The sequence below is a fragment of the Pseudomonas sp. FBCC-B1565 genome, assembly GCF_059133265.1.
The window spans coordinates 2,971,646-3,202,331 of the sequence record NZ_CP101438.1 but is presented as its reverse complement, the minus strand read 5'-3'; the positions used below and the strand labels follow the sequence as shown (position 1 = coordinate 3,202,331).

The 230,686-nt window shown below is 59.5% G+C and carries 186 protein-coding genes and 2 pseudogenes (2 of these 188 cut by a window edge); 103 read left to right on the top strand and 85 right to left on the bottom strand.

Annotated elements, in window-relative coordinates; translation table 11 throughout:
- The 6 genes in view from NL123_RS15090 to NL123_RS15065 are tightly spaced (each overlapping or abutting the next) and all read left to right on the top strand, a layout consistent with a single transcriptional unit that may run on beyond the window.
- Nucleotides 1–218: the 3' portion of a TIGR03750 family conjugal transfer protein gene (locus tag NL123_RS15090; protein ID WP_494358158.1), read on the top strand. 196 nt of this gene lie to the left of the window's left edge; the window shows 218 of its 414 coding nt (coding positions 197–414); its start codon lies off the left edge, out of view; its stop codon occupies nt 216–218.
- A complete protein-coding gene (locus tag NL123_RS15085; protein WP_494358157.1) occupies nt 215–856 on the top strand; it encodes a PFL_4703 family integrating conjugative element protein in 642 nt (213 codons plus the stop codon). Before NL123_RS15090 ends, NL123_RS15085 begins: the two co-directional genes overlap by 4 nt.
- Nucleotides 853–1,665: a TIGR03749 family integrating conjugative element protein gene (locus NL123_RS15080; protein WP_494358156.1), complete on the top strand. Its 813-nt coding sequence runs from the start codon at nt 853–855 to the stop codon at nt 1,663–1,665. The genes NL123_RS15085 and NL123_RS15080 overlap by 4 nt, the downstream gene beginning before the upstream one ends.
- A complete protein-coding gene (locus tag NL123_RS15075) occupies nt 1,655–3,172 on the top strand; it encodes a TIGR03752 family integrating conjugative element protein (protein WP_494358155.1) in 1,518 nt (505 codons plus the stop codon). The genes NL123_RS15080 and NL123_RS15075 overlap by 11 nt, the downstream gene beginning before the upstream one ends.
- Nucleotides 3,135–3,551: a TIGR03751 family conjugal transfer lipoprotein gene (locus NL123_RS15070; protein ID WP_305384745.1), complete on the top strand. Its 417-nt coding sequence runs from the start codon at nt 3,135–3,137 to the stop codon at nt 3,549–3,551. The genes NL123_RS15075 and NL123_RS15070 overlap by 38 nt, the downstream gene beginning before the upstream one ends.
- The gene (locus NL123_RS15065; protein WP_494358154.1) at nt 3,551–6,283 is read left to right on the top strand and encodes a conjugative transfer ATPase; all 2,733 of its coding nucleotides are present in this window, start codon (nt 3,551–3,553) and stop codon (nt 6,281–6,283) included. Before NL123_RS15070 ends, NL123_RS15065 begins: the two co-directional genes overlap by 1 nt.
- A 24-nt stretch (nt 6,284–6,307) precedes the next feature.
- Here the strand turns inward: NL123_RS15065 and NL123_RS15060 are convergent, their stop codons facing one another.
- The 3 genes from NL123_RS15060 to NL123_RS15050 all read right to left on the bottom strand — a co-directional run bounded on the left by NL123_RS15060 (nt 6,308) and on the right by NL123_RS15050 (nt 7,742).
- Nucleotides 6,308–7,054 (bottom strand): ATPase, encoded by a 747-nt coding sequence (locus NL123_RS15060; RefSeq protein WP_159285463.1) that lies wholly within the window; start codon nt 7,052–7,054, stop codon nt 6,308–6,310.
- Nucleotides 7,051–7,299 carry a hypothetical protein gene (locus tag NL123_RS15055; protein ID WP_159285461.1) on the bottom strand — a complete coding sequence of 83 codons (249 nt, stop codon included), beginning with the start codon at nt 7,297–7,299 and terminating at the stop codon, nt 7,051–7,053. Before NL123_RS15055 ends, NL123_RS15060 begins: the two co-directional genes overlap by 4 nt.
- A 185-nt stretch (nt 7,300–7,484) precedes the next feature.
- Nucleotides 7,485–7,742 carry a LasR-specific antiactivator QslA gene (locus NL123_RS15050; RefSeq protein WP_159285459.1) on the bottom strand — a complete coding sequence of 86 codons (258 nt, stop codon included), beginning with the start codon at nt 7,740–7,742 and terminating at the stop codon, nt 7,485–7,487.
- Between the two features lie 160 nt (nt 7,743–7,902).
- On the opposite strand from NL123_RS15050, the gene NL123_RS15045 reads away from it, so the two are divergent.
- From NL123_RS15045 to NL123_RS15025, 5 genes are all read left to right on the top strand, one after another.
- Nucleotides 7,903–8,157: a helix-turn-helix domain-containing protein gene (locus NL123_RS15045; RefSeq protein WP_046062023.1), complete on the top strand. Its 255-nt coding sequence runs from the start codon at nt 7,903–7,905 to the stop codon at nt 8,155–8,157.
- Nucleotides 8,158–8,272: 115 nt separating this feature from the next.
- Nucleotides 8,273–9,229 (top strand): TIGR03756 family integrating conjugative element protein, encoded by a 957-nt coding sequence (locus NL123_RS15040; protein WP_494358153.1) that lies wholly within the window; start codon nt 8,273–8,275, stop codon nt 9,227–9,229.
- The gene (locus NL123_RS15035) at nt 9,226–10,608 is read left to right on the top strand and encodes an integrating conjugative element protein (protein ID WP_494358152.1); all 1,383 of its coding nucleotides are present in this window, start codon (nt 9,226–9,228) and stop codon (nt 10,606–10,608) included. The genes NL123_RS15040 and NL123_RS15035 overlap by 4 nt, the downstream gene beginning before the upstream one ends.
- A gap of 3 nt (nt 10,609–10,611) precedes the next feature.
- Entirely contained in the window at nt 10,612–10,920 is a 309-nt protein-coding gene (locus NL123_RS15030) for a hypothetical protein (protein WP_494358151.1), read from the top strand.
- A gap of 10 nt (nt 10,921–10,930) precedes the next feature.
- Nucleotides 10,931–12,487, top strand: a complete 1,557-nt coding sequence (locus NL123_RS15025) for a conjugal transfer protein TraG N-terminal domain-containing protein (RefSeq protein WP_494358150.1) — start codon at nt 10,931–10,933, stop codon at nt 12,485–12,487.
- An 8-nt stretch (nt 12,488–12,495) separates the two neighbouring features.
- Here the strand turns inward: NL123_RS15025 and NL123_RS15020 are convergent, their stop codons facing one another.
- From NL123_RS15020 to NL123_RS14970, 11 genes are all read right to left on the bottom strand, one after another.
- Nucleotides 12,496–12,861 carry a DUF3742 family protein gene (locus NL123_RS15020; RefSeq protein ID WP_494358149.1) on the bottom strand — a complete coding sequence of 122 codons (366 nt, stop codon included), beginning with the start codon at nt 12,859–12,861 and terminating at the stop codon, nt 12,496–12,498.
- A gap of 1,461 nt (nt 12,862–14,322) precedes the next feature.
- Entirely contained in the window at nt 14,323–15,033 is a 711-nt protein-coding gene (locus NL123_RS15015) for a ribonuclease activity regulator RraA (protein ID WP_494358148.1), read from the bottom strand.
- A gap of 19 nt (nt 15,034–15,052) precedes the next feature.
- Nucleotides 15,053–15,838: an SDR family oxidoreductase gene (locus tag NL123_RS15010; protein WP_494358147.1), complete on the bottom strand. Its 786-nt coding sequence runs from the start codon at nt 15,836–15,838 to the stop codon at nt 15,053–15,055.
- Between the two features lie 34 nt (nt 15,839–15,872).
- Complete coding sequence (locus tag NL123_RS15005) at nt 15,873–17,021, bottom strand: pyridoxal phosphate-dependent aminotransferase (RefSeq protein ID WP_494358309.1); 1,149 nt, start codon at nt 17,019–17,021, stop codon at nt 15,873–15,875.
- A 122-nt stretch (nt 17,022–17,143) separates the two neighbouring features.
- A complete protein-coding gene (locus NL123_RS15000) occupies nt 17,144–18,388 on the bottom strand; it encodes a cysteine desulfurase-like protein (RefSeq protein WP_494358146.1) in 1,245 nt (414 codons plus the stop codon).
- 18 nt (nt 18,389–18,406) lie between these two features.
- The gene (locus NL123_RS14995) at nt 18,407–19,144 is read right to left on the bottom strand and encodes an amino acid ABC transporter ATP-binding protein (protein WP_494358145.1); all 738 of its coding nucleotides are present in this window, start codon (nt 19,142–19,144) and stop codon (nt 18,407–18,409) included.
- The gene (locus NL123_RS14990) at nt 19,141–19,815 is read right to left on the bottom strand and encodes an amino acid ABC transporter permease (protein WP_494358144.1); all 675 of its coding nucleotides are present in this window, start codon (nt 19,813–19,815) and stop codon (nt 19,141–19,143) included. The genes NL123_RS14995 and NL123_RS14990 overlap by 4 nt, the downstream gene beginning before the upstream one ends.
- Nucleotides 19,816–19,847: 32 nt before the next feature.
- Nucleotides 19,848–20,672 (bottom strand): basic amino acid ABC transporter substrate-binding protein, encoded by an 825-nt coding sequence (locus NL123_RS14985; protein WP_494358143.1) that lies wholly within the window; start codon nt 20,670–20,672, stop codon nt 19,848–19,850.
- A gap of 230 nt (nt 20,673–20,902) precedes the next feature.
- Complete coding sequence (locus NL123_RS14980) at nt 20,903–21,832, bottom strand: dihydrodipicolinate synthase family protein (protein ID WP_494358142.1); 930 nt, start codon at nt 21,830–21,832, stop codon at nt 20,903–20,905.
- A gap of 12 nt (nt 21,833–21,844) precedes the next feature.
- Nucleotides 21,845–23,212: a dihydroorotase gene (locus tag NL123_RS14975; protein WP_494358141.1), complete on the bottom strand. Its 1,368-nt coding sequence runs from the start codon at nt 23,210–23,212 to the stop codon at nt 21,845–21,847.
- Nucleotides 23,209–23,871 (bottom strand): aspartate/glutamate racemase family protein, encoded by a 663-nt coding sequence (locus NL123_RS14970; protein WP_494358140.1) that lies wholly within the window; start codon nt 23,869–23,871, stop codon nt 23,209–23,211. Before NL123_RS14970 ends, NL123_RS14975 begins: the two co-directional genes overlap by 4 nt.
- 196 nt (nt 23,872–24,067) lie before the next feature.
- On the opposite strand from NL123_RS14970, the gene NL123_RS14965 reads away from it, so the two are divergent.
- The 3 genes from NL123_RS14965 (at nt 24,068) to NL123_RS14955 (ending at nt 27,060) form a co-directional block, all read left to right on the top strand.
- Nucleotides 24,068–24,763, top strand: coding sequence for a GntR family transcriptional regulator (locus NL123_RS14965; protein ID WP_494358139.1), 696 nt, complete (start codon nt 24,068–24,070; stop codon nt 24,761–24,763).
- Nucleotides 24,764–25,637: 874 nt separating this feature from the next.
- On the top strand, nt 25,638–25,961 hold the full coding sequence (locus NL123_RS14960; RefSeq protein ID WP_494358138.1) for a hypothetical protein: 324 nt from the start codon (nt 25,638–25,640) through the stop codon (nt 25,959–25,961).
- Nucleotides 25,962–26,097: 136 nt separating this feature from the next.
- On the top strand, nt 26,098–27,060 hold the full coding sequence (locus NL123_RS14955; protein WP_494358137.1) for an ArdC family protein: 963 nt from the start codon (nt 26,098–26,100) through the stop codon (nt 27,058–27,060).
- A gap of 134 nt (nt 27,061–27,194) precedes the next feature.
- Here the strand turns inward: NL123_RS14955 and NL123_RS14950 are convergent, their stop codons facing one another.
- Complete coding sequence (locus tag NL123_RS14950) at nt 27,195–27,389, bottom strand: DUF7740 domain-containing protein (protein ID WP_025214500.1); 195 nt, start codon at nt 27,387–27,389, stop codon at nt 27,195–27,197.
- Nucleotides 27,390–27,621: 232 nt separating this feature from the next.
- Here NL123_RS14950 and mobH point away from each other — a divergent pair, with 232 nt between their 5' ends.
- Together mobH and NL123_RS14940 are read left to right on the top strand one after the other, a co-directional pair.
- A complete protein-coding gene (gene mobH, locus NL123_RS14945; protein WP_494358136.1) occupies nt 27,622–29,346 on the top strand; it encodes a MobH family relaxase in 1,725 nt (574 codons plus the stop codon).
- 191 nt (nt 29,347–29,537) lie between these two features.
- Nucleotides 29,538–29,972 (top strand): hypothetical protein, encoded by a 435-nt coding sequence (locus tag NL123_RS14940; RefSeq protein WP_494358135.1) that lies wholly within the window; start codon nt 29,538–29,540, stop codon nt 29,970–29,972.
- Nucleotides 29,973–30,490: 518 nt separating this feature from the next.
- Here the strand turns inward: NL123_RS14940 and NL123_RS14935 are convergent.
- Nucleotides 30,491–31,186, bottom strand: coding sequence for a DUF2971 domain-containing protein (locus NL123_RS14935; RefSeq protein ID WP_494358134.1), 696 nt, complete (start codon nt 31,184–31,186; stop codon nt 30,491–30,493).
- A 276-nt stretch (nt 31,187–31,462) separates the two neighbouring features.
- On the opposite strand from NL123_RS14935, the gene NL123_RS14930 reads away from it, so the two are divergent.
- Nucleotides 31,463–32,161 (top strand): hypothetical protein, encoded by a 699-nt coding sequence (locus NL123_RS14930; protein WP_494358133.1) that lies wholly within the window; start codon nt 31,463–31,465, stop codon nt 32,159–32,161.
- A gap of 80 nt (nt 32,162–32,241) precedes the next feature.
- Here NL123_RS14930 and NL123_RS14925 read toward each other — a convergent pair whose 3' ends face one another.
- From NL123_RS14925 to NL123_RS14900, 6 genes are all read right to left on the bottom strand, one after another.
- A complete protein-coding gene (locus NL123_RS14925; RefSeq protein ID WP_494358132.1) occupies nt 32,242–32,835 on the bottom strand; it encodes a Cap15 family cyclic dinucleotide receptor domain-containing protein in 594 nt (197 codons plus the stop codon).
- The gene (locus tag NL123_RS14920) at nt 32,836–33,282 is read right to left on the bottom strand and encodes a hypothetical protein (protein ID WP_494358131.1); all 447 of its coding nucleotides are present in this window, start codon (nt 33,280–33,282) and stop codon (nt 32,836–32,838) included.
- A gap of 252 nt (nt 33,283–33,534) precedes the next feature.
- Complete coding sequence (locus NL123_RS14915; protein ID WP_494358130.1) at nt 33,535–34,044, bottom strand: Mov34/MPN/PAD-1 family protein; 510 nt, start codon at nt 34,042–34,044, stop codon at nt 33,535–33,537.
- Nucleotides 34,032–35,648: a ThiF family adenylyltransferase gene (locus NL123_RS14910; RefSeq protein WP_494358129.1), complete on the bottom strand. Its 1,617-nt coding sequence runs from the start codon at nt 35,646–35,648 to the stop codon at nt 34,032–34,034. The genes NL123_RS14915 and NL123_RS14910 overlap by 13 nt, the downstream gene beginning before the upstream one ends.
- Nucleotides 35,649–35,652: 4 nt before the next feature.
- Nucleotides 35,653–36,792 carry a CBASS cGAMP synthase gene (locus NL123_RS14905; protein ID WP_494358128.1) on the bottom strand — a complete coding sequence of 380 codons (1,140 nt, stop codon included), beginning with the start codon at nt 36,790–36,792 and terminating at the stop codon, nt 35,653–35,655.
- Nucleotides 36,793–37,080: 288 nt separating this feature from the next.
- Nucleotides 37,081–37,482, bottom strand: a complete 402-nt coding sequence (locus tag NL123_RS14900) for a hypothetical protein (protein WP_494358127.1) — start codon at nt 37,480–37,482, stop codon at nt 37,081–37,083.
- 2,077 nt (nt 37,483–39,559) lie between these two features.
- Between NL123_RS14900 and NL123_RS14895 the strand changes: the two genes are divergently transcribed.
- Complete coding sequence (locus tag NL123_RS14895) at nt 39,560–39,973, top strand: hypothetical protein (protein ID WP_494358126.1); 414 nt, start codon at nt 39,560–39,562, stop codon at nt 39,971–39,973.
- Nucleotides 39,974–40,243: 270 nt separating this feature from the next.
- Here NL123_RS14895 and NL123_RS14890 read toward each other — a convergent pair whose 3' ends face one another.
- From NL123_RS14890 to NL123_RS14865, 6 genes are all read right to left on the bottom strand, one after another.
- Nucleotides 40,244–40,717 carry a hypothetical protein gene (locus NL123_RS14890; RefSeq protein ID WP_248481654.1) on the bottom strand — a complete coding sequence of 158 codons (474 nt, stop codon included), beginning with the start codon at nt 40,715–40,717 and terminating at the stop codon, nt 40,244–40,246.
- The gene (locus tag NL123_RS14885; RefSeq protein ID WP_494358125.1) at nt 40,714–53,031 is read right to left on the bottom strand and encodes a two-partner secretion domain-containing protein; all 12,318 of its coding nucleotides are present in this window, start codon (nt 53,029–53,031) and stop codon (nt 40,714–40,716) included. The genes NL123_RS14890 and NL123_RS14885 overlap by 4 nt, the downstream gene beginning before the upstream one ends.
- A 33-nt stretch (nt 53,032–53,064) precedes the next feature.
- Nucleotides 53,065–54,786: a ShlB/FhaC/HecB family hemolysin secretion/activation protein gene (locus tag NL123_RS14880; RefSeq protein ID WP_282578166.1), complete on the bottom strand. Its 1,722-nt coding sequence runs from the start codon at nt 54,784–54,786 to the stop codon at nt 53,065–53,067.
- A 631-nt stretch (nt 54,787–55,417) separates the two neighbouring features.
- Nucleotides 55,418–56,914 carry a CoA-acylating methylmalonate-semialdehyde dehydrogenase gene (locus NL123_RS14875; protein WP_494358124.1) on the bottom strand — a complete coding sequence of 499 codons (1,497 nt, stop codon included), beginning with the start codon at nt 56,912–56,914 and terminating at the stop codon, nt 55,418–55,420.
- Nucleotides 56,915–56,985: 71 nt separating this feature from the next.
- A complete protein-coding gene (locus NL123_RS14870; protein WP_041983780.1) occupies nt 56,986–58,143 on the bottom strand; it encodes an iron-containing alcohol dehydrogenase in 1,158 nt (385 codons plus the stop codon).
- 132 nt (nt 58,144–58,275) lie between these two features.
- Nucleotides 58,276–60,774, bottom strand: coding sequence for a CoA transferase (locus NL123_RS14865; RefSeq protein WP_248481663.1), 2,499 nt, complete (start codon nt 60,772–60,774; stop codon nt 58,276–58,278).
- 281 nt (nt 60,775–61,055) lie between these two features.
- On the opposite strand from NL123_RS14865, the gene gcvA reads away from it, so the two are divergent.
- The 7 genes from gcvA (at nt 61,056) to acuI (ending at nt 68,443) form a co-directional block, all read left to right on the top strand.
- A complete protein-coding gene (gene gcvA / locus NL123_RS14860; RefSeq protein WP_248481666.1) occupies nt 61,056–61,955 on the top strand; it encodes a transcriptional regulator GcvA in 900 nt (299 codons plus the stop codon).
- Between the two features lie 231 nt (nt 61,956–62,186).
- Entirely contained in the window at nt 62,187–63,242 is a 1,056-nt protein-coding gene (locus NL123_RS14855) for an ABC transporter substrate-binding protein (protein ID WP_248481668.1), read from the top strand.
- A 113-nt stretch (nt 63,243–63,355) separates the two neighbouring features.
- Nucleotides 63,356–64,438, top strand: coding sequence for an ABC transporter ATP-binding protein (locus tag NL123_RS14850; protein WP_248481670.1), 1,083 nt, complete (start codon nt 63,356–63,358; stop codon nt 64,436–64,438).
- A gap of 39 nt (nt 64,439–64,477) precedes the next feature.
- Nucleotides 64,478–65,752: an ABC transporter permease gene (locus NL123_RS14845; protein WP_494358123.1), complete on the top strand. Its 1,275-nt coding sequence runs from the start codon at nt 64,478–64,480 to the stop codon at nt 65,750–65,752.
- Nucleotides 65,753–65,757: 5 nt separating this feature from the next.
- Nucleotides 65,758–66,606, top strand: a complete 849-nt coding sequence (locus NL123_RS14840) for an ABC transporter permease (RefSeq protein ID WP_494358122.1) — start codon at nt 65,758–65,760, stop codon at nt 66,604–66,606.
- A gap of 174 nt (nt 66,607–66,780) precedes the next feature.
- Nucleotides 66,781–67,413, top strand: coding sequence for an acrylate utilization transcriptional regulator AcuR (gene acuR, locus NL123_RS14835; RefSeq protein WP_248481677.1), 633 nt, complete (start codon nt 66,781–66,783; stop codon nt 67,411–67,413).
- A gap of 46 nt (nt 67,414–67,459) precedes the next feature.
- The gene (gene acuI / locus NL123_RS14830; protein ID WP_494358121.1) at nt 67,460–68,443 is read left to right on the top strand and encodes an acrylyl-CoA reductase (NADPH); all 984 of its coding nucleotides are present in this window, start codon (nt 67,460–67,462) and stop codon (nt 68,441–68,443) included.
- Between the two features lie 135 nt (nt 68,444–68,578).
- Here acuI and NL123_RS14825 read toward each other — a convergent pair whose 3' ends face one another.
- Nucleotides 68,579–69,337, bottom strand: coding sequence for an SDR family oxidoreductase (locus NL123_RS14825; RefSeq protein WP_494358120.1), 759 nt, complete (start codon nt 69,335–69,337; stop codon nt 68,579–68,581).
- A gap of 222 nt (nt 69,338–69,559) precedes the next feature.
- On the opposite strand from NL123_RS14825, the gene NL123_RS14820 reads away from it, so the two are divergent.
- The gene (locus NL123_RS14820) at nt 69,560–71,017 is read left to right on the top strand and encodes an MFS transporter (RefSeq protein ID WP_494358119.1); all 1,458 of its coding nucleotides are present in this window, start codon (nt 69,560–69,562) and stop codon (nt 71,015–71,017) included.
- A 1-nt stretch (nt 71,018) separates the two neighbouring features.
- Here the strand turns inward: NL123_RS14820 and NL123_RS14815 are convergent, their stop codons facing one another.
- The gene (locus tag NL123_RS14815) at nt 71,019–71,879 is read right to left on the bottom strand and encodes a LysR family transcriptional regulator (protein WP_494358118.1); all 861 of its coding nucleotides are present in this window, start codon (nt 71,877–71,879) and stop codon (nt 71,019–71,021) included.
- A 183-nt stretch (nt 71,880–72,062) separates the two neighbouring features.
- Nucleotides 72,063–72,548: a hypothetical protein gene (locus NL123_RS14810; RefSeq protein ID WP_248481682.1), complete on the bottom strand. Its 486-nt coding sequence runs from the start codon at nt 72,546–72,548 to the stop codon at nt 72,063–72,065.
- A gap of 132 nt (nt 72,549–72,680) precedes the next feature.
- Here NL123_RS14810 and NL123_RS14805 point away from each other — a divergent pair, with 132 nt between their 5' ends.
- Complete coding sequence (locus NL123_RS14805) at nt 72,681–73,097, top strand: VOC family protein (RefSeq protein WP_494358117.1); 417 nt, start codon at nt 72,681–72,683, stop codon at nt 73,095–73,097.
- A 109-nt stretch (nt 73,098–73,206) separates the two neighbouring features.
- Here NL123_RS14805 and NL123_RS14800 read toward each other — a convergent pair.
- Nucleotides 73,207–73,296: pseudogene (locus tag NL123_RS14800) on the bottom strand (anti-virulence regulator CigR family protein); the annotation flags it as partial.
- Between the two features lie 211 nt (nt 73,297–73,507).
- Here NL123_RS14800 and NL123_RS14795 point away from each other — a divergent pair.
- From NL123_RS14795 to NL123_RS14770, 6 genes are all read left to right on the top strand, one after another.
- Nucleotides 73,508–75,928: a TonB-dependent receptor plug domain-containing protein gene (locus NL123_RS14795; protein WP_494358116.1), complete on the top strand. Its 2,421-nt coding sequence runs from the start codon at nt 73,508–73,510 to the stop codon at nt 75,926–75,928.
- Nucleotides 75,929–75,972: 44 nt separating this feature from the next.
- Nucleotides 75,973–77,583: an ABC transporter substrate-binding protein gene (locus tag NL123_RS14790; RefSeq protein ID WP_494358308.1), complete on the top strand. Its 1,611-nt coding sequence runs from the start codon at nt 75,973–75,975 to the stop codon at nt 77,581–77,583.
- The gene (locus tag NL123_RS14785) at nt 77,580–78,530 is read left to right on the top strand and encodes an ABC transporter permease (RefSeq protein ID WP_248481685.1); all 951 of its coding nucleotides are present in this window, start codon (nt 77,580–77,582) and stop codon (nt 78,528–78,530) included. The genes NL123_RS14790 and NL123_RS14785 overlap by 4 nt, the downstream gene beginning before the upstream one ends.
- A 3-nt stretch (nt 78,531–78,533) precedes the next feature.
- Nucleotides 78,534–79,433: an ABC transporter permease gene (locus NL123_RS14780; RefSeq protein ID WP_494358115.1), complete on the top strand. Its 900-nt coding sequence runs from the start codon at nt 78,534–78,536 to the stop codon at nt 79,431–79,433.
- Nucleotides 79,430–81,043, top strand: a complete 1,614-nt coding sequence (locus NL123_RS14775) for a dipeptide ABC transporter ATP-binding protein (RefSeq protein ID WP_494358114.1) — start codon at nt 79,430–79,432, stop codon at nt 81,041–81,043. Before NL123_RS14780 ends, NL123_RS14775 begins: the two co-directional genes overlap by 4 nt.
- 98 nt (nt 81,044–81,141) lie before the next feature.
- Complete coding sequence (locus NL123_RS14770) at nt 81,142–81,669, top strand: sterol desaturase family protein (RefSeq protein WP_494358113.1); 528 nt, start codon at nt 81,142–81,144, stop codon at nt 81,667–81,669.
- A gap of 50 nt (nt 81,670–81,719) precedes the next feature.
- Here the strand turns inward: NL123_RS14770 and NL123_RS14765 are convergent, their stop codons facing one another.
- The gene (locus tag NL123_RS14765; RefSeq protein WP_248481689.1) at nt 81,720–83,423 is read right to left on the bottom strand and encodes a hypothetical protein; all 1,704 of its coding nucleotides are present in this window, start codon (nt 83,421–83,423) and stop codon (nt 81,720–81,722) included.
- Nucleotides 83,424–83,828: 405 nt separating this feature from the next.
- Between NL123_RS14765 and mexE the strand changes: the two genes are divergently transcribed.
- The 4 genes from mexE (at nt 83,829) to NL123_RS14745 (ending at nt 90,342) form a co-directional block, all read left to right on the top strand.
- On the top strand, nt 83,829–85,070 hold the full coding sequence (gene mexE / locus NL123_RS14760) for a multidrug efflux RND transporter periplasmic adaptor subunit MexE (protein WP_494358112.1): 1,242 nt from the start codon (nt 83,829–83,831) through the stop codon (nt 85,068–85,070).
- A gap of 15 nt (nt 85,071–85,085) precedes the next feature.
- Nucleotides 85,086–88,265 (top strand): efflux RND transporter permease subunit, encoded by a 3,180-nt coding sequence (locus NL123_RS14755; protein WP_071488416.1) that lies wholly within the window; start codon nt 85,086–85,088, stop codon nt 88,263–88,265.
- Nucleotides 88,262–89,677 carry an efflux transporter outer membrane subunit gene (locus NL123_RS14750; RefSeq protein ID WP_494358111.1) on the top strand — a complete coding sequence of 472 codons (1,416 nt, stop codon included), beginning with the start codon at nt 88,262–88,264 and terminating at the stop codon, nt 89,675–89,677. The genes NL123_RS14755 and NL123_RS14750 overlap by 4 nt, the downstream gene beginning before the upstream one ends.
- Nucleotides 89,678–89,814: 137 nt before the next feature.
- Nucleotides 89,815–90,342, top strand: coding sequence for a hypothetical protein (locus NL123_RS14745; RefSeq protein ID WP_494358110.1), 528 nt, complete (start codon nt 89,815–89,817; stop codon nt 90,340–90,342).
- Between the two features lie 66 nt (nt 90,343–90,408).
- Here NL123_RS14745 and NL123_RS14740 read toward each other — a convergent pair whose 3' ends face one another.
- A complete protein-coding gene (locus NL123_RS14740) occupies nt 90,409–90,840 on the bottom strand; it encodes a hypothetical protein (protein WP_494358109.1) in 432 nt (143 codons plus the stop codon).
- Nucleotides 90,841–91,194: 354 nt separating this feature from the next.
- On the opposite strand from NL123_RS14740, the gene NL123_RS14735 reads away from it, so the two are divergent.
- Nucleotides 91,195–91,722, top strand: a complete 528-nt coding sequence (locus NL123_RS14735) for a hypothetical protein (protein WP_058426078.1) — start codon at nt 91,195–91,197, stop codon at nt 91,720–91,722.
- A 67-nt stretch (nt 91,723–91,789) separates the two neighbouring features.
- Here the strand turns inward: NL123_RS14735 and NL123_RS14730 are convergent, their stop codons facing one another.
- Entirely contained in the window at nt 91,790–92,173 is a 384-nt protein-coding gene (locus NL123_RS14730; RefSeq protein ID WP_071495770.1) for a hypothetical protein, read from the bottom strand.
- 466 nt (nt 92,174–92,639) lie between these two features.
- Here NL123_RS14730 and NL123_RS14725 point away from each other — a divergent pair, with 466 nt between their 5' ends.
- A complete protein-coding gene (locus NL123_RS14725; protein WP_494358108.1) occupies nt 92,640–93,167 on the top strand; it encodes a hypothetical protein in 528 nt (175 codons plus the stop codon).
- A 66-nt stretch (nt 93,168–93,233) separates the two neighbouring features.
- On the opposite strand, the gene NL123_RS14720 is transcribed toward NL123_RS14725, so the two are convergent.
- Together NL123_RS14720 and NL123_RS14715 are read right to left on the bottom strand one after the other, a co-directional pair.
- Nucleotides 93,234–93,617, bottom strand: a complete 384-nt coding sequence (locus NL123_RS14720; RefSeq protein WP_071495772.1) for a hypothetical protein — start codon at nt 93,615–93,617, stop codon at nt 93,234–93,236.
- Between the two features lie 281 nt (nt 93,618–93,898).
- Nucleotides 93,899–94,921 (bottom strand): AraC family transcriptional regulator, encoded by a 1,023-nt coding sequence (locus tag NL123_RS14715; protein WP_248481700.1) that lies wholly within the window; start codon nt 94,919–94,921, stop codon nt 93,899–93,901.
- Nucleotides 94,922–95,088: 167 nt separating this feature from the next.
- Here NL123_RS14715 and efeU point away from each other — a divergent pair, with 167 nt between their 5' ends.
- From efeU to efeO (NL123_RS14695), 4 genes are read left to right on the top strand one after another with little or no spacing between them, the layout of a single operon-like run.
- The gene (efeU, locus tag NL123_RS14710; RefSeq protein WP_248481702.1) at nt 95,089–95,934 is read left to right on the top strand and encodes an iron uptake transporter permease EfeU; all 846 of its coding nucleotides are present in this window, start codon (nt 95,089–95,091) and stop codon (nt 95,932–95,934) included.
- 10 nt (nt 95,935–95,944) lie between these two features.
- Nucleotides 95,945–97,147 carry an iron uptake system protein EfeO gene (gene efeO / locus NL123_RS14705; RefSeq protein WP_248481704.1) on the top strand — a complete coding sequence of 401 codons (1,203 nt, stop codon included), beginning with the start codon at nt 95,945–95,947 and terminating at the stop codon, nt 97,145–97,147.
- 14 nt (nt 97,148–97,161) lie between these two features.
- Nucleotides 97,162–98,466, top strand: a complete 1,305-nt coding sequence (gene efeB, locus NL123_RS14700) for an iron uptake transporter deferrochelatase/peroxidase subunit (RefSeq protein ID WP_494358107.1) — start codon at nt 97,162–97,164, stop codon at nt 98,464–98,466.
- 27 nt (nt 98,467–98,493) lie between these two features.
- A complete protein-coding gene (efeO, locus tag NL123_RS14695; RefSeq protein ID WP_248481708.1) occupies nt 98,494–99,312 on the top strand; it encodes an iron uptake system protein EfeO in 819 nt (272 codons plus the stop codon).
- Between the two features lie 59 nt (nt 99,313–99,371).
- On the opposite strand, the gene pssA is transcribed toward efeO (NL123_RS14695), so the two are convergent.
- Nucleotides 99,372–100,715, bottom strand: coding sequence for a CDP-diacylglycerol--serine O-phosphatidyltransferase (gene pssA / locus NL123_RS14690; RefSeq protein WP_248481711.1), 1,344 nt, complete (start codon nt 100,713–100,715; stop codon nt 99,372–99,374).
- 125 nt (nt 100,716–100,840) lie between these two features.
- Between pssA and NL123_RS14685 the strand changes: the two genes are divergently transcribed.
- Together NL123_RS14685 and NL123_RS14680 are read left to right on the top strand one after the other, a co-directional pair.
- On the top strand, nt 100,841–101,404 hold the full coding sequence (locus tag NL123_RS14685; protein WP_494358307.1) for a TetR/AcrR family transcriptional regulator: 564 nt from the start codon (nt 100,841–100,843) through the stop codon (nt 101,402–101,404).
- Nucleotides 101,405–101,456: 52 nt separating this feature from the next.
- Complete coding sequence (locus NL123_RS14680) at nt 101,457–101,936, top strand: nuclear transport factor 2 family protein (protein WP_494358106.1); 480 nt, start codon at nt 101,457–101,459, stop codon at nt 101,934–101,936.
- A 71-nt stretch (nt 101,937–102,007) separates the two neighbouring features.
- Here NL123_RS14680 and NL123_RS14675 read toward each other — a convergent pair whose 3' ends face one another.
- Together NL123_RS14675 and NL123_RS14670 are read right to left on the bottom strand one after the other, a co-directional pair.
- Entirely contained in the window at nt 102,008–103,165 is a 1,158-nt protein-coding gene (locus NL123_RS14675; protein ID WP_494358105.1) for a PQQ-dependent sugar dehydrogenase, read from the bottom strand.
- 12 nt (nt 103,166–103,177) lie between these two features.
- A complete protein-coding gene (locus NL123_RS14670; RefSeq protein WP_071495780.1) occupies nt 103,178–103,492 on the bottom strand; it encodes a hypothetical protein in 315 nt (104 codons plus the stop codon).
- Nucleotides 103,493–103,677: 185 nt separating this feature from the next.
- Here NL123_RS14670 and ku point away from each other — a divergent pair, with 185 nt between their 5' ends.
- Together ku and ligD are read left to right on the top strand one after the other, a co-directional pair.
- Nucleotides 103,678–104,511: a non-homologous end joining protein Ku gene (ku, locus tag NL123_RS14665; protein WP_248481718.1), complete on the top strand. Its 834-nt coding sequence runs from the start codon at nt 103,678–103,680 to the stop codon at nt 104,509–104,511.
- 3 nt (nt 104,512–104,514) lie between these two features.
- Complete coding sequence (gene ligD / locus NL123_RS14660) at nt 104,515–106,980, top strand: DNA ligase D (protein WP_494358104.1); 2,466 nt, start codon at nt 104,515–104,517, stop codon at nt 106,978–106,980.
- Between the two features lie 16 nt (nt 106,981–106,996).
- Here the strand turns inward: ligD and lpxO are convergent, their stop codons facing one another.
- Nucleotides 106,997–107,896 carry a lipid A hydroxylase LpxO gene (gene lpxO, locus NL123_RS14655; protein WP_248481722.1) on the bottom strand — a complete coding sequence of 300 codons (900 nt, stop codon included), beginning with the start codon at nt 107,894–107,896 and terminating at the stop codon, nt 106,997–106,999.
- A 278-nt stretch (nt 107,897–108,174) separates the two neighbouring features.
- Between lpxO and NL123_RS14650 the strand changes: the two genes are divergently transcribed.
- On the top strand, nt 108,175–108,561 hold the full coding sequence (locus NL123_RS14650; RefSeq protein WP_494358103.1) for a TIGR03067 domain-containing protein: 387 nt from the start codon (nt 108,175–108,177) through the stop codon (nt 108,559–108,561).
- Between the two features lie 8 nt (nt 108,562–108,569).
- Here the strand turns inward: NL123_RS14650 and NL123_RS14645 are convergent, their stop codons facing one another.
- Nucleotides 108,570–109,382: a class I SAM-dependent methyltransferase gene (locus tag NL123_RS14645; protein WP_494358102.1), complete on the bottom strand. Its 813-nt coding sequence runs from the start codon at nt 109,380–109,382 to the stop codon at nt 108,570–108,572.
- Nucleotides 109,383–109,536: 154 nt separating this feature from the next.
- Here NL123_RS14645 and NL123_RS14640 point away from each other — a divergent pair, with 154 nt between their 5' ends.
- The 3 genes from NL123_RS14640 to NL123_RS14630 all read left to right on the top strand — a co-directional run bounded on the left by NL123_RS14640 (nt 109,537) and on the right by NL123_RS14630 (nt 113,958).
- Nucleotides 109,537–110,775, top strand: a complete 1,239-nt coding sequence (locus tag NL123_RS14640) for an MFS transporter (RefSeq protein ID WP_071495850.1) — start codon at nt 109,537–109,539, stop codon at nt 110,773–110,775.
- A 142-nt stretch (nt 110,776–110,917) separates the two neighbouring features.
- Complete coding sequence (locus NL123_RS14635) at nt 110,918–112,504, top strand: ABC-F family ATPase (RefSeq protein ID WP_248481728.1); 1,587 nt, start codon at nt 110,918–110,920, stop codon at nt 112,502–112,504.
- A gap of 278 nt (nt 112,505–112,782) precedes the next feature.
- Nucleotides 112,783–113,958 carry an MFS transporter gene (locus NL123_RS14630; protein ID WP_494358101.1) on the top strand — a complete coding sequence of 392 codons (1,176 nt, stop codon included), beginning with the start codon at nt 112,783–112,785 and terminating at the stop codon, nt 113,956–113,958.
- Here NL123_RS14630 and NL123_RS14625 read toward each other — a convergent pair.
- Together NL123_RS14625 and NL123_RS14620 are read right to left on the bottom strand one after the other, a co-directional pair.
- Nucleotides 113,952–114,989, bottom strand: coding sequence for an alpha/beta hydrolase family protein (locus NL123_RS14625; protein ID WP_058426151.1), 1,038 nt, complete (start codon nt 114,987–114,989; stop codon nt 113,952–113,954). The two genes, NL123_RS14630 and NL123_RS14625, sit on opposite strands and share 7 nt — an antisense overlap.
- Before the next feature lie 206 nt (nt 114,990–115,195).
- On the bottom strand, nt 115,196–115,807 hold the full coding sequence (locus NL123_RS14620; protein WP_248481731.1) for an FMN-dependent NADH-azoreductase: 612 nt from the start codon (nt 115,805–115,807) through the stop codon (nt 115,196–115,198).
- A 231-nt stretch (nt 115,808–116,038) separates the two neighbouring features.
- Between NL123_RS14620 and NL123_RS14615 the strand changes: the two genes are divergently transcribed.
- Complete coding sequence (locus tag NL123_RS14615) at nt 116,039–117,229, top strand: MFS transporter (protein ID WP_494358100.1); 1,191 nt, start codon at nt 116,039–116,041, stop codon at nt 117,227–117,229.
- Here NL123_RS14615 and NL123_RS14610 read toward each other — a convergent pair.
- Nucleotides 117,195–118,121 (bottom strand): AraC family transcriptional regulator, encoded by a 927-nt coding sequence (locus NL123_RS14610; protein ID WP_494358099.1) that lies wholly within the window; start codon nt 118,119–118,121, stop codon nt 117,195–117,197. The two genes, NL123_RS14615 and NL123_RS14610, sit on opposite strands and share 35 nt — an antisense overlap.
- 158 nt (nt 118,122–118,279) lie before the next feature.
- Between NL123_RS14610 and NL123_RS14605 the strand changes: the two genes are divergently transcribed.
- Genes NL123_RS14605 through NL123_RS14595 form a run of 3 tightly spaced genes read left to right on the top strand, consistent with a single transcriptional unit; the run spans nt 118,280 to nt 120,980 of the window.
- Nucleotides 118,280–119,659: an NAD-dependent succinate-semialdehyde dehydrogenase gene (locus NL123_RS14605; RefSeq protein ID WP_494358098.1), complete on the top strand. Its 1,380-nt coding sequence runs from the start codon at nt 118,280–118,282 to the stop codon at nt 119,657–119,659.
- Between the two features lie 59 nt (nt 119,660–119,718).
- A complete protein-coding gene (locus NL123_RS14600) occupies nt 119,719–120,627 on the top strand; it encodes a LysR substrate-binding domain-containing protein (protein ID WP_494358097.1) in 909 nt (302 codons plus the stop codon).
- Entirely contained in the window at nt 120,624–120,980 is a 357-nt protein-coding gene (locus NL123_RS14595; RefSeq protein WP_058426148.1) for an MmcQ/YjbR family DNA-binding protein, read from the top strand. Before NL123_RS14600 ends, NL123_RS14595 begins: the two co-directional genes overlap by 4 nt.
- Here NL123_RS14595 and NL123_RS14590 read toward each other — a convergent pair.
- Both NL123_RS14590 and NL123_RS14585 read right to left on the bottom strand, forming a co-directional pair.
- Nucleotides 120,969–121,352, bottom strand: coding sequence for a DUF1294 domain-containing protein (locus tag NL123_RS14590; RefSeq protein ID WP_494358096.1), 384 nt, complete (start codon nt 121,350–121,352; stop codon nt 120,969–120,971). The genes NL123_RS14595 and NL123_RS14590 overlap by 12 nt on opposite strands.
- On the bottom strand, nt 121,349–122,179 hold the full coding sequence (locus NL123_RS14585; protein WP_071495794.1) for an undecaprenyl-diphosphate phosphatase: 831 nt from the start codon (nt 122,177–122,179) through the stop codon (nt 121,349–121,351). The genes NL123_RS14590 and NL123_RS14585 overlap by 4 nt, the downstream gene beginning before the upstream one ends.
- Before the next feature lie 219 nt (nt 122,180–122,398).
- On the opposite strand from NL123_RS14585, the gene NL123_RS14580 reads away from it, so the two are divergent.
- The 3 genes from NL123_RS14580 (at nt 122,399) to NL123_RS14570 (ending at nt 125,351) form a co-directional block, all read left to right on the top strand.
- Nucleotides 122,399–124,033, top strand: a complete 1,635-nt coding sequence (locus NL123_RS14580) for a methyl-accepting chemotaxis protein (RefSeq protein ID WP_058426145.1) — start codon at nt 122,399–122,401, stop codon at nt 124,031–124,033.
- 209 nt (nt 124,034–124,242) lie between these two features.
- Complete coding sequence (pnuC, locus tag NL123_RS14575) at nt 124,243–124,806, top strand: nicotinamide riboside transporter PnuC (RefSeq protein ID WP_494358095.1); 564 nt, start codon at nt 124,243–124,245, stop codon at nt 124,804–124,806.
- Nucleotides 124,803–125,351 carry an AAA family ATPase gene (locus NL123_RS14570; protein ID WP_248488220.1) on the top strand — a complete coding sequence of 183 codons (549 nt, stop codon included), beginning with the start codon at nt 124,803–124,805 and terminating at the stop codon, nt 125,349–125,351. Before pnuC ends, NL123_RS14570 begins: the two co-directional genes overlap by 4 nt.
- Here NL123_RS14570 and NL123_RS14565 read toward each other — a convergent pair.
- On the bottom strand, nt 125,313–125,753 hold the full coding sequence (locus NL123_RS14565) for a MarR family winged helix-turn-helix transcriptional regulator (RefSeq protein WP_494358094.1): 441 nt from the start codon (nt 125,751–125,753) through the stop codon (nt 125,313–125,315). The genes NL123_RS14570 and NL123_RS14565 overlap by 39 nt on opposite strands.
- 74 nt (nt 125,754–125,827) lie before the next feature.
- Here NL123_RS14565 and NL123_RS14560 point away from each other — a divergent pair, with 74 nt between their 5' ends.
- Nucleotides 125,828–126,949 (top strand): FAD-dependent oxidoreductase, encoded by a 1,122-nt coding sequence (locus NL123_RS14560; protein WP_494358093.1) that lies wholly within the window; start codon nt 125,828–125,830, stop codon nt 126,947–126,949.
- On the opposite strand, the gene ggt is transcribed toward NL123_RS14560, so the two are convergent.
- Nucleotides 126,943–128,667 (bottom strand): gamma-glutamyltransferase, encoded by a 1,725-nt coding sequence (gene ggt / locus NL123_RS14555; RefSeq protein ID WP_248481750.1) that lies wholly within the window; start codon nt 128,665–128,667, stop codon nt 126,943–126,945. The two genes, NL123_RS14560 and ggt, sit on opposite strands and share 7 nt — an antisense overlap.
- 163 nt (nt 128,668–128,830) lie before the next feature.
- Here ggt and NL123_RS14550 point away from each other — a divergent pair, with 163 nt between their 5' ends.
- Nucleotides 128,831–129,478 (top strand): TetR/AcrR family transcriptional regulator, encoded by a 648-nt coding sequence (locus NL123_RS14550; protein WP_494358306.1) that lies wholly within the window; start codon nt 128,831–128,833, stop codon nt 129,476–129,478.
- Nucleotides 129,479–129,598: 120 nt separating this feature from the next.
- Here NL123_RS14550 and NL123_RS14545 read toward each other — a convergent pair whose 3' ends face one another.
- The 4 genes from NL123_RS14545 to NL123_RS14530 all read right to left on the bottom strand — a co-directional run bounded on the left by NL123_RS14545 (nt 129,599) and on the right by NL123_RS14530 (nt 135,432).
- Complete coding sequence (locus tag NL123_RS14545; RefSeq protein ID WP_494358092.1) at nt 129,599–133,132, bottom strand: molybdopterin cofactor-binding domain-containing protein; 3,534 nt, start codon at nt 133,130–133,132, stop codon at nt 129,599–129,601.
- On the bottom strand, nt 133,132–133,614 hold the full coding sequence (locus tag NL123_RS14540) for a (2Fe-2S)-binding protein (protein ID WP_494358091.1): 483 nt from the start codon (nt 133,612–133,614) through the stop codon (nt 133,132–133,134). The genes NL123_RS14545 and NL123_RS14540 overlap by 1 nt, the downstream gene beginning before the upstream one ends.
- A gap of 142 nt (nt 133,615–133,756) precedes the next feature.
- Nucleotides 133,757–134,191, bottom strand: coding sequence for a MarR family winged helix-turn-helix transcriptional regulator (locus tag NL123_RS14535; RefSeq protein ID WP_179040838.1), 435 nt, complete (start codon nt 134,189–134,191; stop codon nt 133,757–133,759).
- Nucleotides 134,192–134,379: 188 nt separating this feature from the next.
- Nucleotides 134,380–135,432, bottom strand: a complete 1,053-nt coding sequence (locus tag NL123_RS14530; RefSeq protein ID WP_494358090.1) for a 2,5-dihydroxypyridine 5,6-dioxygenase — start codon at nt 135,430–135,432, stop codon at nt 134,380–134,382.
- A 317-nt stretch (nt 135,433–135,749) separates the two neighbouring features.
- Between NL123_RS14530 and NL123_RS14525 the strand changes: the two genes are divergently transcribed.
- The 6 genes from NL123_RS14525 to NL123_RS14500 all read left to right on the top strand — a co-directional run bounded on the left by NL123_RS14525 (nt 135,750) and on the right by NL123_RS14500 (nt 141,773).
- A complete protein-coding gene (locus tag NL123_RS14525; protein ID WP_248481759.1) occupies nt 135,750–136,883 on the top strand; it encodes an FAD-dependent monooxygenase in 1,134 nt (377 codons plus the stop codon).
- Nucleotides 136,880–137,677 carry an alpha/beta fold hydrolase gene (locus NL123_RS14520; RefSeq protein WP_494358089.1) on the top strand — a complete coding sequence of 266 codons (798 nt, stop codon included), beginning with the start codon at nt 136,880–136,882 and terminating at the stop codon, nt 137,675–137,677. Before NL123_RS14525 ends, NL123_RS14520 begins: the two co-directional genes overlap by 4 nt.
- Before the next feature lie 14 nt (nt 137,678–137,691).
- A complete protein-coding gene (locus NL123_RS14515) occupies nt 137,692–138,444 on the top strand; it encodes a maleate cis-trans isomerase family protein (protein WP_010210656.1) in 753 nt (250 codons plus the stop codon).
- A gap of 183 nt (nt 138,445–138,627) precedes the next feature.
- Nucleotides 138,628–139,260 (top strand): N-carbamoylsarcosine amidohydrolase, encoded by a 633-nt coding sequence (locus tag NL123_RS14510; protein ID WP_494358088.1) that lies wholly within the window; start codon nt 138,628–138,630, stop codon nt 139,258–139,260.
- Nucleotides 139,261–139,358: 98 nt separating this feature from the next.
- Nucleotides 139,359–140,669 carry an MFS transporter gene (locus NL123_RS14505; protein WP_494358087.1) on the top strand — a complete coding sequence of 437 codons (1,311 nt, stop codon included), beginning with the start codon at nt 139,359–139,361 and terminating at the stop codon, nt 140,667–140,669.
- Between the two features lie 27 nt (nt 140,670–140,696).
- Entirely contained in the window at nt 140,697–141,773 is a 1,077-nt protein-coding gene (locus tag NL123_RS14500; RefSeq protein ID WP_494358086.1) for a nucleoside hydrolase, read from the top strand.
- Between the two features lie 238 nt (nt 141,774–142,011).
- Here NL123_RS14500 and pdxR read toward each other — a convergent pair whose 3' ends face one another.
- Nucleotides 142,012–143,385 carry a MocR-like pyridoxine biosynthesis transcription factor PdxR gene (gene pdxR, locus NL123_RS14495; RefSeq protein ID WP_494358085.1) on the bottom strand — a complete coding sequence of 458 codons (1,374 nt, stop codon included), beginning with the start codon at nt 143,383–143,385 and terminating at the stop codon, nt 142,012–142,014.
- A 131-nt stretch (nt 143,386–143,516) separates the two neighbouring features.
- Here pdxR and NL123_RS14490 point away from each other — a divergent pair, with 131 nt between their 5' ends.
- The 4 genes from NL123_RS14490 to NL123_RS14475 are packed head-to-tail and all read left to right on the top strand — an operon-like array spanning nt 143,517 to nt 146,221.
- On the top strand, nt 143,517–143,993 hold the full coding sequence (locus NL123_RS14490; protein WP_494358084.1) for a carboxymuconolactone decarboxylase family protein: 477 nt from the start codon (nt 143,517–143,519) through the stop codon (nt 143,991–143,993).
- Nucleotides 143,986–144,426: a GNAT family N-acetyltransferase gene (locus NL123_RS14485; protein ID WP_494358083.1), complete on the top strand. Its 441-nt coding sequence runs from the start codon at nt 143,986–143,988 to the stop codon at nt 144,424–144,426. The genes NL123_RS14490 and NL123_RS14485 overlap by 8 nt, the downstream gene beginning before the upstream one ends.
- A complete protein-coding gene (locus tag NL123_RS14480) occupies nt 144,423–145,016 on the top strand; it encodes an FMN-dependent NADH-azoreductase (protein WP_494358082.1) in 594 nt (197 codons plus the stop codon). The genes NL123_RS14485 and NL123_RS14480 overlap by 4 nt, the downstream gene beginning before the upstream one ends.
- 59 nt (nt 145,017–145,075) lie before the next feature.
- Nucleotides 145,076–146,221, top strand: coding sequence for a MalY/PatB family protein (locus NL123_RS14475; protein WP_494358081.1), 1,146 nt, complete (start codon nt 145,076–145,078; stop codon nt 146,219–146,221).
- A gap of 59 nt (nt 146,222–146,280) precedes the next feature.
- Here NL123_RS14475 and NL123_RS14470 read toward each other — a convergent pair whose 3' ends face one another.
- Nucleotides 146,281–150,672, bottom strand: a complete 4,392-nt coding sequence (locus NL123_RS14470; protein ID WP_494358080.1) for an Mcf1 protease effector domain-containing protein — start codon at nt 150,670–150,672, stop codon at nt 146,281–146,283.
- A 242-nt stretch (nt 150,673–150,914) separates the two neighbouring features.
- Between NL123_RS14470 and NL123_RS14465 the strand changes: the two genes are divergently transcribed.
- Complete coding sequence (locus tag NL123_RS14465; RefSeq protein ID WP_494358079.1) at nt 150,915–154,265, top strand: hypothetical protein; 3,351 nt, start codon at nt 150,915–150,917, stop codon at nt 154,263–154,265.
- A gap of 37 nt (nt 154,266–154,302) precedes the next feature.
- Here the strand turns inward: NL123_RS14465 and NL123_RS14460 are convergent, their stop codons facing one another.
- The 4 genes from NL123_RS14460 to NL123_RS14445 form a co-directional block, all read right to left on the bottom strand.
- A complete protein-coding gene (locus NL123_RS14460) occupies nt 154,303–154,518 on the bottom strand; it encodes a TOBE domain-containing protein (RefSeq protein WP_003173733.1) in 216 nt (71 codons plus the stop codon).
- A gap of 138 nt (nt 154,519–154,656) precedes the next feature.
- Nucleotides 154,657–155,583: a FecR domain-containing protein gene (locus tag NL123_RS14455; RefSeq protein ID WP_494358078.1), complete on the bottom strand. Its 927-nt coding sequence runs from the start codon at nt 155,581–155,583 to the stop codon at nt 154,657–154,659.
- The gene (locus NL123_RS14450) at nt 155,580–156,098 is read right to left on the bottom strand and encodes a sigma-70 family RNA polymerase sigma factor (RefSeq protein ID WP_248481778.1); all 519 of its coding nucleotides are present in this window, start codon (nt 156,096–156,098) and stop codon (nt 155,580–155,582) included. The genes NL123_RS14455 and NL123_RS14450 overlap by 4 nt, the downstream gene beginning before the upstream one ends.
- Nucleotides 156,099–156,190: 92 nt before the next feature.
- Nucleotides 156,191–156,808 (bottom strand): LbetaH domain-containing protein, encoded by a 618-nt coding sequence (locus NL123_RS14445; protein WP_494358077.1) that lies wholly within the window; start codon nt 156,806–156,808, stop codon nt 156,191–156,193.
- Between the two features lie 113 nt (nt 156,809–156,921).
- On the opposite strand from NL123_RS14445, the gene NL123_RS14440 reads away from it, so the two are divergent.
- Nucleotides 156,922–157,887: a threo-3-hydroxy-L-aspartate ammonia-lyase gene (locus tag NL123_RS14440; RefSeq protein ID WP_494358076.1), complete on the top strand. Its 966-nt coding sequence runs from the start codon at nt 156,922–156,924 to the stop codon at nt 157,885–157,887.
- Entirely contained in the window at nt 157,884–158,264 is a 381-nt protein-coding gene (locus NL123_RS14435) for a RidA family protein (RefSeq protein ID WP_248481784.1), read from the top strand. The genes NL123_RS14440 and NL123_RS14435 overlap by 4 nt, the downstream gene beginning before the upstream one ends.
- Here NL123_RS14435 and NL123_RS14430 read toward each other — a convergent pair.
- Nucleotides 158,252–158,878: a helix-turn-helix transcriptional regulator gene (locus NL123_RS14430; RefSeq protein WP_058426907.1), complete on the bottom strand. Its 627-nt coding sequence runs from the start codon at nt 158,876–158,878 to the stop codon at nt 158,252–158,254. The genes NL123_RS14435 and NL123_RS14430 overlap by 13 nt on opposite strands.
- A gap of 70 nt (nt 158,879–158,948) precedes the next feature.
- On the opposite strand from NL123_RS14430, the gene NL123_RS14425 reads away from it, so the two are divergent.
- Complete coding sequence (locus NL123_RS14425; protein ID WP_494358075.1) at nt 158,949–160,052, top strand: DSD1 family PLP-dependent enzyme; 1,104 nt, start codon at nt 158,949–158,951, stop codon at nt 160,050–160,052.
- Between the two features lie 35 nt (nt 160,053–160,087).
- Here the strand turns inward: NL123_RS14425 and NL123_RS14420 are convergent, their stop codons facing one another.
- From NL123_RS14420 to NL123_RS14410, 3 genes are all read right to left on the bottom strand, one after another.
- Nucleotides 160,088–161,533: a mechanosensitive ion channel domain-containing protein gene (locus NL123_RS14420; protein ID WP_494358074.1), complete on the bottom strand. Its 1,446-nt coding sequence runs from the start codon at nt 161,531–161,533 to the stop codon at nt 160,088–160,090.
- Between the two features lie 68 nt (nt 161,534–161,601).
- Entirely contained in the window at nt 161,602–162,462 is an 861-nt protein-coding gene (locus NL123_RS14415) for a pirin family protein (RefSeq protein WP_494358073.1), read from the bottom strand.
- A 76-nt stretch (nt 162,463–162,538) separates the two neighbouring features.
- On the bottom strand, nt 162,539–163,744 hold the full coding sequence (locus tag NL123_RS14410; protein WP_494358072.1) for a multidrug effflux MFS transporter: 1,206 nt from the start codon (nt 163,742–163,744) through the stop codon (nt 162,539–162,541).
- A gap of 101 nt (nt 163,745–163,845) precedes the next feature.
- On the opposite strand from NL123_RS14410, the gene NL123_RS14405 reads away from it, so the two are divergent.
- From NL123_RS14405 to NL123_RS14390, 4 genes are all read left to right on the top strand, one after another.
- Nucleotides 163,846–164,952 carry an efflux RND transporter periplasmic adaptor subunit gene (locus tag NL123_RS14405; protein ID WP_494358071.1) on the top strand — a complete coding sequence of 369 codons (1,107 nt, stop codon included), beginning with the start codon at nt 163,846–163,848 and terminating at the stop codon, nt 164,950–164,952.
- 2 nt (nt 164,953–164,954) lie between these two features.
- Nucleotides 164,955–168,038: an efflux RND transporter permease subunit gene (locus NL123_RS14400; protein ID WP_494358070.1), complete on the top strand. Its 3,084-nt coding sequence runs from the start codon at nt 164,955–164,957 to the stop codon at nt 168,036–168,038.
- A gap of 134 nt (nt 168,039–168,172) precedes the next feature.
- Nucleotides 168,173–172,816, top strand: coding sequence for an RHS repeat-associated core domain-containing protein (locus NL123_RS14395; RefSeq protein WP_494358305.1), 4,644 nt, complete (start codon nt 168,173–168,175; stop codon nt 172,814–172,816).
- The gene (locus NL123_RS14390) at nt 172,813–173,127 is read left to right on the top strand and encodes a contact-dependent growth inhibition system immunity protein (RefSeq protein ID WP_494358069.1); all 315 of its coding nucleotides are present in this window, start codon (nt 172,813–172,815) and stop codon (nt 173,125–173,127) included. Before NL123_RS14395 ends, NL123_RS14390 begins: the two co-directional genes overlap by 4 nt.
- Before the next feature lie 159 nt (nt 173,128–173,286).
- Here the strand turns inward: NL123_RS14390 and NL123_RS14385 are convergent.
- A pseudogene (locus NL123_RS14385) lies at nt 173,287–173,415 on the bottom strand (glutamate carboxypeptidase); the annotation flags it as partial.
- A 57-nt stretch (nt 173,416–173,472) separates the two neighbouring features.
- Between NL123_RS14385 and NL123_RS14380 the strand changes: the two are divergent.
- The 3 genes from NL123_RS14380 to NL123_RS14370 all read left to right on the top strand — a co-directional run bounded on the left by NL123_RS14380 (nt 173,473) and on the right by NL123_RS14370 (nt 174,661).
- Entirely contained in the window at nt 173,473–173,889 is a 417-nt protein-coding gene (locus tag NL123_RS14380; RefSeq protein WP_494358068.1) for a hypothetical protein, read from the top strand.
- Nucleotides 173,890–174,071: 182 nt separating this feature from the next.
- Nucleotides 174,072–174,341, top strand: coding sequence for an RNase A-like domain-containing protein (locus NL123_RS14375; protein ID WP_494358304.1), 270 nt, complete (start codon nt 174,072–174,074; stop codon nt 174,339–174,341).
- Complete coding sequence (locus NL123_RS14370; RefSeq protein ID WP_494358067.1) at nt 174,338–174,661, top strand: contact-dependent growth inhibition system immunity protein; 324 nt, start codon at nt 174,338–174,340, stop codon at nt 174,659–174,661. Before NL123_RS14375 ends, NL123_RS14370 begins: the two co-directional genes overlap by 4 nt.
- Nucleotides 174,662–174,846: 185 nt before the next feature.
- Here NL123_RS14370 and NL123_RS14365 read toward each other — a convergent pair whose 3' ends face one another.
- The 3 genes from NL123_RS14365 to NL123_RS14355 all read right to left on the bottom strand — a co-directional run bounded on the left by NL123_RS14365 (nt 174,847) and on the right by NL123_RS14355 (nt 177,889).
- Nucleotides 174,847–176,076 (bottom strand): M20/M25/M40 family metallo-hydrolase, encoded by a 1,230-nt coding sequence (locus NL123_RS14365; protein WP_494358066.1) that lies wholly within the window; start codon nt 176,074–176,076, stop codon nt 174,847–174,849.
- Between the two features lie 47 nt (nt 176,077–176,123).
- A complete protein-coding gene (locus NL123_RS14360; protein WP_248481802.1) occupies nt 176,124–177,182 on the bottom strand; it encodes a diguanylate cyclase in 1,059 nt (352 codons plus the stop codon).
- Nucleotides 177,183–177,256: 74 nt separating this feature from the next.
- Nucleotides 177,257–177,889, bottom strand: coding sequence for a LysE family translocator (locus tag NL123_RS14355; RefSeq protein ID WP_071495207.1), 633 nt, complete (start codon nt 177,887–177,889; stop codon nt 177,257–177,259).
- Nucleotides 177,890–178,012: 123 nt separating this feature from the next.
- Between NL123_RS14355 and NL123_RS14350 the strand changes: the two genes are divergently transcribed.
- From NL123_RS14350 to NL123_RS14330, 5 genes are all read left to right on the top strand, one after another.
- The gene (locus tag NL123_RS14350) at nt 178,013–179,425 is read left to right on the top strand and encodes an aminotransferase-like domain-containing protein (RefSeq protein WP_494358065.1); all 1,413 of its coding nucleotides are present in this window, start codon (nt 178,013–178,015) and stop codon (nt 179,423–179,425) included.
- A gap of 133 nt (nt 179,426–179,558) precedes the next feature.
- A complete protein-coding gene (locus tag NL123_RS14345) occupies nt 179,559–180,299 on the top strand; it encodes a response regulator (RefSeq protein WP_248481809.1) in 741 nt (246 codons plus the stop codon).
- The gene (locus NL123_RS14340) at nt 180,296–181,600 is read left to right on the top strand and encodes an ATP-binding protein (RefSeq protein ID WP_494358064.1); all 1,305 of its coding nucleotides are present in this window, start codon (nt 180,296–180,298) and stop codon (nt 181,598–181,600) included. Before NL123_RS14345 ends, NL123_RS14340 begins: the two co-directional genes overlap by 4 nt.
- 186 nt (nt 181,601–181,786) lie before the next feature.
- Entirely contained in the window at nt 181,787–183,037 is a 1,251-nt protein-coding gene (locus NL123_RS14335; RefSeq protein WP_093530333.1) for a ribonucleotide-diphosphate reductase subunit beta, read from the top strand.
- A gap of 136 nt (nt 183,038–183,173) precedes the next feature.
- Nucleotides 183,174–183,662: a DUF1289 domain-containing protein gene (locus tag NL123_RS14330; protein ID WP_248481813.1), complete on the top strand. Its 489-nt coding sequence runs from the start codon at nt 183,174–183,176 to the stop codon at nt 183,660–183,662.
- Between the two features lie 31 nt (nt 183,663–183,693).
- Here the strand turns inward: NL123_RS14330 and mdeB are convergent, their stop codons facing one another.
- Nucleotides 183,694–186,342, bottom strand: a complete 2,649-nt coding sequence (mdeB, locus tag NL123_RS14325; protein ID WP_494358063.1) for an alpha-ketoglutarate dehydrogenase — start codon at nt 186,340–186,342, stop codon at nt 183,694–183,696.
- 191 nt (nt 186,343–186,533) lie between these two features.
- Between mdeB and NL123_RS14320 the strand changes: the two genes are divergently transcribed.
- The 3 genes from NL123_RS14320 (at nt 186,534) to NL123_RS14310 (ending at nt 189,275) form a co-directional block, all read left to right on the top strand.
- Nucleotides 186,534–187,448 (top strand): class I SAM-dependent methyltransferase, encoded by a 915-nt coding sequence (locus NL123_RS14320; RefSeq protein WP_494358062.1) that lies wholly within the window; start codon nt 186,534–186,536, stop codon nt 187,446–187,448.
- Nucleotides 187,449–187,597: 149 nt separating this feature from the next.
- Complete coding sequence (pcsA, locus tag NL123_RS14315) at nt 187,598–188,317, top strand: phosphatidylcholine synthase (protein WP_248481817.1); 720 nt, start codon at nt 187,598–187,600, stop codon at nt 188,315–188,317.
- A gap of 178 nt (nt 188,318–188,495) precedes the next feature.
- Nucleotides 188,496–189,275, top strand: a complete 780-nt coding sequence (locus NL123_RS14310; protein ID WP_494358061.1) for a TSUP family transporter — start codon at nt 188,496–188,498, stop codon at nt 189,273–189,275.
- Here the strand turns inward: NL123_RS14310 and nudC are convergent.
- On the bottom strand, nt 189,243–190,076 hold the full coding sequence (gene nudC, locus NL123_RS14305; protein ID WP_248481818.1) for an NAD(+) diphosphatase: 834 nt from the start codon (nt 190,074–190,076) through the stop codon (nt 189,243–189,245). The genes NL123_RS14310 and nudC overlap by 33 nt on opposite strands.
- A 5-nt stretch (nt 190,077–190,081) precedes the next feature.
- Nucleotides 190,082–190,894 carry a crotonase/enoyl-CoA hydratase family protein gene (locus NL123_RS14300; protein ID WP_248481819.1) on the bottom strand — a complete coding sequence of 271 codons (813 nt, stop codon included), beginning with the start codon at nt 190,892–190,894 and terminating at the stop codon, nt 190,082–190,084.
- Between the two features lie 192 nt (nt 190,895–191,086).
- Here NL123_RS14300 and NL123_RS14295 point away from each other — a divergent pair, with 192 nt between their 5' ends.
- From NL123_RS14295 to NL123_RS14280, 4 genes are all read left to right on the top strand, one after another.
- Nucleotides 191,087–192,364, top strand: coding sequence for a chloride channel protein (locus tag NL123_RS14295; RefSeq protein ID WP_494358060.1), 1,278 nt, complete (start codon nt 191,087–191,089; stop codon nt 192,362–192,364).
- A gap of 276 nt (nt 192,365–192,640) precedes the next feature.
- Nucleotides 192,641–193,195: a UPF0149 family protein gene (locus NL123_RS14290; RefSeq protein WP_494358059.1), complete on the top strand. Its 555-nt coding sequence runs from the start codon at nt 192,641–192,643 to the stop codon at nt 193,193–193,195.
- A 562-nt stretch (nt 193,196–193,757) separates the two neighbouring features.
- Nucleotides 193,758–195,014, top strand: a complete 1,257-nt coding sequence (locus NL123_RS14285) for a 3-phosphoshikimate 1-carboxyvinyltransferase (protein WP_248481823.1) — start codon at nt 193,758–193,760, stop codon at nt 195,012–195,014.
- Between the two features lie 32 nt (nt 195,015–195,046).
- Nucleotides 195,047–195,436 (top strand): hypothetical protein, encoded by a 390-nt coding sequence (locus NL123_RS14280; RefSeq protein ID WP_248481825.1) that lies wholly within the window; start codon nt 195,047–195,049, stop codon nt 195,434–195,436.
- A gap of 1 nt (nt 195,437) precedes the next feature.
- Here NL123_RS14280 and NL123_RS14275 read toward each other — a convergent pair whose 3' ends face one another.
- Nucleotides 195,438–196,037: an NAD(P)H-dependent oxidoreductase gene (locus NL123_RS14275; protein WP_248481827.1), complete on the bottom strand. Its 600-nt coding sequence runs from the start codon at nt 196,035–196,037 to the stop codon at nt 195,438–195,440.
- A 70-nt stretch (nt 196,038–196,107) separates the two neighbouring features.
- Between NL123_RS14275 and NL123_RS14270 the strand changes: the two genes are divergently transcribed.
- Nucleotides 196,108–196,737, top strand: coding sequence for a TetR/AcrR family transcriptional regulator (locus NL123_RS14270; RefSeq protein ID WP_494358058.1), 630 nt, complete (start codon nt 196,108–196,110; stop codon nt 196,735–196,737).
- Between the two features lie 75 nt (nt 196,738–196,812).
- Here the strand turns inward: NL123_RS14270 and NL123_RS14265 are convergent, their stop codons facing one another.
- Together NL123_RS14265 and NL123_RS14260 are read right to left on the bottom strand one after the other, a co-directional pair.
- Nucleotides 196,813–197,478: a GNAT family N-acetyltransferase gene (locus tag NL123_RS14265; RefSeq protein WP_494358057.1), complete on the bottom strand. Its 666-nt coding sequence runs from the start codon at nt 197,476–197,478 to the stop codon at nt 196,813–196,815.
- A 21-nt stretch (nt 197,479–197,499) separates the two neighbouring features.
- Nucleotides 197,500–198,405, bottom strand: coding sequence for a LysR family transcriptional regulator (locus tag NL123_RS14260; protein ID WP_494358056.1), 906 nt, complete (start codon nt 198,403–198,405; stop codon nt 197,500–197,502).
- Nucleotides 198,406–198,518: 113 nt separating this feature from the next.
- Here NL123_RS14260 and NL123_RS14255 point away from each other — a divergent pair, with 113 nt between their 5' ends.
- The 3 genes from NL123_RS14255 (at nt 198,519) to NL123_RS14245 (ending at nt 202,997) form a co-directional block, all read left to right on the top strand.
- The gene (locus tag NL123_RS14255; protein WP_494358055.1) at nt 198,519–199,709 is read left to right on the top strand and encodes an MFS transporter; all 1,191 of its coding nucleotides are present in this window, start codon (nt 198,519–198,521) and stop codon (nt 199,707–199,709) included.
- A 103-nt stretch (nt 199,710–199,812) separates the two neighbouring features.
- Nucleotides 199,813–200,664, top strand: coding sequence for a CAP domain-containing protein (locus tag NL123_RS14250; protein ID WP_248481837.1), 852 nt, complete (start codon nt 199,813–199,815; stop codon nt 200,662–200,664).
- A gap of 152 nt (nt 200,665–200,816) precedes the next feature.
- Nucleotides 200,817–202,997: a GAF domain-containing protein gene (locus tag NL123_RS14245; protein ID WP_494358054.1), complete on the top strand. Its 2,181-nt coding sequence runs from the start codon at nt 200,817–200,819 to the stop codon at nt 202,995–202,997.
- A 48-nt stretch (nt 202,998–203,045) separates the two neighbouring features.
- Here the strand turns inward: NL123_RS14245 and NL123_RS14240 are convergent, their stop codons facing one another.
- The 4 genes from NL123_RS14240 to NL123_RS14225 form a co-directional block, all read right to left on the bottom strand.
- Nucleotides 203,046–204,173, bottom strand: a complete 1,128-nt coding sequence (locus NL123_RS14240; protein ID WP_248481839.1) for a GGDEF domain-containing protein — start codon at nt 204,171–204,173, stop codon at nt 203,046–203,048.
- A gap of 90 nt (nt 204,174–204,263) precedes the next feature.
- A complete protein-coding gene (gene glgB / locus NL123_RS14235) occupies nt 204,264–206,501 on the bottom strand; it encodes a 1,4-alpha-glucan branching protein GlgB (protein ID WP_248481840.1) in 2,238 nt (745 codons plus the stop codon).
- A complete protein-coding gene (gene treS / locus NL123_RS14230; RefSeq protein ID WP_494358053.1) occupies nt 206,498–209,845 on the bottom strand; it encodes a maltose alpha-D-glucosyltransferase in 3,348 nt (1,115 codons plus the stop codon). Before treS ends, glgB begins: the two co-directional genes overlap by 4 nt.
- A 169-nt stretch (nt 209,846–210,014) precedes the next feature.
- Nucleotides 210,015–212,003 carry an alpha-1,4-glucan--maltose-1-phosphate maltosyltransferase gene (locus tag NL123_RS14225; protein WP_494358052.1) on the bottom strand — a complete coding sequence of 663 codons (1,989 nt, stop codon included), beginning with the start codon at nt 212,001–212,003 and terminating at the stop codon, nt 210,015–210,017.
- Nucleotides 212,004–212,208: 205 nt separating this feature from the next.
- On the opposite strand from NL123_RS14225, the gene NL123_RS14220 reads away from it, so the two are divergent.
- Nucleotides 212,209–212,367 carry a hypothetical protein gene (locus NL123_RS14220; protein WP_494358051.1) on the top strand — a complete coding sequence of 53 codons (159 nt, stop codon included), beginning with the start codon at nt 212,209–212,211 and terminating at the stop codon, nt 212,365–212,367.
- Nucleotides 212,368–212,574: 207 nt separating this feature from the next.
- Complete coding sequence (locus tag NL123_RS14215; protein WP_494358050.1) at nt 212,575–213,537, top strand: M10 family metallopeptidase C-terminal domain-containing protein; 963 nt, start codon at nt 212,575–212,577, stop codon at nt 213,535–213,537.
- Nucleotides 213,538–213,547: 10 nt separating this feature from the next.
- Here the strand turns inward: NL123_RS14215 and NL123_RS14210 are convergent, their stop codons facing one another.
- Nucleotides 213,548–214,048 (bottom strand): MgtC/SapB family protein, encoded by a 501-nt coding sequence (locus NL123_RS14210; RefSeq protein ID WP_248481847.1) that lies wholly within the window; start codon nt 214,046–214,048, stop codon nt 213,548–213,550.
- A gap of 121 nt (nt 214,049–214,169) precedes the next feature.
- Between NL123_RS14210 and NL123_RS14205 the strand changes: the two genes are divergently transcribed.
- The 4 genes from NL123_RS14205 to NL123_RS14190 all read left to right on the top strand — a co-directional run bounded on the left by NL123_RS14205 (nt 214,170) and on the right by NL123_RS14190 (nt 217,956).
- Complete coding sequence (locus NL123_RS14205; protein ID WP_248481850.1) at nt 214,170–214,409, top strand: DUF3203 family protein; 240 nt, start codon at nt 214,170–214,172, stop codon at nt 214,407–214,409.
- A 184-nt stretch (nt 214,410–214,593) separates the two neighbouring features.
- Nucleotides 214,594–216,003: a cytochrome c oxidase accessory protein CcoG gene (gene ccoG / locus NL123_RS14200; protein WP_494358049.1), complete on the top strand. Its 1,410-nt coding sequence runs from the start codon at nt 214,594–214,596 to the stop codon at nt 216,001–216,003.
- 31 nt (nt 216,004–216,034) lie between these two features.
- Nucleotides 216,035–217,444 (top strand): aminotransferase-like domain-containing protein, encoded by a 1,410-nt coding sequence (mapR, locus tag NL123_RS14195; RefSeq protein WP_248481852.1) that lies wholly within the window; start codon nt 216,035–216,037, stop codon nt 217,442–217,444.
- Nucleotides 217,445–217,515: 71 nt separating this feature from the next.
- Nucleotides 217,516–217,956 carry a hypothetical protein gene (locus NL123_RS14190; protein WP_248481853.1) on the top strand — a complete coding sequence of 147 codons (441 nt, stop codon included), beginning with the start codon at nt 217,516–217,518 and terminating at the stop codon, nt 217,954–217,956.
- A gap of 11 nt (nt 217,957–217,967) precedes the next feature.
- Here the strand turns inward: NL123_RS14190 and NL123_RS14185 are convergent, their stop codons facing one another.
- From NL123_RS14185 to tpx, 7 genes are all read right to left on the bottom strand, one after another.
- On the bottom strand, nt 217,968–218,714 hold the full coding sequence (locus tag NL123_RS14185) for an SDR family oxidoreductase (RefSeq protein WP_248481854.1): 747 nt from the start codon (nt 218,712–218,714) through the stop codon (nt 217,968–217,970).
- Nucleotides 218,715–218,768: 54 nt separating this feature from the next.
- Nucleotides 218,769–220,865 (bottom strand): putative bifunctional diguanylate cyclase/phosphodiesterase, encoded by a 2,097-nt coding sequence (locus NL123_RS14180; RefSeq protein ID WP_494358048.1) that lies wholly within the window; start codon nt 220,863–220,865, stop codon nt 218,769–218,771.
- 309 nt (nt 220,866–221,174) lie between these two features.
- On the bottom strand, nt 221,175–222,644 hold the full coding sequence (locus NL123_RS14175) for an efflux transporter outer membrane subunit (RefSeq protein WP_494358047.1): 1,470 nt from the start codon (nt 222,642–222,644) through the stop codon (nt 221,175–221,177).
- Complete coding sequence (locus NL123_RS14170) at nt 222,641–225,748, bottom strand: efflux RND transporter permease subunit (protein ID WP_179028584.1); 3,108 nt, start codon at nt 225,746–225,748, stop codon at nt 222,641–222,643. The genes NL123_RS14175 and NL123_RS14170 overlap by 4 nt, the downstream gene beginning before the upstream one ends.
- Nucleotides 225,745–228,846 carry an MdtB/MuxB family multidrug efflux RND transporter permease subunit gene (locus NL123_RS14165; RefSeq protein WP_494358046.1) on the bottom strand — a complete coding sequence of 1,034 codons (3,102 nt, stop codon included), beginning with the start codon at nt 228,844–228,846 and terminating at the stop codon, nt 225,745–225,747. Before NL123_RS14165 ends, NL123_RS14170 begins: the two co-directional genes overlap by 4 nt.
- Complete coding sequence (locus tag NL123_RS14160; protein WP_248481862.1) at nt 228,843–230,144, bottom strand: MdtA/MuxA family multidrug efflux RND transporter periplasmic adaptor subunit; 1,302 nt, start codon at nt 230,142–230,144, stop codon at nt 228,843–228,845. The genes NL123_RS14165 and NL123_RS14160 overlap by 4 nt, the downstream gene beginning before the upstream one ends.
- Before the next feature lie 231 nt (nt 230,145–230,375).
- On the bottom strand, nt 230,376–230,686 hold the 3' portion of the coding sequence (gene tpx / locus NL123_RS14155; protein WP_248481864.1) for a thiol peroxidase. 190 nt of this gene lie beyond the right edge of the window; the window shows 311 of its 501 coding nt (coding positions 191–501); the start codon falls outside the window, past its right edge — the gene reads right to left on this strand; its stop codon occupies nt 230,376–230,378.

The following is a 230,686-nucleotide window of genomic DNA, read 5'->3' as shown; positions in this document are numbered from 1 at the left end:
GCATGATCGCCGGCATGGCAGTGGTGTTATTGGCCGGTGGCACGCTACTGCGCCGGGCCAAACGGGCTCGCCCCGAGACCTGGTTGTACCGCAAACTCGAATGGGTACTGGCTAGCCGTTGGCGCCTGGGGCGCGGCGGTTTGATCCTCCACTCCGGTGTTTGGACAGTTCGCCGCTCACGTCGACTTCGCCCTGCCCTGTCCCGGTGGCAGCCATGAGCCGATTTCGGAACAAAGTGGATGCCCAACAGGCCCATATCTTCAGCCTGCGTCTGGCGGTAGTGATCCTTGCCCTGGTCTGTGCCGGGCTCTGGTACGGCTGGCGCTCGGCACCTACCGATCTGACCGTGCATGTACCGCCAGATTTGCGCTCAGGCAGCACTCGCAAATGGTGGGATATCCCTTCAGAGAATGTGTATGCCTTTGCCCTGTACATCTTTGGCCAACTCAACCGCTGGCCCTCGGATGGCGAGCAGGATTATCGCCGAGCCATCTATGGCTTGCAGCCCTACCTGACCCCAGCCTGCAAGACCTTCCTCGACGGCGACTACGAATACCGCAAGGCCGCCGGCGAACTCCGCCAGCGGGTGCGTGGCGTCTACGAAATTCTGGGCCGAGGCTACAGCGAAGATCCGGAACTCAGGGTCAAGCAACTCGATCGCGACAGCTGGCTGGTCACCCTCGACCTCAACGCCGATGAGTATTACGCCGCCGAACCGGTGAAACGGGTGGTGGTGCGTTATCCATTGCGCGTGGTGCGTTTTGATCTGGACCCCGAACGCAACAAGTGGGGGCTGGCATTGGATTGTTATCAGGGCACGCCGCAAAAAATCGCTCTGCCTGGAGGTGAGCCATGAAGCGGATTTTTACCCCGGGGCTCACCATCGCACTGATGCTATGGGGAGCAGCAGCGCAGGCCGTCGAGTTGATGCGCTGGGAACGCCTCCCTCTCGCGGTCCCGCTGGTGATCAATCAGGAACGAGTGGTCTTTATCGATGAGGATGTTCGAGTCGGCCTGCCCTCAACTCTGACAGGCAAACTGCGCGTGCAATCATCCGGTGGCGCGCTGTATCTGCGCGCGTCGGAAGCCATTGCTCCGACCCGACTACAACTGCAATCGGTCGCGACGGGCGAGATTATCCTCTTGGACATTGCAGCCACGCCTGGCGATCAACCGCTGGAGCCCGTGCGTATTCTCAAGAATGCTCCGGTACAGGCGACTGTGGCTGAATCTAACAGCGTCCATGTTCCAGAACGTACGCCGATCCCGGTCGCCTTGACGCGCTATGCCGCACAGAACTTGTACGCGCCGCTGCGCACCGTAGAACCCCTACCCGGCGTACGCCGCGTCCCGCTCAAGCTGCGCAGCGAACTGCCAACCTTACTGCCGACCGAAAACGTGTCCAGCACACCCATAGCCGCCTGGCGACGCGGTGATTACTGGGTGACGGCAGTGAAGTTGCGCAATCGTGGTTCAGAGTCGGTGCAACTCGATCCGCGCCAGATCCAGGCCAAGCTGTTCTCCGCAGCCTTCCAGCATGCTTTCCTCGGGCCTGTCGGCAGCGCTGAAGACACCACGATCGCCTACCTCGTCACTCGCGGTGCCGGCCTCGAACACGCCGTGCTACTCCCGCCCGTTGCGCGAGGTGCTGACGATGAAAGCTAACGCCTTGCTCAAATGGTTGGTACCGGCTGCGCTACTGGCCGTGGTGTTGATCATCCTGAAAACCTGGGTCGCGGGCGGCAGCGCTCCCTATCCAGCTAGCCCAGTTGATCAGGACAATATTCAGTTATCCGCCGAGCAAGCCAAGTCGCTCGGCATTGCTGGCGATACCCCCCGCGATACGGTCGCCACCCTGGTCGGCCAGGTGAAGGCCATGCGCAGCGACATGCTCGGTTTGAAGAAACACAACGATTCGCTACAGACGGAAAACAACCGCCTGCGCGAGCGGGAAAACAGTGTTGATTCGCGTATCCAGACGGCGCTTGGCAGCGTGACTCAACAGGTCGACGAAAGTCGCCGACAAGCCAACGAGGCTCGACTCAAAGCGGAACAAGACAGTCGCCAGGCCCGTGGTCTGCTGACGCAATTGCAGGAGCAGCTGTCGGGGCTGACCGGCAAAGACAAGGATATGCCTATCGGACTGGGGCTTGAGCCGGGCGAAGGCTCCCAGTTCGAACGGCAGCATTCTGCCAATGATGCACTGCAGTGGATCGAGCCCTCGGATGCTCTGCCCAGCGACGCCCAGGGCAAAACCAAGACCGCGTCCGCCCTGAGTCTGCCTACTGCCTTCAACTCACTGGAGGGTTTGAAGGACAATGCCATCGACCGCAGCCAGAAGCAGTTACGCGAGGTCACCAAGGGTGAACGTGACCAGACACGCTCCGCTGATCGTACCGAAGGCGCGAAGCCGGTCTACACCATTCCCGAAAACGCGACATTGACGGGCTCGGTCGCTATGACCGCGCTGATTGGCCGAGTCCCAGTGGACGGCACCGTGAATGATCCCTACCCCTTCAAGGTGCTGGTTGGTCCGGAGAACCTGACAGCCAACGGCATCGATCTGCCGGACGTTGCGGGCGCCGTAATGAGCGGCACGGCGTCCGGTGACTGGACTCTGTCTTGCGTACGCGGACAGGTCGAGTCAATTACCTTTGTGTTTACCGATGGCACCATCCGCACGGTGCCTCAGCCGAAGGCAGTAGCTAGTCGCAATGCCTCTACCACCCAGAGGTCAAACACCGACAAGATTCGTGGCGGCCTCGGTTATCTGTCCGATCCGTATGGCATTCCTTGCATCGCCGGCGAGCGCCGCTCGAACGCTCAGCAATACCTCGGTAGCCAGAGCCTGATCACCGCCGCCGGCGCCGGCGTCGCCGCCTTGCTCGGGGATGAGCAGAACAACAGCAGCGTGATCAGTTCAGGTGGCAGCACGCTCGGGGTTACCAACAGCATGGGCAACAGCGCGCTGAATTCAATTCTCAGCGGTGGGGTCAGCGACATCCGCGAGTGGGTCAACAAACTATATGGCGAAGCCTTTGCTGCCGTGTATGTGCCACCCGCCGCACAGGTCGCACTGCACCTCGACCATGAGATCACCATCGACTACGAGCCCAAGGGCCGGAGCGTTCGCCATGAAAAAGACCATGCCTCCCAGCCTGATCTGGATTAGCTTGCTTTGCTGGGTCCTGACGGGATGTTCCACCGACAAGGAGACGCTGCTGCCCCATGGCGAGCAAACCATGTCGGACATCTGGAACGGCGCCGGTTCACAAGGCACTCAGCAGCAACTGCTGGATGCTCGGCAGCAGCTACGCCGCCCGCTGGCCCAAGCAGATTCCTCCGTTGCTCTCCAGGAACCGTACACGCGCACAGCGGCGAATGAGATCCACAATCTGTTCCCTCGCTTGCCCAACCCCGATCTGGTGCTGTACGTGTATCCGCATTTGAGTGGTACCGAGCAGGCACCGGTCCCGGGTTACTCGACGGTCTTTCCCTTCTACCAACGTGTGCAGTACGCATTACCTGGTGAACGTCAGGAAGACTTGTAGTGCGTAACCGCACTCCTGCTTGGAAAGCCTGGCGCCACCCATTGCGCCCTCGCGCCACCTTGGCCGATGACGCGGCACTCTATGCGCACAATCCAAGCTTCACCGATCATCTGCCTTGGGTCGAATATCTCGACGCCGAACAGTGTTTTCTGCTCGATGACAATTGCTCGGTGGGCGCGGTGTTCGAATTGCTGCCCATGGGCACCGAAGGGCGCGAACCCGATTGGTTGATGGCCGCTCGCGATGCCCTCGAGGATGCCCTGCAGGATAGCTTTGACGAGCTGGACCAAGCGCCGTGGGTGGCGCAGTTTTTCTGTCAGGACGACAACGATTTCACCCCCTACCTGACCCGGCTCACCGATTATATCCAGGACAGCGCGCGAGGCACGGTCTTCACCGAGGCGTATTTGGAGCTCAGCCGCCGTCATCTGAAGGCCATCGCCAAACCCGGTGGTCTGTTTGAGGATCAGGTGGTGACGCGCCTGCCCTGGCGTGGCAATAACCGTCGGGTACGTTTGGTGGTCTATCGCTGGATTGACTCTGGCACTGAGGAGATGGGGCTTACCTCGGTGCAATCCCTGCAACAGGCTTGCGAACGTGTTGCCGCTTCGTTGCAGGCACGCGGAGTGCAAACAACGCGAGTCGATGGCCGAGGTCTGTATGCCTGGTTAGTGCCCTGGTTCAATCCGGCACCCAGCCTCACCGATGAAGCGCCCGAGGAGTTCTACCGCCGCGTGGCCTATCCGGAGTCGGGCGACGGCGAGTCGCTGGAATTGCCCTTCGATCATGACTTCGCCGAGCGGCTGTTCTTCAACGAACCGCGTTCAGATGTGCAACGCGGACTCTGGTTTTTTGACGATCAGCCCCACCGGGTGCTGGTAGTGGACAAACTGCGTCGAGCGCCCTTGATAGGTCAACTCACCGGAGAAACCCGCAAAGGCGACGCGGTGAATGCGCTGTTCGACCAGTTACCCGAAGGCACGGTGATGAGTCTGACCCTGGTGATCAAGCCGCAGGACGTGCTCGAAGACCAGTTAAACTGCCTGGCCCGCAAAGCCATCGGTGAAAACCTGGCCTCGACCCAGACTCGTCAGGATGTCGAAGAGGCTCGCGCGATCATCGGCCGCCAGCACAAGCTGTACCGAGGAACCCTGGCGTTCTACGTACGCGGTCACGATGAACAGCAATTGCACCAGCGCTCGGTCAGCCTGGCCAACGCGCTGTTGGGCGCGGGCCTGCAACCGGTACGTGAAGGCGACGAGGTCGCCGCCTGCAACAGCTATCTGCGTTGGTTGCCGATGGCTTACAACCCAGCACGCGACACGCGCAACTGGTACACCCGCCTGATGTTCGCCCAGCACCTGGCGAACCTAGTCCCAGTCTGGGGCCGCAACACAGGTACCGGCCACCCAGGTATCACCCTGTTCAATCGTGGTGGCTCGCCGTTGAGCTTTGATCCGTTGTCACGCCTGGACCGGGCCATGAACGGCCATCTGCTACTGTTCGGCCCGACCGGCGCCGGTAAGTCGGCCACCCTGGTTACCTTACTGATGCAGGTCATGGCGGTGTATCGCCCTCGCCTGTTTATCGTCGAGGCCGGTAACTCATTTGGCTTGCAGGGCGACTACTTCGCAACGCAAGGCCTGTCGGTCAATAAGGTCCAATTGAAACCTGGCTCCTCGGTCAGCCTCGCCCCGTTCGCCGATGCCTGGCGCCTGGTCGAGCAGCCGGATCAGGTGGCGAACCTGTCGATTGATGAATGGGACGATGAGGCGGTAGCCAGTCGCGAAGACCAGCGCGATGTTCTCGGCGAACTGGAAATAACTGCCCGCCTGATGATTACTGGCGGCGAGGCCAAGGAAGAGGCGCGCCTGAGTCGAGCCGATCGCAGTTTGATCCGCGAATGCATTCTTGACGCGGCGCAGGCCTGCGTCGCCGCAGGCCGGCAGGCGCTGACCCACGACGTGCGGGACGCCTTGCTGCGCGTCGCCGCCGACCCGCACTTACCGGAGAAGCGTCGTGAGCGGGCCCAGGAAATGGGCGAGTCCATCGATCTGTTTTGCCAGAGCTTCGAGGGTGAACTGTTCGATCGCGAAGGTACGCCCTGGCCCGAGAGTGATGTGACCATTGTCGATCTCGCCACTTACGCTCGCGAAGGCTACGAGGCGCAGATGTCCATCAGCTACATCAGCCTGATGAACACCGTGAATAACCTTGCCGAGCGCGACCAGTACCTGGGCCGACCGATCATCATGGTCACCGACGAGGGTCATATCATCACCAAGAACCCGCTGTTGGCGCCATTCGTGGTCAAGGGGACCAAGATGTGGCGCAAGCTCGGAGCCTGGTTCTGGCTGGCGACGCAAAACCTTGCCGACTTTCCTTCCGCCGCGCAGACCATGCTGAACATGATCGAATGGTGGATTTGTTTGAACATGCCGCCCGCGGAAATCGAAGAAATAGCACGGTTCAAGAAACTCACGCCGGCACAGAAAGCCTTGCTGCTCTCCGCCAGTAAGGAGCCCGGAAAATACACTGAGGGAGTCGTGCTCTCGAAGAAGCTCGAAACGCTGTTTCGGGCCGTGCCGCCCAGCCTTTATCTCGCCCTGGCCATGACGGAGCCCGAGGAAAAAGCCGAACGCTGGACACTGATGCAGAGCACCGGCTGCTCGGAATTGGAGGCGGCTTACCGGGTAGCTGAACGGATCGATAGGATGCGAGGAATTAAGTGAAACAGAGCTGATCCTAGGTTTCGATCAACCCGGCAGCAAATCCTTGAACACCTTCTCCACGTAGGCTTGCATGAACCAGTCAGGGATCTCATCAGCCCTGAATTCAAGGTCAGTCCCGTCTGTTACTTCAGCGAGCAACACCAGATCAGCGCCGGAGTTATCAAAGATGTAAGCCCGGTTCGAGGCTGCGATGGCTGCTGGCAATAGGTTCAGGCAACGACCGTAGCGCTGCACAATTTTTTCCGTGGGGACTGGGTGCCCACCTGCCGCGACACGGTTCTTGACCCTATTGATATTGATGTCAGGATCTTCAGTGGCGACAAAGTAGAGGTAGGTTCGATATCCCGACGCTTTTGCCTTAAGCATAAAAGCGACTTTGTCCTCGCTTGACATCACCGTTTCGAAGGTGAAAGACAATTGGGCTTCGAGCAACTTGTGCCGGATGAAATCAGAGAGCACGGAAGCAAAATAGGAGTTCATCGCGACGGACTGGAAATTCAGGCCGTTATTGCTGAAGTCTATATTGGATGCCTCTTCAACGAGCTGGGTCGACCGAATCAGTCGGTGCGCCTTGATAAAGCCGAGAACCTCGTCGCCTTCGACTTCCAGTTGAAAATCGCTAAATTCCAGGCGTCCGCCCTCTTTGGCAGCCTTTTCGATTTCATCCGGGTTGATGTAGATCCCGATCAGGTGGGAAGGGACGGCACTCTTCATCGTGCTTTTGCCGGAACCGTTAGGACCGGCAAACATCCTCAGCCGAGGAACTGTCATGAGCAGCGACGCACCTTGATAATGCCGCCCAAGGTCACTTTATGCTTGGGCTTGGCCACTCGAATAACCTTGTGCTTACCATCAGCAGTCGTTTCAACGAGCATGCCGTCCATGACTTCCATCACGCTGCGTCCGGCCGCCAGCGCGTTGATATAGGCCGTATTGATCGCACCTTCAGCCATGGCTGGGATTTTACCCTCCAGCCGGCTCACCAGATCATCACTCAACACTTGATCGGCTTTCATATCGCGCTCCACGTTCTCAGAGCGTGCAGAATCTGCACTTATCAGAATTCTAGCTACGTAAATCTGTTTATCACAGACCAACGCCACTTCTGTCAGATCTCCATTCTAGAGGAATGGAGCCTGGAACCATACCTTCCAGTAAATTTTCCCGTGTAGGCCATATCGTCAGGGTTGGAGCCGCACGGCTACGGTGAAACGCCTTGAAGCCGTTGCTGAATTCTCAATAAAAATCCTGCTTCGAAAGCATCCTGAGAGTCTCCTGCCGGAAAAGTCTTACGTGCCTGCGCCAGTTCCCACCACAGCGGTACGTCACCAGGCGTATCGAGCCAGACCTGGGCGCATTGCACGCCGCGTTCGATCATGGGCGCAAATTCGCTGCCCCACGGCGTCAAAAGACTCGGGCAGCCGTCCGCAGCCGGAATTGAAACGTAATTTTCGTCCATAGACACCTTAGCTTTCGATTTAATTATTAATGCTGGGTCTGTTCGAAGCAGCATAGAAACAAAACTGGCACTTCGCTTAAGCACCAAAAAAGAGCCCGAATCAGGCCAATGTAGACTATATCCCGTGGATTGAGAGTCCCTCAAGGCGCAGTTTGCGCGCATGACTCAAGACTACGAACAGCTCCGTCTGCAACTAGCGGAAAACATCCGCTCGATGCGACGCGTGAAGAACCTTACCCAGGAGCAATTGGCGCTCATGGCCGAGGTGGATCGTACCTACGTGAGTCAAATCGAACGAGGGGTAGGCAACCCGTCGTTATTGGTCCTCTGCAAACTCGCCAACATTTTCGAGATCAAAACGGACCAGTTGCTCATCGAGTCTGACGCGCTTGCTCGTACGCTGAGCGCTGAATGACTATCTACTGATCTAGAAGGTCGCTGTAAACCGACTATCCTGCGTTCGGCTTTCTCACTGACACCCCTCTTTCGATCATTGAACCTGTCCAGGCCATACACCCAGAGCCTGGATCATGTCTGCTGCCTGCCCGCATATTTCGCCCCAGAAGTTACATCCTTTGGTGCTGAGCATTCTGCTGGCATCCGGGTCGAGCGTAGCGCTGGATACCGGCAGCATTACCGCCTCCGTACTTTCTCCCGACTGCCTCGAGTACAAAGTCGTCGGCATCTGCTTCTGGTTACTCTGTACCCCCTTCGGCTGCACGGTTAAAACCTCGACCAAGGTTCGTCATTTCATTCCTGAACTGGTGGTCTCGAGCTATGCCACCACCGGTGCCAATCCTTGGACCGAGATGGCCGAACTCTCCTCTCCCATCAGCGGTGCGGAAGGTGGCGGTAACCTGATCACGCCGAACACCCAGCGCGATAACCTGCCTCGTTTCAAAAATGTTGATGGCATCGGCCACCCCGGAGGCTGGGCCGCCACGCAACTGGCCTCGCAATCCGGCTACGCCTGCGCCAGCGGCGCCACGGCGTTCATGCCCTACTACCTGAGCACTTTGGACTCACTGGCCTGGCGTCATGGCATCCCGGAAAGCCTTTACCCCGAGTCGCTCGTGCCGGGGATCCGTGAAATCGGTCGTCAGCTCGCGGGAAACATGTGGGGCAACGTCTATCCCCGGCAAGGATTTCTGGTACAACCCGACGACTTCAAAGCCGCTGCGGTGATGGCGCAGCGGGCGGGTGATGTCATTACCCGCAACTGGCAGCCGCATTTGTATGTCCCGCTCATACACGTACCACGCGATGGTTATTGGCCGCCTGGCCCCATCGCTGAAAACGAAGCTTCGACCCACAAGTGGCAATTGCTCTCCCCCCTGGCTCAACCCACATGTGCCATCTTCCCCAGCGATCCGGTGCAGAGCGCAGATGGCGGCTACGCCTGGTCGCTGTGGCGTCCCTATAGCTGCTGCAAGCGTGAGGGACAGACCTTCCTGTTCAGCATCGACTTCGAAGGTGGTGCTTCATGAGTCGGCTTCTTGCAGGACCATGGTTGGGCCCGATGAGTTTGTTGCTCTGTGGACTGCTTGCCGTGGCCACACATACCCACGCCGCCGAGGACGATTACCGCTTAGGCACCCAAGGCGAAGTGCTCGACGATCGGGTGATGTACACCATCGGTGGCGGCTCGGCAGTGGGTTCACCGAGTTCGCTCTATCGCCCCAACGGGCTCGGTGTCGGCGCTTCATGGCGAGCGAACATGATGTGCGGCAACATGAGCCTCACCAACACCTTGCAAAACCAGTTGAACGGCGTCACCGAAGGGTTCCAGCAGATCATGGGCAGCATTGTACAGAACGCGACCCAAGCGGTGATGTCGCTGCCTGCGTTGATCATCCAGCGCGCCAACCCCGGGCTTTATGAGTTGTTGAGTAACGGGGTGATGCAAGGGCGCATCGACTTCGACCGTTCCAAACTGACCTGCCAGGCCATGGCCGAGAAGATGGCTGACAAGGTCGGCCAAGCCGGCTGGGGCGCATTGGCCAAGAACCAGGAGATGCAGGGCAACCTCGAACAAACCGGCGGTGATGCGGTGGCCGCGGTGAAAAACACCGAAGCCCATAACGGCAACAATGGGGTGTCCTGGGTCGGCGGCTCAAAGGCTGGAGGTAGCGGGCAAGTGCCCATTCGGGTGACTTCCGACGTGGTGCGTGCGGGCTACAACCTGATGCATAACCGATCGGTGGATGAAAGCTCCTCAATCAGTAGCAGTGATTGCCTAGGTGGGGCCATATGTCAGACATGGACTTCGCCCCAAGAAGAATCCGACTGGGCCGTTCGCGTGCTGGGTGAAAGCGAAGTCGCAACCTGCGATAACTGCGAAACCCTGCGTGCTACGGCCGGCAGTGGATTGACGCCGCTGATCCAGGAAGCCTATAGCGAACGCCTCCAGGCCCTGCAAGGGCTGCTGTCGGGTTCACTGCCGCTTACCCCAGACAACTTGACTAAAGCCTCGAGCCCGATGCTGCCGGTGACCCGAGGCGTGATTGAAGCTCTGCGCGACGATCCCGACCAGGATCTATTGGCACGACGCCTGACCAGTGAAACGGCCCTGTCCAGCGTGCTCGACAAAGCCCTCCTGCTACTGCGCACGCTGCTGGCGGGCAGCCACGAACCGAACATCGCTTCGGCCGAACCGGCCCAAACGGCCTTGACGAAAAACATCGACACGTTGGAGCGCGAAATACGCATGCTGCAGACCGAGCTGCAGGTACGGCAAATATTGGCTACCAATACCGCCAGCCTCGTGCTCGATCGGCATGCCGGAGGTGCCGATGCGTCGCGCACCGTCGAGCAAGGCGACCCCGAACCTGGTCGACTCAACGACGCTGACGCAAGGCGTAGGTAAGTCATGAAACGCTCACCGCTATTCACTTTGCTTTCTTGTCTGGGGATTGCTGTGGCGATGATCCTGAGCGCCGCGCTGATCGCATGGATCAGCCGTGCTGCGCTGGGTAGTTTCGAAGTCTGGCAGCAGGCGCTCGAATCCGTACGGCCCTATCTGCGGTGGTGGCGTGCCCTGCTCTACGGCGTCCTCTTTGCACTCTGGTGGGACCTGCTGAGGCGCTACCGACATCGACCACAGGATCGACTGCGCGTGAAGCGCGCCGGGACATTAGGGCTCTTGCTCTTTACCTGCGTCGAGCTCACTCGATTGTGAGGTCACGACCATGCTCATGAGCACCAACAGCTACCTAGAGTTTTACCTCTCCCTACTGGCCTGGATCATCAACAACGGTATCTGGAACGTTCTGTCCGATACTGGACTGTTCGCCGCGCCCTTCGGCGCGATTATCTTGCAAGAGTGGTTGTCGGCCCGTCAGCAAGGCGCGGATGAAGGCAACAAGGGATTGCTCTCGGTGCCTCGAATCGAGAATCGGCTGTGGTTGGCCTACATCATCGTGTTGTTCGGTTGCGCGCCGGTCTTTCCGCTAAACCTCGCTTCAATGGCGTTCGATGATGCAGCGAGCCAACGATGCGGTGTCAGCGTGGCCAAGCCTACGGAAACCGCCTGGGGCGCCACTTTCAACACCATCGGAGAACGCTCTGCCAACGTGCCTGTCTGGTGGTTTCTGGTTCATGCCTTGAGCAAAGGAGTGACCGCGGCGGCCACCGCCTCCATCCCCTGCGCACCGGATATCCGGCAGATGCGCATGGAGATCGACAGTTCGCGCATCGACAGTCAGGTCCTGCTGCAGGAAATCGCCGACTTCACTCGTGACTGCTACAGCTATTCCCGCTCTCGGCTGTTCACCAATCGTCCGCAGTTGGGCAAGGCGCAAAGTCATGATGCGTCCTGGATCGGCTCAAGCTATTTTCTCGACACTCCGGGCTACTACGACACCGATCGCTCACGTACACCGCGAGTCAGTTGGCCGTATGACGACAGCCGCGATGTTTCCTTACCGCGACTGGAGAATGGCGCGGGCTACCCCACCTGCAAGCAGTGGTGGAGTGATAGCGGAGTCGGGCTGCGAGAGCGTTTGATCGAGCAAGTCGATCCTTCGCTGCTGACTCAGTTGAAAAGTTGGTTGACTGGCCGCTCAAGCAACGAGATCGAGGATGCCACCCTGCGCGAACTGGTCAGTCCGCGCCAGCAATCGATGTCCATGTCGCCCGGACAGGTGTACCAGGACTATGGTTCCAGCGCTCGTGGCGGCTCGATCAATCAGGGGCTCAATAACCTCGCTACCAATACCGGATTGGCCCTCGGTTCCTTCAGTAACTTCCCGGCAATGAATGCGCTACGCGCTGCCCTGCCGATGGTGCAGGCGTTCCTGATCATGGGCGTCATCATCAGCTTGCCGCTGATCTTGCTGGTCAGTACCTACCAGTTGAAAACCGTCATGACGGTGACGTTCGCGCTGTTCACGCTGCACATGCTGAGCTTCTGGTGGGAACTGGCGCGTTGGGTCGACTCCAGCATGCTCGATACCTTGTACAACCAGGTTTCGGCTTCCAATCAGGTGCTGTTGTCGCTGCCTACGTCCGGGTTTATGGATGGAACCGTCACGGCACAAGTAATCGAGTATGTGATGGGGGCGATGTTCGTCGTGCTACCAATGCTGTTTCTAGGGGCCATGAGTTGGGCCGGATATAGCGTAGGTTCAGGCGTAGAAGGAATGCTCAGCAGGGGAACCCACGCAGCACAGACAGCGAGCTCTAACGGAACCTCTCGGTTGATGAGCGGTGCAAGAATTGTTTCGGGTAAATCGAGCTCAAAATAACCAAGAGTCTACTCCAGAGAACCCCATTTATCGTACCGCTCAGGCCAAGACGTTCTATGCGTTGGATCATCGAGATCGTCAATACCTGGAGTGTCTGAATCTTGAATTGGGATAGTTGCTAATACGACGATTGTGCACATCAGCACAAACAACCAGAAGCTAACAAAAAGAAATGCTCCGAGCAGAGCCAACTTGGCAGTCAGAAAACTCCCGCGAACAAGTAATTTACCTGCGGGCATACCTGCCGTTTCCGCACGCTCAACCACGCGGGATTCAAACGTTTTCAACTTACGGTAACCACGCTTCACCCACAGACCACAGGCGTAAGCCCAGCGGTGGGCACGTGAACCCTGAACAGGTTGCTGAGTCGGCATGGTCTCGCCTGGATGTTCATAATATAGTTTGACACAGAGCCCAACGTAATTGGCGGCCTCCAGCGGTACGACCTACCGTTGCGTATGAATTATAGCTTGACACAAGCAGACGGTTCGTCGAAAAAAACGGCCCGCTGCGCATAACATAGTTCGACACAGGGAGGAGTTGACTCTAAGCAGACCCACCAACGCTGTAGGTCCTCCGCGCGCACGTCCAATTGCCCGGAGCTGATAAGCAGCGCGCCAGTTTAGATCGTTTGTCACACGCAATTTTGCACCGTCAGTGCTCGGGCGTGTGGTGACAACCCTGAGGCACAGCGCTTCCGCAACCCGCCCAAGAACACGCATTACGGTGAGGTGAGCGTCGGGTGTAAATACAATGCGGTGCTGTAACAACCCTAGCTCATTCACACTCACGAGGCCAAGCTCATAGGTGAGCAGCTCCAGCAGGTCCGCCCCGCTAGTGGCAATGACCAGGTCCAAACTCCTCAAGCCATTGTCCCACTCGTTCTTGAATTGGATGGTCGATGAGTTGATCTTACCGTGCACATCCAGCGCAGCCACATCCAGACTATATTGCTGGACAATGGGTCTTCAGTACTGATCGAGGATGACGGGGGTTTGCTACATGACCGCTTCGTGGTTACTCGCCAGCTTGGCCGTCGTGGTAGGCTCGGCTGATCCAGCGGGTTAGTATTTCACCAAGTCGAGAAAAAATCATATTGGCTGCTTAACCATCTTTGTACCGTGAAAATGAGTAGTTTGTGCGCAGCACCTAGGGCAAAAAACCCTTGTCCCCTCCCGTTTGGGATGGGGGCGCTTCAGTTGCATGACGGGCATCTACAACCCACCGAGGTATGGTTCAGCATCCGAAAATATTTTCCTCATAGGTCCACCCCGATAACAAGCTATGAAGACGAGTTCGGCTGCTACATCAGTCGGCAGAAAATCAACGGCATCGTTCTATCGGCTACGGCCGATGCATTTGATATCACTCATCTGGGCGCACTTGCCCAAGCGAACCAGTGCGAGTACGTGCTGCCTATCTTGATGCCCGAAGGTAAAGCCTGGCAGTTACCAACAGAAGCATTCGTTACCAATGCCTGCTGATCAGTTTAAAAGCTTTTCCGCAGGCTCCTTATTGAAAGCCTGGTCTCCGCGGTTGGCCTTGATCGCTTTGCACACGTCAACAAAGTCGGGATCAGCTTCGTTGGCGCCAGTAGGAAGCCCGCGGCCGCATAGCCATTATAGATCGACCCTATCCGGATAGTGGCGAAAGGAGATTGTCGCATTCAGTGGTCCTGAAAGGTGGCGTGGAATGGATGACCATTCATCGACATGGAGAGTCACGAGGTGCCCCTAGTCAGCGAAAGTAAGTCAACCTTGAGTCACCGCCGGGTAGGGACCGCTCATGCACGTCGACTGCGGCCACCTTTAGATGGCCGCTCTTAAAACGAGAATTTACTTGAGACTCTGCGCGTACTGATTTCGGGTAACTTCATCTGGAGGATATAATCCTGGTAGCGGTTTACCGCAATTGATCTGCTCCATAACCCAACTATCAAAACGCTCTTGCTCGATTGCGAGGGCGACAACCTCTTTGACTAGAGCTGCAGGAATCAGCACGGCGCCATCCTCATCCATCACGATAAAGTCATCGGGAAAAACCCCGACTCCACCGCAGGCTATAGGTACCTGAGAGCCCACAAATGTCAGCCCGGTCGTGGGTGCCGGAGCTGCAACTCCGTTACACCACACGGGTAACCCTGTCTCTCTAACCCCTACAACATCACGGATCCCCCCATCAGTGAGTAAGCCGGCGACTCCTATTTTACGCATGCGGGCACATAAAATATCACCAACAGTACCTACGTCCGACACACCCATAGCATCGACAACAGCAATACACCCATCAGGCATCTTTTCAATAGCTGTGCGGGTGGTTTCGGTCAAAACAGAATGGGATGGATTCGAAAGGTCTTCACGCGCCGGGATGAATCGCAACGTGAAAGCCCTTCCCGCTACTCTTTGCTGTCCGCTAAATAGCGAACGCGCTTGGCGTACCCAGACATTCCTCAATCCCAATTTCAATAATACGGTTGTAAGGGAAGCTGTGGTCACCGTTTGTAGGGCGGCTAGGAGCTTCTTATCACTATCATGAGCCTGGTGCATGAAACCCTCCACTAACGGATCAAATACTGGAAATAAGGCCACCATCTACCCGAATAACGCTGCCAGTAATATAGCTTGCGCGGGCACTGGCCAAAAAGGCCACCGTGTCTCCGTATTCGCTAGGATGGCCGTAACGACCAACCGGGATTGCCGAAACGCTCTCTTCTGATACTGCATGGACGCTACGACCTTCACGCTGTGCTTTCTGTTCATCCAAGAACGTAATGCGAGGGGTAGCAATACGCCCAGGAAGGATGATATTAGCGGTGATTCCATACTGGCCAACCTCGCGAGCGAGTGTTTTCGACCAGCCTACCAATGATGTACGCAATGCATTGGAGAGCCCTAGGTTGGGAATCGGAGCTACAACGCCGGACGAGGTCGAAGTGATGATCCGACCCCAGTTGCTTTTCTGCATTCCAGGCAAAACACGGTCAGTTAGTGCGATGACTGACATTACCATTGACTCAAAACTCTGACGCCAGAGTTCCGGGCTTTGACCAGAAACAGTAGAAGGCTTAGGGCCACCTGTATTATTCACCAGAATATCAACACATCCAAAGTTTTCTTCAATCTTGGAGACATTCACATCAATGAGACTTAGATCGCCTAAATCCCACGCCAATGTCATTGCATCTCCGCCAGCATTGCGAATAGCTTGTGCAGTATTCTCTGCAGCCTCCAGGTTAATATCGCCTAGAGCGACCTTGACCCCCTCAGCTGCAAGTGCCATCGCAATCGCGCCACCCAAGCCGCCACCAGCGCCAAGAACCAGTGCTACTTTTGAATCGATCCCAAAGTTCATAAATTATATCTCCAAGTTAGAAAGTATCAGGCTGTCAGGAAAGCTTAACACATGCGCTTTTGATTCTTGCACAAGCGGATTGAAGCGTTGAATCTGCTACAGCGAAAGAGATGCGGAAATAGTTTGACAGCCCAAATGCACTGCCAGGCACAGTTACTACGCCAGCATCTTCAATTAGCCACATAACAAAATCCACATCACTTTTGATAACTTCTCCATCAGGTCGTTTCAATCCAATCATAGCGGAACAAGAAGGAAATAGGTAAAAAGCACCATTTGGTATTCTGCAACTTATTCCGGGAATGCTATTGAGCTCATCAACGCAGTAATCTCGTCTGCGCTGAAAGATCCGATTTCTCTCGTCAAGGAAATCCATCGACCCATTCAAAGCAGCAACTGCTGCGGCTTGACTGATGGAGGATGGATTAGAGGTGCTTTGCGATTGCAGAATTGACATTGCCTTTATTATGTCTTCAGGCCCTCCAGCATAGCCAATTCGCCAGCCTGTCATAGAGTAGGCCTTTGAAACACCATTGCAAGTAACTACTCGATCTTTTAGTTCTGGTTCAACCGCGGCGATGGTCGAAAACTCCCAGTCGTCATATCGGAGATGCTCATACATGTCATCGGTTAAAACCAGGATCCGCGGATGCTTCAGCAACACCTCAGCAATAGATTTCAACTGATCGGCAGAATAACCGGCCCCGGTGGGGTTGCTTGGTGAATTTAGTAACAGCAATTTTGTCCGAGGAGTGATCGCAGAAAGTAAATTTTGAGCTGTCAGAAGAAAATCATCGGATTCAGGACATGCCACCACTACCGGAACACCGCCGGCAAGGCGCACCATATCTGGATACGACACCCAGTAAGGCGCAGGAATAATCACCTCATCGCCAGTATCAAGCGTAGCAAGGAGTGCATTGTAGATGACCTGCTTACCACCAGTGCCTACACTGATCTGTGATAAAGCATAAGACAGATTATTATCGCGCTTGAATTTTGCGGAAATAGCTTCCTTCAGGTCAGCAGTGCCGTCAACATTGGTGTACCGGGTCTGCCCGGATTTGATCGCAGCCGAAGCTGCCTCGCATATGTGCTGGGGGGTGTCAAAGTCTGGCTCACCCTGCGATAGAGCAATGATATCGCGACCTTCAGCTTTAAGGTCACTGGCAAGACGGCCCATTGCAATCGTCGATGATGGTTTAATGGCCGAAAGCCGGGAGGAAATTCTCGTCAACTCAGAAACCTCTATGCGGTAAGAATCTGTAAAAACTATGAGATTGATACTCTCAATGAGCTTGCTGTCTATCGGTTGTAGAAGGTCTGATGGCAAGCCTCGATCAAAGAGTCAATTTCTGACTGGGTCGTGTAATGCGCCATTGAGACACGCACAACCCCACCTGCATCTGTGAGCTCTACTGCTTCACACAGTCTACGAGCATGGAAATCACCACAACGAATACCAATACGTGATGCATCAATCAATCTACAGAACTCAACACTATTTAGCCCTGCGACTTTGAAACTTATAATAGGCAGGCGGCTTTCTTCATCCCCCACTTCCGACCCAACGATACGGCAATCTCGCCGTGAGACTAAATATTCTAGAAACTTCGTAGCTAGGCCAAGCTCATGTGCGGTAATCGCAGTAAATGCTGCCCTTAGCAAATTTCTTGAAGAGCCAGTAGCACCAACGTGACTACCAAGTCCACAGAGATAATCGACGATAGCCAAGCTTGAACTGGCTATTTCGTAATTTGGGTTGCCAGGCTCAAGCTTACCCGGCAGATCCGAGGCACTATAGAAATAATGATTTAAGGAATCTAGCTTAAGTAAGAGATCTCGCTTGCCGTACATTACGGCGCCATGCGCACCAAATATTTTGTAGAGACTGAATACGTAAAAATCGACATCAAGCGCTTGGACGTCAATCAATCGATGTGGGGCAAATGCGACACCGTCAACACATATCTTAGCTCCGGTTTTTCTCACAATATCCACGATATCTGCCAACGGTAGCACGGAGCCTATGATGTTCGAGGCATGTGTTACACAAACTAGCTTTGTCCTGGAAGTAAGCAAGGTTCTAAGATCTTCCAAGTCAAGGCTTAGTGAACTACGTCGTACTTTCCAAAATCTGACCTTTATACCCTGTGCTTCAAGGGCGAGCCACGGTCCAATATTTGACTCATGATCAAGATTCGTCAAAATAATTTCGTCGCCAGTAATGAATGACGACTTCATGGCTTCCGCCAGATTCCGAAATAATACGGTGGAGGAGCTTCCGAAAATTATTTCTTCTGGATACATCGCTCCTGTAAGTAACCGAATGGCCTCCCTCCCGCTTGCAACCGCAGATGCGGCACGCTTTGAAAGATCGTAGCTCCCACCTAGCTGTACATTGCAAGTCAGTAGATGATACCTCAGCGATTCGACTACACCGCCCAGGATTTGGGTTCCCCCAGCGTTATCTAAATATATCCACTGTGAGTCGAGGCCTGGGAAGTGGGAGCGTACATACGAAACGTCAAGGGATTTGATATTGCCCATGCTAGCAACCCTCGAATATCAGTGATTCAATACAGCTCGCAGGAAACAGCGAGTGCGTTCCTCTCTAGGTGAATCAAAAATCTCGACAGGGGTTCCCATCTCGACAATTTGTCCTCCATCCATGAAAATCACACGGTCTGCAACCTGCTTCGCAAATCCCATTTCATGGGTCACGATAATCATAGTGACGCCAGTCTTCGCTAACGCTCGCATGACCTCCAATACCTCACCGACCATTTCTGGATCGAGCGCAGATGTGGGTTCATCGAATAGCATTACCTTGGGCTCCATTGCCAAAGCACGCGCGATGGCAACCCGCTGCTGTTGGCCACCTGAGAGCTGTTCCGGGTATTTTAGAGCATGTGCTCCCAACCCAACCCGCTCTAGAAGGGTAAGAGCCGCCTTTTCGGCCTTCGCTGCGCTAATACCACGTACTCGCATCGGCGCAATCATAATATTCTTCAAAACACTAAGATGAGGGAACAAGTTGAATCCCTGGAATACCATCCCTACTTCTGCACGGACTTTGGATAAATTTTTGCCTACTTTAACTTTGACACCCTCGACCTCGATGATGCTTTCGGGAGAGAACTCCTCTAACCGATTGATGCATCGGATCAGCGTGGACTTACCTGAGCCTGAAGGGCCGATTACGCAGATAACCTCACCCTCGGCCACATCCAGATCGATGCCATGTAGCACACGAACATTGCCATAGGACTTTTGTAGGTTCTGTATAGAAATAATATTGCTCATCCTCGCGCTCCAATTTTGTAACGCTTCTCAAGCCTCGCTACAATAGTGACCATCGGCAAAAGCAAAGCGATATAAATGATAGCCGCACCTATCAAAGGACTTGGGTTAGCCATAAGCGCCTGAGCTTGAGTCGCTTGCTTAAGTAGATCTGGCATCGCTACAACCGATGCCAACGCTGTGTCTTTCATAACGTTGATGCAGTTGTTAGTCAATGCTGGAATAACAACTTTAATCGCTTGAGGGAGGATGATCTCACCCATCATGTGACGATACGAAAGACCCAGTGCTGCCGAAGCTTCAAACTGCCCGCGAGGTATAGCTTCAATACCTGCCCTGAAGATCTCCGCCGTGTATGCCGTAGAGACTAAAGTGAACGCGGTGATAGCCGACATAAATGGGGATAGCCGTATGCCTACAAATGGCAAGGCGTAGTAAATCACAATCATCAACACAAGAAGCGGAATAGACCGAAATATATCGATATAGCATCGCGCACAAAACTTTGTAATAAGATTACCATAGAGCCGCATCAGTGCTACAACTAGACCACCCGCTAACCCTGCTAATATTCCGACCAAGCCTAGCTGCAGTGTTGTCCATAACCCTGTTAACAATAAAGGAAGAGACTGGTGGAGAACCGAGATATTAAAAAAGTTTGTTATGATGTCCATTTGCGCACCAAAGTCGTTTGTTGTCTTTATTTTTATTGAGCAGCAGATAGCTGTCCTTCTACCGGCACCGCCTCTACCACTGAAGTCGAGCTGTCGTCAGATGGCATTGACCCAAACCAGGTTTGATGCAGCTTAGCGATGAAACCTTCCTTTTTCAGCGAGCTCAAAACCTCATTAACCTCCATCATTAAAGTCGAACTTTTTGCAAACATCATTGAATATTTTTCGCCTGTTGGAATGCGATCTACAACCTTCATATTAGGTTTGTCTTTCACGTAGTATTGCAGCGCTGGAATTTCCGCGATATACGCATCAATCCTACCTGCAGCTAGATCGAGCATTGCGAGCTGGAGACCTTCGTAACGGCGGATTTCGGCAATCTTATACTTGGATTGATTCGCCGTAGTCCAAACGTCGCCGGTAGTGCCTGTATCGACACCAACAGCCTTACCGCCAAGGTCATTCACATTTTTAATATTACTAGTTGAAAGAACGGAAATTGATTGGTCGCTGTCGAAATAGGGTTGAGCAAAGCTTACCGAGGCCAACCGTTTGTCGGTTATCGTGATACCCGATATAGCGATGTCAATTCGCTTTGACTGAACTGCCGAGAAAAGGCCGTTGAAGGGAATATTTACGATTTCAAGTTCACGATTTAGGCGTTTTGCAACCTCGCGCACCAGATCGACTTCGAATCCGACAATTTGACCAGACTTATCCTGAAATTCGAAGGGGAGATATCCTACATTCGCGCCCACTACTAGGTCTGCTGCCTGTGCTGCCGGAGCAAAGCACTGCACCGCCAACGCAACTGATGCGCAGAACAACTTCAATTTTCCAACAGAAATATTATTCATCTGTCACTCCTAGTCGCTATTTTATTTAGGGCTTCACACTTTACGAGGAAAGCAATTTGTTATGAATGGAGTATGATGTATTGCATGCATTACAGATTGATACTTAGAGTATATTTACCTTTGATGGTAAGGTTCTCGTGCCAGTCCAATTAGACCTCACGTACGAACTTAGTTCAGGCATCAATAATGATACCTGCGACATCTACGCCCGAAGGCGTAGACGTATGCTTTTACTGGCCAAGCGACGCAAGCCTGGTATCCAAACGAGCTAAAAGACGATCAATCTCTTTCTTTGCTGTTTCGCTAAGTGCCAAGCCAGGTCGGCGCTGCGCCGCTGACGCGATCGCTCCACGCTTCTCAAGCAGATACTTTCTGACCGCCAAACCCAAACCTGGTTGCTGTTCGTAACGCATCAACGGCAAATATGCGTCAAATACATCATGCGCTTCAGAGTACTTGCGTTCTTGGCTAAGCCGAACAACATCAACCATCATTTCGGGGAATGCGAAACCAGTCATGGCACCATCCGCACCGCGCTGCATTTCCTCTGGAAGAAATATCCCAGCATTCCCACATAGGATCGAAACCCGTGGTCGCCCATTATCTTCAGCTTTTCTCAAATCAGTTACTTTCTGCAACCCCGGCCAGTCTTCATGCTTGAGCATTACAATACTTGGGTGGGCCTCAAAGATACTGTTGAGCGTTTTGGAAGATATCTGAACGCTTGTTGCAAGCGGGAAATCTTGCAACACAATCGGTACATCCTGCCCCAACGTTTCGACAACATTACGATAGTAACTTGTTACTTGTTCATCTGTACGCAGAGATGATGGCGGGGCTACCATAACGCCCGCCGCCCCCATATCCATCACAGTTTTTGACAGTTCGCCCAATGCAGCGAGTCCGGGAGCGGAAACTCCAACAACGACAGGCTTATCACCCGATCTTTTTAACACTCGGCGCGTCACCTCAACTGACTCAGCCTGTGTCAGCTTCGGCGCCTCGCCCATCATCCCCAGGATCGTAAGACCATCAGCGCCTTTCTCGTAATAAAAGTCAACGACTCGATCCAAGCTATCAAAATCGATTGTACCGTTGCTGTCGAATGGCGTCACGCCGATTACAAAAACGCCTTTCGAATTTGCGCTAATCAGAGCCACTTTATTACCTCCTTATTTGAACCAGTGATTTTCACTGCGTTTTACGTACTCCCCGGAACCTGGAGAACTTAGTACTTTTTTACCGTCCCATGCCAACTCACCACGGAGGTATGTCCGCTCTACAGTTAAGGTAAATTCGCGCCCATCGAATGGACTCCAGTTAAGCTCATCATGTGCTCGGCTGGAATCCCATATTTGATTCTTTTTGGAAACGACAGCAAAGTCCGCGTCAGAGCCAACACGGATGACACCCTTCTGTGGCCAAAGTCCGAAGAACTTTGCAGGCCGTTCACATAGATATTCTACTGTCAACCTAGGCGCGTCGTAACCACGCTTTTCAGCGCCGGTGTAAAATGCAGGCAGCAGTGTTTCAAGACCGGGCACTCCTGCTCCAGCATCGAAGATAGAGTCGGTAAATTTATTATTGATTGGCCAACTTGAGTGATCGGAGCTGACAAATGCGACACGACCTTCGGCAACCTCCTTCCAGAGCGGTTCTATCTGAGCTGGACGGATGGGAGGATTCACCTTCATCTTGGCGCCCAACTGCTCACCGTCCGTCAGAGGATCGAACCACAGATAGTGAACGCAAAGCTCGCCTGTCGCCCTATAGCCATCTTTTACATAGTTTTCGACAAGCTTGTAGCCCCGCTCGGTGGTGAGATGGACTATGTGAGCATGCGCATCTAGCGAGGCACCCAGCTCTAGGAACTGAGCCGTTGCTGCTAATTCGGCAGCTGGTGGTCGGCTCTCTGAATGAACGGTCAGACCGTTTCGTCCCTCTGACTTTGCTTTTTCAATAAGCGCGCGAACAATCTCTTGATCTTCATTATGAACGCCTAATGGTATGTCAGTACCAGCTAGCGCCGAAAAAATATTGTATATCTGATCGGTTGTAATTCTCGGGAAGCGTGTCGGACTGCTTTCAAACGTGGATATCTTAAACGCTGCGATACCGTGATCAATCAATGGAACTATATCTTCCATCGTCTGCCCCGGGAGTACAGTGCCATAGAGCGCCATGTCTGAATAAGAGTGTTCTTCAATGGCGGCAACTTTTTCTTTAAGTCTCACCAGATTGTTAAGCGGGTGTGGATTGTCGTAGGGCATATCCACGACCGTGGTAACGCCACCTGAAATTGCTGATCGTGTAGTAGATCTGATCCCAGGTAACCCCCCTGCGCTGCATGCGTGGGTTTGCCCATCTACTACTCCAGGGATAATTATCTCACCCGTCTGAGCTTTATAGGTCTTTTCTGCATCTGGAGCTGGCCCGCGCCCGATTGCAGCAATCTTGCCGTCGCTGACAGCGATCCAACATTCATTTGCAATCCCATCCGCAAGCACAGCCGTGCCTGCCAATACCAGATCATATTTCATGCCCTACTCCCGTGATATTTCATGTCCAAAGTTAGAGCAGCCAGTGCTACCCCTGCTTGCACCGGGTCAATTACCGGAACACCCAGTTTCATCTGCAGGTCCAAACGGTATTTGCCGAGACCGGCACACCCCAGAATTATCACCTCTGCTCCATCGCAGCTGATTAATTTTTCGGCTGTCTGGCTGAGCACTTCTACGACGTCTTCACTTAAGAGTTGAACTACTGTCTTATCAATTGACCTATCGCCGGCAAGACGCCCAGCAATCTCAAGATGTTGTAGATACTTTAAATGGCGGTTGATCGACGATTGCCCTAGGGACACAACACCGAATTTTCTTCCCAGGGACAACGCTGTTAAGTACGACGACTCAGCGATTCCAAAGACAGGCACGTCCACAACCTCACGCACCGATTCGATGCCTGGGTCAGAGAAACAAGCGATGACGATTGCGTGCGCGTTGGATGATTCGGAAGCTCGGATGAGGGTAGGAATGACCAGCTTCACATGATCATCGGTTTCTATCCCTGCAGGAGATTCGGGGAGCTCAATGCAGCAGATCTCGTGAGGCGAGGATTCGCCAAGAGCCTTCAACGACGCTTGCATGCGCTGCGTCACGGCCTTGGAGCTATTGGGATTGATGACGAGAATTTTCGACACGGAGCTTTACCTTCGGCGTGAGATCACGCAGGCTTTTTTATAGGATGTCAGTGGAACACTTCGTGATATACCAGAGCATATATCTGTACAATCTTCGCGTCAACCTCTATATTCCGGCCTGCGATAACGCGCTCGCGGACCAGTTCGCGCTGCTTAGCCTGGCCTTGGGCTAACGCATTTACGTTTAGGAGCTCAAATGCAAAACCTTCCCGGAGAAGCCGTTAAGCGGCGTGCCGGCTCTCTGACCCAGCAAGCCTACGAGTTGCTCAGGGAACGGATCATCACGGGGGATCTGCCGCCCGGACGAGATGTCTCCGAGCCTGAACTTGCTGAGCAACTCGAAATGAGTAAGACCCCCGTCAGGGAAGCGTTGAGCCGCTTATGCATCGAAGGTTTGATGGAAGCCTTTCCCCGCCGTGGTTACCGTGTTACGCCAGTCACGGTAAAAGACGTCAATGACCTGTTCGCGGTACGCGCTGCCCTAGAAGGTATGGCCGCTAGCGCCGCGGCCATCAACATGACGGGACTGGAACTTGACGAGCTAGAGCGTCTTGCCTGCGCCACTTATGTAATCGGCGAAGACATGAGCACTAAAGCATTTGTTGCGAGTAATGAGAAATTTCACACTGCTATTGCTAAGGGGGCGAAAAACCCTAGACTTTTAGCGCTTGTTAAAAGCCACATAGAGGAGTCCGATCGCTTGTTTTATCTAGGTACTCGGAGTAGGGATATCAATCCGGAGACTAATCGAGATCACTCTCACATTGTTGAAGCGCTTCGAAAGCGGGACGTTATATTAGCGCGCCAAACCATGACTGACCATATTGAGCATACCCGTCAGGGACTTCTCAAGGCTTTGTTGTACGCTGATGAATCGCTGGTTTCTATCTGAACGCTTAATCATTCCTCCTTGAAGAATGGCAGGCGTTCTCTATATACCGGAAGACATCTGTGGACTGACCTTTTGTAAAAGTTAACGTGTTTAGTTGGTGTCCAAGTGCTTGGTCATCGCATAATTGCGTCTCGCTGCATTGCGTTGAAGACTGGCTCCGTTTCCAATCACCTTGCAGCAATCGCTTGGTGCGTGAAAACATACAGCTTCACCTAACGACGGAAAAGACAGTAGGAGAAGTGATCGCCGTGGCGACCAGCTAGAGGAACTCCAACCCTACACCCGTCACAAATCGAAGCGATGAATCCAGACCAGTGGAAAAAAAGCCTGGCCCCCCCCGTAAATACGGGGGTTTCAGGAATGTGTCAATCTATGTTGCGTGATGTCAAACTTTATTGTTCTGTGTCAATCTTTGTTGTTCAAAACCATCGCCCTCTGCTGAGCGTTTCCATGGTGAGACAAGAGTAATAGCCTACTACTGAAAACGGCCCGCGCCTGACCGCTTATCAGTTTGCCCAGCCGAAAAATTTTCACCGGAATTCAGAAGACAGCCCCCGTAAATCAGGGTCTTTATAGTGATTGACCCATATAAGTCGTCCGGCTAAATACAAGGTACGGATCGCTGTTATCAACAGCACCTGCCCAGATAGCCAGGACCTTCGAGACTATGTCACCTCGGTGATGGTTCTCCCCAAGTGCGATGAGCGTTCGGTGGCTCGCACGATGACTGTTGCTACGGTGGTGAACGCCTACTGCTCTCCTAAGCGCCTTTCGAGCGCTGCTCGCCAGGCAAACCTTCTGGTTTCTTCAACCCACGGCGGGGAAATTCTTTCCCCTATGGGACAGGTTTCTTCGCTCTCAACGGAGGTACACCATGTCCGACTCACTCACATCCAAAATACTGGATAGCCTGCGCTTGCCCGTTGTGTTTACTCCAGACGCGTGGCAACGCGCAGTACTGCTCGACGGTTCAAATCATTCTCAAAAGCTGCAGCTCGATCAACTGAGCAATGTGGTACGCGCAGCCTTCAAAGCTCACCTGGCCGATCCAAACGCAGCCTACGTGGTGTTCGAGGTAGGCAAAGTTGCCTCAGCACGTGATGAGAATCATGAACCGTTGCTGCAACTGAGCCTCAGCCTGCTTCAGGCACCGAACCAGCCTGACGCCCTGCTGATAGCGCTTACGGAAGAGCAGTAACGCTAAACGCAAACGGCCATACCCGGCCACTGATACAACTCAGGCTATACGCAGTCCTGTACCAATCCAATCAACACCCACCGGGGAACCCTCCCCGACGGGCAAGGCGTTCCTCCGGTTTTTCGAGGGAAATGCCATGCGCAATATCTACCAAGACGTGACTGACAAAATTGTTACCGCGTTAGACCAAGGCGTAGCGCCCTGGATCAAACCCTGGTCCTCAAATGGCTCAACTGACGTCGCTCATCACCAACCCTACCCTATCAACGCCATCACCCAGCGTCCCTATTCGGGCATCAATTTACCGTTGCTCTGGGCCGAGGCCAGGTTGCAGGGGTTCACTCAAGATCGCTGGCTCACCTTCAACCAAGCCAAAAAAGCCGGAGGGCACATCCGTAAGGGTGAGCACAGCACCCTGGCAGTGCTCTACAAACCGATGGAGCGCGAGGAACAGACCGAATCAGGCCAACCCGTACTTGATGAGAACGGTCAGCCCAAGGTCGCTCACTTTGGCATTCTCAGGACGCATTTTCTGTTCAACATCGAGCAAACGGAGGGGCTCGAAACGCTCAACGAAACGGTGCTCGATACGGAATCGAGCGATCCCTTCTTCCTCAACAGTGCTGCCGAAAGCCTGTTGCTAAGTTCGGGCGCGAATATCATTCATCGATTTGCCGACGAAGCCTTTTACCACCCGATCAGGGATCTCATCCAACTGCCGACAAAAGCGCAGTTTCACGACCAAGGTGGATACTACGCCACCGCGCTTCACGAGCTGACACACTGGACCGGACACAACTCTCGGTTGCAGCGTGAGGGTGTGACCTCACCTTGCCCATTCGGCTCGCCAGCCTATGCATTTGAAGAGTTGATCGCCGAAATGGGCGCCGCTTTTTTATGTGCCTACGCAGGTATACGGGGAGAGCTTCGGCACGAGGGCTATATCGACTCCTGGCTCGGCCTGCTCAAGGCTGACAACCGCGCGATTTTCCGCGCCAGTGGCCAGGCCCGATGCGCTTCGGAGTATGTGCTCAACCTGGAGCAGCAACGGAAGCAGACGGTAATGGATGACTCGCGATGCATGAACGATGGAGCTTGATCGTCATCTCACCGCTGCACACGCTTCATAGGGTCCAACACGAGTTGGACCCTTTTTCTATGCCCAGAAAAATCTCCACACTGCGGAGCTCTGACGCAAAGAACATGAGGTAATCCCGTAACCGCAGTACGCCGTTACGTATCCAGATTCTCAGCCAGGTAATCTACCAGCTCGAGTGGACTGCGGCTGTCGATCACCTTGTAGATCAGATCGCGCTTGCTGCGCGGAAGCTTCTTGACCACGCTTTTTGCCGAGGCCCTGACGGCTTCGTCTGTTCCATGGATACGTGCCGCGAGCAGCAGCACGAGCGTGGCGTCAGTGAGGTTCATGACAAGACCTAATAAAATTCGCACCGCAGTGTACCGACACTTTCCTTTTTCGTACCAGCATGCGCATCCAATAAAACGGCACCAGGACAAATCGATATTCCGATTGCCGCACAAAGGGACACACGGCAAAAGGACGGGTAAGGGTTGGAAGGGGAATGGGGGAGTCAAGGGTAAGAGCCCTATCCCAAAAGGCTAAAAGGCCACTGATCCTGCCATTTCCCGGGAGGCCACGATGCTCAATCTGTTTCGCCACAAAAGGCAAAAGCCCCCTCCACCACCCACCGTAAAAGTTGCCGAAGGTTACCTGCCCATCGAGTCGTCCCACAGCTTGTTAGCAGCAGAGCACCGCCGCCAGTTGCTCGATCGCATCTGGCAGTACACCGCCCTCTCCCACTCGCAGTTCAGCCAGCTCTATTTAAATCCGATCCATCACTACGCCGAGCTGGTCCAGCAGCTTCCAGCCAGCGAGACGCACCATCATGCGTATCTTGGCGGCATGCTCGACCATGGACTGGAATTGGTCGCCTGTAGTCTGAAACTGCGTCAGTCGTATCTGCTTCCCACCGGCGCCGCGCCCGAAGACCAAGCCGCCCAGACCGACGCCTGGTCCGCTGGCATCGCCTATGGCGCCCTGCTGCATGACATCGGCAAAATCGCCGTGGACCTGCAGGTCGAACGCCAGGATGGTCGTGTTTGGCATCCTTGGCACGGTCTCCTGGATCAACCCTATCGATTTCGCTATCTCAAAGGTCGCGACTATCACCTGCATGGCGCGGCTGCAGGCTTGCTCTACACCCAGATTCTCGACAAACCTATCATGGACTGGCTCAGCGGATTTCCGTCACTGTGGGGCGCCCTGCTGTATGTCCTCGCGGGTCAGTACGAGCGCGCTGGCGTGCTCGGTGAGTTGGTGATGCAGGCGGACCGCGTCTCCACCGCGCAGAACATCGGAGGCAACCCGAGCAAGGCATTACAAGCGCCCATTCATTCGCTGCAACATCACTTGATCAGCGGACTGCGTCATCTGGTTCAGCACGAGCTGAAACTCAACCAGCCAGGTGCTGCGGGATGGCTGACCCAAGACGCACTCTGGCTCGTCAGCAAGACGGTCACGGACAAGCTGCGAGCCTATCTGCTGTCGCAATCGATTGAGGGGATTCCCTCGTCCAACCTCACGGTGTTCGACGAGTTACAGTCCCATGGATTGGTTGAGTCCACGCCGGAAGGCAAAGCCATCTGGACCGCGCTTGTGGCACAGGGCAACTGGCAGCAGAGCTTCACCTTCCTGCGCCTTCAACCGGCGTTGATTTGGGGGAACGAAGACCGGCCTGAGGCATTTAGCGGAACAGTGAGCATTGCGGCTCATGAACACTCAACTGACGCCCCGGTACCAATACCAGCGCCCGAGACAGTCAGTGCTGGATCAGGTCAAAGCCAACCGCAGCCGGACCCCATGGCGCTAGAGGATGCCGATTACCTCGGCACGCTGCTGGACATGTTCGAGTTGGAAGAGCCTGAGGCGAGTGACACACCGCCAGAAAGTGCTGTCGAAACTTCAACGCTTCCATCGGATAACCCAGGCCAGGTATTCCTGAACTGGGTCAAGGAAGGCATTCTGAGTCACAAGCTGATCATTAACGACAGCAAGGCCAAAATCCACACGGTGAGTGGCAGCATATTTCTGGTCACGCCTGGCCTCTTCCAACGATACGCGCAAGAATTTCCTGGTATATCGCAGGGTGCGGACCAAGAGATGGAAGAATGGCGTTGGGTACAGAAGCAGTTCGAGAAACTGAAGGCTCACAGGAAACGTGACGACGGACTGAACATCTGGGTATGCCACGTGCAAGGGCCCAGGAAGAAATCGACTTTGAAGGGATACCTCATTGCAGAGCCGACATCACTTTTAGAATCGATACCGTCAGATAACCCTTTCCTCACGCTAGGTGATAGCTAACGAGGCGAATCAAACTCTTCGCTTTTGTTGTATCGAATCCGCTCCGCAAGTCGAGGCCGAGTCCAATATGACCTGCCCGGACGGTTACCCCAGCGCCCCCTTGGTGATCTACAAGTCTGGTAACGAATTCTGGGCCCAGCACATGATCCACTGTGAGACGATCCACGTTGAACTCATTGACCGGTGAACCCATGATTGCAGCTCTGCGCCGTACTGATCCGATAGATCGCAAAGATCCACCCAAGCGTTTTTTATACCTGTCGCTGGTAGCGATATCACCTTGCCTGGCACTGGGCGCGCTATGGAACCAGGGTGACCTTACCATGGTGTCTAGCGCCATAACATTGTCCGCCTCTGCAGTCCTCCTGCTCAATTTGGAGAGGATGCAGAACTACCTACGGCCAAAGTGGGCTCGCGAGTACGAAGCCAAGCTGGCTCCCCTGCAAGCACGTCTACTGGAGCAGGATCTGAGTGCCTCGGAGCGCGAGTTTGTCCTGAATCGAATCCAGGATCTCAACGATCGCTACCACTTGGTCACAAGCCCAGCTGTCACCTATCGCTGGATCAAAAGGATGGGCGCTGCCATGGGGAGCATCGCCCAGTTCCTGCGATCAAGCTCGCACTAAGTCCGGATTGCATCCTCCCAAATGCTCGCAGCCACCTAATAGGCACCAAAATGAGGTAGCTGCGAACGATCAATCTGGTGGCTACACGGTCTCCTCCAAATCTTCTTCCTAGTCGTCACAGAACGCATCTACCAGCCCCGCCTTGTGAAATCCGATATCTTACGCACGCTTCTTGATATCGGGATGCGCGTTGCGTATGGCCAGGACGGAACCTGTGATCACCAACCGTCCCAATCGCTCAAGGCGGTTGACAAGGATAACGCATCCAAGATTGTGAGAGCCCGCGGCCACAGAGCCCTCGCCAAAATAGAGAAACCTTCGTTACGATCGAACACGAATGTGACGTCGACGTTGTTTACCGATCGCTCCCCTACGACCGGCTTTGTGCCGAGCATCCGACTTAAGCCATCAATAACGCGAGATTTTTCGGGAGTGATCTCGGCCCTCCGACCAAGGCCGGATATGGTAAACCACCACACATTGCTTGTTGCACAGCCCACCCCACTTATAGCCGCGTTTCAGGATGCACTGGATGCTAAGTAGGGACGAAACCCAAGGCCGAACACGTCCTCAAGCATGAAGGCGTCCTTGAATTTGATTCCGGGATTCAGATGGAGGATTTGGTGAATTTCTGTTTTATGGGCATCAGGCATACGCGCACCAAAAATGATTGCGGAGATCGGCGCCGGGGCCCGATAAATCTTATCGCCAGCAGGCGCAAGGGCTCTCCATTCTCTCTCGTAGCTCCACTGCTTGGCCTTCGTATACACACAGACGTCGATGAAGCTCTCCTCAGCATCGGCAGGCAGATTTTTCAAAGAGAGTGACGGGTAGATTTCGGTGTATTTCACGGGTTGAGCGAGGCGTCCCAACAGACACGTATCATCGATCATGAACTCGATGCAGAAGCCCTTGTGATACTCAGCGTAGTGAGACCACATGAGGATTTCTTCGGGAGTCTCGCTGAGGCAGAGAACCCCGATTTTTTGCATGTGTGCGCGTAGGGACTCCCGAAGCTCAGCATACGCGGCCTCGTCCAATTTACTCGGTGCTTTCAGAGCATCGTCCACCACAGCATTTTTCGTGACGATCTCGACGGCATGTGCGACAGACTCGTGCAGCCTCTTGGGATCGAGATTAATGGCACAGTCGAAAGGATCGTTGAAGCTGGCAGGGCTAGACATCCAAACGGTGTTTTCACTCAACGACTGCAATGAGTACTGCTTGAAGCTTTAGTACTTGTACAGGAAAGGCGGAGTTTTCATGGTTGTCCGAGGGCTATAATGCTGAATGATTGGCATGGAAAATGGCCGCGCAAGATCATAGCCTGCCTCAGTTACAGGCAACACGGATCTCCCACTTTGCATCGTGAATGGTCGATTGGTATGCGTCTATAAAGGAATTTTGCACTTCTTCTACCAAAAGGCCAAAACCGTGCCGAGACACAGACCAACGCGATGTGACACTTTAATCTACCGTGAGAAACCTAGATGCTGCAGTGGATCACCTGCCTGTTTCACCAGTCTCGCCGCTACCTCCCGTTGAGCCACCACGAAGACATTCCTGGGAGCTTCGAGCCCACCCTTGATGACCTGCGAGCTGAGGCAATTGACTTCGAAAAACAGGTGAAAGCCCATATCGGTCGCGAGTCAGGGAAGATGCCGACTGGCCCCTTAGGTCAACTGATCCGCGACATGCTGCCCAAATATCCCAAGTACCCTCAAATCCCGGGATTCTGGGATAGTTTCGTCGTCGAAGCGGTAGCTCTTAAAGAACTGCGCAATAATATTGCTCACTCTGATGTCCAAGGCCTCCCGCCTCTTCCAGAGATTTATGGCCGCTTCAAAAAAGCAAATGATGTTCTCCGTCCATTCACCGTGTGTAGCGTTCCTCGTGATCGTTTCACTCAGTTTTTTTGGATAAAAAGCCTCTTGCACTTTAAAATCGACGAACAGGTGTTCCGATTGTCCGAGCGTGACATCGAGAACCTACTCGTCGAGCTGCATCCATCGTCACGAGGAAAAGTGCGTTTCAAGGCTGGCAAGCAGATACACAGTGCGATGCTCGACGTCAAAAATGAGTCACGAACCTACTTTGTCGAAGACTGCGCCCCCTTCAACCTAGACGATCAGGAAGCGATGGCTCTCGACGACTTGTTGATCTCTTACCTAGGGCCTGTACGTTATTAGGTAGCCGCCGGCTATCTTTCTTACGATAGAAAGTGCAAGACAGAGTCGCGTCTATTCAGCCACAAGAGCGAAATCAGCCACTATCTTCTCGTCAAAGAAAAATGTCCCTGACTTTTCCGACTTGTAAAATAGTTACCTCTCAAAACATTTCCTTCGTGCCCATAAAGCTTCAAAATGGAAGCCCCTTCATAACCACTTCCAGCCGAATCTTTTGAACCTTTAGGAACGATCCTATAAAAATAATAAAGAACTGGGCGAGCAGAATTAACATCCTTGATAGTTTTTACCACGAGCGTTTCAGAGTCTGAGCTTTCAGAATGAACTTCCATGCTCACCGAAAACAAGCTTTGCTTGATGTTGGCGACTGCCTTTTTCGTCCCCTCCTCACCGCCCCACAGATACGTGATTTCCATATCCCACATACCATTCAAGTCGGGAAAAACCCAGTCATTCAAAATCGGAAATCGATTCCATATCTTCCTCCAAAGGAAGCTACTTAACACGAACAATGCAATCTCTAATAGTACGGCCCCGCCGACCACAGCTCTAAGAGCTTGCTGCAATGTCACCTCAACCCCACAGATGAACATTATAAATATCAATAATGTTACAAAAGCGGCATAGATTTTAGCGATGAGCACAATTGCTTTTAGCGGAGAAAGAGTAGAAAACATTCACGCCTCCTGGAAATAGACTTCACTTCCATCTTTAAAAACCACTATCCCAAGCCTTGGCGTGGAAATACCGGTGAATATAACGCCGGGCAAAACTGACCCAAATAGGGCCGCCAAATACCGACCACCAAATGCCCGATTCCGATTCGGTAAAGCTCCAGGCGGAATCGGAGGTGAGAAGTATTGCGTTAAGGAAACAATTCGCAAATCGGAATTCAAAATATGAAATCCATCATGCAAGTCATTATTGGGATTTGATATCTCAGCCAGACATCTAACAGAGTCCGTCCTGCCATTTAATTTCAGGTTGACACGCATTGGAAATACCGGCAAATCAATACCATCTTCCAATACAATCACACCCAGCCCGGAAAACTCTTGCCCAGAAAGTGCAGTTATATCTCTGAGCAAATCAACCAATCGCTCCAACATCATTTTATCGCCCACGTAGTCACACTATAAAAATCAATCCAAAGCTTATTTACAGATTTGAATTATGCGCCGCGCCTCTCCATCCATATTCCACTTACTATTTAATAGTTCGAACTTCGCAATAAACTATCAATTCGCGAAGTCAGCACTTCGATGAAATATGCCACTCTTCAAAACCTTGCTATAGGCTAGCATAGCGCCTCAGCTAGGCGTTCGAATTAATTTTTCTCGGAAGCGTACGGCTGGATAAATTTTCTAGAACCGGCTTCAATTGAGAAACACACTTTCCTCGCCTCGCCTCAAATTGGCAGGTTCGAGAATATTTCGCTTGCCTGCGCCAGACATGTACTCAACATGAATATCCTTGCACCCGACGATGAGTGCAAGCAGCGGACGACCATCAACTCGGTCAGCAGCCAGGACTTGCCACTCTTGAAGGTCAATTGAAGATGGGGTCGGATAAATTTCGGGATGAGTGTGCCACTCCCCTATGTATCGCACCATACCATTGCTTTCCTTCCACCGTTTCATGGCCAACCGGTGATGAAAGTGCGGCATACGCTCAAAGAGAAACCTGAAGCGCTTGTCCCAAAATGAAGGTTCAGTCGCTTCAATAATTTCCAGATGCTCACCGCGAACGTGGCCAAGTAGTATCCCTCCCGCCTCCTTCGAATCTATGCCTTGCTGGATGTAGCGACTAAAAACCTCAAGCGGCTGTTGCCCTAGATAAACCAAGTGCTCCGTGCCGGGCACAATCCAAGTTTTCACGAATGGCATGCCGGACATCCGGGATATGGCAGCGGCGAACAATCAGGAGTGGCGGGCTCATAGCTGTGATCGGTCAACCGGGTTGAGAGCGATGGCCATGGTTTACCTGCAACCCAAGCCAACGCGGTGTCCAGTGCGAGGGCTGCGGCTTGAATCGACACCGATGCTGGGAACGGCACGTAGAGTCCCTCACACCCCTGTCCAGCAAAAATTGGCTGCACGCCTCCGACGACAGACAACATAATACCTCGCCTATTCGACTCAGTAAGGCACCGGTAGCAACCCTGTCCAGAGCGATGCTTAATCAGAGAACGCACGGCGGCGCCCGCCCCCTCAATCCAAACATGCATGGTTGGGCAGATGGCGAACTTGGCAAGCCAGTGCCCGAACGATTCCTCGCCCGTGGCATCAATGATCAGATCCAGCCCTCCTAAATTCACGTCCTTGGCGTCGCTAGTAAAGGTACGCATCTGGGCGGCAGGCATAGATATTCTGAGCTCGTCTGCCAGTGCAATTGCCTTTTCACGGAACAGATGGTTAAAGCCCAGACGATGCCGCCCGAGGTTTTGAGGCATCAGAATATCGTTATCGATCAGCATCAACTCACCGGCGCCCGTTCCCGCGCCAGCTTTCACGAGCATCTCAGCGAGGAAGCCACCGATGGTACCGCACCCGATCAACCCGATACGCTTGCCAGCGAGTGTTGCCTGCCCTGGGATATTGCGTTCGCTCAGGTATTTGTCATCGAGGCGAAGCATTTGCAGTGGTTCGATAGGACAATCAAATATGGGCAGTCGTTGATCGATGGAACGCCGATCCTCAGGACGATTGAGCTGAAGGTCAAGTACGAGAAAGCCGTAGCTGTAACCCGTTTTTTCTGACTCAATTACTATCATTATTCCGAACCGCCCTTCGCGATACGCCGTGATAATCTTATCGCGTACCTTGCGTTTACAGGCGTCATCTATTTCATGTAGCCAGTCGAGAATTTGTCCAACTGTTTTGGGTGGCCAGTTGTCCTGCAGCGGTCTTGGAGCTGCGCTGGATGTGATCATCGCAACATGCGCTGGGAATTCCTTGATCGTCCTACCCGCACGCGCAAACTTGAGCCGGCTTCGCCCGACATCGTCAGTAAGCACATACATTTTGTTGTCTGATAATTGGAGGATCTCTACCGCGCCGGAGGTACGACGCTCGATATCGTGGAAGCAGTAGATACCGTCCCAATAGACGAAGAACTCCTCCTGCAGATCCTCTTTCATCTTCCCAGCCAGAACCTGCCCAAGAACCTCAGTGGCTTGAAGCAAGGAGGTACGGATTTGTCCTACAGGATCATAAATGTCGACCACTTGAGTACCTGGCGCGGCGTAACAAAGATAACCATCCGGGCCAAGATGCGGCACCAGCCTAGGCAGTGCCTTCGGCACTCCTGTAAGCCATAGCTTGAGAGGCCGCTCAAATAAGCGGTCTATCCATACCTCGCATTGGACAGTCCCCTGAGTGGCCGTCGACAACTCTCCGGCCATCACAAGCCACCCAGCGTTCAACTGAGGATCTACTTTAGTAAATCCCCATTCGGTCATATGACGCAGCACTTCGGGCATCGCGTCCATGAATTTAGCCTGCCTTTGTACGCTTTACAGGCTCTGCGGGGCCCGCGAGAGGAGCAATTGCAGCCATGGACGCCGGCAGGCTCTCAGAATTCGGCTTCATGCGATAAGGTGCATTCGGGAACCGGTCACCCAGCATGCTGTGAAGCCAGTGATAAGCAGTTTGTGCATCAGTTGCCTTGATTGCCCCTTCCAAGTGATTCGCGAAAACCTGAAAAAGCTCCACTGCTTCGGCAATCGCCTCCTTGGGCATATGAGCAGTGAGCGATGACTCGGGGTCAATGGGACTCATGACGCCCTTGCGCAGGGCATCAGGAATTCCCTTTACGACGTTCAACAGTGCGTGGTCATCGCGCTTGTCGAAATATTCATACAGCGGGCAAGCTGCTGCCATCAGAAGGATTGAGCTCGGGCCTTTATCCTCCCATTGCTTGTCGCGGAATGCTTTTAGGTAACGCACGACACGGATGAGTTGATCACCCTTTTCCTGGCACTCCCGCTTGAACCAGTTTTTCATAGCCATTGGGTCGGACTTACGCCAGCCTTGCTTTCGATCTGCCAGCAGAATCTTGTCCGAGGGCAGGGTCTTCCAAGTGTCCCTCTCGGAATTGATCGCGCTGTCGAATACGGCATGGCCACGGCTTTCCATGCTGGCTTTTATCAGCAGGAAAAGGGTATCCGGGATCACGTACAAAGGAAGGTCGATGTGGGCATAGGGGGAGATCGTTACCCGAACACAGGTATCCTTGCTCTCGGTGTTCCACCCTCTTTCGGCGCACATCGCTTGAAGTACGTCGATGACAGCGTCAAAGAACAAAGTGATAGCGAGCTTGGGGCTGCTCTCTTCACGCATGACACTCAGCGGAAGGTACACACCATCGTCGATATCTGACTGTTGGGGCGGGGTCGTGCAAGGGCTGTTGAGCGTTTTGTAGGCACGCGAACCTTGGATGTAGAACCGCGGCTCACAGACCTCACCCTCGAGGCCTTTCTCACGAAGCACCCGAGGCAGGTCAGCCTTCAAAGCCTCCCTGATATCTGTACGAGCACCATCGATTTCGGCCAGTTCGTCAGGTGCGAGGTTGAGTTCATCAAGGAAACAATCTTCCCCGGTAGTAGTGAAAAGCAAGGGACTAAAATTCGGCATGAAGCCTCCGCTCAAGCGCTAAATGAACGGTGTCTCCAGCAATTGCTGACCTTCACATCAAGACTACCAAGCGCTTCTGCGCTCCTGAATCTCGTCACTGCCACCCTACGCCAACCACGTAATCCAAAGGGTGCAGTCCTTCCCAATTTGCCAGCTACCTTGCTCGATGACACGTGCGAGATGACATAGTGCCATCCCACCACATATAGATCAAGCACTGACAACAAACACCACATGTAGTGTATTTTTAATCCGTTTTGATAATGACGGCCCTGTGAAGACGCATAGTCAAGTGGCGTTAGACTTGGTGAATGTGACTTGCCCTGCCGTGTTGAGCCCTTCTGTCCACTTACGGTCGGTGAAATAGGTGCCGTACATGACAAAACCGTTACCAGACTCTTTGACGAAGACCCTAGCCGCCCCGGTGTGCATATTCGTGTCAGTCGCCACTGGAACCTGGGTGTAGTTGATATACATGTAGTTCAGCTCGAGGATACCAGCCTGATCGCTGGGTCGGACGGAGACGCTGATCGTCTTGGATTCGGAGTACGGGATGTCCGAAGTGAACTCCATCTTGACGCTGAACAGACGCGCCTTGATCTTGACCTTTCCCTGAACGACGTAGAGCTCAGTACCATCGCCTCGCCCAAGCCACTTCTGCATGATCCCCCAGTTGGACTGCAGCTTCATGTTCCACTCTCCATCGATGGGCGGGAGCAATCTGCGAACAAAAGGCAGCCTGCACAGCCATACAAAAACAGGGGTTTGGCCCAAAACGTAGAAAACGGCAGCGCCAATCCCTACTGCTGATGCCACAGGCCGACGAAGATCGGTTAGCGGCCCAGACAACAGCTCCGACATGTCGTTGTAATGCAGAAGCAGGAAGACGACCAGGCATGTTGTAGCGAAGTACCCGAGGGTCTTGGTGATCCCTATGACTTGATACATGCCAGCTCTCAGTTTGCGAGTGTTAGCGCTCTACCCTATACGCTCGACGACATGCTGTACATGGCATCGGGTGTCGATGCCATGGCGGTCGTAAAACGCCTCCATCCATGCGCACTCTTAGTCACAGCAGCAAAAAAATGCAACTGCTATCTATTTGAAAGATTTAATGCGAACTTAGCCCAAGGTGGCCTATGGCCACCTTCGCATGGATAAACATCTTGAGGAGGCTGTATGGCAATTTATGTAGCTCCGGGCAACTTGGTTGGTCGAGATGGAGGCTCATTTCAGGAAGTAACAATGAATACATCGAATCATTCTGTAACTGCGCGGCATGGGCGCTACAGTACGATCCGTGACAATGAAAAGGCGCCACCAACGAGTAAGCCTGGTCGCCATTGGTTGCAGGTTTTCAGGACACCCGATAACACGGAGTGAGCTGCATAACCCTTGCTTCTCGTGTATGGGCCGTCTGTTTCTAGGTGGCCTTTCCAACGGATTATGCCTTCATGATAGGCGTAGGATCTCGATGACGGCGTTCTGGCCGGGGCGGCCGAGGGCGTTGTTCAGGGCGAATATCTGTGGGAGTAAATGTGGGAGTAATTTTGCAGGTGTGAAAAAGCCCAACCTGTGGGGAATTGGGCCAAGTCATTGAATAATATGGTCGGGACGGAGTGATTCGAATACTCGACCCCTAGCACCCCATGCAAGGGGGCGGGCCCCTGATAATAGAGCTCGATGCATTTTTCGACCAGCCGGTATTCAACGGGTCCGAAGGCTCCACACCAAAGCGCTGTGGAGTCGGGCGGCCGACAGTCCGGCCAGTTTCAGCTTGTGCAAAGCAGGCATCAGGGCTCCCGGGCGACCAAGTTGAAGAGATGCAGCGGCCCGCGAAGGACGGACGCAGCGTAATCCTAAGAGACGCTTGGCGCACTGCCCTGGCAACCAGTCATCCAGGCATCCCTCGTGCAAGCCGAGCCTGACGTACACTGAAAGCCATCGACGACCACCCTGCTCCGCCTCAGAGATCGCCAATCTCGATCGCCCGTATATCCCGCGCTACTGGGGGCAAAACTGGGGGCATATTTTAGTTTTTCCGACCTGAAAATGCTGCGTTAGAGCCAAGTCAAAATGTTTTTTGGGGACCCTGACAGTCTTTAGGCGTCGCCGGGCAGGCTGTTTGGCTGATCATTTTTGCCTTCCCACCAACCATGGAGCTCCATTCACTTCCAGACGATTGCTACATGGGGGGCGCATCTGAGGGCATGCTTTGGATGGTTTGAAAAGGATGCCCCCAGCCTGAGGCCCAACAGTTCCATTTTCGAAAAGTCTCCCCTGCGCTGTTCCCAACCGCCGTTGAGCGCTAGTCGATGACCTCAGTTAATGGCTGAACTACTGCCTACGCTACCCCGTAGCGCCGATGCAGGGGGGGATCCAGCACATTCGCTCAAGCGCTGGAAATTGTCCGCTACTGCCGGCAAACACGGATGCTCGAGCGGCGTGATTCACTGAAAGTCCCGCAGGAATGTCCGCCTGGGCATGTGGTCCGTATCTATTAATGGGGGCGGAAGGCTCCGTTAGACTCAGGTCGTTGTCAGATAGGCCTCACTACTGTTTCTTGAAATTACTGAGGATGGCTCACGTAAATGTCGCGACGTTCAGATGAAATACGCTAAGCATTAAATTTCGAGCTGAAATGACATTTCCATCCCAGATCGTTCAACTTTCCGATTATCTGCTCAGCCAAGCCATTGGCTCAAGCGTTAGAAATATTGGATACCGCCATTGCGCCAGCACCCATCTTTCAAGGTTGAAATGACACATGGCAAGGAAGAAAGCAAAAAACTCCGGTGGCACCGGCATACTTATTATTTTTGCTCTGGCATTCAGTGCTCTCGCTGCTATCCCCAAAAATGCCTGGATAGCGATCGGTGTCATAGCGGGTATCGGCACGATTATGTGGCTGCTGGCCGAACGCGGAAAACGCCGGCTCAATCAGCTTCAAGAATCGGCTGCAAAGAATATACGCCCGCAAAAGCCACAAGGCTTAGGCAAGCACAGGGTCGAATACCGCGACTTTGATATCCAGCTCGAGCAGCGCAGCAAGGCCATCAATGGATTTTCGAAAGTACACGGGTTTGGGATAGAGATAGGCTTTTTCGACTTTGGCATCGGGTCGCATCATGGTGTGCTGGCTTCTGAGAGAATCGAGAGCACAGCATCCGAGATCAGCTAAGCGCTTTGAAGGTGGGGTTCATGGAGCGCTTACAGAAGTGCTCTCCTCTCGAATCAGGCGCAGACCATCATATCCGCTGGAGTCCGGAGACCGCGATAGCCTGTAATGCGATCATTCCCACGCTCCGGCGTGGAATGCAGCCCGTGACACTCTGTGTCACAAAGAGCGGATGCAGAGCGTCCGGTGAAAAGCTACCACTCTGGGGCGTGGGAGCGATCAAACCGAAATTCCCACCATAAAAAACTATAGATTAGAAGGCATCCATAAAAACTAGTCTCTGACCTGAGAAAAAGTAACCACTGGGCCATATTCCTGATCGGACACTATCGCTTGCACACAAAATTTCTTTTCTGGAAATTTACTCAGCAACACCATCCTCCATGACTGAGCAACAATCCTGCAAAGCTGTTCATAAACAGCCTCATCCACTCTATCCCTGCAACCTCCAAAAACATCATACAGATGCGTATGATTCAAAACCTTCTCCACTGCCACTACATCATTATTACAAGTTTCCATCCAAGTAGAGAACGCGTCAAAAGTAAAGCTGTGCTCCAGAAACACACCTGATTCATGAATAACAAAATCTGGAAATAAAACCTTGCAAAACAACAAGGCATCTTCAGGATGCACAACATCACTAATATAAGAAAACTCATCCAACTCGGACTGATCCTCCCATTGGCTTTTCCAATGCTCGTATCTTGGAGAACTGACTGAGTCTGTAATCTTGATTATTTTCATGGAATTTCTTCTGCACTGATGCCCCGTGGAGGTTTCTTGCTCGATGGAGATTGTACCCTGACCGATCCATCCGGCAACTTGTTGCGACCATAGTCAATAGCATGAGGCGTGGGTATCCCTGCATGTGAATCGCCCGTCACATCGACCCGTTTGAGAATCATACCTTTATCATCATAAACGGCATAACTCGTTATATTTCCTTTATTATCAGCACGATAAAGAGTTCCATTGGCAGGCCCTCCCTCCAGCATAAAATGCCCACTGAACTTATCGGCTTTCTCCAGAGGTCCGCCTTCCAGATTCTTGGCATTCCTCGGCACTACAGGCTTGCCATTAATATCGCACAGACCAACGTTGTGCACCCAGGTCTTCAACTTACCCACATAAAACGTATGACCAACGTCCACGGTCAGGTTATAGGTTTTTCCTTGTGGAAGAAACAACTCCAGAGACTCAACCCTGGTCGAGACACCTTCAGTAGGACCGTCCCCTAACGACTGAAGTAAATCGCCTGATTTAAGCTGGATAACCGGCACAAAGTCATGTCGTGCGGGAACGTAAAATGGATGGCCCGGTGTAACCAGAAGCGTTTCTTTCTCTGAAACTCCATCTGCTCGGATGTTTTTCAACTTGAGCTGGTAAATCGGCTGATCAGTACGAACGTGTGTAGCCGAAATAGCGGCAGCGAACGGCTCCCCTCCTGTTTCTCGCTTACTCCAGACAATATCTCCCACGCTGAGGGTGTCAATGGCCCGGGGGCCCTGGGGGGTGGCAACCATAGTTCCTGCGGCGAAACAGCATGGCTTGACCGGTTTCGTAACAACGGCGCTATTTCCGACCCCATCGGCATCCGTCGACACACCATTGCCGGGTTTCCCACCTTTACCGACACCCGCAACAACCTTGGTCCCCCAGCCCTCGGTCAGCAACGTATTGCCCATGTTGCTGATCATGGCGGCTCTTTCGACCACACTGAGTTTCCGACCCGCCGCATCGTCCAGCCAGGAGGTCTTGTTCTCCCACTCCTTGAGATTGGCGCTCTCGGCGGGCGTCAACCAGCCTTCCTTGATGTATTTGGCCGTGATGATCTGGTCATCGGTCACATAGATATTGCCCCAAGGGTCATACCCTTGCGCCGGTTGCGCGATGAGCCCTGGATTGCCCACCAGCATCCCGGTCATGTCATAGGAAACCTTGTTCCGGTAGAAGCTGACCAACTCCTGCGCAACCGGGTCGTCCATAGCGATGGTATTGGCTTTCAGGCCTTCGACACAGGCCCGGGTTTCACATAGGTCGATCAACTGCGAACGTTCGGCCGAGATCTTTTCATACTTGCCTATCAGATCGCGCTGTTTCGCTTCGGTGCAATTTCCACCGGACCTACAGGCCTTCAGCTCGTTAAGCAATCGCTCGGCAGTTGGGTGATCGAGGCTGTTGAACTTGGTGGCCTGCTGGGTGACCCAGCCCGCCACTTCCAGTTCTTTATCAGAGCCCCCTGCGGCTCCAGCGACCGTTACGCCGATCAACTGCGAGGTCATCGCCAGCAGTTGATCATGCATGTCGCCCACAAATATCTTGTCGCCGACCGAAGCGACAAAAGCTTCGTTGGCACCGGCGGCAAGGGCACCGGTACGAAAGCTGCCTCCCGCCGCCTCTGCGATCAGGCCACCGACAATCGCGTGTGCCCCGACCTTGGCCGGAATCCCGGTGAATTCCAACTGGGTACCCAACCGGTTATAGATGGAGGCCGAGAGGACATCCGCAGCCGCACTGATACTGGCCTGGGCCAGATTGTTCTTGAGGCTGCCACCATTGATCGCGGTATTGGCAACTGCACCAAAGCCCTTTTCAGCCAGGGTGTAGCCAACAAACTTGGTCAGTTCATTGGTGCTGGCCAGGTCAAAGCCGTGGGTCGCTTTACTGGCATTTTCGGCGGAAACACCGAACGCCTTGTCCAGTACACCCGATGCAAAGCCCGCAACCAGCCCACTGACCAAATACCCCTTGAGGCTTTCCGTCGAGGTGACATCCTTAAGGACCGCGCTCAGGTTGCCTTTGTTGTTTATCGTACTGACCACAGTCTGGACCACGGCAGCGGTATAGGCTGCCGATGCAGCCGCACCAATCGCGGCGGCAGTGGTCGCACTGAGCCCCGCGGCTGTCGCGGCGCCGCTTGCGCTGGCGCCAACGGTAGCGGCCGTTCCCGAACCCGCCGTCACTACCGTTACGATAATGACCACCGCCAGCATTGCGCCCATGCCCATGCCGGAGTTGCTGTATTTGAAGGAGTCGTGGACCTCTTTCACGCGCTGCCAATCGACATCGCCACGCTGCTCGGCTTCTTTGAGCCAGGCCAGTTGGGGATCCGCCTGAACCATCGCATCGATGGTCTGGCTAACCGTCTTCTGGTCAATCTGCTTGATGTCGATGTGCAGACCCTTGGCGGCAGTGATCGCCAGGTCGCCCTTGCTGATCAATTCGCTCTGGCGCAAGGTTTCGTCGGTATGGCCCTTACCCTTCGATGAATTCCACGCGAGGCTATTGTTGGTCTTCTCGTGGCTTTCCTGGCTCAGATCCTTGACGCCCTCGAAGGTGATGGCTCCGCCACTTCTCAGTGTTAGATCCGCGCCACTTTCAAGCTTCGCGACCTGATAACGCTGGTCACCACCACTGACCAGCGTCAGATCACTCCCCGTGGTGATCTGGGTGCCAACGTTGATGGTTTTTGTCACCTCATCGTGTTTGGTCTGCTTGCGTCCCCAGCTGCCCTTCTTCTTCTTGTCATACAGCGAGTAGTCGGTGTCCTGGGCCGCCAGTACATCCAGTTGTCCAACCGCTGCCAGGTAAGCCTCGTTGCCGGCATTGATCCGACTCGAGATCAGCGCCATATCTTTGCCGGCACTGAAAGTAACGTCTTGTCCGGCACTCACGACGCTGGAAATCTGTTTGACGTGATCTTCCTGTTTCGTAACTTTCTTCGACTTGGAATACGAGTGGCTTTCATCGGCAGCCGAAGCCACCGTAAGGTTATCGCCCGCTCCAAAGTCGATGTCCCGCTTGGCCTCTATCTGGCTGGCGACCACTGCCAGATCACGCCCCGCCTGGACAGAAAGGTCACGCCCCACCGTCAGATCCGAGCCGTACTGGGTAACGCTGCTGCTCTTGGCGCCGGCCGCCACGCTGTTGTGCTGCTCAGCGGCAGCAATGAAGGCATCCCGGCCTGCGGTGATCGTTGTGTCACCGCCGCTTTGCAACGTACTGCCAGTGCTGACGAAATCCCGCGAGGCCTTGATGGTCAGGTCATTCGCCGCCTCGATGCGAGCGCCACTGTCGGCATACTCGTTGTGCCCGCTGTAACCTTTGTAATTGACGTCATTACCCACCACCGTGCGTTGGTTGATCACATCGCCGGCGATTGCAGTCATATTGACGTCACGCCCCGCGATGACCCCGCCCGCCTTGTTGATAATGTCGTTACCCGCCAGCAGATCCAGGCGGTTACCGGCCTCAATCAAACCGCTGTTGACCAGATCATTACCCGCGGTCGCGGAAAGGTTGTTGCTGGCCCGCAACGTACCAGCGTTATTCAGGTCTTTGCCGGCAATCAGCGTCACATCCCCGCCCTGGATCAGCGCCCCGTTTGGCGCCAGGCGATTGGTCGCCTGGGCCAGGTAGAGCACCGGCACCAGGACTTTCTCACCATTCACTTCATGCTCTTCGAGCCAGACGATATCGTGGGTCAGCGCCGCGACCTGCTGGGAGGTCAGGCTGACCCCAACCGACAGGTCGAGCTGCTGCTTGCTCTTGATGGCGTTGTCCATCAGGTACTTGTAAAGCGCTTCGTCGGAGGTCTGGCCGTCGATGAAACGCTGCCCGGTACGCTCGACCATCGCCTGCTGGATCAGCTTCTGCTCATAGAAACCGTCGCCCAGGCGTTTGGCGCTTTGATCGGGGTTGTAACCGAGGTTCGCCAGTAGGTAGTCCGAACTCATGAACTGCTTGAGGTCGGTCAGCACCGGGTTGGTTTCGATCAGGTACTTCTGCGGGTTGGACCTGCCCGAAGTGTCCGGCAGGCCCTGCACGCGATTGATGACCTGGCTGCCTACCGTGGAAACCACGCCCGCCTGCCCCGGCAACTGGACACTGCCGGAATCGCCGGGCGCACTGACACTGATCACGCTGCCGGAAACCCCAGCGCCCGTGGCCTGGCGGGTACTTTGTCCGAGTTGAAGAGTGCTCACGGCGATCCGCGCCGCATCGCTGAACTGCAGGTTGCGCGCCTGGACGTCATCCGCGCCCTGTTCGCGCTGGGCACTGCTGACTGTCGCGCTGCCCATGCTCCAGCTCTGTGGCCCGGCACTGGTTTGGCTTGCCTGGGCCGCAGAACCGCCCTGGCCGCTCAGGCGGAACAGACCGTTTTGTCCGTCCGGCAGGCTGAAACCCCGCGACGCCACGGGGTCCACCCGCTGCTGGGACAGGTTCGGCGGCAGTTGCGGATTCAGGTAGACGACCGTCGGCTTGGCCGCGCTGCCGACCTGGGTCCCGGTCCCGGTCTTCGTCGTCCCGGAGAACTGGGTATTGGCGTGCAGGTTGCTGTTGTCGATGGTGTTCTTGGCGTTGATCTGTATCGCCTGCCCGGCCTGGACCACCGAGGCGACACTGCCACCCCCGGCGGTAAACACTTTGTTGTCGCTGCTCAGGGTGCCGGCCAGGATGCCGGCGGGAATGGCCACATCCGGTCCCTGACCGAATTTGGTGTTCACGGTTGTGGTTTTTTGTTTGCCGTAATCGTTGAGCTCGGTGTGAGTCCCGCCTTTGTCGGGCTCATGCACGGTCTTGGTGTATCGGTAGACGTACTGGGAATATCTTCGCGCGTAGGCGTCCAGCGCTTCGTTCGCGTAAGTTTTGTTAGTGAAGATATTGCGCACGCCGGTATAGACCCGGTTACGGGCGAAGTTGCCGGCCTCCAACCCCAGGTTCTCGAAGGTATCCACGTTCAAGCGAATATTCTTGCCAGCAGAAATCGTCGAAGCGGTGTTGGAAAAGCGGCCGACATCGCCATCAATGTTTCCGGCCACCGCCAGGCTCGCTCGCGTGCCGCTGATGGTCGACTCCGAGGTGTAGTTTTCGGCGATATAGAACGTGCTGCCGTTAAACGTGATATCGCCCGACACCAGCCGCTCTTTGCCGATAACCCCTTCGGTCTTGTTGTTGAAGCTGTTCGCCGACAGCGAGAAATCCCCCTCGACATTGATCGAGGACGCCAGGTTGGTCACGCTATTGGCGCGACCGCCATTGAGTCCCGAGATGTTCAGGTTGCCGATGCTGTAGACATCCCCGTTGTCGTTGGTGAAGTCATTGACCAGCAAGTCCATGTTTCGGCCGCTGAAGATCAGGCCGTGATCGTTCACCAGGGAGGGAGTCTTCAGCGTCAGGTCCTGGGTCGCTCCCAGCGTGCCGGTGTTGCCGATACTATTGGCGGTGACCGTCATGGAACCGCCGGACGTCAGGCGCCCGGCGTTGCTCAGGCCACCGGCATTGATCGTGGTATCCCCGCCACCGGCAATGCTCGTGCCAGTGCCCAGGGTTACCTGGGCCGCGCTCAAGCCCAGGGTGCCGACGCTGCTGTAGCGCCCGTTACCACCATAGGTGCCGGCCAGGGTCAGGTTGGCCGTGCCGTCACTGGCGATCAGCCCATCGTTGTTCCAATTGCCACCGTTGCCGGTCAGGCTGTCCGAGGCCAGCAGTTGTCCGCCCGCCGTCTGGTTGAGGGTGTTGACGTTCACCGTCAGGCGCCCGGCCTGGATCACGCTGCTGTTGGTCCAGTTGTCCGCCGTCAAGGTCAGGCCGCCACGGGTTAACAGGCTGCCGCCGGCGTTGGTGATATTGGCGGTGCTGATATCAAAGGTGCCGTTACCCACATGCAGCAGACTGCCGCCCATATTCTGGAAGCTGCTGGCATTGAGGGTCAGGTCGCTGTTGGCGGTTTCCAGCTTGCCGTTGCGGTTATCGAACAGGCCGCCGATCTGGAAGTCGGTCTTGCCGCCGGAGCCCAGTGCACGGATCTGGCCGGTCTGGTTATCGAGGCTGGCCGCACGCACGCTCAAACTGCTGTCGCTTTCAATAACGCCCAGGCGGTTGTTAAGCGCGCCGTTGAGGCTGAGGTCGATGCGCTGGCCTGCGATCTGTCCGTCGTTGTCGCCGCTGTTGTCGAAGTTGTTGCCGCTGACCTGTACCAGGCCCTGGGCGTACAGGCCGCCGTTGCGGTTGTCGAAGTCGGCGGTGGTGATCAGGGCATCGCCGCTTTGCGCCGCGATACGCCCGCCGTAGTTGTCGATCCCGCCCAGGGCGCTGAGGTTGAGACGCTGGGCCTGAATGATGCCGCCCTGGCGATTGTTGCTCAGGTCATAGCCGTTTTTCAGCACGCCGACGACGTGGGCTTCGAAGGCGCCCTTGAGGCTGGCCAGGGTGCCGCCACGGTTGTCGAGGCTGGCCGTGCTGACACTGAGGTCGCCATTCTGGCTAATCAGCTTACCGCTCTGATTGTCGATATCGCCGCTGACCGTCAGGTTGAGTGCACCTTGCCCTTGCAGGGAGCCCTTGCCGTTGGCGAGGCTCGCGGCGTCGACGCGGACGCCAGCGTTCTGGCTGTAGATCAGGCCGTCACTGTTGTTCTGCACGGCACCGCTGCTGCTGATAACCAGGTTGTCATTGGCCGCGACGGTACCGCGATTGCGGTTATCCAGGCTGCCGGTGAGCAGGCTCAGCCCCCCTTGGCTGACGAGTTGGCCGCCCTGGTTGTCGATCTGGCTGCTGCGGCTGATCACCAGTGGTCCGCCGCTGGCGAGCTGGCCGTTGCTGTTGGTCAAGGCTCCGAGCAGGTCGAGGCTGACTGCGGCCTTGCCGCTCAGGGTACCGTTACGGTTGTCCAGGGTAGTGCCGGTGAAATCCAGGGCCTGTTGTGCGCTGATGCTGCCGCTGTTGTTCAGGCTCATAGCTTGCAGTGTCAGGGTGGCGGCGCTGTCGATGGAGCCGCCCTGGGCGTTGTTCAACAAACCGCTGACGGTCAGGCGCTGGGCCGCGCCACTGGAAAGAATGCCGGCGCTGTTGTCGAGGCTGGCCGCGTTGACGGTCAGGGCTTGCTGGCTGACCAGCGCACCAGCATTGCTGTTGAGCAATGCGCCGCTCACGTTGACATCAAGGTTGCCGCTGCGACTGGACAAGGTGCCGCTGTTGCGGTTGTCCAGGCTCGCGCCGCTGACGGTCAGCCCCTGCCAGCCGGAAACCAGGCCGCCCTGGTTGATCAGGCTGTTGCCGGTCATGCCCAACTGGTTGCTGCTTATCAGCTTGCCGCCGCTATTGTCCAGCGTCCGTCCGGTGAGATTGAAGCTTTGGCTGCTGGAGAGCTCGCCGCCCTGGTTGTTCAGGTCACGCAGATGATTGAGGGTCAGGGGGCCCTTGGCCTTGAGCAGGCCGTTGCGGTTGTCGAGATCACCCCCCGCCAGGTCGAGGCGGATGGCTTGGTCGCCGAGCAGGCGGCCGCCGTTCTGGGCCAGGGCGCCGAGGCTCAAGTCGATATCGCCCTTGGCCGAGACTTCGCCGCCATTGCCGGAGTCCAGGCGGCTGGCGTTGATCGTCAGGCCGGCCTGGCTGTTGATCAGGCCCTTGGCGCTGTTGTTCAGGGCCATGGCGTTGAGGGTCACGGTGCTGGCACCCAGCAGGGTACCGCCCCTGTTGTCGAGGTCGGCGGCGCTGACGTTCAGGGCTTGGGCGGCGTTTATCAGGCCCTGGTCGCGGTTGTTCAGTTGACCGCTGGTGGTCAGGTCGAGGTCGCCCCGGCTGGTGACGGTACCGCCACTGTTGTCGAGGCCGGCGCTGCGGATATCGAGCGCGGCGGCGGCGATCTGGCCCTTGAGGTTGCTCAGTGCCTGGTTGATCCGCAGAGTCACGGCCTGGTTGCTCAGCAGTTTGCCGCTGCTGTTGTCCAGGCTGTCGGCGGCCAGCACGAAGGCCTGGGCACTGGAGATTTCACCGCCCTGGTTGTTCACGCCCTTGAGGTTGTTGAGCCGCAATGACGGTGCGTTGATCAGGCCGTTCTGGTTGTTCAGTTGGCCGTTGTTCAGGTCCAGGGTCAGTGCCGTGTTGCTGAAGAGCTTGCCGTCCTGCTGGTCCAGGCCGGTGACGCTGGCGACCAGGGCCTTGTCGCTGCCGATGCGGCCGCTCTGGTTGCTGACCTGCCCTGCCGTCAGGGCGAGGCTGTCGCTGCTGCTCAGGCTGCCGGTGCGATTGTCGTAGGCGCCGGTAGTGACAGTCACCGCACCTTTACCGCTGATCACTCCCAGCCGGGTGTTGTCGAGACTGGCACTGTTCAGGTTGATGCTGCTGTCGCTGACCAGGCGTCCACCCTGGTTGGCCAGTGTGCCGTTGGCCTTGACGTTGAGCGCGCCGCCACTCGACAGACTACCGGCCGTGTTGGTCAGCCCGACGCTGCTTACGTCCAGCCGGCCTTCGCTGCTGATCAGGCCAGCGCTGTTGTCGAGGTCAGCGCCGAGGGTGAGTCGTGCGTCCTGGTCGCTGAATAGTTGGCCGCCGGTGTTGTCGAGGGCCTGGCCGTCCAGCGTGATGCCAGTCTTGCCCTTGAGCAGTCCCAGGTTGCGGTTGAACACTTCGGCCATTTCAAGGGTCAGCGTGGTATCGGCAAGGAGCTTGCCGCTGTCGCTGTTGTTCAGGCGCTTGCCGGTCAGGCGAATATCGGCACTGCTGGAGAGTTCACCGCCGCGGTTGTCGATAACGTCGACATCGAGTGTCAGCGCTTTTGTCGCCCCTACCAGGCCGTTCAGCCGGTTATCCACGGAGGCGCCGCTCAGGGCTAGCGCGCTGCTGGCGATCAGCTTGCCGTTGCGGTTATCCAGAGCAGCAATGTTCGCTTTGACATCGGCTTTTCCGGAAACGGCACCGTTGCTGTTATCAAGGCTGTTGGCCGTCAACAGGATAGCGCCATCGCCCACCAGGGTGCCGCCCTGGTTGATGAACGCCCCGCTTACGCCGAGGTCGACCGCACCGCGGCTGCTGATCAGGCCCTGGCTGTTGTCCAGGCTGGCGCTACGACTGTCGAGAGAAGCCGCGGCCACCAGGCCCTTGATGTTGCCCAGCGCCTGATCGATACGCAGGGTCAGGCCCTGGTTGCTCAGCAGCTTGCCGTTGCTGTTGTCGAGGCTTTTCGCGGTCAGGGCAAAGGCTTGGGCACTGGAGATTTCACCGCCCTGGTTGACGACCACGTCGAGGTTCTTCAGCACCAGCAGCGGGCCGTTGATCAGGCCGCCACTGTTGTCCAGGCGGCCGTTGTGCAGGTCCAGGTTCAGTTGGGTCTTGCTGAACAGTTCGCCGCCCTGTTGGTCGAGGCCGGTGACGTTGGCCGTCAGATCCTTGGCACTGGCAATACGCCCGGAAGCGCCGTTGTTGACCTGGGTTGCCGTCAAGTCAAGGCGGTCGCCACTGGTAAGGCGGCCACCCTGGTGGTTATCCAGGGTGCTGGTGGTGACGCGGGTCGCACCCTCGCCGCTGATCAGGCCTTTCTGGCTGTTGTCGAGACTGCCGCTGGCAAGCACCAGGCCCTGGTCCGTGAGGATCGACCCGCCCTGGTTGAGCACCGCGCCGAGACTGTCGATCAACAGGTCGGCGGCACTGCCGAGCTTGCCGGCCGTGTTGTCCAGGCTGCCGACCGTAAGGCCCAGCGCACCTTCGCTGCTGAGCGAGCCGGTGTTGTTGAGCAGCGCACCATCGAGGCGGATATCCAGGCCCAGCAGGGCGAAGATGTTGCCGCCGCTGTTATCCAGGGTCTTGCCATTCAGGTTGACGCTGCCCCTGGCGAACAGCCGGCCCTGGTTCTGGTTGATCACTTGCGCCACTGCGACGCCAAGATCAGTCTCAGTCAGCAGCTTGCCGCCATCGCTGTTGTCCAAACGCTGCCCGCTGACACTGACGCTGCTGTGGGTGCTGGACAGCTCGCCGGTACGGTTGTCGATCTGCTCGACATTGACGGTCAGGCCCTGGGTGCTGGCGACCGTGCCGCCATTGCGGTTGTCGAGGCTCTTGCCGGTCAGCCGTATGGAACCCTGGGCCACGAGCGCCCCGCCCTGCTGGCTGAGGCTGTCGATGCTGGCTTCGAGGTCACCCTGGCTGGCAATACGGCCCTGGGTGTTGGCAACCTCCTTGGCCTTGAGACTGACCGGGCCGACTGCGCTGAGCAGGCCACCGCTATTGTCCAGGCGGGTGCCTTCGAAGCTGACGGCCGCCTTGGCGACAAGGTTGCCCTTGTCGCGGTTGTCCAGTTGATCGACCAGCAGCTTGAGGTCTTTGTCGGCCTGGATCAGGCCGCCACGATTGTCCGCCGACCCTCCGCGTAGGGTCAGGTGGTCCTTGCCCGCCAGGCTGCCGCCGCGGTTGTCCAGGCTGCCGGTGGTCAGCTCGATGCTGCCCGTGGCGCGCAGCTTGCCCTGTTCGCGGTTATCCAGCGCGCCGTGAACGGTGGCACTCAGCGTGCCGTCCGCCGCCAGCACCGTGCCCGCCGCGCGGTTGTCGAGGCTGGCGGCGGCCAGAGTCAAGGCCTTGCCGGAACCCAGGGTCCCAGCATGGTTATCCAAGGCACCGCTGAGGTCGATGCTCAAGCCCAGATCGCCGGTAATCTGCCCGCGGGTATTGTCCAGGCTGACGGCCTTCAAGGTCGCCAGGGTTGAACCCGACAAGGTGCCGTCACGGTTATTGATCGCGCCGCTGGCAGTGAGGCTGAGCCCCCTGTCAGCCGCGATCAAGCCGGACGTATTGTCGAGGCTGGCGACATTCAGGGTGACATCGGCCAGGCTGGAGATTTCCCCACCGCGATTGCCCAATGCGCCGACGTTCACCACCAGGTCGCCGTTGCTGGAGATCAGACCGTCCCGGCCGTTCACGGCCTTGTCGGCGGTCAAGGTCAGACGGTCGGTGCTGAGCAACCGCCCCCTGTTTTGGTTGTCGAAGGTGCCGGCGGTGACGGTGGTCTGCCGCTGTCCGCTGAGGGTGCCGCCCTGGTTGTTCAGAGTCTGGGTGGTGGTGATGTCGAGGTCACGGCTGGCAATGATGTTCCTGCCGGCGTTGTTGAGGCTCTGCGCGCTGATGCTGATATCGGCGTTGGTGTTGCGGGTGTTATCGGGATTGACTCCGCTTTCGATGATGCCATTGTTGACCAACTGGCCGCCGCTGGTGAGGGTTATGCGGTCCTTGGCGACAAGGTTGTTCTGGCTGGTCAGGTCGCCTCGGGCTTTCATCTCCAGTGTGGTGCCGGCGTAGGCGGGCCCTTGAATGCTGGCGCTGACGGCCTCTATGTTCACTGCACCGTCGGCGGCGACTTGTGCAACGGTCAGGTCGCCGTTGGCGTCGATCTGGATGTCGCCTGCGCTGGCAGCCATCTTGCCATCGAGTTTTACCCCGACACCGGCTTCGCTGCTGACCAGCTTGATCGCCCCGGCGTACATGCCGCCCAGGGCTGAAGAGTCGATCGCCAGTTGCGGGGCTGTTGCTGGGTCGGCCACACGTGCGGTGGCCTTGAGGGTCTTGGCATCGACGTCGTTGGCACCGGCAATGATCGTCAGGTTCTTGGCTTGAATCTCGGCATTGAGCTTGGCCGAACGGGTGATGATTTCGAACTGGTCGATGTTGTTGGCGTTCAGGCCTGCGCCTTCGATGGACACGCTGCCTTGATCGACTTGGTAGCGACTGATCTGGCCGTTTTCGATTACCGCTTTACCGGTGGTCAACGTGGCTTGCGGGGTGTTGATAAACCCGCAGCCGTTACAGGTAATCCCATACGGGTTAGCCACGATGACATGCGCCGACTGCCCTGCCACTTCGGTGAAACCGCGCAACTGGCTGGGACTGCCGCCGTTGACCTCATTGAGGATCACGCTGGCGGCCATACCGTTGAGGTTCTGGTTGCCGAGGATGATCCCGCCCAACTGGGTCGACTGGGTCCGACCGGTCGCGTTGTTGAGAATCACGCCCTGCTGGCCAACGTTGTAATCCTGGAATTTGTTATGCGACAGCCCGTTGCCATTCGGCGCGGCAATATTGACGATCGGTACGCCATTGCCCGCTTGCCCGAGTGTGGTACCCGGCCCGCTCACGGCAATGCCCTCCGCCTGAGCCAGCAGCGGCTGCCAGAACATGGCGTTAGCCAGCACCAACGCCAACCCGCGCTTGGGCAAGCCCAGGAAGGTGGAACGGCTTTTTACGGCCGCAGACGGTTGGCGCGCGAGGAAGGCGAACTGGCGAACATCCATGTCGTATCTCGATGCCCAAAGGGCGGTAAGAATTTAAAGAAAAAAATCCATGCGGAAGTAGATCGGCGCTTCACGTTCCGTGATCGGGTCCGGTCGTTCCAAAGAGTGTGCAAAGGTCACCGTGGCCGCGACGTTCTTGCCGCGTGCAAACAGTTCCAGGGAATTGCTGGTCATGCGCCCATGCTGTTCGGCGTTGTAGCGACCGTGGCGGATCACGCCTTGGTCGTAGCCGAGGCTGGTGCCGTATTCGTTGAACGCCGGCTGCAGCCACACCCAGGTCACCGGGCGGCTCCAGCGCAGGTCGTTGCGCCAGTAGCCGCCGCTATCGCCGGCCAGGCTTTGGTCCTTGTAGCCACGAATCGAGGACTGCCCGCCCAGGCTCATGCGTTGCGGGCTGAACAGCACGTCTTCGCTGCGTTGGCCGGTCATCAGGCTGCTGAAGCTGAATGACTCGCCCCACAGCTTGAAGGGGTACAGGTAGCTCACCGTCGCGGTGTATTTGCGGTAGCGCGCATCGGCCTGGCCGGGGCGTGGGTTGTGGTTGGCCTGGGCGTCGAACGCGCCAATGCCGTCCTGCATGCCCAGGTCGATGTTGAGGAATGAACCGCCAATGCGCCGGCCGTGGTTGATGCCAAACTGGGCTTCGCTGAGGCGGTTGCTGCTCAGGGCGAGCTTGCTGTCTTCGATGAAGTTGTTGGTGCGCAGGTAGGCCACGCCGGTGCTGAGGGAGGTCTTGCTCAGAGCGTCGCGGTGGACGACTCGCTCCAAGCGCAACTGGTGGCTCTGGCTGTCACCGGACTGCTTGAAGTTGAAGCCGCTGGCCTGGGCCAGGGAGCGGTATTCAGTCTCGCTGTAGCTGTAATTGAGGTTCCACCAGCCAAACGGCAGGTTGTAGTTGAGCATCGAGTTGCGTGAGGTTTTCTGGTGATCGCTGACGGCGTCGTGTGCGCCACGCAGGGAGAGTTGGTCAGCCAGGCCGAGCGGGTTATCCCAATCGAGACTGGCGCCCCACTGTTGTTCGCCGGTGCTGCGTTGGCCGCCGTTGTGGCGAGATAGACCAACACGCCAGGGTTTTTGCGGGGTGTTCTTGACCAACACCTCGCTGCCGCCGACTTGTTTGCCCGGTGCCAATTCCATCTGCGCCTGGTTTGAGGGAAGGCGGTTCAGTTGGTCGACCATCTGCTCGATTTCGCGCAGGTTGAGCAATTCACCCTTTTGGCCTGGAAAAGTCATGGCGAGCTGGCGGTCAGTGATCCCGCTGCCCTCTGCACCCTTCATGCCCTCCAAGCGGCCTTCCACCACTTGTACCTTGAGGTTGCCACTGCCGAGGTTTTGTTGCGGCAGGTAGGCGCGACTGGTGACCAGACCTTTGGCCAAGTAATGGTCGGTGATGACCTTGAGCAGATCATTGAGCTGCGGCACGCCAAGACATTGACCGATGTAGGGCTTGGTTAGGCTGGCGCGCTCGCCTTCGGACAGCGCGTCGGCGCCGCTGAGTTCAATGGTGTTGATGGCGAAACAGCGAGTGTCGGCGGGCGCTGTCGGCTTGGCTGGGGCGGCGGCTTTGCCGGGCAGGTCCTTGAGCTCTTCGAGGCGGCGCTGTTGCTCTTCGAGCAGGCGATCCTGACGGTCACGGATCAGGTCGGTGACGCCTGGCGTGTTCTGCGGGGTTGCGCCTTGGGCCATCCCGGCCGTGCTCAGGCAAAAAAATGCGAACAGCAGGCAAAGCCTGGTCCGACGTACCGAACGCCACATTTCTAGATCCCTCTAAGTGGCCTTGTGCCACTATTTTTTTCAGCGATCTTAGAGTGGCGATTTGATGGCGTCAATTAAATGTATGATTTTGTTTCGGCGTTGAAATGTTGATATCAAGTCGCAAGACGCGGCAGAGACCGAATTCACCGCGCAACCCTATCCCTGCTCGAGTCAACCTCGCGCACCCGGATTCTCAAGGCCGCCAAGCGCCCTCGCGAACAGCCACCGCTGATCAATAAAGATGTTCGCCGTGGGGGCCATAATGGGGGCATCGAAAAGTTTTTCGGACCTTAAAAGACCGTTCCAGAGCCAAGTCAAAATGTTCTTCGGCGACCCTGAGAGTCTTTAGGCGTCGCCGGGCAGGCTGTTTGGCTGATCATTTTTGCCTTCCCACCAACCATGGAGCTCCATTCACTTCCGGTGGATTGCTAAATTGGGGGCACATTTGAGGGCATGCTTTGGATGGTTTGAAAATGCTCCGCATTTTTCGATACGGAGCATTCTCTTAAGGGGCTGGACAGATTGCCAGGTTTTCACACTGTCTGTTGCAGCCCCCTTTCATACTCAAATTGAAATCACCTAGCAAGCAAAGATTCGAAGCTTGCATTTAGGTCACCTCAGATAAGGAGATTCACTTCATCGTCGGCATAGAGAACTCGACTCCCTCCCGAATTCCCGAAGACGGCCAGCGCTGGGTGACCGTTTTACGCTTGCTATAGAAGCGAACCGCATCCGGGCCGTAGGCATGCAAATCGCCAAACAACGAGCGCTTCCAGCCACCAAAGCTATGATAGGCGACAGGTACTGGGAGCGGTACGTTGACACCGACCATGCCGACCTTGATGTTGTCAGAGAAGTATCGGGCTGCTTCACCATCGCGAGTGAAGATACAAGTGCCATTACCGTATTCATGAGCATCGATCAGTTGCATCGCCTCTTGCATGCTCTGCGTGCGCACGATCAACAGCACCGGCCCGAAGATCTCTTCCTCGTAGCAGCGCATGCCGGGTTTGACTTGATCGATCAATGTCCCCCCAACAAAAAAACCGTTCTCGCAAGCTGGAACCTGAATGTTTCGACCATCCACTACGACCTGTGCGCCCTCCTCTTCTGCACTGTCGATGTATCCGATCACTTTTTGCTGATGTTGGCGAGTGATCAGAGGGCCGAAGTCGTTGCTCTTGTCTTGATAGGCGCCGACCTTGAGACGGGTCATTGCTTCGCGCATTTTGCTGATCAAGGCATCGGCTGTTGCATCACCCACTGTGACCGCTACAGACAGAGCCATGCATCGTTCCCCTGATGATCCAAATGCAGCCCCTACCAACTGGTTGACCGCATTATCGATGTCCGCATCTGGCATGACGATCGCGTGGTTTTTTGCTCCACCTAATGCTTGGCAACGTTTGCCATTTGCCGCAGCCGTCCGGTAGATGTACTCAGCGATTGGTGTCGAGCCTACAAAACTCACCGCCTGAACACGATGGTCGTGGAGCAAGGTATCAACGGCCTCCTTGTCACCATTGACCACGCTCATGACGCCATTCGGCAAACCAGCTTCCTCCAGCAGTTGGGCGATGAACAGGGTCGAACTTGGATCGCGCTCGGAGGGCTTCAGGATGAAGCAGTTGCCGCAGGCAATCGCCATAGGAAACATCCATAGCGGCACCATCGCAGGGAAGTTGAATGGCGTGATTCCAGCAACTACCCCCAGCGGTTGGAACTCACTCCAAGAATCGATATTGGGGCCAACATTTTTGCTGTGCTCCCCCTTGAGCAACTCGGGCACACCACACGCATATTCAACATTTTCGATGCCCCGCTGAAGCTCGCCCATGGCATCGTGGACAATTTTCCCGTGCTCTTCACCAATCATTTGGCAGATACGTTCGGCATTCTGCTCAAGCAGTTCTTTGAAACGAAACATCACCCGAGCGCGCTTGATCGGTGGTGTGTTGCGCCACTCAGGAAAAGCCGCTTCAGCGGCAGCAATGGCTTTTTCGACCGTTAGTTTCGAGGCCAGCGCAACCTGTTTGGTGACTTCGCCCGTTGCAGGATTGAACACGTCCTGAGTGCGCTCAGTGTCAGTGACAATCTGGCCGTTGATCAGATGACCTACAGTAATCATGTGAGTGTTCCTTATTTTATGTACGCGGCAGTTACCGCTGAAGTGATGAAGAGGCGTGGTGATCGTTTTGGCTACCAGAGGTTTCGGTAGAGCTCGATCATCTCGTCGACCGAAGGCACCCGAGGATTGTTGCCCGGTGAACCGGATGCGAGGGCTTGCTCAGCCATAATTGGCATCAGTTCGAAGAAGCGTGCGCGACTGATACCAAAGCCTTCAGGTGTAGGAACTTGCAGCTCGTCATTGAGGGCTTGCAGTTCGACGAGCAACTTAGCGTTGGCGCTATCGTCGCTGTCCTCAACGGTCGCAACACCAATGGCCCGTGCACAATCGGCGTAACGTTTTGGGGCGCCTGGGATGGAGAAAGCTGTTACGCCTGGCAGCAGCATCGCGTTGGAAAGTCCGTGTGGCACATGGAAAAAGGCTCCAATCGGGCGGCTCATACCATGCACCAGGGCAACCGAGGCTGCCGAAAACGCAACGCCGGCCAAGGTAGATCCCAGCATCAGCGCCTCGCGCGCTGCAATGTCCTGGCCAGCGTGATAGGCCCGGCGCAAGTTCGGGCCTATCAGGCGCATCGCGGCCAGCGCCTGACTGTCACTGTAGAGGTTGGCTTTGAGGCTGACATAGGCCTCAATGGCGTGGGTTAGTGCATCGATACCGGTATCCGCCGTGACACGAGCTGGCAGGGAGAGCGTCAGGGTGTAGTCGACCAATGCCGCCACAGGCATAAACCCGATGCCGACGCAGAGCATTTTTTCGTCGTTCTGTTCATCAGTAATGATGGTGAAACGGGTAACTTCCGAACCGGTACCCGCTGTGGTTGGTACTGCGATGATCGGCAAACCTTGCTCGCTCACCTGCCGTGGAAATTTATAGTCACGCATCTCGCCACCGAACTTGGCGAGAATGCCAATGGCTTTGGCACTGTCGATTGGACTGCCACCACCCAATGCAATGATGCTGTCATAGTCGCCCGATCTAGCATGTTCAACACCGGCACGAATCGAATCGACCGTGGGCTCAGGAACAGTGTCGGCGAAAACGTCGGCGCTCAAACCTTTGCTTGCAAGTACATCCTGGATACGACCGGCGTAACCGAGTTGCACCATCATTTTGTCAGTGATGATCAATGGTCGATGGCAACCCAGGCTAGCGAGCACATCTGGAATGGCCTCGCTGGCCTTGGCGCCCACCTGCAGGATGCGCGGCAGAACTATTTGATTCGACATGTTGCCTCCGAAAGTTTCCCTGTGGGGGCGTCGACTCCAGGAGAGTGCTGCCCCCTATTTTTCTTGTGATGGAAGTCGCCGAGGTAGATGGGCATTTGTGAAACTTCTTACCCTTGACCTCTGACGGGAATGTCAGCTGGGCAAATACTCTTGGCTCCAGCTGTCGCTGATAACGCTGAGGGTCATGAGAGCGTCAACTTCACTTTCGCTGTAACCGAGTTCACCCAAGACAGATCTGGTTGAAGCGCCAAATTTTTCTGCTGGTGAAAGGCTGCGGATCGCCGCATGGCGCGGGCGTATGGCAAAGGGATCGAGCTGAGTTACGCAGCGCCCACTTGGATGATCGGCATAGACACTGAACGAGTAGCTCCCGTTGTCCGTGCCCGGGTAGTTGTCAGCAGGTCGGCTGTAGCGATTGCGGAGATTGTCGATGTTATCCGGGACAGCAGCGGCGATTCCGGCTTCCTGCAAACGGCGTTGCCAGGTTTCTCCCGCCGCCTTGGCCAGAGCTGCACTGAGGAAAGCCGCGTGGTCATCTGCTGCAAACAGACCGTTCAAGCCTTGAACTGCATCCAGTCTGCCCAGATCCGCTGGATCTGCATCGAGGTATAGCCAACCGTCAGCGGTTCGATAGAAACGCGACAGATCGCTATAACCCAACACCTCACGACCCGCCGGCTCATCAAAAGGTGCGCGCCCCGAGTAGTCGTAACAGAAAGGAACTTGAACCAGGTTGCCCAAGGCAGCCAGTGACGTCCGAGCTCGGCTGACCTTGCCTGTTCTGGACTTTTGATACAACGCTGTGGCCACGCCAAGCGCAGCAGCGAAACCGCACATCACATCAATGGTGCCAACATGAGCATGTTCTTCCGGGGTCTGCATACCGCCACCAAACCGCAGCATGATGCCGGTCGTGGCCTGGATGAGATCGTCGTAACCCAAGTAGTCAGTTCTAGGGCCGCGGCGCGGGCCACCGAAGCAGTCCAACTGGCAGAAAATCACCTCAGGATTCACCGCCTTCAGGCTGGCTTCATCTAACCCTAAAGGCGCCAGTTGGCGATCAGGCGCATTCATGACAATGACATCCACTGACTTCACCAACCTGTCGAATACCTCACGCCCCTCCTCTTGATTGAGGTCGACCAACACGCTTTGCTTACCGCGCGCCGAAGACATACCGAACACCACGGTGTTCCATGGATCGTAATTAGGCTTGGTGGGGTCAAGCTTGATGACATCCGCACCGAATCGCCCGAGGAATGAGGTCGAGTGCGGGCCGGCAATCACGTTGGTCAGGTCGAGAATACGAATACCGTCCAGCCATCCTTTTGAGCACGGCTGATTGGCCACTGGCAATTGCTCGCGAGTGCCTTCACTCAAGGTGGCCAATGCCTCCTCGATACTGACTTCTCGTCGTGAGAGCGGAGACAGCATCAACTCTGCACTGTCTTCCAGCCAGGCTATAGCACCAGGCTGTTTCATCAGCCCATATTGATGATCAGTGACGTCAACCACTAGGCCTGCAGTGTTTGCATGCTCATCGTGCAACCACTCTTGAGTTGAACGATGAGGAGCGCCAGGAAACTGCCCTTCACCGAAGATTTTTTCCCATTGCGCAGCCGTCTTGGTCAGGAAGACTTCCTTCATCCGCGCCGAGATAACCTTGGCCCAATGAGCTGGTAGTGGATAAACACCGAGTGAGGCATCACCTTCCCATTGTGCAAATGGAAGGTAAGGATCTTCAACTTTGGGAAGGCCTGCAGCGAGCATTTCCTCGTACAAACCCATTGCCTGTAGGCAGCGTTTGGCATGCGAGCGATGGGAGGGGCAAACTGCGTAGAATTTGCGTCCGTCAGCACATTCATAGGTACGGTAGAAGGGGTCGAGGTACTCCTGCAAATCCTCATAACTGAGGTTCATCGGCAGGTTCTCGGTGCGTCGACGCTCAATCTCCTTTTCACGCAAGGTTTTGTAGCGCGCTGGATAGCCGTCGATCTTGATTGAGTTGTAAGAAAGTCCCTCCATGACCGCCGAAGCAAGCGGCACTTCGATCTCATCCCCCATGCCAGTGCGTTGTCTGGATTGTAATGCCAGCACCACAGCCGAGACGGCGAGCATAGTGCCGTAAGCGGATGCCAGTGGCAGTGGAGAAAAGCTCGGGTTAATGCCCATCAACACCCGGTTTTGCCCCATATCAGTGAAAACCCCTGAGGCTGAAGCGATAATTGCCTCAGTGGCACGCCATTGGCTTCGGAGTTCATCATTCGTTGCAAAACCTGGAATGGACAAGGTGATCAGTTGCGGGTGTTCACGACGCAACTCGGAAAAATCCAGCCCCAGTTTTTTCATCACGCCAGGACGGAAGTTCTCAATCACGATGTCGGCTTTCGCGATCATCTGCCTCGCGTGGCGCAAACCCTCAGGGGACTTCAAGTCCAAGCGTAAGCACTGCTTGTTTCGGTTGAGGACGGCATTCGCCGGGCTATCCCAGAGCGGGCCAGCGGGTGGATCAATATGGATGACCGTGGCCCCGAGATCACCCAGGATCATTGCGACAGCGGGGCCGGCAATGTGTTGGCCAAAATCGATAACGTTCACACCGCAAAGGGGTAGCTGACTGAGGTTTGTCATGTTTCACCCATTATTTTTATTGTCCTGCTTCTTCAAGCTTTCAGGCAGGGTTTAGGTTTTCAGAAGCCGTCTGCAGAGGCTCAAAGCGTTTCAGGCTTGGCCCATTGAGTGGCGATCTGGGAGTTACTTTCGAGAAAAGTTGGGGACTGCGAAAGCAATAAAAAAAAACCCTATGGGTTCATTTTTTTTATGCAATAGGAGTAGGATTTATGGGTTAGCGCTACAAGACGTACGCTGGCTCGCCCCGCAGCCAGGCACTTTTTCTCAGAGAATTTTGAGCCATGAAGAAGCGACTACCTCCGCTTAACTGGTTGCGCGCGTTCGAGTCAGCCGCTCGTCACCTCAGCTTCACGGAGGCGGCGGTAGAACTAAGCCTCACTCAGGCAGCCGTCAGTCAGCAGATCAAAGCGCTGGAATCGCAGCTCGGGGCAGCGTTGTTTAAGCGTCTACCTAGAGGCCTGGAACTGACGGAACCTGGCTTGGCCTTTCTACCCGTTGTCCATGAATCGGTGGAACGTCTGGCAGCAGCGACCGATGAAATATTCGGTCAAGGGCACCGGAAGGTACTCACAGTGCGCAGCAGTCTGGTTTTCTTTACTCACTGGCTGGCGGGTCGTATGCCGCGATTTCGTGAGCAGCATCCAGATGTCAATTTGCGCATCACCAGCAACATCTGGATGGGCGAAACCGATCTCGAATCCGATCTGGAAATTCGCTATGGCAGCGGAAAATGGACTGGCCTGAAGAGTGAACGGCTGACCTGGGATTTGCTTTTCCCTGTGTGCGCCCCTGGTTTGCCCACAACGCAAAAGCCCTTGAAAACGCCAAGAGACCTTCGTCACCACGAACTTCTGCATGTCTTGGGTTATGAGGAGGGATGGGGCTATTGGTTGAAAAAGGCCAAGGCCGACGACGTTGACTCATCTCAAGGACTGCAGTTCGACACGCTTATTTCCGCACTGAAAATGGCGGAGCTGGGTCAAGGCGTTGCCTTGGCGCGATCATCGCTCGTCGAGCAGTATCTTGAATCAGGACAACTCATCGCCCCTTTGACTGCAAAATTCAAAACCTCAGAAGCGTTTTACTTAGTGTATTCCCCGCACAAAATCGTCAATCCCCAAGCGGCAGCTTTCGCAAGTTGGCTGATGGAAGAAGCGTCCGCCGCGCGTAGCGAAGAATGAGGAAGTGATTTTGAATCCCTGAATGCCAGAAAGCCCTTCACCCTGCCCATCAATAGATAATTTTTGTGCGCCCATAAAAAAAATCGCCCCATTGGGCTTTTTTTTATTGCTTTTACCTTCGGATTTTTTTACCGAGAGTAAAGCCCTGATCGTCTCTTCGGTTGCTCACGCACCCCCGTGCAAAGAGCTCGTGACGGTTTCCCACAAAAATAAAAACGAGGGGTCTCACGCATGAAAAGCGCAACGTTTCTTTTGCTATCCGGCATCGTGTCCTGCAGTGTTTACGCAGAAAACACTCTCACGGTTGTGTCCTACGGCGGCAACCTGACTAATGCCCAGATCCAAGCCGCACACAAACCCTTCACTGCCGCCACGGGTATCCGGGTGATTTCGGAGGACTATTCCGGGGGCATCGCGCAAATCAAGACTCAGGTAGACAGCAAAAAGGTAACTTGGGACGTAGTCGATGCTGAAATACCGAACGTCATTCGTGCCTGTAATAACGGCCTGCTCGAACGAATCGACCCCGCCACCCTGGCTCCTGCACCGGATGGAACACCTGCTGCAAAGGATTTTCTGCCAGGGGCCCTGACGGAATGCGGCGTGGCGAGTTATGTCTGGTCGACAGTCATGGCCTACAACACCAAAGCCTTCAAGGGCGAACAGCCCCATACCCTGAAAGACTTTTTCGACACCAAGCGCTTCCCAGGCAAGCGAGCACTGCGTAAAGCACCTCAAGTCAATCTTGAATGGGCGCTGATGGCCGACGGCGTGCCCCGTGAAAAGGTGTACGAGATGCTGGGGACTGAAGATGGCCTGGATCGAGCTTTTGCCAAGCTCGACACAATCAAAAAGGACACCATCTGGTGGGAAGCCGGGGCACAAGCGCCGCAACTGCTGGCCGATGGCGAGGTCAGCATGATCTCAGCCTATAGCGGGCGTATCGTGATTGCGCAGCAGAAAGAGCAGCAGCCGTTCAAAATCGTGTGGGATGGTCAGATGTACGACATGGAGGCTTGGGTAGTGCCTGCCGGCAACCCGAAAAAAGATCTGGCGATGGATTTTTTGAAGTTTGCCACTCAGAGCTCGGTGCTGGCTGACCAAAGCAACTATATCGCATACGGCCCGACACGACTCTCGGCGCAAGCCCTGGTAGACCCGAAGGTCAAACCCAACTTGCCAACCAGCCCAGAAAACTTTGCCAGCGCGCTACAGGTGGACTCCCAGTGGTGGGGAGACCATGCAGACGAACTCAACGAGCGCTTCAACGCTTGGCTGTCCAAGTAACCAAAAACTCAACCACAACCTTGCCGCAGCACACCTGACACACCCCTTTGGCGGGCCCGGGCGACTTTTCGTGCCCGGCTCCTCTACAGCACCAATAACAAGAGATATCTCCCATGCGTACTGAATCATTCGTTAGCTTTCGAAATGTGCAGAAGAGTTATGACGGCGAACATCTGGTCGTCAAAAACTTCAACCTCGAAATCGAACAGGGTGAGTTCGTCACCATGCTTGGCCCATCAGGTTCCGGCAAGACGACATGTTTGATGATGTTGGCAGGGTTCGAGACCGTGACTCATGGGCAAATCTGCATTGATGAAAAACCGGTAAATGATATAGCTCCGCAAAAGCGCGGTATCGGCATGGTGTTTCAGAACTATGCCCTTTTCCCTCACATGACCATTGAAGAAAACCTCGCGTTCCCACTGAAAGTGCGCAAATTGCCCCGGCAAGACATCGAAGACCGGGTGCGTAAATCACTTGACCTGGTGGCCTTGGGACAATTCGCAAAGCGAATGCCGGCTCAGCTGTCTGGCGGTCAGAAACAGCGTGTTGCACTGGCCCGTGCATTAATCTTCGAGCCACGTTTGGTGCTGATGGATGAACCGCTTGGAGCGTTGGATAAACAGCTTCGTGAACAGATGCAATATGAAATCAAGCGCCTGTCAAAACAGCTCGGCATCACAGTTGTGTACGTCACTCACGATCAGACTGAAGCCCTCACGATGTCGGATCGCATTGCAGTCTTTAACGATGGAATTGTCCAGCAACTGGCCAATCCGTCCGACCTTTACGAAAAACCGCAGACCGCATTTGTCGCGAGCTTCATCGGCGAGAACAACCGGCTGATGGGGCAGATTATCGAGCGCCAGGAACGTTACTGCCAGGTGCGTGTTGGTGAGCATCTCGTCAAGGCGCTGGCCGTCAATATCCACCCTGTAAGCTCGACCACCACACTGTCGATTCGTCCTGAGCGCGTGCAGCTTGGCGCACGTCCAGGTGAGTACGACAACCATATGCCGGCCCGCATTGAGGAGATCATTTACCACGGTGATCATTTGCGAGCGCGCTTGAAACTGGCAGGCAACGACGAGTTCATCGTCAAGATGGTCAACACCGCAGGACACGCCGCTCCCCAAGCCGGCACTTGCATCGATGTGGGTTGGTCAGCCGACGACTGTCGGGCGCTGGACGCCTGAAGCCCTACAACGACTTTACTGTTTTGCCGGAGCACCCAGATGAACAACTCATATACCGTCAGCCCCATATTAGAGACCGTCAGCGAGCCCCTACCTCAAGGAAACCTGAAGTCCAGCCTTGACCGGGCAGAACGTCTAAACAAGACCAAATCACTGCTATTGGTCGTCCCATTGCTGGCATTCATTACGGTATTTTTCTTGCTGCCTATTGGCGCGATGTTGCTGCGCAGCATCCAGAACCCGACCCTTTCCACGGCGATGCCACAGACCGCAGCCGCATTAGCCAACTGGGAGGGCACAGCCTTGCCAGACGAGCAGTTGTTCGCCACCGTGGGTCATGAAATCCTCGCCCTGCAGGAGACCCGACAATTGGACAGTGTCGGCTCCGATCTCAATAGGGTGATGAGTGACGCCAAGAGCCTGATGGCCCGCACTGCACGTGGCCTGGCCAGCAAGGTCGTCGTGCCGGGTGCGTTTAACACCACAATGACCGGCATCGACAAGCGCTGGGGGCAGATCGGCACCTGGATGCAGTTGAAGAAAATGGCGCCAGCCTACTCCGCAACTAACTATCTCGCTGCCTTGGACCTGCGTTATGACGACCAAGGTAAGGTTGTTCAACAACCTGAGAGCCGACGCATCTACGTCAGCATTCTGATCAAGACCTTGATGGTTGCACTGGGTATCACGGCGCTGTGCATGATCCTGGGTTACCCGCTGGCCTACATGCTCGCCACCCTTCCGGCAAAAACCAGCAACCTGTTGATGGTCATGGTGCTGTTGCCGTTCTGGACATCACTTCTGGTACGCACCAGCGCCTGGATGGTGATCTTGCAATCCAACGGTGTGCTGAACAGCACGTTGAACAGCATGGGATTGATCAACCAGCCACTCGAACTCATGTACAACATGTTCGGAACGGTCATTGCTATGACACACATCCTTCTGCCTTTCATGGTGCTGCCGATGTTCAGCGTCATGAAAAGCATCGACACAACCTATACCCGTGCAGCGCACTCCATGGGCGCCAGTTCATTCCGCACTTTTGTGCAGATCTATTTTCCCTTGTCTTTGCCTGGATTGAGCGCTGGAGGCATCCTGGTGTTCATTCTGGCGACGGGGTACTACATCACTCCGGCGTTGGTGGGTGGGCGTACCGGACAAGTCATCAGCAATTTCATTGCCTACCACATGCAGACCTCCCTGAACTGGGGACTGGCCGCCGCCATCGCGTCCATCCTCCTGATGATTGTCCTGGTGCTGTACTGGATTTATGACCGGGTCGTGGGCATCAACAATATGAAACTGGGGTAATCAAGATGAGTCTTCCAAGCTATACCAGCCCGATGGGCAGAGTCTGGTTCTTCAGCGTTCGAAGCTTTGCGGTATTGGTGCTGTTGTTTCTGATTTTGCCAATATTGGTAGTGGTGCCTTTGTCATTTAACGTCGAGCCCTACTTCAGCTTTACCAGCGGCATGCTCAGCCTTGATCCAGCGGCCTTTTCAATGCGTTGGTACCACACGCTTCTCGAGGATCCACTGTGGGTGCTGTCGTTCAAGAACAGTCTGCTGATCGCCTTCTGCGCAACGGTGATTTCAACGGCACTCGGGACGTTGGCAGCACTCGGCTTGTGTCGCGCTAATCTGCCGTGCAAGGGACTGCTGATGGGCACCCTGATTTCGCCGATGATCGTACCGGTGATCATCTCTTCTGCCGGCATGTACTTTTTCTACAGCGCATTGGGCATCGGGCAAAACCACCTTGGCATCATTCTGGGCCATGCGGTACTAGGTACGCCATTCGTCATCATCACAGTGACGGCGACATTGGTTGGTTTCGACCACTCGTTGACCAGAGCAGCGACTAGCCTCGGAGCTTCTTCCACCTATACATTTTTCCGCGTGACCTTCCCCATTATTCGTCCTGGGATCATGTCCGGCGCGCTCTTTGCGATGGTGACCTCATTCGATGAGGCGGTGCTGGTGCAATTTCTTGGCGGGGTTGAGCAACGCACCATACCGCGCCAGATGTGGTCAGGTATGCGCGAACAGATCAGCCCAACCATACTGGCGGCGGCCACGTTACTGATTCTCGGCTCGGTGGCATTGCTGGTCGCTGTTGAACTCATGCGTCGACGCTCGTTGCGCCTAAGAGGCATCAAAGAGTAACGAGCGTAGTTCCTGAGGCCCGTGAGACGCTCACTTTTATAAAGATGCGTCAAAAAAGAAACCGGGCAGAGGTTAGGCAATCTCTGTTTCGGTTTATCTACTCCAACCGCCTAGGCAACCGTCATGGCAGTTATGAAATTGACTTTGTAGACGATCAGTCTAATATCCTTAGCCATGATCAACTCCTCGCAAACTCCTCGCCGTGGCCGTCCGCCCAAGGTATCCCGACAGAATCCGGATACCCGTGACGCACTAATTCGCTGCGGGACAGAAATTCTAACTGAGCAGGGCTTCATGGCCACCGGCATCGACGGCGTATTGAAAACGGTCGGTGTTCCAAAAGGCTCCTTCTACCACTACTTCGATAGCAAGGAAGATTTTGGACGGGCCGTGATGGACAACTACGCAGCTTACTTCGCCAACAAGCTCAAACGCTGGTTTCTCGATGACTCAATGACTCCTCTGCAGCGTGTTCTAGCCTTCGTCGAGGACGCGAAAGGAGGGATGGAGAAATACCAGTTCAGACGCGGCTGCCTGGTAGGTAACCTTAGCCAGGAAGTAACCATTCTTCCCGCAGGTTTCCGTGAGCATCTGGATGCCACCCTATTCGGTTGGCAGCAACAATTGGCCACCTGTCTAAGAGAGGCACAGGACGCTGGCGAACTTGCCAGACATGTTGATTGCGCAGAACTCGCTGCGTACTTTTGGATTGGTTGGGAAGGTGCGGTGCTCAGAGCACGGCTGGTGAAAAGCACAGCCCCTTTAAATACGTTCATCAACGGATTCATGGCCGGATTACCGCGTTAATTTTTTTGGCCTTTTATAGACGATCGGTCTAATTGAGGAAAACCTTATGTTCCATGGCATTCTGATTGAAAAAAATGACACCAGCAGTCTCGTAAAATTAGCCAGCTTGGACGAAGCACAACTGCCTGACGGTAATGTGACGGTTCGTGTTGCTTATAGCACCCTCAACTACAAAGACGCACTGGCGATAACGGGACAAGGCCCGGTGGTACGCAAGTTTCCGATGGTGCCTGGTATCGACCTTGTGGGGACGGTTGAGGAAAGTAGCCATCCTGACTTCAAGGTCGGTGACAATGTGCTGCTTAATGGATGGGGCGTGGGTGAAGCGCACTGGGGTGGCCTGGCTCAAAAAGCTAGAGTCAATGGTGACTGGCTTATTCCACTGCCTCGCGGGTTCACCGCGCAACAAACCATGGCAATTGGCACAGCAGGTTATACGGCGATGCTCTCGGTGCTCGCTTTGGAGCGTAACGGCGTGACACCGGATGCGGGCGAAGTATTGGTGACAGGAGCCAATGGTGGCGTTGGCAGTTTCGCTATCGCCCTCCTCGCTGGCTTGGGCTACACCGTGGTGGCTTCAACTGGTCGTCTTGAAGAATCTGATTACCTGAAGAGGCTTGGCGCCTCGGAGATCATTGATCGCTCAGTATTAAGCGGGCCAGGTCGCCCACTTGCCAAAGAACGATGGGCAGGCGCGATTGATTCGGTTGGTAGTCATACGCTGGCCAACGTCTGTGCCAGCACCCGTTATGGAGGTACCGTTGCGGCATGCGGACTCGCGCAAGGGATGGACTTACCTGCCAGCGTTGCCCCCTTCATTTTGCGTGGGGTGACACTGGCTGGTATCGACAGCGTGATGCGTCCGCGAAGAGATCGGATCGCAGCTTGGGATCGTCTGGTAAGAGATCTTGATATCTCTATCTTAAAAGAAGTAACGCGAGAGATTGGTTTGGACGCGGTTGTTCAGACGGCAAAGCAACTGCTCGCAGGCGAAGTACGCGGACGAGTTGTGGTTAACGTCAATAATTGACAGCATTGTTTCAGGCAATAAGGTGTCTACGAAACCTGGGGCGATTCACTGTTCATGTTGAGGTGTCCTGCGGGGGCTTCGCAAAAGCGACAAAAGCAACCCTCTGCAAGGGTTGCACCAGGTTCGATCGGGAGGTCAGATCTGCGACAGCCCGCCGTCGACCATCAGTTCCACCCCGTTGACATATTTCGCATCGGCGGATGCGAGGAACAGCGCTGACGAGGCGATTTCTTCAGGTTGGGCCATGTACCCCAGCGGAGTGATCTGCTCGACATGGTGGCGCAGCGCGGCAATGTCGCTTTCGCTCATCTTCAAGCCGTTGTCCATCAAAGGGGTGCGGGTGAAGCCAGGGCTCAGGACATTCGTTCGGATCTTGCGGCCTTTGAGTTCGTTGGCCCAGGTCCTGGCGAAGGACCGCACTGCAGCCTTGGATGCGTTGTAGAGGCTCAGTCCTTCCATCCCATTGCTGGAGCAGATAGAAGCCGTCAGCACAATCGAAGCGCCGTTTTTCAACAAAGGCATCAACGTCTGCACAGTAAAAAACACGCCCTTCACGTTAATGTCGAAGAGGTTGAAGTACGCCGCCTCGGTGGTCTCGCCCAGCGGGTTCTTTTCGCAAATACCCGCGTTGGCGAACACTGCGTCCAACTGATCGTTGCGGGCCTCAATCGTCGCCTTGAGCTGATCGAGATCAGCCTGGCGCGCGACATCGGAAATAACCGCGATCGCTCTATCGCCAAGCCTGGCCACCGCAGCCTCCAGCGTGGCTGCAGAACGCCCAGTGATGTAAACACGCCTGGCGCCCTCTGCAATCAAACCCTGCGCAATCGCATACCCGATCCCGGTGGATGCGCCGGTGACCACTGCCACCTGACCAGCGAATTTACCTGACATATCTGACTCCTCAGTCTCGTTTGTGTGGACCGACTGGAACCACAGTGCGGCCATTTTGAGAGGAATCAGGCACTCGACGGCACTGCCATAAATGAACGCTGGGCGTTCAATTTTGTGAGGCGTCAGCCCAAGTTTGATCGTTTAGATTGGGCCCCATTGATTCGGAGCATGACCCGCCATCGTGAATATTCTGGAACCGAAGGGTTCCAGGCAGGAGACCTTATGCCACAGACAAAAAACGTCCTACCGGAACCGCGGCGCTGGTTGATGTTCGCCATCTTATTGGTCGGTGCGTTTTTACCGCCGCTGGATTTTTTCATCGTGAACGTGGCGCTGCCCTCGATCCAGCAATCGCTCGGCACGGCCTCCTCCGCCGAACAGTTGATCATTTCCTCATACGCGGCGCTTTATGCCGTGACACTGATTACCGGCGGACGGCTGGGTGATATCTACGGTCGCATGAGAATGTTTTTCCTTGGGCTGGTTGGTTTCGCAGTTGCCTCACTGATCTGCGGCGTCGCCGAGTCACCTTGGGTGTTGATCGCCGGACGTTCGCTGCAAGGCGTGACGGCAGCCGTCATGGCGCCCCAGGCACTCGCTTCTGCGCAGGCTATATTTCCCGAGTCCGAAAAGCCCTTGGCGCTGAGTCTCTATGGCGCGGTCTTTGGACTGGCGTCGGTAGCCGGCCAGGCACTTGGCGGGATATTGATATCGCTCGACTTGATGGGCTTGGGGTGGCGGGCGATATTTCTGGTTAATCTACCGATTGCGTTGCTGGTCATTCTGATCGCCATTGCCGTGGTCAGGGAAACCCGCGCGCAACAGACAAGCAAGCTGGATCTGGGTGGAACCGTCCTGTCCATGGCGACCCTTGGGGCGCTGATCGTTCCATTGATCGAAGGGCGTGAAGCCGGCTGGCCCTTGTGGGCCTGGCTGTCGCTTGCGGCAGTACCGCTGTTGGGCTGGCTGTTCTGGCGCTACGAAGCCCGTTTGCACCAGGCGCAAGGCGCACCGTTGCTTGATCCTGCCGCGCTGCGCACGCCTGGGTTGGGCCGGGCACTGCTCGTTGCCCTGACCTTCTACGCGATCGGCGTGTTTTTCCTGCTGTTTTCCATATATTTACAGGGAGCGCTGCATACGAGCCCACTCAATGCAGGCCTGATCTTCCTTCCTTTTGGCGCGGGATTTTTGCTGGGCCCGCTTTCCACCCCTCAATTCAGGCGTTTCCTGGGGGCTTACGTAAACCCCGTCGGAATGGGGCTTGAGGTGCTGGGGTTCGTGCTCCTGGCCTGGCTCGTGGCGCACACACCGATGGCCGTCACGCCCCCTGCGCAGCCCCTCGCCGTCATTCTGTTTCTGATCGGTTTCGGACAAGGACTGGCCCTGCCGACATTGATGCGAATGATCACAGGACGCGTGGCGCCCGCGTATTCCGGCATGATTGCGGGCATTGCCAGTTCTACCCTGCAAATCAGCACATCACTCAGCGTGGCGATAATAGGCGGCATTTTCTACACCCTTCTGGGCACGGATACGGACGCGGCCGCCATCACTCACGCCTTCACCGTTTCCATACTCTGCATCGCGGCATGCCTGGCCTTGGGCGCGGGACTCAGCCTAAGCCTGGCGCGCCAACCGGCTGTGCAATTGCAAACGGCAGCCCTGCGCCCAGTAGAGTGAATCATCGGCCCTGCTGCGAGCCGATCATGCCCGAGGCAAGGTCGGCAAGGGCACGAAGACTGTCCATCTGCCGCATGTCCTGGTGGTAACCCATCCAGATGTCGCGACCCGGTGGCGGTTCATGCGGATCAATCAGCCGCAGCGCCGTCAACTGGTCGCCCAGGACGCGGGGCAATACGGCGATACCCTGCCCTTGCGCGCACATGTGCGCCTGGGCTGTGCGGCTGCTACTGGTGAACACCTTACGGGCCAGAGGGTAACGCTGCTGCAGCCATTGCACATCGGGATAGTGAGACTGGGCAACACTCATGGTGATCAAACCCACCCCGTCGCCCTGCGGCTCGGGGTCAGCGGATCCGACGGCCGCGTATAACCCGTAGCTCAAGGTAGTCAGTTTGCGGTGGACAATATCGGGTTCAGTGAAAGGAACGATCCGAAAGGCAATGTCGGCGTCGCGACGAGCCAGGTCAAACAATCGATGCCCTGCGATGACCTCGGGCACGATCAGCGGATAACGTCGCCCCAGTTCGTTCAGGACCGGGGCCAGCACATAACAGGCGAACCAGTCGGCGCAAGAAATGCGCAACACACCTTCTGGCTGTGCGCTGTCCCCCGCAAGGCGCCTTTCGATTGCCAAGGCACTTTGTTCCATTTCCTGCGCCAGACTGAGCAGCTTTTCCCCGCTGTCGGTCAGGACCAGACCTTGGGTGGTACGCAGGAAAATGGGCTGGCCACTGGACTGCTCAAGCACCTGCAAGCGTCGCCCTACGGTCGGATGGCTGACACCCAACTGCTTGGCGGCAGCGCCCAACGACCCGCTACGGGCAATCGCGAGAAAGACCCGCACATCACTCCAGTCCATGCGTTACCCCGTACAAAAATGAGCAGTGAGAGTGCAGCAATGGCACTGCCGTAGCAATCCCAGGGCCGACATACTGCTCTGCATACACCTTCGTTGAAACACCAACCGGGGACTGCAAATGTCGACTTTCGGGAGTCGCGTACGACCACTTCAACCTGACCGCAGGACCCTGACGGTCATTAATCAAACACTGAAAAGCTTCCACAGTATCGCGTAAGGCATCTCATCATGAGCAATGTCATGCGACCGAAAATAATAAACAGCCGATGCGCTTTCCAAGCCCTTATGAACAAATGCACCGTCAGACATAACACGATAAGAGGCGTACTCCATTAACCTGTCAGAACCAAGAGCGCCAAGCGCCTCTTTTATCTGACGGTAGGTCGCACCCGCCCCAGCTGGAAGTAATTCAGCCGGCGGTTGGCATACAGCCAGGTCATCATTTTCAACATCCCTGTAGTAGGCCCTTCGAAATGCAGCCTCACTGCTGGCCCAGTAGAGGGATAGCAAACTCAGTTTTTCCTCTCCCTCAACAGAACAGGCGTCAGCTAAAAAATATTGATTATCTGAAATCTTGTAAGCGCCGTCGTCCATGGCGAGCACGCGTTGTTCCCGTAGATCAACGACACCCCCCACCTTCGACTTGCACAGCGACGACCACTCTTTCATGTTATCTGCCTCTAGCCTATTGCGGCCATTTGAATATCCGGCCTTCGACCCTGCCAGCCTTGAGTGCACTCAAACTGCGGCTACCCTGAACAATGTCCCATTCGACAACGGCAAGCATCAGGAGTGATGGAAATGCGCAGTTTTACCCTTCAACGTATCGATCATGTTGTTTTGCGGGTCAAGGACATTGAGCGCAGCCTGGCGTTCTACACAGCCGTGCTGGGGTGTGATGTCAAAAAACGCCGTGACGACCTCGGCATGATTCACCTGAGCGCTGGCACATCCATGATTGACCTGGTTGATGTGAACGGGCCGATCGGGCGTCAGGGTGGGCAGCCGGCGGGCAAGCAAAGACACAATGTCGATCACGTTTGCCTGCGGGTCGAGCCGTTCGATGAACAGGCCATTCTCCAGCATTTGGCGGCAGCCGGGGTATCCGCTGAAGCGGCCGTGATGCGGTATGGCGCGGAGGGAACCGGGTTGTCGATGTATCTCAATGACCCTGATGATAATCAGATCGAGTTGAAAGGCCCTGCGGTGCAGGCCTGATGGCTGGAAAGCGTCGAGCCTGAGTCATCATCCGAGTGCGCCGGTGCGGTGCCCCCACCGTCAGGCTTCGGCGCCCTAATCGAAAGCCCCCTCGAGCACCTCATAAATGAGGTAGAGGTTTGCCTCGCGCCAAATTCTTCTGTATGCCAGGCGGCAGTGATGGGCCTGGAGTCCAATAGTCGCGATAGCCGCCAAGCACCCCTTGGAATGTAGTCGACATGGGCGATAAGCAGCACGCCTGTTTTTCATAATAAAAATAGTTAATCTTATTTTAGATATAAATAATATTAACTGATAATTAGCTTATTCCAAAAAAGACTTTCCCGACCGTTTTTTATAGAGATATCTTCACTTCACAGACCGACCCCATACCTGGCGGAGGACGCACCCCCACCCTCCAGGTTATCTCCATGCCAGACATCGCACTCCCCACGTCCCTCAAGAAGTTGCCTCTTTCGCTGCTGACCGGCTCCCTGCTCCTGGCCGCTGCGCCCGCCTTCGCCGACGATGCCACGCTCGATACCGTCACCGTGATTTCCACCGGCCTGCGTGGCCAGCAACGCACAGTGGCCGACAGCCCGGCGCCGATCGATGTGATCAACAGCGACCAATTGCTCAAGACCGGGCGCGCCGAGTTGTCCGAGGCGATTGCCAAGCTGCTGCCTTCTTTCAACTTCGGCACCAACATCGCCGGCTACAACTCGGTGACGCGCCCGCTGAGCAACCGCAGCCTGGGACCGGCCTACACCCTGGTGCTGGTCAACGGTAAACGCCGGCATAACGGCGCCACCGGCCAGCGCGGTTCCATCGATAACAGCGGTGCGAATGCGGTGGACATCGACCTGATCCCGGTCAGCGCGGTGGACCATATCGAGGTGCTCAAAGACAGCGCGGCTGCACAGTACGGTTCCGATGCAGTCGCAGGCGTGATCAACATCATCCTCAAGTCCGGGAAAAGCGGCGGCCACCTGGAGACCAGCTACGGTCAGTTGTATTCCGGCCAGGGCGAGACCATCAAGGTCGCGGGTGACCAGGGCTTCGAACTGGGCCAGGGCGGCTTCTTTCACTTCTCGGCCGATGCGCGCAAACGTGGCAGCGCGTCGTGGAACGACAAGGCCGACAGCAGCGTGCGGGCGTTTGCCGACCCGGCCAAGGAAGCGGCCTGGGACCGCGTGGCGATCAAGAACGGCGACCCGGACCTCAAGGCCTTCAACCTGGCCTACAACGCCGAACTGCCGCTGGAAGACCTGACACTGTATTCGTTCTCCACCTACGGCGAACGCGACGCCGAGGCCGCCAACTACTTCCGCCTGCCGACCGGCACCGCCGCAGTGCCCGAGGTGTTTCCCGACGGTTACTTCCCACTCAACAACATCAAGGACCGCGACTACCAGTTGCTGTTCGGCGGCAAGGGCCTGGTGGCCGACTGGAACTGGGACCTGAGCACCACCTACGGGCGCAACAACGTGCACCACTCCAGCGACCTGAATATCAACCCGTCGCTGGGCACCGCGTCGCCGACCAAATTCGATAACCTGGCGACCTTCCGCTTCGAGCAGTGGGTCAACAACCTCGACTTCACCCGCCACTACGACAGCCTGTTCAACCTGACGTCGCCGGTGCAGGTCTCCGCAGGCCTGGAACATCGCTGGGAGCATTTCAGTACGTTCGCCGGCGAGCGCGAGGCCTATATCACCGGTACCTACCCTGCCGCGTCTGGCGCACAGGCGGCGGTGACGATTCGTCCGGAAGATGAAGTCAGCCTGATCCGCAATAACTACGCCGGCTACCTGGACCTGGGTTTCGACCTGACGGACCGCTGGTTTCTCGACGTCGCCGGGCGGGTCGAGCACTACGACGATGATTCGGGCAACACCTTCGGCCTGAAAGTGAACTCACGCTACGAACTCACCGACACCGTAGCCGTGCGCGGTACCCTGGGCACCGGTTTCCGCGCGCCTTCCCTGACCCAGATCGGCTACACCGTGGCCGACAACCGCGTGGCCGTCGATGTGAACGGCAACGTGGTGCCGGCCGTGACGCGCCTGACGCCGTCCGGCAGCAACCTGGCCAAGGCGCTGGGCGGCGATGACCTAAAACCGGAAAAATCGCGCAACATGGGGCTGGGCCTGACCTGGCAACCGGCGCCGCGCACCAGTATCACCGCGGATGCCTACCTGATCGACATCGATGACCGCATCGCCCTCACCAGCAATATCTACGACCGTGGCAACGGCGCGATCAACGCCATTCTCGCCGCCCAGGGTGTACCGACCGGCACCTGGGTCAACTACTACACCAACGCCTTCGACACGCGCACCAAGGGCCTGGACGTGGTTGCCGACCACACCACACCGCTGGAGGCCTGGGGCGATGTGCGCTGGAGCCTGGGCTTCAACTGGAACAAGACCACGATTGAAGGCACACGCGACACACCGGCGGCACTCGCCGGTTCCGGCGTGACCCTGGTCGGCCGCGACCGCGAAGGCGACCTGACCGACGCGTCACCCAAGACCAAGTGGATCCTGGGCGCCAACTGGAAGGTCGAGGACCTGGCCGTCAACCTGCAAACCGCGCGCTACGGCGCGGTCAAGACCCTGGCCGTCAACCCCACCGGCGACCGCAGCTTCGGCGCCAAATGGATCACCGACCTGGACGTCAGCTACACCTTCATCGACCACCTCACCGTGAGCATCGGCGGCACCAACATCTTCGACGTGCGCCCCGACAAAAACGCGGTGTACAGCAACCTCGGCCTGGCCGCCTACGGCAACCCGCCGTTCTACCCAGGCGGTGGCTACTGGTACACCAAGCTCGCCTACGACTTCTGATCCACACGCCACATGAGGGCACCCCATTGAATACCGCCAACTTGATGAGCCGTCTGCTGGCCCCCTGCGCCCTGGCGCTGAGCCTCGCCGCCTGCTCGCCCGGCCATGCCCCCCAGGCGGGCAAGACCCTGAACATCGCATTTTTCGGCGATAACACCACCCTGGTCAGCGTCGACCCGTTCCAGGTCTATTGGCTGGAGCACCGCGTGCTGCTGCGCAACGTCGCCGAGTCCCTGACCGACCAGGACCCGGACACCGGCAAGATCATTCCCTGGCTGGCCAAACGCTGGGAAGTCAGTGACGACGCGCTGACCTATACCTTCCACCTGCGGGAGGACGTGACCTTCAGCAACGGCGAACGCTTCGATGCCAAGGCGGTGAAAACCGCGTTTGACAGCGACAAGGCACTGGCCACCGAACTGCCGGCCACCTTCGGCGCCACCTACCTGGCGGGTTATGACCACGCCGAAGTGGTCGACGACTTCACCGTCAAGCTGGTGCTGGCCAAGCCCAACGCGGGCTTCCTGCAAGCCACCTCCACCACCAACCTGGCGATCCTCGCGCCGGCCTCCTACGCGCTGAGCGTGAAGGAGCGCTCCCTGGGCAAGATCATCGGCACCGGGCCGTTCGTACTGGCCAGCTACACGCCGGAAGTCGGTGCGCACCTGACCAAGCGCAAGGGCTACGCCTGGGCCTCGGCCAATATGAAAAACCAGGGTGAAGCGCACCTGGACGCGGTGGACATCAGCTACATCCCCGAAGAAAGCGTGCGCAACGGCCTGTTCCTGCAAGGCAAGGCCGACATCCTGTGGCCGCGCAACCCGTTCTCGGAAGTCGACCTGAAGCTGTTCCAGTCCAAGGGCGCGACCATTCAAAGCCGCTCGCTGCCGGGACCGGCGCTGAACCTGTACCCCAACACCCGTGGCGAGCGGATCCTGGCCGATCGGCAAGTACGCCTGGCGCTGCAAAAGGCCCTGGACCGCAAGAGCTACGCCAGCACCGTGTACAACGCCGAGTTCCCGGTGGTGGACGGCATCTTCGATGTGACCACGCCGTACTTCAAAAGCCAGGGCGCCAAGCTGGCCTATGACCCGGCGGACGCCGAGCGGTTGTTGGATCAAGCCGGCTGGGCCAAGGGTGCGGACGGTTACCGGCAGAAGAACGGCAAGCGCCTGAGCCTGAGCTACAACATCACCCCGGCCGAGACCGCCGGCGATGTGCTGATCCAGGACCAACTGCGCAAGGTCGGCATCGAGTTGAAACTCAGCGTAGTGACCCGCGCCGAATGGGTCGCCAACAACTCGGCGGGCAACTATGACCTGACCATCAACTACATGACCCGCGCCGACCCGATCATCCTGCAGACCATCCTCGATCCGCGCAGCGCCAACAGTTCCACGCTGGCCACCAACACCTATGAACCGGCGGTGCTGGAACAGGCCAAGGGCTTGTTCGATGCCGGCATCACGGCCACTCAAGCCCCGCAACGCGCTGCCGCCTATGGCAGCCTGCAGGATTTACTTATCGATGAAAGCTCCGCGTTCCCGGTGTATGAGCGTGTGTGGCAGGCGGCGACCTCGCCCAAGGTAAAAAACTTCCGCTGGACCGCCGAGGGTTTTGCGCTGCTGGGTGATATTGAGATCGGCACGCCATGAGCCGTTATCTGATCGGCCGTATCGGCCAGGCACTGCTGGTGCTGTGGGGGGCGTACAGCATCACGTATTTCATTCTGTATCTGCTGCCGGGCGACACCTTGTCGATCATGCTCAGCGCGTCAGGCATGGAGGCCGACGCGCTGTCCGCGGAGGACCTGGCCAAGGCACGGGCCTACTACGGCCTGGATAAAGGCCTGTTCGAGCAGTATTTCGACCTGCTGCTGGGAGCGCTACGGGGGGATTTCGGGCAGTCGCTTTCACTGAATCGCCCAGTGGCCGAACTGCTTGCCGAACGCCTGCCGCAGACCCTGTCCCTGGCGGGGCTGGCCATCGTGTTGTCACTGCTTGGCGGAATCGGCCTGGCCTACCTGACCGCCTACATCCGTTGGCAACCGCTGAAGAAAGCCTTGGCGCGACTGCCGTCGCTGGGCTTTTCGGTGCCGGTGTTCTGGATGGGGCTGTTGCTGATCCAGGTGTTTGCCTTCGGCCTCGGCTGGTTTCCGGCCACCGGCAGCCGGGGCCTGGAAAGCCTGGTGTTGCCCGCCGTGACCTTGGCGATTCCGAGTGCAGCGGTGTACGCCCAGGTGCTGCAACGCAGTTTCCAGGGGGTCTGGACAGAGTCCTATATCACCACTGCGTACGCCAAGGGCCTGAGCCGTGGCCAGGTGCAGGCACGCCATGGCTTCAAGAATGCCGCGCTGCCGATCCTCACCCTGATCGGCTTGCAGGTGGGCAATACGGTGTCGGGCGCGGTGTTGGTGGAAACCATCTTTGCCCGCTCCGGCATTGGCCGGCTGGCCCAGGAAGCAGTGCTGCGCCAGGACATTCCAGTGGTGCTCGCCATCGTTTCGGTGTCGGCGGCGGCATTTGTATTGGTGAACCTGCTGGTCGACCTGTTGTACCCGTGGTTCGACCCGCGCATCTCCCACACGCCAAAGGTGTCCTAGACCATGACCGTTCTTGAGCAGAACCTGGGCCGCAATACCCTCCCGGCCAGCCCTGCGCTGTGGCGCCGCCGCAGCCGCCTGCAACGCGTGACGGCGACAGTGTTGCCACTGTTACGCCGACCGGGGTTCAGCCTGGCGCTGCTGGTGGTGGTGTTTGCCTTGGTGGCGGCTGTGGCGCCGCACGTGTTGAGCAGCTTCGATCCTTACGCCACCTCGCCCGTCGACAAGCTGCGCGCGCCCAACCTGATCCACTGGTTTGGTACCGATGAGCTGGGCCGCGACCTCTATACGCGGGTGGTCCATGGCGCCAGCCTATCGGTCCTGGCAGCGTTTCTTGCGGTGGGCATCGCCCTCTTGGGCGGGCTGGGCCTGGGCATCCTGTCGGGTTTTGCCGGGGGGCGCATCGACGCGGTGATCATGCGCTTTGTCGATGTACTGCTGGCCCTGCCCGGCCTGCTGCTGGCCCTGGCGATTGTCACGGCCATCGGCTTCGGCACGGTGCCGGTGGCGATTGCCGTGGGCATTGGCATTATTCCGGGGTTTGCCCGCACCACCCGCGCCGAGGTGCTGCGGGTCAAGACCCTGCCCTACGTCGAGGCCGCGCGCCTGGGCGGTGCCAGCTGGGGGCGCACCTTGCTGCGGCACACCCTGCCCAATGCATGGGGGCCGGTGGCCGTGCTGGCGACCCTGGACTTCGGCGCCGCGATCCTGGCCACCGCCGGGCTGAGCTTCCTCGGTTTCGGCGCCGCACCACCGGCTGCGGAATGGGGCACCTTGATCGCCAACGGGCGACACTTCCTGATCACCGCTCCCTGGGTTTCCCTGCTGCCCGGCCTGTTCCTGGTGGCCGTGGTGTTCAGCCTCAACCATATCGCCCGCACCTTCGAGGAGATCCAGCGATGAGCGCTTTAGTGGATGTACGCCAACTCAGCGTCAGCTATCGGCACGGCAACACGGCGGTCAATCGCCTGTCACTGAGCATCGCCCAGGGCGAGACCGTGGCGATTGTCGGTGAGTCCGGCTCCGGTAAATCGACCCTGGCCAACGCTATCCTCGGTCTGTTACCGGACAGTGCGCAGGTCACCGCCGGCCAGCTGTGGGTAGACGGCCACGACCTGACCCACGCCAGTGAGCGCCAAAAGCGTGCATTGCGCGGCCGCACCATCGGCCTGGTGCCCCAGGACCCGATGGTCAGCCTCAACCCGACCCTGCGCGTGGGCCAGCAGATCGCCGAGGCGCTGATCCTGGCCAAGGGCAAACGCTACCCCGGCGTCGATGCCGACATTGTCGAACTGCTGCAACAGGTGGGCATCGACACGCCTGTACTGCGCGCCCGCCAGTACCCCCATGAACTCTCCGGCGGCATGCGCCAGCGTGTGCTGATCGCCATCGCCCTGGCGGGCAACCCGCGCTTGATCATCGCCGACGAACCCACCAGCGCCCTGGATGTGACGGTGCAGCGCAAGATCCTCGACCACTTGCAGCGCTTGGTCAGCGAGCGCGGGATTTCGCTGCTGATCATCACCCATGACCTGGGTGTGGCCGCCGACCGCGCCGACCGGGTCCTGGTGATGCAACACGGTGAAGTGGTCGAACAAGGCGCGCCAGGCCAGATCCTCGGCGCGCCGCAACACGACTACACCCGCGCGCTGATTGCCGCCGCGCCGGCGTTCGCCAGACGGCGTGAGCCCTTGCCGTGCATGGATTCGACACAACAACCGATCCTGAGCATGAAAAACGTCGGCAAGACGTTTGTACTGCCCAGGGTCAAGGGTGAAGAATCAACGTTCGTGGCCCTTGAGGATCTCAGCCTGCAGGTGTATCCCGGCCAGACCCTGGCCATCGTCGGTGAGTCCGGCTCGGGCAAGAGCACCGCGCTGCGCATCGCCCTCGGCCTGGAAAAACCGACCCAGGGCCAGGTCTGGTTCGAACAACAGGACGTCACCCACCTGAGCTGGCGCGACTTCCGCCCGCTGCGCCAACGCCTGCAACTGGTGCAGCAGAATCCGTTTGCCGCCCTGGACCCACGCTTTACCGTGTTCGACAGCATCGTCGAACCGCTGGTGTCCTTCGGGCGGCTCAAGGGCGCCGCGCTGGAGCACGCGGCGCGGCAGTTGATCAGCCGCGTGCATTTGCCGGTCAGCTACCTGGATCGTTTGCCGCGAGAGTTGTCTGGCGGTCAGTGCCAACGCGTCGCCATCGCCAGGGCGCTGGCGTTGCAACCTGACTTGTTGTTACTCGACGAGCCGGTCAGCGCGCTCGATGTGTCGGTGCAGGCGCGCATCCTTGAGCTGCTGGAAGAGCTGCAACGGGAGATGGGCATTGCCTATGTGCTGGTGTCCCACGACTTGTCGGTGGTGGCCAACTTCGCCCATGAGGCGCTGGTGTTGCGCAACGGCCGGGTGATTGAACAGGGCTCGGTGGAGCAGATCTTCCATCGGCCGGTCAGTGAGTACACGCGGGAATTGATTGCGGCTATCCCTGGCCGGCAGGTCATTGCAAGCGCAGCGTGAGACCTGTGTCGCAGTGCCGCGCGAAACAGTTGTCGGCGACGGCGCGATCCCCGAGAATCGCGCCCCCGACTCTCGGGCACTTCAGGGATATTCCGCGCATGGCTGCTTCCAACAAATGGCTGATGTCGTCAGTCGCTTATTACCTCGACTTCTTCACCGTCCCCCTCTTCATCCTCCTTGCCCTGTACCTCGCACCTTTTGATCCGGGACTGGCACTCGCAGGCCTGTTGGCCTGGTCACTGGTGGAGTACTCGGCGCACCGCTTCCTGTTTCACTCGCTGTATCGCCGTGAGCACTGGACCCACCACGTCGACGTGCTGGCCTATATCGGTGTGTCGAGCTGGAAAACTAGCTCGACCTTTGCCGCGCTGTTGCTGCTGGCCTGGTTCACCGGATTGACGTCGACATTTGTTGGCGCCGTGAGCGGGTACTTCTATTACATCTCGGTACATTACGTGATGCATCGCCCCGAGCATTGGGCGTATCGCTTCATTCCAGGCCTGGTGGCCAATCATGAGCTGCACCACCGCCAAGGTATCGAGAAGAACTTTGGTGTCTCTTCACCGTTATGGGATCACGTGTTTGGCACCTACGTTCGGGCTGAAACGCTCAGCCGCTATGATTAAAGATTTGGTGATCGACCTGGCAGCCCCTTCGCCATGGCCTGCTCGAACCATCACAGCTCGAAGTCAGCGCCCTCCCTGCCGTAGTCCTTTTTTGAGGTTTTGCTCATTGATCTGTCCTGTTGGGGCTCCGCCCGCTGGTATTGATTACGCAAGCGCTTCGTCAGTTCAAGCGTGAAGGGCTCGTCTTCAATCGCCAGCAGTAACAGGTGCCGAGGAAGCTCTCCGGTCTCACCACTGCCTAGAATCCGCATGGCGTCATCAACGGTGTCAAAGGGCTCTCCAATGCCGGAGGCTGCATCACACAGACCAAAGCTGATGAAGCTGGCCCAGTCCCAACCCGTGCTGCGAACATCCAGCTTAAGCTTGGTCGCATTCGGGTTTCTGTTTGCATCGAGTATCAACTGCTGCAGCGCCTGCGCTGAACTCACTGTTGGAACCGGCGAGTCCAACCGCAGTTGGGGCGATTCGTGATAGAACAGGTAATACCCGCCGCGTGGCAACTTGGAAAGCTTGGGTAATTGGCCCTTCTTGCTGCCTACGTCAGCCTCCCAGTCTTTTGCGCGCTTGGCTTGCAACAACACTGCTTTGCGACAGACCAGCCCACCAATATTCAGGGCGATAATCACGCCGATATCGGCGCCCACACGGGTTTCTTCTTCAGTATTGGCCAACTGCAACATACCCAGATAAGACTGGGACACAGGATAGCCGAATAGCGGAATATGGCTGGACGCCCACTCCGAAAGCCCATCTTCAACACACTGACTGAACCGGCCATTCAGGGGGTCTTCGGTTGACACCGTACGGTTGAGCACATCCGCCATTTTCTGTTGGCAGCGGAACATCCCCCAATAGATGGACCACAGCACATCAATGCGCAGGTTTTGAGGCGACGCGACCAACGTGGTCAACAATTGCCATTGATCCGAGCCGTGCAGGTCGCCTAGCAATTGACTTGCACAATCTGCCGTCAGATTGGCGGCTGCCAACTGGACGGAGGCGTCAACGATATCGGCGAAACAGCCCGTGACAGGCACCCCGTAATGGGCGGAATAGGCGTGCTTGCGCAGCTCCAGGGCCTGGTTGTGCAAACGGGAGTAGAGGGCGTCATCCGGGCGTTTCTGAAAGACTAATTGCGTCAGATGCCCGCGAGCCAGCGACACATTGCCTTGACGTATCGCCCTGTCCATCCCGGCGAGGTGCATGGCGAAATCGGCTGCCAACCAACCTTGACCGCACGCGGCAGCCAAGGCTTCGTTCGCCTCGTGGAGAAAACCATTCAGTTCTTGATGAACGTGAGTGAGTTTCTGCAGCTTGACCTTCAGCTCAGCTTGTTCTTTGCGCTTATCGGTGACGAACTGATTGTGTGAAGCTATATCGCTGTCACGCTGCACCTTGGCGTTGGGCTCATCATAGTCACGGGTGACCGCTGCATGCCTGGCCACGGCGTTTTTGAATTGGCTATTGGCCTCTCCGGTATCGAAGGGGCTCAGCACCCATCCCAGTCCGTAGCCCTCTTTTTTGTGCGCATTGTAACGACGCTGGCTGTCCTCCATGCGCAACCGGGTCTTCAACAACGCCGCATCTCGTTCTGCGTCACCATCACGCAGTTCCAGAGCATCAATCTCACTGATCTGTGCGCGAGTCCGGGTCATCCGTTCGCAAATGTCACCGAGGGTCTTGGAAAGAAAGGCTGCCAACTCGCCGCCGAGCGTTGCAACAGTATGACAGTCATGGTTCTGGAACGTGGTCATCAACGACTTCCTGGTCAGATTGCAACAACAATGAATGCGCGGTCTTGCGATGGCGCAGCCGCTGAATTCTGCCGTGGTCGCACACTGCATCACAAGCACCCTGCCCTCCAGCGTCCAATACCACCCTGAGACCACCTGCGCATCATGGCTCGACAATTGGGCCGCAATCCGCTTGATCAACACAGTTGGACGCACTCAAAACGCTACGCCGGTGAGTTGCACGACCTGCAAAAGACAATTGTCATCACGCCTATTGATAGCCCCCTAACGAAACCCCCATGCTAGAGGGCTAATCTCGCGCTTATATCATTCCGAATGATAGTTACCTTTGCTTCATTCGATTCGTGACATAGCACAGCGCCGCGCATGATCCGCCCATCTCAAATACATTGGCGGATGCACCTCATGGAACAGTCACTCAAACATTTGCGCTTCCCCTTGGCCATTTTGGCGGTAGTGGTGTTGAGCGCGTGCGGCAAGAGCCCGGAACAAGCGGCCGCCATGCCAGCTGCCAAAGTCAGCGTGGCCAAGGTGCTGGAACAACCGGTCAACGAGTGGGATGAATTCACCGGTCGCCTGGAAGCCCCGGAAACCGTGCAGATCCGTCCGCGCGTGTCCGGCCAGATCGACCAGGTGGCCTTCACCGAAGGCGCCCTGGTGAAGAAAGGCGACCTGCTGTTCCAGATCGACCCGCGTCCGTTCCAGGCTGAAGTGCGCCGCCTAGAAGCCCAGCTGCAACAAACCCGTGCCGCCGCGACCCGCAGCGATAATGAAGCGCAACGTGGCGAACGCCTGCGCCAGAGCAATGCGATCTCCGCCGAACTGGCCGACTCGCGCACCACCGCCGCCCAGGAAGCCCGCGCCGCCGTCGCAGGGATCCAGGCGCAGTTGGACCTGGCCAAGCTGAACCTGAGCTTCACCCGCGTGACGTCGCCGATCAGCGGCCGCGTCAGCCGTGCCGAAATCACCGCCGGCAACCTGGTGACCGCCGACGTCACCGCGCTGACCAGCGTGGTCTCCACCGACAAGGTCTACGCCTACTTCGACGCCGATGAGCGCGTGTTCCTCAAGTACACCGAACTGGCCCGCCAAGGCCGTCGTGGTGCGACCACCCCGGTTTACCTGGGCCTGTCCAACGAGACCGGCAACCCGCACCTGGGCCAGATGAACTTTGTCGACAACCAGGTCAACCCGGCCACCGGCACCATCCGTGGCCGCGCCGTGTTCGATAACAGCAAGGGCGAATACACCCCTGGCCTGTACGCCCGGCTGAAGCTGGTCGGCAGCGGCACCTACTCTGCCGTGCTGATCAACGACGAAGCCGTCGGCACCGACCTGGGCAAGAAGTTCGTGCTGGTGATGGAAGGCGACAAGCCGGCCTACCGCTCGGTGGAACTGGGGCCGAAGATCGAAGGTTTGCGCATCGTGCGCAGCGGCCTGAACAAGGACGACACCATTATCGTCAAGGGCCTGCAGCGCGTGCGCCCAGGGTCGCCGGTCGCCCCGGAAACCATTCCGATGGCCAGCAAGGAAACCCTCGCCGCCTTGGCCCAACAACGACAAGCGCTTGAAGCCAGCAACCTGGAGCAAGTGGCGCCGGAAAAAACCGCGCCCAAGCTCGCAGCCGTCGCGGCTCCACGCGGTTAAGGGAAACGACTCAAGATGAATTTTTCCAAGTTCTTCATTTCGCGGCCGATCTTCGCAGCGGTGCTCTCGCTGCTGATCCTGATCGCCGGTGCGATCTCGCTGTTCCAATTGCCGATCAGTGAATACCCGGAAGTGGTGCCGCCGACCGTGGTGGTGCGCGCCAACTTCCCGGGCGCCAACCCCAAGGTCATCGGTGAAACCGTGGCCGCTCCTCTGGAGCAGGCGATCACCGGCGTCGAGAACATGCTGTACATGTCCTCGCAGTCGACCGCCGACGGCAAGCTGACCCTGACCATCACCTTCGCCCTGGGCACCGACCTGGACAACGCGCAGGTGCAAGTGCAAAACCGTGTGACCCGGACTCAGCCGAAACTGCCTGAAGAAGTGACGCGCATCGGTATTACCGTGGACAAGGCCTCCCCCGACCTGACCATGGTGGTGCACTTGACCTCCCCGGATCAGCGCTACGACATGCTCTACCTGTCCAACTACGCCTTGCTCAACGTGAAGGATGAGTTGGCGCGCCTCGGCGGTGTGGGTGATGTGCAGCTGTTCGGCATGGGCGACTACTCCCTGCGCGTATGGCTGGACCCGAACAAAACCGCTTCGCGCAACCTGACCGCCACTGATGTGGTGACCGCGATCCGCGAGCAGAACCGTCAAGTGGCCGCCGGTGCACTGGGTGCGCAACCCGCCCCGACCGCCACCGCGTTCCAGTTGTCGGTGAACACCCAGGGTCGCCTGGTGACCGAGGAAGAGTTCGAGAACATCATCATTCGCTCCGGCGCCAACGGTGAAATCACACGCTTGAAAGACATCGCTCGGGTGGAGCTGGGTTCCAGCCAATACGCCCTGCGCTCGTTGCTCAACAACCAGCCGGCCGTGGCCATCCCGATCTTCCAGCGCCCTGGCTCCAACGCCATCGAGATCTCCAACGAAGTGCGCGGCAAGATGGAAGAGCTGAAAAAGAGCTTCCCGCAAGGCATGGACTACAGCATCGTCTATGACCCGACCATCTTCGTGCGCGGCTCCATCGAAGCGGTGGTACACACCCTGTTCGAAGCGCTGATCCTGGTTGTGCTGGTGGTGATCCTGTTCCTGCAGACCTGGCGCGCCTCGATCATTCCGTTGGTGGCGGTGCCGGTATCGTTGATCGGTACGTTTGCGGTAATGCACCTGTTCGGTTTCTCGCTCAACGCGCTGTCGTTGTTCGGCCTGGTATTGGCCATCGGTATCGTGGTGGATGACGCCATCGTGGTGGTGGAAAACGTCGAACGGAACATCGAGCTGGGCCTGGACCCCTTCCCGGCCACTGAAAAAGCCATGAGCGAAGTGACCGGCCCGATCATCGCCACCGCGTTGGTGCTGTGTGCGGTGTTCGTGCCAGCTGCGTTCATCAGCGGCTTGACCGGGCAGTTCTACAAGCAGTTCGCCTTGACCATTGCGATCTCGACGGTGATTTCGGCCTTCAACTCCCTAACCTTGTCCCCTGCCCTGGCGGCGGTGCTGCTCAAAAGCCACAACGCGCCGAAGGATGGCTTCTCCAAGTTCCTCGACAAGCTGCTGGGTGGCTGGTTGTTCAAACCGTTCAACCGCTTCTTCGACAAGGCCAGCCATGGTTACGTCGGCACCGTGCGCCGGGTGATCCGTGGCAGTGGTATTGCGCTGTTCCTGTACGCCGGCCTGATGGTCCTGACCTGGCTGGGCTTTGCCCACACGCCGACCGGTTTCGTACCGGCCCAGGACAAGCAATACCTGGTAGCCTTCGCTCAATTGCCGGACGCGGCGAGCCTGGACCGCACCGAAGACGTGATCAAGCGCATGTCCGACATCGCCCTGAAACAACCAGGTGTGGAAGCCGCCGTGGCGTTCCCGGGCCTGTCGATCAACGGTTTCACCAACAGCCCGAACAGCGGCATCGTGTTCGTGACCTTGAAACCGTTCGACGAGCGTAAAGACCCGAGCATGTCCGCCGGCGCGATTGCCGGTGCCTTGAACGGCAAGTACAGCAGCATCCAGGAAGCCTACATGGCGATCTTCCCACCGCCGCCGGTACAGGGCCTGGGTACGATCGGCGGCTTCCGCCTGCAGATCGAAGACCGGGGCAACCTGGGGTACGACGAGCTGTACAAAGAAGTGCAGAACATCATCACCAAGAGCCGTACCACGCCGGAACTGTTCGGCCTGTTCACCAGCTACACGGTCAACGTGCCCCAGGTCGATGCCGCCATCGACCGTGAAAAGGCCAAGACCCACGGCGTGGCGATCAGCGACATCTTCGATACCCTGCAGATCTACCTGGGTTCGTTGTATGCCAACGACTTCAACCGCTTTGGCCGGACCTACCAGGTCAACGTGCAGGCCGAGCAACAGTTCCGCCTGGATGAAGACCAGATCGGTCAGCTGAAAGTGCGCAACAACAAAGGCGAGATGATCCCGCTGGCGACCTTCATCAAGGTCAGCGACACCTCGGGCCCGGACCGCGTGATGCACTACAACGGCTTTATCACTGCTGAAATCAACGGCAACGCTGCTCCGGGCTACAGCTCGGGCCAGGCTCAGGCGGCGATCGAGAAACTGCTGAAAGACGAACTGCCCAACGGCATGACCTACGAGTGGACCGACCTGACGTATCAGCAAATCCTCTCGGGCAACACTGCGCTGTTCGTGTTCCCGCTCTGCGTACTGCTGGCGTTCCTGGTACTGGCCGCCCAATACGAAAGCTGGAGCCTGCCATTGGCGGTGATCCTGATCGTACCGATGACCCTGCTGTCGGCGATTACCGGGGTGATTATCTCGGGCGGTGACAACAACATCTTCACCCAGATCGGCTTGATCGTACTGGTGGGCCTGGCGTGCAAGAACGCGATCCTCATCGTCGAGTTCGCCAAGGACAAACAGGCAGAAGGCCTCGACCCGCTCGCTGCGGTACTGGAAGCCTGCCGTCTGCGTCTGCGGCCGATCCTGATGACTTCGTTCGCCTTCATCATGGGTGTGGTGCCACTGGTGTTGTCCAGCGGCGCCGGTGCCGAGATGCGGCATGCCATGGGCGTGGCGGTGTTCTCCGGGATGATCGGTGTGACCTTCTTCGGTCTGTTGCTGACGCCAGTGTTCTACGTACTGATCCGTCGCTCGGTGGAGCGCAGCGAGGCACGCAAAGCGGCCAAGGCCTTGAAGCTGGAGACACAGCAATGAATGTGAAAGTATTCCTGCCGAGCTTGCTGGTACTGGCGCTGAGCGCCTGTGCCGTAGGCCCGGACTACAAGACCCAGACCCCGGAGGCGGCCAACATCACGGCCGCTGCCGATGCCAAGCAATATGACCATGCCAAGTTCGAAGGCATCTGGTGGCAGCAGTTCGACGACCCGACCCTCAACCAGTTGGTGACGCAATCGCTGCAAGGCAACCGTGACCTGCGCGTCGCCTTTGCCCGCCTGCGGGCGGCGCGGGCGATCCGTGATGACGCCAGCAACGACGCGATGCCGACCATCACCAGCCGAGTCAGCAGTGATCAGGGCAAAGGCCAGATTCCGGGCCAGACCACCAGCCGGGTCAAGACCGAGCGTTACGACCTCGGCCTGGACATGGCCTGGGAACTGGACCTGTTCGGTCGCATCCAGCGCAATCTGGAAGCCACTGACGCTGACCAGCAGGCTGCCGAGGCGGACTTGTACCAGCTGCAAGTGACAATGATCGCCGAACTGGTGGACGCCTACGGCCAATTGCGTGGCGCGCAACTGCGTGAACGCATCGCCCTGGACAACCTGAAGAACCAGCAGGAATCGCGCACCATCACCGTCAGCCTGCGCGATGCCGGTGTGGGCGATCAACTCGATGTGGAGCGTGCCGACGCACGCCTCGCAGCGGTTGAAGCCAGCGTGCCGCAACTGCAAGCCGAACAAGTGCGCGAGCGTAACCGCATCGCTACCCTCCTCGGCCAGCGCCCCGACAAGCTTACCGTCGACCTGAGCCCCAAAGACTTGCCGGCAATTGCCAAGGCCTTGCCGATTGGTGATCCGGGGCAACTGCTGCAACGTCGCCCGGACATCCTCAGCGCCGAACGCAAACTGGCCGCCGCCACCGCGCGTATCGGCGTGGCCAAGGCCGACCTGTTCCCACGGGTCAGCCTCAGCGGTTTTCTCGGCTTTACCGCCGGGCGGGGTTCGCAGATCGGTTCGTCCGCCGCCAATGCCTGGGCCCTCGGCCCGAGCATCACCTGGGCCGCGTTCGATCTGGGCAGCGTGCGAGCGCGTTTGCGCGGCGCAGACGCCGAAGCCGATGGCGCCCTGGCGACCTACGAGCAGCAAGTGCTGCTGGCGTTGGAAGAGTCCGAGAACGCCTTCAGTGACTACGGCAAGCGTCAGCAACGCCTGGTTTCGCTGATCCGCCAAAGCGAATCCAGCCGTGCCGCCGCCGACCTGGCCGCGATCCGCTACCGCGAAGGCACCGTGGACTTCCTGGTGCTGCTGGACGCGCAACGTGAGCGCCTGGCCGCCGAAGACTCCCAGGCCCAGGCCGAAGTGGACCTGTATCGCGGCATCGTCGCGATCTACAAAGCGTTGGGCGGTGGCTGGCAGCCGGACACGGTGGTCGCCAGCGCCAAGTGAGGTAAAGAGCTCCTTTGGTTGGTCGCATCCAGCCAATTTTTTGCCCCGTGGTCCATTCGGTCACGGGGCTTTTTTTAAAGTGGGTTCAAGGAAGGTCGATACAAAGATGTAGCTTTCGGCTGATGGAGAATTTCACTATGGCCGTTTTGTTGACTGCGGAGCAAATGAGGCACACGAAGGCGTCTAATCCGTTTCAGATAAAGCACCCGGAACAGGTGGTGAATAAATTCACGATAACAGACGCGTCGAAAGCGTCGGACACGTTGAAACTGGGTAATCAACAGTCGATTGATGATCTGAAAGCGTTTTTGAAAGATTACGATATGAGGTCTATTACCACCAATGAACTAAAAGAAGTCGGTGGACGACTTTATGACAGCGGCGTCATAGATGCCGATGCGTTTCACATGTTCATCTCCGGTCTTGGCGCATTCGATGCCAACGGCAAGCAATCTGAAACAGACGTGAAGTACAACGCGATCGCACTATTCAATGAAAAGCTGGAAGATTATCTATCGTTTGTTGAAAGCAGGCCCGACGTGAAGCGTTCACAAGGCATCCCCGAGTACATTCGCGGGATGTTTACTGCAAATCATGCGATCAACGCGCTAGCCTTTTTCGCCAATTCCTCCCGAAACGAGCTGTCTATCGATGAGCGTGCTTGAATTCAGCCTTGTTTCAAACTCCAGCAGGGCGCCAACGTGATCGTCAGCGCCCTTCTCCCTCAGGAATTACCGACCGAACCTGACTGTTCCCCAGTAGGACTTGGAGACCGGTTCCGGGTTATTTAGCATCACCCTGTAAGTGCCCAATGGGCCAAGCCATGATGCATACGCAGACAAGGGATTACTCACCACGGTTTTCCATGAACCACCCACCTGATGCTGGATGTAAATTTGTGGCGCTCGCCCTCCATCTGCTGCAGACACCATGGCATCAATGTTCGCGTTGGAACATCCATTGGCGCTGCTGATGGTGAATGGGCCGAACGCCGGCGCCTCGGACCTTGGCTCAACAATCCCGCTGTAGCTATCTGTAAGAGTCAAACACAAAGCAGACGCCTGAGCAGATATCAACATCAGCACTAAACAAGGTAATGCAAAAAGACTTTTCATGATCTTCACCTCAAGTGTTAATCCTATTAAGTTTTTGCGAACACTCATCAGCTATCTTTTTGTTTTTTCATATATCGCCCTCGATTTGGCCGTACACACCGGGCGTCACGGTGACATGCTGCACATGGATCGAACCGGTCAGTAGGCTGCGTGCTATTAACTATGCCTGAATGATCGCAAGAGGAAAGCCGGCCACTTCCCAAAAATATGAAAGACCGCTCTGTCAGATCTCGAAGTAGTCCAATGCGCGAACATTCCTAATATTACGCTCTGCCGCTAGAAGCCCACGCCACCGCCCAAATCTCGCGATATCACCAACCTCAACCGAAACAATTTAAGCGCTTAAGAAACTCACTAACTTGTCGACAACCAGATGTAGGCCCAATTAACAGAGGACTGCTTATGGTCACTTTATCCACGACAAGCCAAGTACCGAACTCAATGGCCACCCCAGCCCACCCCATCAAAAACCCTGGGCAAGTTGTCAATCAATTCACCATCACCGAAGAAGCGGAGGCAACAGAAACTTTAAAACTTGTGCAGCAGGAGGACATCAGCGAGTTGAAGAACGCCCTGAAGGACTATGACATGACATCGATCAGCAGTGACGACCTCAAGAAAATCGGAAGCCAGCTTTATCGTAAAGGTCTCATTGATTCACGTGCTTTTTGGCTATTTATGGACGGCAGTCGAGCGGTTGATGCATACGGGTTTCCCGCAGACACCCACGTTAAATTCAATGCGATTGCGTTATTCAATGAAACGTTGGAGGGGTATGTAGACTTGTTCAAAAGCAATCCCTACGTGGCGCGTCAGGAAGGGGCCTCGGACTTTATGAAAGGGCTGGTAACGGCTAATCATGCCCTCGCTGCTTTGTCCTATTTTGCGACCTCTTCAAATAATAAGTTATCGGTGGACGAGCGCGTCTAATTTCAGAATTAACGCTACAGGATACAGTGTGCCGAATAGCTGCCTGGCACACTGCACCTGCTCAGTTTCAACGACCGTATCTGACAGTGCCTGAATAGACTTTCGGCTCTGAACCTTCGTTACGCACCCTCACTCTATAGGTGCCAAACGGCCCCACCCAAAACGCGTTACTACCGATACTGTAGGTCAACCGCTGCCATGATCCGCCACCCACATCGCCTTCAATAAAGATCTCGGGCGTTTTGCCAGTTCCTGTGGGCGTTACCATCGCCTCAATGTTGGCATTCAAGCAGCCGTTCGAAGGGGTGATTTCAAATGGCCCTTTTGCTGTGACGGTCATTTCCGGCGGGATAATACCGCCATAGCTGTCAGTAATATAGGTACACAACGCCGACGCCTGCGCCGACATCAGCATTAATCCCGCAAAAACCAACGCTAAACTACTTTTCATGATTTTCACCTCAAGGCATTAAAATTTTGGGCACTCATCTACCTGTTCTGTTTTTATTTACTCATAGGCTGCCCTCGATTCAGCAGCGCACACCCGCCGTCGCGGGTAAGCGCAGCACATTAATCGAATCGTCCAATAGGCGTATTCAGGTACCGTGAGGATAACTATGCACGAAGAATAAACAGCGGCAAGGCGAGCACTTCCTAAAATAGCGAAGGACCTTTCTGTAGTCCCTTGAGACAAACCAGGCGGTTCAGGACTTATTTAAAACAACGCCAGACAGTTCTGTCAGATATAAAAGTAGTCCCGCATGCGAACATTCCTAATACCATGCCCCGCCTGCACAATCCCACACAACCGCTCAACACTGGCGATAACCCCAACCCAATACGAAACATTTTCAGCACTTAAGAAACTCACCAACTTGTCGACAACCCGATGTAATCCGAACTATTTGAGGCTTTTTATGGTTACCTTATCAGCGACAGGTCAAGTGCAGAACTCTATGGCAACCCCTGCTTACACCATCAAAAATCCTGAACAAGTCGTGAACGCATTCACTAAGACTGAAGAATCAGAAGCGGCGGAGACACTGAAGTTTTGGCAGCAGGAGCAAATCAGTGAATTGAAGAGTTTTCTGAAGGGCTACGACATGACTTCAATCAGCAGTGACGACCTGAAAAAAGTGGGTGGTGAACTCTACGACAAAGGCATTATTGATTCCCGCGCTTATTGGCTGTTCGTCGTAGGAAACGGAGCGTTTGATGCAAACGGACTTCCTACAGAGACCCATGTCAAATTCAATGCCGTCGCGTTATTTAACGAGCAGCTGGAGGGATATATAGACTTTTTCAAAAGCAATCCATATGTAGCACATCAGGAGGGTGCTTCAGATTTTATGAGAGGACTGGTGGCAGCGAATCACGCGCTCGCCGCATTGGCCTATTTCGCAAATTCTTCAAATGATGATTTATCAATTGACGAGCGTGCATGATTTTTGAATTTTTCCCACAGGATGCAGTGTGCCGGATAACTTCCGGCACACTGCATAGGTTCGGTTTCAGCGACCGTACCTGACACTTCCCGAGTAGACTTTTGGTACCGAATCGTCGTTATACACCACCACCCTGTACTTACCGAACGGACCAACCCAAGAAGCGTTGCTGCCGATGCTGAACGTCAACCGTCGCCATGATCCGCCTCCCACCTCGCCTTCGATATAGATCTCCGGGGTGTTCCCTGCACCGGTGGCTGTTACGATGGCATCAATACTGGCGTTCAAACAGCCATTAACGGAGGTGATCTCAAAAGGCCCTTTGGCAGGTATCGCCGTTTTCGGCGGAATAGTGCCGCCGTAGCTCTCCGTAATATAGGTACACAACGCCGACGCCTGCGCCGACATCAACATCAATCCCGCAAAAACCAACGCAAAACTACTTTTCATGATTTCCACCTCAAGCCATTAAGATTGTTGGTGTTCATGTAATCGTTCTGTTTTTATTTGCGCATAGGCTGCCCTCGATTCAGCAGCGCACACCCGCCGTCGCGAGTAAGCGCAGCACATTAATCGAATCGTCCAATAGGCGTATTCAGGTACCGTGAGGATAACTATGCACGAAGAAGAAATGGCGGCAAGCCGAGCACTTCCTAAAATAGCGAAGGACCGTTCTGTCATCCGAAAGAAGAAGCGGGTAAGTTATTTCCTAATCCCGCACATCCACACCGTTACCGCTTGTTTGTTTCATTCAGAATCAAACTTCGATAATGCCCCGGGTTCGACCCTACCCATTTACGAAACGCCTTATAAAACGAACTTGCATCGGCAAAGCCCAGTCGCTCGGCAATTTCGGCAAAGCTGATCTGCGGCTCCGCCAACCACACAATCGCCAACTCCTTGCGCACACTGTCCTTGAGCCCCTGATAGGTCTGCCCTTCTTCCGCCAGCCGCCGGCGCAGGGTCGAGGCGGAAATGCACAGGCTGGCGGCGAGGCCGTCAGTTTCCGGCCAGGTGTCAGGAGGCATCTGGCGCAGGTCGTGCTTGATGCGGGTGGCGAGGCTGGCGGGGTCGCGGTATTTGACCAGGATGTTGGCCGGCGCGTGGGCCAGGAAGCGCTTGAGCTCCTCCGGGCTGCGCTTGATCGGCAGGTCCAGGCAGTCGGCGGAGAAGATCATGCGGGTGCGGGGCCGGTTGAAACGCAGGTTGTCGGAGAACATCACCTGGTAGTCATCACAGAAATCCGGTTTTGAGCAGCGCAGCTCAATCGCCAGGATTGGGATCCGCCGCCCGGCCAGCCAACAGGCCACACCGTGCACGATCATCCAATAGGTAAAGTATGTGAAGGCCCGATTGGGTTCGGACTCGAGCTCCAGCAATACGATCTCCGCCAGGCTTTGTTGACGCACCAACTCGGCGGGCAGGCGCTCCAGCATCAGCGACAGAAACCCCAAGCCGGTTTCCAGCCCGGTGCCCAGGGTGGGTTGCGCCATCGCGGCGCGGCAGAGAAACGCCAGGCTGCCGGACTTGAGCTTGCGCGGGTCCATGCCGAAGAACTCATCATCCATGCGTCGCGCCAGCAGGCGCCACAGGCGTGCGTAGGTAGTGGCCGAGACCCGCGCGTTGGGCTCGGCCAGCAGTGCCGGGTCAATCCCGGCTTTATGCAGCACTTCGGCACTGGCCGCGCCGGGCGCGCAGCTTTGCAGCAAGGCTTCGCGCACGAGGTGGAGGGAGATTGTGTCTTTTTCCGACATGGCGAAACGGGCATCCGGCGGCGCAAATAATGGCACGCATCATAAGGTGGGATGCGTTTTGCCACCACCGTTCAGGTAGGGTTCAGCTATTGTCAAGATTGCCTGTTTAGTAATGAGTATCATTATGTTACAACTTAGCCTCCTATCTAGTTGTGACGCGGTGCCGAATGCTCGTTCCTTTTCTCATCATGCTGCGCGAAGGCATTGAAGCCGCATTGATCGTCGGCATTATCGCCAGTTACCTGCAACAGACCGGCCGTGGCCAGTGGATGCCTGCGGTGTGGATCGGCGTGTTTCTCGCCGCCGCACTGGCCCTGCTGGTAGGTGGTGGGCTGGAGCTGGTCAGCGCCGAGTTCCCGCAAAAGCAGCAGGAGCTGTTCGAAGGCATCGTTGGCCTGGTCGCCGTGGGCATCCTCAGTTCCATGGTGTTCTGGATGCGTAAAGTGGCGCGTTCCATCAAGCACTCCCTGCACGAATCCCTCGATCACGCGTTGGCCGGGTCCAAACACCAAGTCACTGCGCTGATCCTCATGGTGTTTTTCGCCGTGGCCCGTGAAGGCCTGGAAACCGTGTTTTTCCTGCTGGCGGTGTTCCAGCAGAGCGAAGGCCCCGGCGCACCGATTGGCGCCCTGCTCGGCCTGATCCTGGCGATCATCGTCGGTTTCCTGATCTACACCGGCAGCATGCGCCTGAACCTCGGTGCGTTTTTCCGCTGGACCGGCTTGTTCATCCTGGTGGTGGCCGCCGGCATCCTCGCCAATTCGGTACAGGCCCTGCACGAAGCGGGCGTGTGGAATCACCTGCAAACCGTGCTCTTCGACTTCAGCGCCGCCCTGCCCATGGACAGCCCGCTGGGTTCGGTTCTCGCCGGCATGTTCGGCTATCAGGAAGCGCCCACCGTCAGCACCCTCGGCGCCTACCTGATTTACCTGGTGGTGGCCCTGGTGATGTTCTTCCTGCCCGCCGCGCCACCCAAGCAGGCCATCACACCCTCTTCCGCTTCCAGTCAGTAAGGACCGTCTCTTGTCCAACCCAACCCCTCAACCGCCTTCGCCACCTCGCGCCCTGCGCTGGGCTGTGGCGGGCTCGGTGGTCGTGATGATCGCCGCCGGTGGCCTGTTCTATTACGCCTCACAGCTGGCCGCCAGCAAGCGCCAGGCCAACCACAATGAAATCGCCGTGACCATTCATGGTCACGCCTGCGAACCGAATGAATTGACGGTCCCCGCCGGCCGCGCCAGCTTCCGCATCATCAACCGCTCCGATCGTGCGGTGGAATGGGAGATCCTGGACGGCGTGCTGGTGGTCGAAGAACGGGAAAACATCGCCCCCGGGCTTAGCCAGGTGATCAACGCCAACCTGTTGCCCGGTGACTACGCGATCACCTGTGGCCTGCTGAGCAACCCGCGTGGCACCTTGCACGTAACACCGACTGCCGAGTCCGACGCCCAGGCCAAGGCCAAACCGTCGATGGTGGCGTTCATTGGCCCATTGTCGGAATTCCGCGTGTACTTGAGCGGCCAAGGCAGCGCACTGGTCAAGGCGGTCAGCGCGTTGCAACAGGCCATCGACCATGGCGACCTGGCCCAGGCCCAAGCGCTCTATGTACCGGCCCGGGAGGCTTACCAACGCCTGGCCCCGGCATCGCAACGCCTCGCGCAACTGGACAACGCGATCAACGCCCGTGCCGACTATTTTGAAAAACGCGAACAGGACCCGGCCTTCAGCGGCTTCCACCGCCTGGAATACAGTCTGTTCCAGCAACGCAGCCTTGACGGCCTGGCGCCGGTTGCCCAGCGCCTGCTGACCGACGTCAGCGCCCTCAAACAACAATTGCTGGCCCAGTCCCTGCCGCCGGAGCAGTTGGTCAGCATCGTGGTGCGCAACCTCAACAGCCTGGCCGATGTACGCGCCATCAGCGGTGAAGAAGAACGCTACAGCCACGTCGACCTGAATGGTTTCGCCGCCAACCTGGAGGCCGCCCACAAGGTGGTCGAGTTGATGCGCCCGCTGCTGACCAAATCCGCCGCCGACCTGTTGCCTGGAATCGACAGCGCCCTCGCCGCCTTTGATGCCGAACTGCAAGGCTTCAAGGTCGACAAGGGCTACGCCACCTACGACACCGTAACCGCCGATCAGCGTAAGCAGATCGCCGGCAAGGCCAAGGCTCTGGCCGTTGCACTCGATGGAATCGACCCCGCCCTTGGCCTTTCCGGCCTGCAGTGAAGACGACCGCACACATGAGTGATTCAGAACACACCAACCTTCAGCGTCGCCGTGTCCTGCTGGGCATGGCCGCCACCGGTGCCGCGATTGCCGGCAGCGCCCTGACCTGCCCGGCCATGGCCGCTGCGGCCGAGCAAGTCACCACCGCGCCGCGCAGTGACAAGACCCAGGACCACCACGATTTCTTCGGCAAACACCAGAGCGGTATCGTCACCCCACGCCCGGCCTGCGGCATGATTGTTGCGTTCGACGTACTAGCCAGCGACCGTGACGACCTGGAGCGCCTGTTCCGTACGCTGAACGAACGCATCGCCTTTCTCATGACCGGCGGCACCGTGCCGCAGGTGGACCCGAAACTGCCGCCCACCGACTCCGGCATCCTCGGCCCGGTGGTCACCCCGGACAACCTCACCATCACCGTGTCCGTCGGCGAATCGCTGTTCGATGAGCGCTTTGGCCTCACGGCAGTCAAACCCAAGCGCCTGAGCCGCATGGTCGGGTTCCCCAACGATGCGCTGGAGCCGGCGCAATGCCACGGCGACCTGAGCCTGCAATTCAGCTCCAACACCCCGGACACCAATATCCACGCCTTGCGCGACATCGTGAAAAACCTGCCCGACCTGCTGCTGGTGCGCTGGAAGCAGGAAGGCAGCGTACCGCCCCAGGCGCCTGCCAAGCCCGGCGAGCCGGCCCAGAGCGCGCGTAACTTCCTCGGCTTCCGTGACGGTTCGGCCAACCCGAACTCCAACGACGCCAAGGCCATGAATCAGATTGTGTGGGTGCAGCCCGGCAGCGACGAACCGGCCTGGGCCGCCAACGGCAGCTATCAGGCCGTGCGCATCATCCGCAACTTCGTCGAACGCTGGGACCGCACTCCGTTGCAGGAGCAGGAAAGCATCATCGGCCGGGTCAAGCCCACCGGTGCGCCCATGGATGGCCACAACGAAACCCAAGTGCCCGACTACAGCAAGGACCCGGAAGGCAAACTGACCAAGCTCGATGCCCACATCCGCCTGGCCAACCCGCGCACCCCGCAGACCCAGGCCAACCTGATCCTGCGTCGGCCGTTCAACTACTCCAACGGCGTCAACAAGAACGGTCAGCTGGACATGGGGCTGTTGTTCATCTGCTACCAGGCTGACCTGGAGAAAGGCTTTATCAGCGTGCAAACCCGGCTCAACGGCGAGCCGCTGGAGGAATACCTCAAGCCGGTCGGCGGCGGGTATTTCTTCACCTTGCCAGGCGTCACCGGGGCCCAGGATTTCATCGGGCGCACGCTGCTTGCTGCAACGCACCCTCAAACCACTGCCAATACCTAAAAACACACTCAGAGCGGATACCGTCCCATGAAGAAGTCGACTATTGCGTTGTCGTTGTTGCTGACCCTTTCGCCGCTGGCAGCCTTCGCCGCCACCGCGCCGCTGGACCTGGTAGGGCCGGTGTCGGACTACAAGATCTACGTCACCGAGGAAATCGGTGAGCTGGTCACCCAGACCCAGGCGTTCACCGACGCCATCAACAAGGGCGACCTGGCCACCGCCAAGAAGCTCTATGCGCCGACCCGCGTGCACTATGAGTCCATCGAGCCTATCGCCGAGCTGTTCAGCGACCTCGATGCGTCCATCGACTCCCGTGTCGACGACCACGAAAAAGGCGTGACCGCCGAAGACTTCACCGGCTTCCACCGTATCGAATACGCGCTGTTCTCGCAGAACACCACCAAGGGCCTGGAAGCGCTGACCGCCAAGCTCAACACCGACGTCAACGACCTCAAGACCCGCGTCGACGGTCTGACCTTCCCGCCCGAGAAAGTCGTAGGCGGTGCCGCAGCGCTGCTGGAAGAAGTCGCCGCCACCAAGATCTCCGGCGAAGAAGACCGCTACAGCCACACCGACCTGTATGACTTCCAGGGCAACATCGACGGCGCGAAGAAAATCGTCGACCTGTTCCGTGGGCAGATCGAGAAGCAAGACAAGGCCTTCCTGGCCAAGGTCGACAAGAATTTCGCCAGCGTGGACAAGATCCTCGCCAAGTACAAGACCAAGGATGGCGGTTTCGAAACCTATGACAAGGTCAAGGAAAACGACCGCAAGGCCCTGGTGGGTCCGGTCAATACCCTGGCGGAAGACCTGTCCACCTTGCGGGGTAAGCTGGGCCTGAACTAAGAAGCACAAAAAAGACCCAGCCCTGTTGAAGGGGCTGGGTCTTTTTTTGCCTGCGGGTTTTACAGGATCCGATACAACAACCGCTCGATTCGTACCCGGCTGACCCGGCGCAGGAACTTGCCGACCGCCTCGGGATAATCAGGCAGCGTCTGCAAGTCCTGGTACCGTTCGATACGCGTGGTGTGCTGGAAAATCTGTGCCAGCTCGGTACGCCTTGGCTCCAGCCACTCGCTCTTGGGATCATCGATCAGCAAGGCGTTTTCCAGGTCGAGGCGGAACGCGCGCGGGTTGAGGTTGTTGCCGGTGAGCAAGGTGTAGCGCTGGTCGACCCACATGCCCTTGAGGTGGTAGGTGTTGTCGTCGTGGTGCCACAGGTGCAGGTTCAACTGGCCGTGGTCGATGTCGCGCTGATGGCGCTTGGCGAAACGGCGCAGGCTGATCTCGTACAGGTACGGCAGCGCGGCGATCACCTTGAACGGTTCGCTGGGCGGGATGTAGAAGTCGTTGGCGGTCTTGTCGCCGACAATGATGTCGATCTTTACCCCACGCGCCAGGGCGCGGTTGATTTCGCGGGTCACTGGCAGCGGCAGGTTGAAGTACGGAGTGCAGATGGTCAGTTGATGCTGGGCGCTGGCGATCAGCTCCAGGATCACCCGGCTCAACGGATTGTTCTTGCCCACGCCCAGCAGCGGGCTGACCGACAGATGGCCGTTGGGCAATTGCCCGGTGGTGGTGTCGTATGTCGCGTGCTTGAGACGGCTGCGCAGGTCGCCAATGTCGTTGCGCAGGCTGCGGGTGCTGGGCGGGTTGGGCAGGTCGAGGCGATGCACCGCCTTAGAGGCCACCAGGCCGTGCTCCACCAGATGCTGCATGGAGTCGGCGAGCGGTTGGCTGTGGATCAGGTGGTAGCGGTCGTAGCGGTATTTGTCGAACTTGTGCAGGTACACGTTGTTCAGGCTCGCGCCGCTGTACAGCACCGTATCGTCGATCACAAAGCCCTTGAGGTGCAGCACGCCGAACAACTCGCGGGTTTGCACCGGCACGCCATACACCGGCACTTCACTGCTGTGGCCCTGGGTCATGGCCTGGTACCAGGCACTGTTGCCCGGCTGCTTGCCGGCGCCGATCAAGCCACGCTGGGCGCGCAGCCAGTCGACCACCACCACGATGTCCAACTCCGGTCGCGCTGCCTTGGCGGCGTGCAGGGCGTCGTAGATCTCCTGCCCCGCCTCGTCCTGCTGCAAGTACAGCGCGACGATGTAGATGCGCCGGGTGGCCTGGGGGATTTTCTCCAGCAGGCAGCGGCGATAGGCAGCGGCGCCGCACAGCACGTCAATCGCATCAGGAGTGAGGGGAAAACCGCGCAGTTTGGGCAACAGGGAGCGTTTGAAGAACGACGGCATAAGGCTCGCAATGGGTCGAATCCGAAGAGGCCCCGAGCTTACACCATGGGGGGCCTCAGGTCTTGCCGTGGCGCATGGAAAAATTTTAATTGACCAAGAAGAACGATCGTTCTACTGTTCGCAACATGAACGACATGACCCATAATGAAACCCGCGACATCATCCTCGACGTCACCGAAAAGTTGATCTATCGCCACGGCATCGCCGCCACCGGCATGGACTTCCTGGTGAAAACCGCCGGCGTCTCGCGAAAAAGCATCTACCGCTACTTTGCCAATAAAGACGACTTGGTGATTGCCGCCCTGCAGCGGCGCGACGAGCGCTGGATGCTGTGGCTGCGCACAGAGGTGGAACGCAGCGAAGGCACCGGCGAGCGCCTGCTGGCGGTGTTCGATGCACTGAAAACCTGGTTTGGCTCCGCCGATTTCCGTGGCTGTGCCTTCATCAACACCAGCGGCGAAACCGGCGACCCGCAGGACCCGGTGCGCCAGTTGGCCAAGGCCCACAAACAGAAACTGTTCGAGTACCTGCTCGAACTGTGTCAAGCACATGGCACCCCCGACCCTGAACGGCAGGCCGCGCACCTGCTGATCCTGGTCGATGGCGCCATTACCGTTGCCCTGGTGATGGGCGATTCAACAGCTGCCGATAATGCGCAATGCATGGCGCAAACCTTGTTGGGACTTTGATCGCACAACGGCGCAACTTTCAACCCACCCTGATTGTTTGAGGAACTGCCCCATGTCATCGACTGCAGAAACACGTCCGCCCCTGCCGCCGTTTACCCGCGCATCGGCCATCGAAAAAGTGCGTTTGGCCGAAGACGGCTGGAACTCTCGCGACCCACATCGAGTGTCCCTGGCCTACACCCTCGACACGCAGTGGCGTAACCGCGCCGAGTTCGCCCATAGCCGCGAAGAGGCCAAGGGTTTCCTGACCCGTAAATGGGCCAAGGAGCTGGATTATCGGCTGATCAAGGAGCTGTGGGCGTTTACCGACAATCGCATTGCCGTGCGGTATGCCTATGAGTGGCACGACGATTCGGGCAACTGGTTCCGTTCCTATGGAAACGAGAACTGGGAATTCGACGAGAACGGCCTGATGGCCAATCGTTTTGCCTGCATCAACGACATGCCGATCAAGGAAAGCGAGCGCAAATTCCACTGGCCGCTGGGACGGCGCCCGGATGATCATCCGGGGCTGTCTGACCTGGGCCTGTAAACCTTGCCGGCGATGGCGTTGCTCAAATCGCCATCGCCGGCAAGCCGGGCGCCTACAGGTTGTCGTCGGCTTCAGTCCTGATTGAGGCCGACTCGGTATAGCACGCCATTATCCTCATCCGTCAGCACATACAAAAAGCCATCCGGCCCCTGCCGTACATCGCGAATCCGCGCTTTCAAACCGCCCAGCAAACGCTCCTCGTGAATCACCTTGTCACCGTCGAACTGCAAGCGGATCAGCTCCTGGCTGGCCAGCGCGCCGATGAACACGTTGTGCTGCCAAGATTTGAAGCGGTCTGCATCGTAGAATGCCATGCCGCTGATACCCGGTGATTTTTCCCACACATGATGGGGCGGCACGGTGCCTTCTGCGGTCTTGCCTTTGGCTTCGGGAATCGGTGTCAGGGAGTAATTGATGCCGTGGGTCGCCAACGGCCAGCCGTAATTCTTGCCGCGCTCGATGATATTGATCTCATCACCCCCGCGTGGCCCATGTTCGTTCTCCCAGATCGTGCCACTCCAGGGGTTCAACGCCAGGCCCTGGGGGTTGCGCTGGCCGTAGGACCAGATCTCCGGGCGCACTCCGGGCTGGCCGACGAAGGGGTTGTCATCCGGCACGCGGCCGTCGGGGTAGATGCGCACCACCTTGCCCTGCAATTTGTCCAGGTCCTGGGCAGTCGGGCGGTCGTTGTTTTCGCCCAGAGTCACGAACAGATAACCGTCGCGGTCGAACGCCAGGCGTGAACCAAAGTGGTTGCCGGTGGACAGCTTCGGCTCCTGGCGCAAGATCACTTTAAAGTCAGTCAAGCCACTCAGGTCAGCCGCCAGACGTCCACGCCCTACCGCAGTACCGGCGGTTCCGCCTTTGCCACCACCTTCGGCGTAGGAAAGGTAGACCGTGCGGTCCTGCTTGAAGTCCGGCGACAGCACCACGTCGAGTAAACCGCCCTGCCCTTTGGCCCACACTTCAGGCACGCCGGTCAGGGGCGCGGAAAGTTTGCCGTCGGGGCTGACAAAGCGCAGGTGACCAGGCCGCTCGGTGACCAGGAAACCTTGTTTATCCGGCAGAAAGGCCACGGCCCAGGGGTGGTCCAGGCCTTTGGCGATCGGCGTGACGGAGAGACTGCCTTGTTCGCTGGGGAACTGCTGGGCATCAGCTGCAAAAGTGGCCGTCAACGGCAACAGCGAGGTTGCGCACAGCGCGGCTAGCAGGGTTTTGCGTAGAAACATAAGACGGAATCCTTACCGGCGATTGCCGTTGGCATCATAAGTGGGGGCTTTGGTTTCGGTGGCCGGGCGGCTGGGGGCGGCGTCGCGCTTGGGATAGCTGTTGCCAATGCCGCCGTTTTCCAGGGTCGGCGTGCGGGTGGTCGGCCCGGTCTGAATCCCGCGAATGGCCGGCGCGTTGGGCTGGGTGCCCTGCATGCTGTTGGGGTTGGCCCGGTGGATCGGGCCGTTGTTGGCGTTGTTGCTGCCGGGCAGGTTTTGCGCCTGGACCACGGGAACCAGGGCCAGGCCCAACAGCAGCGCTGCAACGTGACGCATACAAGTGTTCATTGACAAAGCCTCTCGGGAGTGAGGAGTACGTGCTTTCGATAACACGCTACGCCCAGGGTTCGCCTTTCGACACTAAATACTTTCTCATCAGGTGTAACACGATCTGTCCGCGCATCCGCCTGGGGAAACTTTCCACACCGGCGCCGAGTCATCCGCACACAGCCTCTACTCAAGGAATCGCAGCTATGCCACGAGCCATCTGGAAAGGCGCCATCAGCTTTGGCCTGGTGCATATCCCGGTGTCGCTGGTCTCGGCCACGTCATCGCAGGGCGTTGACTTCGACTGGCTGGACAAGCGCAGCATGGACCGGGTCGGCTACAAGCGCATCAACAAGACCACCGGCAAGGAAGTCACTAAAGACAATATCGTCAAGGGAGTCGCCTTCAAGAAAGGCCGCTACGTGGTGCTCAGCGAAGAGGAAATCCGTTCGGCCCACCCCAAGTCGACCCAGACCATTGAGATCATCGCGTTTGTCGCCAGTGACCAGATCCCGCTGCAGAATATCGACACGCCCTACTTCCTGGCACCGGACAAGCGCGGTGGCAAGGTCTACGCGCTGCTGCGGGAAACGCTGAGCAAGACCAAAAAAGTCGCGCTGGCCAACGTGGTCCTGCACACCAAGCAGCACCTGGCGGCACTCATGCCATTGGAGTCGGCGCTGGTATTGGTGATGCTGCGCTGGCCGGCCGAAGTGCGCAGCCTGGACGAACTGGAACTGGGCAGCGACGTGACTAAACCGACCCTGGCCAAGGGTGAGCTGGACATGGCCAAGCGCCTGGTCGACGACATGAGCGCCGACTGGCAACCCGATGATTACCGCGACAGCTTCCAGGAAAAAATCATGGCGCTGGTGGCCAAGAAGGCCAAGGCCGGCAAGATCGAAGATGTGGAAACCCGCCAAGACAGTGAAGAGCGCAAGTCCGCCGACGTGATCGACCTGACCGAACTGCTCAAGCGCAGCCTGGCCGGCAAACCCGCCAAGAAGCCCGCCGCGAAGAAATCCACCAAGGCCTCATAAGTCATGCCCAAGCCCCTCAGCGACTACAACCGCAAGCGCGATTTCGGCATTACGGGTGAACCGGCAGGCAGTGCGCCCGCAGGTAAACGCAAGGCGTCGGCGCTGTCCTTCGTGATCCAGAAACATGCCGCGCGCAACCTGCACTATGACTTTCGCCTGGAGCTGGATGGTGTGCTGCTCAGTTGGGCAGTGCCCAAAGGCCCGAGCCTGGACCCTGCACAGAAGCGCCTGGCTGTGCATGTCGAAGCTCACCCCCTCGACTACGGCAGCTTCGAAGGCAATATCCCGGCAGGCCAGTACGGCGCGGGTGAGGTCATTGTGTGGGACCGTGGCGTGTGGCAACCCCATGACGATCCGCGCAAAGCCTACGCCGCCGGCAAGCTCAAGTTCACCCTGGTCGGCGAAAAACTTTCGGGCGATTGGGCACTGGTACGCACACGCCTGAAGGGCAGCGGCGATAAGGAGCAATGGCTGCTGATCAAGGAACAGGACGCGCAGGCACGCCCCGCCGAAGACTACGATATTGTCCAGGCCCAGCCGGACAGCGTGCTCAGCGCCGCCTCGGTGGGTAAACCCAAGCCTAGCGCAAAACCCCGAAAAACCAAGGCGACCCTTCCCGAGCATTTCACCCCGCAATTGGCCACCCTGGTGGATCGCGCGCCCGAGGGCGATTGGCAGTACGAAATCAAGTTCGACGGTTACCGCATGCTCGCGCGCATCCGCGACGGCGAGGTGCGGCTGTTCACGCGCAACGGCCACGACTGGACCGACCGCCTGCCGCGCCAGACCAAGGCCTTGCAAGCTTTGAAGCTCAACGACAGCTGGCTCGACGGCGAAGTAGTCAGCCTGAACGGCGACGGCCTGCCGGACTTCCAGGCGCTGCAAAACGCCTTCGATATCGGGCGCAGCCTGGACATTGTCTACTACCTGTTCGATGCGCCATTCCTGGATGGCCAGGATCAGCGCGAGGCCCCCGTCGAGGATCGGCGTGCGGCGCTAAAGACTGCGTTGGCTGGCAGCAGAAGCAAGCTATTACGATTCTCCGAAGCCTTTACCGCCCATCACCGGGACATTTTTGAAAGCGCCTGTGACCTGGCCCTTGAGGGCGTGATCGGCAAGCGCCTGGGCAGCCCTTATGTGTCCAGTCGCAACGCCGATTGGATCAAGCTCAAATGCCGCCTGCGCCAGGAATTCGTGATCGTCGGCTACACCCGGCCGCAGGGTTCGCGCAGTGGTTTCGGTGCGCTGTTGCTGGCGGTCAATGACGCGTCGGGATTGGTGTATGCCGGACGCGTGGGCACCGGGTTTGATCAAGCATCACTGAAGGCGATCCATGCGCAACTCACGCCATTGGAGCGCACGTCATCGCCGCTGGGGAAACCGCTGACCAGTGCCCAGGCCCGTGGCGTGCACTGGGTGGAGCCGACCTTAGTCGGTGAAGTGCAGTTTGCCGAATGGACCCGTGAAGGCGTGGTGCGCCAGGCGGCGTTCGTCGCAATGCGCAGCGACAAGCCGGCCGCGCAGATCATTCATGAGCAACCGCGCACGAGCAAATCCATGAAGCCTGCCAAAAAAAACACCGGCAGCGTAAAAATCACCCACCCAGACCGCGTGATCGACCAGCAGAGCGGCACGCAGAAAGAGCAACTGGCGCAGTTCTACAACGGCATCAGCGAGTGGCTCCTGCCGTTCCTGCGCCACCGTCCCGTGTCACTGCTGAGGGCGCCTGAAGGCATCGAGGGAGAGCAGTTCTTCCAGAAACATTCGGAGCGCCTGGCCATTCCCAACATCAAGCAGCTGGATCAGGCGCTCGACCCTGGCCACGCGCGCCTGATGGAAGTCGACAGTGCCAAAGCGTTGCTCGGGGCGGTGCAGATGGGCACCGTGGAGTTTCATACCTGGGGCGCCACCGCCGACAAGATCGAAACCCCGGACCTGTTTGTACTCGACCTCGACCCTGATCCGGCGCTGCCCTGGAAAACCATGCTGGAAGCGGCGCAGCTCACCCTCTCGGTCTTGGACGAGCTGGGCTTGCAAGCCTTCGTCAAAACCAGTGGTGGCAAAGGCCTGCACCTGGTCGTGCCGCTGGCGCGCCGAGACAACTGGGACACCGTCAAGGCGTTCGCCAAAGCGATTGCCCAATTCATGACCGAGCAACTGCCTGAACGCTTCACCGCGACGTCAGGACCGAAAAACCGGGTCGGCAAGATCTTCATCGACTACCTGCGTAATGCGCGGGGCGCCAGCACCGTGGCCGCCTACTCTGTGCGGGCACGCCCGGGTTTGCCGGTGTCGGTGCCGGTCAGTCGTGAGGAATTGAAGGGGTTGCGCAGTGCACAGCAATGGACGGTCGCCAACCTGCAGCAGCGCCTGGATGGCTTGAAGGGCGATCCCTGGGACGGCTATGCCAATCGACAGAAAATCAGCAAGAAGATGTGGGACAAACTGGGCGCTCATCCACTGGAGTGAATGGCGCCCGAAACACTCAGATGAGCAGGAAGATCGCCGCCAGGGTTGCGAAGATCGCCCATTTTTCCAGGTAGTAACGCGTACGGTTGCGCTTTTTCAGCTCTTTACCGCGCAAGCGAATCTTGTACAGCCGGGTGAAGGCGCGGTTGAGGCCGCCGGTCTTGTCGCCGGCATCGTTGGGCGAGCCCGCGGCCGCCATCACGTTGCGGCTGAACCAGCGATTGAACGCCGCGGCCCAACGGTATTTCATCGGGCGCTCGATATCGCAGAACAGAATGATGCGGTTCTGCTGCGTGGTGTTTTCGGCGAAGTGGATGTAGGTCTCGTCAAACATCACCGGCTCGCCATCACGCCAGTAGTAGTTCTCGCCGTCCACGTTGATGTAGCAGCCCGGGTCGTTCGGCGTGTCCAGGCCCAGGTGATAGCGATACGAGCCGGCATACGGGTCGCGGTGGCGCACCAGCTTGGAGCCCGGCGGCAGTTCGGCGAACATCGCGGCCTTGATCGAACCGATACTCTGCACCAGTTCGGTAGTACGCGGGCATAGCTTCATCGCCGACGGGTGGCTGTCGCCATACCACTTCAGGTAGAAACGCTTCCAGCCCGACTTGAAGAACGAGTTGAAACCCACGTCGTTGTACTGCTCCGAGCGCTTGATTTCGCCGGCGCGCAGCAGGTTCTGGCCTTCCTCGCGGATCTCTTCCCAATGTTCCTGGAGCGGGCTCAGGTCAGGGAAATCGTTGGGCGACAGGTAGGGTCGGCTGGGTAGTTTAGAGAAGAGATAGAGAAAGCAGTTGATCGGCGCCAGGAAGGTCGAATGATCGCTGAGTTGGCGGCCCAGCTTATGCCGCACCCGGCCACGTAAGTGTACATACGCAATCGAGGCAACGTAGAGAACAACAATGATGAGTTTCAAGGGATTTCGTCACAAGTCAGAAGAGAACAGGCTGCTCCTGCGTGCCCACAACGGACGAGGATGGATAGCAGCACCTGAAATCACAATTCACACAATCGGCACGACCGGCTGAGTGACCACCCGGCGCGTGGCCCTTTGCAGTTATTTAGCCACAGGTTGTAACCAAAAGTTAACTAAGAATTGTGAAAAGCTGTCTTGCGAATGTGCTGCGTAATCCAGCTTCAAATGATAAAAGGCATCGCCATCGACGATTTCCCCTTCAACAAAAAGGAATTTGTATGTCATCCCTTTCAGACCCAGACTTTCAAGCCCTGCAAGGTGCGTGGGAGCAAACCTCACTCGAAGACAGCGGCGTGCTCAACCCCATCGACGCGCACACGGCCCCTGGCGCAATAACCACGATCAGCGGCGACGGCTTCGAAGTGAAGACGGTCAGCGGCGAGGTATTGCTGGCAGGACGTTTTTTCCTCGACAGCAGCACAGTGCCCAAGCGCATTACCTGGATCGACTCCATGGGAGATGACGCCGGCAAACACTTGCCCGCCAGTTATCGCCTCGACGGTGATGAATTTGTGTTCATTGCCGCCGACGAAGGTATGCCCAGGCCAACCACGTTCAGCACAGGCCCTGGGCAAACCATGCGCACGTTCGTGCGCCGCGACTGAAAGACGCCTCAGTCGAGACGCTTGGTAGCGGTCAAGGTAAAGCACATCGGTAATTGTGCGGGCTGGTGCTCGTATTGGTCGTAGAGTTCTTCGCGGTTGGAGTGGGGATACTCCTGCAGGTGAACGATCTGCAACTGGGCGCCAATCGCGGCACTGACCACATCGCCCAGGGTGTGCACATACCAATAGGACGTCGGCCCGGCCACCTCGCCCTGCCCCTCATAGACAATCGACTCCTGCAGTACGAAGGGTTCGTGCTGGAAGTAGGAACTGGCCGGCAGGAACGGGTTTGGCGCCCGTGGATCGAACACCTCCAGAAACGGGTGGGTTTCATACATGACCAAGGTGCCGCCGGGTTTCAGGGTGAGGGCGACCTGCTGCATGAACAGCGCCACGTCCGGCATCCAGCCCAGCACCCCAATTGTCACCAGGGCGATGTCAAAGCGCCCGTGTAACGCCTGCGGCAGATGATGGATGTCACTCTCGATAAACTCAGGGTTGTGCGGCGAGACATCGGCCAGCTCCCAGGCCTGCTGGAGGAACGCCGGGGATTGGTCCACGCCCACCACCGAACGTGCGCCCAGGCGAAACAGCGACAGGCTTTCGCGGCCATTGTTGCAGCACAGTTGCACCACATCTTTGCCGGCCACGCCAACGTCTTGCAGCAGCCCGGTAATCGTAGGATCCAGGCAGGAAAAGTCAGCTTGGCCGACGCTGTTGAGCAACGCGTTCCAGGTGTCGGTGGTCTTGTGCAGGCCGGCCGATTGATCCCAGGCGTCTTTGTTGCAGGCAATCGCCTGTTGAGCTGAGGGCATGTCCATTGCGTCTCCAGATAATCCATACAGAGGGGCTCAGAAAATAAGCCATGTACCCACGGAATAAAACCCGGCTAACGCACGAAACTTAACGCAACGCCTGCGGGTCACTAACGCAATGCGTGTTCAGTCCTTGAACACCGTTTGCGAAGTGCTCGCCGTGGCCAAACATTCCGACCTGCGTAACACCTTGTCCCTCGACAGCCTGAATTTCTTCCTGGCGGATGTACGCGACGGCCTCGGACCCTATCTGGCCATTTACCTGCTGGCCGTGCACCAATGGGACCCGGCCAGTATTGGCGTGGTCATGACCCTGGCAGGCATTGCGGCATTGATCACCCAAGGCCCGGCGGGCGCATTGATCGACCGCACCCGCAGCAAGCGCGCGGTGATCGCGCTGGCCGCTATTGTGGTAACCGCCAGCTGCCTGCTGCTGCCCTTTGTCAGCTCGTTCAGCCTGGTGGCATTGACCCAGGCCGCCAGTGCCGTCGCCGCCTCGGTGTTTGCACCGGCGATTTCCGCGATCTCCCTGGGGATCACCGGGCCGCGCGCGTTCACCCGCCGCACCGGACGCAACGAAACCTTCAACCACGCCGGCAATGCCGTGGCCGCCCTGTTGGCCGGCGGCCTGGCCTACCTGTTTGGTCCGGTGGTGGTGTTTTACCTGATGGCGTTCATGGCACTCGCCAGCATCATTGCGATCAGCTGTGTGTCCGCCGAGGCCATCGACCATGAAGTGGCCCGCGGCTTCGACCCGGCACATCACACCGACCATGAACAACCGTCCGGCATGAAAGTGCTGCTGGCGAATCGCCCGCTGCTACTGTTTGCCATCTGCTGCGCGCTGTTTCACCTGGCCAACGCCGCCATGCTGCCGCTGGTCAGCCAGAAGCTGTCGCAGATCAACCTGCAGATGGCCACGCCACTGACCTCGGCGTGCATCGTCGCCGCCCAGTTGGTGATGGTGCCGATGGCCTGGCTGGTCGGGCTCAAGGCTGACCTGTGGGGGCGCAAACCGCTGCTGATGGCCGGTTTCATGATCCTGCCGCTGCGCGGCGTGCTCTACACCTTGTCCAGCGACCCTTATTGGCTGGTGGCCGTGCAAATGCTCGACGGCATTGGCGCGGGAATCTTCGGCGCGCTGTTCCCGGTGATCGTCAAGGACCTGACCCAGGGCACCGGCCGCTTCAACGTCAGCCTGGGCGCCCTTTCCACCGTGTTTGGTCTGGGCGCGGCACTGAGCAGCAGCCTGGCGGGTTTCGTGGTGCAACAGGCCGGGTACAACGCGGCATTCCTGACCCTGGCCGGGGTCGCAGCGCTGGCCTTGGCGTTGTTATGGCTGGCAATGCCGGAGACCCTGGCGAAACCTTCCTTCGCCGGACATACAACTGTCGCCTGACATATGCGACAATGCGCGCCAAATTCCAACACACATCCCCCATTTTCTGCTCAGCGACCGGGTTTCGCGCCTTGATGTCGCTGTTGACGCATGCCTGAAGGCTCCTGCCGACACGCTCGCAACCCATTGATAGGTAAAGTAATTGATCTCCACAGCTAACATCACCATGCAGTTCGGCGCCAAGCCGCTCTTCGAGAATGTCTCGGTCAAGTTCGGCGCTGGCAACCGTTATGGTTTGATCGGTGCCAACGGTTGCGGCAAGTCGACCTTCATGAAAATCCTCGGCGGCGACCTCGACCCGTCCGGCGGCCAGGTCATGCTGGAGCCGAACGTACGCCTGGGTAAACTGCGCCAGGACCAGTTCGCCTACGAAGAATTCACCGTGCTCGACACCGTGATCATGGGCCATGAAGAGCTGTGGAAGGTCAAGGCCGAGCGCGACCGCATCTACTCGCTGCCGGAAATGAGCGAAGAAGACGGCATGGCCGTGGCCGAGCTGGAAACCGAGTTCGCCGAGATGGACGGCTACACCGCCGAATCCCGCGCCGGTGAGCTGCTGCTGGGCCTGGGCATTCCCCTGGAACAGCACTTCGGCCCGATGAGCGAAGTGTCTCCAGGCTGGAAACTGCGCGTATTGCTGGCCCAGGCGCTGTTCTCCGATCCTGAAGTGCTGTTGCTCGACGAACCGACCAACCACTTGGACATCAACACCATCCGCTGGCTGGAAAACATCCTGACCCAGCGCTCCAGCCTGATGATCATCATCTCTCACGACCGTCACTTCCTGAACAGCGTGTGCACCCACATGGCTGACCTGGACTACGGCGAGCTGCGCCTGTTCCCGGGCAACTACGACGAGTACATGACCGTGGCGACCCAGTCCCGCGAGCAACTGCTGTCGGACAACGCCAAGAAGAAGGCGCAGATCTCCGAACTGCAATCCTTCGTCAGCCGCTTCTCGGCCAACGCCTCGAAAGCCAAGCAGGCCACCTCCCGTGCCAAGGCGATCGACAAGATCCAGCTGGCCGAAGTCAAGCCATCGAGCCGGGTGAGCCCGTTCATCCGCTTCGAGCAGAACAAGAAGCTGCACCGCCAGGCCGTCATGGTCGAAAAAATGGCCAAAGGCTTCGACGGCAAACCGCTGTTCAAGGACTTCAGCTTCCAGGTCGAAGCCGGCGAGCGCGTGGCGATCATCGGCCCGAACGGTATCGGCAAGACCACCCTGCTGCGCACCCTGGTCAACGAACTGACCCCGGACGCCGGCAGCATCAAGTGGACCGACGCCGCGGAACTGGGCTACTACGCCCAGGACCATGCGCATGACTTCGAAGACGACGTGACCCTGTTCGACTGGATGGGCCAGTGGACCCAAGGCGAGCAAATGATCCGTGGCACCCTGGGCCGCATGCTGTTCTCCAACGACGAAATCCAGAAGTCGGTCAAGGTGATTTCCGGTGGTGAGCAAGGCCGCATGCTGTTCGGCAAGCTGATCCTGCAAAAGCCGAACGTACTGATCATGGACGAACCGACCAACCACTTGGACATGGAATCCATCGAAGCGCTGAACCTGGCGCTGGAGAACTACCCGGGCACGCTGATCTTTGTCAGCCACGACCGTGAGTTCGTCTCGTCCCTGGCCACCCGCATCATCGAGTTGAGCGCCGACGGCGTGATCGACTTCAGCGGCACCTATGACGATTACCTGCGCAGCCAGGGTGTGGTGTTCTAAAGCACTCGATTTATTGTAGTGAGCGGGCTTGTTGTGGCGAGCGGGCTTGCCCCGCGTTGGGGCGCGAAGCGGCCCTAAAAAAACACCGCGCTCTGTCTGACAGAACGCGGTGTTTTCTATTGGGGCTGCTTCGCAGCCCAACGCGGGGCAAGCCCGCTCGCCACAACGGCATCGTTTACCGCGCAAAGCCTGTTCATCAGACAAAGTAGTTAGCCAGCTTCCTTTTCCCCCGCGCCCTTGCCATCATGCCCGCACCGCCCGCCCGCGAACGAGTGCCCATGCCTGCCGCCGCCCCCAGCTCGATATCGATCACCCTGCAGATCGTCTCCATCGTCTTCTACACCTTCATCGCATTTATCTGCATCGGCCTGCCGATTGCGGTAATTCCTGGCTATGTGCATGAGCAACTGGGTTTCAGCGCAGTGGTGGCAGGGATCACCATCGGTTCGCAGTACCTGGCGACGCTGCTCAGCCGCCCCATGGCCGGGCGCATGTCCGACAACGTCGGCACCAAGCGTGCGATTTTGCTGGGCCTGGCCGGGATTCTGCTGAGTGGCGTACTGACGTTCTTCGCCACGCTGGTGGCAAGCCTGCCATCGTTGAGCCTGGGTATCCTGATCGTTGCGCGGCTGCTGCTGGGCGTGGCCCAAGGCCTGATCGGCGTGGGCACCATCAGTTGGTGCATGGGCGCCGTCGGTGCGGAACACACTGCACGGTCGATCTCGTGGAATGGCATCGCCTCCTACGGTGCCATCGCCATCGGCGCACCGCTTGGCGTGGTGATGGTCGCGGAATATGGCTACAACAGCCTCGGCATCGCACTGACAGTATTGTCCGCACTCGGGTTGCTGCTGATCCGCAATAAACCCTCGGTGCCAGTGGTGCGCGGCGAGCGCCTGCCGTTCTGGGCCGTGTTCGGGCGAATTGCGCCGTTTGGCGCCAGCCTGTGCCTGGCGTCCATTGGCTACGGCACCCTCACTACCTTTATCACCCTGTACTACCTCAATCGCGGCTGGGCCGGCGCGGCGTACTGCCTCACGGTATTCGGCGTGTGCTTTATCCTGTCGCGACTGGTGTTTATCTCTGCCATCAGCCGTTTCGGCGGGTTCCGCGCAGCCATTGCCTGCATGACCATCGAAACCCTCGGCCTGACCCTGCTGTGGCTGGCGCCGTCCACTGGAGTGGCATTGATCGGCGCCGGGCTGACCGGCTTCGGCTTGTCACTGGTGTACCCGGCGCTGGGTGTGGAAGCTATCAAGCAGGTGCCCAACAGCAGCCGTGGCGCGGGGCTGAGCGCGTATGCGGTGTTTTTTGACCTGGCCCTGGCGATTGCCGGGCCGTTGATGGGCGCCGTGGCGCTCAACCTCGGCTACGGCTGGATTTTCTTCTGCGCGGCGCTGTTGTCGGTCACCGCCCTGGGCGTGACCCTGCTGCTCATGCGCCGCGCTTACTGATCAGCGGTCTGCAAGCCTGCGCGGGTGGATTGGCCGAGGGTGTGACTGAAGAACCGTCCCGCCTCGGAGATCAAGTCGCGGTGAATGCCTTCACGGTCGACCCCGTCGGCATCGGTGCAAATCGCCGGCATCGTTGCCAATTGATCACTGTCGCACGGCGCCATGAACACGAAGTGCCCTGCCCCGGCCAACAGCTTGAAGTCCGGTGGCTCCGGCAGTTTGCGCGCCAGCGCAGCGGCGTTCTTATCCACCGCCACCAACTTGTCGCCATCACCACTGTAGAGCAGCACCGGCACATGCACATCGGCCAGGGTATGGCGGCCAAACATCAGGCTCAGCGGCGCCATCAACATCAGGGCATGGATGCGCGGATCGGATTGCGGTTGCAGGTCGTCACGGTCCACCACCAGTTCGCCCTTGGTGGTGCAGGCGTCGCGATCTTCCGGACGCTCCTGGCAATACCGGCGCAGGCGGTCGAAATCCGGCTTGGCGCCGGCCAGGATCAATGCGGTCTCGCCCCCGGCTGAGTAACCAATGACACCCACCTGGTCGACGTTGACGAACGGCGACAGCATCGGGTCGCCAAGGGTGGCGGTGATCGCTTCGGAAATCTGGATCGGCCGGCCATACAGGTTGCTGACCGTACCCAGGCGGCTGTGATCCTTGTAGTTGTCACCCGGGTGCAGCACCGCGACCACCACAAACCCCTTGCGCGCCAGGGAGGTGGCCAGGTCATGCAGCGCCAGCGGCGTGCCGGTGTTGCCGTGGGACAGCATCAGCATCGGAAACCGGCCGATGGCGATCTTGGAATCTTCGGTGGCGGCGACGTGATAGGCGCCTACTTGCGTGGTGTGCTCTAGATCGGTAGAGGGATAGAAGGCGATCGCCTTCATGGGTTGCAGGTCCAGCGGATCGAGAAACGTCATGCGATGAAAGCCCACACTCCAATGCGGGTGCGGCGCGGGTGCGGCGTGCACTGAAATCAGGCCGCCGAGCAGGGAAAGAACCATAACAGCACAAAGACGCATCATGGGGATGTCCACCTTTGCTGCGTGAGAACAAACATATCGAAAAAAGTCCAGGGTGTTAAACCCATGCTTGCACAACCTGGGCCAAAGTAATGACAGCGGCTAAACGAAAAAACTCCGTACTCCGTTCGTTTTAAGGCGAGCAGAATACAGAGTTTAGGCGCCCGGCTTCAGAATGAAACCGAGCAAAGGCGGAATTTACACAAGCCTTACGCGGCGGCGAACAATTGTTCGTTGATGACTACGTTGGCGTCGTTCAGGGACTTGCTGCGCACTTCATCACCGTAGGCCAGGCCTTCGGCACGCACGATTTCGATATCGGTGATGCCGAGGAAGCCAAACAACAGCTTCAGGTAGCCTTCGTGGGCCGCGCCCGATGCCTGGCCGGCGTGCAGGCCGCCTGCGGTGGACACGATGATGACTTTCTTGTTGCCGCACAGGCCTTCAGGGCCGGCTTCGCTGTAGCGGAAGGTCTGGCCGGCGACGGCGATACGGTCGATCCAGGCTTTCAACTGGGTCGGAATGGTGAAGTTGTACATCGGTGCGCCAACCACTACCGCGTCGGCAGCGAGGAATTCAGCCAGCGACGAAGCGCTCAGGTCAGCCTCATGCTTCTGCGCGGCATCACGCAGCTCAGCGGCAGTGCCCAAGGCACCGAGGGTTGCGCCGGAAAAGTGGTTGATGCCTTCGCTGGCCAGATCACGGTAGGTCACTTCCACACCCGCTTCAGCCGCTTGCCAGGCCTTGACCACGCCCGCACTGAGCTGACGGGACGCCGAGTTGTCGCCGAGAATGCTGGAATCGATATGCAACAGTTTCATGCGGGATCTCCAAGTGAGGATCGCGGTGAGGCGATCAAGTGAGGTTAATCCTACAGATGATCCGAATAAAGGATTAGACCGTTGAAACGCGACTGTTTGTCCCGCCAGTGAGACAATCCAAGCACAGCATGGCCTGATCCAGCCGAGTTATTGCCCGATCCTCTGCAACGCTGGCTTTGGCGCCAGCTACGCCGCATTCTCGCCGCCATTGCGATTACCATTGAGCCCGCCATGCAGCCACACGCCCTAGCCCTGACCAAGGGCCTGACCCTGATTCTCGCCATCTGCTGCGGGTTTTCGGTCGCCACGATTTACTACAACCAGGCCATGCTGCCGCTGATTGCGGACACATTTGGGGTGTCCACCGCCCATGTCGGGCAGATCGCGATGCTCACCCAGCTGGGTTACGCCTGCGGGCTGTTGCTGTTTGTGCCGCTGGGCGACCGCATCAGCCGTCGCACCTTGATTCTTGCGGTGCTGTGCCTGAACTTTGCCAGCCTGCTGGCCTCGGCCACCGCCCCCTCCTATGCCGGGTTGCTGGTGGCCAGCGTACTGCTGGGCCTGTCGGGTATCAGCGCCCAAGTGATCATCCCCGCCGCGTCCGACCTCAGTGACCCCATGCAAAAAGGCGCGGTGCTTGGCCTGATGGTCAGCGGCCTGTCCGCCGGCGGCCTGCTGGCGCGTACTGTGAGCGGCGTGGTCAGCGGCTGGCTGGGCTGGCGCGGCATGTTCGCCCTCGCCGCCGCACTGGATGTGCTGCTGTTCATGGCAATCCTGACGCGCATGCCCGCCTCGGTCTCCACCAGCAAACTGGCGTACGGAGCCTTGCTCAAGTCCCTGTGGGGCCTGGCGACGCAGTACCCCACCCTGCGGCAATCGGCGATCAAGGCTGCACTGGTTTTCGGTGCGCTGAACGTGTTCTGGGGCTCCATGGCCGCGCTGCTGGCCGCGCCACCCTACGGGTTCTCCAGCGCCCAGGCAGGCCTGCTCGGGTTGTCCGCCATCGTCGGCATTCTCTGCGCCTCGACCATCGGCCGGCAGACTCGGCGCCACGGCGGTTTTCTGGAATGGCTCGGTATTACTACCGTGCTGGCGGCCTTCGTGCTGATCTACCTGTTCGGCCCCCAGGGCTGGTGGTGGCCGATCCTGATCGCGGCGACCTTCCTCGACCTCGGCAACCGTATCAACCAGCTCGCCAACCAGACCCGCGTGCTGGCCCTGGAACCGGCCGCCACCAGCCGCCTGAACACCGTTTTCATGGTGGTCTACTTCATCGGGGGCGCCCTGGGCTCGGCCAGCGGCGCCTTTGCCTCAGCGCACTACGGCTGGCAAGGCCAGGCGCTGACCGGCGCAGCATTCGCCGGGTTGGCGCTGCTGCTGACCCTGCTCAATGGGACGAGACGTACATCGACGCCGACGTAGGCGCCGGCAACGCATAGGTGCGTTTCATCCACTGGATTTCCGCCTGGGGCGTGCGCCCGAAGAAGCGCTTAAATTCGCGACTGAACTGCGATGCGCTTTCATAGCCGACCTTGGCACTCGCCGTGGCGGCGCTGATATCGCTGCGCAGCATCAGCAAACGCGCCTGGTGCAGACGCGTGGACTTGAGGTACTGCATCGGCGAGGTGTCGGTGACCGTGCGGAAATGCGCGTGAAAGCTCGGCACACTCATCATCGCCTCCCGGGCCAACGCCTCCACGTCCAGGTGCTGGGCATAACACCCATGGATCTTGCGAATCGCCCGCGCCACCTTGCCGAACTGCCCCTGGCGATTCAACGCGGCGCGCATCGAACCGCCCTGCTCGCCCGTGAGAATCCGGTAGTAGATTTCGCGCATCAGCGCCGGGCCGAGGATGTGCGCGTCCATCGGCGTGCGCATGGCTTGCAGGAAGCGCAACAACGACTCACCGAGCAAGTCATCCATGGGCGATGAATACATGCCGCGCGGCTTGACGTCGACCATTGCCGGAAACGCATCCAGCGCCACCATCAGTTCCGCCGCGAGGGTGAAGTCCAGGCGCAGGTACACCGCCAGCATCGGCTCGGCTTCACTGGCGTCGGTCTCCATGGTGAACGGCACCGGCACTGACACCACCAGGTAGTGCTGGGCGTCGTACAGGTAGACCTCATCCCCCAGATATCCGCGCTTGCGCCCCTGGCAGACAATCACGATGCCGGGGTCGTACAGCACCGGCACCCGCTGCAACGGACGGTTGGAGCGCAGGAAGCGCACGTCGTCCAGTGCGCTCAGGTTATAGCCCTCGACAGGCGCCAGGGTGTCCATCAGCGCGATGATTCTGTCTGTACGGTCCATGGGATCGAGGCCTCTGTGCAAAGTGCCACGGTAACGCGCAATCCACATCCAGGCTACGTCCTCATAGGAATAGGCAATCAGCACATTGGAATGGATATTCGCTCAAACACTGTCTCTGCGTAGCCTGAAACAGCACTTTCAGCCCTCGGAGACTCCCCATGCTTATCGTCTACAACCCTGCTACCGGTGAAGAAGTCGGCCGCGTCGCCCAGAACACCAGCAGCCAGGTCAAGGCCGCCGTCGACCGTGCCTGCGCCGCCTTTCCCGCCTGGTCATCCAGGCTGGCCAAGGAGCGCAGCGACCTCCTGCGCCGCTGGCACGACGCGGTCAAGGCCGACAAGGAAGCCTTCGCCGAATTGCTCTGCCGCGAAAACGGCAAATGCCTCAGTGAAGCCCGTGGCGAGATCGACTACGGCCTGGGTTTTATCGAGTGGTATGCCGAAGAGGCCAAACGCGTGTACGGCGACACGATCCCCACCCATGACCGCAACGCGACTGTGCTGGTGACCAAGGAGGCCATCGGCCCGGTCGCCGCGATCACCCCATGGAATTTCCCATTCATGATGATCACCCGCAAGGTCGCCACGGCCCTGGCCGCCGGTTGCACCATGGTGATCAAGCCTGCCGAGGATACGCCGCTCACCGCGTTCAAATTGCTCGAATACGCCCGCAAAGCCGGGATCGCGGAAGGCGTGCTGGAGGTGGTAGTGGGCGATCCCAAGGCGATCGGCCTGATCCTCACGGGCGACCCGCGTATCCGCAAGATCTCGTTTACCGGCTCCACCGGCGTTGGCAAATTGCTCGCCGCACAATGCGCGGCGAGCATCAAGAAGATGACCCTGGAGCTGGGCGGCAACGCGCCGTTTATCGTGTTTCAGGACGCCAACCTGGATGAGGCGGTGAAGGGACTGGTCGGTGCCAAGCTGCGCAACTCCGGCCAGGTATGCATCTCGCCGAACCGGATCTTTGTGCAGCACAGCATCCTCGACGACTTCATCACACGCGTGAAGCACGCCGTGGCCGAGATCGAAGTGGACCAGGGCCTGCGTGAAGGCTTTGTGGTCGGCCCGTTGGTCAATCAAGCGGGTTTCGACAAGGTCGTGCGCCTGGTGGAAGCCGCGAAGGCTGCCGGAGCCAGCGTGCTGATGGGCGGCAAACCCCACGCCAAGGGCGGCCTGTTCTACGAGCCGACGATATTGACCGGCTTGCAGGACGACTCCCCCCTGGCCACCGAGGAGATCTTCGGGCCGGTGTTCGCCATCTACTCGTTCAAGGACGAAGCAGAAGTGATCGCCCGCGCCAACCAGACGGAATTCGGCCTGGTCGCCTATGCCTACACCAGCGCAATGGGGCGGTCGTTGCGCCTGTCGCGCCAATTGGAGGCTGGCATGGTGATTCTCAACTCAGGGTCGGTCGGCACCGCGTCCGTGCCGTTTGGCGGGATCAAGCAGTCCGGTTATGGCCGTGAAGGCAGCCACTACGGGATCGAAGAGTACGTGCAGGTGAAGTATGTGTTGATGGGCGGTGCGCATTTGTAGTGGATTTGCCCTCGTCAGGCGCGGATAGTTCGTCCCATTGACAGGACAATAGGTTGATCATGCAAGACCTCAACGACCTCTACTATTTCGCCAAAGTCGTCGAAGCCGGCGGTTTCGCCGCCGCCGGCCGGCTGCTGGGGATTCCCAAGTCGCGGCTGTCGCGGCGCATCGCCGAGCTGGAAGAGCGCCTCGGCGCACGTCTGCTGCAACGTACCACCCGTCAACTCACCCTCACCGCCGTTGGCGAGCGCTACCTGCGTCATTGCCAGGCCATGCTGCTGGAGGCGGAAATGGCCGATGAGGCCGTGGCCAGCATGTCCAGCGAGCCCCGTGGGCGACTGCGGGTGAGCTGCCCGGTGGGCATGGCCCAGCACATCCTGCCGGAGCTGGTCGCCGGTTTTCTTGCCGCCCACCCTCAGGTGCAGTTGGAGATGACCCTGGTCAACCGCCGCGTCGACCTGGTGGCCGAAGGCATCGACGTGGCCTTGCGCGTGCGCGAACTCGGCGATGAAGACCCGCTGTTGGTGACCAAACGCCTGCGCCAGGCCCAGACCGTGCTGGTGGCCAGCCCCACGCTGATGCTCGGGCGTCAGGTTGCGACCCTGGATGACCTCAAGCAGTTGCCGATTCTCGGCGCGCTGGAGGCGGACCGCCTGGTGCATCAACGCATTCTCGACCCCCAGGGCAACGCCCACGACCTGGCGATGGAAGCCCGCCTGGGTATCGACGATTTTATCGTGCGTAAAGCCAGCGCCATCATGGGCCTGGGCTTTACCGTACTGCCGATGATGTACTGCGAAGAGGAATTGGCGAACGGCCGATTGGTGCAACTGCTGCCCGAATGGTCGTTGCCGGGCGGTTGGCTGCAGGCGGTCTACCCGCATCGGCGCGGCGTGCTGCCGGCGATCCGCGCCTGGATCGACTACCTTGAGGAAGGCTTCAAAGGCTGTGGAGACCGCTTGCTATGAAGATGACCGAAGCACAAGTCGCGGCGTTCTGCCTGGCACTGCCCGGCGCGCGCGAAGACTACAAATGGGGTGGAGTGCGGGTGTTCTCGATTGCCGGCAACAAGATGTTCGCCCTGCAAAACCTGCGCGGTGACTCGCTGGCGTTCAAGGTCGACAAGGAGCTGTTCCTCGGCCATGTGGATCGCCCGGGCATCCACCCGGCGCCGTACCTGGCGCGTGCGCAGTGGGTCATCATGAACACGCCCTACCCGCTGGGCGCCGAAGAACTGCGTGGCTTGTTGCAACGCTCCCACCAGTTGGTAGTGAGCAAGTTGCCCAAGCGCACGCAGGTCGGGTTGCTGCTAGAGGACTGAGAGCAAAGTGCCGCCGAGGAACAACTGGTCCAGCCAGAACACCTCATGCAGCAACACGATCACCCAGAACAGCACCTGGTAAGACACCTTGCGCGTCTTGTGGCGGAACACCTGCTGGGCAATCAACGCTCCCGGCCAGCCGCCCGCCAGCTCTACGGCGTGCAGGATGTTTTCCGGGGTGCGCCAGCGGTCGCTCTGCGCCTTGCGCTTGTCGCTCCAGTACAGGAAAAACGCAATCACGCTGACCACGCCATAGGCCGCCAGCGGGATCAGCGTCTCGCCGCGATACCAGACCAGGGCGGCCCCTATCAACGGCGCTGCGCACAACACTATAAAGATCGCCGCCTTCAAGCGCGGATACTGGATGTTCAAGGCTTGACCGCCGTCCAGTCGATCCAGCCGAACTGCCAGGTCGCCAGGATCAGCAGGCCGAACGCGATGCGGTACCAGGCAAATGCCGCGTAGCTGTGGCTGGCGATGAACTTGAGCAAGCCCTTGACCGCAATCATCGCGAAGATGAACGAGGTCACGAAGCCGATGGCGAACACCGGGAAATCCGCCGGCTGGAACAGGTCACGGTACTTGTAGCCCGAGTACAGCGCGGCACCGACCATGGTCGGCATGGCCAGGAAGAACGAAAACTCGGTCGCGGTCTTGCGCGACAGGCCGAACAGCAGGCCGCCAATGATGGTCGCACCGGAGCGCGAAGTGCCGGGGATCATGGCCAGGCACTGGGCGAAGCCGATCTTGATCGCATCTTTCCAGGTGATCTCGTCAACGGACTCGGCGTGGGTCCGGTGCTGGCGCCGCTCGGCCCACAACATGATGATGCCGCCGACCACCAGGGCGGTCGCCACGGTGATCGGGTTGAACAGGTAGTGCTTGATCAGGTCGGCGAAGATCACCCCCAATACCACTGCCGGCAACACGGCAATGATCAGGTTGACCGTAAAGCGCTGGGCATTGCGCTGGCTTGGCAAACCGATGACCACGTCGAGAATCTTGCGGCGAAACTCCCAGACCACGGCGAGGATCGCACCCAGCTGGATGATGATGTTGAAGGCCTCGAAACGCTCGCCGCCGAAGCCGATCAAGTCGGCGACGATGATCTGGTGGCCGGTGCTGGAAATCGGCAGGAACTCGGTCAGCCCCTCCACAACGCCAAGAATCAATGCCTGTATGGCGGTCCAAAAATCCATGCTTCCCCCAAAGGTCTTGCTCTATGGCAAGCCTTGCTGATCTTTTTAATGGTTCACTGACGACAAGACCCGGGGCTGATTCTCAACCCCGGCACGCAAAAATCTTGTGAAAAATCAGACAGTATTCAGGTTTTCCGAATACAGGCCGAAAGCCTATCAGACAAGGCGAAAAAGTCGATGCGGCGCCCACAATTATAAAAAGCACGGAGTGACAGGACGATGAACAGTTTGCGCAATATGTCGATCAGCCGGCGTCTCTGGCTGATCCTGATAGTCGCCGTGCTGATGCTGCTGGCCCTGGGTTTGCTGATGCTCAAGCAGATCCACGGCGACCTTTACCAGGCCAAGCGCCAACAGACCCAACACGTGGTCCAGACCGCCAGCGGGATCCTGACGTTTTATCACGGCCTCGAAACCACCGGCGTGATGACCCGCGAAGCGGCCCAGAAACAAGCCCTGAGTGCCGTGCGCGGCTTGCGCTACGACCACGACGACTATTTCTGGATCAACGACCTCACGCCCGTGATGATCATGCATCCGGCCAACCCCAAGCTCGACGGCCAGAACCTCTCGGCCATCCGCGACCCCGACGGTTTTGCGGTGTTCAACGAATTCGTGAGCCTGGCCAAGGCCAAGGGCGCGGGCATCGTCAACTATCGCTGGCCGAAACCGGGTGCGGAAGCGCCGGTGGCCAAGACCTCGTACATCCAACTGTTCGAGCCGTGGGGCTGGATCATCGGTTCCGGCGTGTACGTGGACGATGTGCAGGCCGAGTTCAGCGGCCAGGTGTGGAAAGCCTCGTTTATCGGCCTGGGTATCGCGGTGCTCATGGCGTTGCTGGTAGCGCTGATCGCCCGCAGCATCGTGCGGCCGTTGCAGGACGCGGTGAACGCCATGGGCAACATCGCCAGCGGCGAAAGCGACCTGACCCGCAGCCTCGACACCCACGGCCAGGACGAAGTCACCCAACTGGCCCGGCACTTCAACAGCTTCACCGCCAAGCTGCGCCAGGTGGTCAGCCAGTTGCAGGAATGCGCCAACGCCCTGGGCCAGTCGTCCCAGGAACTGGGCACCAATGCGACCCAGGCCCATGATCGCAGCCAGCAGCAGTCCCAGCAGATGGAACTGGTAGCCACCGCCATCAACGAAGTCACCTACGGTGTGCAGGATGTAGCCAAGAACGCCGAACACGCCGCCAGCGAAATGCGCGATGCCCAGGCCCAGGCGCAGCAAGGCCAGGTCAATATCGACGGCAGCCTGCAGCAGATCGACCAGCTCTCCGGCACCATCAGCCAGGCGGTGGAGGTGATCCGCACCCTGTCCGCCGAAAGCACCCAGATCGGCAGCGTGCTCGAAGTGATCCGCTCGATTGCCGACCAGACCAACCTGCTGGCCCTCAACGCCGCGATCGAGGCAGCCCGCGCCGGCGAACAAGGTCGTGGCTTTGCGGTGGTGGCCGACGAAGTGCGGCTGCTGGCCCAGCGCACACAAAAGTCCACCGCCGAGATCCAGGGCATGATCGAACGCCTGCAAGGCCATTCGGAAGCCGCGGTCAAGGTGATCAGCGACAGCCACAGCGCCTCGCAACTGACCATCGAACAAGCCGGCCAGGCCGGGGCCAGCCTGACCGCCATCGGCCAAGCGCTGCGCAACCTCAACGGCCTCAACGCCTCGATTGCCAGCGCGACGCTGCAACAGGCCCATGTGGTGGAAGACATCAACCAGAACGTCACCCAGGCGGCGGGCTTGTCCCACAGCACCGCGCTGGCGGCGGAGCAATCGAGCGTGGCGAGTGGACAGTTGCGTGGCCTGAGTGAACAGCTCGACGGCCTGCTGCGCCAATTCAAAATCTGATGCTGCTTGTGGCGAGCGGGCTTGCCCCGCGTTGGGCTGCGCAGCAGCCCTAAAACCAGACACCGCTTACTGTCAGGCAGTACGCGCCGTATTTATGGGGCTGCTACGCAGCCCAACGCGGGGCAAGCCCGCTCACTACAGAGATAATGCCCGCAGCATTCTTCTTTGGTTACAATCCCCGCCCTCTCCCACTCCCCCAAGGAACCATCATGTCCGGGCTTGAACTGTTCGCCGCTACCCTCGGGGTGATCGCGGTATGGCTGACGGTCAAGCAAAACCCCTGGTGCTGGCCGATCGGGCTGGTGATGGTGTTGCTGTACACCTGGGTGTTCTTCGACGTAAAGCTCTATTCCGACATGCTCTTGCAGGTGGTCTACGCCGCGCTGCAGGTCTACGGGTGGTGGCAGTGGACCCGCGCCGGCGAGGTCAAGCAAGGGCGCCAGGTCACCAGCCTGGGCGTGCCGGCGATCATCGCCAGCCTGGCCGTGGGTGCGGTGGGCAGCCTGCTGCTCGGTGCGGCCATGGCCCACTGGACCGATGCCGCCCAGCCCTGGCTCGACGCCGCCCTCACCGGCTTCAGCCTGGTGGCACAGATGTGGATGGCGCAGAAGCGCGTACAGTGCTGGCCTCTGTGGATTGCGGTGGATGTGATCTTCGTCGGGCTATTCCTCTACAAAGGCCTGTACCTCACCGCAGCGCTCTACGCGCTGTTCACCGTGATCGCCGTGCAAGGCTGGCGTGAATGGCGCGCCGACCCGGCGTTGCACCAATGAAGGTGGTGGTACTGGCCGGCCCGGAATCCAGCGGTAAAAGCTGGCTGGCGGCAGAGTTGCAAGCGCATTTCGGCGGGTTGATGGTCGGTGAATACGTACGCCATTTCATCGATCACCATCAGCGCGACACCACCCTGGCCGACATCCCGGCCATTGCCCGAGGCCAACTGGCCTGGGAAGACGCCGCCCGCGCCCGGCAGCCCGAACTGCTGATCCTCGACACGCACTTGCTGACCAACAAGCTCTGGAGCCAGACCCTGTTCGGCGACTACCCCGCCTGGCTCGACAGCGAACTGCTGGCCCGCCACTACGACCTGCACCTGCTGCTCTCGCCGGACGATGTGGAATGGACCGCCGACGGCCAGCGCTGCCAGCCGGAGCTGGCGGATCGCCAAGCGTTCTTCCGAGGCGGCCTGGAGTGGATCGAGCACCATCAGCAGCCCGCCCTGGTGATTCGTGGTCATTGGGCACAGCGCCGCGCCAGCGCATTTGCAGCGGTTGAACAGCTACTCTCCGGCACGCTCCAGGTTGGCATTCACCCTTAGCAGCAACGCCAGCAAGGTCGCCTCCTCCTCTTCACTGAACCCCTCCAGCGCCTGCGCGCTGCCTTGCAGCATGATCGCGCGGGCGGCGGGCATGCGTTCGCGCGCCGCGTCGGTCAGGGTAATCAAGCGGCTGCGTTTGTCAGCCGGGTCAGCCACCCGTTCGATCATGCCGTCACGCTCCATACGACCCAGCAACTGGGCCATGCTCGATTGCTCGACACGGGCGATGCGCACCAGTTCGGCCTGCGGCAACCCCCCGCTGCGCTTGAGCGCCACCAGCACCGGAATCTGCGCGACAGCAAAGCCCAGCGCTCTCAGGCGACCTTCGTAGAGGCGGATGAACCCCCGGTTCGCCATGCCGATCTGTTGCATGGGGTTTGGAGCAGGCGTTTGAATCTTCATGAGGGCGTTGACTTTCCATAGGATCCTATGAACTAAATGTATAGGATCCTGTAAACATCGCCAAGGACAACTTCATGCATACCTCGTTGCGCATCGCCATCGTCGGCGCCGGCCCCGGCGGGTTGACCTTGGCGCGAATCCTTTACCGCCATGGCGTCAACGCCAGCGTGTTTGAACGTGAACGTAGCCCGCTGGAGCGCCCACAAGGTGGCACGCTTGACCTGCATGCCGAATCCGGCCAACTCGCCTTGCAGCGTGCCGGCCTGGAGGACGCGTTCAAACGCATCGCCCGTTACGAAGACCAAGGCTCGCGCTTGATGGATCAACATGGGCGCTTGCTGTTCGAAGCCCCCAACCCGAGCGCAGGCGACCGCCCTGAAGTCGACCGCACCGCCTTGCGCCAGGCGCTGCTGGATTCACTGCCGCAAGACTGTGTGAGCTGGGGTGTCAGCGTCACCGACGTTCGCCCGACCGGTGATGAACGTTGGACGCTGCATCAAGACGCGCTCACCCACGGGCCCTTCGACCTGGTGGTGGGTGCCGACGGCGCCTGGTCGAAAATACGCCCGCTGCTGTCGACCTATCAGCCGCAATACAGCGGATTGACCTTTATCGAATTCGGCATCGACGATGCAGACTGTCAGCACCCGCATCTCGCCGGACTGGTTGGCCGAGGCACCCTGCAGGTTACCGGAGAAGCCAAGGCGATCATCGTGCAGCGCAACGCCAACGCGCATTTGCGCGGCTATGCGATCTTCCGTGTACCGTCCGACTGGGCAGCCGATCACCTCAGCCTGCCCGCACTGAAAGCCCAGTTCCATGGCTGGCACCCGCAGGTATTGGCATTGTTTGATGCGGCGAACGAGACGGTACTGGCGAGACCGATCTACGCCCTGCCCGTCGGCCATCGCTGGTCCCACCGCCAGGGGTTGACACTGATCGGCGATGCGGCCCATCTGATGTCGCCGTTTGGCGGCGAAGGGGTGAACGCGGCGATGCTGGATGCGGCTGAACTGGCGCAGCACCTGCTGGAGACACTCGACTGCTCATCCGCAGTGCAGGCCTATGAAAACCACATGTTCGAACGGGTGATACCGGCGGCCCAGGGCAGCGCCGAAGGCGCCGCCATCCAGTTATCCCACGACAGCCTGGCGCTGTCCCTGGCCCACCTGCATCACCACCTCACGCCTCAGTAGCCCAGCGACAGCCCCGTATTGCGACGCGGGTCATTCGCCCCATAGAAGCGGTTGTTACCCACCGGTTTGCCATCCAGCGACGGTGCGCCCACCAGGATCGCCGCCAAGTGGTTGGCATCCTGCGGACCGGCAAACTTGTGGCCCCAGCTTTCAAGGATCTTCTGGGTGTCCGGGCTCACGGCAAACCGCTCGAGGTTGGTGGTTTCCGGCATCCATTGCTGGTGGAAACGCGGCGCGTCCACGGCTTCCTGGATATTCATCTTGTAGTCGATGACGTTCAGGATGGTCAGCAAGGTCGCGGTAATGATGCGGCTGCCACCTGGCGTACCCACCACCATCACCGCCTTGCCGTCCTTGGTCACGATGGTCGGGCTCATCGACGACAGCGGCGCCTTGCCCGGTGCGATGGCGTTGGCTTCACCCTGGACCAGGCCGTACATGTTCGGCACGCCGACCTTGACGGTGAAGTCGTCCATTTCATCGTTTAGGATCACCCCGGTCTTGCTCGCCATCACGCCCGCACCGAACCAGTCGTTGAGGGTGTAGGTAACCGACACCGCGTTGCCCCACTTGTCGACGATGGAATAGTGAGTGGTGTTGTTGCCTTCATGGGGTGACACGCCTGGCTTGATCGCCTGGGAGTCACCGGCCTTCTGCGGTTCGATGGCGTCGCGCAGTTTGGCCGCGTAGTTTTTGTCCAGCAGGTGCTCGATCGGGTTCTTCACGAAGTCCGGGTCGCCGAGGTAGCTGTTGCGGTCCACGTAGGCGTGGCGCATGGCTTCGATCTGGTAGTGCAGGCCTTGGGCCGAGTGATAGCCCAGATCAGCCATCGGGTAGCCTTCGAGGATGTTCATGATCTGGCAGATCACTACGCCACCCGAGCTGGGAGGCGGTGCCGAGACCACGTGATAGCCACGGTAGTCGCACTCGATGGGCGCCAGTTCGCGAGTCTTGTACTTGTCGAGGTCAGCCTGGGTGATGATGCCCTTGCCGGCCTGGCTGGAATCCACCAGCGCCTTGGCCACCCAGCCTTTATAGAAACCGTCGCTGCCCTTGGCCGAGATTTCCTTGAGGGTCTTGGCCAGGTCCTTCTGCACCAACTTCTGGCCGACCTGCATCGGCTGGCCGTTATGCAGGAAAATCCCGCGCATGTCCTTGTCTTTTTCAAACTCGCCGGTAGCGGTGTGCAGCAGGTCAATGTCGCCCTGCTCCAGCGCAAAGCCGTTTTCCGCCAGCTTGATCGCCGGGGCGATGACCTGGGCGCGCTTGAGGGTGCCGTACTTGCTCAGCGCCAGCTCCATGCCCGACACGGTGCCGGGCACGCCGACAGCCAGGTGGCCCTTGGCGCTGAGGCCGTCGATGACCTTGCCGTCCTTGTCCAGGTACATGTCGGCGGTGGCCGCCAACGGGGCTTTTTCGCGGAAGTCGAGGAAGGTCTTGCGCCCGTCCGCCAGTTGCACGGTCATGAAACCGCCGCCGCCCAGGTTGCCCGCCGCCGGGTACACCACCGCCAGCGCATAGCCCACGGCCACGGCAGCGTCGACCGCATTACCGCCGGCCTTGAGCACATCTACACCCACATGAGTTGCCAAATGCTGGGCCGTCACCACCATGCCATTTTCACCGGCCACCGGGGCCTGGGAAGCGGCTTGCACACCACTGACGGTCAACACCAGGGCTGTGGCAATCAAGGTACGGCTGAAAGGTTGGTATTTCATCCATGGCTACTCTAGTTATTGGGACGCACCAAAATAGCCCGTTGCGGATTTAATCCCCAGCGCAATGGCGTTTTTATTACAGAACTTGTCGGTCACAGAACGGACCTGAAAACGCCCATGCTATATTTCGCGCCCTGACTGTCCCGCAAGGCGCTCTGACATGGTGATGATCAAGAAGACCGGCATCCGCGCCCAACAGGCCGACCAGACCCGCGCGCGCATCCTCCAGGCGGCGGTCAAGGTGTTCACCCGTGACGGTTATTCCGGCGGGCGTGTCGACACCATTTCCAAGGAAGCCGACTCCAACGACCGCATGCTTTATTACTATTTCGGCAGCAAGGAACACCTGTTCGTCTGCGTGCTGGAACACATCTATGAGCAGTTCAACAAAGCCGAAAGCAAGCTCAAGCTGGACCTGGACGCACCGGAGCAGGCCCTGCGCGACCTGGTGGCGTTTATCTGGAATTACTACGTCAAGCACCCGGAATTCGTGGCGATCCTGAGCATCGAGAACCTGCACCAAGGCAAGCATGCCCAGCAATCCGGCGAGATGCGCAGGTTGTCCGGTGAAGCCGTGGGCGTATTAAAGCCGATCATCGAAGCCGGCCAGGCCCAGGGGGTGTTTCGCCAGGATGTCGACCTCAAGCACGTGTACTTGATGATCGCCTCGCTGTGCTACTTCTATAACTCCAACCGGCATACCCTCAGCTCATTCCTCGGTGAAGACCTGGCGAACAAAGGGCAGCAGCAGGATTGGCTGAGTTTTATCAGTGATTTAGTGATACGTGGCGTCACCCCGCCCTCCCTGTAAACACCCAATCAAAATGTGGGAGGGGGCTTGCCCCCGATACAGGTACATCAGCCAGCCTATGTTTAGCTGACCCACCGCCATCGGGGGCAAGCCCCCTCCCACCTGTTTTACCCCATTGCGTCAATGGGTGCCGGGGTTGGCGCGCAGATGCGCCACCTTCTGCTCCAACCCCTTCCACTGCGGCGCATTCGGCGCAAATTGCCCGCGCAGATACGCCGCCAGATCCACCACTTGGCTGTTCGACAAACTGTCCTTGAACCCCGGCATATACCCCAGGTCCTTGGTCGCCGGGTGGCTGATGCCTTGCAGAATCACCTTGATCAGGTTATCCGGCTGGTCGCTGTGCACATTGGTATTGGTCGCCAGCGACGGGCTCACCCCAAACAGCTTCGGTCCCAGCCCATCGGCATGGCAGGCCTTGCATGAACCTTCAAATACGCGTCGGCCATTGGGATTCGGCACGCTGACCGCCGCCGCCACCTGGGCCTCGGCTGCGGCTTCGCCATTGAGCGATGCCAGGTACACCGCCATCGCACGGATATCCGCCTTGGGCAGCTTGGACAATTCACTCACCACTGGCCCCATCGGGCCTGCGGCCACGCCATGGGCATCGGAATAGCCGGTACTCAAGTAGGTGAACAACTGATCTTCGGTCCATGGCGTCGGCGCCTTGGACAGGCCGGTCAGTGCCGGCGCTTCCCAGCCATCGACCATGCCCCCGGCCAGGAACGCCTTGCCGCCCTTCTCCGCCCCCATCCAATTGCGCGGTGAATGACAGGCCGCGCAATGCCCCAGGCCATTGACCAGGTAATTGCCGCGATTCCATTGCTCGCCGCGCTCAGGCTGCGGGGTGATTTCTCCGCGCCGCAGGTTCAACGCGTTCCACCCCGCCATCAACGGCCTGATATTGAACGGAAAGCGCATGGCATTCGGCGTCGGCGCCTGGCTCACCGGCGCCTGGGACATCAGGTAGGCATACAGCGCTTGCATGTCTGCATCGTTGATATTGCGAAACGCCGTGTAGGGAAACGCCGGGTACAGGTTGCGCCCGTCGCGGCCAATCCCATCGCGCATCGCGCGCTCGAACGCCGGGTACGACCAGGCACCGATGCCGGTCTTCACGTCCGGGGTGATGTTGCTGCTGTACAGCGTGCCGAAGGGGGTTTCCATCGCCAGCCCACCGGCATTGGTCGCACCGCCCGGCGCCGTATGGCACACCGCGCAATCACCGACTGCCGCGAGCAAGCGCCCGCGTTCCAGGGTGGCCTTGGACCAGGTGCCGGCGCTGGGCGGCGCAATCGGGGCGATTTCATTGTGGAAGGGCCAGGCCGTCGCCAACACCGCGCCCAAGGTGGCGAACAACGCGCCGAACCACCATTTGCGCCGTTTCTCCGGCGACTTGGCCGGCTCGCCCAAGGTGCCGGCATTCAGCGCCGCCAATACCCGCTCCGGGGTGATCGGCAGCTCACGAAACCGAATGCCGGTGGCGTCGTAGATCGCATTGGCAATCGCCGCCGCGCTGGGCACCGAGGCCGACTCACCGGCGCCCATCGGCGGCTGGTCCTGGCGCGGCATCATCATCACGTCGATCTGCGGTACCTCAGGGAAGGTCAGGATCGGATAGCCGCCCCACTCCTTGCTCGCCACCGTCGACTCCTCAAAGGTCACGCGCTCCTTCAGCACACGGCTGGTGGACTGGATCACATTGCCGTGGATCTGGTGCTGCACCCCAGCCGGGTTGATCATCATCCCCGAGTCATGGCCGATCACCACGCGTGTCACCGACACATCACCGGTCTGCTTGTCGATGGCTACGTCCGCGACCCATGCCGCCCAGGCCGCGCCGAAACCAGGAAACTTGCTGTGGATGTAGCGCGCGTAGGCAAAGCCCCGGCCACGCAGCAGGTGATCGTCGTTGGCGGTTTGCATCGGCGCGGTGCGCGGCGTCCAATTGGCGCGCTCGGCGGTGGATTTGACCAGGTCGATGGCACGCTCGTCCTTGAGGTAGCGCAGGCGGTACTCCACCGGGTCGACACCGGCGGCGAAGGACAATTCATCGATATAGGATTCGTGGGCGAAGGTGTTGGGCAACGCCGACACACCGCGCATCCACGACGCACGCACGATGGGCGCCATGTCGTTGATGCTCACGCGCATGTTGTCGATGTCGTAGGGCGGGATCGAGGTGCGGTCACCCATCTCGAACATCGCCGCCACCGGTTCCACGCGGCCGGTCAGCAACAACGCCAGGGTTGGCGCGCCGTTGGAGGGGTAACTGGTTTCAAAGTCGTAGGCGGCAATGCTGCCATCGGCGTTGAGGCCGCCATCCACATCCATCAACTGCGCAGTGCCCTTGGGCTCCCACAGGTGTTCCTGTTCACGGGTCAATTGCACGCGCACCGGTTTGCCCACTGCACGGGACAGCAACAGGGCATCGGCACACACATCATCCGCACAATTGCGTCCATAACAGCCGGCGGCTTCCATGCGAATCACATCGATCAGCGCCTCATCACACTCCAGCAGCCACGCCAGGTCGGCGCGCAGCAGGTGCGGGTTCTGGCTGCCCGACCACACCCGGCTGCCGGCCGGCGAGTAATCCGCCACGCCACAGGAAGGGCCGATCGAGCCGTGCATCTGGTACGGCCACAGGTAACTGCGCGGCATGCGTTGGCTGGCACCCGCCAGGGCTTCATCGACATGGCCCTGGTCAAGCACGGTGCGGCGCACGCGAGGGTTGTCGCGGATGGCCTGCTCGACATCACTCATGTCCGGCAAGGCGTGGTTCCAGGGCTTCCAGTGCACCTGCAAGGTGCTGGCGGCCTTGATCGCCTGCTCTTCACGCAACGCGACCACGCCGACAAAATCGCGGATGACCACCACCGCAACAATGCCGGGAATATGGGCGATGGAGGACTCATCCACGTTCAACAGGCTGTTGCCGACAAAATCGCCGCAATCGAGCCCCGCATACGGTGGGCGGATCACCCGTCCATGGAGCATGCCCGGTACGCGCATGTCGTGCACGTAGGTCAGTTCGCCAGTGGCCTTGCCGGGGATATCCACCCGTGCGGCGCCCTTGCCCACCAGGCGATAGTCCTCAATGGCCTTTAACGGCGCGTCACCGCTGATGCGCAGCTGGTCGTGCTGGCCGCTGACCAGTTCACTATAGGTAGTGGTGCGCCCATCTGGCGCTTGAATAACGCCAGCCTCCACTTTCAGGCTGGCGGTACTCACACCCCAGCGTCCCGCTGCCCGCGCCAACAGAAAACGCCGGGCTTCGGCAGCCGCGTTGCGCAGGGGGACCGCTGATATCTGCAAGGTAGCGCTGGCAATGGTCGCGCCCTGGTTGGGCACGCGCTCGGTATCCCCAAGCACCATCTGCACCTGGTCCATCGCCAGGTCCAGTTCCTCGGCCACGATCTGCGCCAGCGACGTACGGATGCCGGTGCCCAGGTCCACATGGCCGTTGAACGCATACACCAGGCCGTCATCGTTGACCGCAATAAACAGTCCAAGCTCCTTGGGCTTGACCGTAGGCGTGCCACCCTTGGCCACCGGCCCCGAAGGCGGCAGCACCTCATCGACGATCAACAGGACGCCGGCCTTGGCCAGCCATTGGTCACGGGAAAGCGGAATGTTCGGCATGGTCATCAATCCACGGTCAGCAGGCGGGCCGCACGCAGCACGGCGCGCAGGATTTCGATATGGGTGCCGCAGCGGCAGAGGTTGCCCGACAGCTCGTTGCGCACCTGGGCTTCGCTGGGGTTGGGGTTACGGTCAAGCAAGGCCTTGGCGGTCATGATCATGCCGTTGAGGCAGTAGCCACATTGCGCGGCCTGCTCATCGATAAAGGCTTGTTGCACCGGGTGCGGCGCCTGGCGCGTGCCCAGGCCTTCGAGGGTGACAATCTCGCGTCCCACGGCCCCCGACAACGGAAACACACAGGCGCGCGCCGCCACCCCATCGATGATCACGGTGCAGGCACCGCACTCCCCCAGGCCACAGCCATATTTGGGACCATTGAGTTCCAGGTCATTGCGCAGCACCAGCAACAGCGGTGTGTCCGCTATAGCGCTGACTTCGCGTGTTTGCCCGTTGACCTCAAGCGCTACTGTGATGTGCTGGCTGATCATGTGCTTCGCCCGTAACAGTTGGTGAAGTAATCACTACATGAAACAGTCAAAAAAAAGCATCGCGGACCTGGGGCCTCGCGACACACTTGACTGGTGAAGTAGTTACTACACGAACTTAGAGCAAGATCGGTGCCAGCAGTGACTATTCCTGGGGATCGTCGATCATCTTGCGCAACAGGAACAGTACCGCCACCCGTTCGGCCGGGTTGAGATTGCTCATGGTCAATTCACTGATCTGCGCGGCACGGGGCGCGGTCTGGGCGACCAGTTCGGCACCTGCCGGGGACAGGTCCACCACCACTTTGCGTTTGTCCTGCGGGTCCGGTTCCAGGCTGATCAGTGCCTTGGCCTTGAGTCGCTCGACGATCCCGCGAATGGTCGCCTGGTCCACGGCGGTCGCCTTGACCAACTCGGTCAGCGAACTTGCACCGTGATCGCGCAGTGCACACAGCGTCACGAACTGCACGGCGGTGAGCTGGGAGTCGCCGACATTCTGCTGGAAGATCGCCAGGTGGCGCTGGTAGGCCTTGCGCAGCAGGTGGCCAACTTGTTCAGAAAAGACGTAGGAATCAGGCACGGCTTGGCTCGGTGGATGGCTGGCGATGGGGAAGCATGATGGCTTCGTTGTTGGATGCACTCAAGTTTCTCATGCTCGAATGTAGTCTACATGTGGGAGGGGGCTTGCCCCCGATGGCGGTGTATCAGCAAGCTAATTTCCAGCTGCCCCTCCGCCATCGGGGGCAAGCCCCCTCCCACATGGGTTAATCAGCGGGCCAGGGAGCCTGCTGGGGCAACCACATCCCCCGCAATCACAACCGCCTCATCATCCAGGTACACGTCGCAATTACGCAGCGGAATATCCATATGGCACGGCGTCTTGCGTGTCCCGCCCACCTCGGTGTTCGGTCCGGTGGAGAACAGGAAATTACCGTAGAACGCCCGCGCATCCATGCACATGCCGTCGTTCTTGTCGTGCAGGCCCATGGCCGTCCACTGTGCCCGTGGTTGCAGGCCCCAGCCGATATGGGAGATGCCGTACACCTCGGGGTCGTCGAAGTACTTCATGTAGTCACGCAGGTATTCGGCCTCGAATCCCCCGTGGATCTTTGTGATGAAGCCCTTCTCGATCTCCAGTGTGATCTTCTCGCGGGTGTAGGTCTTGAAGGGCAGCAGGATGTCGCCGATGTCCAGCACCAGCACGCCCTCGGCGGTTTCTTCGTTGGGCCAGGAAAACAGGAAACCGCTGGGCCAGTGGTCCCAGCGTCCCGGTTCATCGGCAAAGCCGTATTCGGTCACGGAGGGGTATTGCCCCAGGGCGGCACGGAAGTCACTGCCGGCGCGGGATTTGACATGGATCGAACGCGCCTTCTTCAACAACTGCTCGGCCGCCAGCACACGCACCTTGTCCTCTTCGGTGGGCAGCATGCGCGCCAGTACTTCCGGAGGTTCCACGGCCAGCAGGATGCGCGTGCCGGTCTTGAGGATCTGCTCCTGCTCCGGCGAGTGCAGCAGCATCATGGTGTCGACGATAAGGTCCGCCGCTTCAAGGGCGCGCTGCGCGGCGATATTGCCAGTGAGCGCGGTGTCGCCGCAGTAGGCGGTCATGTCGTTGCCCATCGCCTTGGGATGGTTGAACGAAGGCAACTCCACCGCATACACCTTGGCCCCCAGGCGCTGCGCAGCATCCATGGCGGCACGCACGGTGCGCGGGTCGGAGTAATGGCTCTTGAGCACGGCGACGCTCTGGGTCGGGTCGACCTTGGACAGCTTCAACACGTGCTCGAACATCTGGGTCAATTCGCAATCGCTTACCGGCATTTTCCTGTCTCCTGTGGGTCTGCACCAAGTTCAGGCACTGCGCTTCACTCTAGTGCATTTTTATAGCGTATACGCCATTTAATAACGATAAGAACCGAATTGCGAACAGACTGCAAGCGGCGCACTATAACGTTACCTATCGATACACACCCAGCATTTGCTAGATACATAGCGTTACACAGGATAAATATGGCCAAAAAATAAATTTGCCAAGACAGGCTTCCCATTTCAAAAAATGAGCGTATACACTTTAAAAACCTTGCAGACAGTTGCCGCCGAACATCACAAAGAATCACCAAGAGAGAGGAACACGCCCCATGGGAAGCACTCAAAAAATCGCCATCGTCGGTGCCGGTCTCGGCGGTGCCGCCGCTGCCACCCTGTTGCAGCAAGCCGGCTTCGACGTCGATGTGTATGAGCAGGCGCCGGAGTTTTCCCGGTTGGGCGCGGGGATCCACATGGGCCCCAACATCATGAAAATCTTCCGCCGCATGGGCATCGAAAAGCAGCTGGACCAGATGGGTTCGCACCCCGAGCACTGGTTCAGCCGCTGCGGTGAAACCGGCGACTACCTCTCGCGCATTCCGCTCACCGGCTACGGCGCGTCCTACATCACCGTGCACCGTGGCGACCTGCATGCGCTGCAGATGTCCACCCTCAAGCCCGGCACCCTGCACTTCAACAAACGCCTGGAAAGCCTCGAAGAAACCGACACCCAGGTGCGCCTGACCTTCGCCGACGGCCAAGTGACCTACGCCGACATCGTGATCGGTGCCGACGGCATCAACTCCAAGATCCGCGAAGAACTGCTGGGCGTGGAAAAACCCCTGTACAGCGGCTGGGTCGCGCACCGCGCACTGATCCGTGGCGACCAGCTCGCCAAGTACAACCACAAGTTCGAAGACTGCATCAAGTGGTGGACCGAGGACCGCCACATGATGGTCTACTACACCACCGGCAAGCGCGACGAGTACTACTACGTGACCGGCGTACCCCACCCCGAATGGGACTTCCAGGGCGCGTTCGTCGACAGCAGCCGCGAAGAGATGTTCGATGCCTTCAAGGGCTACCACCCCACTGTGCAAGCCTTGATCGAATCCACCGACAGCGTGACCAAATGGCCGCTGCGCAACCGCAACCCACTGCCGCTGTGGAGCCGTGGTCGCCTGGTACTGCTCGGCGACGCCTGCCACCCAATGAAGCCGCACATGGCCCAGGGCGCCGGCATGGCCATCGAAGACGCCGCCATGCTCACCCGCTGCCTGCAGGAAACCGGCATCAGCGACTACCGCACCGCCTTCGAGCTGTACGAAGCCAACCGCAAGGAACGCGCCTCGCGGGTGCAAGCAGTGTCCAACGCCAACACCTGGCTGCGCACCCAGGAAGATCCGGCCTGGGTCTACGGCTATGACCTGTACGCCCAGGCACTGAAATCGGGGGTGGCCGCGTGAGCACCTTCCTCTACGGCGGCAACGTGCAGGCCAACGGCATTCGCCAGCATTACTTGCGCTACGGCGGCAAAGGCCCGGCGCTGATCCTGATCCCGGGCATCACCAGTCCTGCGATCACCTGGGGTTTCGTCGCGGAGCGCCTGGGCGAGCAGTTCGACACCTACGTGCTGGACGTGCGCGGTCGCGGGCTGTCCTCCACCGGCCCCGAACTGGACTACAGCGCGGATACCTGCGCCGACGACATCGGTGCCTTTGCCGATGCGCTGAACCTGGACAGCTACCACCTGATGGGCCATTCCATGGGCGCCCGTTTTGCCGTACGCAGTGCGGTCAAACATCCGCAGGGCGTGAAGCGCGTGGTGCTGATCGACCCGCCGGTGTCTGGCCCGGGTCGGCGTGAGTACCCGAGCAAACTGCCGTGGTACGTCGATTCGATCCGCCAATCTCTGGTCGGCATGGACGCCGAGGCGATGCGTGCCTTCTGCGCCACCTGGACCGACGAACAACTGCAACTGCGTGCCGAATGGCTGCACACCTGTTATGAACCCGCCATCGTGCGCGCCTTCAATGACTTCCACACGGTGGATTTCCACCAGGACCTGCCCCACCTCAAGGCCCCGGCCCTGCTGATGGTCGCGGGTCGCGGCGGGGTGATCCTCGATGAGGACATTGCCGAAATCCAGGACCTGCAATCGAACATCCAGGTCGCCCGCGTACCCAACGCCGGGCACATGATTCCGTGGGATGACTTCGAGGGTTTCTTCCACGCCCTCGGCGACTTCCTCACACAATAAAAACGGAGACCACCATGCAGAAGCCTTACCGCATCGGCCAGATCGTGCCGAGCTCCAACACCACCATGGAAACCGAGATCCCGGCGATGCTCACCGCGCGCCAGGCGATCCGTCCCGAGCGCTTTACCTTTCACTCCAGCCGCATGCGCATGAAGCAGGTGCGCAAGGAAGAACTGGCGGCCATGGACGGTGAGTCCGACCGTTGCGCCGTCGAACTGTCCGACGCCAAGGTCGATGTGCTGGGCTATGCGTGCCTGGTGGCGATCATGGCCATGGGGCTGGGGTATCACCGCAACTCCGAACAACGCCTGCGCAAGGCCACTGCCGACAACGATGCCAACGCCCCGGTCATCACCAGCGCCGGCGCCTTGATCGAGGGGCTGAAAGTGATGGGCGCCAAGCGCATCGCCATCGTCGCGCCGTACATGAAACCGCTGACTGAGCTGGTGGTGAACTACATCCGTGAGGAAGGCTTTGAAGTCGTAGATTGGCGCGCCCTGGAGATCCCCGACAACCTCGAAGTGGCCCGCCACGACCCGGCCAACCTGCCGGCCATCGTCGCCGGCATGAACCTGGAAGGCGTCGACGTGATCGTGCTGTCCGCCTGCGTGCAGATGCAGTCGCTGCCGGTGGTGGCCAAGGTCGAGGCGCAAACCGGCAAGCCGGTGCTAACCGCCGCTATTGCCACCACCTACGCCATGCTCAAGGCATTGGACCTGGAGCCCATCGTGCCTGGCGCGGGTGCCCTGCTCTCCGGTGCCTACTAATTGGAGTGCAAAGCACTTCTGTGGTGGTGGCGAGCGGGCTTCTGTGGTGAGCGGGCTTGCCCCGCGTTGGGCTGCGCAGCGGCCCCAAAAAAAGCGGGAGCGCTACGCACTCCAACGCGGGGCAAGCCCGCTCACCACAACAAGCCCGCTCGCCACAGCAAACATGAATGAGGAGTTGAGAAGATGAGCGAACAATCCGCCGACGCCAACTACCAGGGCGTATGGGGCAACCGCATCGGCTTTGGCAAAAAGGCCGCGCTGCTGATGATCGACTTCATGCAGGGCTACACCACCGACGGCGCGCCGCTGTTCGCACCGGGTGTGGTCACGGCCGTGGCTGAAAGCGTGGAGCTGCTGGCCAGCGCGCGCCAGCACGGGATTGCGGTGGTGCACACCAATATCCGCTACCATCCCGGCCATTTCGTCGATGGCGGAATCTGGGTCAAGAAGGCCCCGGTGATGAAAGACATGGTCGAAGGCAACCCACTGGCCGCGTTCTGCGCCGAGGTGCTGCCCCAGGCCGATGAAGTGGTGATCACCAAGCAGTACGCCAGTGCGTTTTTTGGCAGCAGCCTGGCGCCGATGCTGCATGCACAAGGCATCGACACCGTGGTACTGGCTGGCTGTTCCACCAGCGGCTGCATCCGCGCCACGGCGGTGGATGCCGTGCAACACGGGTTTCGCACCATCGTCGTGCGCGAATGCGTCGGCGACCGACACCCGGCCCCCCATGAAGCCAACCTGTTCGATATCGACAGCAAGTATGGCGACGTGGTGAGCAAGCAGGAGGCGATGCGCAAATTCAGGGAGCAATAAGGTTTTAGCCATAAAAGCGCCATAAGAGCGCGGTCCGCGACCCTACACCAACTGCCGGCTGTATAAAAAAACCATAAGTCACCGCCAGGAGACACCCGATGCCCATTGCGAATGCAGCGCCGGCGACCACGGTCGCCGATCCCGTCAACACGCTTTACCACAAGATCACCTGGAAGCTGATTCCGTTCCTGTGCTTCTGTTATCTGGCCGCCTACCTGGACCGGATCAATATCGGTTTCGCCAAGCTGCAGATGCTCGACCAGTTGCAGTTCAGCGAAACCGCGTTCGGCCTCGGTGCCGGCCTGTTCTTTGTCGGCTACATCATTTTTGAAGTGCCAAGCAACCTGGTGCTGGAACGGGTCGGCGCGAAGATCTGGATCGCGCGCATCATGATCACCTGGGGCCTGCTCTCGGCCTGCACCATGCTGGTCACCTCCACCACCCAGTTCTACATACTGCGCTTTCTGCTCGGCGCGGCCGAAGCGGGCTTTCTGCCGGGCGTGCTGTACTACCTGACCACCTGGTTCCCCACTCACCGGCGCGGGCGCATCATTGCGTTGTTCATGATCGGCCTGCCGCTGTCCAGCGTGATCGGCGGCCCGCTGTCCGGCTGGATCATGGGCCACTTCGACCACATGGGCGGCCTGCGCGGTTGGCAGTGGCTGTTCCTGATCGAAGCGGTGCCCAGCGTGTTACTTGGCGTGCTGACTTTCTGGGCGCTGCCCAACACCTACCAGCAAGCCAAATGGCTGTCGGACGAGGAAAAGACCCTGCTGGAAACCGAGCTGCGCAAGGACGACGCCGATGGCGCCGCCAGCAAGCACAGCTTCCGCGACGGGTTCTTCAACCTCAAGGTGTGGATGCTCGGCGGTATCGACTTCTCGATCCTGCTCAGCGCCTACGCCATGGGTTTCTGGATGCCGACCTTCATCCGCAACGCCGGGGTCACCGACACCTTTCATATCGGCGTGCTCACAGCCTTGCCGAGCGTCGCCGCCCTGCTCGGCATGCTGTTGATCGGCGCCAGCTCCGACAAACACCGCGAGCGCCGCTGGCACATCATCGTGCCGTTTTTCATCGGCGCGGCGGCGATGGCCACCAGCACCTTCTTCACCCACAACGTGGCGGCCACCGTGGCGCTGTTCGCGATTGCCTCGGCGGCGATCATCGGCGCGGTGCCGGTATTTTTCAGCCTGCCGGCGACCTTCCTCAAAGGCACCGCGGCGGCCACCGGCTTTGCCCTGGCCTGTTCGGTGGCGAATATTGCCGGCCTGGTGAGCAACTCGCTGATGGGCGTTGCGATCGACGTCACAGGCAGCAGCGCCGGTGCCTTGTGGTTTTTCGCCGGTTGCCTGATTCTCAGCAGCTTCCTGGTCATCGCCTTGCCGGCGAAACTGGTCAACCGCTGATAACCACATTTTTTCGGATGAATCACCATGCAAGGCTTCTTGAAACGCTGTGCGTTGCTTGTCGCGGTCGGCCTGTGTGCCGGCACCGCCCAGGCGGCGGAAAAAGTCATCTTCGACACCGACTTCAATGTGCTCAACGATGACGGCCAGGCCTTCATCATGCTCGCCCAGCTGCATGCGCAGAAACGCATCGAGCTGCTGGGCATGACCCTGGTCAGCGGCAACGCCTGGGTCGACCAGGAACAGGTCGACGCCCTCAAGGCCGTGGAGCGCATGGGCGTGGAGAAAGAGGTAGGCGTCTACTCCGGCGCCGCCTACCCGTTGCTGCATGACTACGCCACCTACGAGGCGGAAAAGGCGCTGTTCGGTACCGGCTGGCCGGGGGCGTTCAAGCACCCTCGCCCGACTTCTCCTTCGCAGTTGGTCGCACCACCGGATGGTCTGGCCACCCACACCCAACTGCGCAAGGAAACCGCCGCGCAGTTCATCGTCGACAGCGTGCGCGCCAACCCGCACCAGGTGACGATCCTCGCCGTCGGCCCGCTGACCAACGTCGCCCTGGCGATTCGCTCGGCACCGGACATCGTGCCGCTGATCAAGCGCATCGTGTACATGGGCGGTGCCCTGGAGATTCCGGGCAACACCACGCCGGCAGCGGAGTTCAACTGGTGGTTCGACCCGGAGGCGGCAAAGATCGTGTTGCGCTCGCCCATCGAGCACGTGATTTTCCCCAACGATGTGTGCGAGAAAGTCACCTTCGACAAGGCGGTGTACCAGCGCGTGATCGCTCGCAAAGACGCGATTGCCGACCTGTACAAGCATGAGTTCGGCCCGCTGTTCGACAAGGACCCGAGCTACCACAGCTTCACCTGGGACAGCCTGCCGGCGCTGTACCTGGTCAACCCCGCAATCGTCACCGAATCCCGCGACCTGTGGGTGGATGTGGACGCCACCTTCGGCGCCGACTACGGCCGCGCACTGGGCTACGCCAAAGGTGCCCCGGTGGGCACGCAAAAGGCCAAGGTGGTGTTCGGCGTGGACCAGAAGCAATTCTGGGATGGCTACGTCAACCTCGTGACCCTGCCGACCCCGGTCAAGCACTGACCGGCCAGCGCAAAGACGAACACTGCTCCTGTGGCGAGCGGACTTGTCCCGCGTTGGGTTGCGAAGCGACCCTGGAAGAAGCAATGCGGTGAGTCAGGCACTCTTCAGACGCGAGTTTCAGGGCTGCTTCGCAGCCCAACGCGGGACAAGCCCGCTCACCACAGGGTACTTATCGCCTGTTCTACCTAAAGACCTTGAAAGAGCTGGCCGTAAGGGCGGAACCAATAGTAGCCGTGACCTAAATAACGGATACACACCCCCCAATCACATCACGCAAAACCATGGCAACCACAACCGCGTCAGACGCCGAAGCCACATTGGTAAAGCCCATCAACACCCCCTGCCCCCGCCCAGCCTCAAGCGTCCAGGAAGACAACGCCTGAACCGCCAACCCCGCCCCACCGGCAGCCTCAGCCACGACAAGGTCCGGCACATCCACCACCAACCGCGCCAGCAAATTGATCCCCCCCGCCTGCTCATCCACCCGCAGATACCCCGCGCAATGCACGCGCAGCGCCTCCACCAGATACCCCCTGCGCTGCGTATACAACTGGCGCATCTTCTTCAAATGCCGGGTGAAATGCCCCTGCTCCAGAAAATCCGCCGCCGTCAATTGCAACAACTGCGCCCCACGCTGCTGCAACGCCTCGGCCGCACGCCCAAAGGTCGACACCAGTGACACGGGCACCACCAGATACCCCAACCGCAACCCCGGAAACAGCATCTTGCTGAAGCTTGCGGCATAGATCACCCGGTCATCCGCATCCTGACTCTTGAGCGCCGCCAACGGCTGGCCGCGATAGCGGAATTCACTGTCATAGTCATCCTCCACCACCCAACTGCCCTGCTCCCGCGCCCATTCCAGCAAGGCCTGCCGCCGCGCCGGGCTCAGCGCCACACCCAAGGGGCTCTGGTGCGCCGGGGTGACAATCGCCAGTCGCGCCCCACGCCCCCGTGCAATGCCCTGCGCCACATCCAGCCCATCGCGATCCACCGTCACCGGCACCAGTTCCACACCGCGATGCCTCAACAACTGCCGCGCATGCAAGTACCCGGGGTCTTCAAACCAGCAGCGCTGCCCCGCCATCGACAGCGCTTCGCAGATCAGGGTGAGGCCGCCCGCATACCCGGCACACACAAACACCTGCTGCGGCGTGCATTCCACACCGCGATACAACGCCAGGTAGTTGGCAATCGCCACGCGCAGTGCCTGGGTGCCGCGCACATCGCCCATCGCCAGGCTGTCCGCATCGGTGCGGCGCACTTGCTGGGTGACCAGGCGTGCCCACAATTTGCGGGGGAACGCATCCAGGGCGGGCAGGCCCATTTGCAACGGCCGAGGGCCTGAAGTCGCCGGCAGCGCAACCGGCATGGGTTTCACCGACACCTGCGGCAACGCCTCGGCAATCACCGTCCCCGCTTGCCCACGCGCTTCGAAGAACCCTTCGCTGACCAACAGTTGATACGCCGCCTCCACGGTGCCCCGCGCCACCTTGAGTTCCTGGGCCAGCGCCCGCACCGAGGGCACGCGTTCGCCGGGGCGCAACTGGCCCTGGTCGATGGCCTGGCGAAAACGCCGGTAGATTTCCTGGTATTTGGGCAGTGACGACATCGCAAGTGGCTCGGCGGGAAGACAGGCCGAAGTCTGATCATGTCCCAACCCACTTGTCCAATCATGCCCCTGTCAGGCCACCCGGCCAGCCACGAAAATGGCGCATCTCTTCACCGCAATAAGGATCGCCCATGAAACACCGTCTCGACTACGCCCTGGCCGCCCCCGCCGGTTATAAAGCCCTGGGCTCGGTGCACAGCTATATCCACGGCTGCGGCCTGGAAAAAGAACTGATCGACCTGGTTTACCTGCGGGTCTCGCAACTCAACGGCTGCGCCTATTGCCTGGACAGCCACTCCCGCGACCTGCTCAAGCTGGGCGTGAGCCTGGAAAAAATCATGTTGCTGGCCGCCTGGCGCGAGGGGCTGCCGCTGTACACCTCGCGTGAACAGGCCGCGCTGGCCTGGGCCGAGGTGGTCACGCCGGTCGCGCAAACCCAGGTGCCGGATGCGGACTACGCACAGGTCGCGGCAGTGTTCAGCGACAAGGAAGTCGCCGACCTGACCCTGGCCATCAGCTTGATGAACGCCCTTAACCGTGTCGCCATCAGCTTTCGCAAAGTACCGGCGGCGATCAAGGCCCACTTGGAGAACCACAGCCATGAATGAACACGTCGAATTCGCCCACGTGGAAACCGCGACTGATCTCATCGCCAGCTTTGCGGTGATGCAGCAGCTGCGCCCGCACCTCAGCGACGCCACGGCATTCGCCGAGCAAGTCCAGCGCCAACGGCAAAACGGCTACCGCCTGCTTGCCGCACGGGAGAACGGCCAGGTGATCGGCCTGGCCGGCTACCGGCTGACCGAGAACACCCTGTATGGCCGCTTTATCTATGTCGATGACCTGGTAGTAGACGCCACGTTGCAGCGGCGCCGCCTCGGTGAACAACTGCTCGACCGCGTGCGTGAAGAAACCCGCGCCCTTGGCTATCGCTGGCTGGTACTGGACACCGGCATGCACATGGCCCTGGCCCAGCGCTTCTATTTCCGCCACGGCCTGCTGCCCAAAGGCATGCACTTTTCCCAGGACCTCAGCCAATGACCCGTGCCCTGCTCCTTGGTTTCAGCCCCCACGGCAAAGCCGCGCAGACCTTCAAACTGGCCCGTGCCCTGCTGCGCGACCTGGTGCCGGACGCCGCGGTGACCGAACGTGACTACGGCGGCCAGGCGCTGCCGCCGTTGACCCGTGAATATGCCAACGCACTCACCACACCCGGCGGCCTGAGCGGCAGTGCCACGGCACTCTCGGAACAATTGATCGTTGAACTGGAAGCCTGCGACCTGCTGATCCTGTGCACCCCGGTGCACAATTTCACCGTGCCGGCGGCACTCAAGGCCTGGATCGACCATGTGGTACGCATCCAGCGCAGCTTCACGGTGAATGAGCAATTCGCCAAGGTCGGCTTGCTGGAAGACCGGCGCACCTTTGTGCTGGTCAGTTCCGGTAACGCCCGCAAGGGGCATGAGCCGGACTTCCTCACGCCGTACATGACCGCCATCCTGGCGACCGTGGGCATTGAGTCAGTGGATTTCGTGTACCTGCCGGCCATGGTGCGCGGTGAAGAAGCGGTCAATCGCGCGTTGGAACAGGCGCATCGGCAACTGTCGCTCGCAATCAGCTCTGGCCTATAAAAATTATGGCGCTAGAATCAGCGCCATCCCTGCGCCTGACGCCCTGATACGAGCCCCCCATGAGCTTTGATTTCGACACGATTCACTCCCGCCTCGGCACCGGCAGCACCAAGTGGAACCGCTACCCGCAAGACGTTCTGCCGATGTGGATCGCCGACATGGACATCGCCGCGCCGCCCGCCGTGCTCAAGGCCCTGCACGCACGCCTCGATCAGCAGGTGCTGGGCTACAGCGTCGCCGGTCCGGATGTGCGCGAGGCAATCATCGCCGACCTGTGGGCCAAGTACGCCTGGCGCGTGCAGCCGGATGAGCTGCTGTTTTTGCCGGGCGTGGAGCCGGGTTTCAATATGGCGCTGCATGCGTTTGTCCAACCGGGGCAACCGGTGGTGCTGCAAACCCCCAACTACCGGCCGATCCGCCTGGCACCAGGGCATTGGAACCTGCCGCGCATCGAAGTGCCGTTCGAGCTGGTCAACGGCGAATACCTCACGCCACTGCCAGCGATGCGCCAGGCGCTCACCGGCGCCGGCGCGCTGTTGTTGAGCAACCCGCACAACCCCATGGGCAAAGTCTTCCCCCGTGAAGAACTGCTGGCCGTGGCCAATGCCTGCCTGGAACACGGCGCGTTGATCATCTCCGACGAAATCCACGCCGAGCTGTGCTTCGACGGTCGCCGCCACATCCCCACCGCCAGCCTCAGCCCCGAGATCGCCCAGCGCACCATCACCCTGATGTCGGCGAGCAAGGCCTATAACGTCGCCGGCCTGAAGACCTGCTTTGCCGTGGTGCAGAACGCCGAGATTCGTGAGCGCTTCAACCACGCCCGTTGTGGCATGGTCGACAGCGTCAGCCCCCTGGGCCTGGAAGCCACCCGCGCCGCCTACAGCGAATGCGCCGACTGGCTCGACGCCTTGGTGCAGTACCTGCAAGCCAACCGCGACTACCTGCTCAACGCCGTGCAGACCCGCCTGCCCGGTGTGGTCATGCACGCGCCGCAAGGCACCTACCTGGCCTGGCTGGATTGCAGTGCCCTGGGCCTGGATGACCCGCAGCAGTTCTTCCTGGAACAGGCCAAGGTCGGTTTGAGCGCCGGCATCGAATTCGGTGATGACAGCCAGCAATTCGTGCGCCTGAACTTCGGCTGCCCACGGTCGATGCTGGAGGAAGGCTTGCAGCGTATGGAGCGCAGCCTGCAAAAACGCTGAGATTGACTGGCACTGTATCCGGTGCCAGTCACCCCATGCTGTTGCTACTGCGCGGGGACTCAGGCTTGGGGCATGGGACCTTCGACTTTGACACTGCTGACCTGCACAACACGTGTGCCTGAACCAGGCTGGCGTGGCGCGTTGATTGCCATCATCACACCGTCATTGGTGATAAATGCGGGCCGTGCCTTGTCACTCGTTGAATCGCTGGAGAAAGCATTCTGGACTACCAGTTGACGTTCGCTTCCAGGCTCATCCCCCTTAAGGTTTACAGTCAAGTCCCCCGAGGCTGAAACCCTCCATCCCGACACCTGTGCCGCGCTGTAGTCCAACTTGATCACACTGTCGTTCGGGTCCTTGATGGTGACCTCCTTATCGCTTTTGTTGACGATGTAGGTATTGGGGCCGCCCTCTCCGACAATGTTAGCGCCGCCATTGATCACGACAACATTGGAGCCCTTGCCGGTCAAAACCACATCATGCTTGCCGTTCAAGGTAAACAGATTGCTCTGGTCATCACCCACGATATAACTTTCGCCATTTTCAACTGTGGCGGCATTTGAAAACTCATGAAAATAGGCAATGGGAGAAGTACCTTCTGTTTTCGAGTCTGGCGTACTGACTGAAATCAACCCGGTCTTGAAGTCAATGACATGCCCTGAATAGCTGGCGGTTTTAGTGTCTTTGCCTTCGGTGTAAGTGGTGCTCAAGCTGCCGGACAATACCAGTGTGTTACGGCCCTCACCGCCCCAGAGCTCAGTGGCTTTTTTACTGAACCCTTTATTGTTCTGAGTATCCCAGACCTGCTCTGCCTGCTGCAGGGTCTGACGTGCATCAGCGCTGAAGATAACCGAATCATCAGCCGCTCCCCCACTGATCAGTTTTTTCCCTCCCCCCAACAAGAAGTAGTTGGGTTTGCTGAATACTCCCGCCACCTCGTCATCGCCATCGCCCAGGTCCCAGAGCGTGGCCTTTCCTGTCCCCTGTGCACCCTCCACAGGCTTGACTGACATGCCGTTCCAGGAGTCGGCAGGCGCATTGATACGATCATTCCCACCCCTGATGTTAACGGATGGGACTTTCCCATCCACTTTGATCAGGTTCAGCAAATAGGTGATCGGAGCCCACCAGTGCTGGCCTGTCAGTTCAACCTTTCCCGGCACCTGCGTGACGACTACATCCCCAGCGCCAAATACAACACGTTCGAAATGGTCTTTGCCCGGGCCGTCCAGGAAGGCCTGATGATACGTCCTCTTCTGCGTGTCGTAATCCTTGGCATATTTCGCTTCCAGATAAGGCTTCATGACATCAAACCCAGGCTCAAACCCCAGGAATGTTTTCAGTCCGACTTCGAACTTTTTCGAACCGGACAGCGGCGTGTATTCATTGATGTCCTCCACAGTACGCACGGCCGAGTAAATCGCTTGTGCGGTCATCAATATTGCCGCCACTGCAAGTCCCACCGGCCCGGCAGTACTCGCGCCGGCCAGAAATGCGGCGCTCAAACCTATCGAAGTCACCGCATTGGTGACGGCGAATGCACCGTTGACATAGTGATCCTGCGCTTCCTTACCGGTACTGCCAGCCGCTTTATTGAACGAATCGACGGCATTTTTGATATCAAAAGGAACACTGATAGCGGCGCTGGCCCCACCCGCAACCTTTCCAATCATCTTGCCTATCGTCGAGGACTTGAAGCCCATTATCGTCGGCGTCACGGTTTTGACTGCCGACTGCGCCATTTTGTTGAGGCCAGCCTCTACACCCATCCCGACGTAGTCAGACGCTACAGCGCCCGCTGCGATGGCCCCCGCCGTCGTATCGCCACGTTGAAAACTCTCTATGGAACTGCACAGCCCCTGGAATGTGCTGAACGCCTGGAAGCCGAGGCCGGCGGCTTTAGTCGCCCCCGGCTTTCCCGATGTTTCTGCCGGGGAGAAAAAATTTGCGGGCAGCGGTTTGCCGCTGCTCTGCACGTCACGTATCTCAGCAGCCTGTCGTGATGTGTCACGTAGTTGCTTCTGGAAGTGTTCAGGGACGGGACTGCCGTCGCTGCGGGTCACCAAGGGGGCCGTGACAGGGCTGCGCTTGACAGCAATTTCACTGGCGATGGATGTCACGCGCGCCCCAACTTCAGGCGATGTCGACTTCAAAAAAGCCACAAGACGGTCGAAGTCTATTTCCACGTCGCCACTGATATGCCCCTTGGCATCCATGGGCACTGTGTTTTCAACTGGCTTACCCTTGACGTGCACGCCCATTTTATAAAGTTCGACTCGGCTGACGCTCGCTTCCCCTATTTGCAAGGGCGCGCGGGTTTCATCAAGTGCTTGCAGGCGTTTTACTTCAGCCTCGTCAATCGTCCCTCCCGCTGTGGTCGGTAATGCTCCCGTGTTGACCGGCAGAGTCGGCGTGCTCGGTGGCTGCGGGGTGCTGGGTGGTGGAGCGTTAGCTGCTGGAGCGAAAAGCCTATTGAGCGCAGCATCGGTTTCACTACCGACCTTTCCATCGTATACACGTGCGGTGAAGGTCTCCTCCATGAAATCACCTGGGCTTCTGGCAGCGCGTGCGCTGACTTTACTGCCTCCGTCGCGAAAGGGCTCCTTGTTGTTAACCACCTCAAGGAACCCTTGGGAGTCAGCTTTGTAATAGCCCAACATCCCCAGCTTGCCCACAATCAGCGCAGCCTGCCTGGACGCTTGGACCTTTCTTCCGTCCGCCTGAGCTTGATGGCCGATTCGATCGGCGACTGTAGCGTCAGTTGCAGGGGGTGACGCAAAAAAATCATCACCAATGATCAACGTCGGCGGACTATTAAAGTGCAGCCGCGTTTCTGGTTGATCGCCAGGGTTGGCAATAATCACCCTGACTTTTCCCCCGATCGCCTGCGCCGCTGCAGGATCGCTCTGCGCGAGCTTCTTCAGAGCGTCGTCTACAGCATCTCTTACCCGTACTGCCCTATCGGGGTCACCATCACCATTACTCTTTATATCAACAGTCTTGCCCTGAATGACTTCACTTTGGAAATGTTTCGGCAAGCCGACTTTACCCTCGGCCAACGCCACACGATCTTGCTCCATACGCTCGAAGACATAGGGATACTCAACAGGCGCAATTGCCTCATTGATCGCACTTGTCAAACGTTTCCTGAGTGTCTCCATAGCCGGTACGAGCGCGGAAGCAGGGTGGCTGCTGATGAATAGATTGACGGCCTCCAGAACGGTCTTTGCCTGGTGATACTGCGGCATGCCTCTGCTGGCCTGCATGTTGTCCAGCCCTTGCACCACCCGCTCATAATCTTTGATGGCGGTGTGTTCGGGGGAATACGCCTTGAGGCGGGAATCCTCAACCGTCGGCAGCCGTGAAGTATTGAGCACTGTGACAGTGTCCAGCCCATTCAGAGGACGGTTGTACATGAACTTGATGTCGTTGGATGCGCCGGATATCTCGGGAATAAGATCTGGATTGAATACGCTGATAAGGTATTTCTGTTCACCCGGAAACGCCTTCAACGGTTGCACAAACTGTTTCAGGACGGGATCGGTATATATCTTCTTCAGTACACCTTCAAACAGTTCCGCCGAAACAGCCTCAGTAAAACCCGTATTGGGATCACTGAAGTAATACGTTCGCCCCCCTTGTGGATCAACGATGACGCCTGCGGTCAGGCGATGCCCTTCACTGCTGATCAAGAGCGTTTTTGTGGACGGCGAGTTCAACAACTGCGGGGCAATCTCGGTATAGCTGGCGGCCTTCACGGTTGCAGGGTCATGTGCAATATCACGATCTTTTACACGGGCCTGAACCTCGAAGACTTTCCGGAAAAACTCCTCTGATTCCGGCGCATACGGATTTGCGATGGCGTAATAGACATTACTCAGAAAAGTCTGGTGTTTACCCTGCGCCGCCGCTAGGGAGAGTAAATGTGAAAACCCTGCGCATTCCCCGCCGGATGCCTGGTTCACCATAGACAGATAGTAGCTTTGCGGTGCGGGAGTCACCTTTACGCCATGGGTAGAGATTCTCTTTGTGAACTGGCTCACTGATTGTTGTGACCGGTTGATCACACGCTGCTCAACCAGGCGCTGTAATGCACCTATTTGTTCCGGGCTTAACCGGTTATCCACCGCAAGCCTCATGAGCGCCACGTCGCGCATTGATGAGTGATAACCAGGCAATGCTACTGACGAGGGCGCGTTATAGCCGCGCAAGTAGTCGTCGCGGGTGAACTCATGCCGAGCCGTGGCCACTTTCTGTTGAAATAACTCTGGAACGTCGGTATCCGGAATACCGTTGGAGGGGGCGTCACGATCCTGCCGGGATGCGCTTGAGGTATCCCGGCGAGTGCGATTTTGCTCGGGTGTTCTTTGTTGTACCGCAGAGGGAGCGTCTGTGTTCTGCAGATTCGGAGATTGAAACATCGACAAGGCGGTGGAGGACGCTGAATGCACGGGTAGTCTCTCGAAAGTGATTTATGGCATGGCGTCCCTGTCGTTGAGTATCCTGGCTCAGGCCAACGTACCAATCCTGCATCCTGGGCGCCTATCAGACTTATCCGCTCCCGAACTTATGGCGTACTTTGAATTGAAAGCTGCCGCAGACTCAATTCACAACTTTTCGCAACGCGTGCCGAACCCCTGCTGTTACTGTTTTTGCCGATACGCCCCACCGGTAACAGCAGGAGTTTCATGGCATGACGACCCAGCCCCTCGATCGCTCGTCCGACCCCAAAGCCCTTCCCCGCATGCCGCCCAAGTCCGGCGCGCAGTTCCATGCGTTGCTCAAGCAAAGCGCCAACAACAAAAAGGTTGAGGCCCAGGACAAGCCACCATCGGGGCTGGATGCGAGTAAAAAAGACGGCTACGAACTCGCCGCCAAGGATGCCACGCCGCCCAAGGCATTGGCCGACTACAAGGCCATCGGCCCGCCCGATGAAGTCGGCCCTGGGCTGATCCGTTATGAAACCCAGGACGGCAAGAAAGTCATCGTCAGCGAACAGGACAGCCCCGAGCTGTTCAAGCAGGTCAGCCAGGACTTCAAGTCCCTCTCCGGCGTGGTCGCCAGCCAGAATGCCGGCTACCAGAGCCTCGGTACCGATGGCACTGCGCCGGGCAAACTCGCCGATTACAAATCCCTTGGCGCACCGGATGAAACCGGCCCGGGTGTGATCCGCTACGAGACCCAGGACGGCACCAAGGTCGTCATCAGCCAGCGCGACAACCCCGAAGCCTTCCAGAAAGCCAAGGACGCCTATGCCAGCTTCACCGGCCTGTCCAACAGTGAAAACGCCGGTTACAAGCGCGCCAGCGACAACGAAGTGTGGCCACCCTACGCCGGCACCACGGTGGGCCCTGAGGATGAAGTCGGCCCGGGCCTGATCCGCTTTGAAAGCAACGGCCAGAAAATGGTGGTGGCCCGCGACGACAACCCCAAGCTGTTCGACTACCTGGCCGGCCTGCACGCGGTCTACACCGACCCCGGCAAGAAAGCCGTGGTGGAAGGCGAGCTGAATAACGGCGCGATACTGGCCGATGCCAACTCCCCGGTGCCGGGCCTGAACGACTACAAGAACTTCAATTGGAACAACGACCAGAAAGACCACATCCTCACCTACGAGCTGCATGACGGCACCAAGGTGGTGGTGTCCTCCGACGTCAGCCCCGAGCTGTTCAAGAGCGTCGCCACCGCCAATGACACCTGGGCCAAGATCCACACCAGCGAAGGCGAAGGCTACAAGCTGGCCGGGCCGAATGACTTCCTGAAAAACACCGACATCACCTTCGGCTCCCCGGATGAACTGGGCGACGGCCTGATCCGCTACGAAACCAGCGAAGGCAAGGTGATCGTCTCCAAGGAACTCAGCCCGCAGCTCTACGATGATGTGGCGGCCAAGTGGGAAGCCTCCAGTGCCAGTTCGGTGGACGATACCCGCACCAAGCACAACCTGCCCAAGTCCGGTGAGCTGGACGTGCTGAACATGGACACTGGCGTGCACGCCGATGAAAAGGACGACAAGTCGCCGACCCTCAGCGTCAGCGAACTGGCCACCACGCAACTGATCGACACCTACCGCGAAGGCGTGAAGAACGGCTCGATTGCCAAGGACGATCCCCGCGCCAAGCTGGTCCGCGCCCTCGAAGCGCAAGCCGCCTACCAGAACGGCCACGGCATCACCGGCTACGAGGAGTCCAAACGCCCGTTCAACACCACCTGGCGCGAGTTCGATGACAAGCAGACCCAGCTGACCTCGGCCGATATGCACGACATCGTCGACGGCAAGGCCGTGCAAAAACAGATCGGTGAACTGTTCAACGACCCTACCATCCAGGCTGACTACAAGTCGAAGATGGACGACGCCATCAACAAGCTGCCGAACAAGGACGAGATCAAGCAGAAGCTGCTGGACCTCACCTCCAACCCGGACTACGTGTTGTACCTCAAGGACCTGCAAAGCCAGGGCAAGACCTACGAGGCGCAGAAAGACCTCAGCGATACCCTGACGTCGCTGTCGCTGTTCGACCCGGCGGCCGCCAGCAAAGCCGCGCAGAACATCCAGGCGGACGGCTTGACCACCGACCTGAATGCCATTCTGTCGGACCCGAGCAAGATCTCCGACGAGAACAAGGAGCTGGCCACCAAGGACCTGTTCGGCCTGCTCAAAGGAGTGCTCAAGGGCAACGTGCTGGACTTGCCGCGCCGCACCCAGGAAACCCTGGAGAAATTCCTCAACGAAGGCCTGCAAGGCAAGGAAAAATCTGCCGCCGTCACCAAGGCCCTGGAAGAGCTGGGCGCCGTGTATCAGAAAAACGGCGTGATCAGCGAAGCTGACCTGAAAACCGCCCTGAGCAAACCCTACATCCCGGTGGCCGATCGCGGCATGCTCGGCGAGGTGTTCAACACCCTCAACAGCAAAGGCATCCTCGGTTCACTGGGCGCCGGTGTGAGCCTGTTTTCCGGGATTTACCAACTGGTGGGCAAAGGCGGCAAGCTCGGCGAAACCCCAGCGCAACGCATGACCATCGCCAAGGACTTCCTGAGTTTTGCCGGCGGCTCCAGCCACTTTGTACGCCTGGGCGACAAGATCGGCGAGAGCCTGGGCAAAGGCGGCCTGGTGGATTTCCTCGGGCTGGACAAGACCCTGCCGGAGATCTGGGGCAAGACCGGCATGCAGGAGCCGAACTTCGAATTCCGCGTCAGCGAACTGCCCTCGGATGTCAAAGCCAAGATCGCCACGGCCCTCGATGCGGTGCCGGACAGCCAGTACGACGGCATCTCCAAGCTGTTCGGCGAGGGCGACAAGGCCGTCACCGAAGCCACCGAAGGCCTGGCCACCCACCTGGATGACGGCCTGGCCGCTGCGGGCGCGGCCAAGCTCGGCGCGTCCAAATCGGCAAAGATCGCCGGTTCCGTGATCAAGGTGCTGGGCCCGGCCACGGACATTGCCGGCGGTTTTGCCGACATCGTACTGGGCGCACTGGCGATCAAGAGCGGCGTGAAGGACAAAGACCCCTTGGCCCAGGCGGCCGGCGGCCTGCAAGTGGCCGGCGGTGCGTTCGGTGCATCGGCCGGGGTACTGGGGGCTGCGGCGCTGTTTGGCGCGGGCACGGCGGCGGCGTTGACCGGGCCGTTGTTCCTGGTGGGTGTGGTGCTGGCGGTGGTCGGCGGGATCATCGGCTACTTTGTCGACCACAACAAAAAGCAGAAGGCCACCGAGAAGGAAAACGACTGGTATCGCGACTTGGCGGGCGACGGTCTGTTGCAGGACAACTGGGCCGACAAGGTCGAATACGCCCACTATGAAATCCACCATTACGGTGGCCGTGACGCGCCGACCGACGACAGCATCTTCCGCTTCCAGCAATCGGAGTGGGAACACTTCGACCAGACCCCGCAGAAAGGTGGCTCGTCGAGCAATCGCCTGGACGGCGGCTTGCACAAGGGCTACAAAGACCCGAACGCGAAACCCAAGAGCCTGCCGACGGATGCGCCGCCGGAGAGACCGCAGCCGCATCCACCGGGTGGCAGTGGACCGAAGATCGCTTGAGTCATGACAGCCCCCGCCTGAGTGCGGGGGCGGTCATTTACAGCTTGGCGATGGACACTTCGGTGGACTTCACAAAGGCAATCACTTCACTGCCCACTTTCAATTCGAGGTCACGCACCGAGCGGGTGGTGATCACCGAAGTCACAATGCCGGACGCGGTCTGCACGTCGATTTCCGACACCACTTCCCCCAGCAGAATTTCCTTGATCACGCCCTTGAACTGGTTGCGCACGTTGATCGCTTTAATGGTCATGTCGGCTTTCCTTTTGGCTGTTGGGTCAATCCGCACGAATGCGCAGGCCCTCAAAATGCGCCATCGACAACAACAATAAAAGGAATATATAACTCTTTATTTATTCTATATGGATATATAAGAATTACCACACCCGCATCAGGTGAGCGATTTGCGCGGTGTCAGGGTGACCCAATAGCGTGTGCGTGCGTGCAGTTCCAGCCCCAGGGTCTGGGCCAGCAGGTTGAGGATGCGGTCGGTGTCGTCCAGGCGAAAACTGCCGGTCACTCGCAACGTTTCCAGGCTCGGATCCCAGCGCAACACACCGGGACGATAACGTTCCAATTCCCGCAAGAAGTCGCCCAGCGCCTGGTTCTGTGCGGTCAGCACGCCGTCGCGCCAACCCAATTGCAACACATCGAACGGTGCCCAGGCGCCGAGCCCGCCGGCTTGCAGCGAGGCTTGCTGACCACCCGGCAACGTCGCCATTTGCCCGTTCAGGTCGCGTACCTGGACCGCGCCCTTGAGCACCGACACCAGACAACCCTTGGCCAGCTGCCGGACACACACCTCGGCCTGGCTGACCCGCAATTGGCCGTAGCGGGTCTGCACCGTCATCGCCGCCGCCCCGGGTACATTCAGCGCCAGCTCACCGTCCACCAGTGTGATGCGCCGCTGTGCAAGGTCCATGTCCACCGCTGTCGCCGTGTTGAGCTGCAAGCTGCCGCCATCGGCCAAGGACATGCGCTTGTGCTCGCCGGTGGCAGTGTGCAGGTCGGCGCGCCACGCCTCGAGGGGCAATTGGCGGCTGACCAGCCAGGCCGTCGGCACCAAGGCTGCGATACCCAATGCACGCTTGAGCACCGCGCGCCGCCCCGGTTGCGGACGGTCGAGACTGGCCATTGCCAGGGCCTGGGGCAAGTCGCTGAAACGCTGGCGCAGGGTCTGAGCTTTTTGCCAGGTCTGCTCGTGCTGGGGGTGGCTGTCTCGCCAGTGCTGCAACGCGGCGTGGTCACGCTCGGTGGCCGCGCCGGATTCGAGCAGCGCCAACCACTGGGCAGCGGCGCGAGCGACGTCACGGCTCACAGGTCCACCAGCAAACAGTGTTCGTAGGCCTGGGCCATGTAGCGTTTGACCGTGCGCTCAGACACCTCAAGCCGTTCGGCGATGTCGCGATAGCCCAGGCCTTCCAGCTGGCTCCACAGAAAGGCGCGGCGGACCAGCACCGGCAAGCCATCGAGCAACTCGTCCAGGGCTTGCAGGGTCTCCAGGACCAGCCAGCGCTGCTCGGGCGATGGCACGCAGGCTTGCGGCAGGCTCGCCAGGGCATTCAAGTAGGCCTGCTCAAGACTGCGCCGCTGATGGAAATTCACCAGCAGGCGTTTGCCGACGGTCACCAGATAAGCACGCGGCTCCTGCATCTGCGCAATCGGCTGGGCGCTGGCGAGTACGCGCAGGAAGGTATCCTGGCTCAGGTCGGCAGCATCCCAGGCGTTGCCCAGGCGCCGGCGCAGCCAGCTTTCCAGCCAGCTGCGATGGTCGCGGTACAGGCTCGACAAGGTCAGTTCGGAGGCGTGGGTCGGAACAACAGCATCATTCATGGCAAGCGACCTGCGCGGCGCGAGTGAGTCTCAAATGAGATTCATTCTATTTAATATCGTGCCGACTGACCATGATCTTTTCAACGCGGTGTTTATAGGGAGGCTTCAGCATCAAACACCTGCCCGCGTCCCACCACGCTGGCAGGCTTGAGCACCGCCCCCGGCGCCAACACCGCATTGGCGCCGATACGGCACTGGTCGCCGAGCAACGCGCCAAACTTGTCGCAACCGGTGCGCTGCAAGGTACCGTCGACCCGCACTCGCACCTCCTTGTCATCACGCTCGTTACGGTAGTTGGCGACGATGCTCCCCGCCTCCAGGTTGATGCCGTGTCCCAGCACCGAATCACCGACGAAATTGAAGTGCGCCAGCTTGCTGCCGCTGAACATGAAGGAGGTCTTCAACTCGGCGCCCGGGCCGATGATGCAATGTGCATCCAGCCAGCAGCCTCCGCGCAGCAGTGAGCCGCTGGCGATGAAGCAATGGGCGCCGATGATCAGGGGCGGCTTGAGCAAGGCGCCCGCTTCTACGGTGGCAGTGCGGTGGACCGCGATTTCATCCTCAATTATGTAATCGTCGCCCGGCAGTTCAGCCAGCAACTGACGCACAACAGCAGGCGCCTGAGCGGCCAGCGCCCAGGGCGCGAGGTCAGCCCACGGTGCAAGCGGAGATTGGGAGAGGTCGGCGATGTAGTCGGTGAGGCGGATCAATGTTGAATCCTCCAGCGGTCAGAGAAGTGCAAAACGCTAACATGCACAAACCAACCTTTACTATTTGTCTTGATATAGATATTTTATCCATACCAGCCAATGAGGTCCGCCCTATGCCATTGCCGACTTACCTCGACGTCATTTCCGCCGCCCAGCGCCTGGAAGGTGTCGCCCATCACACCCCAGTGCTCACCTCACGCACCCTCGACGCACTGACCGGCGCCCAGGTGTTCATCAAGTGCGAGAACCTGCAACGCACCGGTTCCTTCAAGTTCCGGGGTGCGTTCAATGCGCTGTCGCAGTTCGATGCACAGCAGCGCAAGGCCGGGGTGGTGGCGTTCTCGTCTGGCAACCACGCCCAGGGCATTGCCCTGGCGGCGCAGTTATTGGGTATGCCGGCAACCATCGTGATGCCCAGCGATGCGCCGGCGGCCAAGGTCGCGGCGACCCGTGGCTACGGCGCCAGTGTGATGCTGTATGACCGTTTCACCGAGGACCGCGAACAGATTGGCCGCGACCTGGCCACCGAGCAGGGCCTGACGCTGATCCCGCCCTACGACCACCCGCATATCCTCGCCGGGCAAGGCACCGCCGCCAAGGAGTTGCTGGAATTCACCGGCCCGCTGGATGGATTGTTCGTTGGCCTGGGTGGCGGCGGCATGCTCTCGGGCACGGCGTTGTCGACCCGTGCCCTGGCGCCGGATTGCCAGTTGTATGGTGTGGAACCCGAAGCCGGCAATGACGGCCAGCGCTCGTTCCGCAGCGGCAGCATCGTGCACATCGACACGCCGGCGACCATTGCCGACGGTGCCCAGACCCAGCACCTGGGCAACTGCACCTTCCCGATCATCCGCGACCAGGTCAACGACATCCTCACCGTGTCGGATGCCGAGTTGGTCGGCGCCATGAAGTTCTTTATGCAACGCATGAAAATGGTGGTCGAGCCCACCGGCTGCCTGGGGTTGGCCGCGTTGCTCAAACAGGGTGAACGCTTCAAGGGCCAGCGCGTGGGCATTATCGTCACCGGTGGCAACGTCGATATCGAGAAGTACGCCGCCCTGTTGTGCGAGGCCTCATGAAGATCATCCAGACCGCCCATGCGGCCCAGCCTGCCGGCCATTACTCACAAGCCATCCGCCACGGTGACACGCTGTACATCTCCGGCCAATTGCCGGTGAGCCCGGATGGGCGGCATAACCTGATGGCGCCGTTTGCCGAACAGGCGCAAATTGCCCTGGATAATTTATTGGCCATCCTCAACGCCGCCGGCGGAACCGCGCAGGACCTGGTGAAGGTCACCGTGTACGTAGCCGGCGTCGAGCATTGGCCGGCCTTCGATGGCCTCTATGCCGCCGCGCTGGGCGAGCACCGCCCTGCCCGCGCGGTGGTGCCGGTGCCGGAGTTGCACCACGGTTACCTGATCGAGATCGAGGCCGTGGCGCGCTACTTGGCGTAGGTGTAGACCGCCGCACGCGACACGCCCAGATGGGACGCCACCGTTTCCATGGCCCGGCGGATGTCCAGGCAGCCCGAGTCCTTGAGTTCCTGCATCAGCACACGCCGGTCGGCTGTCTTCAGTGCACGCGGGGTAGTGGCCAGGCGTGCGGCGAACTGGTCGATACGCGCACGGATCACGTCGGCGCCGGAAGGGTCCAGGGACTCGATGAGCTTGTCGCCGCTGACCGAGCCGAATTGTTCGAGCATGCCTTGCAAGCCACGGAACAACGAGAGGTCGACGTTCATGCACAAGGCCGCGACGTACTCACCGCCGGCGCCCTTGATGCCAATGGAGGTGCTCTTGACCTGGCGGCCGTCGCTGAACTGGTTCTGGTAGTTGGCGATGACTTGCGGGTAGTCAGGGTCGGCAATACGTGCCAGGCCCAGTTCGGTGGTCGGGTCGCCGGGCGCACGCCCTGAAAGGTTGTTGTGGATGGCCAGGATCGAGTGCCGGGGGTCGCGCAAGTCGTGCAGCACCACTTCGCAGAAGGGGCTGAAGGTCTTGCTCAAGCCCTCGGCGATCTGTTCGAGCTGGCTGATCAAGTGAGTATCGTTGGGAGAGGTGTTTTTCATGCAAGACAACATATCCAGTCCTGGACAGGGCGTCAATTTACCCCCTGCCCCTCATTGTGGAGCCCGCACCATGGATACCCCCGCCGCATTGATCGACACGCTGAAAATGCAGCGCAATATCCAGCGCATGCAGCAGCGTGCCAATGCCCTCGGCGTGCACCTGCGCCCCCATGTCAAAACCCATAAGTGCGCTGAAGTGGTCGCCGCGCAAATCGCAGCAGGCGCCCGCGGCATCACCGTTTCAACGCTGAAGGAAGCCGAGTATTTCTTCGACCTGGGCATCCACGACATCCTCTACGCCGTGGCCATGGCCCCGCACAAATTGCCTCAGGCCCTGGCCTTGCGTCGCCGGAGTTGCGCGTTGACGCTGATCACCGACAGCCTTGCCGGTGCCCAGGCCATCATCGACTTCGGCCGCGAGCATGGCGAAACCTTTGCGGTGATGATCGAGATCGATTGCGACGGCCACCGCTCCGGTGTCAAGCCGCAGGACCCGCGCTTGCTGGAGATTGCCCGGCTGCTCGGCGACAGCCTGGTCGGCGTGCTGACCCATGCCGGCGAAAGCTACGGGCTGGACACGCCCGAAGCCCTGCGGGCCATCGCCGAACTGGAACGCGCAGGGTGCGTGGAAGCGGCCGAGCATATTCGCGCTGCCGGGATGCCGTGCGCACAGGTGAGTGTCGGCTCCACCCCCACCGCGCTGTCGGCAGTGAGCCTGGAGGGCGTCACCGAGTTGCGCGCTGGCGTGTATGCGTTTTTCGATCTGGTGATGCACAACATCGGCGTATGCCGCACCGATGAACTGGCCTTGAGCGTGCTGACGACGGTGATCGGCCATCAGCCGGAAAAGGGCTGGATCATCACCGACGCGGGCTGGATGGCCATGAGCCGGGATCGCGGTACTCAGGCGCAGAAGCGTGATTTTGGTTATGGCCAGGTCTGCGATGAACACGGCAAGCCCATCGATGGATTGCTGCTGGGCAGCGCCAATCAGGAACATGGCGTGGCGCAGTTCCAGGGGCGCGACGTGGATGTGGTTGCGCAATTCCCACTGGGCAAACGTCTACGCATTCTGCCCAACCATGCGTGTGCGACAGGGGCGCAGTTCGGCTGTTACACCGCGGTGTCTGAGACCGGCGAACTACAGGTGTGGGAGCGCCTGCGCGGCTGGTAACACGCCTGGCGGATTGTGCCTGCACGATCTGGAGTTCACAGACCGCGCTGGCGCAGCCACTGCAGGAAACCCTTCTTCACCGGCACCACCGGTGCCTCCTGGGTCAAGGCCTGCGCGGCGTGCACACGGAAATCCAGCAAGGCCTTCATCGCTTCGCCGATGTCGTGGCGCGCATCCAGGCACGGCCTCAAGTATTCCTTCTCGATGCGGTACAGGGTGCAGAACGTCTTGGCCGAGAAATCCGCCAGCGTGGCCTCATCCGACAGGATCCCGGCCTCGCCGATCACCTCCCCCGGCCCCATGCGCCCGGCTTCGAATTTGTGCCCGCCCTTGGTCAACATCACCGAGACCACACCCGACTCAACGATGAACAAATGATCGCTGACCTCTCCGGCCGGCAGGATCATCTCGCCGGCGCGATAGGTGTGCAGGGTCATGTTCTGGCTGAAGGTGTCTTTCTCTTCCTGGCGCAGGGTGGAAAAAATCGACGACCGCTCCAGTAACGCGCGCGCCGCGGACATCGCCGGTGGCGCGCTGTTTTCAGTGGCCGACAGCAAGCCGACGCCCGCCGCCTGCAAATGCCGGAAGGCCAGATCGTACAGCTGGTTGCGCACTTCGCGCTTGAGGGCCATGGCCGGCACGAATCCGCTGATTTCATATTCGACGCCACCGCTGGCCGACGTCTTGAACGCCACACTCGGCGCCGGCTTGCCCAGCAGCGGCCGACACCCTTGCATCGCCCGCTCCAGCGCTTCGATCACCGTTTGTGGCCGCGCATGCGGGCTGACCTGCAGGCTGACCGCCAGGCCGAACATGTCCGCCGGACGCGAAAAGTTGATGATCTTGGCCTTGGCCGCCAGGGAGTTGGGAATCACCGCCAGGCTGCCCTGGGAGGTTTGCAGGCGCGTGGCGCGCCAGTCGATGTCCGTCACCCGGCCTTCGGTGCCGTCGATGGAGATCCAGTCATCGATTTGATAAGGCTTGGTGGTGTTGAGGACGATCCCGGAGAACACGTCGCTCAAGGTACTTTGCAGGGCCAGGCCGACAATGATCGCGACCGCGCCGGAGGTGGCGAGCACACCCTTGACCGGCAGGTCGAGCACGTAGGCCATGGCGGCAATGATCGCGATCAGGAAGATCACCGCCCCCATCAGGTCCTGCAACAGGCGGCCGGTATGCCCGACCCGCTGCATCATGAGCGTGCCGAGCAACACCGTCAGCGTGCGCGCCGCGAACAGCCACCAACCGATCTGCAATGCCGTGGCGGCCAGGTGCAAGGCGGTGTTGTCCGCATAGGGCGCCAGTTGCATGGGGTTCATGCCGTCGTTGAACAGCACGGCGCTGAACACCGCAAAGATCACCAACCGCGCCGCCAGCTTCCAGTTGGCGAGGTTGGCTGAAATAAGACGCCACACGGCGATGTCGATCAAGATCAGCGCCAGGGCGCACAGCATCGGGTGATCAGCGATAAATGAGGGCATCCAGGCGACTCCAGGGCGAATGCCGTGAAGATCGCATGAAATGCCGCGCCAGGGTATAGCGGGTGTGCTTACATCTGCCCGAAACGACCCGACTGAAAGTCGGCGAATGCCTGATGAATCTCCTGCTCGGTGTTCATCACAAACGGCCCGTGCCCGACGATCGGCTCGTCAATCGGCTCACCGCTGAGCAGCAGCACCTTGGCGTCGTCATTGGACTCCAGCGTGAGCTGGCTGCCCTCCCGCTCGAACAACGCCAATTGCCCCTGGCGCGCGACTTCCTCGCCATTGACCAGCACTGTGCCGCGCAGGATCACCAGCGCGGTGTTGCGCCCCTCGTGCAGGTCCAGGGTGACGGGCTTGCCAGGGTTGAGGCGCAGGTCCCACACATCAATCGGCGTAAAGGTGCGGGCCGGGCCTCGGGTGCCGGCAAACTCACCGGCAATCAGGCGCAGCCGCCCGGCGTCGTTGGCCAGGGGCAATACCGGGATGTCGCCATCGACAAGGGTCTGGTAGCCGGCTTCGGCCATTTTGTCCTTGGCCGGCAGGTTGACCCACAGCTGCACCATCTCCAGCGCACCGCCTTGGCGGGCGAAGGCGGCGGAGTGGAACTCTTCGTGGAGGATGCCTTTGGCGGCGGTCATCCATTGCACGTCGCCGGGGCCGATGGTGCCACCGGCACCGGTGGAGTCGCGGTGTTCGACTTCGCCGTCGTAGACGATGGTCACGGTTTCAAAGCCGCGATGAGGATGCTGGCCGACGCCGCGACGTTGCTCAGTCGGGGTGAAATCGGCCGGACCGGCGTGGTCCAGCAACAGGAATGGGCTGATGTGCTTGCCCATGGCGTCGTAGGAAAACAGCGTGCGCACCGGGAAGCCGTCGCCGACCCAATGGGCGCGGGGGCTGGTGTAGATACCGATAAGCTTTTTCATGGTGTACCTCCAAAGTGCATACACCATAAGGCTGCCGGCAGTTGAGCACTAGCCGGCAAAAGCAGCCCTGTTCGTCCTACGTATAGGACAATCCCTTGACCTGACGTTGGCGCAGCAGGTGAAACGCCACGTAGGCCGTCAGCGCAAAGCCAGCCTGGATGATGATCATCGGCGCGGCACTGCCGTCACGCAGCTGGCTGAGCAGGATGCCGCTGCAGGTGGCGCCGAACATCTGCGCAAACCCCATCAGCCCCGCTGCCAGGCCCGCGCGATGCGCATTGGGCATTACCCCGCCGGTGACCGCGCCCGGCAACACCAGGCCACCACCCAGGGTGACCAGGGCAATCGGAATATCCAGGCCGAGCACCGACAGGCCGAACAGTTCATAAATCACCACGGCCGACACCCCGCCAACCGCCACCATCGTCACGCCCATCGCTACAATCCGCTGCGGCCCCAGGCGCATGATGTTGCGGCGGGTATAGGTGGACCCCACGATCAGCATCGACACAATCAGGCCAAAATTGAGGCCGTATTCCAGGCTGCTGAAGCCCAGCAGGTTGATGAACACCGCCGACGAACCGGCGATCACCGCAAACATGGCGCCATAGGTGCACGCCAGCGCCACGGCGAACGCCCGGTACTGGCGGCCCTTGAGCAGGTCCAGGTATTGCCCGCCGAGGGTGCGCCAGTGACCGGCCTTGGGATCGAGCGAGTGGTTGCTCTCGCGAAAAAACAGCAACGCCAGCAACAGCACCACGCTGCCAATCGCCAGCGCCAGCAGGATTGGTGCGTGCCAGCCGAACAGTTTGATCAGCAGGCCACCGACCATCGGCGCCACCACGATGGCGTAGAGCATGCCGATCATGGTCAACGCCAGGGCCGGCCCGGCTTCGGCCTTCCACACATCCCGCACCACCGTGCGCGCCAGTACCAGCGCGGCGCAGGCGCCCAGGCCTTGCAGCACGCGGGCGGCAATGAACTGGTGGATGTCGTGGACCAGCAGCATCGACAACGTCGCCAGCACGTAAAGCGCCAGGCCGCCAATCAGCACCGGGCGCCGACCAATACGGTCCGACAGCGGGCCGAACAACAGTTGCCCAAGGCCGAAAGCGGCGACAAATGCCGACAACGCCATCAGTGCCGAACCTGCCGGCGCGACCAGCGCCTGCTCGATGGCCCCCAGGCCGGGAATGATCAATTGGGTCGAGACCTCACCCAGTGCCGTCAGGGCCACCAGTAAAAACAGCAAGCTTCGCGATGGGACCGGGGCGTTTGTCATGGGGAACATCCGGGGGGCTGGATTAATTTATATTTCGACCATAATATGCGTAAAAAATTATGTCCATAATTTTTTGCCCAATGGTTACCCCGGAGCCCGCCATGCACCCTCTCCCCCTGCGTCTTCTCACGCCCCTGGCCCTGTTGATCGTCCTCAATGGCTGCAACAGCAAGGCCGACACCGCCGCCGAAGTGCCTCAACCTCGCCCGGTCCTGGCCGCCAAAGTCGAAGCGGCCGGCACCCAGCAAAGCGCCTATACCGGCGTGGTCGCGGCACGTACCGAAAGCGACCTGGGCTTCCGCGTCGGCGGCAAGGTCATCGAACGCAAGGTCGACCCCGGCCAGCACGTGTCCCGAGGCGACACCCTGCTGGTACTGGACATCGGCGACTTCGAACTGGCCCTGCGCTCGGCGAAAAACCGCGTCACCGCCGCCCAGGCCCAACTGCGCCAACGCCGTGACGACGAAAACCGCTACCAGCGCCTGGCCAGCACCGGCGCCGTGTCGCGGCAGATCTTCGACCAGTCGGCGACCAACTTGCGGGTGGCCGAAGCCGAGCTGGCCGCGGCGCAATCCGACGCCAGCCAGATCGAAAACCGCCGCACCTACTCGGTGCTCAAGGCCGATGGCGACGGCATCATCACCGACGTGCGGGTGGACCGCGGCCAGGTGGTCGCCGAAGGACAGATCGTCGCGCGCCTGGCCCACGACGGTGCCCGTGAAGCCATCGTCAACCTGCCGGAAAACCAGCGCGACCAAGCTTCGCAGAAAGCCCTGGCCTTCCCCTTCGGCGCCCCGGACCAGGCGGTGACCGCCACCCTGCGCGAACTGTCCGCCAGCGCCGACCCGACTACCCGTACCTACCGCGCTCGCTACGTGTTGCATGGCACCATCGAGCGTTTCGCCCTCGGCTCGACCATCACCGTGCGCCTGCAAGGCAACGGCCAGGCCGCGCAAACCCGCGTGCCCATCGGCGCCTTGCAGGACGCCGGGCAAGGCACTGGCGTGTGGGTTATCGGTGCAGATGACACGATCAGCTTCGCCCCGGTGAAAGTCGCCAGCCTCGGCCAGGAAGACGCGCTGCTCGACAGCGGCGTAACGCCCGGCCAAATCGTCGTCGCCCTGGGTGCACACCTGCTGCACGAGGGTGACGCCGTACGCCTGCTGCCCGCCCAGGCATTGGCCCTCAACCGCAAACAGGACAACTGAGCATGCGCGGTATCAACCTCTCTGAACTGGCGGTCAAGCACCGTGCGGTCACGTTGTTCCTGATCATTGCGATCCTCGCCGCCGGGGTGTTTTCGTTTGGCAAGCTCGGGCGCGCCGAAGACCCGTCTTTCACCGTCAAGGTGATGACCATTACTGCCGCCTGGCCCGGCGCCACCGCCCAGGAAATGCAGGAGCAAGTGGCCGACCGCCTGGAAAAACGCCTGCAGGAACTGGACTACTACGACCGCGTCGAGACCATCGCCCAGCCGGGTTTCGTGTCGATGCGCATGACGTACAAGGAGTCCACGCGACCCAGCGAAATCCAGGACCTGTTCTACCAGACCCGTAAAAAACTCAGCGATGAAGCCGCCAGACTGCCCAAGGGCGTGAGCGGGCCGTTCTTCAACGATGAATATTCCGATGTGTACTTCGCGTTGTACGCCCTGGAGGCCGAGCACCTGCCCCATCGGCAACAGGTGCAGATGGCCGAAGAATTGCGCCAGGGTTTCCTCAACCTGCCGGGGGTGAAGAAGGTCAATATCCTCGGCGAACAGGCGCAACGGGTGTTCGTCGAGTTTTCCTATGAGCGCCTGGCGACCCTGGGCATCAAGCCGGAGCAGATTTTTTCGGCGTTGGCCGCGCAAAACGCCGTGGCGCCGTCGGGCTTCGTCGAGACCGCCGGCGCCCGCGCCTACATCCGTATCGACGGCGCGTTCGACAGCCTGTCACTGATCGAAAACGTGCCGCTGGAAGTCAACGGCCGCGTGCTGCGCATCGCCGATGTGGCCACCGTCAGCCGCGGCTATGAAGACCCGCCCAGCTACCGCATCCGCCACCAGGGCGACCCGGCGCTGATGCTCGGCGTGATCATGGAGAAACACTGGAACGGCCTGGAGCTGGACAAGAGCCTCAAGGCCCAGGAAGCCAGAATCCAGGCCGACCTGCCGCTCGGGGTCAACTTCGCCAAAGTCTCCGACCAGGCGAAAAACATCAGCCTGGCGGTCAACGAGTTCATGCTCAAGTTCTTCGTTGCCCTCGCCGTGGTGATGGTCATCAGCCTGTTGGCCTTGGGCTTTCGTGTCGGCCTGGTGGTGGCCGCTGCGGTGCCGCTGACCTTGTCGGTGGTGTTTGTGATCATGCTGCTGACCGGGCGTGAATTCGACCGCATTACCCTGGGCGCGCTGATTATTTCCCTGGGGTTGTTGGTGGATGACGCGATCATCGCCATCGAGATGATGGTGGTGAAACTGGAGGAAGGTTTCGACCGCATCCACGCCGCCACCTTTGCCTGGAGCTCCACGGCGGCGCCGATGCTCACCGGTACGCTGGTGACGATCATCGGCTTTCTGCCGGTGGGCTTTGCGCGCTCCGGTGCCGGGGAATATGCCGGCAATATCTTCTGGATCGTCGGCTTTGCACTGATTTCCTCCTGGCTGGTAGCGGTGGTGTTCACGCCATACCTGGGCGTGAAACTGTTGCCACAGATCAAGCCGGTGCCCGGCGGGCATGACGCGATCTACGCCGGGCGCTACTACCAGAAACTGCGCACGCTGGTGGAAGCCTGCGTGCGTGGGCGCTGGCTGGTGACCGGGCTGGTGGTGGCCGCGTTTGTGCTGTGCGTGCTGGGCATGGGCGTGGTGAAGAAGCAGTTCTTTCCCAACTCCGACCGTTCCGAGCTGATTCTTGAGGTGTACATGCCGCCGGGCAGTGCGTTCAAGAGCACCGAAGCGGTGGCCGCACAGTTGGAGAAAGCTCTGCTGCAAGAGCCGCAAACCACGATGGTGGACACCTATGTGGGCGGCGGTGCGCCACGCTTTTTCCTGTCGCTGAACCCTGAACTGCCGGACCCGGCGTTTGCCAAACTGATCGTGCAGACCCCGGACTCCCATGCCCGCGATGCATTGAAACTGCGCATGCGCGAGCGGATTGCGGCCGGTGAGTTCCCGGCGGCACGGGTGCGCGTCACGCAGTTGCTGTTCGGCCCGCCCGTGCCGTTCCCGGTGGTGTTCCGTGTGTCTGGCCCGAATGTGGATGTGCTGCGTGGCATCTCCGAAAACGTGCGCAAAGTCGTCGCTGCCAACAAGCTCACCAAGGATGCCTTCCTCGATTGGGGCGAGCGCACCAGCGGGTATCGCCTGGTGCTGGATCAAGACCGCCTGCGTCTGCTGGGTTTCACCCCCAACGAGGTCAAATCCCAGCTCAACGCGTTGCTCAGCGGCAACCCCATCACCGAAGTGCGCGAAGGCAACCGCACTGTGTCCGTGGTCGCCCGCGCCCAGGGCAGCCAACGCGAAGACCTCGGCAACCTCAACAACATGACCCTCACCAACAGCGCCGGCACCTCCGTGCCGCTGGCCCAGGTCGGGCATTTCCAGGCGGTGATGGAAGAACCGATCCTCAAGCGCCGCAACCGCGCGACCACCGTCGAAGTACGCGCCGACATCATCGACGGCGTGCAACCGCCCGACGTGGAAATGGCCGTGTACAAAGACCTGCAACCGCTGATCGCCAAGCTGCCGGCCGGCTACCAGATCGACATCGGCGGCCCGGTGGAAGAAAGCGCCAAGGCCAACGTCGCCCTGGCCGCGCTGTTCCCGATCATGATCCTGCTGACCCTCACAGTGATCATGTTCCAGGTGCGCTCGTTCGGCGTGATGTTCATGGTCTTCGCCACGGCGCCGCTGGGCTTGATCGGGGCGGTGCCGACCCTGCTGCTGTTCAACCAGCCGTTCGGGTTCAATGCAATCCTGGGCTTGATCGGGATTGGCGGGATCCTGATGCGCAACACGCTGATCTTCACCGACCAGATCCGTCAGAACCAGGACCACGGCATGGCCATTCGCGAGGCGATCGTCGAGGCCACCGTGCGGCGTGCACGGCCGGTGATCCTGACCGCGCTGGCGGCGGCGCTGGCGTTTATTCCGCTGACGTTGTCGGTGTTCTGGTCGTCCCTGGCCTACGTGCTGATCGGTGGGGTGTTGGTGGGCACGCTGTTGACGCTGTTGTTCTTGCCGGCACTGTGCAGCCTGGTGTTGGGGCGAGAGAAGACGAGCGTTGTCGAAACGTCCCACGTAACCGCCGGATAAGCTCTACTCCCCTCCCCTGAAAAGGTCCGCAAAGTCCCTCGCCTGACTACACAGTGCGAGGGATTGCAAATGGACTTTCTGGTTGTTGGAGCTGTTTCTTGAACCCGGCCATTGGCAGGCTGGCCCTGACCCCAATGGATGTGAAGACGGTCGATGTCGAAAGCGTCTTTCGCGATTTCCGGGAATGCCTGAACACCTTTGACGCATGGGCTTCAAGCTTTTGGTGCTTGTCGGCGCTGGATGTCGAGCAAGTCTTCAAGGTCGGGGATGAAGTGGCGCTGGTCGCGCCGATCAATCGTTCTCTATACCCAAGCACCACCGTTGCGACTTGCCAGGCCAACGGCAAGTTGACCCTGGTGCACCTGTTCCAAAGCACGCAGTTCGTACCCATCGGCAACACGCCGGTGATGTTGCAGCGTGTCGACCCCAACGGCGGGCCACTGGGCGAGCCGATCCACAAAACCATCGGCCCGAGCGGCATTCTCGAAATCGACGAGTGTGAGCGCGACCAGCCATACCGGGTCAGCTTCTATCCCAACGTTTCCAAGGACCACGTCAAGGCACTGTATGCATCCTATCAATCGGTGATTGATGCATTGGACGCACGCCTGCGCGAGGAGTGGAAAAACACCTTCGAAGCCCAGTGGAAAGACTACACAGACGCCAGCCCGCTTGATCAACGCAGGCTGCTGGAGAAGGCGTTTCTTAATGGAATGGGTAAGGCGCTTTACAGCCTTTGGGACAATTTCACACAACTGTCCGAGCTGCTGGCGGACCTCCAGAGCAACAGCCAGAAGTTGCTGCAGTACGTCTCCCAGGCCGAACTGGATGAACTGCTGAAACTGGGCAAAGACGCCATCGCCCAGGGCCTGCTCGTGCTCAGCGATGAGCCGTTGATGTTTATCTACCTGTCGGCGATCTGCAGTTGGATACGGATGTTGCCGCCGCAAGCGATGAGCGAGGTGATGGGGGAAATCACCGGCGACGTGTTGATAGGTCTGCTGTTGGTGAGGGTCGCGGGCGCCATGGGGGTGACCCTGCGCCTGGGTGCTCAGGTGACGAGTCACATCAAGTCTGGCCGGGCTCGCCAGTGGCTGGAGATGCTCGCGGAACAGTTGGTCGGGCCTCGGTTGGACGCGCATGTCGAGGCGGCCAGGCCGTTGCTGCTGGGGAGTCGTGCGACGCCGATCAGGGTGGTTCCGGATGTGCCGTTGAAGGCTGGGGATCAGGTGGTTGCCAACGCGGTGCCGGTGGCTCGGGATAAGGCCACGCAGCGGACGGTGCTGGTGCGGCAGGAGCCTGTGGATGATGTGCCGGCTTCTGCTCGAAACCCGAATGGGGATGCGGCGGCGCCTGCGGACAAGACCGCCACTAACGGCTGCCCGGTGTCGATGGTCACCGGCGAGGAATTGCTGACCCTTACCGATGGGACGCTGGACGGGATCTTGCCGTTTGAGTGGACCCGGTTGTACCGCACCAGTGCGGTGAAAATGGATTGCGGGCTGGGGTTTGGCTGGAGTCACTCGCTGGCGCATCGGCTGGTGGTTGAGGGTGATTCGGTGGTTTGGACCGATCATGAGAATCGGTCGACCACCCTGCCCTTGCCTACTGCCTCTCGACCTGCGATCACCAATAGCCTGGCCGAAGCGGCGATCTATTTGGGTGCTGCGCCCGATGAACTGGTGCTGGCGCAGGCGTCACGTTTCTACCACTTCCGCGACGGTGTGCTGACGGCGATCAGCGATGCGTATGACAACCGGCTGCGTATCACTCGGGATTTTCTGGGGCGTGTTGAGCGGGTGGATAACGGTGTCGGGCGTTCGCTTTGGTTGCGCTATGCGTCGGGCCGCATCGTGGCGGTGGACTATCAGGTTCATCGGGCTAAAGGTCTCGAGCCGTTTGAGTGGGTGACGGAACAGACCGTTGTTTCCTACACCTACGACGAAGCTGGACGACTGATTTGCGCGACCAATGCCATCGGCGAAAGCGAGGTTTATCGGTACGACGAACAGCACATCATTCTTGAGCGCGGCTTGGCCGGTGGGGCGAGCTTTTTCTGGGAATGGGAACGGTCTGGCAAGACGGCGCGGTGTGTGCGGCATTGGGCGAGTTTCTCGCAGATGGACACGCGCTATGCCTGGGATGACAACGGCCAGGTCACGGTGTTTAACGCCGATGGCAGCCAGGAAGTCTACGTGCATGACCAGCGGGCGCGGCTGGTGCAGCGGGTTGATCCTGACGGGGCCGAGCATTTCAAATCCTACGATGACCAAGGCCGGCTGACCGTTGAGCAGGATCCGCTGGGGGCGATCACCGCGTATCAGTACGACGAAGCCGGGCGCTTGGTGGCGGTGTTTCCGGGGGACGATGAGCCGACGACCTACGAGCATGATAACGGGTTCGTACGGGTTGTGCGGCGTGGTAAAGCGGTTTGGAAGTATGAGCGCAATGATCAGGGCGATGTAACGCGCAAGACCGATCCAGACGGTCACGTTACCGATTACACCTACAACAAATATGGCCAACTGGTTGGGGTTTGGTATCCGGATCACAGCTGTCAGCGGCTGGTGTGGAACGAGCGTGGGCAGTTGCTTGAGGAGCAATTGCCCAATGGCGGGATCAAGCGTTATCGCTATGACGACCTGGGGCGGCAGGTTGCTCGGGAAGATGAACACGGCGCACTGACCCAGTATCAGTGGGACAGCGTGGGTCGGTTGATTCGCGTTGTGCTGCCAGGCGACGGGTTCAGGGAATACAGCTACAACCCCTACGGAAAAATCACCGCCGAGCGCGATGAACTCGGGAACATCACCCGCTACGAATATGCATACGGCCTGCACCTGATCAGCCGCCGCATCAATGCCGATGGCAGCCAGGTTAACTACCGCTACGACAACGCGCGGTTATTGCTGACCGAGATCGAAAACGAGGTGGGCGAGACCTACCGGCTCCAGTACCACAACAGCGGCCTGATCCAACAGGAAATTGGCTTTGACGGTCAGCGCACGGCGTACGTATACGACCTCAACGGCAACCTTCAGGAAAAGACCGAACACGGCGATGACGGCAGTCAGCTGGTTACCCGCTACGAGCGCGACCATGCCGGACGCCTCGTCAGAAAAACCCTGCCCGATGGCAATACCGTCGATTACACCTACGACCGCCAGGGCAATCTCTTAGGCGTCGAAGACGGCCACTGGTCACTGGCCTACGAGTACGACAGCCAAAACCGCCTCACCGCCGAACACCAAGGCTGGGCCACCCTGCGCTACGGCTACGACGCCTGCGGCCAGCTGCAAAACCTGCGCCTGCCGGACAACAACCGCCTCACCTTCAATCACGACAAAGGCGGCCACCTTGCCACCGTCGAACTGAACGGCGCAGTACTCACCTCACACCTGTTCAAGGCCGGTCGCGAACAGCAACGCCAACAAGGCCAACTGCTCAGCCACTACCAACACGACCACCAAGGCCGCCTGTTCAACCAGAGCATCGTTGATGCCGAAGGCCCGGTCTATCGCCGTCATTACGACTACGACAAATCCGGCAACCTCACCCGCCTGCTCGACACCCGCAAGGGCGAACACCGCTACCACTACGACCCACTCAACCGCCTCACCCGCGCCGACCACACTCAAGACGAACAGGAACGCTTCGGCCACGACCCGGCCGGCAACCTGCTCATGCAAAACCGCCCCGGCCCCGACATCGTCGCCGGCAATCGCCTGATGATCCAGGGCGACCACCATTACGACTACGACGCCTTCGGCAACCTCATCCGCGAACGCCGCGGCAAAGGCCACGCCCTCGTCACCGAATACCGCTACGACTGTCAGCATCGTCTGATCGGCATTACCCGACCTGACGGCCAGATCGCCAGCTACCGCTACGACCCGTTTGGGCAGCGTATCAGCAAAACCATAGATGGGATTACTACCGAGTTTTTCTGGCAAGGCGACAAACTCATCGCCGAACACCACGCGGATCGGCACCGCAGCTACCTCTACGAACCGGACAGTTTTCGCCCGCTGGCGCTGTTGGAAGGTTTCGGTCCAAAGGAAACCAAGGCCTACCACTACCAACTCGACCACCTCGGCACCCCACAGGAACTCACTGCCCCGGATGGCGAAATCGTCTGGTCTACGCATTACCGTGCCTACGGCGAAATCAGCCGCATCGACATCGGAAAAATCGACAACCCGCTGCGCTTCCAGGGTCAGTATTTCGATCAGGAAAGCGGGCTGCACTACAACCGCCATCGCTACTACAATCCGGATGTTGGTCGGTACCTGACGCCGGATCCGGTGAAGCTGGCGGGTGGGATCAATGCGTACCAGTACGTGCCTAATCCGACGGGATGGGTAGATCCGCTAGGACTGAGTTGTAAAGTTGTAAATTGCCCTGGCGGCGTACTAGATGCACATGAAAATGCCGGCGGGCACTTGATTCAAAAGCATGTTGCGCAGACGAAAGCACAACTGATTACAAGGCTAGATCTGGAACCGCATATACCTGCAGCATCAACGTTCAAAAACCTAGAAGAAGCAGAAGTCCTAGTATCCAGGAGCTTAAAAAAACACCGGAGCGAAATTTTAGAATTTTTAGAAGGAGAAAATAAAAAACATCTAATCAAAGACAGCTCTAACCGGCCTGTAGGCGTGAGCATTATTAGAGGCACTGAAACGCCCGTACCCGTTTACAATTTCATTCTAGTTCTGAAGAGAAGAGCTAATATGCCGGATGGCTATCTATTACTGACAGGATACCCAGAAAAATGAATACTACACTGACAGCGTTGCAGCAATTTTTCGGCGCTTACTTCAATCAAGATTGGACACTAGAACATTCATCAGCTGACGAAGTCATTGAATCTTTTTTACTTGACTCATCAAGAAGCACAATAATAACGGTAAAAAATAATATTCTAGAACTAATAAGCAACTACACGGACGAGCCCACCCTTCAAAACAACTTACTACACGAGCAGCACTGTTATTACTACTATCCCAGTCAATGGGCTTCGGGACGATCATGGTTGAATCACATCATTGTGAAATTTAATGAGTACTTGGTGAAACAAGAATCCTGATTGAAAAGCACCCTGTGGCGAGCAGGCTTGCCCTGCGTTGGGCCGCGCAGCGGCCCCAATCCAGGCGATGAGTATTTTCAGGTAAACCAGCATTGTCTGTTTTGGGGCTGCTGCGCAGCCCAACGCAGAGAAAGCCTGCTCACCACAAAAAAGCTTCAATCAGCGCTTGCACAGCTCCATAACCATCCGACTCAACAGATAAACCCGCGGCACCACACTCTCCACCTCCGCATACTTCTCCGGCGTATGAATACTCCCGCCAACAATCCCAAACCCATCCAACGTGAAATTTGATAAGAAAGATAACACCAGGCCATTTACCGCCTTTCCAGCCGAGAAAAAATAATGTTGAAAAACCCATTTTTAAATGAGCCGTTCGATCCGAGCCTGAAATGGTTCATTGGTGTATTTGATATATATGATCAAGAGCAAGGGTTAGGTCTAGACCTAGAGAAATATAACCCAAACGAAAGAACCGACCGAGAGCGCCTCATAAAAAACTACGCCCTGAATTTAAGCTACCTTTCTTACAGGCATAAATACGTTTTGATCAAGGCCCTAGAAAGCAGCCTAAACAATGAAAATTATGACTTCCAGAGCTTATTCGATATAAATGAAGATGAGGCCGCGTCATGGCCAAGAGAAGAATGGTACAAACTTGAAAACCCTAGAGAATTCTTAGTGGATGTATATCAACTCGCTCAAATCAGTTGGAAAGAAGACCTCCAAAAAGCCAGCCTCGAAGACCAGTCAACCTGGTAAACCAAACACCGCCCTCCAAGGCAACACAACCCCTCTGTGGCGAGCAGGCTTGCCCTGCGTTGGGCCGCGAAGCGGCCCCAATCCAGGCGATGAGTATTTTCAGGTAAACCGGCACTGTCTGTTTTGGGGCTGCTGCGCAGCCCAACGCAGGGCAAGCCTGCTCACCACAACAAGAGCCACACATCCCAGCCGCCTCAACCTTCCACGACAGAGCAACAGCAGAGCTGGAAATATCGACCGCACTGGATAAAAACAAAGCCAAAATCGATAACTTTTTAAAAGGAAAAAACAATCAAATCGTCATCATTCAAAAAACCGAATACCCCGTAGGCACAAGCTTTAAAAAGAACAGCACAACATCCGTCTCGGGAAAGGAAGTTTACCTAATAATCCGTAGAGACCATAACATGCATACTGGCTACCGAATTCATACTGGATTTCCAAACCCATGAACCAAGACTATCCCGAACTACAACAGTTTCTTGCTGGTTACTTCAATCAAGACTGGGTTGACGACCACGAAAAAGCAGACGATGTTATTGAGTTTTTCATCTCCGATTCATCTGAAGACACGATATTAAAAGTACAAACAGAACTAGATAAGCTAATGCGCAGCGGAAAGACAGAGCAAGAGCTGGAAGCTTATTTATTCAGCGATATAGGTTGCTACTATTATTATCGCAGCGAATGGCCCGACGGCCTAACTTGGTTGAGGCATGTCGTGTCAACACTTAAAAATAGAACCTCCAAAATTAAAAATGAAAAAATCTAACCGGTGCCAAAGGACGCGATACCCGCTTATGTGGCGAGCGAGCTTGCTCGCGTTGGGCCGCGAAGCGGCCCCAATCCAGGCGATGAGTATTTTCAGGTAAACCGGCATTGTCTGTTTTGGGGCTGCTGTGCAGCCCAACGCAGGGCAAGCCTGCTCACTACAAGAGGGTGTCAATCAGGAGAAAATCAGCGCTTGCTCAGCTCCATAATCATCCGACTCAGCAAATAAACCCGCGGCACCACACTCTCCACCTCCGCATACTCCTCCGGTGTGTGAATATTCCCGCCGACAATCCCAAACCCATCCAACGTCGGCGTCCCTACCCCGGCTGACAAGCTGGCATCCGCCGCGCCGCCACTGCCTTCGATCGTCAAGGTCTTGCCCAACTCCCCATAAATCCCCTGGGCAATCGCCACCAATTTGTCCGACTCCGGCGTCTGCGGCATCGGTGGCAGCCCACGCTGCAAGCTGGTCTTCACTTCGGTTTCGGGGATCAGTTTGTTCGCCGACACCCGTGCCAGGTCTTTCTCGATGCGGTCAAACTCTTCCGGCAATGCCGCGCGCACGTCGGCCTTGGCGGTGGCCTGGTCGGGAATGACGTTGGTGCGGTCGCCGGCCTTGATCACGGTGAAGTTGATGGTGGTTTTCTTATCAGCATCCCCCAGCTTGCCCAGTTGCAGGATCTGGTGCGCCGCTTCCATCGCGGCGTTGCGCCCGAGTTCCGGGGCGACGCCGGCGTGGGCGGCTTTGCCTTTGACTTCGACCACGGCGGTGGCGCTGCCTTTGCGCCACACCACCAGGCCATCGGCCGGGCGGCCGGGTTCGAGGTTGAGGGTGACGTCGTGGGCCTTGGCGGTTTGGCGGATCAGCTCGGAGGCGGCGTCCGAGCCGGTTTCTTCGCTGGCGTCGAGCAGGAAGGTGATTTGCGCGTAGTCCTTGAAGCCCTGGTCCTTGAGGACTTTGAGCGCGTAGATGCCGGCGACGATGCCGCCCTTGTCATCCATCACGCCGGGGCCATAGGCGCGGCCGTCCTTGATGTGGAACGGGCGCTCGGCGGCAGAGCCTTCCTTGAACACGGTGTCCATGTGGGCCATCAGCAGGATTCTGGCTTTGCCGGTGCCCTTGAGGGTGGCGACCACGTGGCTGTTGTTGGCGGCCTTGTCCGGCACCAGCTCGATGGAGAAGCCCAGCTGTTTCAACTCATCCACGGCGATGTCGCGCACTTGGGTCAGGCCCGGTTCATAACCTGAACCCGAGTCGATATTGACCAGGCGCTCCAGCAGTTTCAGGGCGTCGGCCTTGTACTGTTCGGATTGGGCCTGGATCTGTTTATGGGGCTCGGCGCTGTAGGCCGGCACGGCGAAGGACATGGCCAGGGTGGCGGCCAGGAGGGTACGGCGGAAAGTGAAGAGCATGAACCGATCCTTGTTTTTTGTTGGAGGTGCCGAGACACCCTACCCCACTAGACCGATCGCAACCAACCCTCCTGCACCGCACTGACACGGTTGCGCCCGCTGCTTTTGGCGTCGTACAAAGCCTGGTCGGCGTCATTGAGCCAACTGGTCGAATCCGCGTGGGTCGGTTGATACGGCGCCAGGCCGATGCTCAGGCTGGCGCGCAGGGTCGGGTCCTGGGCGTAGGCCAAGGCGTTGAAGCGATCGCGCAAGGCGTCCATCACTTCGGTGGCGCGGTTGAGCGGCATGCCCGGCAGGATCACGCAGAACTCGTCGCCACCGTAACGCCCGGCAAGGTCGGTGGCGCGCAGGTTCTGGCGCAGCACTTTGCTCAGCTGGCGCAGGACGATATCGCCGGTGACATGGCCGTAGGTGTCATTGATGGTCTTGAAATGGTCGATGTCGATCAGCGCGATGGCGGCACCTACCGAATCCCGGCGACAGCGCTGGAACTCGATCTCAAGGTGGTCCTTCCAGGCGCCGTGGTTGAGCAGGCCGGACAAGCTGTCGGTGCGACTCAGGACCAACAGTTCACGCTTGTGGCGGGCCAGGGTCACCGCCTGGCGGTAGCAGATCCAGCCCAGGGCCAACGGGTACAGCATCAGGATCGGCAGGCAGGCGTAGAGCTGCGCCTGGCTGGTCACGGCAATGAATGCCGGCGCGAAGATCAGCAGCGCCGCGCCGATACCCAGCGCCTGCGCCAGCCACCCCGCCAGCATGAAGCGCGGACCGCCGATGGCCACGTTGTTCATGGTCATCATCGACAGCGTGGTCACGCTGGGCAGCGGGTTGAAGTGCATGGCGCCGACCCAGAAGCCACCGCAAAAGGAATCGAACAGCAGGTTGCGCCGTTCACTGCGCAGTGCGTTGGTGGTGCGCAAGGTCAATTGAAACGCCAGGTGCGGCCAGATGAACGCGTTGATCACCATCCAGGCCCACACCCACCAGGCGGGGTCCAGGGGATACATCCCGAACACCACGCAGACAAAACCGAGCGTCAGCCCGAGGGTGCGGGATTTGTACAGCCGTGAAGCGAGCGGAAGTCCGTTTCCTTCTGCAGCTGACATGGGAGGGGGGAAATCCTGAGTGAATGCCAGGAGTCTATCAGCGCACCGGCAATTCGCCACTACCGCTCATAAGCTCAGTGGGCAAAGCCCCGCGCCAGCATCAACGCCACGCCCAACAGCAAAACAGCCGTGATGCGTTGCAACAGCACACGCCGCCTGGGGTTTTCCAAGACGTGCTTGATGCGCTGGCCGAAGTAGCAATACAGGCAGCCGCTGGCGAATTGCAGCAACAGGAACGTCAGCCCGAGAATGCCAATGTCCACCGCCGAACTGTGCCCCCCCACGCCGGCGAACTGCGGGAACACCGCGCTGAACAGGATGATGGCCTTGGGGTTGGAAAACCCGGTAAGCAAGCCCTTGCCGAACAGGCTGCGCGCGCCCTCCACCGCACCGGCACGGTCCAGCGCCAGGCCGCTGCTGGTCCACTGTTTGTAGGCCAGGTAGAGGATGTAGGCGACGCCGACCAGCTGGATGCCCTGGGTGATCGCCAGGTTGCCCTTGATCAACTCCGAGAAGCCCACGGCAAAGATCAGGATCGAAATCAGGTACGACACACTGGCGCCGATCTGCGCCGGGATCGAACGGCGCAGGCCGTCGCGCAGGCCCAGGCTCAACAGCAGCAGGGTCATGGGTCCGGGGCTGAAGGTGATGGTGGCGCAAAACAGCAGAAAGTACAGAAACGACGAAAGGGTCAACACGCTTGTCATGGCCACAGACCTGAGGAATAGAGCGCGCAGTCTAGGCAGTCGGCGTTGCGCAAGGCAGGTAAAGTGAGGCCTAATCCGCCCGAACTTCACCGGTAAAATCACCGGCAAAGATAAGGAAGCTTTATGTTCGTATCGGCCATCGCCTTTGTAGAGGGCACCCCCAAAGTGCAACAGATCGTCGAGGCGTTCAGCCAGGCCATCGAAAACGGCGAATGGGCACCCGGCAGCAAGTTGCCCTCGGTGCGTGAACTGACCCAGACCCTGGGCGTGAGCAAGTTCACCCTCAACGAAGCCCTCGACCGCCTGCGCGGGCGCAACCTGCTCACCTCCAGCCAAGGCCGCGGCTATTTCGTCGCCGCGGACCGCGTCCGCCCGGCCCTGGCCGCCTGGGTCGAGTTGCTGCCCCAGGACCTGCTGAGCGTCTTGCGCCGCCCCCTTGCCACGGTCTACGGCGACCTGCGCCCCGGCGGTGGTCACTTGCCCGAGGCCTGGCTGGACAGCGAAGCGATCCGCCAAGCCATGCGCAGCGTGGTGCGCGCGCCGTCGTTGCGCATCGCCGGGATGGGCACGCCGGCCGGACTGCTGCCGTTGCGCCAGGCGCTGCAACAGAAACTGCACGGCGAAGGTTTGTCGGTCTCGGTAGAACAGATCATCACTACCCCCAATACGGTGCAAGGCCTGGACATGTTGATGCGCCTGCTGGCGCGCCCCGGCGACACCGTGCTGCTGGACACGCCGTGCTATTTCAACTTCCACGCCAACCTGGCGCTGCACGGCGTCAAGGTGGTGACGATCCAACGTCGTCCCGACGGTTTTGACTTCACAGCCCTCGAACAACTGCTGGCCGAACATCGCCCCAGCCTGTACCTGACCACCAGCGTGCTGCAAAACCCGACCGGTCATACCTTCAGCCCCGGCCAGGCGTTTCGCCTGCTGCAACTGACCCAGCAATACGCTTGCCATATCGTCGAGGACGACCTCTACGGCGACCTGCACCCCAACCCACCGCCCCGCCTGGCAGCCCTCGCCGGCCTGGACCAGGTCACTTACCTGTCGGGCTTCTCCAAGAGCCTGAGCGCCAACGCCCGCGTCAGCTTCGTGGTGGCGGCACCGCAACTGGCGGCCAACCTGACCAATATGAAGCTGATGAGTGGCGGCGTGACCTCGGAGCTGTTCGAGCAGCTCCTGTACCACATGCTCAGCGAAGGCAGTTACGCCAGGCACCGCAAACGCATGGTGCAGCGCTTGATGGAGGCCGGTGGACGGGTCGAACAATGGCTGCGGCGTTGCGGCTGCGAACTGCCGATGGGCTACGAAGGCGGGATGTTTATCTGGGCGCTCCTTCCGCCCGGCGTGAACGGCGAACGACTGGCCCAGGAAGGTTTGAAACAGGGCATGGTGCTGGCGCCAAGCACACTGTTTGGCTATGACGCGACGCACCGTGACGCCATGCGTTTCAACGTGGCCCACAGCGATGATCCCCAGGTGCAGCAAGTGTTTGAAGCCCTGTTGCCGGGGGCTTCGCGCACCCTGTAGGCGTTCACGCCGGTATTTTTGCCTCGTCATGTATCTCCTTATCGCCAGATACACTGCAATACAAAGGGCACAAGGCAAGTCCGTCGCCAATGGCTAGACTGCGCCCCAACGAGCATTTAACGAGGGAGGCAGCATGGATCATGTCGATCACATCCTGATCGTCGATGACGACCGGGAGATCCGCGAACTGGTGGGCAACTACCTGAAAAAGAACGGCATGCGCACCACCGTGGTCGCCGATGGCCGCCAGATGCGCAGCTTCCTCGACACCACCCCGGTGGACCTGATCGTGCTGGACATCATGATGCCCGGCGACGATGGCTTGCAGCTGTGCCGCGAGCTGCGGGTGGGCAAGCACAAAGCCACGCCGGTGTTGATGCTGACCGCACGCAACGATGAAACCGACCGCATCATCGGCCTGGAAATGGGCGCGGACGATTACCTGGTCAAGCCGTTCGCCGCTCGTGAGCTGCTGGCGCGCATCAACGCGGTGCTGCGCCGCACACGAATGCTGCCGCCGAACCTGGTAGTCAGCGAGACCGGGCGGCTGATCCGCTTCGGCCGCTGGCGCCTGGACACCACCGCCCGCCACCTGCTCGACGCAGACGACACGCTGGTCGCCCTGAGCGGCGCCGAATACCGCCTGCTGCGGGTGTTCCTCGATCACCCCCAACGCGTGCTCAACCGCGACCAGTTGCTCAACCTGACCCAGGGCCGCGACGCCGATCTGTTCGACCGTTCCATCGACCTGCTGGTGAGCCGCCTGCGCCAACGCCTGCTGGACGACGCCCGCGAACCGGCCTACATCAAGACCGTGCGCAGCGAGGGCTACGTGTTCTCCCTGCCGGTGGAAATCCTCGGGGCCGATCAATGACCTTAAGGTTTGGCTGGCCGCGTACCCTGGCGTCGCAGTTGTCGCTGATCTTCCTGATCAGCCTGGTGTGCGCCCATGGCTTGTCCTTCAGTGCGCAGTTCTATGAGCGCTATATCAGCGCGCGCACCGTCATGCTGGGCAACCTGGAAAACGACGTGGCCACCTCGGTGGCGATCCTTGACCGGCTGCCCGCCAACGAGCGCGCCAGCTGGCTGCCGCGTCTCGACCGGCAAAACTATCGCTACCTGCTCAACGCCGGCGAAACCGGCGAGCCGATGCGCAGCGACGACGTGCCCATGGCCGCCACCTCGATTGCCGATGCATTGGGTGAACACTACGCGCTGACCTTCCGCGACATCCCCGGGATGCAGAAGCACTTTCAGGCACACCTGACCCTGGCCGATGGCAGCCCGATCACCCTCGACGTACGTCCCGCCGCCCTGCCCGTCGCGTACTGGCTGCCGGTGGTGCTGGTGCTGCAACTGGCGCTGCTGCTGGGCTGCACCTGGTTCGCCGTGCGCCTGGCCATCCGCCCGCTGACCCGCCTGGCGCGCGCCGTGGAGACCCTCGACCCCAACGCCCATCCCACGCCGCTGGACGAAAAAGGCCCCACCGAAGTGGCCCACGCTGCGGTTGCGTTCAACGCCATGCAACAGCGCATCGCCGAATACCTCAAGGAGCGCATGCAGATCCTCGCGGCGATTTCCCATGACCTGCAAACCCCGATCACGCGCATGAAACTGCGCGCCGAATTCATGGAGGATTGTGCCGAACGCGACAAACTCTGGAGCGACCTTGGCGAGATGGAGCACCTTGTGCGCGAGGGCGTGGCCTACGCACGCAGCGTCCACGGCGCCACCGAAGCCAGCCACCGCATCAACCTCGACGCCTTCCTTGACAGCCTGGTGTTCGACTACCAGGACATGCACAAACAGGTGAGCCTCAGCGGCAAAAGCGCGGTCGTACTCGACACGCGCCCCCACGCCCTGCGCCGGGTGCTGGTGAACCTGGTGGACAACGCCCTCAAGTTCGCCGGCGCCGCGCAACTGGAGGTCGGTTCGACGGCCGATGGTGCACTGTCGATCAAGGTGCTCGACAACGGCCCGGGCATTGCCGAGGACGAACTGGTGCAGGTGATGCAGCCGTTCTACCGCGTGGAAAGCTCACGCAACCGCGGCACCGGCGGCACCGGCCTGGGGCTGGCGATTGCCCAGCAACTGGTGGTGGCCATCGGGGGTTCGTTGACGTTGAGCAACCGGCCGGAAGGTGGGTTGTGCGCGCAGATCAAGATCAGCCTTTAAAGCAGGCCTGCGTGATTCCTGCACGTTGACCAGTCTTGTTACACACCATATAGTGTGCCCACAAACAGAACAGACCACTACATAGTGTGCAGTATCGGTATTTATCGACCACACTATGCGCAGTATTTCAATGCCTTGAAGCCTGCAAAAACACTTATTTTTCGAATACCAGGAAGGAGCATTTCCATGCTGAGTTGGGATGAAGTCGACAACGAAGACACCGGTGCAGCGGTGATCAAGGGCGCCAACGCCGGCCACGCCAGCGAAGCCAACATGGACCGCCTCGACGGTGCCGGCGCCGCTGCTGCGCTGGAAGCCCGTAACGTGACCGCCAACGACTCCGCCGCCATCGTCCGCGCCAAGGCCGCCCTCGACAAACTCGACGTCGCCGAAGGCCTCGCCGAACTCGAAGGCGCCTCCGCCCGTGTCGCCGTTGACGAAAAGCGCATGATCAACTGCCGCGCCGACCTCAACCAACTCGTACCCTTCAAGTACGACTGGGCCTGGCAGAAGTACCTCGACGGCTGCGCCAACCACTGGATGCCGCAAGAGGTCAACATGACCGCCGACATCGCCCTGTGGAAAAACCCCGAAGGCCTGACCGACGACGAGCGTCGCATCGTCATGCGCAACCTGGGCTTCTTCTCCACCGCCGACTCCCTGGTTGCCAACAACCTGGTGCTGGCCGTGTACCGCCTGATCACCAACCCGGAGTGCCGCCAGTACATCCTGCGCCAGGCCTTCGAAGAAGCGATCCACACCCACGCCTACCAGTACTGCATCGAATCGTTGGCCATGGATGAAGGCGAGATCTTCAACATGTACCACGAGATCCCATCGGTCGCTAAAAAAGCCGCCTGGGGTTTGAAGTACACCCGCTCGATCTCCGATCCGAAGTTCGAAACCGGCACCGTCGAAACCGACAAAGAACTGCTGCGCAACCTGGTCGCTTACTACTGCGTCCTGGAAGGCATCTTCTTCTACTGCGGCTTCACCCAGATCCTTTCCATGGGCCGTCGCAACAAAATGACCGGCGTGGCTGAGCAGTTCCAGTACATCCTGCGCGATGAGTCGATGCACCTGAACTTCGGTATCGATGTGATCAACCAGATCAAGATCGAAAACCCACACCTGTGGGATGCCGAGATGAAGGAAGAAGCAACCCAGATGATCCTGCAAGGGACTCAACTGGAGATTGAATATGCGCGCGACACCATGCCGCGCGGTGTGCTGGGCATGAACGCGGCGATGATGGAGGACTACCTCAAGTTCATCGCTAACCGTCGTCTGTCGCAGATTGGCTTGAAGGAAGAGTACCCAGGCACGACCAACCCGTTCCCGTGGATGAGCGAAATCATGGACTTGAAGAAAGAGAAAAACTTCTTCGAGACCCGTGTGATCGAGTACCAGACTGGCGGCGCGCTGAGCTGGGATTGACTCCACATGTGGGAGGGGGCTTGCCCCCGATGACATTCGTTCAGCTCAAGCTTCAGTGACTGATGCACCGCAATCGGGGGCAAGCCCCCTCCCACATGGGTTGCGGTGCGCGATAAATCTTTGCAAATTGCCTCTTATGCCCAATCAAACCATCAAGACCCCTTGCGTCGGCCTGTGCTCCACCGTCTACGGAGACCTGGTCTGCCGGGGCTGCAAGCGCTATCACCACGAAGTGATCCAGTGGAACGGCTACAACGCCGAAGAAAAACAGGCGGTGTGGTTGCGCCTGGAGCAACTGCTGGTGCAGGTGATGGCCAGCAAGCTGGAAGTGTTCGACGCGCACCTGCTGCGCCAGCAACTGGAAAATCGCAAGATCCGCTTTATGCCGCACCAATCGCCATATTGCTGGGCGTACCAGCTGATTGCCCGTGGCGCGCGGGTGATTTCCAGGCTGGAGGCGTATGGGTTGGTGTTGCTGCCGGAGTTTCGTGAGCGCCCGCTGGCCGACCTGCGGGATGCCATCGACCGCGAGTTTTTCCTGCTGTCCGAAGCGCACTACGAGCGCTATATCGCCCCAGGTTTCCTCAAGGAAGCGTTTGGGCCGGCCCTGATAGCGACCCTCTAAAAACCAGCCCGCACATTTTGATTTGCGCCTGTCAGGAGTTCCAGGACGCCGCACGCTCCGTCTGTAAGCCGTACTTCTCAATCGCCAGCTGACACATCCGCGCATCCAACGCCGTCAGTGCCGCCAGCACGATGTGATACCGATCCACCTCAAAGAAATCGCGCAACGCCGCCCGCGTATCACTGCGCCCGAACCCATCAGTACCAAGCACGGTGTAGCTGGAATCCAGATACGAACCGATCATCTGCGGCACGGCCCGCACGTAGTCGGACACGGCCACCACCGGCGCCCCCTTGGGCAAGCATTCAGCCAAGTGGCTGACACGTGCCGTCTGCTGCGGATGCAAGCGATTCCAGCGTTCCACCTCCCGCGCTTCCCGCGCCAGTTCGCTGAAACTGGTCACGCTGAACACCTCGCTCGCCACCTGCCAATCCTCCGCCAGCAACTGCGCCGCCGCTTGCGCCTCGCGCACCAGCGTGCCGGAACCCAACAGGCGTACCTTGGCGTCGGCCGTACCTTGCAAGCAATACATGCCCTTGATGATCGCCGCCTCCACGCCTTCCGGCAGGCTCGGCTGCGGGTAGTTTTCGTTCATCAGGGTCACGTAGTAGAACTCGTCCACATCGTGCTCCAGCATCTGGCGCATGCCGTGGTCGAGGATCACCGCGAATTCACCGGCAAACGCCGGGTCGTAGGCACGGCAGTTGGGCACGGTGGCAGCGGTGAGGTGGCTGCTGCCGTCCTGGTGCTGCAAGCCTTCGCCACCGAGGGTGGTGCGCCCGGCCGTGGCGCCGAGCAGGAAGCCACGGGCACGCTGGTCGGCAGCGGCCCAGATCAGGTCGCCGACGCGCTGGAAGCCAAACATCGAGTAATAGATGTAGAACGGCAACATGCGCAGGCCGTGGACTGAATAACTGGTGGCCGCCGCAACCCAGGAGCTGATGGCGCTGGCTTCGCTGATGCCCTCCTCCAGAATCTGCCCATCGGTGGCTTCGCGGTAGCTGAGGATCGAGCCGATGTCTTCCGGCTCGTAGCGCTGGCCCACGCTGGAATAAATGCCGATCTGCTTGAACAGGTTAGCCATGCCGAAGGTGCGCGCTTCGTCCGCGACAATGGGCACAATGCGTGGGCCCAGGGCTTTGTCCTTGAGCAGGTTGGTGAGCATGCGCACAAAGGCCATGGTGGTGGACATTTCCTTGCCGTCGGCGGCCGTGGCGAAACCGGCGTAGCCCGCTACGGCCGGCACGGTAACGGGCCCGGCGACCTGGCGTCGACTGGGCACGTAACCGCCCAATGCGGTGCGCCGCTGGTGCAGGTAGCGCAGCTCAACGCTGTCGTCTGCCGGTTTGAAAAAGCTCAGGGATTCGGTCTGTTCATCGCTCAGCGGCAATTGGAAGCGGTTGCGGAAGGCGATCAACGCATCGCGATCCAGCTTCTTCTGCTGGTGCGTGGTCATCTTGCCCTGCCCGGCCTCACCCATGCCGAAGCCCTTTTTGGTCTGGGCCAGGATCACCGTGGGCTTGCCCTTGACCCGCCGCGCCGCGTGGTAGGCCGCGTGAATCTTGACCATGTCATGGCCGCCACGCTTGAGACGGTCGATCTGTTCATCGCTCAGGCCCTCGACCAGCCGGGCCAGGGAGTCACTCTGGCCGAAGAAGTGCTCGCGGTTGTAGGCGCCGTCCTTGGCGGCGAAGGTCTGGAATTGGCCGTCAACCGTATTGGACAAAATGTTGACCAACGAACCATCGGCATCCTTGGCCAGCAACGCATCCCAGTCCGAGCCCCAGACCAGTTTGATCACGTTCCAGCCGGCGCCGGCAAACAAGGCCTCCAGTTCATCGATGATGCGCCCGTTGCCGCGCACCGGGCCGTCGAGGCGTTGCAGGTTACAATTGACCACCCACGTGAGGTTGTCCAGGCCTTCGCGGGCGGCCAGGGTCAGGGCGGACATGCTTTCCGGCTCGTCCATCTCGCCGTCGCCAAACACGCCCCAGACATGGCGGTCGGTGGTGTCCTGCAAGCCGCGATGTTGCAAGTAACGCATGAAGCGCGCCTGGAAAATCGAACTGATGGGGCCGATCCCCATGGAACCGGTGGGGAACTGCCAGAAGTCCGGCATCAGCCAGGGGTGGGGATAGCTGGACAGGCCACGTGCGCCACCCTTGGGCCCGCCGATCTCCTGGCGATAGTGGGCCAGGTCGGCTTCGCTCAAGCGGCCTTCAAGGAACGCCCGTGCATAAATGCCGGGCGCGGAATGCGGCTGGTAGAACACTAGGTCACCGCCAAAGCCGTCGCTGCGGGCACGGAAGAAATGGTTGAAACCCACCTCGAACAAGTCTGCCGCGCTGGCGTAACTGGCGATGTGCCCGCCGAGTTCGCCATAGGCCTGGTTGGCGCGCACCACCATGGCCAGGGCGTTCCAGCGCACCAGTGAAGCCAGGCGTTCTTCGGTGGCGAGGTCGCCAGGGAACGCCGGCTGCTGCTCGACGCTGATGCTATTGATGTAGGGCGTGTCGTGGCGCGGTTTCCAGTCGATGTGCGGGGCGCTGGCATCCTGGGCCAGCAGGTCGAGAATTTGCCGTGCCCGTGCGGCGCCGGCGTTGGCCACCAGTGAGGCCAGGGCGTCGCGCCATTCATCCAGCTCTTGCTGGTCAATCAGCGCTTTCGTGAAACCGTTCATGGGCACCTCCGGGCTTTTTTTCCAGTTTATGTCGGCGCCGGAGGATGTTTTGCCTGTTATCAGGCGCTGTTTTCAGCATTTTGAGCATGAATCACTGCGCCATGGCTTTTTCGCAGCACGTTGTGCTCAAGCCACCCACGACCCTGCAACTGTGTTTAAAATGCCGCCCGCTCAATGACTGACGTTTAACGATGAACCCAGACGCACTCGCCACCCTGCACGCTCATTTGCTCGCCGCCCTGCAAACGCCACCGAGCGAAACCCGCCGCCTGTTCCATGGCCGTGGTCGCTGCTGGCCGGGCCTGGAGCAACTGACGGTGGACTGGCTGCAAGGCGTGCTGCTGGTGTCGTTGTTCAAGGAGCCCGACGCTGCGCAACTGGACGCCTTGAAACAGCTGCTGCACAGCCAGTTCGGCCGTTATACCGTTGCCCTGCAACACCGCTACCTGCCGCAAAGCACCACCGAATGGCTGGCGGGCGAGCCCGTCGAAGAGCAAATCATCGTCGAAGGCGGCTTGCGCTACCTGATCGACTTGGGCAAGAAACAGAATAGCGGGCTGTTTCTCGACATGCGCTACGGCCGTAATTGGGTGCGCGAACAGGCCAGGGGCATGCGTGTGCTCAACCTGTTTGCCTACACCTGCGGGTTTTCCGTGGCGGCCATCGAAGGCGGCGCCGAGCATGTGGTGAACCTGGACATGGCCCGCGGCGCCTTGAGCCGTGGCCGCGACAACCATCGTCTCAACGGTCATGACCTGAGCAAGGTGAGTTTCCTGGGCCATGACCTGTTCAAGTCCTGGGCCAAAGTGACCAACAGCGGCCCCTACGACCTGGTGATCATCGACCCGCCCTCGTTCCAGAAAGGCAGCTTCCTGCTGACCAAGGACTACCAACGCGTGCTGCGCCGCCTGCCGGATTTGCTCACGCCGCAGGGCACGGTGCTGGCGTGCATGAACGACCCGGCCTTCGGCGAAGATTTCCTGATCGACGGCGTCACCCGCGAAGCACCGGGCCTGCACTTCGTTGAACGCCTGGCAAACCCACCGGAGTTTCCCGACATCGACCCGCAAAGTGGCTTGAAGGCCCTGGTGTTCCGCCAGGGCTGATGCCGAAACGTCTTACGCTTGCTACGCTAAGTGATACGCCGGGGCGGTGAACCTTCTTACCCCCTTCCCGGTCGATACCTGCATTCCCCGGCCAGACTCGACGGCGTCACGTTGTCGGCTGCCCCGTTTCACCTTTTGGAGAACCGCCCGTGATATCGACCCTGCATGTAGCCAGACTCAAAGCCTGGGGCGCCCACGGCTTTACCGCCACCGGCGTGGTATTGGCCTTCCTGGCCACCCTGGCGCTGCTGGAAAACTCGCCGAAGGCCTGCCTGCTGTGGCTGGGCCTGGCATTGGTGGTGGACGGGGTCGATGGTTCACTGGCGCGCCGGGTGAATGTCAGCACGGTATTGCCAAGCTTTGACGGCTCGGTGCTGGACCTGGTGATCGATTACCTCACCTATGTGTTCATTCCCGCGCTGTTTATCTACCGCTATATCGACCTGCCGGACTTCACCCACCTGTTTACAGTGTCGGTGATCCTGGTGTCGTCGCTGTTCTGCTTCTGCAACGTGAACATGAAGAGCAAGGACAACTACTTCGTCGGCTTCCCCGCCGCCTGGAACGTGGTGGCGCTGTGCGTGTATATCATCCAGCCGGAAGCCTGGGTCACCTTGCTCACCGTGATCGGCCTGGCCCTGCTGACCGTGACACCGATGAAGTTCCTGCATCCGTTCCGGGTGAAGCGGTTCATGCCGATCAATATCGCGGTGACCACGATCTGGTTGCTGTGCAGCTTCCTGATGGTGGTGGACTACCCGAACACCAACCCGTGGACGTTTGGGTTGTGGTCGGTGATGTCGGCGTATTTCCTCGGGATTTGTATCTGGCGTACGGCGCTGGAGTGGATCGACACACATCGATCGTAAGTCGACGCAGTAACAATGTGGGAGGGGGCTTGCCCCCGATAGCGGTGAATCAGCTACAGATGAGTTAGCTGGAACACCGCAATCGGGGGCAAGCCCCCTCCCACATTTGGATTTGCTGAGTCCCCGCGAGTAAGATGGCGGCCTTTCGCATAGCGCCCGCCAAGAATAAGCCCTGCCCATGCCCTTCGAACTCAGCGTAGACCTCACCACTCTCGCCATCCTGGCGGTGGTTGCCTTCATTGCCGGTTTCATCGACGCCATCGCCGGTGGTGGCGGTCTGCTGACCACCCCCGCCCTGCTCACCGCCGGCATGCCACCGCATTTGGTACTGGGTACCAACAAGCTCAGTTCCACCTTCGGCTCGGCCACCGCGAGTTTTACCTTCTATCGCCGCAAACTGTTCCACCCGCGCCAATGGGTGCACGCCATCTTCGGCACGCTGATCGGCGCACTGACCGGCGCCGTCGTCGCTCACTACCTGCCGGCCGAGACCCTGAACAAGATGCTGCCGGTGATTGTGTTCGCCTGTGGCGTGTACCTGCTGTTCGGCGGCACACCCAAGGCGCCGCTGGATGCCGACGCGCCGATCAAGAAGAAATGGCAGGCCACCCAGGGCTTCGGCCTGGGCTTCTACGATGGCGTTGCCGGTCCGGGCACCGGAGCGTTCTGGACCGTGAGCACGATGCTGCTGCACCCCATCGACCTGGTCAAGGCCAGCGGCGTGGCGCGCAGCATGAACTTCGTCAGCAACGCGGCGGCGCTGACGGTGTTCATCATCAATGGTTCGGTGGACTGGATCGTTGGCCTGGCCATGGGCGTTTCGGTGATGTGCGGCGCGTTCTTTGGCGCCCGCAGCGCAATCAGCGGTGGCGCCAAATTCATTCGCCCGGTGTTCATCACCGTGGTCCTCGGCCTGACCGTGCGCCTAGCCTGGCAGCACTGGTTCAGCGTGGCCTAGACGGCGGGCCAGGTAGAGGTCGATCAGGTAACGCGCAATCGAACGTGACGCCGGCAACGGCGGCAGGTCGTGGATGTTGAACCACTGCGCGTCCTCGATCTCATCGACCTGGGGCACGATGTCGCCACCGGCGTACTCGGCATGGAAGCCCAGCATCATCGAGTGCGGGAACGGCCAGCACTGGCTGCCCATGTACTGGATGTTCTTGACCTCCACCTGCACCTCTTCGCGGACCTCGCGGATCAGGCAGTCTTCGGCCGACTCACCCGGCTCGGCAAACCCTGCCAGGGTGCTGTAGACCCCGCTGACAAAACGTGGCGAACGCGCCAGCAGGATCTCGTCGCCACGGGTCACCAGCACGATCATGCTCGGCGAAATCCGTGGGTAGCTGCGCAGGTCGCAGGCCTGGCAGTGCATCGCGCGTTCCCGTGGCACCTGGACCATGGCCTGGCCGCAACTGCCGCAGAACCGGTGCTCGCGTGCCCAGGTGCCGATCTGCGCGGCATAGCCCAGCACTTTGTACAGGGTGTGATCGCCTTGCAGCATGAAGCCGCGCAGGCCCTGCCAACTGCAGCCCGGCACTTCGCCCGCCGCATCGAGTTCCAGCAGGTACACCGGCTCGCCATCGAGGTGGCCGATACCGTGTTCGGCAAACACCGACAGGTCCTGGCGCTTGAGCCATTCCCGGGGAAACAACGGGCCGTTGGTGTCATGCAAAAAGCCGTCGCGGCTGCGGGCGACGGCCCAGCCGCCAGGGGTGTCGTTGTCCAGCAGCGTTGTGGTAATCCAGCCTGGGGTCATGTCAGTCAATCCACGAATTCGGGTTTCTGCTTGCTCATATGGGCCGCGATGGCCACGCGCAGGTCGTTGGATTGCAACATAGCCGAGTTCCAGGTGGCAACGTATTCCAAGCCGTCATTGACCGTGTGGTCACGCATGTAGCTGATCATGGCCTTGGTGCCGGTGAGCGCAATCGGCGATTTGGCGGCGATTTCATGGGCAATCTCCATGACGCCGGCCAGCAGGCTGTCCTGATCGGGATAGACGCGATTGACCAGGCCGATGCTGCGCGCCTCCTCTGCGCCGAACTGGCGACCGGTGTAGGCCAGCTCGCGCAGCATGCCGTCGCCGATGATGCGCGGCAGGCGCTGCAGGGTGCCGACGTCGGCGGCCATGCCGATATCGATTTCCTTGATCGAGAATTGCGCGCCTTCAGCGGCGTAGCGCATGTCGCAGGCGCTGATCAGGTCGATGGCGCCGCCGATGCAGTAACCCTGGATCGCCGCCAGCACCGGCTTGCGGCAGTTGTCGACGGCGTTGAACGAGGCTTGCAACTCAAGGATCTTGCGGCGCAGCAGGCGTGCGTTGCGGCCGACATCCTTGCCAAAGTCATTGGCCACCGAGGCCAGCATCATCAGGTCGATACCGGAGGAAAAATGCTTGCCGGCACCGCTGAGCACCACGGCGCGCACGGCGTCGGTGTCTTCGACCCACTGGAAGATGTCGATGATTTCGGTCCAGAACGCGGCGTTCATGGCGTTGATCTTTTCCGGGCGGTTGATCTGCACATGGGCAACGTTGCCGGTGAGTTCGACGACGAAAGCTTGGTATTCGGACATGGCAGTGATCCCTGACTGGCGAGTGATAAGGCCCGAACTATAACAAGTGTGTGTGACGGCACATCGGCCAAAAGCGGGACGGGCAAACGTAATGGAATGTTGTGGGCGCAAGGTTCATGCAGCGCCGATACATTTCATCCCGGAGGCCCGGCTTATCGGCTATACAATCAGGGCCCTTGCCTGGAGCCGTCTATGCCGTCCACGTTGCGTTCGTCGCTGATTCTTGCCCTGATGGTGGTGTTGACCGGTATTGGCGCAGGCCTGGGCGGCATGCTCCTGGCCCTGCTGCTGCACGGTATTCAGCACCTGGCGTACGGTTACAGCCTCGACAGCCTGGTCAGCCATGAAACCTTTTTGTGGGGCGTGACCGCCGCCGCGCCGGAGCGCCGTTTGCAGGTGTTGGTAGTGTGCGGCCTGGTCGCCGGGTTGGGCTGGTGGACGCTCTATCGCTACGGGCGCCCGCTGGTGAGCATCAAGCAGGCGGTGTCGGAACAGATGCCGATCATGCCGCCCAAGACCACCCTCGCCCACGCGCTTTTGCAGATCATCACCGTGGCTCTCGGCTCGCCGCTGGGGCGTGAAGTGGCGCCCCGTGAGGTTGGTGCACTGGCCGCCACCTGGCTGTCCCAGCGTGCACGCCTCGAGCCGTCCATGCACCGACTGATCGTGGCCTGCGGCGCGGGTGCCGGGCTGGCGGCGGTGTACAACGTGCCGTTGGGCGGCGCGGTGTTTGTACTGGAAGTGCTGGTGGGCGCATTCAGTTGGCCGGCGGCGCTGATTGCGCTGGCGACCTCGGCGATTGGCGCGGCGGTGGCGTGGATCGGGCTGGGAGCGGAGTCGCAATACGTCGTGCCGCACTTCGTGTTGAGCCCGGCACTGATCGCCTGGGCCGTGGTGTGTGGGCCGGTATTCGGCGTGGCGGCCTATGCCTTCACCCGGCTGACCGGCGCAGCAAGGGCAAACGCCGCCAGAGGCTGGCGCCTGCCGGTACTGGCGCTGATCAACTTCAGCGTTATCGGCGGCCTGGCGATGCTGCTGCCGCAAATCCTCGGCAATGGCAAAGGCCCCGCGCAATTGGGTTTCGACAATGAACTGACCATCGGCCTGGCCGCACTGTTGCTGGTGGTCAAAGTGCTGATCACCACCAGCAGCCTGCGCGCCGGGGCCGAAGGCGGCCTGCTCACCCCCGGCCTGGCCAATGGCGCGTTACTGGCGATCATCCTCGGCGGCGCCTGGAGCCTGGTGTGGCCCGGCGTGCCCCTCGGTGCGTTTGCAATCATCGGCGCGGCGGCGTTCCTCGCCGCCAGCATGAGCATGCCACTGACCGCGATTGTGCTGGTGGCGGAATTCACCCGCATCGACCATGACTTCCTGGTGCCGATCATCCTCGCGGTGGTCGGCGCGGTGTGCGTGAGCAAGCTGTGCCAACGCATGGAAACTGCTGGAAAAAAGCCGGCCATATCTGACTGATGCCCTCCCATTAAGGGTGAACACGGCAATTGTGGCGAGCGGGCTTGTCCCGCGTTGGGTTGCGAAGCGACCCTGGAAGGAAGAATGCGGTGCGTCAGGTACTCTTCGGCTGCGGGTTTCAGGGCTGCTTCGCCGCCCAACGCGGGACAAGCCCGCTCGCCACAGGGTACTTATCGCCTGTTCTACCTAAAGACCTTGAAAGGGCTGGGCCCAAGCGCCATCCTTCGCGCTTTAAGCCGCCCCATTCGCGGCGCTCGACGTTTAAAGGATATGCCCATGCACGCCCAACCCCTCACCGCCGCTGAATTCGAGTTCATCGAAGACACTTTGCTTAAATACGGCGACGACCATTCGGTGCTGAACCTGGCCGAACTCGACGGCTACTTCACCGCGCTGGTGTCCAGCCCGGTGCAGGTGGACGTGGCGGAGTGGTTCCCGGCAATCTGGGGCGGCCAGAACCCGGAATGGGACAACATGGACGAAGCGCAACGCTTCCTCGAACTGTGCGTACGCCATATCAACACCCTGGCCGGGCAACTGGCCACCGACGCCACAGGCTTCAAGGCGCGCTTCGACGAAACCGAACACCAGGGCCACACCGTGACCCTCGCCGAAGAATGGTGCTTTGGCTACATCCGTGGCGCCGCCATCGGTAACTGGCCGGAACTGCCCGCCGAACAGGCCGGGCAATTGGAAAAGATTTCCTGGTGTGCCGAACAGGACAACTTCGAGTTGCCGGCCGACCTGGATGTACAGGCGCACCAGCAGCGCGTCAGTGAAATCGAACCGGCTGCGCGGGCGCTGCATGATTATTGGTTGGCACAGCGATAGGTGTATCTGAAGGACCGAAGCGCCTGCATCGCCGGCAAGCCGGCTCCTACAGGGTCCGCGTTTGCATTCGCCTTTGCTTTACACCACTCAAGCCGGCTCTCAGGCCGCTGTGCTCTGGCTTTTGATTTTGATCTTAGGCGCCCCGTCAAACACGCTGGCCGGAATTCGGCAGGGATTTGGGGGGTAAACCGGCAGGGATGCCGGTTTAGCCGCCCCGCGCCATGGATGGCGCGTGGTGGTGGCCCCCCAAATCACTGTCGAATTACGGGCACACCGAGCCTAGGCGAGGTGCCGAGTGTTGGGGCAGGAGCGTTTTGCTTACTTTTGCGCTCTATCAAAAGTGAGCCGCTGTAAGAGCGGAACCAATAGCCGCCGTTACCAAAGAGACGGATATGTACACCGTAAGGCCGCCATCGCCGGCAAGCCAGCTCCTACAATTGGAATTGATGTACACCGCCCAGTAAATTTCAGCGTCTGCGACCGCGCGCTCGACAAGCACCGCCGCTTTGGCCGATTATTCGGGTCCGCCCGCCGACCTTGCCTTGATCAGGAGCCCTGTACCTTGAGTTCGCAGAAAACCGTGACCGTTACACCGCCCAACTTCCCCCTCAATGGCAAGGTCGCGCCCCCCGGCTCCAAATCCATTACCAACCGTGCCCTGTTGCTGGCGGCCCTGGCCAAGGGCACCAGCCGTCTCAGCGGCGCGCTAAAGAGTGACGACACGCGGCATATGTCGGTGGCCCTGCGCCAGATGGGCGTGACCATCGACGAGCCGGACGACACCACCTTCGTCGTCACTGGCCACGGCAAACTGCACCTGCCGGTACAACCGCTGTTCCTCGGCAACGCCGGTACCGCCATGCGTTTTCTCACCGCTGCCGTGGCCACGGTCGAAGGCACCGTGGTGTTGACCGGCGACGACTACATGCAAAAACGCCCGATCGGCCCGTTGCTGGCGACCCTCGGCCAGAACGGCATCCTGGTCGACAGCCCGACCGGTTGCCCGCCGGTCACCGTGCACGGCGTGGGCAAGATCAAGGCTAAGCGCTTCGAGATCGACGGCGGCCTGTCCAGCCAGTACGTGTCGGCCCTGCTGATGCTTGCGGCCTGCGGCGAAGCGCCGATTGAAGTGGCGCTGACCGGCAAGGACATCGGTGCCCGTGGCTATGTCGACCTGACCCTGGACTGCATGCGCGCCTTCGGTGCCCAGGTTGAAGCGGTCGACGACACCACCTGGCGCGTGGCCCCGACCGGCTACACCGCCCACGACTACCTGATCGAACCGGACGCCTCCGCCGCCACTTACCTGTGGGCCGCGCAAGTGTTGACTGGAGGCCGCATCGACATCGGCGTGGCGGCGCAGGACTTCACCCAGCCGGACGCCAAGGCCCAGGCCGTGATCGCACAGTTTCCGAACATGCAGGCCACAGTGGTCGGCTCGCAGATGCAGGACGCGATCCCGACCCTCGCAGTGCTCGCGGCGTTCAATAACACGCCGGTGCGTTTCACCGAGCTGGCCAACCTGCGGGTCAAGGAGTGCGACCGTGTGCAGGCACTGCATGACGGCCTCAACGAAATCCGCCCGGGCTTGGCGACCATCGAAGGCGATGACCTGTTGGTAGCCAGTGATCCTGCGCTGGCCGGCACCTCGTGCACCGCGCTGATCGACACCCACGCCGACCACCGCATTGCCATGTGCTTTGCCCTGGCCGGGCTGAAGGTTTCGGGTATCCGCATCCAGGACCCGGACTGCGTGGCCAAGACCTATCCTGAGTACTGGAAGGCGCTGGGCAGTCTTGGGGTCCAACTGAGCTATTAAAGCGTCCGCGTCGGAATGGGGAGGCTCTGCACATGATCATTCGCCAACCCTGCCCACCCGGCGCCTGCGTCTGCGACCGCGAACAGCTGCTGGAGACGCCGGGCGCCGACCAGCGCATCCTCCAGCTCACGCGCCAGGAAGAGAAGAAGCTGCTCGACCGTCTTGAAGACCTCAAGAGCCTGCAGGACCTGGAGCGCATGCAACAGCTGATGTACCAGCAACTGGGCATCCGCGTGCATATCGCACCTGGCCATACCGAGGTCAAGAGCATGCGCGGGATTCAGATCGTCATCGACGATTTGCCGGGGATGTGCCGCAAGACCCGCCAATCGATCCCGGCCGCGATCCGCCGAGGCCTGGAAAAACGTCCGGAAATCGCCTACCGCCTGCTGGACGCCCACGACCTGTTTCGCGAAGGTTGAATCAACCGGCAACCGCCTCGGTTTCGAACAGTCCCCGCCCAACAGCCCTGGCCTTGTCGAGGTGCGCCTGCGCCCCGCCGCTTTCCGACTCCAGCAACAATTCTGACGTCACCACCTGCGCGCCACAGTAATCAAAAATCCCGTAGTCGATCTGCGTGCGCATCGCCTTGGCATAGCCATGCCGATCAAAGGCATCGTCATCCGCTGCGCCCAGGGCCAGCAGGTGCACTTTCAGGTGTCGCAATTTTTTCACCACAGGTGTATCGGGGCCGTACTCAATGGCCCAGCCATTGACGAACACGCGGTCGATCCAGCCCTTGAGCAAGCCCGGCAGCGACCACCAATAAATCGGGAACGCCAGCACCAGGGCGTCGGCGCGATCGAGGCGCGCCTGTTCGGCCAGCACGTCGGCCGGAGGCGTGGCGCGGTTGCGGTGGACCGCATGGTCAGCGGCGTTGTAGCGTGGGTCGAAACCTTCGGCGGCAAGGTCGGCGATCTCGAACGTGTGGCCGGATGCGCCGAGGCCGGCGGCCACCTGCGCGGCAACGCTGTGGGTGAGGGATTGCGGGTCGTGATGGGCAACAACAATCAACGCATGCATGACAAAAACTCCCGTTTAGGGTTAGGCTGGGCTTAAGTTACGATTGGTAAGTTACTTTTGGTATATAAGCATGTCAAGCCCTGCATCCCCTGCCCCACGCCGTCGCCTGTCCCGTGAAGATCGCCTGCGCCAATTACTTGAAGTAGCCTGGCAACTGGTGCGCGATGAAGGCACCGACGCCCTGACTCTCGGCCGCCTGGCGGAGTTGGCGGGCGTGACCAAGCCGGTGGTCTACGACCATTTCGTCACTCGCGCCGGGTTGTTGACCGCGCTGTACGAGGACTTCGATGCGCGCCAGAACCAGGTGTTTGTCGACGCCATCGAGGCCAGCAGCGCCACGCTTGAGGATCGTGCCTGGGTGATCGCCGCGTCCTATGTGGACTGCGTGCTGTTGCAGGGTCGGGAAATTCCGGGGGTGATTGCCGCGCTCAGCAGCTCGCCGGAGCTTGAGACGCTCAAGCGCCAGTACGAGGCGATCTTTCTCGATAAATGCCGCGATGCGCTGTCGCCGTTCGGACGGATTTCCCAGGCGGGTCTAAGGGCAATGCTGGGGGCTGCGGAGGCGTTGTCCCAAGCGGCGGCCAGTGGTGAGATCAGCCGTGAAGAGGCGCAGCAGGAGTTGTTGGCGACCATCCTGGCGATGGTCAATCGTGGGCGTGTCGAAGGAATAACCGGCACGGCGGCGGCAACTGGAGCCTGAAAAAGCCATAAGCGAGGGCGGGTTGTAGTCAGCAGGCTTGCCACAGCAAGCCCGCTCGCCACAAAAAAGGTTCACTCAACGCCCGTCAACAAACAACCGCACCTTGCGCGCCAGTTGATCGAGGTGCCGATCACGCTGTTTCTCCGCGTCCACCATGGCGCGCTTGCCATGCTTTTGCAGCAGGTACGTATGAATCTGCCGTACCTCCAGCGAGCTGTAGATCGCTGCCACATCCAGCACGCCCATCAGGCCGTCGGTGCCGTAGTCCCGCGTGTTCATCAACACCTGGGTGCCCCGTGCACCACGCACTTGAAAGCCCATGCCCTCAAATGCGGGCACCTTCTCCACTGAGCACGCCAGTTCCGCATGGGGATACCGGCTCAGCACGTCACGCATCATTGCGCGGGCCACACCCTGGCGGCGATAGCCGACTTGCACCGCCATGAACGCCACACCGCAGGCCTCGGGATCATCCTTCACGGGCAGGTACAGGCAAAAGCCCATCAGCTTTTCGCCGTCCATCGCCACCACCAACTCGACCGCAATGCCTTTGGCACCGTTGAGCGCTTCCAGGTAGAGGTGCACTTCAAAGCCCGTGGCGTATTGGTAGATGTTGTACAGCAGGTTGCTCGGCGGCAGCGCTACGCTGCTGATGTCGGTGAGGTTATCCACCACCAGTTGCAGGATCTGGCTGTTGATCGGCTCGGGGCATGGTGTGGTGTAGCGGGTAAGGCTGTACATGCAAATTCCTGGGGTTCAGCGTCAAGGCAGCGCGGATTGTACCTGTTCGGCGCATACCTCACGCAAACACCCGCGCAACCAGCGATGCGCCAGGTCGGCATCCAGCCGGGGGTGCCAGAGCATCGCCACGGTAAAGCCCGGCAGCGTCAGCGGCAGCGCAAAGCTGTAGAGGCCTGCACGTTGATGGGTGGTGTAGCGCTCTGGCACGCTGGCGATCAGGTCGGTGTCGCGGGCCAGGGCGATGGCGGTGGCGAAACCGGCGACGATGGTGCTGATCTGCCGCGTAAGGCCCACGGCTTCCAGCGCATTGTCAATCTGGCCACGGTCCTGCCCGCGCCGGGACACGTAGACGTGTTGGCCCGCAGCGTAACGCTCGGCGCTGACCGTGCCCTGGCTGAAGGCATGGCCACTGCGCACCACGCCCACCAGACGGTCGCGGAATAATGCCTGGGTCAGCAGTTCCGGGCTGGCGCTGGGGTCGACCACGCCGGTTTCCAGGTCGACACGGCCTTCGCGCAGCATTGCACTGTCCTTGTCGGTCTTGTTGATGAACCGCAGGCGCACGCCGGGCGCCTCCCCGGCGATGCGCGCCAACAGGGCCGGGCCGACATTCTCGACGAACTCTTCGCTGGTGCGCAGGGTAAAGGTGCGCTCGACCTGGGCCATGTCCAACGATTGCACGGGGCGTAGCGCGGCGTGGGCTTCCTGCACCAGGCGACTGACCTGTTCACGCAGTTCCACCGCCCTTGGCGTCGGCACCAGGCCACGCCCGGCGCGCACCAGCAATGGGTCGCCGGTGGTCTCGCGCAGACGCGCCAGGGCGCGACTCATGGCCGATGCGCTCAGCCGCAGGCGTTTGGCCGCCGCCGCAACGCTGCCTTCGGCGAGCAATGCATCCAGGGTGATCAACAGGTTGAGATCGGGCATCGGCGCTCCTTATCAGGCGTTGCATGCAGGTATTAACTGCAACTCATGCGTCTTCCGCCATGTTAGGCCACGCCGTAGATTTGTGACAGTTGCGTTCATTCAAGGAATTACCCATGCACACGTCTTCCCGTGGCAGCCTTGTCAGCCTGTCCCTGTCCATGTTGCTGGCCTCCCTCGGCACCAGCATCGCCAACGTCGGCTTGCCCAGCCTGGCGCACGCGTTTGATGCCTCGTTTCACGCCGTGCAGTGGGTGGTGTTGGCCTACTTGCTGGCAATCACCGCGGTGATTGTGAGTGCCGGGCGCCTGGGTGATCGCCTGGGGCGCCGGCGATTGTTGCTCGCCGGGTTGGTACTGTTCACCGTGGCCTGTGGACTTTGCGGCATGGCGCTGGCACTTGAATGGCTGATTGCCGCGCGCATCCTGCAAGGCCTGGGCGCGGCGGTCATGATGGCCATGGCCCTGGGCATGGTTGGCGATACGGTGACCAAGGAGCGTACCGGCCGGGTCATGGGCTTGCTCGGCACAATGTCAGCCGTGGGTACCGCCATGGGGCCAATCATGGGGGGCCTGTTGCTCAGTGTGTGGGGCTGGCGCGCTATCTTCCTCGTCGGCATACCACTGGGATCGGTGGCCGCCGCAATCGCCTACCAGTATTTGCCGGTTGATCGCCCCTGCGCGCCATCGTCCATAGGCCGAGGTTCCTGGTCCTTCCTGAAGGCGCCAACGTTACGCGCCGGCCTGGCCATGAGTGCCTTGGTCGCCGCCGTGATCATGGCCACCTTTGTGGTCGGGCCGTTCTATCTGTCCCGCGGCCTGGGCCTCGACCCTGAGTGGATGGGCCTGGCGATGGCGCTCGGCCCCTGTGTCGCGGCCTTCACCGGCGTACCGGCCGGACGTCTCACCGATCGCTTCGGCAGCCAACGCGTGACACTCGCCGGGCTGGGAGTGCTGGCCTGTGGTGCGCTGTTGTTGTCGCTGGGGTCCGGACTGATCGCCTACCTTGCCTCGCTGGTCGTTTTGACGACGGGCTATAGCCTGTTCCAGGCCGCCAACAACACGGCGGTCATGAGCGATGTGGACAGCTCGCAGCGAGGCACTGTCTCGGGGCTGCTGAACCTGTCACGCAATCTCGGGTTGATCGTCGGCACGTCCGTACTGGGTGCCGTGTTCGCCTGGGCCAGCCCGGACGTGACCCGCGCCCTGCCCCAGTCCGTGGCCTATGGCCTGCATACCACGTTCAGCGTGGCGCTGGGGTTGATCCTGCTGGCCAGTGTGATGGCATGGCGTCGCTTCAGCGCTTAACGGCCTCCAGAACACCCATTGAGGCAAAAAAACAAAAAAGGCGTTGCGCCAGACCGGGTTACATCGCGCATCATGGGCACTTTCAAGCTCAAGGGTAACGTCCATGCGCGTTCTGTCATTGATGATGGGTCTTACGACGCTGGCCGCCAGTACGGTGTTCTGCGCCAGCGCGATGGCGAATGAAGAAAGTCAGTTGGTACAACAGATCAACCAATACCGCAGCCAGGTGCAGCGCTGCGGCGACCAGGGTTCCCAGGAACTGCCACCGCTGGCCAGCGACACACGGCTGGTGCTGCCGGCCACCAATGTGGGCGACTTGCAGCAAGCGCTGGCACGCGCCGCGTACCCGATGGTCAACGTGCAGGCCATCAGCCTGTCCGGGCCCAAGGATGCCCAGGCGGCGATGAAGGCCGTGCGCGAAAGCTTCTGTCGCGTGGTGCTGGACCCGCAATTTGTTGATATCGGCGTGAGCAACAGCGGCCAGGACTGGCGCATCGTGCTTGCTCGCCCGCTGCTGACCAGTGGCCTGGGCGACTGGCAGACCGAAGGCAGGCAACTGCTCAACCTGATCAACACCGCGCGGTCTCAGCCACGGCAATGCGGCACCCAGGCGTTTACCGCCACCACGCCGTTGTCGTGGAATGACGACCTGGCCGGCGCCGCCAACAGCCACACGCGCAACATGGCCAACGGCAACTTCTTCGACCACCTCGACCACGACGGCCGCACACCGGGCGACCGTGCGGAGTTGGCCGGGTACATCGCGAAGAACATCGGCGAAAACATCGCCGCCGGCCTGGACACGCCACGCAAGGTGGTCGACGGTTGGCTCGCCAGCCCGGGCCATTGCGCCAACCTGATGAACCCGCAGTTCCGCGAACTGGGCGCGGCCTATGCGATGGACCCGAAGAGTGACGCAGGGATTTATTGGACGGCGGTTTTCGGCGCGCAATAAGCAGGTTTGCAGATCTATCCATACGGATAGTGCATCAAATTGATATCACCGCGATAATCCCGCTGAACTGCCAGCGGGCTTTCCGGTCTGTTGCTTGTCAGGCCCTCCCTTCCAGGCGTTAAACAGACCGCGGTAAACAAGGTGTTCTTGCAATGATGAATTGGCTGCAAAGCAGCAGCGAGATGGCTGAGCGGGTGCGCCAGCATGACTGGGCGAGTACGCCCCTGGGTCCGCTGGAACAGTGGCCGGATGTGCTCAAGACCACAGCCGCACTGTGTTTTGCCTCAAGCTTCCCCCAGGCCATCATCTGGGGGCCACAGTTGATCACGCTGTACAACGACGCGTTTATTCCGATCCTTGGCGATAAGCCTGACGCATTGGGCCGCCCTTTCAGCGAAACCTGGCACGAAGTCTGGGACCAGATCAGCCCGATCGCCGACGCGGCCTTCGAAGGGCGCGCGACCTATATCGAAAACTTCCCCTTGGTGATCGAGCGTGGTGCCGGGCCTGAACAGGCGTATTTCACGTTCTGCTACAGCCCGATCCGGGACCCCAATGGCAAGATCGTCGGCATGCTCGACACGGTCACCGAAACCACCACCACCGTGTTTCTCACCCAGCGCCTGGCAGCCCTGGACACCATCGGCAACGCGGTCGCCACCGCCACCGATGCCGAACACATCATGGCCACCACCACCCGCCTGCTGGCCGAGCACCTGCAAGTCTCCAACTGCGCCTATGCCGACATGGATGCCGACGAAGACGGTTTTACCATTCGCGGCAACTGGGCAGCGCACGGCTCGCCGAGCATCGTCGGCCATTACAGCCTGGCCTCGTTCGGCGCATTGGCGGTGCAACGCCTGCGCGCCGGCGAGCCGCTGGTGGTGCAAGACAATCGCCTCGAGTTCACCCCTGAAGACGCCGCCAGCTATCAGGCCTTGGGCGCATTGGCCACCGTGTGTTTCCCGCTGATCAAGCACGGCCGTCTCACGGCGTTGATGGCCGTGCATGACAAAGCGCCTCGGGTCTGGTCACCCTACGACCTGGCGTTGGTGGGCGAAGTCACCGAGCGCTCCTGGGCGCACATCGAGCGCGTGCGCGCTGATGCCGCCGTGCGCGAAGGCCTGGCAGCCTTCACCGAACTCAATGCCACACTGGAACAACGGGTGCAGGAACGCACCGCGGCCCTCACCCAGGCCGAAGCTGCGTTGCACCAGTCCCAGAAACTTGAAGCCATTGGTCAATTGACCGGCGGCGTGGCCCACGACTTCAACAACTTGTTGACCATCATTCGTTCCTCGGTGGACTTCCTGCGCCAGCCTGGGCTGTCCGAAGAACGCCGCCAGCGTTACATGGGGGCGGTGTCCGATACGGTGGAACGGGCCAGCAAGCTCACCAGCCAGTTGCTCGCCTTCGCCCGTCGCCAACCGCTGAACCCGGAAGTCTTCGATGCGGGCCAGCGGGTCAAGAACATCGCCGAGATGCTCGAAAGCGTCACCGGCGCACGCATCCGCGTACAGGTGCAATTGCCAGAGCGCCCCTGCCATGTGCGGGTTGACTCCAGCCAGTTTGAAACCGCCCTGATCAACATCGCCCTCAACGCCCGGGATGCCATGGACGGCCAGGGCACCCTGACCCTGCGCGTCGCCACGCTCGAGGCACTGCCGTGCATCCGCGGCGATGCGCAGGCACTCCAGCCATTTGTCAGCGTCTCCCTGACCGACACCGGCAGCGGTATTCCGGGCGATACCTTCGAGCGCATTTTCGAGCCATTCTTTACCACCAAGGCGGTCGGCAAAGGCACTGGCCTGGGCTTGTCCCAGGTGTTCGGGTTTGCCAAGCAGTCCGGTGGCAACGTCGACGTGGCCAGCCGCGTGGGCCAGGGCACGGTGTTTACCTTGTACCTGCCGGAAGTGGCCCCGCAAGCAATGCCCGACGTGCAGCAGCAGGAAGATCTTGCGCCGGTCCACACCGCAGCGCAGCGCCATATCCTCATCGTGGAGGACAACCTGGAAGTGGGCCGCTTCGCCAACCAGATCCTTCAGGACCTGGGCTACCGCACCACCTGGGCCACCGATGCCGAACAGGCACTGACCCTGGCCGGCGCCGATGCCCTGGCCTTCGATGGGGTGTTTTCGGATGTGGTGATGCCCGGCATGACCGGCGTGGCCATGGCCAAGGTACTGCGTCAGCGGCGCCCGGACTTGCCGGTGGTGCTGACTTCCGGCTACAGCGAAGAGTTGGCCGACAGCGGCTACGAAGGGTTCGAGTTCCTTGCCAAGCCCTACTCGGCCGATCAGGTGGCGCGGGCACTGACCAAGGCGATGCCCTAGCGACCAGGCCTGGTTGCCAAAGAAGCCCGCTTGCTACAATTTGAAGTCTTACTCCGCCACCGCCACCTGATTGCGGCCCTGGGCCTTGGCGCGATACAGCGCCTTGTCAGCCGTATTCATCAGGCCGTGCAGGTCTTGATCCTGAGTGTGGGTGGACGCAACACCGAGGCTGGCCGTCAACCCATGCACCGGCGCGGAGGACAGGCCGGAGATTGCCTTGATCAACTGTTCAGCGATAACCCGTGCGGTTTCCAGCGAAGTGTTGGGCAGCAGCACCGCAAACTCTTCTCCACCCAGGCGGCCGTACACATCAGCCTGGCGGAACGAAGCGCTGATCACCCCGCCAATCTGGCGCAACACCTGGTCACCGGCCTGGTGGCCGTAGGTATCGTTGATTTCCTTGAAGTGGTCCATGTCCATCATCAGCGCACACAGCGGCTGACGATTGTGGCGGCATTGTTCGTACAACACCTGGGCATGCTCGAAAAAGGCGCGGCGATTCATCAGGCCGGTGAGTTCATCGGTCTGTGCGGCGCGAGTGGAAATGTTGTGGGCACGCTCCATTTGCCGGGTCAGGCGAAAGGCTTTTTCCAGGGCATCGGACAACTTGCGCGTGGCGCTCACCACAAAGGTGGAAAACACCAGTACCGCGACGGCCACGCCCACTTGCATCGAGGAAGGCTGGAACAGCAACCATAGGGTACATGGCAGTAAAACCAGGCCCATGGACCCCAGCGTCATATAGCGATAGGCCGAGTAACACGACACTGCACTCACCGACATGCCCACGGTGAACAGCATCACCAGCGCCTGGGAGAGCCGGTCATCGGTGGGCATCACCGCCAACGCGCCAAAGCCCCAGATACCGGCCGACAGCATCAGCGTGGTCCAGTAGCGGCGCTCCCAGCGATCCGGGGTGCGCTCGGCGTTGGGGCAACGAAACCACTCCATGAACATCTGCAGTCGCAGCAACGTCGAGGCTGCCAGCGTCAATAGCCAGATCAGCATGACTTGATGATCAAAGCGGTCCCAACACAGCCAGCAGAGCATCATGGCGCCCAAGTAGCTGCCGAAGATGGCGGCAAATGACTGCCGGAACAGCTGGTGCAAACGATCAGTCCGCACCTGCTCCTCTATAAAGCAATCCTGGTCCTGCCCACGCCCAAGGCCATTCATGAAATTCGCCCGATTCGACTGCTACGACAAAGGCGCCATTGTGGCACCCTGCCAGTAGCGTGGACAACAGAATCCAGCACAGTAGAGCCTTTAAAGCGCTTCCGGACGCAGAATCAACACGCCAAGGGGCGGCAGATTCAGCGACAGCGACACCGCTTGACCATGACGGGGCTCATCCTGGGTGAACACCTCGCCCCCATTGCCGTAATTGGAACCTGCGTACATATCGGCGTCACTGTTGATCACTTCGCTCCAGCGCCCAGCAAAAGGTACACCGACGGCGTAACCCTCACGCGGCACCGGGGTGAAGTTGGCCACCACCAGCACCGGCTTGCCGTCCTTGCTCCAGCGCAGCCAGGCATAGACGCTATTGATGGCGTCATCGCCGATCAGCCACTGGAAGCCCTGGGGTGCGTCGTCCTGTTCATGCAAGGCCGGCTCTTCGCGGTACAGCCGGTTCAAGTCCCCCACCAGCTTTTGCACGCCTTTGTGCTCGGCGTATTGCAACAAGTACCAGTCCAATTGCTGGTCATGGTTCCACTCGCGCCATTGGCCGAATTCGCAGCCCATGAACAGCAGTTTCTTACCGGGATGCATCCACATGAACGCCAGATAGGCGCGCAGGTTGGCGAATTTCTGCCAGCGGTCGCCGGGCATCTTGTCGATCAGCGAGTGCTTGCCATGCACCACTTCGTCATGGGAGATCGGCAGGATGAACCGCTCGGACCAGGCATACACCAGGCCGAAACTCAGTTCGTTGTGATGGTGGGCACGGTACACCGGGTCCTGCTGGATGTAGTGCAGTGAGTCGTGCATCCAGCCCATGTTCCATTTGTAGTTGAAGCCCAGCCCGCCCTGTTGCGTCGGCTGGCTCACGCCCGGCCAGGCGGTGGATTCCTCGGCAATCACCAATGCACCCGGCGCTTCCTGGGCCACCACGTCGTTCAGATGGCGCAGGAAGTCGATGGCTTCGAGATTCTCACGGCCGCCATGGCGGTTGGGCACCCATTCGCCGGCCTTGCGCGAATAGTCGCGGTAGAGCATCGACGCCACGGCATCCACGCGCAGCCCGTCAATGTGGAAATGCTTGAGCCAGTGCAGCGCCGAAGCCAGCATGAAGCCGTGCACCTCGGTGCGGCCCAGGTTGTAGATCAGCGTGTCCCAATCCTGGTGGAAGCCTTCCAGCGGGTTGGCGTATTCGTACAGCGCAGTGCCGTCGAATTGCGCCAGGCCGTGGGTATCGGTAGGAAAATGCGCCGGCACCCAGTCGAGGATCACACCGATATCGGCCTGGTGCAGCGCATTGACGAAGTAGGCGAAATCCTGCGGCGAACCGAACCGCGCCGTGGGAGCAAATTGTGACAACGCCTGGTAGCCCCAGGAACCGCCGAACGGATGCTCCATGATCGGCATCAGCTCGACGTGGGTGAAACCCAGTTGCTGCACATAGGGAATCAGGCGTTCGGCCAGCTCACGCCAGTTGTATTGCCGGGCCACTTCGCCCGCCTCGTCCAACTCGCACTGCCAGGAGCCCACGTGCAGTTCATAGATCGACAACGGCGCGGTGGCCTTCTGCTTATCGACCCGCGCCTGCATCCATTCATGATCCTGCCAGTCCACCTGCAACGGTTCGGCCACCTTGGAGGCAGTGTCCGGCGGCAACTGGGTGGCCAGCGCCACTGGGTCGGCCTTGAGCGGCAGGATCCCATGGGCACCGAGAATTTCGTACTTGTAGGCCGCACCCGGTTGCAGGCGTGGGATGAAGATCTCCCACACGCCGGAAGGATGGCGCAAGCGCATCGGATGACGCCGACCGTCCCAGATATTGAAGTCGCCCACCACCGACACCCGCCGCGCATTCGGCGCCCACACGGCAAAGCGCACGCCCGCCACGCCATCGACGCTGGTCACCTGGGCGCCCAGGCAACTGCCAAGGTCGCGGTGATTACCTTCGGCGAACAGGTACAGGTCCATCTCACCCAGCAGCAGTTGCTGGAAGCTGTACGGGTCTTCGGTAATCTGCTCGCCACCAGCCCACTGGATTTTCAACAGGTACGGCTGACGGGTCTTGAACTGGCCGACAAACAGGCCCGGCACCTGGCTCGCGTCCAGGCTGCCGAGCGCCTCGCCACTGTCGCGGGCCAGCACCTGAACACTCAAGGCCTCGGGCAGGAATGCACGGATAAACTGGCCGCCGTGATCATCATCGTGTGGCCCGAGAATCGAGAACGGGTCGTGGTGTTCGGCGCGGACCAGCGCTTCGACGTCCTTGGACGCCGGCAATGCAGTCAGTTTCGGTTGCAGCGGTTCTTTATGTGTAAAGCTCATGACGTCTCCCCACCGCGTGCAGTGTTCGATATAGGTGCGATACCGCTCAACAATCCGTGCAACCCTTGCAGGGGCACCGGCAACCAGGTTGGGCGGTTTTCTGCTTCGTAAGCCACTTCGTACGCGGCCTTCTCCAGGCTGAACAACGTCAGCGCGGCGTCCTGGCCTTTGGCATCCTGCCAGTCATGCGCCAGTGTAGCCGTCGCCGCCTGATAAGCCCGGATAAAGGCCTGGCGTGCTTCCTTGAGGTAACGCTCTGTCACGCGTCTGCGCGCCTGGTCCGCCTCGGGCGAGTGATCCACCCCTTGAACATTCAGGGCCATCGCCGCCGCATAGTCGAATGAGCGCAATACACCGCTCACATCTTTGTACGGACTGTGCTTGCCACGTCGCTCATGCAATGGCCGCGCCGGCTCCCCTTCGAAGTCGATCAGGTAAGCATCGCCCTTCACCACCAGCACCTGGCCCAGGTGCAAGTCACCATGCACGCGGATGCGCAACCCGCCCGCCGTGGCTTTCGCCAAGGCCTGCACATGGCTGGCGATGGCTTTTTTCTGTGCCAGCAAATCACTGACCAGCACTTGATGCGCCGGGTTCAACTGGCTTTGATGAAGTTTGAGCAGGTGCAGCGCACGGTCCAGCTGCGCGCCGACATCCTTGGCCCAGGCCTGGGTGTCCTTGGCCGTGGTGACTTCGGGTTTGAAGGCCTTGTCGGTAGTTTTGGCGCCGAGCACCTGGTGCATTTCGCCGAGGCGCTGGCCGAGCAAGCCGGCAAAATCGGCCAGCTCGCCCAAGGCGTTGTAGTGTTGTTCCTGCTCGGAAATGGCCTCGGCCAGTTCGTCGCGGATCGCCCGCTCCAGGTTGTTCTGGGTCCAGCTCCAGGCGTCGCCCTGGTTGCTCAGGTAGCCCTGGGCAATCATCAGCAGATTGTCCTCGCCCTCGGCGTCGTGGCGCACCATCGACCCCAGTAGTGGCGAAATGTTCGGGTAGCCCGCAGCTGTCAGATAAGCACTCATCTCCAGTTCCGGGTGTACGCCGGAGGCGACTTTGCGGATCAGCTTGAGCACCAGGCTCTCGCCCACCACCACCGAGCTGTTGGACTGCTCGGCCGACAAGTAACGCACCTCCGCCTCATCCGTCAGTTGCAGCTTGGCCAAATGCGGTGTGGCAGCTAAGCGCAGCTCGCCGTCACTGGTCTCCAGCACGGTGCCCGCCTGCAAGCCCTGGATCACCGCACGGATGAAGTGCTCAAGGCTGAAGGCGTCGGTCACCAACCCCACCTGGCGCACCCGACGTACTCGGGCCAGCGCCAATTGCTGGGGCAAGGCGCTGGTGAATTGATCTTCGCCAAGGAAACCGAACGGCAACTGGTAACGGCTGACCTGGCCTGCGGCCGTCACCTCGACTTCACTGAGCAACACCGGATGCTGCGCGTCGCCAAATCGCACGCCGTAGGCAATGCGCACGCTGTCGATCGCCGTATCCTTGCCAGCGAACCAGCGGCGCTTGGGCAACCACGCCGGCAGAGCGGTCTGCTCCAGGGACGCTCGGCAAGGTTCTTCCAGCAGTTCTTCCATGCGTTTTTTCAATACCAATGTGGTGAAGTCCGGCATGCTCTGAGCCGGTTCCACATGCCAGCTGGGCATCTGGTTTTCCGGCGCCAGCACAAACCAGTAGAAACCGTAGGGCGCCAGGGTCAGCAGGAAATTCAACTGGCCGATGGGCGGGAACGCATTACCGCCAAGCATTTCCACCGGCACCATGCCGGCAAACGCCGACAGGTCCAGCTCCGCCGCCTGGGCACTGCGCGACACGTTGGCCACGCACAAGATGATCTCGTTGCGCCCGTCCTCACCGGTAAATTCGCGGGTATAGGCCAGGATGCGCCGGTTGCTCGGCGAGAGCATTTTCAGGCTGCCTCGGCCAAAGGCCTTGGACTGCTTGCGCACCGCCAGCATGCGCCGGGTCCAGTTCAGCAACGAATGCGGGTCCTGGGCCTGGGTCTCCACATTGACCGACTGATAGCCATATTGCGGGTCCATGATCGGCGGCAGCACCAGGCTGGCCGGGTCGGCCCGGGAGAAACCGCCGTTGCGGTCGATGGACCATTGCATCGGCGTGCGCACGCCATCGCGGTCACCCAGGTAGATGTTGTCGCCCATGCCGATTTCATCGCCGTAATACAGGGTCGGCGTACCGGGCATCGACAGCAGCAGGCTGTTGAGCAGCTCGACACGGCGGCGGTCGCGCTCCATCAGCGGTGCGAGCCGGCGGCGAATCCCCAGGTTGATCCGCGCACGCCGGTCGGCGGCGTAGTAGTTCCACAGGTAGTCGCGCTCTTTGTCGGTGACCATTTCCAGGGTCAGCTCATCATGGTTGCGCAGGAAAATCGCCCACTGGCAATTGGCGGGAATCTCCGGGGTTTGGCGCAGGATATCGGTGATCGGGAAGCGATCTTCCTGGGCCAGGGCCATGTACATGCGCGGCATCAGCGGAAAGTGGAAAGCCATGTGGCACTCGTCGCCGTCGTCGCCCTTTTTGTCACCGAAGTACAGCTGTGTGTCTTCCGGCCACTGGTTCGCTTCGGCGAGCAACATGCGGTCGGGGTAATGGGCATCGATCTCGGCGCGGATCTGCTTGAGCACGTTGTGAGTCTCAGGCAGGTTTTCGTTGTTGGTCCCATCGCGTTCGATCAAATAGGGGATCGCATCCAGGCGCAGGCCGTCGATGCCCATGTCCAGCCAATAGCGCATCACCGACAGCACGGCTTTCATGACCTGCGGGTTGTCGAAGTTGAGGTCGGGCTGGTGCGAGTAGAAACGGTGCCAGAAGTACTGGCCGGCGACCGGGTCCCAGGTCCAGTTGGACTTCTCGGTATCGAGGAAGATGATGCGCGTGCCGTCGTATTTCTGGTCGTCATCCGACCACACGTAGAAGTCCCGCGCAGCCGAACCGGGCTTGGCCTTGCGCGCACGCTGGAACCAGGGGTGCTGGTCGGAGGTGTGGTTGATCACCAGTTCGGTGATCACCCGCAGGCCGCGCTTGTGCGCCTCGGCGATGAAGCGCTTGGCGTCGGCCATGGTGCCGTAGTCACTGTGTACGCCTCGGTATTCAGCGATGTCGTAGCCATCGTCGCGGCGTGGCGAGGGGTAGAACGGCAGCAGCCAGATAGTGTTGACGCCGAGATCGGCGATGTAATCGAGCTTGGCGATCAGGCCGGGAAAGTCGCCGATACCGTCATTGTTGGAGTCGAAATAGGATTTGACGTGAACCTGGTAGATCACCGCGTCCTTGTACCAGAGCGGGTCCTTGATGAAGGTGGCAGCGTTGGGTTTCTTCGCCATTGGAAACTCCTGAAATACTTGAACCACTCGGTCAATGTGGGAGGTGCAGTGCGACGACTCGACCTGCACCCGATGATGGTGTGTCAGTTGATGAAGCTGTGGCTGACACACTGCTATCGGGGGCAAGTCGAATCGTCGCACCGCCCCTCCCACATTGACCGCGCGGGGCTTAAGAGGTGGTGATACGCCAGATCCCGAACGGCATCTGCGGCTCCAGCCGTGTCCACTGGTGCTTGCCATACCAGGTCCAGCGGTGGCCATTCATCAAGTCTTCGCCCTGGGTCTGGGCATCGTCCGGCAGCCCCAATTCCCACAGCGGCAACTCGAAGTTGGCCTCCTGCGCGTTGTAAGGGTCCAGGTTGACCGTCACCAGAATGAAGTTGCTGCCATCCTCGCTGCGCTTGCCGAAATACAGGATGTTGTCGTTCCAGGCGTTGTAGAGCTTGAGCCCCAAGTGTGTCTGCAGTGCCGGGTTCTGCCGACGAATGCGGTTGAGCTGGGCGATCTCGGCGATGATGTTGCCGGGGGCGGTGAAATCCCGTGGACGGATTTCGTATTTCTCCGAATCCAGGTATTCCTCTTTGCCGGGCACCGGGGCCGCTTCGCACAGTTCAAAACCCGAATACATCCCCCACAGGCCCGAGCCCATGGTTGCCAGCGCAGCGCGGATCAAAAAGCCCGGGCGCCCAGACTCGTGCAGGAAGCCAGGGTTGATGTCCGGTGTGTTGACGAAGAAGTTCGGCCGGTAGCATTCACGCCACGGCGATTCATTCAACTGGGTCAGGTACTCGCTCAACTCGGCCTTGGTATTGCGCCAGGTGAAGTAGGTGTAGCTCTGGGAGTAGCCGACCTTGCCCAGGCGCGCCATCATCGCCGGCGTGGTGAACGCCTCGGCCAGGAAGATCACTTCGGGGAACTTGGCACGCACATCGCTGATCAGCCATTGCCAGAACGGCAGCGGCTTGGTGTGGGGGTTGTCGACGCGAAAGGTCTTCACGCCCTCTTCCACCCAGCCCACCACGATATCGCGCAGCTCGATCCACAGGCTCGGGATTGCATCCGCCGCATAGAAGTCGACGTTGACGATGTCTTGGTATTTTTTCGGCGGGTTCTCCGCGTACTTGATCGTGCCGTCCGGGCGCCAGTTGAACCAGCCCGGATGCTCTTTGAGCCATGGGTGGTCCTGGGAACACTGGATGGCGAAGTCCAGGGCGATTTCCAGGCCGTGATCGGCGGCGGCCTGGACCAGGCGGCGGAAGTCGTCGCGGCTGCCCAGTTGCGGGTGGATGGCTTCATGGCCGCCCTCTTCGCTGCCGATCGCATACGGGCTGCCCGGATCATCGGGGCCGGCGGTCAGCGAGTTGTTCTTGCCTTTGCGGTGGCTGCGCCCGATGGGGTGGATCGGCGGGAAATACAGCACGTCAAAGCCCATGTCATGGATCATCGACAGGCGCGAATGCACGTCATTGAACGTGCCGTGGCGTGCGGGATCGTCTGTAATCGAGCGCGGGAACAGCTCGTACCAGCTGGCAAATAACGCCGCTTCGCGCTCCACATCGATCGGGTACACCGTGCTGATGCTCAGGTAGGCGCGGTGATCGGCCTGGGTCATCAAATGTGCACTGTCTTCGTGCAGGAACTGCGCAACCTGCTCTGTTTCCAGCAGCCCGGAGAGCTCGTGGTGCAGCAGCATCAGGCGGTCGCGCAGCTCGTTGTCACTGCGCTCGGCGGCCTGCAGCACCAGGCTGCGGCCTTCTTGCAGCTCGAGGCTGACCGGCACACCGGCCTCGTGCTTCTTGCGCAGTTCGTAGCAAAAGCTGGCGAAGGTGTCGATCCAGGCTTCGATGCAGTACTCGTGGGGGCCTTGCTGGGCCACGGTAAACGCGCCCTCCCAGCCATTATTGCCCACGTCGTTCATGACCACGCTGTGCCAACTTTCGTCTTGCAACGGGCGCCAGCGGATCAGCACGGCCAGCTTGTCATGGCCGTCGGCGAACACCTTGCTGGTGACGTTGACCCGCTGGCCGACCACGGCCTTGACGGCAAATTCGCCGCCGTCGATCACGGGGGTGGTGCTTTCGATCGCGATCCGTGGCAGCAACAGCGCCTGGGACAGCGGCAATAAGGATGGGTCTGGAACCTGTGTTTCAGCAGTCATCGAGCATCTTCCCCTTACGCCCTGTGGACGCTCTTTGCTTGATCCGAAATTCTGATACGGCAGCGCTCTCCCTGAGCAGAGCCGTCATAGGTCCGAGCCTGCGTGCCGGTTAAAAGTTCAGGTGGATGTGCCGCCATTGGGCGGGGAATCAATTCGCCCTGGCGGGTGTCCACCGATAGAGCAAAGCACAAAGGAGGCCACACCGATGACTATCCCGATCCCGGCTGAAACCCCGGACCCGAATATCGATAACCCGACCTTGCCACCGACCGAGCCAGAACCGATTCCGGAAAAAGAGCCACCGGAAAACCCGCCGCCGTCGGTGGAGGAGCCGCCAACAACGATGCCGCCGGTGATTGTCTGAACATTGTCAGAAGTGGAGGGCTCGCTCGTGCGCAGACATTGCTTCAGGCGCACGGGCGAACGGTTGAGAAAAGTAAAAATTCCCACTCAGCTGTCAGACCCGTCCTAAGCTCTAGCGATGCCACTCACTCTTACACTCATCCCGCGAGGGCGCATAACCACCGTCTTGGCTATATCGTGCAACCACAAGCCTCACGAGGATGAATCAATGTCGACTATCTATCCCCAGCAGGGCCGCTCATCGCCCGGCGTGCAGCCCACACTATCCAACTCCACGCCCGGCCAACCTGGGCTGACGTCTGAGCGTATCAATGGGCTGCTAAAGTCTGGCCCCAATTGTTCCATGCCCCACAAACAGCCCGAGCCGGCACCGAACACACCCGCACCTCGAGCATCTTCCGGGCCCGAGGCGCGCAACGCGGCGAGCGAACTTGAAACACTGTTGACCGAAACCAACATCGAAAAGATGTTGCGCGAACCAGATTCCAACCAAAGCAAGGAATTACTTGAACGGTCCAAGAAGCTTGCGAACGAAATCGCGATGAACACCCCTCACTCGGCGGCAAACGCCAAGACGCCTTGGGCATCCGTCAACCAGTTGTCCCATGACAAGATCACCGCACAGGCCAAAAAAGTCATCAACGAGATGGGAGAAAGGTATATAAAACAAGCCGAGCTCGACAATTTCTCTCAGGTTGCAAAGGCATTTGATAGCGACGGGGTGGGGGATAGCGTTGTGTACATGAACAACGCACAAAATGGCCTTGCCGACCTCAAGCAAAAATTTTCCAGAATCGAGGCAACAGCCAAAAAATTTGAGGAGATGGGCACACAGTTGAATGCGACGCTGCGCTCATCCCCTGCCAATACACCCTATAACGCTGACGCCAAAACCTACCGTTATGGTTCGCTCAGCGAGTCCCCATTGAATGCGCCCAGCGAAATCAAAAACTTTAACAACAACGACAAAATCGACCTGACCAACATCCAAAAACAGCTGAACACGCCATTGCACCTGGTGGAAAAATTTTCTGGAGCCCGTGGTGAAATGCAAATCCATTACCTGCCGAGCACCCGGACAAGCGTGCTCATCGTGGCGAACGATCCCGGAACCCCCCCTATGGTGATCAAGGTGTTTGGCGAGCTGCGTTATCAAAATCTGGTCACCTGACCAGACCTTGTTACCCAGTTTTCTTCTCCAGCAGCTTGACAATCCTCGGCATCACATTGAACACCACCAGGGCCAATAAAGTACTGAGCACAGCGGTCGACTCGCGTCCCAACCCCGCCGCTACCCCAATGGCGGCGGTCATCCACAACCCGGCTGCCGTGGTCAGGCCTTTGACGTGCTGGCCCTCTTCATCCTCATTGCCTTTGAGAATGGTGCCGGCACCGAGGAACCCGATTCCCGCGATCACCCCCTGCACCACCCGGCTCATTGCGTCCGCCTGATTTCCGGACATCTGCGGCACCATCACAAACAACGCGGCACCCAACGCCACCAGCATATGGGTGCGCACCCCGGCGGCCTTGCCCTTGCTCTCGCGTTCAAAGCCGAGGATACCGCCCAGCACTGCGGCGATCAGCAGGCGCACGGTGATCTGAGTAAGCTGCCTGGCGTCGCCGATGTCGGCGAATTCAGCCAGCAGGGTTTGCCACACTTCATGCCACCAGGCGTCCATGGATGCCGTCCTTTATCGTTATTGGTAAAGGATGGACAGCGGCGACCGCCAGTCAGTTGCCTGGAACCCCTGCACATCGCCGGCCCCTAACCTTGCATAGTCCACGAGAAAGGAGATCGGCATGCCCATTCGTATCGAAAACCAACTGTGCTACTTCATGCTCGACGACAACGGCCAGGAACAGAGCGTGCCAGCGACGCGGGTCAATATCGCGACCGACACCGACAAATCCATGTCCTACGTGGAGTTGGCCGCCGAGCGGATCTATATCACTGAAGCCGAGGCCGACGCCCTGACGGTCGCCGGGGCCCACGATGGACGCCAGCATGTAAAGGCCGAAGAACCTGGTTCGCTGATTTGATTGATCTGTATCAACACACACGTTGCAGCGCTGCACTCTAGGCGACACAGGGTGCAGCACATTGTCGCAGCACGCCGCACGCAGCCCATCTGATCCGCTTTTTATCACTCTACCTGAGTCTGTTATGCAAACAGTGTCCCGCGCATAGTTCATCGGCCTGATGGAGGCTGATGAGCGAACGACCATGAGCGAAAGAATCCCAACCGTGGAAACCTTTGAGCCCATACACCCAAAGAAGGTGAAGGCCAAATCCAGCGACAACCTGATTCATACCCGCAGTTTCACTGGCCTGTTCCGCACCTTACGGGTGAGCGGCGCGGGCTTGCTGTTCCTGGCGTTTTTCGGCACGGTCTGGTTGAACTGGGGTGGCCGGCAGGCGGTGCTGTGGGACCTGGCTGAAAGCAAATTCCACATCTTTGGCGCGACCTTTTGGCCCCAGGACTTCATCCTGCTGTCGGCCTTGCTGATCATTTGCGCTTTCGGCCTGTTTGCGATCACCGTGTTCGCCGGTCGTGTGTGGTGCGGCTACACCTGCCCGCAAAGTTCATTCACCTGGCTGTTCATGTGGTGCGAGAAAATCACCGAAGGCGAACGTAACCAGCGCATCAAACTGCAAGCCGCGCCCTGGAGCTTGAACAAACTGGCGCGGCGCTCGGCCAAGCACACCTTGTGGCTGGGCATCAGTGTGCTGACCGGGCTGACCTTTGTCGGCTATTTCACGCCGATCCGCCCCCTGGCCAGCGAACTGCTGACCTGGCAGATGGGCGGCGTCAGCCTGTTCTGGGTGCTGTTCTTTACCGGCGCCACTTACATCAACGCCGGCTGGTTGCGCGAAGCGGTGTGCATGCACATGTGCCCGTATGCGCGGTTCCAGAGCGTGATGTTCGACAAGGACACCCTGACCATTTCCTACGACGCGGCTCGCGGCGAACACCGTGGCCCGCGCAAACGTGAAGTGAAACCCGCCGATGTCGGCTTGGGCGATTGCATCGACTGCCAGCTGTGCGTGCAGGTCTGCCCTACCGGTATCGACATCCGCGACGGCCTGCAAATGGAATGCATCGGTTGTGCGGCGTGCATCGACGCCTGCGATTCGATCATGGACAAGATGGGTTACGCCCGCGGCCTGGTGAGCTACACCAGCGAACATCAACTGCAAGGCGGCAAGACCCACCTGCTACGCCCGCGCCTGATCGGCTACAGTGCGGTGCTGCTGGTGATGATCGCAGCCCTGGTGGTGGCCTTGGTGGAACGGCCGATGGTCTCGCTGGACGTGACCAAGGACCGTGGCATGTTCCGCGAAAACGCACAGGGCCTGATCGAAAACATCTACAGCCTCAAGGTGATCAACAAGACCCAGCAGCGCCAGAACTACCGTCTGGAACTGGTGGACGCGCAGGGCTTCCAGTTGCAGGGCAAGACCGAGATCAGCCTGGCACCGGGGGAAATCAGCGACGTGCCGGTGTCGGTGGCATTGCTGGCGGACAAACCGGCGAGCAGCTCGCAGACCTTGCGCTTCAAGGTCTCGGATGTGGACGAGCCGTGGATCTACAGTGCTGCCGACAGCCGCTTTGTGGCACCGCTGAACCGCTGAAAAACACATTTGAAAGGCTAATCAGGTCCTCATGAAACGCTACGAAAAATTTGCCGACGACATCGCAGAACTGATCCGCTCCGGCGTGCTCGGCCCCGGCCAGCGGGTGCCCTCGGTGCGCTATGCCAGCCAGACCTACGGCGTCAGCCCGTCTACGGTGTTCCAGGCCTATTACCTGCTGGAGCGCCGTGGCCTGATCCGTGCACGGCCGCGTTCCGGCTACTTCGTCAACACCCACGCGCCCAGCCCGTTTTCCGAGCCGGTGGTGAGCGAGCAAGTGCATGAGTCCACCGAAGTGGATGTGAGCGAGCTGGTGTTCTCGGTGCTCGACTCGATCAAGGACCCTAACACTGTGCCCTTCGGCTCGGCGTTCCCAAGCCCGATGCTGTTCCCGTTGCCGCGCCTGGCGCGGTCCCTGGCCAGCGCCAGCCGCGAAATGGACCCGCGCCTGGTGGTCACCGACATGTCGCCGGGCAACCCGCAACTGCGTCGGCAAATCGCCCTGCGCTACATGGTCGGCGGCCTGATGCTGCCCATGGAGGAGCTGCTGATCACCAATGGTGCTCTGGAAGCCCTGAACCTGTGCCTGCAAGCCGTCACCGAACCGGGCGACCTGGTGGCCATCGAAGCCCCGGCGTTCTACGCCTGCCTGCAAGTGATGGAGCGTTTGAAACTCAAGGCCGTGGAAATCCCGGTGCACCCGCGCGACGGCATCGACCTCAACGCCCTGGCGCAATCCCTGCAGCGCTATCCGATCAAGGCGTGCTGGACCATGACCAGCTTCCAGAACCCCATGGGCGCGACGCTGCCCGAGGCGAAAAAGCAGGCGCTGGTGGAACTGCTGCGCGAGCATCAGGTGCCACTGATCGAAGACGATGTGTACGCCGAACTGTATTACGGGCAACAGGCCCCTAAACCCGCGAAGGCCTTCGACACAGAGGGCCTGGTGATGCATTGCGGTTCTTTCGCCAAGAGCCTGGCTCCCGGCTATCGCGTGGGCTGGGTGGCGGCCGGGCGTTTTGCGCAGAAGGTCGAACGCCTGAAACTGATGACGTCACTGTGCCCCTCCATGCCAGCCCAGGCAGCAATTGCCGATTATCTGCAGCACGGCGGCTATGACCGGCACTTGCGCAAGTTGCGCTATGCCCTGGAAGAACAGCAAAGCGCCATGCTGGCGGCGATCGCGCGCTACTTTCCGGCACAGACGCGGGTCAGCCAACCGGCCGGTGGGTACTTCCTGTGGCTGGAGCTGCCGGAGCAGACGGATTCGTTGAAGTTGTTCCAGATGGCCCTGGCGCAGGGCATCAGCATTGCGCCGGGGCCGATCTTCTCGGCGACCCAGCGCTTCAGGAACTGCATTCGCCTGAACTACGGTAGCCCGTGGACCGAGGCGTCGGAAAAGGCGATGGAGACGTTGGGGCGGATTGTGCGGTCGTTTTAGTTGTAACACAGTCACTGGGACCTAACCGGCATGATGCCAACCAGTGACTTCTCCTTGATACCGAGTTCCTCATGTACACCAACAATAGCCCTGCAATCACCCTACACCTCACGGAGCAGAATTGGCGCAATGCTCCCAGCCACCCGGAAGGTCGACCATCCGGCGACCACCGTAGCGCCAAACAGATTATCAACGCCAATCCGGCGGTCAAACATCTATTACGGCGCCGAGACAGCTACCCCACTACCGACCTGCTCAAACGTCAATTGGGTGACTGGACTTCCGCGAATCCCAGCGCCCGTTCGCGCGCCGATGCAGCCTACAACCTGGCTCGGGTGGTCAACTTTCTGGATAACGTGAATGACCGCACAGTGGGCAACAGCGAAAGCCGCGATGGCAAAATCAACGGTTTTCACAATGCGGGCTATTCCACCCGCAAAAACTCGGAGGCACGCTTGCTGGTGGCCTTTGCGGAACAGGGCTACGAGGTGCTAAGAAACCTGGGCGCATGAATGCCCGGACTTCAGCGGCCACCGCCCAGATCGAGGAACGTCCCAGTGGCATACGACGCCTTGTCCGACAGCAGCCAGATAATCGCTTCAGCCACCTCATCCGGGCGCCCGCCACGGGCCATGGGGATACCGGATTCGAGTTTGCTGACCCGGTCCGGGTCGCCGCTCAGTGCATGGAAGTCGGTGTAGATGTAGCCAGGGCGCACCGCGTTGACGCGAATGCCCTCACCCGCCACTTCTTTTGATAGGCCAATGGTGAAGGTATCGAGCGCGCCCTTGGAGGCGGCATAGTCGACATACTCACCGGGCGACCCCAAGCGCGCCGCCACCGACGATACATTGACGATACTGCCGCCCTGCCCGCCATGCTTGGGCGACATGCGCAGCACCGCGTGCTTGGCACACAGGATCGGCCCCAGCACATTGGTCTTCATGATTTTCAGGATACGGAACTCGGACATTTCGTCCACACGGGACTTGTGTCCCACGGTGCCGGCGTTGTTGACCAGTGCGGTGACACGGCCCAGTTCGGTGTCGACGCGGTGGAACAGCGCAATCACTTCATCTTCAATGCTCACGTCGGCGCGCACGGTAATCGCCTGGGCGCCCAGCGCGCGGACTTGTTCGAGCACACGGTGGGCAGCCTCTTCGTCGGACTGGTAGTTGATGCAGATGCGGTAACCCTGGCGAGCGGCCAGCACTGCCGTCTCGGCGCCGATCCCACGACTGCCTCCGGTGATGATGACGACTTTGTCCATGCGTGCGGTCTCCTGATTCAACCTGATGTTTAGGGCTGGATCCAAGAATACCCGTCACGCACGGCTTTTGTCAGGCGCAAGCGCGTCTTCGGCACGCTGGATGTCGGCCATGAATCCGTCCGCCGGCAACGGATGGCCCAGCAGGTAACCTTGCAGGGAGTTACACCCCAGGCGCGTGAGAAAGCTCTGTTGCACATCGGTCTCCACCCCTTCAGCAACAATTCGCAGGCCCAGGGCCTGGCCGAGGGCGACAATGGCCGAGACGATGGCGGCGTCATCGCTGTCGTGCTCCAGGTCGCGCACAAACCCACGGTCGATCTTCAACTCGTTGGCCGGCAAGCGCTTGAGGTACATCAGGCTGGAATAACCGGTACCGAAGTCATCGATGGACAGATCGACGCCCATGTCCGACAACTGCTGCAACACCGTCATGCTCGCATCGGCATCGCTCATGGCGGTGGTCTCGGTGATTTCCAGGGTCAGGTTGTTGGCTGACAGCCGATGACGCTCAAGGGCCTCAGCCACGCTCCTGACCAACCCGGCGTGGCAGAACTGCAGCGCCGACAGGTTCACGGCGATGCGCCAGTCTTCATAGCCCTGGGCGTACCACAGGCTCATCTGGCGACAGGCTTCATTGAGTACCCATTCACCGATGGGGATGATCAGCCCGGTCTTTTCCGCCAGCTCGATAAACGTCGCCGGCAACAACAGGCCCTGCTGTGGATGCTCCCAGCGCAGCAGGGCTTCGGCCCCCACCGCAATACCACTGGCCGCGTCGAACTTGGGCTGGTAGTACAGGCGGAACTGCTCCCGCTCCACCGCATTGCGCAGGTCCTGCAACAACTGCAATTGCTTGCGTGCATTAGTGTTCATTGACGCATCGAAGAAACTGTAGCCGTTCTTGCCCATACCCTTGGCGTGGTACATCGCGGCATCGGCGTTCATCAGCAGTTCCTGGGGGTTATGGCCGTTGCCTGGGAACATGGCGATGCCGACGCTGGCGGAAATCTTCAGCTCATGCTCGGCCACCTGGAACGCACGGTTGATCAGCACCACCTGGCGTTCGGCAAGGCCGAGGGCGTCGTCCGGCTGGGTCAATTGCACCAGCAACACAAACTCATCGCCGCCGATGCGCGCCAGGGTGTCATGGCTGCGCAAGTCTTCACGCAGACGCAGGCCGACCTCGCGCAACAGCTGGTCACCCATATGATGGCCAAAAGCATCGTTGACCGGCTTGAAGCCGTCCAGGTCGATAAACATCAGCGCAAAGCAGCCGCCCTGCTCTTTCACCGCCTGCATGGCTTGCTGGATGCGGTCGGCGAGCAAGGTGCGGTTGGGCAGGCCGGTGAGCATGTCGTGCAGGGCCAGGTGGGTCAGCTCCTGGTTGGCCTGGCTCAGGGAGTCGGCGAGTACCGCCGTGCGCGCTTCCAGGCGTGCGTCGAGCAACGAAGTCAGTAAAGCGATGGCCAGCACCGCCAGGGTGGTGACCAGCACCAGGTTATCCAGGCCCTTGCCGCTCAACCCGTTCAGTGCCGCGCCGCAGAAGCTTTCATCGGCAAAGCGGGCCGCTGCCATGCCGGTGTAATGCATGCCGACGATAGCAAACCCCATCACCACCGCCGCTCCACCACGGGCCAGGCGCACATACGGCGTATTGCGGCGCAAATTATGGGCGATCCACAACGCTGCGCCGGAGGCCACCACCGCGATCAATAACGAAGCGCCAAACAACGTCGGGTCGTAGTCGATGCCCGGCGTCATGCGCATCGCCGCCATACCGGTGTAATGCATGCTGGCAATGCCGGTGCCCATGATCAGCGCACCCAACCCCAACTGCCAGGCCGGCAGGCGCGGTTGGCTGACCAGCCATAATGCAAAGCCGCTGGACAGCACCGCAATCAGCAACGACAGCGCGGTAATCCCCAGGTCGAAGCCCAGGGCAAACGGCAAGCGCAAAGCCAGCATGCCGATGAAGTGCATCGACCACACCCCCACCCCCATCGCCATGGACCCGCCAATGATCCATATATAGACGGCGCGGCCTTTGGCGGTGGCGATGCGCCCGGAAAGGTCCAGCGCGGTGTAGGAAGCGAGGATCGCGACGAACAGTGAGATCACGACCAGTGAGGGCGAATAACTACCGATGAGCATGGGACTTCTCGTGCACAAAGGGCCCGAGAGGCCCGTGCGAAATGGCAAAGCGGGCGATTGTAGCGAGAATAATTCTTGAACAGTTGATTAATTATCAGAGCGCCATTAGTGGCATTTTGACGCCAATCCTATGGCTCAGAAACGAGGGTTTGCTGAGGTCAAATATGGCGGTGAGCGGACCTATTGTGGTGAGCGGGCTTGCCCCGCGCTGGAGTGCGTAGCGCTCCCGTTTTTTGGGGCCGCTGCGCGGCTCAGCGCGGGGCAAGCCCGCTCACTACAGCAAGCCCGCTCATTGGATCGAGTTCATCGTTAATTTTTGTCGGCAATCGGCGTCTGTCCATCCCAGCCGCCGCCCAAGGCGGCGATCAGTTGCACACTGGCCACCAGGCGCGTCTGCAGCAAGGTCAGCACCGTGCGCTCGTTGCTCAACGCCGTGGCTTGCACGGTAACCACATCCAGGTAGGCAATCAGCCCGGCCTTGTACTGGTTCTGGGTCAGGCGCAGCGACTCGCGTGCTGCCGCCAGCGCTTCGTTGCTGACCACCGCCTCGTCCTCCAGCACCTTGAGTTGCACCATGTAGTTTTCCACTTCACGGAAACCATCCAGCACAGTCTGGCGGTACTTGGCGACGGTTTCGTCATAGGAGGCCACGGTGCGGTCGACTTCCGCCGAGCGCTGGCCGCCATCGAACAGGGTCATGGCCAGCTTCGGCCCCACCGACCAGAAGCGGTTCGGCAGGCTGATCCAGTCGGCGTAGGTGCTACTGGAATAACCACCGGCCAGGCTCAGGGTCAGGTCCGGGTAGTAGGCCGCCTTGGCCACGCCGATATTGGCGTTGGCGGCGATCACCGAGCGTTCGGCCGAAGCGATGTCCGGGCGACGTTCCAGCAGTTGCGACGGCAGGCTCACCGGGATCTGCGGCAGTGCCGGGATGTCTTTGCTGACCGCCAGGTTGAAGTTGGCCGGCGCCTCGCCGATCAACACCGCAATTGCGTTTTCCAGCTGGGCGCGCTGCCAGATCAAGTCGATCAGGCTGGCCTGGGTGGTCTTGAGCTGGGTTTGCGCCTGGGCCACCGCGTCCTTGCCGGAAACACCGGCGCGGTACTGGTTTTCGGTCATTTGCAGGGAGCGCTGATAGGTCTCCAGGGTCGCTTGCAGCAGGCGCGTCTGTTCGTCCATGACGCGCAGTTGCAGGTAGCTTTGCACCAGTTCCGACTGCTGGCTCAGGCGCATCGCTGCCAAATCCGCCGAGCTGGCTTCGGCACTGGCCTCGTTGGCCTCCAGGCCACGGCGCAACTTACCCCAGATGTCCGCCTCCCAGCTCACGCCCAACTGTGCGTTGAGGGTGTCGCGAATGCCGCTGCTGGAACTGCTCAGGCTCGCGCTGCTGCTGCCGGTGCCCTGGCTGGCGCGGGTTTTCCCCGCGCTCAGGTCGACGGTGGGGTAAAACGCCCCACGGGAACTGCGCACCAACGCCTGGGCCTGGCGAAAGCGTGCTTCGGCCTGGGCCACGGTCTGGTTGGAACTGTTCAGGCGCAGCACCAGGTCATTGAGCTGGCGGTCGCCGTACAACTCCCACCAGGCACCACGGGCCAGGGAATCACTGGGGGTGGCCTGGCGCCACCCCTTTGCTTCCTTGAATTGCGCCGGTTCGACCACTTCCGGGCGTTTGTAGTCGGGGCCGACGGCGCAGGCGCTGAGCAACACGCCGCAGAGCACCAGGCTCGCCACGCGGCAGCCCCGGAACAGGGCCAATCGGGCAAAGGTTGAATCGGTCATAGCGCAGTGTCCAGGGCAGCATCGGTCCGCACGCCGCGCCAGGCGTTGAAGCGATGGCGCGCGCGGTCGAGATAAAGGTAAACCACCGGGGTGGTGTAAAGGGTCAGGACCTGGCTGAACACCAGGCCGCCGATAATGGTCAGGCCCAGCGGACGACGCATTTCCGCGCCATCGCCGGCACCCAGCAACAGCGGCAAGGCGCCGAGGATGGCCGCCAGGGTGGTCATCAGGATCGGCCGCAAGCGCAACAAGCACGCACTGCGGATCGATTCGAGCGGCCCCATGCGGTCATTGCGTTCCAGTTGCAGCGCCAGGTCGATCATCAGGATCGCGTTTTTCTTCACCACCCCGATCAACAGGAACAGGCCCAGCAGCGAGATCAGGCTGAACTCGCCTCCCGTCAGGTAGATGGCGAGCATGGCGCCGACACCCGCCGAGGGTAAGGTCGAGAGAATGGTCAACGGGTGAATGTAGCTTTCGTACAGGATGCCCAGCACCAGGTACACCGCCACCAGCGCGCCAAGGATCATGAACGGCTGGCCCTTTTGCGTGGCCGCAAAGGCATCGGCAGTGCCGGCCATCTTGGCGATCACATCTTCCGGCAAGCCGACCTTGGCAATTGCCCGTTCGATGGCCGCCGTGCCCTGCTCCACCGTCACGCCGGGCGCCATGTCGAAGGCAATGTTTTCCGAGGCGAACTGGCCTTCGTGGCTGACGCGGTCGTCGGCCAGGCTGTTCTCGTAATGGGCAATGGTCGATAACGGCACCCGTGCGCCCGTGGACGTGATCACCTGCATCTGGTTGAGGGTGATCGGGTCCTGGGCGTATTTCGGGTTGACCTCCATCACCACCTGGTACTGGTTGAGGCTGTCGTAGATCGTCGAAATCTGCCGCTGGCTGTAGGCGTTGTTCAGTACGGCCGTGACCATGTTCATGTCGATCCCCAGGCGCTTGGCCTGGTCGCGGTCGACAATCAATGTGACCTGCGCAGCGCCCCGGCCTTCGCGGGCGTCGATGGCGGTGAGTTCCGGCAACTCGCGCAGGGCTGCGACCACTTTCGGGTACCACAGGCGCAGTGCCGCCAGGTCGCCGCTTTGCAGGATGTAGGAATACTGCGCACTGGTCTGGTCACGGCTGCCGCCGAATTGCAGGTCCTGGTCGGCCATCAGGAACAGCCGCCCGCCCGGCACCAGCGGCACGTCCTTGCGCAAACGCTCGATCACCGCCTGGGCGGAAACCTTGCGCTCGCTGATCGGCTTGAGGCGAACCAGCATCACCGCGTTGTTGGTGCCGTTGTTGCCGCCAATGAAGCCGGCCACGCTGAGCACCGCCGGATCCTTGAGTACCGCCTTGCGGAAGGTCTCCATCTTCGGCTGCATCACGCTGAACGACAGGCCGTCGTCACCGCGTACAAAGCCGATCAATTGGCCAGTGTCCTGCTGGGGCATGAAGGTTTTCGGCACCACCACGTACAGCGCCACGTTCATGCCGATGGTCAGCAACAGGCTGAGCAGGGTCAGGCGCCGGTGGCGCAGCACCCAGTCCAGGCTGGTGGCGTAGCCGGCGACCATGCGATCGTTGATCTTCTGGCTCCAGCGCTGCAAACCGGTCATCTGCGTTTTGACGTGGGGTTTGAGCCAGCGCGCGCAGAGCATCGGGGTCAGGGTCAGCGAGACAATCAGCGACACAATGATCGCCGCCGACAGGGTGATGGAAAACTCGCGGAACAGATTGGTGACAATCCCGCCCATGAACAGGATGGAGAGGAACACCGCCACCAGCGATACGTTCATCGACAGCAAGGTAAAGCCGACTTCCTGGGCGCCCAGGTACGCCGCCTTCATCGGCGGCACGCCTTCGTCAATGTGCCGGGAGATGTTCTCCAGCACCACGATGGCATCGTCCACCACCAGGCCGGTGGCCAGGATCAACGCCATCAGCGAAAAGTTGTTCAACGAGAACCCGTACAGGTACATCACCGCGAAGGTGCCCACCAGTGACACCGGTACCGCCAGCGTCGGGATCAGCGAGGCGCGGAAATTGCCCAGGAACAGGTACACCACCAGGATCACCAGCCCCACGGCAATCAGCAAGGTCATCTCGGCTTCATGCAAGGTGGCGGTGATCACCGGGGAGCGGTCCATGGCCAGGCTCAGCTTGACGCTGGACGGCAACACCGCCTGCAACGCCGGCAACTGCGCCTTGATCTGTCGCACCGTCTCGATGATGTTGGCGCCGGACTGGCGGTTGATCACCAGCAGTACCGCCGAGTCGTTGTTGAAGAAACCACTGTTGTAGCGGTCTTCCACACCATCGCTGATCTTGGCCACATCACCCAGACGCAAGGCTGCGCCATTCTGGTAGCGAATCAGCAGTGGCTCGTAGTCCTTGGCTTTTTCCAACTGGTCATTGGCCTGGATCTGCCAGTTGCGCTCGCTGTCTTCCAGGGAACCCTTGGGTCGGCGCTGGTTGGCGTTGGCGATGGTGTTGCGCACATCGTCGAGGGCCACGCCGTACTGGTCGAGGGCCTTGGGTTCCAGCTCGATGCGCACCGCCGGCAAGGAGCTGCCGCCAATCTGTACTTCGCCCACACCCGGAACCTGCGAGAGGCTCTGGGACAGGATGGTCGAGGCCAGGTCGTACAGCTGGCCCTTCTGCAGCACGTCCGAGGTCAGCGACAGCACCATGATCGGCGCCTGGGACGGGTTGATCTTCTTGTAGGTCGGCATGCTGCGCATACCGCTGGGCAGCAGGTTGCGCGAGGCGTTGATCGCCGCTTGCACTTCCCGCGCCGCGCCGTTGATGTCGCGGTCGGAGTCAAACGCGAGGATCACCCGGGTCGAGCCCTGGCTCGACGAACTGCTCATGGTGGTGATGCCGGCAATCGCGCCGAACGAGCGCTCCAGCGGCGTGGCCACGGTAGACGCCATCACTTCGGGGCTGGCGCCGGGCAAGCTGGCCGACACCACGATCACCGGAAAATCGATCTGCGGCAGCGGCGATACCGGCAGCAGGTTGAAGCTGACGCCGCCGAGCAACAGGATCGCCAGGCTCAGCAGCATGGTCGCGACCGGCCGGCGGATGAAAGGTCCGGACAGGTTCATGACTCAACCGGCTCCAGGCTTTGCGGCTCTTTGCGCCAGCGGCGGCCGAGGCGATCGAAGTACAGGTAGATCACCGGCGTGGTGAACAGCGTCAACACCTGGCTCACCAGCAGCCCGCCGACCATCACCAGGCCCAGCGGTTGGCGCAATTCCGCGCCGGAACCGGTGGCCAGCATCAACGGCACCGCGCCGAACAACGCTGCCAGGGTGGTCATCAGGATTGGCCGGAAGCGCAGCAGCGCCGCCTGGTAGATCGCAGTCTGCGGGTCGAGGCCCTGGTTGCGTTCGGCGTCGAGGGCGAAGTCGATCATCATGATCGCGTTTTTCTTGACGATACCGATCAACAAAATGATGCCGATGATCGCGATCATGCCCAGGTCATTGCCGCTGAGCAGCAACGCCAGCAACGCCCCTACCGCCGCCGACGGCAAGGTCGAGAGAATGGTGATCGGGTGAATGTAACTCTCGTAGAGCACACCGAGCACGATGTACATGGTGACCACCGCCGCCAGGATCAGCAGCAAGGTGCTCGACAGCGACGCTTCGAACGCCTGGGCCGCGCCCTGGAACTGGGTTTGCACGCCCACCGGCATGCCGATGTCTTTCTGGGTCTGGTTGATCAGCTCCACGCCTTTGCCCAGCGCGACGCCGGGGGCCAGGTTGAACGACATCATCACCGCCGGGAACTGGCCGATATGCGTAATTGCCAACTGCGCCTGGCGCTGTTCCACGTGGGCTAGGCTGGAGAGGCGCACCTGGCCGCCATCGGTGGTTTTCACGTGGATCTGGTTCAGCGCGTCCGGCCCAAGGGTTTCGCCGGACTGGGCCTGCAACACCACGCGGTACTGGCTGGCCTGGGTATAGATGGTGGAAATCTGCCGCTGGCCGAAGGCGTCGTACAGCGCATCGGTGATGGTCGACACGCTCACACCCAGCCGCGAGGCCGCATCACGGTCGATCACCAGGTACACCTGCAAGCCTTTGTCCTGCAGGTCGCTGGCCACATCCGTGAGTTCCGGCAACTGACTGAGCGCATGCACCAGCTTGTCGCTCCACAACGCCAGCAGTTCGGCGTCCGGCGAGGACATGCTGAACTGGTACTGGGTACGGCTCACACGGTCTTCGATGGTCAGGTCCTGCACCGGCTGCATGAACAGGCGGATGCCCACCAGCTTGTCGATTTCCGGTTGCAAACGGGTGATCACCTGGGCCGCGCTCAGGTCACGCTGGCCGTGGGCCTTGAGGTTGATCAGCAGTCGGCCGCTGTTGAGGGTGGCGTTATCGCCGTCCACACCGATATAGGATGACAGGCTTTCCACGGCGGGATCGGCCAGGATGATCTTGGCCAGTTCCTGCTGGCGCTGGCTCATGGCGGCGAAGGAAATTGATTGCGGCGCCTCGGAAATGCCCTGGATCACGCCGGTGTCCTGCACCGGGAAGAACCCCTTGGGCACCACCAGGTACAGGAATACGGTGAGGCCCAGGGTGGCGATAGCCACCAGCAGGGTCAGCGGCTGGTGCTTGAGCACCCACTGCAACATGCTCCCGTAACGCGCAATCAACCAATCGATCCAGGCGCCGCTGGCCTTGTAGAAGCGGCTTTGCTCTTGCTCCTTGGGCTCACGCTTGAGCAAGCGCGCGCACATCATCGGCGTGAGGGTCAGGGACACCACCAGGGAAATCAGGATCGCCACCGCCAGGGTGATGGCGAATTCGCGGAACAGGCGCCCGACTACGTCAGCCATGAACAGCAGCGGGATCAGCACGGCGATCAACGAAAGCGTCAGGGAAATCAGGGTGAAGCCGATCTGCTTGGCGCCCTTGAGGGCAGCGGCCAGCGGCGTTTCGCCTTCCTCGATATAGCGCGAAATGTTCTCCAGCATCACGATGGCATCGTCCACCACAAAGCCGGTGGCGATGGTCAGCGCCATCAGCGTCAGGTTGTTGATGGAGAATCCGGCCAGGTACATCACGCCAAAGGTGCCCACCAGGGACAGCGGCACGGCGATGGACGGGATGATCGTGGCACTGACCCGGCGCAGGAACAGGAACGTCACCATCACTACCAGGGCGATGGCGATGAGCAATTCGTGTTGCACATCCTTGACCGAGGCGCGGATGGTCTGGGTGCGGTCGGTGAGCACCGTCACGTCGAGGCCGGCCGGCAGGTTGTCGGTGATGCTCGGCAGCAACGCCTTGATGCGGTCCACCACCTCGATCACGTTGGCGCCCGGTTGGCGCTGGATATTCAGCAACACGGCCTGGTTTTCGTTGGCCCAAGCGGCGAGGCGTTCGTTTTCGGCGCCGTCGACGATCTGCGCCACGTCCTTGAGGCGCAGTGGCGCGCCGTTGTTGTAGGCCAGGATCAGTTCGGCGTATTGCGCGGGCGAGACTAGCTGATCGTTGGCATCGAGCATCGACACACGGGTCGGCCCGTCGAAATTGCCCTTGGGCTGGTTGACGTTGGATGCAGCGATCAGCGTGCGCACATCGGACAGGTTCAAGCCGTTGGCCGCCAGGGCCTCCGGGTTGACCTTGATGCGCACCGCCTGGCGCTGGCCGCCGGCGATGCTGACCATGCCGACGCCGCTGATCTGCGCGATTTTCTGCGCCATGCGCGTATCGACCAAGTCATTGAGCTTGGGCAGCAGCATGGTCTTGGAGGTGATCGCCAGGGTCAGCACCGGGGTATCCGCCGGGTTGACCTTGTTGTACACCGGCGGCGCCGGCAGGTCCTTGGGCAACAGGTTGGTGGCGGCGTTGATCGCGGCCTGCACCTGTTGCTCGGCGACGTCCATGTTGATGTCGAGGTTGAAACGCAGGGTCAGCACCGACGCGCCACCGGAACTGGTGGAGGCCATCTGCGTCAGGCCGGGCATCTGCCCGAACTGGCGCTCCAATGGCGCGGTGACCGCGCTGGTCATCACGTCCGGGCTGGCGCCGGGGTACAGGGTCATCACCCGGATCGTCGGGTAATCCACCTGGGGCAAGGCCGACACCGGCAACAAGCGGTACGCGATGATGCCGGCCAGGACAATGGCCAGCATGCTCAGCGTGGTAGCTACCGGGCGAAGAATAAACAGCCGCGACAGGTTCATGAACCGACCTTTTGCGCCTTGCCGGCGGTGGCGCCGGTCTCCCCTTTGGCCGCAGGCTTGCCTTGCAGGTGTTCGGTCGGGGTGGTCGGCACTTCGCTGCTGTCGTTGACCACTTCGATCTCGCTGCCATCCTTGAGACGGTCGGTGCCTTCCAGCACCACGCGGTCGCCCGCCTTGAGGCCCTCTTTGATCACGGTGTTGTCGCCATCGGTATCGCCGACCACCAGGGGCTGCATCTTGACCTTCTTGTCACCGTCCAGCACGTAGACAAAGGTGCCGCTGTTGCCGAACTGGATCGCCGCCGACGGCGCCAGCACCACGTTATGCAGGGTGTCGGCCAGCAGGTGCACATTGACGAACTGGTTGGGGAACAGCGCCTGGTCCTTGTTATCGAAACGCGCCTTGAATTTCAGGGTGCCGGTGGTGACGTCGATCTGGTTGTCCAGGCTCTGCAGCACGCCAGTGGCCTGTTTCTTCACGTCGCCACGGTCCCAGGCCTCTACTGGCAGTTTGTTGCCGGCGTGGTAGCGGGTGAGCACGGTTTCCAGGGTGTTTTCCGGCAGGGTGAAGGCCACGCTGATCGGCTGGGTCTGGGTGATTACCGCGAGGAAGGTGGTGTCGTTGGCCGCCACCAGATTGCCCACGTCGACCTGGCGCAGGCCAACGCGGCCGCTGATCGGCGCACGGATCTTGGTGAATTCGAGGTTGAGCTTGGCGTCATCCACCGCGCCCTGGTTGGTCTTGACAGTGCCCTGGTATTGCAGGACCAATGCTTCGGCGGTGTCCAGGGTCTGTTTGGCGATGCTGTCCTGGGCGTACAGGTCGCGGTAACGCTGCACGTCGACCTGGGCGTTTTTCAGCTGGGCCTGGTTCTGCATCAGCGTGCCCTGGGCCTGGAGCAAGGCGTTCTGGTAGCTGCGCGGGTCGATCTCGGCGAGCAGGTCGCCGGCCTTGACCATCTGGCCTTCTTCAAAGGCGATCTTCACCAGCTCGCCGCCCACCCGGCTACGCACATTGATGGTATTGAGCGCGGTCACCGTGCCCAGTGCCTTGTAGTACACCGGGAATTCTCCCAGCACGGCCGGGGCCACGCGCACCGGCACCGGGCCGGCCGAGCCGCCGAACCCCGGGCGCATCATCCCCGTCTTGCCGGCATGGCCCGCAGGCTTTTCGGCGCCATCCTTATGGCTGCCGGGCCAGAATTTCCAGCACAGGCCGGCAATAACCAGCAGCACAAGCAGGCCGAACAGCCAGCGGCGGGACTTACGGGGGGAGGATTGCATGGAATGATCAACCATTGGGCGCGAGAGCTTCTTCTTTGGGAGGCTGAAAGATAAGCACTGGGGCGCATTTAGAAAAGCGCCTTTACCGGCTATTTACCTTGGGCTTACAACTTTTAACTGCTGATCTTAGTCTGCCCGCTATTTCGCTAAGCAGTTGAGGCACAAATAAAAACGGCCTGGACTAGGCCAGGCCGCAATCATGCATCAAGCGTGTTACTGCAAAACGACAGTAACGTACCGAAACAGTTACTTCAAAACAGCCAGGGCTGCTTCGTAGTTCGGCTCCTGGCCGATTTCCGCAACCAGTTCGCTGTGCAGCACGTTGTTGTTCTCGTCCAGTACCACCACGGCGCGGGCAGTCAGGCCCTGCAGTGGGCCGTCGGCGAGGGAAACGCCGTAGTCGACAGCGAAGTCGGCGTTGCGGAAGTCCGACAGGCTCAGCACATTGTCCAGGCCTTCGGTGCCGCAGAAACGCTTCTGGGCAAACGGCAGGTCAGAGGAAATGCACAGCACGACCGTGTTGCTCAGGTCGTTGGCCTGGGCGTTGAACTTGCGTA

Coding starts and splice junctions, on each gene's coding strand:
- NL123_RS15085 (WP_494358157.1), top strand. CDS start 215: ATGAGCCGATTTCGGAACAAAGTGGATGCCCAACAGGCCCATATCTTC.
- NL123_RS15080 (WP_494358156.1), top strand. CDS start 853: ATGAAGCGGATTTTTACCCCGGGGCTCACCATCGCACTGATGCTATGG.
- NL123_RS15075 (WP_494358155.1), top strand. CDS start 1,655: ATGAAAGCTAACGCCTTGCTCAAATGGTTGGTACCGGCTGCGCTACTG.
- NL123_RS15070 (WP_305384745.1), top strand. CDS start 3,135: ATGAAAAAGACCATGCCTCCCAGCCTGATCTGGATTAGCTTGCTTTGC.
- NL123_RS15060 (WP_159285463.1), bottom strand. CDS start 7,054: ATGACAGTTCCTCGGCTGAGGATGTTTGCCGGTCCTAACGGTTCCGGC.
- NL123_RS15055 (WP_159285461.1), bottom strand. CDS start 7,299: ATGAAAGCCGATCAAGTGTTGAGTGATGATCTGGTGAGCCGGCTGGAG.
- NL123_RS15050 (WP_159285459.1), bottom strand. CDS start 7,742: ATGGACGAAAATTACGTTTCAATTCCGGCTGCGGACGGCTGCCCGAGT.
- NL123_RS15045 (WP_046062023.1), top strand. CDS start 7,903: ATGACTCAAGACTACGAACAGCTCCGTCTGCAACTAGCGGAAAACATC.
- NL123_RS15040 (WP_494358153.1), top strand. CDS start 8,273: ATGTCTGCTGCCTGCCCGCATATTTCGCCCCAGAAGTTACATCCTTTG.
- NL123_RS15035 (WP_494358152.1), top strand. CDS start 9,226: ATGAGTCGGCTTCTTGCAGGACCATGGTTGGGCCCGATGAGTTTGTTG.
- NL123_RS15030 (WP_494358151.1), top strand. CDS start 10,612: ATGAAACGCTCACCGCTATTCACTTTGCTTTCTTGTCTGGGGATTGCT.
- NL123_RS15025 (WP_494358150.1), top strand. CDS start 10,931: ATGCTCATGAGCACCAACAGCTACCTAGAGTTTTACCTCTCCCTACTG.
- NL123_RS15020 (WP_494358149.1), bottom strand. CDS start 12,861: ATGCCGACTCAGCAACCTGTTCAGGGTTCACGTGCCCACCGCTGGGCT.
- NL123_RS15015 (WP_494358148.1), bottom strand. CDS start 15,033: ATGCACCAGGCTCATGATAGTGATAAGAAGCTCCTAGCCGCCCTACAA.
- NL123_RS15010 (WP_494358147.1), bottom strand. CDS start 15,838: ATGAACTTTGGGATCGATTCAAAAGTAGCACTGGTTCTTGGCGCTGGT.
- NL123_RS15005 (WP_494358309.1), bottom strand. CDS start 17,021: ATGGGCCGTCTTGCCAGTGACCTTAAAGCTGAAGGTCGCGATATCATT.
- NL123_RS15000 (WP_494358146.1), bottom strand. CDS start 18,388: ATGGGCAATATCAAATCCCTTGACGTTTCGTATGTACGCTCCCACTTC.
- NL123_RS14995 (WP_494358145.1), bottom strand. CDS start 19,144: ATGAGCAATATTATTTCTATACAGAACCTACAAAAGTCCTATGGCAAT.
- NL123_RS14990 (WP_494358144.1), bottom strand. CDS start 19,815: ATGGACATCATAACAAACTTTTTTAATATCTCGGTTCTCCACCAGTCT.
- NL123_RS14985 (WP_494358143.1), bottom strand. CDS start 20,672: ATGAATAATATTTCTGTTGGAAAATTGAAGTTGTTCTGCGCATCAGTT.
- NL123_RS14975 (WP_494358141.1), bottom strand. CDS start 23,212: ATGAAATATGATCTGGTATTGGCAGGCACGGCTGTGCTTGCGGATGGG.
- NL123_RS14965 (WP_494358139.1), top strand. CDS start 24,068: ATGCAAAACCTTCCCGGAGAAGCCGTTAAGCGGCGTGCCGGCTCTCTG.
- NL123_RS14960 (WP_494358138.1), top strand. CDS start 25,638: ATGTCCGACTCACTCACATCCAAAATACTGGATAGCCTGCGCTTGCCC.
- NL123_RS14955 (WP_494358137.1), top strand. CDS start 26,098: ATGCGCAATATCTACCAAGACGTGACTGACAAAATTGTTACCGCGTTA.
- NL123_RS14950 (WP_025214500.1), bottom strand. CDS start 27,389: ATGAACCTCACTGACGCCACGCTCGTGCTGCTGCTCGCGGCACGTATC.
- mobH (WP_494358136.1), top strand. CDS start 27,622: ATGCTCAATCTGTTTCGCCACAAAAGGCAAAAGCCCCCTCCACCACCC.
- NL123_RS14940 (WP_494358135.1), top strand. CDS start 29,538: ATGATTGCAGCTCTGCGCCGTACTGATCCGATAGATCGCAAAGATCCA.
- NL123_RS14930 (WP_494358133.1), top strand. CDS start 31,463: ATGCTGCAGTGGATCACCTGCCTGTTTCACCAGTCTCGCCGCTACCTC.
- NL123_RS14925 (WP_494358132.1), bottom strand. CDS start 32,835: ATGTTTTCTACTCTTTCTCCGCTAAAAGCAATTGTGCTCATCGCTAAA.
- NL123_RS14915 (WP_494358130.1), bottom strand. CDS start 34,044: ATGCCATTCGTGAAAACTTGGATTGTGCCCGGCACGGAGCACTTGGTT.
- NL123_RS14910 (WP_494358129.1), bottom strand. CDS start 35,648: ATGGACGCGATGCCCGAAGTGCTGCGTCATATGACCGAATGGGGATTT.
- NL123_RS14905 (WP_494358128.1), bottom strand. CDS start 36,792: ATGCCGAATTTTAGTCCCTTGCTTTTCACTACTACCGGGGAAGATTGT.
- NL123_RS14900 (WP_494358127.1), bottom strand. CDS start 37,482: ATGAAGCTGCAGTCCAACTGGGGGATCATGCAGAAGTGGCTTGGGCGA.
- NL123_RS14895 (WP_494358126.1), top strand. CDS start 39,560: ATGGCAAGGAAGAAAGCAAAAAACTCCGGTGGCACCGGCATACTTATT.
- NL123_RS14890 (WP_248481654.1), bottom strand. CDS start 40,717: ATGAAAATAATCAAGATTACAGACTCAGTCAGTTCTCCAAGATACGAG.
- NL123_RS14885 (WP_494358125.1), bottom strand. CDS start 53,031: ATGGATGTTCGCCAGTTCGCCTTCCTCGCGCGCCAACCGTCTGCGGCC.
- NL123_RS14880 (WP_282578166.1), bottom strand. CDS start 54,786: ATGTGGCGTTCGGTACGTCGGACCAGGCTTTGCCTGCTGTTCGCATTT.
- NL123_RS14875 (WP_494358124.1), bottom strand. CDS start 56,914: ATGATTACTGTAGGTCATCTGATCAACGGCCAGATTGTCACTGACACT.
- NL123_RS14870 (WP_041983780.1), bottom strand. CDS start 58,143: ATGTCGAATCAAATAGTTCTGCCGCGCATCCTGCAGGTGGGCGCCAAG.
- NL123_RS14865 (WP_248481663.1), bottom strand. CDS start 60,774: ATGACAAACCTCAGTCAGCTACCCCTTTGCGGTGTGAACGTTATCGAT.
- gcvA (WP_248481666.1), top strand. CDS start 61,056: ATGAAGAAGCGACTACCTCCGCTTAACTGGTTGCGCGCGTTCGAGTCA.
- NL123_RS14855 (WP_248481668.1), top strand. CDS start 62,187: ATGAAAAGCGCAACGTTTCTTTTGCTATCCGGCATCGTGTCCTGCAGT.
- NL123_RS14850 (WP_248481670.1), top strand. CDS start 63,356: ATGCGTACTGAATCATTCGTTAGCTTTCGAAATGTGCAGAAGAGTTAT.
- NL123_RS14845 (WP_494358123.1), top strand. CDS start 64,478: ATGAACAACTCATATACCGTCAGCCCCATATTAGAGACCGTCAGCGAG.
- NL123_RS14840 (WP_494358122.1), top strand. CDS start 65,758: ATGAGTCTTCCAAGCTATACCAGCCCGATGGGCAGAGTCTGGTTCTTC.
- acuR (WP_248481677.1), top strand. CDS start 66,781: ATGATCAACTCCTCGCAAACTCCTCGCCGTGGCCGTCCGCCCAAGGTA.
- acuI (WP_494358121.1), top strand. CDS start 67,460: ATGTTCCATGGCATTCTGATTGAAAAAAATGACACCAGCAGTCTCGTA.
- NL123_RS14825 (WP_494358120.1), bottom strand. CDS start 69,337: ATGTCAGGTAAATTCGCTGGTCAGGTGGCAGTGGTCACCGGCGCATCC.
- NL123_RS14820 (WP_494358119.1), top strand. CDS start 69,560: ATGCCACAGACAAAAAACGTCCTACCGGAACCGCGGCGCTGGTTGATG.
- NL123_RS14815 (WP_494358118.1), bottom strand. CDS start 71,879: ATGGACTGGAGTGATGTGCGGGTCTTTCTCGCGATTGCCCGTAGCGGG.
- NL123_RS14810 (WP_248481682.1), bottom strand. CDS start 72,548: ATGAAAGAGTGGTCGTCGCTGTGCAAGTCGAAGGTGGGGGGTGTCGTT.
- NL123_RS14805 (WP_494358117.1), top strand. CDS start 72,681: ATGCGCAGTTTTACCCTTCAACGTATCGATCATGTTGTTTTGCGGGTC.
- NL123_RS14795 (WP_494358116.1), top strand. CDS start 73,508: ATGCCAGACATCGCACTCCCCACGTCCCTCAAGAAGTTGCCTCTTTCG.
- NL123_RS14790 (WP_494358308.1), top strand. CDS start 75,973: ATGAGCCGTCTGCTGGCCCCCTGCGCCCTGGCGCTGAGCCTCGCCGCC.
- NL123_RS14785 (WP_248481685.1), top strand. CDS start 77,580: ATGAGCCGTTATCTGATCGGCCGTATCGGCCAGGCACTGCTGGTGCTG.
- NL123_RS14780 (WP_494358115.1), top strand. CDS start 78,534: ATGACCGTTCTTGAGCAGAACCTGGGCCGCAATACCCTCCCGGCCAGC.
- NL123_RS14775 (WP_494358114.1), top strand. CDS start 79,430: ATGAGCGCTTTAGTGGATGTACGCCAACTCAGCGTCAGCTATCGGCAC.
- NL123_RS14770 (WP_494358113.1), top strand. CDS start 81,142: ATGGCTGCTTCCAACAAATGGCTGATGTCGTCAGTCGCTTATTACCTC.
- NL123_RS14765 (WP_248481689.1), bottom strand. CDS start 83,423: ATGACCACGTTCCAGAACCATGACTGTCATACTGTTGCAACGCTCGGC.
- mexE (WP_494358112.1), top strand. CDS start 83,829: ATGGAACAGTCACTCAAACATTTGCGCTTCCCCTTGGCCATTTTGGCG.
- NL123_RS14755 (WP_071488416.1), top strand. CDS start 85,086: ATGAATTTTTCCAAGTTCTTCATTTCGCGGCCGATCTTCGCAGCGGTG.
- NL123_RS14750 (WP_494358111.1), top strand. CDS start 88,262: ATGAATGTGAAAGTATTCCTGCCGAGCTTGCTGGTACTGGCGCTGAGC.
- NL123_RS14745 (WP_494358110.1), top strand. CDS start 89,815: ATGGCCGTTTTGTTGACTGCGGAGCAAATGAGGCACACGAAGGCGTCT.
- NL123_RS14740 (WP_494358109.1), bottom strand. CDS start 90,840: ATGAGTGTTCGCAAAAACTTAATAGGATTAACACTTGAGGTGAAGATC.
- NL123_RS14735 (WP_058426078.1), top strand. CDS start 91,195: ATGGTCACTTTATCCACGACAAGCCAAGTACCGAACTCAATGGCCACC.
- NL123_RS14730 (WP_071495770.1), bottom strand. CDS start 92,173: ATGAAAAGTAGTTTAGCGTTGGTTTTTGCGGGATTAATGCTGATGTCG.
- NL123_RS14725 (WP_494358108.1), top strand. CDS start 92,640: ATGGTTACCTTATCAGCGACAGGTCAAGTGCAGAACTCTATGGCAACC.
- NL123_RS14720 (WP_071495772.1), bottom strand. CDS start 93,617: ATGAAAAGTAGTTTTGCGTTGGTTTTTGCGGGATTGATGTTGATGTCG.
- NL123_RS14715 (WP_248481700.1), bottom strand. CDS start 94,921: ATGTCGGAAAAAGACACAATCTCCCTCCACCTCGTGCGCGAAGCCTTG.
- efeU (WP_248481702.1), top strand. CDS start 95,089: ATGCTCGTTCCTTTTCTCATCATGCTGCGCGAAGGCATTGAAGCCGCA.
- efeB (WP_494358107.1), top strand. CDS start 97,162: ATGAGTGATTCAGAACACACCAACCTTCAGCGTCGCCGTGTCCTGCTG.
- efeO (WP_248481708.1), top strand. CDS start 98,494: ATGAAGAAGTCGACTATTGCGTTGTCGTTGTTGCTGACCCTTTCGCCG.
- pssA (WP_248481711.1), bottom strand. CDS start 100,715: ATGCCGTCGTTCTTCAAACGCTCCCTGTTGCCCAAACTGCGCGGTTTT.
- NL123_RS14685 (WP_494358307.1), top strand. CDS start 100,841: ATGAACGACATGACCCATAATGAAACCCGCGACATCATCCTCGACGTC.
- NL123_RS14680 (WP_494358106.1), top strand. CDS start 101,457: ATGTCATCGACTGCAGAAACACGTCCGCCCCTGCCGCCGTTTACCCGC.
- NL123_RS14675 (WP_494358105.1), bottom strand. CDS start 103,165: ATGTTTCTACGCAAAACCCTGCTAGCCGCGCTGTGCGCAACCTCGCTG.
- NL123_RS14670 (WP_071495780.1), bottom strand. CDS start 103,492: ATGAACACTTGTATGCGTCACGTTGCAGCGCTGCTGTTGGGCCTGGCC.
- ku (WP_248481718.1), top strand. CDS start 103,678: ATGCCACGAGCCATCTGGAAAGGCGCCATCAGCTTTGGCCTGGTGCAT.
- ligD (WP_494358104.1), top strand. CDS start 104,515: ATGCCCAAGCCCCTCAGCGACTACAACCGCAAGCGCGATTTCGGCATT.
- NL123_RS14650 (WP_494358103.1), top strand. CDS start 108,175: ATGTCATCCCTTTCAGACCCAGACTTTCAAGCCCTGCAAGGTGCGTGG.
- NL123_RS14645 (WP_494358102.1), bottom strand. CDS start 109,382: ATGGACATGCCCTCAGCTCAACAGGCGATTGCCTGCAACAAAGACGCC.
- NL123_RS14630 (WP_494358101.1), top strand. CDS start 112,783: ATGCCTGCCGCCGCCCCCAGCTCGATATCGATCACCCTGCAGATCGTC.
- NL123_RS14625 (WP_058426151.1), bottom strand. CDS start 114,989: ATGATGCGTCTTTGTGCTGTTATGGTTCTTTCCCTGCTCGGCGGCCTG.
- NL123_RS14620 (WP_248481731.1), bottom strand. CDS start 115,807: ATGAAACTGTTGCATATCGATTCCAGCATTCTCGGCGACAACTCGGCG.
- NL123_RS14615 (WP_494358100.1), top strand. CDS start 116,039: ATGCAGCCACACGCCCTAGCCCTGACCAAGGGCCTGACCCTGATTCTC.
- NL123_RS14610 (WP_494358099.1), bottom strand. CDS start 118,121: ATGGACCGTACAGACAGAATCATCGCGCTGATGGACACCCTGGCGCCT.
- NL123_RS14605 (WP_494358098.1), top strand. CDS start 118,280: ATGCTTATCGTCTACAACCCTGCTACCGGTGAAGAAGTCGGCCGCGTC.
- NL123_RS14600 (WP_494358097.1), top strand. CDS start 119,719: ATGCAAGACCTCAACGACCTCTACTATTTCGCCAAAGTCGTCGAAGCC.
- NL123_RS14595 (WP_058426148.1), top strand. CDS start 120,624: ATGAAGATGACCGAAGCACAAGTCGCGGCGTTCTGCCTGGCACTGCCC.
- NL123_RS14585 (WP_071495794.1), bottom strand. CDS start 122,179: ATGGATTTTTGGACCGCCATACAGGCATTGATTCTTGGCGTTGTGGAG.
- NL123_RS14580 (WP_058426145.1), top strand. CDS start 122,399: ATGAACAGTTTGCGCAATATGTCGATCAGCCGGCGTCTCTGGCTGATC.
- pnuC (WP_494358095.1), top strand. CDS start 124,243: ATGTCCGGGCTTGAACTGTTCGCCGCTACCCTCGGGGTGATCGCGGTA.
- NL123_RS14570 (WP_248488220.1), top strand. CDS start 124,803: ATGAAGGTGGTGGTACTGGCCGGCCCGGAATCCAGCGGTAAAAGCTGG.
- NL123_RS14565 (WP_494358094.1), bottom strand. CDS start 125,753: ATGAAGATTCAAACGCCTGCTCCAAACCCCATGCAACAGATCGGCATG.
- NL123_RS14560 (WP_494358093.1), top strand. CDS start 125,828: ATGCATACCTCGTTGCGCATCGCCATCGTCGGCGCCGGCCCCGGCGGG.
- ggt (WP_248481750.1), bottom strand. CDS start 128,667: ATGAAATACCAACCTTTCAGCCGTACCTTGATTGCCACAGCCCTGGTG.
- NL123_RS14545 (WP_494358092.1), bottom strand. CDS start 133,132: ATGACCATGCCGAACATTCCGCTTTCCCGTGACCAATGGCTGGCCAAG.
- NL123_RS14540 (WP_494358091.1), bottom strand. CDS start 133,614: ATGATCAGCCAGCACATCACAGTAGCGCTTGAGGTCAACGGGCAAACA.
- NL123_RS14530 (WP_494358090.1), bottom strand. CDS start 135,432: ATGCCGGTAAGCGATTGCGAATTGACCCAGATGTTCGAGCACGTGTTG.
- NL123_RS14525 (WP_248481759.1), top strand. CDS start 135,750: ATGGGAAGCACTCAAAAAATCGCCATCGTCGGTGCCGGTCTCGGCGGT.
- NL123_RS14515 (WP_010210656.1), top strand. CDS start 137,692: ATGCAGAAGCCTTACCGCATCGGCCAGATCGTGCCGAGCTCCAACACC.
- NL123_RS14510 (WP_494358088.1), top strand. CDS start 138,628: ATGAGCGAACAATCCGCCGACGCCAACTACCAGGGCGTATGGGGCAAC.
- NL123_RS14505 (WP_494358087.1), top strand. CDS start 139,359: ATGCCCATTGCGAATGCAGCGCCGGCGACCACGGTCGCCGATCCCGTC.
- NL123_RS14500 (WP_494358086.1), top strand. CDS start 140,697: ATGCAAGGCTTCTTGAAACGCTGTGCGTTGCTTGTCGCGGTCGGCCTG.
- pdxR (WP_494358085.1), bottom strand. CDS start 143,385: ATGTCGTCACTGCCCAAATACCAGGAAATCTACCGGCGTTTTCGCCAG.
- NL123_RS14490 (WP_494358084.1), top strand. CDS start 143,517: ATGAAACACCGTCTCGACTACGCCCTGGCCGCCCCCGCCGGTTATAAA.
- NL123_RS14485 (WP_494358083.1), top strand. CDS start 143,986: ATGAATGAACACGTCGAATTCGCCCACGTGGAAACCGCGACTGATCTC.
- NL123_RS14480 (WP_494358082.1), top strand. CDS start 144,423: ATGACCCGTGCCCTGCTCCTTGGTTTCAGCCCCCACGGCAAAGCCGCG.
- NL123_RS14475 (WP_494358081.1), top strand. CDS start 145,076: ATGAGCTTTGATTTCGACACGATTCACTCCCGCCTCGGCACCGGCAGC.
- NL123_RS14465 (WP_494358079.1), top strand. CDS start 150,915: ATGACGACCCAGCCCCTCGATCGCTCGTCCGACCCCAAAGCCCTTCCC.
- NL123_RS14460 (WP_003173733.1), bottom strand. CDS start 154,518: ATGACCATTAAAGCGATCAACGTGCGCAACCAGTTCAAGGGCGTGATC.
- NL123_RS14450 (WP_248481778.1), bottom strand. CDS start 156,098: ATGAATGATGCTGTTGTTCCGACCCACGCCTCCGAACTGACCTTGTCG.
- NL123_RS14440 (WP_494358076.1), top strand. CDS start 156,922: ATGCCATTGCCGACTTACCTCGACGTCATTTCCGCCGCCCAGCGCCTG.
- NL123_RS14435 (WP_248481784.1), top strand. CDS start 157,884: ATGAAGATCATCCAGACCGCCCATGCGGCCCAGCCTGCCGGCCATTAC.
- NL123_RS14430 (WP_058426907.1), bottom strand. CDS start 158,878: ATGAAAAACACCTCTCCCAACGATACTCACTTGATCAGCCAGCTCGAA.
- NL123_RS14425 (WP_494358075.1), top strand. CDS start 158,949: ATGGATACCCCCGCCGCATTGATCGACACGCTGAAAATGCAGCGCAAT.
- NL123_RS14420 (WP_494358074.1), bottom strand. CDS start 161,533: ATGCCCTCATTTATCGCTGATCACCCGATGCTGTGCGCCCTGGCGCTG.
- NL123_RS14415 (WP_494358073.1), bottom strand. CDS start 162,462: ATGAAAAAGCTTATCGGTATCTACACCAGCCCCCGCGCCCATTGGGTC.
- NL123_RS14410 (WP_494358072.1), bottom strand. CDS start 163,744: ATGACAAACGCCCCGGTCCCATCGCGAAGCTTGCTGTTTTTACTGGTG.
- NL123_RS14405 (WP_494358071.1), top strand. CDS start 163,846: ATGCACCCTCTCCCCCTGCGTCTTCTCACGCCCCTGGCCCTGTTGATC.
- NL123_RS14400 (WP_494358070.1), top strand. CDS start 164,955: ATGCGCGGTATCAACCTCTCTGAACTGGCGGTCAAGCACCGTGCGGTC.
- NL123_RS14395 (WP_494358305.1), top strand. CDS start 168,173: ATGGATGTGAAGACGGTCGATGTCGAAAGCGTCTTTCGCGATTTCCGG.
- NL123_RS14390 (WP_494358069.1), top strand. CDS start 172,813: ATGAATACTACACTGACAGCGTTGCAGCAATTTTTCGGCGCTTACTTC.
- NL123_RS14380 (WP_494358068.1), top strand. CDS start 173,473: ATGTTGAAAAACCCATTTTTAAATGAGCCGTTCGATCCGAGCCTGAAA.
- NL123_RS14370 (WP_494358067.1), top strand. CDS start 174,338: ATGAACCAAGACTATCCCGAACTACAACAGTTTCTTGCTGGTTACTTC.
- NL123_RS14365 (WP_494358066.1), bottom strand. CDS start 176,076: ATGCTCTTCACTTTCCGCCGTACCCTCCTGGCCGCCACCCTGGCCATG.
- NL123_RS14360 (WP_248481802.1), bottom strand. CDS start 177,182: ATGTCAGCTGCAGAAGGAAACGGACTTCCGCTCGCTTCACGGCTGTAC.
- NL123_RS14355 (WP_071495207.1), bottom strand. CDS start 177,889: ATGACAAGCGTGTTGACCCTTTCGTCGTTTCTGTACTTTCTGCTGTTT.
- NL123_RS14350 (WP_494358065.1), top strand. CDS start 178,013: ATGTTCGTATCGGCCATCGCCTTTGTAGAGGGCACCCCCAAAGTGCAA.
- NL123_RS14345 (WP_248481809.1), top strand. CDS start 179,559: ATGGATCATGTCGATCACATCCTGATCGTCGATGACGACCGGGAGATC.
- NL123_RS14340 (WP_494358064.1), top strand. CDS start 180,296: ATGACCTTAAGGTTTGGCTGGCCGCGTACCCTGGCGTCGCAGTTGTCG.
- NL123_RS14335 (WP_093530333.1), top strand. CDS start 181,787: ATGCTGAGTTGGGATGAAGTCGACAACGAAGACACCGGTGCAGCGGTG.
- NL123_RS14330 (WP_248481813.1), top strand. CDS start 183,174: ATGCCCAATCAAACCATCAAGACCCCTTGCGTCGGCCTGTGCTCCACC.
- mdeB (WP_494358063.1), bottom strand. CDS start 186,342: ATGAACGGTTTCACGAAAGCGCTGATTGACCAGCAAGAGCTGGATGAA.
- NL123_RS14320 (WP_494358062.1), top strand. CDS start 186,534: ATGAACCCAGACGCACTCGCCACCCTGCACGCTCATTTGCTCGCCGCC.
- NL123_RS14310 (WP_494358061.1), top strand. CDS start 188,496: ATGCCCTTCGAACTCAGCGTAGACCTCACCACTCTCGCCATCCTGGCG.
- nudC (WP_248481818.1), bottom strand. CDS start 190,076: ATGACCCCAGGCTGGATTACCACAACGCTGCTGGACAACGACACCCCT.
- NL123_RS14300 (WP_248481819.1), bottom strand. CDS start 190,894: ATGTCCGAATACCAAGCTTTCGTCGTCGAACTCACCGGCAACGTTGCC.
- NL123_RS14295 (WP_494358060.1), top strand. CDS start 191,087: ATGCCGTCCACGTTGCGTTCGTCGCTGATTCTTGCCCTGATGGTGGTG.
- NL123_RS14290 (WP_494358059.1), top strand. CDS start 192,641: ATGCACGCCCAACCCCTCACCGCCGCTGAATTCGAGTTCATCGAAGAC.
- NL123_RS14280 (WP_248481825.1), top strand. CDS start 195,047: ATGATCATTCGCCAACCCTGCCCACCCGGCGCCTGCGTCTGCGACCGC.
- NL123_RS14275 (WP_248481827.1), bottom strand. CDS start 196,037: ATGCATGCGTTGATTGTTGTTGCCCATCACGACCCGCAATCCCTCACC.
- NL123_RS14270 (WP_494358058.1), top strand. CDS start 196,108: ATGTCAAGCCCTGCATCCCCTGCCCCACGCCGTCGCCTGTCCCGTGAA.
- NL123_RS14265 (WP_494358057.1), bottom strand. CDS start 197,478: ATGTACAGCCTTACCCGCTACACCACACCATGCCCCGAGCCGATCAAC.
- NL123_RS14260 (WP_494358056.1), bottom strand. CDS start 198,405: ATGCCCGATCTCAACCTGTTGATCACCCTGGATGCATTGCTCGCCGAA.
- NL123_RS14255 (WP_494358055.1), top strand. CDS start 198,519: ATGCACACGTCTTCCCGTGGCAGCCTTGTCAGCCTGTCCCTGTCCATG.
- NL123_RS14250 (WP_248481837.1), top strand. CDS start 199,813: ATGCGCGTTCTGTCATTGATGATGGGTCTTACGACGCTGGCCGCCAGT.
- NL123_RS14245 (WP_494358054.1), top strand. CDS start 200,817: ATGATGAATTGGCTGCAAAGCAGCAGCGAGATGGCTGAGCGGGTGCGC.
- NL123_RS14240 (WP_248481839.1), bottom strand. CDS start 204,173: ATGAATGGCCTTGGGCGTGGGCAGGACCAGGATTGCTTTATAGAGGAG.
- glgB (WP_248481840.1), bottom strand. CDS start 206,501: ATGAGCTTTACACATAAAGAACCGCTGCAACCGAAACTGACTGCATTG.
- treS (WP_494358053.1), bottom strand. CDS start 209,845: ATGGCGAAGAAACCCAACGCTGCCACCTTCATCAAGGACCCGCTCTGG.
- NL123_RS14225 (WP_494358052.1), bottom strand. CDS start 212,003: ATGACTGCTGAAACACAGGTTCCAGACCCATCCTTATTGCCGCTGTCC.
- NL123_RS14220 (WP_494358051.1), top strand. CDS start 212,209: ATGACTATCCCGATCCCGGCTGAAACCCCGGACCCGAATATCGATAAC.
- NL123_RS14215 (WP_494358050.1), top strand. CDS start 212,575: ATGTCGACTATCTATCCCCAGCAGGGCCGCTCATCGCCCGGCGTGCAG.
- NL123_RS14210 (WP_248481847.1), bottom strand. CDS start 214,048: ATGGACGCCTGGTGGCATGAAGTGTGGCAAACCCTGCTGGCTGAATTC.
- NL123_RS14205 (WP_248481850.1), top strand. CDS start 214,170: ATGCCCATTCGTATCGAAAACCAACTGTGCTACTTCATGCTCGACGAC.
- ccoG (WP_494358049.1), top strand. CDS start 214,594: ATGAGCGAAAGAATCCCAACCGTGGAAACCTTTGAGCCCATACACCCA.
- mapR (WP_248481852.1), top strand. CDS start 216,035: ATGAAACGCTACGAAAAATTTGCCGACGACATCGCAGAACTGATCCGC.
- NL123_RS14190 (WP_248481853.1), top strand. CDS start 217,516: ATGTACACCAACAATAGCCCTGCAATCACCCTACACCTCACGGAGCAG.
- NL123_RS14185 (WP_248481854.1), bottom strand. CDS start 218,714: ATGGACAAAGTCGTCATCATCACCGGAGGCAGTCGTGGGATCGGCGCC.
- NL123_RS14180 (WP_494358048.1), bottom strand. CDS start 220,865: ATGCTCATCGGTAGTTATTCGCCCTCACTGGTCGTGATCTCACTGTTC.
- NL123_RS14175 (WP_494358047.1), bottom strand. CDS start 222,644: ATGACCGATTCAACCTTTGCCCGATTGGCCCTGTTCCGGGGCTGCCGC.
- NL123_RS14170 (WP_179028584.1), bottom strand. CDS start 225,748: ATGAACCTGTCCGGACCTTTCATCCGCCGGCCGGTCGCGACCATGCTG.
- NL123_RS14165 (WP_494358046.1), bottom strand. CDS start 228,846: ATGAACCTGTCGCGGCTGTTTATTCTTCGCCCGGTAGCTACCACGCTG.
- NL123_RS14160 (WP_248481862.1), bottom strand. CDS start 230,144: ATGGTTGATCATTCCATGCAATCCTCCCCCCGTAAGTCCCGCCGCTGG.